Here is a 230,686-nt window from a genome sequence, read left to right as displayed (position 1 = left end):
CATGGTCGTGGACGCCCTGCAACCGGAACGCGTCGACGGCCGAAACCCGTTGTTCCAGATCAGTTTCACCCTCCAGCCCGCCGAAACTCAGGCAGGCGACCTGTATTTCGGCGGCGTCACCGCCTCGGCGATCGAATCCGAGGACGACTTCGCCCGTTTCGACATCCTGATCAACGCCTCCGACACCGGCGACCACCTGGAACTGACCCTCGAATACTCCACCGAACTCTTCGACGCCGACCGCATGCACCGCCTGGCCGACCACTACACCGCCGCCCTCACCGCGGGCCTGGCCGACCCGGACACGCTCGCCGAGGACGTCGAGATCATGTCGGCCGGGGAACGAGAAACCGTGCTGCACAGCTGGAATCGGTGAGCCGGAGCGCTCGGCCGAGGTGACCGGAACAGCGTCGAGGCCCGGAGGTCCTCCGGGCCTCGACGGCGGCGAGCAACAGGACCGCGGAACGAATCGACGTCCGGCTCGGACCTACGTCGACGCCGAATCGGCGAGATCCGCGGTGGTGACGTCGGGTAGTTCGTCCTCGAGGTGCCGCAGTCGCGGGTATTGCCAGGCGGCGGTGACGCAGACGGCGAGCAGGATGCCGATCGTCATGAGCAGCAGGGCATATCCGCGATCGGGGCCGTGGCCGACCAGGACCGGTAGCAGGGGTGCGCGGACCTGCTGCCGGCCGGCCAGCGGCAGGAACACGTGCCCGGAGATCCAGCCCGCCAGCGCGAAGGCGATCAGTTGCGGGACCGACGCCACCATGCCCTGTAGCGCCATCGCACGGCCGAGGAGCTGCGGTTCCACCTTCGTCTGCCAGATGGCGCGGTTGCAGGCGATGACGACGGCGAGGCCGCCGAGGAAGCTCACGGCGGCGAGCGCGACCAGGGGCAGGCTCGGCCGCAGCGAGCCGAGAACGGTTGCCGCCGCGAGCAGCATCGAGAATCCGAGCAGGGCCCGGATCCGGCGGCGCGGGCCGTTCCACACGGTCATCGCGACGCTGGCGGCGATCATGCCGGCGCCGCCGATCGACAGGACGGCGCCGAGGGCTCCGGCGGAGGCGAAGGCGAGGACGAGCGGGTTGATCAACAGATCGACGAAGCCCGCGCAGAATTCCAGGGCCGCCATGAAGACGAGCAGTGCCACCAGCCCGCGGCGGGCCGCGATGTACCGCCAGGCCGCGCGGAAATCCGCCAGGAGCGTGGACAAGCCGACGGCGGTCGTGGCGTCCTGCGGCCGGACCCGGGGGATCGTCACGAACAGCAGGGACAGGATGCCGCAGCCGAACGACACGCAGTCGATCAGCACGATGCCGTCGATGCCGATGGCCAGCAACAGGAATCCGGCGATCACCGGACCCAGGCCCTGACTGGTCGCCAGGGCCACCAGGCGCATTCCGTTGGCGCGGCCGATCCGGTCCTTCGGGACCAGCAGCGGGACGGCCGCGTCGAAGGCGGGGGCGGTCAGTGCGGACACCATCGACAGTGCGGCGACGATGACGATCATCTGCCACGGCGCGAACGCGCCGGTGTGCAGCAGCGCGGCCAGCGTCAGCATCACCAGCAGGGCGCCCGAATTCCCCAGCAGCAGTGCGCGTCCGGCCCCCCAGCGATCGACCAGCGCACCGGCGAACGGTGAGGCCAGCAGGAACGGGAGTGCGGCCAGCGCGAAGATCAGGCCGAGAGTCGTTGCGGAGCCGGTGATCTGGTAGACGTACACCCCCAGCGCGAAGCCGGACAGCCCGGATCCGATCAGCGACAGGAACTGTCCGCACCACAGGATCACGAAGGCGCGGAAACCGTTCGGTGGTTGCGTCACGGCGGACTCCTCAGCGCTCGGGCCGCGCGGCGAGGTCCTCGGGTGTCACGTCCGGGAGATCCGCCTCCAGCGTGCGCAGGCGCCGGGAGCGGTAGGCGGCGATCACGAAGAGCGCGACCAGAATTCCGGTCACCATCAGGACCAGTGCGAAACCCCGGGCCGGGCCGCCGCCGATGAACAGCGTCAGCGCGCCGGAGTCCACCCGGTCGTGACCGACCAGCGGATCGAACACGCCGCCGCCGAAGCCGGCCAGGGTGTTACCGGCCATCAGCGCGACGCCGTAGACGGCGTTCTTCAGGCCCATCACCCGGCCCTGGAATTCCGGTTCCACCTTCACGTTGAGCAGGGTCTGCACGTTGCCGAGGATCACCGAGGTGCAGGACAGGAAGACGAAGGCGGCCACCGCGATCAGGGCGACGTTCGGCCGCAGCGAGCCGACGATCATCGCCGCCGCCAGCAGCAGCGAGAACTCGAGCAGGCCGCGGACCCGGCGGCGCGGCCCGCCCCAGATCGTCACGGCCACACCGCTGATGAGCATTCCGGCGGTCGCGACGAGCAGAACGGCCCGCAGTTCGGCGGCGGTGCCGAAGCCGTCGACCAGGCGCGGCAGCAGGACCTCGACGAAGCCGATGCCGAAACTCACCACGGCGAAGAACATCAGCAGGTCGACCAGTCCGCCGCGAGCCCGCACCCGATCCCACGCGACCCGGAATTCGGCGAACCACGCCGCCGGGCCGGTCCCGGTCGAATCCGGTTGCGGGGCAGCGGGAATCGTCGCGAACCAGACGGTGGCCAGGCCGAGACCGACCGTCGCCGCCGCGATCAGGCCGACGCCGGTCATCCCGACGGCGTCCAGCGCCGGTCCGGCGGCGATCGGGCCCAGCGCGGCGCCGAATCCGTTCATGAACATCCGCATTCCGTTGGCGCGGCCGATATGTCGCTTGGGCACCAGGAACGGCACGGACGCCTCGTACGCCGGCAGCAGCAGCGCCTTCAGCAGTGGCACACTGACGATGATGATCAGCCCGTGCCAGGCCGGGACGGTGTGCTCGATCGGCAGCAGCACCAGCGTCGCCACCAGCGCCAGGCCGCCGGCGTTGCTGACCAGCAGTGCGCGCCGGGTCCCCCAGCGGTCCACCAGCGCACCGGTGAGCGGCGAGGCCAGCACCAGGATCACGAACGGCATCGCGTAGATGATCCCCAGTACCAGAATGGAATACGTCCGGTAGACCGAGAAGGCCGCCGCGAAGTTCAGCAGCGTGACCCCGCAGATCGCGGCGAACTGCCCGATCGAGAGGATCGTGAATGTGCGCACCCCGTGCGGCAGTACCGCGGGCTCGGTGTCGACCGTGCTCATGATCGCTCCTCTCGGTCCGGGGCCGTCGGCTTCATGATGGCCGCGCGCGGGGCCGTCCGCGCCTCCCCGATTCACAGGACAGTCAGTAGATGACGCGGTCGTCGGGGGTCCGCCGCCACCCGCGCGACCCGCGCAGATTGCGAGTCACGTTGAGGCGCTTGAGCCATCGGTCGGAGCCGTCGTAGCGGGGCCGGAACGACCTGCGGCCGTGGACCGCCCGGAAGTTGTCGATGAAGACCGTGTCACCCGGCCGCAGGCTCACGTTGCGCAGATTCACCTCGATCTGCTCGCACAACGCCTCGAACGCCCGCAACGACCGCTCGGGCCAGCCGTCCAGCTTCATGTGGTACGGGTCCAGCGCCATGTACGGGTCGTCGCGCGCGCCGGACAGGATCGGCCGCTTGATCGGCCGGTCGTTCCAGGAGCGGATCAGGTCGAAGCTGCGCGTCCGCAGCCGGTCCACGGTGGCGTCCCCGGTGGGACCGTCCATCGACGGCAGATGCGAATTGTCCGGCATCTGCGTGAATTCCGGCTCGAACAGCGCCTCCGTGTCCAGCGCCGACCAGTCCAGATCCGCGGCGTCACACACCGTGGTCGCCACCGCGTCGGGATTCTTCAGGCACATCAGCGCCACGTAGTCGCCGCGGCACGGATGGAACGAATCCTCGGTGTGCCAGGACAGGTGTTGCAAACTGTTGGAACCGATTTCGTAGTTCTCGTGCCCCTCGATCGGCAGCACGTCGTGCATGATGCGACCGGCCTGCTGGGTCGACCAGCCGAACACGTCGCCGAGCACCGACGCGCACAGCAGGAAGAAGATCTCCTGCGGGAAGGACGGCGAGCGCCGCTCGCCGACCTCGTGCCAGTGCCGCGGGGTCGGTCCCAGCCGCTGCTGATCGATGTCCAGACCGGAGATCAGGCACAGCGCCGAGGGTTCGTCGACCCGGAACCGCTCCAGGAACTCCAGGATGTGCTCCGGCAGCGTGCGGGCCAATACCGGTGCCCGCCTGATCAATTCGGGATCCTCGATCCGCGCGTAGGCGGCGGCCGGCTCGGCGACGACCGCGAGCACCGCCTCGTTGTCGTCCGGTGTCAGTGCCAGATGATGCACGCTCTCGCTCCTTTCACCCGGGAACATCCGGAGCATACGAGCGCGGGGCACACCTGCATCGGTCCCCGATAGAAGGGACAAGTGCCTGGCCGGGGGTCCGCCTAACGTTCCAGGCAGGCGGGTTCGACATGCCCGCCACCGGGCCGCCCAGCTGTAGGCAGGCAACGTACGAGGGACGTGTTCTCATGACCGAACTTCCCAATCTGACCATCATGGAGGTCGACGCGCTGACCGATCCGGGCGCGGGCCTCAATCTCACCGACGGACATGCCAGACTCGGCCTCTCCGCCGAACAGGCCGACATCGTCGCGAACCTTCCCGGCATGTTCGCCGCGGCGACGCGCCGTCCCTTCCGGGACATCGAGCGAGAAGCGCACGGCGCCTTCCTCACCGCGATCGGCCAGCACAGCGCGCCGGTCGGCACCGGCCGCATCCTGAGCTGCTACTCCTCGACCCTGGCCACCGACATCGTGGCGCGCGCGCTGCCGCACGGCGCGCGGATCGCGATCCTGCACCCGACCTTCGACAACATCGCGGACCTGTTCACCACCCGGGGCCTGGTGTTGCAGCCGATGTCGGAAGATCAACTGCTGCAGCAGGATTGGCCGCTGCCGCCGGTGCGCGCGATCGTGGTGACCCATCCGAACAACCCGACCGGCCTGATCACTCCCGAGGCGCATCTGCGGTCGCTGGCCGAGCACGCAGCCCGGCACGGGCAGATCGTCATCATCGACGCCAGCTTCCGCGGCCAGGTCCGCGCGGCCCAGTACGACACCTACGCGATCCTCGATGCCGCAGGCGCGGAGTGGATCACGATCGAGGACACCGGAAAGCTGTGGCCGGTGCACGAACTCAAGATCGGGATGCTGGCCTACAGCGAGCGCAACCGGCTGCCGATCGAGCGGGCCTTCTCCGAATCCCTGCTCGCCGCTTCGCCGGTCGTGCTGCAGCTGGTCACCGCGCTGGCCGCCGACTGGATCGCCGGCGGCTACGAGCGGGCCCGAGACCTGGTGGAGCGCAACCGGACAACGGTCCGGGAGGCGATCGAACCGGTCGGGCTGCGGCTGGCCGACCCGCGTTCGGAGATCAGCGTGGCCCGCGTCGCGCTGCCCGAGGACGGCCCCGACTCGTCGCTGCTGTACAAGGACATCCTGATCCGTGGCGTGCACGTCCTGCCGTGCGCACCGTTCCACTGGGCCGCTCCCGAAGAGGGCCTGCGGTTCATCCGGCTGTCGCTGGCCCGGCCCTTCGACGTGGTCGAGGCCGGGGCCGCAGCGCTGGCCGCGTCGTATCGCGACCTGCGTGTGGTCGCCTGAGTCCTCCGGAGAATCCCATGGGCACACCCGTCGTCCCCGACGGCGATGCGGCGACCGGCGTCTTCGACGACGAGGTGGCGGCGCGCGGATACGACCCGTTCGACTACCGCATCCACGAGGATCCGTATCCCACCTACGCCTGGATGCGCGCGCACGCGCCGTTGTACTACAACGAGCGGCGCGATTTCTACGCACTGTCCCGGCATTCCGATATCGTTGCGGCACTGCGTAATCCGAAGCTGTTCTCGAACACCAACGGCATCTCGCTGGAGCAGGAGCTCTGGGGCCCGCACGCGGTGAAGACGAGCTTCTTCCTGGCCATGGACCCACCCGATCACACCGTGTACCGCGGGCCGGTCGGCGCGGCGTTCGGGCCGCGGAAGGTGGCGAGGCTCGAGCAGCGGATCCGGGAACTGGCCCGCGACCGGCTGGAGCCGCTGCGTGGCCAGAACCGGTTCGACTTCGCCGCCGACTACGCCGCGGGCCTGCCCAACGACGTGGTGTGCGAGATGCTCGGCGTACCGGCGGAGGACTGGGATCAGATCCGCGCCGACACCGATCAGCTGAACCAGCGCGAGGACGGCTCGGAGGAACGCGGCCCGAACGCCGTGGCCGCCGCGCTGCGCCTGGCCGACTACTTCGTCGGCCTGGTGCGGGATCTGCGCCGCCGGCCCGGTACCGACCTGACCTCGCTGATGCTGCAAGCGGAGGTGGACGGCGTCAAGCACACCGACACCCAGATCGTGGCGTTCCTGTTCCTGGTGATCAGCGCCGGCAACGAGTCCACCGGCAAGACCATCGGCAACGCCTGGTACCACGGCGCGCGGCTGCCGCAGGTGCAGCGAGCCGGCCTCGACGGCCGCGCCGGCGACTGGACGCAGGAGACCCTGCGCTACGACTCGGCCAGCCAGATGACGGCACGTTCGGTCACCACCGCGACCGTACTGCACGGCATCGAGTTGAAACCCGGTGCGCGGGTGGCGATCCTGCCCGCCTCCGGCAATCACGACGAGCGGGTGTTCGACGATCCCGAGGTGTTCGACATCGATCGCGACACCACCGATCTGATCAGCTTCGGCCACGGCCCGCACCACTGCCTCGGCTCCGCGCTCGCGCGGCTGGAGATGCGGATCGCGCTGGAGGAGATGGGGGCGGTGGTGTCGGAGTACGAGATCGACATGGCCGGCACCCGCCGCGTGCACTCCCCGCACCAGCGCGGCTTCGCCTCACTGCCCAGCGAGGTGGTCTTCCGGCCGCGTCGCCTGGACGTGGGCTGACATCGGCTGCCGCACCACGGCATCGGCCGACGGTCCCGTGAATCCGATTCCACGCGAATCGTTTTCACGGGACCTTCTGCCGTGTCGGCCGGACAGTGCCTCCGCAGGACGGTGTCCCGAGCCGCGTCGCCGCGGGCCCGGGACGAGGTCGCGCTCGGTCAGGAAACCCGGTCGCGCAGTTCGATCAGATATTTCAGCGAGTCCAGGACATCGGCGGGCGGCACGCCGAAGTCGATGAGGCAGGCGATCTCGTCGACCCCGATCGCGCGCAGCGCGTCGACGATCGCCACCCCGTCCTCGACGGTGCCGAACAGGCCCGCGGTGCTGAAGTACCGCTCGAAGGCGTGCCGGATCAGGAAGTCCCGATCGCGTTCCGGCAGCCGGGTGATGTCGACGTCCGGCGGCAGCAGCGTGGCCGCGGCGCGCAGGATCAGATCGGCGGAGCTGCGCAGGTAGTCGCCGAACGGTTCGCGGACCTGGTCGCGGATCCGATCGCGATCCGGGCCGAGCATGGTGTGCAGCATCAGCGCGACCTGTCCGGGCTCGCCGCCGGGCAGCGCCTGCCGGTAGGCGGAGATGTTGCCCGCCAGCGCCACCGGATCCTGGCCCAGCAGATGGGTGAGCAGTCCGGCGCCGAGACCACCGGCGGCCCGGAAGGTCTCCGGCGATCCGGCGCTGGTGAGCCACACCGGCAGTTCGGGCTGCACCGGCGCCGGGAAGATCCGGGTCGGCCTGATCTCCCCTGCGCCGTCGGTGAATTCGACCTCCTCGCCGCGCCACAGCCGCCGCACGGTGTCGACCGTCTCGACCGTCAGCGCCTTGCGGTCGGCATAGTTCTCCGGCCGGAGCACGAAATCGGCGGCGTGCCAGCCCGAGGCGAACGACAGCCCGGCCCGGCCGCCGGACAGATTGTCCACCACCGACCATTCCTCGGCGATCCGCAGCGGATGATGCAGCGGCGCAACGACACTGCCGGCCCGGATACCGATCCGATCGGTGATCGCGGCCACCGCGGCGCCGGTGACCGCCGGATTCGGATAGAGGCCGCCGAAGGCGTGGAAATGCCGTTCGGGGGTCCACACCGCCGACAACCCGTGCGCGTCGGCGAACCGCGCGCTCTCCAGTAACAGCCGGTAGTTGTCGCTACCGGTCGCATTGTCCGCGAAGAAGAACAGGCTGAACTCCACAGCGATCCCCCTAGAACCGGCCGAGCAGATTGTCGAGCTGGCTCTGATCCACCCGGGCCAGCGGGAAGTCGGACGGCGTGCGGGCCGCGGCCGGGCCGTCGCGCAGGTCGATCAGCGCACCCAGTTCGGCGAGATGCCGCTCGGCGAGCCGCTCGACGGTCTCCCGGCGAAAGCGGCGCTCGTCGTAGTACCAGTGCACGACCAGCTCGTCCGCGCTCGAGATCGCCTGCACTGCAATCGGATACGGCCGGTATACCGAGATGCCGGACTCGTCCGGAACCGGCGGCACCGCAGTGCCCTTCGCGACGACGGTCTCCTCGAGCCAGTCGAACCCGAGCTCGATCACCGGCGCCGGCACGGCGTCGCGGTCCCGGCGCAGCAACTGCCAGCCGATCCCCGCCGACGGCACCGCGCGCAGCGCCTCCTTGACCTGCTTCAGCGTCGTCTCCGGCGGGGCATCCGGGGTGCCGGTCAGCGCGACCGGATGCGTCGAGGACAGCAGGCCGATCGTGCGCCCCAGATCGACATCCTCGAAAATGGTCGGGCGCTCGTAGTTTTCGATATCGACGAGGTGCCGGTCCGCACCGGTCCAGCCGGACAGGGTGCGGCTCAGCGCGGTCAGCAGCAGCTCGTCGGCGCGACCGGCGAGCGCCTCGCACGCGGCCCGCAGCGGCCCGGCCGCCACCGACACGCGCACCGTGCCACCGGTATCCGCGGCGCGATTCCCGGCGGGAAGGTCCCGCGGCAGTTCACCCGCCGGTGCGGTGACCAGTTCCGTCCAGTACGCGCGCTGCCCCTGGATCTCGTCGCTACCGGTGTGCGCGACCAGCCGCCGGATCCACGACTGCCAGGAGGTCGACTTGGCCGGCAGCGCCGCGTCCGCACCGGCGGCCAGCAACATGGCGAGATCGCCGCGCAGGATTCGCAGCGAGGTCGAATCGGCGACCAGCCGGTGCACGATCAGCAGCAACCGGTCGGGCCGCCGGCCGAGCCGGAACAACCCGACGCGCAGCATCGGACCGACCGCGAGATCCAGATCGGACCGCAGTTCCTCGGTCAGCTCGGCCATCCGCGAATCCTGTGCAGCGTCGTCGAATTCGGTCAGATCGTGCGCCGTGAACGGAGTCCGGTCGCCGCGCTGTGCGATCCGGACCCGGGTCCGCTCACCGGCGAGCAGGAACCGCTGCCGCAGTCCGTCGTGGTGACCGAGCAGCCGTTCCACGGCCGCCCGGACCGTCCCGGGCTCGACCGGGTCCGGCAGTTCCAGCAGCATCGCGGTGTTCCAGCGCTGCGGCCGTTGCGGCCGGGCCAGGCAGAACGCGCGCTGGACCGGGGCCAGCGGCACCGGCCCGGTCACATCACCCTGATCCGCGTCGATCAGCGGCTGCGTGCTCGCGACCTCCGCCAGCGCCGCGATCGTCGGACGTTCGAACAGGTCGTACGGCGACAGCCGCAGATTCGACTCCTGGGCCCGCGCCACCACCTGGATCGCCAGGATGGAGTCCCCGCCGATCTCGAAGAAGTTGTCGTGGACACCGACCTCGCCGAGCCCGACCACCGCCGCCACGATCTCGGCCAGCTGCTGTTCGACCGGCGTCCGCGGTGCGACGTACTCCTCCCCGGCCTCGACCCGAATCTCCGCGGGCAGTGGCAGTTTCGCGCGATCCACCTTGCCGTTGGCGTTCAGCGGCAACGCGTCCATCGGCACGAAGGCCGCCGGGACCATATAGGGCGGCAGTTCGCGCTCCAGATGACCGCGCAGCGCGGCGGTGGTCGGCGCGGCGCCGGGCCGCGCCACCACATAGGCGATCAGCCGCCGATCACCGGGGGCCGGCTCGAACAGGGTCACCACGGATTCGGCGATCTCGGGATGCCGGCCGAGCGTCGACTCGATCTCGGTCGGCTCGACCCGGAATCCGCGGATCTTGATCTGGGTGTCCGCGCGCGCGTGGAATTCCAGATTGCCGTCGGGCCGCCGCCGCACCAGATCGCCGGTGCGGTACAGCCGTCGGCCCGGACGGGCCGGATCGGGGTCGGCGACGAACCGGTGCGCGGTCAGCCCCGGCCGGCCGGCGTACCCGCGGGCCAGGCTGACCCCGCCGATGTACAGCTCACCGGTGGCGCCGGTCGGTACCGGCCGCAGCCGGTTGTCCAGGATGCGCAGATCGGCCGAGGGCAGCGGGGTGCCGATCGGCAGATTCGGCCAGTCGTGCACCGGATCGGCGGGATCGAGCCGGAAGAAGGTGGAGCTGACCGTGGTCTCGGTCAGGCCGTACACGTGCAGCAGCGGCACCCGCTGCCGCCGCCACGCGGTCACCCGGTCGGGCAGCACCCGCTCGCCGCCGATGATCACCAGCCGGAGATGTTCCGGCAGAACGCGTTCGGCGCGGTCGAGCTGGCGGACCCATTCGTGCCAGTACGCGGTCGGCAGTTCCATCACGGTCAGCCGCTCGCGCTCGACCAGATCGGCGAGATCCACACCGCCGCTGATGATGTGCTGCGCCGGGATGACCACGGCGCCGCCGGCCAGCCAGGTCGGGAACAGCTCCTCGACGAGGACGTCGAAACCGGCGGAGGCGAATTGCAGGAACCGGTCGCCGGAGCCGAGCCTGAGCCGGTCCACCGCGTCGCGCGCGAACACGGCCAGCGACCGATGTTCGATCACCGTGCCCTTGGGCCGGCCGGTCGAGCCGGAGGTGTAGACGACGTAGGCGGCCCACGCCGGATCCGGTGTGCCGGTGAGGTTCTCGGCGGAATGCTCCGGTGCGGCCGGTGGCAGCACGGTATCCGGCAGGGCCACACCGGCTTCGGTGAGCGCGGCGGCGAGCTCGTCCTCGGCGATCAGCACCCGCGCGCCGGCGTCGCCGAGCATGTAGGCGATGCGTTCCGGCGGATAGCCGGGATCCAGCGGCACGTAGACGCCGCCGGCCTTCAGCACGGCGACGATCGCGATCGGCAGCCGCACCGAGCGGCCCACCAGGATGCCGACCCGCGTCTCCGCGCCGACCCCGTACTCGCGCAAGCGATGTGCCAGCCGGTTCGCCTCGGCGTTCAGCTCCAGATAACCGGTCGCGACGCCGTCCCGGATCACCGCGGGTGCGTGCGGCGCCACGGCCACCCGGCGCTGGAACAGCTCCACGAATGTCGGTGTGTCACCGGCAGTTTCGACTGTCACCGCCGGCGCCGCCACCGCGAGTTCGGTGGCCCCGACGGTGCGCTGCGGGTCGGTGACCAGCTGCCGCAGTACGCGTTCGAACTGATCCGCCAGCACCACAACGGTTTCCGTGTCGAACATCTCGGTCATGTGGACCCACTGGAGCCGGATCCGGTCCCGGTTCGGATCGGCGTCGAGGGTCAGCGGCGCCGCCGACATGGTGACCTCGATCGGCTCGGGTGCGATCCGCAGGCCCGGGATCGCCAGTTCGCTCTCCGGGGTGCGCACGTCCAGCCACATGTGGCTCAGCGAGGTCTGCGACGCCTCCCGGCCCAGGTTCAGCTCGTCGATCAGGCGCTCGATCGGCAGATCCTGATGGTCGTACGCGGTGAGCACGGTGTTCTGGGCCGCCGCCACCACCTCGCGCAGGGTCATGTCGTCGGACACCTGCACGCGCAGCGGCAGCGCGGTGACGAAGCAGCCGATCAGGGGTTCCAGCTGGGCCCGGCTGCGGCCGGAGACGATCTCGCCGATGACCAGATCCGCGCGGCCGAGGTATCGGTACAGCAGCACCGACAGCGCGGCCAGGAACACCACGACCGGCGACGCCTTCTCGCGCTCGATGAATGTGCGTATCGCCGTGGAGGATTCGGACGACAGGTCCACGACGTGCGCGGCGCCGGCGAACATCGGCCGGGCCGGATAGGGCCGATCACTCGGCAGGGTCAGCACACCGGACACCCCGTCGAGGATGCCGCGCCAGTGCTCGACCTCCTCGGTGACCCGCTTGGCGTGGAATTCCCGCTGCCAGGCCGCGAAGTCGGCGTACTGGACCTCGAGCGGCGGCAGTTCGTCACGGGATCCGTTGCGGCGCAACGCGTACAGCGTCGCGACCTCGCGCACCAGGATGGCCATCGACACCAGGTCGGCGGCGGTGTGGTCGGTGGTGATCAGCACGACGTGGTCCCGCGCACCCATCCGCAGGATCGTGGTGCGCAGCCGCTGCGGCTGTTTCGGGTCGAACGGCTGCAACACCTCGATCGTCCAGCGCTGCAACACCTCCGCGCGCTGCTGCGCCGGCGTGCACGCGGACAGGTCGACGACCGGCGCGGGCACCGGGGTCAGCGGATGGGTCACCTGTACCCGGGTGCCGTCGGCGCGCAACTCGACCGTGGAGCGCAGCACCTCGTGCCGGTCGCTGACCTCGGTGAGCACCCGGCCGAACAGCTCCGGATCGAGATCGCCGTCGACCCGGAAGGCGCCGGGAATGTTGTTGGCGGGCCGGAACTGCGCGATGGCCCACTCCCGCTCCTGCTGGAAGGCCAGCGGCGCGGGCTCGCCGGGATCGCGCGGCGCGATCCGTTCCTCCGGCGCCGGACCGCGGGTGCGGGCCAGTTCGGCCACGCGCTGTTCGAGCAGGGCTCGCTGTTGCGGGGACAGGGCCGCGATACGGCCTTGCAGGTCGGTCATCTGTTCACCACCATCCCCGCGTCCGCACGCAGGACTTGTTCCAGCAGAGAGAGTCCCGCGGTCAGTTCGGCGGCGGTACCGCCGAAGCCGAGCCGCGCGTGGTCCCGGTATTCCGGGCCGAAACAGGCGCCGGGGACGACCAGCACCCGGTGCTGCTCGGCCAGCCGCCGGCAGGACCGGACCACATCCGGCTGACCGTGGAACTCCAGGAAGGCGGCCACCCCGCCGGCCGGCGGGGTGAACCGCACCAGTTCGGGCACGCTCGCGGCCCAATCCCCCAGCAGCCGGAGATTGCCGACCGCGTGTTCGCGTTGCCGTGCCACGATGCGGTCTGCGTTCCGGACCGCTTGTGCGGCAAAGAATTCGAGGATCGGCGAGACGTACAGCGCGATGTAGTCCCGCAGCACCGCCATCCGCGCCAGCAGTTCCGGCGGCGCCACGCACCAGCCCACCCGCAGCCCGGCCAGGCCGTAGCTCTTGGAGAAGGTGCCGAAGGCGATGCACCGGTCGTACCAGAGCGGCAGCGGCAACGGGTCCGCGGTGTAGGTCAGTTCGCCGAAAGCGTGGTCCCACACCAGGATCGCCCCGGCCCCGGCCGCGATCTCGACCAGTTCCCGCTGTTCGGCGGCGGTGATCGAGATACCGGTCGGATTGTGCGGGAAGTTCACCACGATCATCTTCGGACCCGACGCGGCCAGCCGGCGCAGCTCGGCCAGGTCGGCGGCGAAGCCGTCGCGCGACCGCAACGGCCACCGGGTGATCCGCGCGCCGGCCGCGGCGGCGATGTCGTGCAACTGCTGATAGGCCGGGGTCGGCACGATGACCTCGTCACCCGGGGCCAGCGCGAGCTGCATCACCAGGTAGATCGCCTCGCTGGAACCGTGGGTGACCATCATGCGATCCCGGTCGCCGCCGGTCCAGCGATCGGCGAGCGCGCCGCGCAGCACGCTGCCGCCGTAGCTCTCGCTGTCGTGGAAGATCATCGAGTCCAGTTCGGACATCTCGAATCCGCACAACTGCCGGAATTCCGCCATGGTGAGGTCCCGGACCCCGCTGCTCCCGATGTCGTGGTCGACCTTGTGGTAGTAGTCGCGCATCCACGCCTCGAGCAATGCGATTTCGATGTCCACCCTTGCCACGCTAGGAGTCACGCGGACCTCCCGTGATGTCACGTAAAGCCGGGACCGTCGCCTCGGCCTGCGGTTTTCATGGTGTGGCACAACAGGTTCAGCAGTTCGTCCGGCGCGTCGACGAACCGGTGGTGCCGGCCGGGGAAGCGCGCGAAACCGGTGTCGCCGCACACCGGCCAGCCCGCCATCAGTGCGGGTGCCACATCCTCGTCCTCGGTCCAGCCGATCGCGACGATCGGGCAGTCCAGCCGCGGCGGATCGGGAACGACGTAGCGGCGGCTCATCTCGACATCGGCCCGCAGCACCTTCAGGTAGATCGCCACCAGCTCCGGATGCGGGGTGTTGCCCTGTTCGCGGATCATCGCCTCGAGTTCGGTGGACAGTTCCGCGTCGTCCATGCCGAGCATCTTGCCGACCGGCCCGTCCTGCGGCGCCAGCTGCGAGGACACGTACAACCGCCGCGGCGGCGGTCCGCCGGACCGTTCGAGTTGCGCGGTCGCCTCGTACGCGACCAGCGCCGACCAGCAGTGGCCGAAGAAGGCATACGGCACGTCGAGATACGGCCGCAGCCCGGCGGTCAGGTCGGCGGCCAGTTCCTCGAAGGTCGCGGGCATCGTCTCGCCGAAGCGGGCCAGCCGGCCGGGCAGCTCGATCGGCAGGAATTCGACCCCGGCCCGGACGGCCGGCCAGTTGCCGAAAACTCCGGCGCCGCACCCGGCGTGCGGAATGCAGAACACCCGCGCGGCGGCCGCGGCCGCCGGTTCGCGTTGCAGCCAGCCGCCGCGCACGGCGGTCACGGCACGGCCTCCGGCCGGGGATCGGCGATCCGCGGCGCGAGGTCGGCGCGGGCCCGCGACTCGGGATAGACGATCGAGAGCAGGATCCCGGTCATCGTGGTCGTCACCAGCGCCATCACCACCATCAGCGAGTACAGCGGGGTGTCGAGCAGATGCAGTTGCAGGCCGACGACCAGGACGATCAGTTCGGTCAGCCCGCGGGTGTTGGCCAGGATCGCGAGCACCACCGAATGCCGGGTGCGGGCCCCGTTCAGCCGGGCTCCGGCGAAGGCCCCGATGCCCTTGCCGCCGACGGCGACCAGCAGGATCAGCGCCAGCTCACCGAGTGCGGTGCCGTCGACCTTCGACAGGTCGACCTTGATACCGGCGATCATGAAGAAGATCGGCAGCAGCAGCCACCCGTTGATCCGGTGCACCCACGGCAGCACCCGTTCGGCCAGCGGCCCCCGGGTCCGCGGCACCGCCACACCGAACAGGAAGGCGCCGAAGATCAGGTGCAGGCCCATCCACTGGGTGGCCTCGGCGCACACCCACAACCCGGCCGCGCCGGCGAGCACCGCGACCAGCGCGCCGAACCGTCCGGTCAGCAGTGGGCCGGGTGCGCGATCACCGTCGCCATGTGCGGCCAGCCGGGTCAGCAGCGGTCCCACCACCAGCAGCAGCACCGCGGCGAAGGGGACAATGAGCAGCAGTTGCCACAGACCGGCGTTGTGCCCGGCGAGTGCGGTCACCACCGCGAGCAGCGTCCACGCCAGGATGTCCGCCAGCGACGCGCTGGTCACCGACAGCGCGCCGATCGGCGTGCGCAACAGGTTGCGGCCGGTCAGGATCCGGGCCAGCACCGGGAAGGCGGTCACGGCCATCGCGGTGCCGAAGAACAGCACGAACGCCGTCGGGCGGCTGCTCGGATGGTGACCGAGCAGATGCCACGCCAGCAGCACGCCGAGCCCGAACGGCACCAGCGTCGAACCGAGGGCCACGCTGGTGGCGATGCGGCCCTGGCCGCGCAGCATCGAATGGTCCAGTTCCAGGCCGACGAAGAACATGAAGACGGCGATGCCGATATTCGCCAGATTCGTCAGCGTCGGCTGTACCGCCACCGGGAACAGCGCGTGGGTCACCGCGCCGTGGAACAAGGTGGGGCCGAACAGGATTCCGCCGAGGATCTCACCGATCACGGCCGGCTGTCCCAGCCGCTGCGCCAGCAGCCCGAGCAGCCGGGCCGACACCGCGATCACCACGAGATCCCCGACCAGCAGCGCCATGGTGTGCGCGGTCATCGTCTCTCCTCGAGCAGTTCGGGCAGTTCGTCGCAGGCGCCGCGCAGGACGGCCGAACCGAGTACGTGGACCCGATCCCCCGCGTCCCGCACCGCCAGGCGGCCGCCGCGCCGGGACAGCTGGGTCGCGGTGAGCCGGTTCCGGCCCAGCCGCCGTCCCCAGTACGGCGTGAGCTTGCAGTGCGCGGTCACGCACACCTGGTCCTCGTCGACGCCGAGTGCCGGAAAGAAGGTGCGGGAGGTGAAATCGACGTCGTCCGCGCCGCGCGCGGTCACGATGTGACCGCGGTACGGCTGCCGGGCCAGCGCGGCGAAATCGGGCCGGATCGCGGCCACCACCGCCGCCGATTCGACCTCGATCAGGATGTCGTCGCTGGACACCACGCAGGCCACGGCCCGCACGCCGAGCGCGGCGAGCAGCTCCGGCGGCGGATCGCACGCGGTGAGCGCCGCCGCCGGCAGATCGATCGACACCAGGTCACCGATCCGCTCGGCGTGCAGCACACCGTTGTCGGAGACGAAGGTCAGCCGGGTCCGGTCCCCGAGCAGCACCCGGGTCGCGGCGATCGTCGCGTGCCCGCACAGGTTCAGTTCCTTGTACGGGGTGAACCAGCGCACCCGGTACTGCCCGGCCGCGGCCGCCACCACGAACGCGGTGGTCGGCAGGCCGATCCGGTGCGCGCTGTCCTGCATCTCGGCCGTCGGCGCGAATTCCGGCAGCTCGACGACCGCGGCCGGATTGCCGAGATGTGTTGCGTCGGCGAAGGTGTCAACGATGTGATGCCGCATCCCCGAGGTTCTCCTCCCGTTGGGCCAGACTGCGGAACATCCGGTCGACCGCCGCTCCCATCCCCCACACCTCGCGGTACGCCGGACCCTCGGGGCCGGTGTCGATGTCGCGCTGCCGGGCATAGGCGGCGGTGGTCCACTCCGGTGTGGCCGGATACCGGTGATGGTGGTCGTGGCTGGGCAGGTCGCCGACCACCACCAGCAGCCGGGACGGCAGGTGGTAGCACAGCGTCGCCGCGGTCCAGCCGAACCAGGCCGGCACCCCGGCGCCGCGCGCGGGCACCGGTGAGCCGCAGTAGCGCGCGGAGGTGTTGGCGGCGGTGTAGAAGCGGTGTCCCAGTGCGGGATCGCGCGGTGCGAGCCATTCGTGCTCGCCGAGCCGGTCCAGCAACGCGCTCAGTTGCGCGAACAGGATGACCGGCACGACGAGGGCGAGCAGCAACACCAGCGTGCCGTGCGGCAGCCAGAACGGCAGCGACAGCCACCATCCGGCCCACAGCGCGGCGGCGGGGATGCGCCAACCCCGGCTGCGCAGATTGCTGCGCAGCCGGCCGACGAAGCCGGTCCAGTAGAACATCGGCGAGAAGAAGACGAACCATGCTCGCCGCCAGAGCTTTTCGCGGCTCATCCCGGGCCGGAAGCCGAGTTCGACCAGATTCTGCACCGGCGGATCGACCGGCGTGGCGAACACCTCGCGGCGGTGATGGTTGTGGAAGTGTTCCGCCTCGAAGTCGCCGAAGGTGTGGAACATCGACAGCACGGTGACCGCCTCACCCCAGAACCCGTCCCACCGCCGGCTACCGCTGAAGCGCCGGTGCAGCGCCTGATGCGCGATCACCAGCACCATCACCCGCTCGCCGTGCACGGTGAGCAGCCACCCGGCGAGCAGGGCGAGGTACCAGAACGGGAACATCAGGGCCACCGCGAGCGTGGACACGGTCAGGCCGAGGAGGAACCAGGTCAGCGTCAGCGCCAGATAACTGGCCCAGGTGTGCCGGATCAGCGGTCGCTGACCCGGCAGGGCCCGGCCGGTCTGCCAGGTCCAGAAGTGCTGGGTCCAGCCCGGGAAGCGCAGATAGGTGGCCCGTACGTCGTCCACGGCCGCCTGCCTCAGCGGCCGGCGCCGACACCGGACTCGGCCGCGAGCCGATCGAAGAACGCCGTCCACAGCCGCCACATCTCGTCGGCCGCCGTCAGCACGGAATCCTCCTGCTCGGGGCTGAACCCGGTGAGCAGTGCGTTGTCGGCCTCCTCGATGTGATCGGGCTCCTGCTCGACGTGGATGGCCACCCACTGGTTGTCGGTGTAGCCGGTGGTGCGCTCGATCGCCCTGCCGATGCTGGACACCATCAGCAGATCGGTGTTCTCGGTGGCGAAGATGAATCCGAGGCCGGTCTCCGGTCCCTCGGAGGCCCGGCGGTAGCCCTCGACCAGTTCCGCGGTCTCGGGGAACGGCCGGGTCCCGACGACCCGCTGCCGATCGAAACCGCACTCCTGCATCGAGTCGGCGTAGATGACCTCGTGGGCCTTCGACACCTCGCCACCGCCGGTCTCCTGGTTCAGGATTCGGGTGATGGCGCTCTTGGCGGCGATGTCCGGCAGGACGGATACGCAGCGGGCCAGGAAGGTCGGGAAGTAGTGCAGCGGGTGCCACCACTGTTCGATCAGCGTGGCGGCCTGCTCCTTGGTCAGCTCGGCGGAATCCACGGCCCGGAAGAACGGGTGGTCGCGGAAAGCCCCGTATACCGGGCTGGCCGCCAGCCGGTCGTTCACCGTGAGCCTCGTGGTCATGTCGTTACTCCTTACTACCGGTGCGGTCGAGCGTGTAGTACTGGAAGAGTTCGCGGGTGTGCGGCAATACGGCCGGGTCCGGGCACGCGCGCGCGAGCGCGAACATCGTGTCCCAGGCGAAGTTCTCGCCGCCGTCCCAGCGGAAATGGGTCTTGATGACGATGCTGAACACCTCGCGGAAGGTGTCCATCGTGAGCAGATCCGCCAGACGCAGCAGATCGTCACGGTGGCTGTCCGGCAGTGCGGGCCGCCGCACGGCCGAGTGGTCCGGGATGCGGTCGCCGACCGGCTCGCGCTCCGGGACGATCAGCGGCCGGTCGCCGGGCCGGTCGGTGAAGTCGAAGATCAGGTGGATGCGTGGCGCGGCGACCAGCGAGGCCACGGCATGGATGCGCGCGGCGTCGAAGTACCAGATCTCACCGGCCCGCATCCGGTACACCGTGTTGTCCTCGCTGAAGAAGCACTCCTCGTGGGTGATCAGCGGGATGTGCACCCGATGCGCCGAGCGCGCGTCCTCGGGCAGATCGGTCAGTTCCAGGAAGTCGCGGTGCGGGACGATCACGCTGTCGGAGAACACGGCCAGCCGCACGAACTGCAACCGGCTCACATCGACCGTATTCGTGATCAGTTCCCCCAGATAGGGCAGCCGGCGACCGTATTCGGTGAAATCCGGCGCGCGGTCGTAGGCGTAGGTGGTCAGCAGTCCGGTACCGCTGTCGCCGCCGGTGGCCCACAGCATCGCGCTCTTCCACGGGCCGCCGATCAGATAGTTGCTGTAGGCCTCGGAGTACCGGAACTCCTCCGCCCGGTCCAGATCCTCGGCCAGCCGGTCCCGGTCCAGCTCGACGGCCGCCACGTACTGGGTGCGCATCGGGTCACACGGTCCTTTCCACGGGAGCGAAGGGCTCACCCCAGGCGTTCGTGGCCGCCATCCGGTTGAGCCCGTACCGGTCCTGTCCGGCCACCAGCACGCAGCCGTGCCGGTCGAGGTCGAAATGATGGCCGAACTCGTCGAATTCGGTCATGCCGCCGTAGACCCGGACGTGGGTGGGCACGACCCGGATCGCGAATCCCATGCGCTGCCGGCGGCCGATGTTCGGATTCGAGCCGTGGATGGTCCGCGCGGTGAAGAGGAAGAACTGCCCGGCGCGCATCTCCAGGTGCCGGACGTTCTCCTGCTCCGGATCCCAGTCCTTGTCGATCTTGATGTCGGCGTAGTCGTAGCCGAAGAACGAGTTGTCCGCCGCGGCGGCGTTCCAGCGCATCGGCGCGTGTTCGTCGTAGCGCCACTGCCGGTGACTGCCGGGAATCAGCTTCATGCAGGCGTTCTCGCGGGACGCCTCGGTGAAGGCGACCCAGCAGGTCAACTCCATCGGGATACCCGGTGAGTGCTCGGTCGCCTCGAGCATCCCCTGGCTGGTCTCGCCGATGGCGTAGGTCTCGACCTGATGCCAGCCGGTGCCGGAGTCGCCCGGATTCTTCGGGAAGAACTCGGTGCGCCAGCACAACACGTCCGGCCCGATGATCGCCTGCATGCGCCGCACGATCTCCGGCTCGGTGACGAGTCTGCTCAGTCCCGGGATGTCCAGGTGCCGGTCGTAGTTCACCGGATTGTCGAAGACCCGGCGGGCCGTGTTGCCCGGGTCGAGCAGGGCCCGGCGCTGCTGCTTCCACCACGCGGTCATCTCGTCGGGTTCCCAGAGGGTGAACGGCCCGATGTACCCCTGTTCGGCGAAGATCTCCGCATCAGTCGCGAGTGCCACGGTTCGTGCTCCCTTCCGCGCCGACCTGTGCCAGGGCGGCGTCCCATTGCGCCGCCGCTGCGGTGACGTGCTGTCCGCGGATGAAGGTCCGGTGCTCGCCGGGCAGCGGCACGATCCGCAGCGACCCGACGCACAGTTGCCGGGTGGCCGCGAGCACCGCGGCGCCGGCGTCCGGATCGGCCCCGGTCGGCCGGAAGAAGTGCACCGGACCGGAATACGGGTCGGGCCGGTATCGCATCGCGGCGTTCATGCAGGTCCGCGCGGTGTCGAGCACCTTGCGCAGATATCCGGTCGAGGCGCCGGCCGCGACCGGTGCCCCCATCAGCTGCAACCAGGTCGGCCCGGAGGTCAGCGCGCGCAGTTCGGCGCCGGTGGCCGCCGGATCGTCCAGGCGCGCCACCACGGTGTCGAGCAGGTCCAGGAACGGGGTGTCCGCCATCGGCAGCCCGGTGATCGGATCGATGATCGGGTTGGCGTCGAACAGACCCAGGAATTCGACGACGGCGCCGCCGGCCCGCAACTGCTGGGCCATCTCGTAGGCCAGCACGCCGCCGAAGGACCAGCCGGCCAGCCGGTACGGCCCGTCCGGTTCGATCGTGCGCAGCTGTGCCACATGACCACGCGCGAGTTCGGCCAACGTGCGGCCGAACGGCGGTGGCTCGCCGGTCCAGCCGATCCCCAGCAGCCGCACCGGCGCCGTCGAGGCGTGGGCCAGTTCCCGATAGGCCAGCAGCTCACCGCCGAGCGGATGCACGAAGTAGACGCTGCGCGCCGACGGCCCGCGCCGCAGGGTAACGATCTGTGACGACCGTTGCGGCACCACCGCGGTCGCGCCGCCGGACCCGAGCGCCGCGGCCAGTTCGTCGACGGTGCCGTACTCCAGCAACAGCGAGAGCTCCACCGGCCGCCGCAGCGCCTGCGCCAGCTCGGCGACCACCCAGGTCGCCAGCAGCGAGTCGCCGCCGACCTCGAAGAAGTCCTCGTCCCCGTCGAATTCGTCGTGCCCGAGCACCCGCGTCCAGACCGCGGTCACGAGGTCGGTCAACGACCCCGGTTCCCCCGCCGCCGAAACCGCCTGTGCAGCCGGAAGATCCGGCTTCATCGGGGAATCAGCGACAACCGGCACCGGCGACCCGTCGGATGCAACCCGTCCCGTCGACCCCGGCGCGACCGGGCCCGGGACCTCCGGCAGCGCGGAGCCGGCCAGTGCGCGCCGGTCGAGTTTGCCGGTGGCCGTTCGTGGCAGGGTCGCCACCGAGACGTATCTGACGGGAATCATGTACGCGGGCAACAGTTCCCGAAGATGTTCGGTGAGTTCCCGGTGTGGGAGCGGGCCGTCGGTCTGCAGATAGCCGACCAGCACCGGCATCCCGTCGCCCACGGCGCGCAGGCCGACCGCGGCCGCGTCGACCCGCGGGTGGCTCGACAGCGCGTGCTCGACCTCGGCCGGTTCCACGCGGAAGCCGCGCACCTTGAGCTGTTCGTCCGCGCGGCCGAGGAATTCGTAGCCGTCGGCGGTCGCGGTGACCACGTCCCCGGTCCGGTACAGCCGCCGGCCCGCCCGGAACGGATCGGCCACGAATCGTTCCGCGGTCCGTGCCGGATCACCGAGATAGCCACGGGCCACACCGGTTCCGCCGACGTACAGCTCCCCGCTCGCACCGTCCGGCACGGGACCGAGCTTCTCGTCCAGGACGTGGCAGCTCACCCCGCCGACCGCGGTGCCGATCCCCGGCACCTCCGGCCACGCGGCCCGGTCGGCGCCGAGGGTCGCGCTGGTGACGAGATGCGCCTCGGTCGGCCCGTAGTGGTTGTCCAACCGGCACTCCGGCAGCGCGGCGAAGAAGGCGCGGATCGCCGGGGTGACGATGAGCCGTTCACCGGCGGTCACCACGTGCCGCAGCGAACTCGGCACCGTACCGGACCGCTCGCTCGCCACGGCCAGCAGCTGCAGTCCGACGTACGGCAGGAAGATCCGTTGTACTCGGTGCCGCACCATGGTTTCCAGCAGGACATCCGCATCGCGGCGAGCCGATTCCGGCGCCACCACCAGGCAGCCGCCACCGGCCAACGTCGACAACACCTCCTGGAAGGTCACATCGAACGACGTCGCGGTGAATTGCAGTGTCCGCAGGCCGGTTTCACCGCTGCCGAGCTGCCAGGAGATCAGTCGCGCCAGCCCGCCCCGGGTCATCGCGACGGCCTTCGGCACCCCCGTCGAACCGGAGGTGTGCATCACATAAGCGAGCGTGTCCGGTTGCACCGCAACGGGTTCGAACGCACCGGCGGGCCCGCCGGGTTCGACCACGACGATCCCGGACGGCAACCGGCTCGCACCGGCCCCGTCCGCGATCGCGATCCGGCAACCGGCGCGGGCCGTCATCCCCGCGATCCGCGCCGGGGGTGCGCTCGCGTCGAGCGGACAGTACGCACCACCCACGGCCAGCACCGCCAGCATCGCGATCACGGTATCGGCGGAGCGGTCGAGCAGAACCGCCACGGGCCGTTCCGGCCCCGCTCCGGCGGCCCGCAGCCGCTGCGCGAGCCCACCGGCCCGCGCCGCGAGCGCGGCGTAGGTGAGGGTTTCGCCGCGATCGATCAGCGCCTCCCGGTCACCGGCCGTGCGCGCCGCCGCGCCGATCGATGTCATCGGGAACAGCGAGCCCGGCTCGGCGGTAACCGGCCGCGCGACAATGTCCATGCTTCGCCTCCGGTCGCACACCGCCACGGCGGCCCTGCCTTTCCTGCCTCGACGCTAGAATCCGGCGACCTCGTCCGGACGTCACGTGAATCGGCGACGGCCGGCGAGGGTGTCGGGTAAACGGGGGACACGACCGCGCGACCGCGGCCTGGTTGGGTGGGAAACCGGACATAGCACCGAGAAGCGAGATGTCGATGCCATCGGAATCTGCCGGTCCCCTCACGATCCCGGACTCGCTGACCCGCGCGCTGCACGCGCTGGCGGCGGCGGCCGGGACGAACGACTTCGTGCCGCTGTCGGTGGCCGCGATGGTGCTGGCGGGCCGGCTGTCCCGGCCCGGTGCGACGCGCCGGGTCCGGCTGGTGCAGGGTCCGCGCGAGGCCCTCTCGCCGGGCCGGGTCGACCCGGCCGAGAGCTTCCGCGCCGCGCTCGACTGGATCGGTGAGCTGCGGGTCGCGCCGACCCCCGGGGAGGCCGCGGACCGGCAGGTCGACGCCACGATCATCGTCTCCGACGACGGCCGGCGGGTGTACGCGGAATGCGGCGGCGAGGCGGCCGACGCGCCGACCGCGCTGTGCTGGGCCCGCACCTACGTGCGCCTGCTGAGCGGCCTGGCCGACGCTCCCGACGCGCCGATGACCGCCTCACCCCTGCTCGACACCGCCGAACGCGCGCGAATCCTGTACGGCCTCAACCCCTCCCGCCGGCCCGAGATCCGGCATCGCACCCTGGCCGGGCCGTTCGAGGAGCAGGTGGCCCGCACCCCCGACGCCGTGGCCCTGCTGGACGAGCAGGGCACGCGACTCACCTACCGCGAGCTGGACATCCGCGCCGACCGCCTGGCCCGCGCACTGCTCGAACGCGGCGCCGGCCCCGGCACCCGCGTCGGCATCCTGCTGCCTCGCGGTATCCCGCTCGTCGTCGCGATCCACGCGGTGGTGCGGACCGGCGCGGCCTACGTACCGCTGGACGCCGACCTGCCGGATGCCCAGCTGGCCTACCGGCTCGCCGACGCGGCGCCGGGTCACGTGCTGGCCGGCGACACCTCCCGGGACCGTATCGGTCCCGGTCCGTGGCAGATCGTCGACGTCACCGCCGAACCCATCGGGACCGGCGACCGCGCGGTCGAGTTCCCCTCCACCGCAGGCGGATTGCTGCACATCCTGTACACCTCCGGCACGACGGGCCGGCCCAAGGGGGTCGCCTATCCGGTCGCCGGTGCGCTGGCGCACCTGGCGTGGATGCAGAGCAGATATCCGTTCGCCGCCGGCGACTGCGCGGTGTTCAAGACCTCCCCCGGCTTCGACGTCTCGATCTGGGAGATCTTCTGGCCGCTGTATCACGGTGCGTGCCTGGTGATCTGCGCGCCGGACGGGCATCGGGACCCGCGGCACCTGGCCCGGCTGGTCGAGAGCCATCCGGTGTCGGCGATCTTCCTGCCGCCGACGGTGATGGCCCCGTTCCTGGAACAGGTGACGGCCGCGCGCGCGGGCCGGCTGCGCTGGGCCCTGTGCGGCGGCGAGCCGATCACGGCCCGGATCCGGGACACCTTCCACACCCGGCTGCCCGGCGCCACCCTGGTGAACTGCTACGGACCCACCGAGGCGGGCAACGTCACCGACATGCCGCTGCCCGCCGAGCGCGACGCCCCGGTGCCGCTCGGCCGGCCGGCGGCGAATTTCCGCCTCGCGATCCTGGACGAGGCGCTCGAACCGGTGCCGGTCGGCCTGACCGGCGAGGCCTACATCGCGGGCGATATCGGTCTCGCGCACGGGTATTGGCGCGCACCGGCGGCCACCGCGGAGCGGTTCGTGGCCGATCCGCACGGATCCCCCGGCGCGCGCATGTACCGCACCGGCGACCTGTGCCGGTACCGGGACGACGGCGTGGCGGAACATCTCGGCCGCATCGACCGGCAGATCAAGATCGGCGGCCGGCGCGTCGAGCCCGGCGAGATCGAGTCGGTGCTGGTGGCGCATCCGGCGATCGCGGACTGCGCGGTGCTCGTGCACGGTGATCCGATTCGGTTGTACGCCTTCGTGGTTCCCGCGGCCGAGGTACCGGGCGACCTGGACCCGGCCGCGATCGGCGACCACGCGGCGCAGCGGCTGCCGGCCCATATGCGGCCCGCGCGGATCGTGCCGGTGCCCCGCATCCCGGCCACGGTGAACGGCAAGGTCGACCGGGCCGCGCTGCTCGCGGCGCTGCCCGCTCCCGGCGACGACCGCGAGATCGTGCCTCCCGCAGACGAATTGGAAGCGGCGCTGGTCGACATCTACCGCCGGGTGCTCGACACCGACCCGGTCAGCGTCCTGGACAGCTTCGCGCGGCTCGGCGGCCAGTCCGTGCTCGCCTTCCGGCTGCTGGACGAATGCCTGGCGACGCTGCGCGAGAAGCCCGACGCGACCGAGGTGCTGACCGGCACCATCCGCGAGGTGGCCGCCTCGATCAGAACTCGTCGATGAGCGGTTCCAGTGCGGTGGAGTCGGGTTCGCACAGGAAGTCCGGCCGCCGATTCGGCACCTCCACCGGTACGTTGTCGACGCTGTTGTAGGTGATGATCACCAATTGCCGATCCACCGGCGACATGTTGGCGCCGGAGCCGTGGATCAGGCGCGGATCGAACAGCAGCGCACTGCCTTCGGGACCGGTGGCGGCCCGGATGCCCAGGCGCGCGATGAGCGGCGTCAGCTGTTCGGCGGTCAGTGCGTAGTCGAGGTCGGCGGCGAGATTGGATTTCCACCCGTCGCCGCCGCGCCGGCCCGACGCGACCGTACCCAGACGGTGCGAACCCGGCACGAACAACAGCGGCCCGTTGTGCGCGGTGGCTTCGTCGAGAAATACCGCGATGTTCGTCGCGCGCGGCGCGGGCATGCCGTCCTCGCGCTCCCAGAAGACATAGTCCTGGTGCCACGGCCAGATGTCGCCGTGCAGAGCCCGTTTGGCATTCACCTTGCTCTGATGGACGTACACCTTGCCGTCCAGGATCCGCTCGGCGGCGGCCACCAGGAACGGCAACCGGACCAGCCGGGAGAACAGTGGACTGGTCCGGTGACAGCCGTGCACCGCCCGGACGGTGCGGCCGTCCTTCTCCAGCACCCGGCCGGGATGGTCCACGGTGTAGAGCCGCTCGACCTCCGCGCGCAGCCGTATCCGCTGCGCCGGTCCGAGAACGTCGGGAACGACGACGAACCCGTCCTCGTAATAGGTATCCAGCTGGTCATCACTCAGCACGGCACGCCCTCTTCTCACGAGCATTTGTCGATAACCATCGTTCTCGGTCGGCAGGCCGTCGGCTCCTCCCAGCTTTCTGGGACGCGGCAGCGCGAATGGATCGGCGCGATCTGGGTATCAGTTGATTACTTCGAGGTGTGTAGAAAGAAAACTCTGCCCGATCCGCTTGGCTGCGATATGGTCGTACGGAATAATCGGACATGCGACCTTAACACTTTCGAAATCCAACCGGGATCGCTGTGCGTGGGGCACTCACCCGGGAAGACGGTTCAGGCGTTACATTCCGTCCTCCGCACCGAGCACCTACCGGAGAAGAACCGGTCGCCGGCACAGGGAGGGCTGAATGCCGGATCTGAAATTTCATCTGCACACGAGGCAGTATTCGACCGAACGGTCGGTGTGTGGCGGGCAGCCGCGCGCGGGACCCGGACCGGCGCCGCTGCCGTAGACTCGAAATTTTTCCGGCTCGTTCCGAGCCCTGTCGGACATATGTGCCGATTACGAGAATTGAATTCTCTCGAATTCCGATCGTCCCGCACCACGGGATGTATTCGCGCTACCTGTGCGCGAGGGTGAACACAACGATGTGATACTCCCCATCCGGGGGCCCGCGGCCGTACTGCCGCACCGGCTGCCGAACACAGGGACAACCGCGACGAAAGCGCTGGGGAGCTTACTTGTGATTCGGACCGACCTGCTCATCAAATCGCCCTTGTTTCTCATGGGGTTGTGCCAGACTCTGACCACCGCCGGAATCAAAGTCGTCGCCGTGCGTTCCTCGGCACACGAGGACCCGTTCTGGCTGGCGGACGCCGCGTTGATCGACGCCGCAGCCATCCCGCGCGAGGATCTGACCCCGGTCACCGCCGCGGCGAAATCCACCGCGGTGCTGATCCTGAACAACGAGGCCGCCACCGACGACGAGATCTACCTGCGCGCCGGCGCTTCCGCGGTGATCAGCAAGTCGGAATCGGGCGACAGCATCATCCGCGCGGTACAACACGTAGCATCCGGGACCGCGATCGGCGCCGTCGATTCGCTGCGCGCGGCCTTCGATCCCGCCGAGACCGCCGCGCGGTTGTCCCGGCGGGAGGAGCAGGTGCTGCGTCAGATCGCCCACGGCCTGACCCACGGACAGGTCGCCGCGCGGCTCGGGATCAGCCCGCACACCGTCGACACCTATGTGAAACGCATCCGGGTGAAACTCGGTGTCGGCAACAAGGCCGAGCTCACCCGCGCCGCGCTGCTCGGCCAGCTGGTCGCGCCGCCGGAGGACGTGAGCGTCACGGCGTATCGACCGGACCCGGGCGTATCCGCGGGCCGCGAAGCCACCGCACCCGCCTGGCCCGATCGCCCGCCTGCCGAGTAGGACCGTCCCGCGGGCCGGCCGGAACCGGCCCGCACCCGGCCGGACCGCGTGGCCTGCCGGGTCAGGGCAGCAACCCGCCCAGCCGGCGGCCGATCTCGCGCATCGGCGCGGGTTGCATGAAATCGTAATGCGCGCAGTCGATTCCGAAGATCCGCAGTTCCCCCTCGACGTGCCGCCGCCAGAACGTCCGGAACGTGTCGGTGACCCCGTCGATCGGACCGCCGTCGGCGTCGAGGGTCGCGGCGAATATCGTCGCCGCGCCGGAATACACCGGCGCGTAGTAGTTCTCCAGCAATCTCACATTGTTGAGTGCCACACGCCGTACCCGCTGTACCAGATCCTCCAGTCGCGGACTGTCCACATCGTGTCCGACGCGGTCGTTGATCCGTTCCTCGATTCGCTCCTCGACGACGATCCCGCGATCACCGGTATCCACCTCGGAATCGAATTCCGGCGCCGCATCGATGATTCCGAGAAATTCGACGGCATGGCCGCGCCGCACGAGTTCACAGGCCACCGCGTGCGCCGCCGTGCCGCCGTGCGACCAGCCCAGCAGCAGGAAAGGCCCCTGCGGCTGGCGGCCGAGTATGCACTGCAGATAATCCTCGATCAGTGCCGGAAACGATTCCACCACCGCATCGCCGTCGATTCCGCGGGATTGGACGGCGTGCACGGGCCGGTCGGTCACATACTCGCCGAGCCACTGATAACACCAGCCCAGGCCGCCGCCGGGCGGCAGGCACCACAGCGGCTCCCGCGCGCCGGTGTCCTTCAGCACGAGTACCCGATCGAAATCCGACTCCCGGGCCTCGTTGTCGAAGCGGGTCGCGAGTTCGGCCACCGTCGAGGCTTCCAGGACCGTCCGGATCGGGATATCGACACCCAATTCCGACCGTATGCGGCCGACCAGTCGTGCGGCCTGCAGCGAATTTCCGCCGAGTTCGAAGAATCCGTCGTCGACCCCGACCCGTTCGACCGCGAGCACTTCGGCGAACAACGCGGCCAAACTCCGCTCACGTTCGGTGCGGGCCGCCCGATATCCCGTCTCGGCGACGAAAGCCGGTTCCGGCAGCGCCTTCCGGTCCAGTTTCCCGCTCGGTGTCGCCGGCAACTGTTCGACAACCAGGATCGAGGCGGGGACCAGGTATTCCGGCAACTGCGTCAGCAGATAGGAGCGCAGCGCGCCGCCGCTGCCGTGCCGGCCACCGGCGAGGACCGCGTAGCCGGCCAGCCGGACACCGGTCGCTGCGGGCCGGGCCACCACGGCGGCCTCGATCACGTCCGGATGCCGGGCCAACGCTCGCTCCGCCTCCCCGGGCTCGACCCGGAACCCGCGGATCTTCACCTGATCGTCGATCCGGCCGCGGAACACCAGTTCACCGATGGCGTTCCAGCGCACCAGATCCCCGGTCCGATACAGCCTGCCGCCGAGCCCGCCGAACGGGTCGGCCACGAATCGCGCGGCCGTGCCACCGGGCCGGCCGGCATATCCGCGGGCCAGCTGCGCACCGCCGACATAGAGTTCACCGACGACACCGAGCGGTACCGGCCGCAGCCGGGAATCCAGCACGTGGAACCGGGTGTTCCACACCGGCGCGCCGATCGGCACCTCGAACCGATCGGCATCGTCGCAGCGATGATCGGTGACCGCCACCGCCGTCTCGGTCGGGCCGTACAGATTGTGTACGTCGACACCCGGCAGCGACCGCACCGCGGTCGCCACCTCCGGCGACAGTTGCTCACCCACCGACAGGATCCGGCGCAGCGTGCGCAGCTCGCCGGCGGTGGCCCGCGCCGCGAACACCGACAGCATCGACGGCACGAAATCGGTGACGGTCACACCGTTTTCGGCGATGGTCCGGGCGAGGTACCCCGGATCCCGATGGCCGTCCGGGCTCGCCAGCACCAGCGTGGCCCCCGCCGCCGGCGGTACGAAGAACCCCCACAGCGAGACGTCGAACACGGTCGCGGTCTTCTGCAGATAGACGTCACCGGGCCCGATCCGGAAATGCGCGATCATCCAATCGATCTGATTCGCGATCGCGCCGTGCGGGACCACGACCCCTTTCGGCAGGCCGGTCGATCCCGAGGTGAACAGCACGTAGGCCGGATGGTCCGGCCGCACCGGGCCGGGCCGTTCCCCGGCCCCCCACTCGGCATCCGAGAATTCGGCCGGTGCCGGGACGTCGACATCGATCACCGGCACCCGGTCGACCACGACGGCGTCCCGGGTCGTGCTCAGCACGAGCAGCGGCCGGGCCGCCGCCACCATCGCCGCGACGCGCTGCGGGGGATGGTCGGGATCGATCGGCAGATAGGCCGCACCCGCCTCCAGAATCGCGTACATCGCGACGACCAGATCGATCGAACGCCGAATTGCCAACCCCACCACCGTTTCCGGCGCCACACCCCCGGCGGCGAGCCGGCGCGCCAGCCGCAGCACCCGGCCCCGCAATTCCGCGTAGGTGAGCCGGACGTCCCCGGACACCACCGCGATCGCCGCCGGATGTGCCGCGGCGGCCCGGCGGAAGCCGTCCGGCAGTGTCCGCGACGTCGTGTCACGGCCGGTGTCGTTCCACGCCGCGAGCAGTCGCCGCTCACCGTCGGACAGCAGTGCGAGCGAACCGATCGCACGATCCGGGGTGGCGAGCCCGCCGGCCAGCGCGGTCAGCAGATGGCCGAGCAGGCGTTCGATCCGATCGGCGTCGAACAGTTCGGTCGCGTACTCCGCGGACAGCTCGAGCCCGCCGTCGGGGGTGTCCACCACATCCAGCGCGAGGTCGAAGCGCGCGGAGTTCTCGAAGACGTCGATCGCCGCCACGGTCGCGGCCCCGAGCGCCATATCCCCGCTCCGGCCACGAGCCGGCTGCAGGCTCAGGCTGATCTGGAACAACGGATTGCGGCCGGGCACCCGCTCCGGCTGCAGCGCGTCGACAATCAGGCCGAAGGGAATGTCCTGCCGCTCGGTGGCGACGAGAACGGTGTCGTGGCAGCGCCGCACGAGTTCCGCGAAACTCGGATCACCGCCGGCATCGGTCCGCAGCACCACCGTGTTGGCGAAGAACCCCACCACCGGCTCCAACTCGGCCCGGGTACGGCCGGAGAAGATCGACCCGACGGTGAGATCGTGCTGCCCGGTGTACCGATTCAGCACGATCAGCAGCGCGGCCTGCAACACCGCCAGGAACGACACCCGGCCGTCGCGGGCATACCCGCGGGCCGTGGCGGTCAGCTCGTCCGGGAAGCGCCGCAGCACAGCGGCGCCGGCGCCGGTGTGCCGGAGCGTCCGCGGCCGATCGACCGGGAACTCGACGGTCGCCACCCCCGCCAGCGCTCCGCGCCAGTAGTCCACCTGGCGCTTCGTCTCGGCCGCGTCGAACCGGCGACGCTGCCACACCGCGTGATCGGCCGGCTGCACCCGCACCGCGGGCAACTCGACGGACTCGCCACGGCAGGCCGCCGCGTACAACTCGGACAGCTCCCCGGTCAGGATCCGCATCGACCAGCCGTCGGCGATGATGTGATGCGCCACGAGTACCAGCACGTGATCCGCCGGCGCCTGCCGCGCCAGGGCGATGCGGAACAGCGACCCGGCCGCCGGATCGAAGGACCGATTCACCTCCGCCGCGGCCCACTGCCGGATCCGCGCGCTGCCGACCTCGGTCACCGGCAGCGAGTGCGGCCGCGGCGGATCGATCACCTGCCGCGGCCGGCCGGCCACCTCGACGAATCGCGTCCGCAGCGCCTCGTGCCGGACCACCAGATCCTGCACCGCCCGCGTCAGCGCGGCGATATCGAGCGGGCCGGCCAGGCGCAGCACGACCGACATGTGATACGCCGACGACGCCGGATCCATCCGATGCAGGAACCACAATCCCTCCTGCTGATGCGTGCACGGCAGCGATTCGCCCCGCGCCACCGCCGTCACGGCATCGGCGACGGGCGCGGCCTCGCTCGCGTCCAGCAGTTGCGCGAGGTCACCGAGCACCGGCGTGCCGAACAGTTGCCGGGGACCGAGCTCGACGCGCAACTGCTCACCGATGCGGGCGATCAGCTGCGTGCCGTGCAGTGAGTTGCCGCCGAGGGTGAAGAAATTGTCACCGGCGCCGACCTCGTCGACCCCCAGCAGCTCCTGCCAGGTCCGCGCGAGCCAGCGCTCGGTGTCGGTGCGCGGCGGAACATGTTCGGCGGAAACGGCTTCCGGATCGGGCAGCGCGGCGAGGTCGAGTTTGCCGTTCGAGGTCAACGGCAGCGCCGCCAGCACCACGAACACCGTGGGAACCATATAGGCCGGCAAGCGTGCCGCCAGATGATCCCGCAACTGCGCGGCATCGGGCTCGGCGCCGCCGGCCGCCCCGGTCACATAGGCGGCCAGATAGGTGTCGTCCCGCATCAGCACCGCGCAGTGGGTCACGGCCGGATGGGCCGCCAGCGCGTGCTCGATCTCGCCGAGTTCGATCCGATAGCCGCGGAGTTTCACCTGGCGATCGACCCGGCCCAGGAATTCGACGACACCATCGGATCGCCACCGCCCCCGATCGCCGCTGGCGTACATGCGCTGTCCCGGCCCCGGCGCGAACGGGTCGGGCAGGAACCGCGTCGCCGTGAGTGCCGAACGATTGAGGTAGCCCAGCGCGACTCCGCTGCCGGCGATGTACAACTCACCCGCCGCGCCGATCGGCACCGGACGTAAACGCCTGTCCAACACGTAGATTCGATGATTCGGCAGCGGCGTGCCGATCGGCACCGGACCACTGAGCGGTGTCGCGGGCAGCGGATGACTCGTGCAGATCACCGTGGTCTCGGTCGGGCCGTAGGCGTTGTGGATCGCCAGACCGGGCCGGGCCCAGCGATTGGCCACGTCGGTGCTCAACACCGCGCCGGCGCAGAACAGCGCGCGCAGCGGGCCGCCGGCCAGCCTCCCCGGATCGAGCACACCGAGAATCGCCGGCGGGACGTAGGCGACGGTGATCCGCTCGTCCCACAGCAGCGCGGTGAGCGCCGCCGGATCGGTGAACGTGTGGTGTCCCGCGGCGATCAGGGTGGCGCCGGCCAGCAGGGTGGCGTAACAGTCGAAGACGGTCACGTCGAACGCCGGATTGGCGATCTGCGGAATCCGGTCGGCCGCAGTCAGTTTCAGCTGTTCGACGGCATTGCGGCAGTAGGCGTACGCGGACCGATGGGAGACCAGCACCCCTTTCGGCGCACCGGTCGATCCGGAGGTGTACATCAGATACGCGGCATCGTCGGCCGCCACGTCGACATCCGGTGGCGTATCCGGATATTCGGCGACACGGACCCGCGCCGCGGCGTCGTCCAGCCGCCACATCGGGATGTCCGGCGCCGATGCGGCGAGGTCGGCGGTGGTCAGCAGCAAGGCCGCCGCGGCATCGGTGACCTGAAACTCCAGCCGGGCCGGCGGATGCCGCGGATCCAGCGGCATCCACGCGGCCCCCGCCTTCATGATCGCCAGTTCGGCGGCGACCAACTCCGGCCCGCGTTCCAGCAGCACGGCGACGATCGCACCCGGCCCGATCCCGGCGGCGATCAGCATGTGCGCCAACCGGTTCGAGCGCCGCTCCAGCTCCCCGTAGGTCAACTCGGCGCCGCCGTGGCACCGGACCGCGACCCGGCTCGGGTCGTGCCCGGCCGTCACCCGATACAGCGGTCCCGAGATGTCGACCGCCCCCGCGACGGCAGCGCGCATGGCTCGCGTACCTCACTTTCCCACCGGTCACACGAGCAGGCGGTACTCGGCTCCACCACCGGCCGGACGCGGTCGTTCCGACGCTATCGGGCGCGGCCCCGGCAGCGCTGTCACGTGAATCGAGGACGGACCCGCCGCACCGGCGACGCGGAACCGACTGGATATCGTGACCACATGATCGAACGGCTCGCATGGGTGACAGCCCGGGACGCTCGGGGACGCGACGACGACGAACCGTTGGCATTGGCGGCGCTGCGCCGCAACGGCGTAACGGTCGACGTGCTCGACTGGGACGATCCCCGGGTGGACTGGTCACGTTTCGAACGCGTCGTCCTGCGATCGACCTGGGACTACACGGACCGGCTGCCCGAATTCCTGACCTGGCTCGACCACGTCGACCGGGTCAGCGACCTGGTGAACACGCCGGCGGCCGTCCGCTGGAACATCGACAAGCGATACCTCGCCGAACTGGATACGGCAGGCGTGCCGGTCACCCCGACCACCTTCGTCCACCCCGGCGCGACCGCCACCTTCCCCGCCGGCGAATTCGTGGTCAAACCTGCCGTCGGCGCCGGCAGCCGCGACGCCGCCGCCTACTGGCCCGACCAGACCGGGACCGCCGTCGAGCACATCGGCCGGCTGCACGCCACCGGCCAGACCGCCCTGGTGCAGCCACTACTGAAATCCGTTGCCACGGAAGGCGAATGGCCACTGATCTTCTTCGACGGACGATTCAGCCACGCCGCCGTCAAACGCGTCGAACTCCCCCGCGCGCGCACGATCGACGAGATGTTCGCGCCGGAGATCAACACCGCGCACACCGCGGCCGCGGCACAGATCGAAACAGCCCAAGCCGCAGTCGATCTCGTCTGCGACCGCGTCGGGACACCGACCTATGCCCGGGTCGACCTGGTCCGCGACGACACCGGCCGATTCTGCGTGCTCGAGGTCGAACTGATCGAGCCGTCGCTGTTCCTGCCGTACGCCGATCCCACCGCCACGGACCGACTCGTCGAAACCCTGACCGGCACCACGCCGTGATCGCACGGATCGGTCACCGAACGACCACAGTTCACGCCGGCCGCTTCGTTGTCCCCCGGTATCGGCCCGCCGCACCGAATACTGGACGCTCAGCAAGGCGCATTGCCCTCCGGCAGGCTTCCCCGGCCCTGTGACGGCCCCGGAAAGAAAGCGGCGACCATGACCGAGCGATCCACTGTGCACAGCGTGACCTACGACCTGCTGCGGACCCTGGAACTGACGACGGTCTTCGGTAATCCCGGCTCCACCGAGCAACCGTTCCTCCAGCAGTTCCCCGCGGACTTCACCTACGTCCTGGGCCTGCAGGAGGCGTCCGTGATCGCGATGGCCGATGCCTTCGCACAGGTCACCGGCAGGCCCGCACTGGTCAATCTGCACTCCTCGGCCGGCATGGGAAATGCGGTGGGCAACCTGGTCACCGCCTACCACGGCAATACGCCCCTGATCGTCACCTCCGGGCAACAGCACCGCGAGTTGGTGATCGGCGAGCCGTACCTCGCCAACCGGGAGGCCACCACGCTGCCGAAGCCGTGGGTGAAGTGGTCCTACGAACCGGCTCGCGCCGAAGATGTCCCCGAGGCCTTCATGCGCGCCTACGCCGAGGCCCGGCAGCCACCCGCGGGACCGGTCCACCTCTCGATACCGATGGACGACTGGCAACGACCGCTGCCCGGCTTCACCCGGGTCCGGACGGTCAGCGACCGCGTCGTCCCCGACCCCGAGCGGCTGCGCGTATTCGCCGACCGCATCACCGCCAGCCGCCGCCCCGCGCTGGTCTTCGGACCGGAGGTCGACCGGGCCGGCGGCTGGGACGCGGCCGTCGCGCTGGCGGAGAAACTGCGCGCTACCGTCTACGGTGCCCCGCTGCTGGACCGCGCCTCGTTCCCCGAGGACCACCCCCTCTTCGCCGGCCCGCTGGGCATGTCGGTGAAGACCGTCGGCGACCGGCTGACCGGGCACGACCTGGTGGTCGTGATCGGCGCCGAGGTGTTCCGCTACTACCCCTACGTTCCCGGCGACTACCTCCCCGAACACACCGAACTGCTGCAGATCACCGCCGATCCGGCGATCGCCGCCGCGGCACGGGTGGGCGACAGCCTGCTCGGCGATCCGAAATCGGCGATCGAACTACTCCTGGACCTGGTCGCACCGGGTTCGGCCCGCACCGCTCCCGAGCCGATGCCGCGACCGTATGCGCTGCCCGCGACCCCGAACACCCCGCTGACCCCGCCGGAGGTGTACGCGGCCCTGAGCAGGGTCCGCCCCGCCGACGCGGCCATCGTCAACGAATCGACCTCCACGATGGCGCAGCAGGTCGAGTGGCTCCCCACCACCAGGACCGGATCGTTCTTCGCCACCGCCAGCGGCGGAATCGGCTGGGGCACTCCGGCGGCCGTCGGCGTGGCACTCGCCGACCGGCACCGCGGAGTCACCCGCCCGGTCATCGGACTCATCGGCGACGGCTCGTTCCAATACTCCGTACAAGCCATCTACACGGCCGCACAACACAATCTGCCGATCGTCTACGTCGTGATGCGCAACGGGGAATACAGCGTGCTCAAGTCGTTCGCGAAACTCGAACACACCCCGGGCGTCCCGGGCCTCGACCTCCCCGGCCTCGACATCGCGGCACTGGCGCGCGGATTCGGCTGCCGCGCAGCCGATGTGACCACCACCGCCGACCTCGAACGAGAATTCACCACAGCCCTGTCCGCTGACACCCCCACCGTCCTCGTCGTCCACACCCGCCCCCAGGACGCGAATTTGTAGAATCCCCGACCCGAGGACCGAACCCGAGTGGATGCCGTCGAGGAGTTCGACGCTCTCAGACCGGACGGTGAGTCCGGTCGCCCCACGGTAAATTGCCACCGGGAATTCCCCTCGCGCACGGTGTGATTCGGTTGTCACCGGCGGGGTAGGCCGAGGATGCGGTGGGCGATGATGTCGCGCTGGATTTCGGAGGTGCCGCCGGCGATGGTGCCGGCGAATGTACGGGCGTAGCGGTTGAACCAGCTGTCGATGAAATCGTCCTTGTTCAGGGGGCTCAGCGGGCCGGTGAATCCGCTGAGCAGGCCGTCTGTTTCCCGGGCCGTGAGGGCGTGTTCGGATGCTCGCTGCATTCCCTCGGAGCCCAGCAGTTTGAGGATCGACATGCTCGCCGCGTCCTCCTTGCCGCGCGCGGCGGCGGCCAGGGTCCGGGAACCCAGGAGCCGGAGCGCTTGCAGGTCCATGGCCAGGGTTGCGAACCCGTCCTGTTCCGAACGGGTGGTCGGGGTGAATTCCTCCACCAGTTGCTGCATCTGGTCGGCGTAGGTCATCCACAGCATGGTGCGTTCGTGGCCGAGGGAGCCGTTCGCGACGCGCCAGCCGTCGTTCTCCGCGCCGATCAGGTTCGCCGCGGGGACCCGGACGTTGTCGAAAAACACTGCGTTGAAATCGAATTCGTCGATCGCGCAGAGAGAAGCGAAGGGGCGGCGGGTGATTCCGGGGGTGTCGGTGGGGATCAGGAGCACGCTGATGCCCCGGTGTTTCGGTGCGTCGGGGTCGGTGCGGACGAAGGTGAGCAGTACGTCGGCGTCGTGAGCGCCGGAGGTCCAGATCTTCTGGCCGGTCACCACGTACTCGTCTCCGTCGCGGACCGCGCGGGTGCGCAGCGATGCCAGATCCGAGCCGGCCTCGGGCTCGCTCATTCCCAGGGAGGCGGTGCGGTCCGCGCGCAGGATCGGCACGGCCCAGCGTTGTTTCTGTTCCTCGGTGCCGAACGTCAGCAGGGATGCCGCGATGATTCCGATGCCTTGTTCGTTGTAGCTCTGGATGATTCGGCGGCGGGCCAGTTCCTCGCGGTGGACGTACTGTTGCAGCACCGTCGCGTTCCGGCCGCCGAAGCCGTGCGGGTTGCCGGGTACCAGCCAGCCGTGGTCGAATTGCCGCCGCTGCCAGTGGCGGGCCCAGTCGGGCACGTGGGAGCTGGATCGGGACCGTTCCCGCGTTTCGGTTGCGGCGGGGGCGTATTCGTCCAGGAATGCGGCGAATTCGGCCCGGAATTCCTCGACTTCCGCGTCGAATGTCAGCTGCATCGGAACTCCTCTTCGGTCACCACGAGGTGATCATCGGGCGGTGGACTCGTTCTCCGGGACGACGCCGAAGGTGTTGTAGGCCATGGCTGCCAGGACGTATCCGCCGACGGTGAACACCAGATCCATCACCTGCTGTTCGTCGAGCCGCTGCTGTAATGCGGTCCAGGTTCGATCCGAGAGGCAGGAGTTCTCTTCGAGTTCGTCGACCGCGTCGAGCAGTAGCTGATCGAAGGGGTCGGCCAGGGTGCCGGCCGTTATTCCGGCGACCTCTGCGTCGGAGATGCCCGCCGCCGCGGCCTGGGGTAGGTGATGGGTCCAGTGGTAGGCGCAGGCGTTGCGGTGGGCCACCCGCAGCACCACCAGTTCCCGGATCCGGTCCGGCAGCGTGGACCGGAACATCAGGTACACACCGAAACCGAGGTATGCCTCGGTGAGATCCGGGTGGCGGACCAGCGTCGACATCGCGGTGCCGGAGCCCTCCGGGGTGCGGCGGTGGCGTGGGATCAGCGCGCGCAGCGCCTCGCGGGTGCGGTCGGTCCACTGCGCGGCGGGCAGCGGTGTCAGCCGCCACCGGGGCCGGGCCGCGAAATCGCCTGGGCCGGAAGTGTTTCGCATCAGGTGTTCCGTCCGCCGTTGACGCCGAGGACCTGGCCGGTGATGTAGCTCGCCTCGTCGGACACCAGGAACGAGCAGGCCGCGGCGAGGTCTTCCGGGCGGCCGGGCCGCCGCACCGGAGTACGCGCGGCATGCTCCTCGACCGTGCCACCGAACAGTCCGCGGTCGGCGGCGTCACGCATGTTGGGTGTGTCCACGAATCCCGGCGGCAGCGTGTTCACGGTGATCCCGGCCGGGCCCAACTCGAGTGCCAGCGCCTTCGTGAAGCCGACGAGACCGGCCTTCGAGGCGACGTAGTGGGTCTGGAACTGCTGCCCGGACTGCCAACTGGACGACGAGATGTTCACGATCCGCCCCCAACCCGCCTCGGCCATATCGGGCACCACGGCCTGACAGCAGTAGTACGGCCCCGACAGATTCACCGCGAGCATCCGGTCCCACAGGTCGTCGGTGATGTTCAGGAACTTCTTGAACGTGGCGATGCCGGCGTTGTTGACCAGCACCAGAATCGGCCCGCATTCCTCCCGGACCCGCTGCACCGCGGCGTTCACCTGGGCCCGGTCGGAGACGTCGATCCCGCCGACCGCGGTCGCCGCGTAGCCTTTCGCGCGGATTTCCTCGGCAACCTGTTCGGCGGCAACCGGATTCAGTTCCACGATGGCGACCGTGAAACCGTCGGCGGCGAGGCGGTGCGCGATCCCCCGCCCGATACCGGAACCGGCGCCGGTGACAATTGCTGTGCGTCCCATACGTTGTCCTTTGTTACTGTCCGGCCAGGCGGGCGACGACCGGGGCGAAGGCGTCGATCTCGCTCTGCTGCACGGTGATGTAGTTGGCGCCGAAGGTTTCCCGGCGCTCCCGCAGCCGGTCGGCGACCTCGTCGACGGTGCCCACCAGGACATTCGGATGATCGCCGAGCCCCTCGGCGGGCACACGCAGCATCGTCGCGATCCCGGCCAGGGTCGTCGCCGGGTCGCCGGTGATCGCGGTGAAGAACGGTGAGCTCTCGATCTCCAAGTCGCCGAAGCGATCTCCGGCGCCGTCGCGGATGAACCCGAGCCGCCGGACCGCCTCCTGCTGCGGGGTCCGGCCCGCGGCGTCGACGGGCTCGAACGGCACATTGTTGATCGAGGCGATATCCGCCTCCCGGCCGGCCAGCGACAGCACCCGTTTGCGGCTGCCGCCGATCAGGATCGGCGGATGCGGTTGCTGCACCGGCAGCGGCAGCCCCGCGTAGTCGCGGGCGGTGACGAAATCGCCCTTCAGGTCCAGGGGTTGGCCGGTGCTGTGCGCCTTGAACAGCGCGACGACCTCCTCCAGTTTCGAGATCCGGCGCGGCCCGGGTTCGAACGGGATACCCATGGCCCGGTATTCCGGTTCGCTCCATCCACCCCCGATGCCGAACTCCAGGCGGCCGTCGGACAGGAGGTCCAGTGTCGCAGCCTCTTTCACCAGCGCGCCGGGTACGTGGTAGTCCACATTGAACACCCGGCAGCCGACGCGCAGGGTGCTGGTCACCGCCGCGGCCACGGACATCGCCACGATCGGCGCCAGGTGCTGCGGCGGCCACATGGCCTCCTTCGCCGCCTGTCCCTTACCGAGGTAGTGGTCGGCGAGGAACAGGGTCGAATATCCGAGCTCCTCCACCTTCCCGGCGGTGGCCCGCCATTCGGCGGCCGTGGCCGCGCGGGTCGCCTGCACGGCGAAGCGGAACGGTTGTGTCATCTCGATACCTTCTTCACGGATGGCTCGGATCAGCGGGCGACGTAGCCGCCGTCCACCGGGATCGCCGCACCGGTGATGAACGACGACTCGTCACCGGCGAGAAACAGTGCGGCAGTGGCTGATTCGTTCGGCATTCCCCAGCGGTTCAGCGGTTGCGGCGGGACCATGCCGGCGGGCGGCGCGCTGTCCTCGGCACCGCCGGCGAGGCCGGTCCAGGTCATCCCCGGGCAGATCGCGTTGACGCGGATGCCCTGCTTCGCATAGTCGAGCGCGGCCGATTTGGTCATCTGCACAACGCCACCCTTGGACGCCGAGTACACCGCGAGGCTCTTCCAGCCGACCAGCCCGGACGCCGACGCGTTGTTGATCACCGATCCGCCGCCGGCGGCCAGCATCGCCGGGATCGCATACTTCATACCGAGGAACACCCCTTTGAGGTTCACCGCCACCACCGCGTCGAAGGCGTCCTCGCCGATCTCGGCCAACGGCGCCGGTTCGCCACTGAATCCGGCGTTGTTGAAGAGGATGTCCAGCCGTCCGAACGTGTCGACCGCGGCGGCGATCATGCCTTGTACGGCAACCGAATTCGCCACGTCGACCCGCACACCGATTGCCGCGGCGCCGATCTCGGCGGCGGTCTTCTCCTCGCGGCCGCTGATATCCGCGCACACCACCTTCGCCCCCTCCCGGGCGAACAGCAGGGCACTCGCCCGGCCGATGCCCGAGCCCGCTCCGGTGATCACCGCGACCTTCCCGGCGAGGCGGCCGCCGGGTTCCGATTCACTCATTTCGCAGTACCGCTTTCGTTCCTTCGGCATCGCGCCGATGTCCGCCGGTGGCGCCGAATCCGTCCGAGCTGCCCGGAATATGTTATGCAAGTGTCTAACATCGTGGATTCGGGACTGTCAAGGTACGCGGTGCGGCCTCTCCGGCAGGCCACGAACCCGCTACCGAGTGATAGGCGAGTGCCCAATGATAGATTCAGCATATGAACAACACCGTGGTAGACCGTGGCGGATGGCCGAAGGGGGATGCCCACCGGCAGGGGGCCCGCCGATGAGCGCGCCCCGACGGCGCCGCCGCGTCGACGACACCGAGACCCGGGACCAGCTCATCGCGGCGACCGCCGAGATCATGCTGGAGGAGGGCTACGCCGCCGCGACCTCCCGGCGGGTGGCCGCGAAGGCCGGCGTCCATTCGGCGCTGGTGCACTACTACTTCCCCACGATGGACGAACTGTTCCTGGCCGTGTTCCGGCGCGGCGCGGAGGCCAACTTCGCGCGCCAGCGGCAGGCGCTGACCTCCCCCTCACCGATGCGCACCCTGTGGGAGCTGTCCTCGGATCCGCACGGCACCGCGCTGCTGCTGGAATTCATGGCACTGTCCAACCACCGCAAGGAGATCCGCGCCGAGATCGCCGCGTACGCGGAGCGGTTCCGCGAGGGTCAGCTCGCGGCGCTCACCTTCATCCTGCACAGCCACGGCGTCGACCTGGAGACGGTGCCGCCGCTGCTCGTGTCGTTCCTGATCGCCAGCACCGCGCGCTCGCTGATCATGGAGACCGATCTGGGCGTCACGCTCGGCCACAAGGAAGCCCTCGCATTCGTCGAGGACTTCCTCGGCCGGTTCGAGGGAACGCCGGGCCGTACCGTCACTCTCCCCGAACGACCTGCCGCCGAATGAGATTCGTCAGAGCTGCGTCAGGACCGACTTCGTCTGCAGATAGGTCTCGATGCCCGCGCGGCCGTACTCGTAGCCCCAGCCGGACTGCTTGTAACCGCCGACGGGTACGGCGTGATCGAACACCAACTGGCAGTTGAGCGTGACCGTCCCCGACTCCAGCCGCTTCGCGAGGCGATGCGCACGGCCCAGATTCGTCGTCCACACGGTGGCGGCGAGGCCGTAGGTCGTGTCGTTGGCCATGGTCACGGCCTCGTCGTCGTCATCGAACGGCAGGACCGTCACCACCGGCCCGAAGATCTCCTGCTGGTACAGGCGCATACCGCGATCGACATTGGTCAGGACGGTCGGGTGCACGAAGTAACCCCGCCGGTCGAGCCGATGGCCGCCGGTGACCACCTCGACGCCGGCCTCCTTGCCCTCGTCGATGAAACCCATGACGCGGGTGAGCTGCTTCTGGCTGATCAGCGGCCCGATCGCGGCGCCCTCCTCCTTGGGCCCGCCGAGTTTCACGGTGTCGGCGACCTTGGTCAGCCCCTCGACGACCCGGTCGTAGACACCGCGCTGCACGAAGATGCGTGATCCGCAGATGCAGCCCTGGCCGGAGTGCACGAAGATGCCCATCGCCGCCATCGGGATCGCGGTCTTCAGGTCGGCGTCGTCGTAGATCAGCACCGGCGATTTACCGCCGAGTTCCAGCAGGACCTTCTTGAGGTTGCCGGTGGCCGCGTGCACGATCTGCTTACCGACCTCGGTCGACCCGGTGAAGGCGATCTTGTCCACGCCGGGGTGCGCGGCGAGCGCGGCGCCGGCGGTGTGGCCGTAGCCGGTGAGGACGGTGACGACCCCTTCGGGGACACCCGCTTCGGCGAGGATCTTCTCCAGCACCAGGGCCGACAGCGGCGTCTCCTCGGCGGGTTTGAGGATGCTGCTGCAGCCGGCGGCCATGGCCGGCGCGAGCTTCCCCCAGGCGATGAAGACCGGTCCGTTCCACGGAATGATCTGTCCCACAACACCATACGGCTCCTTGAGGGTGTAGGTGTGCAGGTCGGCGTGCGCGCCGGAGATCCCGCCGGTCATCTGCACGTCGTGCGCGTCGCCGTCGACCTTCGTGCACCAACCGGCGTAGTAGCGGAACAGTTCGGCGGAGGAGGGCATGATCGCCCGTGCCTGCGCCAGCGGCATACCGGTGTTGAGCGAGTCGATCTCGGCGAGGTCGTCGGCGTACTGCTCGATGAGATCCGCGACCCGCCACATGATCCTGGCCCGCTCGCTGCCGGGCATACCGCGCCAGACCCCGGAATCGAAGGCGGCCCGCGCCCGCGCCACCGCCTCGTCGACGGCCGCCGCCCCGCAGTCGGTGAATTCGGTGAGCTGTTCCTCGGTCACCGGATCGATGATCGGAACGACCTCGCCCGTACCGGGCCGCTTGCGTATCTCGTCCAGCACCCATTGCAGTGTCATCCGGATTCCTTCCTCGTCGTGGCACGCACGGAACGTGCGCAGGCGTGCACGCGGACACGTGCGACGCGGGGAGAGTGTGGCGATCGAGTCGCCGATGTGGTTGCGGCCGTTAATATTTCCACCGACGCACCGCACGGCGGGGTCCGCGGCCGGCCGAGATCGGCTCGCCCGGAGCACGCGACCCGATGCCGGACATCGACCTCCATCGTCTTATGCAAGTGTCTAACACTGAGATTCAAAGACTGTCAAGAGCCGGGTAAATGGTCCTCGATTCCCGCACATGCCATTATGCGACCGTATAATATTGTCGTGTTCCGATCCGGCCGGAGCCGTACCGGCCGTCGCACGACCCGAGCGCCGACCCGAGCCATGTCGAGCACGCAATCCGAGAGATTTGGGCGATCGCCATCCATGTATCGACAGCACCCTCGACCTGGAACATGCCGGATGTTAGACCTGTGCCACAGAAATTATGCACTCGCCCAGCAACGCGCGGCGGAGACCGCGACACCCCCGGAACATCCCATGACCGGTACCCGCGATCCGGGGCCGGGATCGGCCACGAGCGAACGGGTGATCGACGCTGCCCGGTACCCGATGGAAGAGGAGATTCGATGGCCGACCCGGCCGCCCACACCGCACAGCTCGTGCGGGACTACTCGGCATCGTCGCTCGACGTCGCCGCGCTGCTGTGTGATCGGCACCCCGCGCACGCCGTCGCGGCGCGCATCCTCGATGCGGATCTGACGGAGACCACGATCACCTACGGGCAGCTCGCCGAATCGTCACGCCGGTTCGCCACGGTCCTGGCCCGCCGTGGGATCGGGCCCGGCGACCGGGTGGCGACGCTGATGGGCAAGAGCGCCGATCTGCTCACCGTGCTGGTGGGGATCTGGCGGGTGGGCGCCGTCCACGTCCCGCTGTTCACCGCGTTCGCCGAGGCCGCGGTGACCGACCGGCTGCGCCGCGCCGGCACCCGGCTGGTGATCGGCGACGCCGACCAGCTGGACAAGATCGGCGCCGGCGACTGGGAGGTGCTCGAAACCGGGGCCGCGGCGGCCGAACTGGCCGGGGCCGAGGAATGGGAACCGGGATCGGTCGCGGTGGGTGGCGACGGTCCGCTGGTGCACATGTTCACCTCCGGCACCACCGGATCGCCGAAGGGGGTCGTGCATCCGGTGCGGTACCTCTCCGGCTGGCACAGCTATCTGGAGTTCGCACTCGGCGTCGGCGAGGGCAGCCGGTACTGGTGTGCCGCCGATCCGGGCTGGGCCTACGGCCTCTACGCCGCGATCGCCGCGCCGCTGGCCGCCGGGGTGCCGACGATCCTGCTGCGCGGCGGCTTCTCGGCCGACACCACCGTCGAGGTGCTGTCGCGACTGCGAGTGACCCACTTCGCCGCCGCCCCGACGGTGTACCGCGCGCTGCGCAACTCCGGCCGAATCCGGCACGGGGAGTTGAACATCGCGTGCATGTCCAGCGCGGGTGAACCGCTGACGCCGGAGGTGAACGCCTGGGCTACCGGCGCACTCGGCGGCCGGGTGCACGACCACTACGGGCAGACCGAGGTCGGCATGCCGATCGGGTTCCCGCACGACGCGTCGGTGGCGGTGCCGGTGACCGACAACGCGATGGGAGTGGCGCTGCCGGGATGGTCGGTGACGGTACTGGATCCGGACCGGGACGAGCCCGTCGCGCCGGGGGCCGTCGGACGGCTGGCCATCGTGGTGCCGGACAGCCCGCACATGACGTTCACCGCGTATGCCGACGGTGACGACCACGGCCGCTTCGTCGGCGCGGGCCGCTACTACCTCACCGGCGACACCGCGAGCATCGACGCCACCGGCGTGGCGCGGTTCTCCGCACGCGACGACGACGTGATCATCATGGCGGGCTACCGGATCGGCCCCTTCGACGTGGAATCCGTTCTGGCACAGCATCCTTCGGTCGCCGAGTGCGCGGTGATCGCGGCGCCGGACGAGGCCCGCGGCGAGGTCGTCGAGGCGTTCGTCGTCACCGCCGCCGACAGCCCCGTATCGCCGGAGGAGTTGCAGCAGTGGGTGAAGGACCGCTATGCGGCCCACGCGTACCCGCGCCGGATCCACTTCGTGCCCGATCTGCCGAAGACCCCGAGCGGCAAGATCCAGCGTGCCGAACTGCGCCGGCAGCGCCGCGCCGAGGCGCTCGGCGAAAGCGGTTCGCGGTGAACGGATCCGAGGTGCTGCACATCGATCGGCAGGGTCCGGTCCGGGTGCTGACGCTGAATCGCCCGGAACGCCGGAATGCGCTCGACGCCACCGTGATCGAGGCCCTCGACCGCGCGCTGACCGAGGCCGAGAACGATCCGGGCACGCGAGCGGTGGTGCTGCTGGGGGCGGGCCCGAGCTTCTGCGCCGGCGCCGATCTGCGGTATCTGCTGGCACTGCACGACCGCGGTGAGCCGCCGATCGCGTTCCTGCGCACCGTCTCCGAGCTTGCGACCCGGTTGGAGACCAGCCCACTACCGGTCGTGGCGGGGCTGCACGGCCATGCCGTGGCCGGCGGCATCGAACTGGCGCTGGCCTGTGACCTGGTGGTCGCCGCGGCCGGCACGCTGATCGGCGACGGTCACATCCGCAACAACCTGCTGCCCGCGGCCGGTGCGGCGGTGCGGATGCCGCAGCTGCTGGGGCACGCCACGGCGCGCCGGCTGGCGCTGACCGGCGAACTGCTCCGCGCCGACCGGCTGGCCGGCACCGGCTGGCCGCACGAGGTGGTGGCCGAGTCCGAGGTCGCGGCCACCGCGCGGCGGCTCGCGGAAACCCTTGCCGCCGTGCACGGCCCGGCGCAGACCGGATACAAGCGGCTGCTGGCCCGGACACCCACCCTGCCCGCCGAGGACGCGCTCGCACTGGAACTGGCGGCGTTCGAGGCACATTGGGCCGCGCACGACGTGGCCACCGCGCTACGGGAATTCGTCGCGCGCCCCGCCGATTCCCGATCGGAGCAACCCGCATGACCCGCTTCACCGATCAGGTCGTCCTGGTGACCGGCGGCGGCCGGGGCCTCGGTGCGGCGATGGCGCATCGTTTCGCCGCCGAGGGCGCGACGGTGGTCATCGGCGACATCGACAAGAACGCCGCTGCCGCTACGGCAGCCCAGCTGTGTGCCGAATTCGACCGAACCGCCGAAGGAGTCGGCCTCGATGTGACCGATTCGGCCAGGGTGACCGGCTGGATCGACGACGTCGCCGACCGCCACGGTCGCCTCGACGTGCTGGTCAACAATGCCGGAATCATCCGGGACAACCGGATCACCGCGATCAGCGACGCGGATTGGCATGCGGTGGTGGATGTCTCGATGACCGGCAGCTTCTTCTGCGCGCGAGCGGCGATCCCGCACATGCGGGCCCGCCGCTACGGCCGCATCGTCTCGTTCAGTTCGATGAGCTGGCGCGGCAACTACGGCCAGGCCAATTACGTCGCGGCCAAGGCGGGCATCGTCGGCCTGACCCGCACCCTCGCGCTGGAGACCGCGCGCGAGGGCATCACCGCCAACGCCATCGCCCCCGGACTGATCGCGACGCCGATGCTGGCCTCGATGAACGCCGCGGCGCGCGACAAGCTGATCGGCAAAGTGCCGCAACGCGTTACCGGGCAACCGGCCGACATCGCCGAGGCCGCGGCCTTCCTCGCCTCCCCCGCCGCCGGATACATCACCGGCGTCGTCCTCGACGTGGACGGCGGGCTCGGCATCGGCTCCTCGATTCGCTGACCGGATATCCGACTCTCATGACACAAAGGAGTGCATACCAGTGACCAGTTCCCCTCCCCCGGTGACGATTCCCGAACGGCAGGTACCGATTCCGGCCGGTCTCAGCGAGATCGCGCAGTCGGTCATCGGCATGGGTAATGCCCTGCCCGAAAAGCCTTGGCCGCCTTTGGAAGACCGCGAGGCAGTGCAGGGCTACATCGACGACATCCTGGCGATGATCCCCGAAGGCGGTGCGGCGCCGATGGTGTCGTCCGTCTTCGGCTCGGCAGAGACCGGCGTGCACAGCGAGACCGAACGGATCGAGCTCGGCGACTTCGGTGTCTGGCAGGCCGTTCCCGACGGCGTCGCCGAGGACGATCCCCGGGTCTACCTGGCCCTGCACGGCGCCTGGATCTACGGTGCCGGTGAGCTGTCCCGGCTCGGGGCGATCATGACCGCGGGTATGGTCGGCGCCCGGACCTGGGCCGTGGACTACCGGATGCCCCCGTTCCATCCCTACCCCACCCCGCTGGACGACTGTCTCGCCGCCTACCGCGCGCTGCTGGAACATCACCGGCCCGAGGACATCATCATCGGCGGGGTGTCCGCCGGCGGAAACCTCACCGCGGCAACCATTCTCCGCGCTCGCGACGAGGGGCTGCCGCTGCCGCGCGCGGCCGTGCTGACCACTCCGGTGACGGATGTGACCAAGGCCGGCGACACCCATCACACCAACACCGGGCTGGATGTCTCCTACAGCGCGGACCAGCTCGAGACCGTCTTCGCGCTCTACACCGACGGTCACGACCGCACCGACCCGTACGTCTCCCCGCTGTTCGGCGACTACACCGCGGGTTTCCCGCCCGCGATCCTGACCAGTGGCACCCGCGACTTCCTGCTCTCCGACACCGTGCGCCTGCACCGGAAACTGCTCGACGCCGGAGTGCCTGCGGAACTGCACGTCTGGGAGGCGGCGCCGCATTTCATGTTCCTCGGCATGGCGCCGGAGGATCAGGACCGCTCGGCACAGATCCGCCGGTTCTGCGACCGGCAGTGGGGGGTAGCGGCGTGAAACGAAATCCGTTGCAGCGCATGCTCGATTCGCTCACACCGAAGTATCCGCCGGCGCTCACCAAGAAGGTGACCGTCACCCGCAATCTGCGGGTACCGATGCGCGACGGAGTGGAACTGGTCGCCGACCACTGGGCACCGGAGTCCGGTGGCGAGGGCCTGCCGACCGTCCTGATCCGCACCACCTACGGCAGCCACACGCTGACCACCACACCGATCATCCGGCCCATCGCCCGGCGCGGATTCCAGGTGCTGGTCACCAACTCCCGCGGCACCTTCGGCTCCGGCGGAACCTTCGACCCGATCCGCAACGAACGCGAGGACGGCCTCGACACCCTGGATTGGGTGCTCGGACAACCCTGGTTCGGCGACGCGATCATCCTCTACGGCCCCAGCTACCTCGGCTACACCCAATGGGCCGTCGCCGACAAGGTGCCACCGCAGGTCAAAGCCATGATCCCGATCCAGAGCGAGTCCGCGGTCATGCTGGATTTCCTCCGCCCGGACGGCTTCGCACTGGAAACCCCGTTCCTGTGGAGCTTCGTCACCGACGGCCAGGAACATCCGCTCGCGCTGCTCAAGCATCCCGGCCTGGCCGGACGGCGCAAGATGCTCCGGCTCATGCGGGAACTGCCGCTCGATCAGGCCGACCGGCGCGCCGTCGGTCACCGCGTCGACTTCCTGCAACACTCCCTGGCCCACGATTCCGAATCGCCGTTCTGGGCACCCGCCGATCACAGCGCGCGCGTCGCCGACGTGACCATCCCGGTCAGCTCCATCGCCGGCTGGCACGACTTCTTCCTGCCCGGCCAGCTCCGCGACTTCAAGGCCCTGCAGGCCGCCGGCCGCCCGGCCCGGCTGACGGTGGGCCCGTGGGCGCACAGCATGACCGCCGCGCCGATGGAGATGGGCATGCTGGAACTGCTGGACTTCGGCATGGCCCACGCGCGCGGCGAGCAACCCACCGAGCGGGAACCCGTGCGACTGTTCGTCCAGGGCGCCCGCGAATGGCGGGATTTCCGCACCTGGCCGCCGGAAGGCTATGCGCCGCAACGATTCCACCTGCAACCCGACGGCGGCCTGGCGACCGAGCCCCCCGCCGAATCGGCCCCGGACGGCTACCGCTACGACCCGGCCGACCCCACCCCGGCCGTCGGCGGCTCCCGGTTCCAGTTCAACACCGGCAGCGTCGACAACACCGAACTCGAGGCCCGTCCGGATGTCCGCACCTACACCACCCCGCCGCTGGAACATGCCGTCGAGGTCATCGGCGAGGTCGAGGCCGAGATCTGGTTCCGCTCGAGCCTGCCGTATGCGGACGTGTTCGTGCGGGTCTGTGATGTCAACGCCGACGGCCGTTCCTTCAACGTCACCGACGGCCTGACCAGCCTCACCGACGCCGACCGCGACACCTGCGCGACCGTGAAACTGTTCGCCACCGCCTACCGGTTCGAGCCGGGCCACCGCATCCGCGTCCAAGTCTCCAGCGGCGCGTTCCCCCGCTACAACCGCAACCCGGGAACCGGCGAACCACGCGGCCGCGCAACACAATTGCGCCCCGCCGACCAGACCGTCCACCACGACCCGGCCCGACCCTCGGCAGTGATCCTGCCGATCCGCCGGGACTGACGGCAAACATCCGCGGCATCCGGGTGTTCCCCGACGACATCCTCATCGCCTGGGACACCCGCCTGCCGATCGCATACCTCCGCGACCGGCAACCCTACCACTCCCCGCCGAACCCGTTGCCGCCCTTCCGGATACGGTTCCGGCTGGGCGGCAGGCCGGTGGTGAACGCCTCGGCACGGGTTACTGCTTGCGCGTGTAGCCGGCGATGATGACGCCCTTGGTGGTGGTGACGCTGCTGGTGAGGTCGAACTCGGTCAGTGGGGCGGGGCCCTGGAACAGCCGCGTGCCGGAACCCAGGGTGAGCGGGTGGATCAGCAGCGTGTAGTCGTCGACGAGGCCGGCGGCGTGCAGGTCGCGGACCAGTGCGACGCTGCCGATGATCGTCAGGTCCCGGCCCGGCTCGGCCTTGAGTTCTGCCACCGTCTCGGCGGCGTCGCCCGACAGCAGGATCGAGTTCTGCCAGGCGTCCGCGTTCGCCAGGGTCCTGGAGGCGACGTACTTGGTGGCCGCGTTCATGTGCGTGGTGAACGGGTTGTCGTCGGTACGGGTGCCCCAGGCGGTGATGAAGTCGTTCCAGGTCCGGTGTCCGAACAGCATGTCGGTGGGATTGGCCATGCCCTTGCCCATCTCGTGGCCCATGACCTGGTCGTTGTACTTGCCGCCCCAGCCCCCGTGGGTGAAGCCACCGCGGGTGTCCTCGTCGGGGCGGCCGAGGCCCTGGACGACTCCGTCGAGGGTGACGGACAACGTGGCGTTGATCCGGCGCATGATCATGCTCCCTTGCTCCTGCGGACCGCTAGTCCGCGGCCCGTGCACCCTCTACACGAAGAGCCATCGGTGAAATCGACACCTACGCCGAACTTTCTCCCACCACGATCGCCGACCCCGCGGTCCGGCCCCACCGGCCGCGCACACGGTGCCGACCCTCGGATTTCACACCGCCGCAAGCGTTTTGCGCTCCAGGAACTCCTCCAGACCCGCCACACCCATTTCCCGGCCGATGCCGGACTGTTTGTAGCCGCCGAAGGGAGCGTCGGCGTGAAAGTAGTTGCCGCCGTTGATGGCGAAGGTGCCGGTCCGGATGCGGCGGGCCACCGCGAGGGCGCGCTGCTCGGTGCCGAAGATGCCGCCGGACAGGCCGTAGGCCGAATTGTTGGCGATGCGGACCGCGTCATCGTCGTCGTCGAAGGGGATGACCGCGAGGACCGGGCCGAAGACTTCCTGCTGGGCGATCTCGCTGTCGGGGTCGACGCCGGCGAGCAGGGTCGGGGTGTAGAAGTAGCCGGGATCGACCTTCCGGCCGCCGGTGACCAATCGCGCACCCGCCGCGACCGCGCGCTGGACCATGGCGTCGACCTTGTCGCGCTGGCGTTCGCTGATCAGTGGGCCCATATAGGTTTTCGGGGCGGCCGGGTCGCCGGATCGGACGCGTGCGAAACTCGCGGCGACGAGCTCCACGATTCGGTCGTGATCCTTGCGGGGGACCAACAGGCGCGAGGTGAGGGCACAGCCTTGGCCGGCGTGGATCGTGATGCCGAAAGCCGCGAACAGCGCGGACTTCTCGTAGTCGGCGTCGTCGAGCAGGATCAGCGCGGATTTGCCGCCGAGTTCCAGGAACACTCGCTTGAGGGTGTTACTGGCGGCCGCCATGATCGTGCGGCCGACCGCGGTGGAGCCGGTGAAGCTGACGACGTCGACGTCGGGGTGGGTGGTCAGCAGTTCGCCCAGTGCCACGTCGGCCGCGGACACGACATTCACCACGCCTGCCGGAATGTCGGTGTGGCGAGCGATCAACTCTCCCAGTGCGAGGGTGACCAGCGGGGTGTCCGGCGCCGCCTTCAGGACGACGGTGCAACCGGCGGCCAGCGCGGGGGCGAGTTTGGCCAGCGCGAGCTGGGTCGGGTAGTTGTAGGCGACGATCGCCGCGACGACGCCCGCCGCCTCCTTCTCCACCCACCGCCGGTGCTGCCGGCCGTTGAATTCGACGGTGCCGAGGTCCTCGGTCATCGAATAGTGCGGCAGCAGATCGGCATAGTAACGGACGATCTTGATCGGATCCTCCAGTTGACCGGCGTGGGTGAGCATCCGGGTGGAGCCTACTTCGGCGATGGTCAACTCGCGCAGTTCCTCCAGGTTGTCGATCAGGGCCCGGTGGAACTGGTCCAGGCAGTGCGCCCGGAATTCGGGGTCGGTCGCCCACGTCGTCTCGTCGAAGGCGCGGCGGGCGGCCGCGATGGCCGCATTGCCTTGTGCCGGTGTGGCATCGGGCGCGTAGCCGACGATCTCACCGGTTGCGGGGTTCGTCGAGGCGAACGTGCCCTCGGCGGTCACCAGCCGGCCATCGATCAGTAGTCGCCGGGTGGCCGGGTCCGTGCCGGTGGGCATGTGCGGTGCGGACATTGCGTATCTCCTCGTTGAATTTCGCTGACGTACAACGCCTTCGGCGGCGCGGCGTGGCGACTGCGGGTGGAGCTCCGGACTCGTTGCGTCACTTGAGCATTGCGCCGGCGTCGACCGGGAGTGCGACGCCGGTGATGTAGCGGGCCTCGTCGGAGGCGAGGAACAGCACGGCGTCGGCGATGTCCTCGGGTTCCAGCCACGGTGTCGGCAGGACGTGGGTCTGCTGGGAGGCGACGGCGAAATCGTCGATGGTGGGGTCGGCCAGATCCGGGCGGAACATGCGGTAGGTCGGCTCGTTGAGCGTCATCGGGGTGCCGACCTGGCTGGGGCAGACCGCGTTGACCCGGATGTTGCGCTGTCCCATCTCCAGGGCCAGCGTCCGCATCAGGCCGATCACACCGTGTTTCGCGGCGATGTAGTGGCCGATGTACTCGGCGCCGCGCAGGCCGCCGCAGGAGCTGGTCAGGACGATCGAGCCGCCGCGTTTGCCGACGATGATGTGGCCGATCGCGACCCGGACCGACACCCAGACGCCGGTCAGGTTGACGTCGATCATGTCGCGCCAGGTCTTCTCGTCCATGCGGTCCAGCCGGGCGCCGTCGCTGGCCAGGCCCGCGTTCGCCACGATGATGTCCAGGCGGCCCAGTTGTTCGACGCCGTGGTCGACCACCGCCTGCATGGTGTCGAAGTCACGCACGTCGGCCTCGACGGCGACGATGCGCCGGCCGAGCGCCTCGACCCGGGCCACCGTTTCGGCCAGATCGTCCGGGGTCGACATCGGAATCTTCACGCCGTCGAGCTGTTTGCAGACGTCGACGGCGATGATGTCGGCCCCCTCCTGAGCCAGCCGCACCGCGTGCGCTCGGCCCTGTCCGCGCGCCGCACCGGTGATGAAGGCGACCTTGCCCTCGACTCTTCCAGCCATCCGACTACTCACTTCCTGATCCGACCTTCGACCGGCGCGGGTACACCCGTCGCGAACCGGTCCCCCGGCGCGAGCCTCGGCCCCACCGGCTTGATTCGGCACATGCATAACGATAAAGAGCGAAAGTGCCCCGTACTGCCGCGAGAACAGCAGCATTATTTATGCAAGTGTCTAACATCGGCGAGCCGATACTGTCAATCGGACGATGCCGCACGCCAGGGCGTCAGCACGATCTTGCCGCGCGCCTGCCCCGATTCGGCGATCCGGTGGGCGTCGCGCACCTCGTCGAGCGACATCACGCGATCGATCCGGATCCGCAACCGGCCGGCCTCGGCCAATGCGCCGATCGAGGCGAGGTCGGCCGAGGAGGGCCGGCCGTTCACCCGCCGGTGCCGCGGATCGGATCGCGCATCGGAATCGCGGGTGGCGATGTAGCGGCCGCCGGGCCGCAGCAACCGCAGCGACCGCTGACCGTAGTCGCCGCCGACCATATCCAGCACGACATCCACTTCGCCTGCGGCGGAACCGAAGTCGGTCACGGTGTAGTCGATCACCGCCGCCGCGCCGAGGGCGCGCAGCAGGTCGTGGTCGACGGCACGAGCGGTGCCGATCACGTGCGCACCGCGCAGCGCGGCGAACTGGACGGCCAGGTGGCCCACCCCACCGGCGGCGCCGTGGATCAGGATGCGCTCGCCGGCGCGCAGGCCGGACAATGCCAGCGCCTGCCATGCGGTCAGCCCGGCCGTCGCCAGCGCGGCCGCCCGGAGGTGGTCCAGGTTCGGCGGTCGCCGGGCCAGCCCCTCGGTGCGGGCGAGGACGTATTCGCTGTAGGCGCCGGTGGGGCTGGGAACCATGCCGAAGACCTCGTCGCCCGGCCGGAACGCCTCGACCGCGTCGCCGATCTCGACGATCGTGCCGGAAACATCGAAACCGACCGGGAAAGGCGGCTTTCCGACCGCCGGCGCGCTGCCGGACCGCATTTTCCAGTCCACCGGATTCACCGACGTGGCGTGCAGGTGGATCAGCACCTGTCCGGCGCGCGGGACCGGCCGGGGGACCTCCACGGTCGCCAGCACCTCGGGACCGCCGAACGCGGTATGACGGATCGCTCTCATACCGTCGATTCTGCCTCAGCGGACCGCCGCCCGGTACAAAAATTTATGCTATCGCCGAACAACTATTGGCTGCTACAGTCGGTCACTGACCTCGTTCAGACGGCATTCACCAGTGCCTATTGACCTCGAACTCCCAGCAATGCTATGCATTCGACCAACTTGATGACGAGCGGTTCGATCGGCAATCGCGGATCCGGCGGGACGGTTCACCGCCGCAGCGCGTCGGCGCCCGATCGGGATCGGCAGAGGAGACCTCCATGACCAACGACGACCTGGCCCGGTTGCGCCGCGACGTCCGGTATCTGATGGACCGCACCGCGATCCTCGACTGCATCGCGGCCAACGCACGCGGCTGCGACCGGCACGACGTCGAATTGCTCGGCAGCGCTTACCATTCCGACAGCTGGGATGTGCACGGCAACCAGGTGACATCGGGGCCGGACTACGCCGCGTTCATGAACCCGATCCACGACAACGCGGCCCAGGCCCACACCCACAACATCACCACCCACGCCTGCGAGATCGACGGGGACACCGCGCACGCCGAAAGTTATGTGCTGGTGGCCCTGCTCGCCCCCGACGCCGAGACCTCCACCATCCTCGGCGGACGTTACCTCGATCGGCTGGAGCGGCGCGACGACGTGTGGCGACTGTCGGTCCGGCGCTGCACGGTCGAATGGGTGCTGACCGGCAATGCCGCGCTGCTGGCCATGGAGGGCTTCAAGAAGCAGCAGTACTCGAAGGGCACGCAGAACACCGACGACCTCTCCTACCGGCGGCCGCTGAAGGTCGACAGCCCCAGCGAAATCTGGTGACGGCGCACCGGGAGAGGAGTTGCGAATGTACGACATGCCGGACGAAATCCGCGTCGAGGCCGACGGCCCGCTGCGGATCATCACGCTGAACCGGCCGGACCGGCTCAACGCGGTGAACGACGATCTGCACCACGGGCTTGCGACGCTGTGGCCGCGACTGTCGGCGGACCGCTCGGCCCGCGTCGCGGTACCGACCGGCGCCGGCGCCGCCTTCTCCGCCGGGGGTGATTTCGCGTATCTCGAAGAGCTGCGCCAGGATTCGGAGCTGCGGGCCCGGAGCATCGCCGACGGCCGCGAACTCGTCCTGGGCATGGCCCGGTGCCGCATCCCGGTGGTGACCGCCGTCAACGGTCCAGCGGTGGGCCTCGGGTGCAGCCTGGTCGCGCTCAGCGACATCGTCTACATCGCCGAGACCGCGCACCTGGCCGACCCGCACGTGCGGGTGGGTCTGGTGGCGGCCGACGGTAGCGCACTGGTCTGGCCCCTGCACACCAGCCTGCTGCTGGCCAAGGAATACGCCTTCACCGGTGCGCGGATCTCCCCCACCCGGGCCCGGGAGCTGGGGCTGGTCAACCACATCGTCGCCGATCCGGTCGCCGAGGCAACAGCGTGTGCCGAACGGATTCTCGGCCTGCCGCAGCAGGCGGTGGAGAGCACCAAGCGGCTGCTGAACCTGCATCTGGAACGCGCGGTTCTGGCCGCGCTCGACTTCGCGCTCAGCGCCGAGGACATGTCGTTCCAGAGCAACGACTTCCGCACCATCGTGGCCCGGTTGACCGGCGCCGCAACGGAAGTCTGACCGACTCGGGAAAGGCGGATCGGCCGTTGTCCGGTATCGAGGACCCGACCGAGGTGAGCGTCACCGAATTCCGTGTGGCGCTGCGACTGTGGCTGGACGAGCACGACCTCTCCCCCACCGGGGACCGTTCCCGCGAGGCCGAGCTGGCCCAGGTGTCGCGGGTGCGCCGGGCGCTGTACGACGCCGGCTGGATGCGGTACGGCTGGCCCGCCGAGGTCGGCGGACTCGGCGGGCCCGCGCTGCTGCGCGCGGTGGTCGGCGAGGAGGTCGCCACTCGCGGGCTCGCCGAGCCCGGCGCCTATTCGATGATCGAGGTGCTGGCGCCGACGATGATCTCCTATGCCGCACCGGAACTCGCCGCCGAGATGGTGCCGCGGTTGCTGTCCGGCGCCGAACACTGGTGCCAGGGATTCTCCGAGCCCGGCTCGGGCAGCGATCTGGCGTCGTTGTCGACCCGCGCGCGGCGGCGTGGCGGCGACTGGGTGATCGACGGGCAGAAGTTGTGGACGGGTCTGGCGCAGTTCGCCACTCGCTGTGTGGTTCTGACGCGCACCGCACCGGGCCACGGCGGCATCACGGCGTTCTTCGTCGATATGGACACCCCCGGCATCACGGTGCGGCCGTTGCGGACCATGCACGGCGTCGACGACTTCGCCGAGGTGTTCTTCGACGACGTGATCGTGCCCGCCGACCGGATGCTCGGCAGGCCCGGTGACGGCTGGCAGCTGGCGATGGATCTGCTTCCGCACGAACGGTCCACGTGCTTCTGGCACCGGGGTGCGCACCTGTTCACCCGGTTGGACCGGCTGATCGCGCGCACGACACCGGTCGACGACGCCGAACTCGGCGCCGCGTATCTGGCGTTGCACACCCTGCGGTGCCGTTCCCGGCTCACCCAGTCGCGGCTGGCGGAGCACGGGCGGCTGGGCCCGGAGACATCGATCGACAAGGTGCTGCTCGGGACCGCCGAACAGACACTGTTCGACACGGCCCGCGACCTGCTGCCAGGGGAAGTGGAACTGAACGACGGCGAGTGGCGCACGGAATTCCTGTACTCGCGCGCCGCGACCATCTACGGCGGCACCTCGGAGATTCAGCGCAACATCATCGCTCGCCGGCTGCTGGACCTGGGAAAGGATTGATCGTGGACGGCCCCGAACTCGCACTGCTCGCCGGCACGCTCCGCAGGACCATGGCGACGACCTCCGGTCCCGCGCTCGACCGGGCCCTGTACCGCCTCGGCTGGCCCGACATGCTCGTAGAGATTCCGGAAATCGCTGTGCCACTGGTCTTTCGGCTGCTCGGCGAGACCGGCGCGCAGGCCTCCGTCCTCAACGACGTGGTCCGGCACGCTGCCGGTGCACCACTGCCGGGCGAGGCGGTGCCGTTGCCGTTCGCCGGTGGCTCCTGGGTGGTCTGGGAGCGTGATGTCGAAACCGTCTCCACCACAACATTTTCCGTCGTCGACCGGGAGTTGCCCCTCCGGCGGACCGGCACCGGCGAGCAACCCCCGCTCGCCGCCGGCCGGCGCGCACTGGGCTGGTGGCTGATCGGCGCCGGTCGTGCCATGCTCGCGCTGGCTCGGCAACATGCGTTGGACCGCAAGCAGTTCGGCCGTCCGCTCGCCTCCTTCCAGGCGGTGCGGCACCGGCTGGCGGAGACCCTGGTCGCACTCGAGGGCGCCGAGGCCACGATGCACACCGCCGGCGACGAGTTCGGCGCGATGCTGGCGAAGGCCGCGGCCGGGCAGGCCGCGTCGACCGCGGCCCGGCACTGTCAGCAGGTGCTCGGCGGCATCGGTTTCACCGACGAACACGATCTGCACCGGCACATCCGCCGGGTTCTGGTGCTGGACGGATTACTCGGCAGCTCCAGAGAACTGACCCGGCAGGCGGGTGCGTCGATCCGTACCCGAGGCAGCGCCCCACGCCTGGCACAGCTGTAGCGCCACCGATCGCACGAGAACAGAGTGAAAGCAACCATGACCACCGCAGACAACGATGCCCGCCGGCAACCCGGTTACCACTTCGACCGGCACACCCCGCACTATCGCGAACAGTTCACCGCGATCGCCGACGAGATGACGAGCCGGTGTCCGATCGCCTGGACCGACACCTACGGCGGACACTGGGTCGCCGCGGGCAATCGGGAGGTCTTCGAACTCGCCCGCTGCCCACACGTTTCCAACGACAACGACGTCCACGGACAGCGACGCGGATACCGCGGTATCACCATCCCGCCGCCGCCACGGGCCGGGCTGACCCGCGGCGGGATTCTCGAGATGGACGATCCCGAGCATCGCGAATTGCGTTCCGTGCTCAACCCCTATCTGTCGCCGGCGGCGGTGCGGCGCTGGGTACCTTTCATCGACGAGGTCGTCCGGGCCTGCCTCGACGAGCGGATCGCCGGGGGGACCATCGATTTCGTCGACGACCTGGCCAATATCGTGCCGGCCGTACTCACGCTGGCCATGCTGGGAATTCCGCTGCGGAACTGGCGCCTCTACAACGAACCGGCGCACGCGTCGGTGTACACACCGCCGGATTCGCCGGATATGGCGCGGGTGGAGGAGATGCTGCAGGTCATGGGTGGCGATCTGCTCGCGAATTACCATGCGGTCAAACAGGATCCGCGGCCGGGGCTGCTCGATGCGGTGGCCCGGTCCACGCTCGCGGGTGCGCCGATCTCCGATCTCGAGGCACTGGGCATGCTGACGCTGATCATCGGCGGTGGTTTCGACACCACCACGGCCCTGACCGCGCATGCGCTGGAATGGCTGTCCGAGCATCCCGCCGAACGCGAAACCCTGAGCCGGGAACGGGATCGGATGCTGGATCCCGCGACCGAGGAGTTCCTGCGGTACTTCACCCCCGCGCCGGGTGACGGCCGGACCATCGCGGCGGACTGCGAGGTCGCCGGTACGCGTTTCGCCGAGGGCGAGCGGCTCTGGTTGTCCTGGGCCATGGCCAATCGCGACCCGGCGGTGTTCCCCGAGCCCGGCACGATGGATCTGGAACGAAAAGGCAACCGGCACTACAGCTTCGGGCTCGGTATCCATCGCTGTATCGGCTCGAACGTGGCCCGCACCGTGTTCAAGCGGATGCTGTCGGCCGTGCTGGACCGGATGCCCGATTTCCGCTGCGACCCGGCCGGCACCGTTCACTACGAGACCATCGGCGTCATCCAGGGTATGCGGCATCTGCCGGCGAGTTTCACCCCCGGCGCTCCCCTGGGTGCCGGGCTCGACGAGACGCTGGAGCGGTGGGAGCGGATCTGCGGTGACCAGCGGCTGGCCGAGCCGGTCACCGCGCACCGGGACGCCGTATAGATCCGGCCGCACGCAGCGCGGGTCGACCGCAGCACCTGCACCGGGTTACACATCACCAACAATGTATTGTTAGCGATGTATTATCCGTCGAGCCGGGGAGTTCGCCCCGGAACAACAGTTCCGGCCTGCCCGGTGTGGCGCCGCTGCTGCGGAGGAGTCGTGTTGACAACAGCTGAAGCTCGAACGCGTTTCCGGACCATCGCGATGGTGATCGCCGCGGTGACGATGAGCGGCCTGACCGCGGCCTGCGGAAGTACCTCGACGCCACCACCGGCACCCGCCGCCACCGCCACGACACTGGGCGTGCAGCCCGATCGGCAATTGCACGAGCGGGTCGCGATCAGCGAGTTGCCGGTGCCGCCGACGGCCCCCACCGACGACGCCGGATCGTGTACCGAGGCGGTGAACCCGCATCGGACCGGCTGCGTGACGGCGCAGTGGGGTGGCCTGGGCGCGACCGGGTTCTATCCCGACAGCAAGTTCACCCTGGTGGGCGTCCGGTTCGCGGGTGCGCCGGCGGCGCCGGACCCGGCCGCGATCTACTCCGGGCAGCAGGTGCTGCTGGTCCGGACCGACGGCGGCACCTTCGCCGACGGCGACGGGTGGAAATGCCTCTCGTGTGTGCCCGCGGCCGACGAACTGGGCGTGGACACCTCGCAGTTCACCTATCCGATCCGCGGCTTCCGCGACGGGAAGCGGGTCTACCTCGGGCACAGCATCCTCGATTGCGGCGAGTTCGAGGTCAGTGACGACCGGTGCACTCCGGACCGGATCCACATCTATCCGATCCGCTGGAACATCACCCCCGACGGGTCCGGCGACGGCGGCACCTACCGCGAGCCGCGGCTCAACCCCGACGACACCCACCTGGGCTGGAACTACTTCCCCGGATTCAACGGCGACCTGAGCCCCTCGGCCACCATCCAGTACGGGTTCATGGGCAAACTGGAATTCGACCCGCACCCGGCCACCGGCAACCCGCTGGTCCCGCGCTACGACCTGACGAATGTGACCACGCTGTACAACCCGGCCCCGCAATACCAGTACTGGGTGACCGACGGCGACGCGCTGAAGATCAACCCGGCCGGCATCATCGGCGAGTTCCGGGGCTGGACCGCCGACGGCCGTGCCGCGGTCGGCCTGACCCCGCACGATTCCGACAGCGTCGACCTGTGGGCGACCGACAACCGGACCGGGCGATCGCGGCTGCTGACCGACCACGCGCAGTACAGCGATCCGATGTCGGCGTCGCCGGACGGCAAATGGACACTGGCGGAACAGGTTCTGGGATCCGGGCGGCTGGACTTCATCTCCGGCCTGCGCGGCGTTCCGCCGATCACCGACCTGTTCACCACCGGATACGTCTCCAGCATCCGCAACAACGGCCGGCGCCGGTTCTTCGCTCCGTACCTCGTGAACGCCACCGCGGACCGCAGCCAGCAGATCAACGCCGGTGGTGATCCGAACTGGAACGCCGCCGCCGACCCGGCGTGGCTGGCGGACAGCACCGGCGTGGTCTACGCCGAGAACCAGGTCGTCGCGCCGGCCTGCGGTGGCGGCAACCCGCTGCCGTGCCCGGCGTCGGCCGAGCCCGGCGGGCGGCACAGCCGGGTGATGATCGCGCGCTTCCCGGATCTGAAAGCGCAACCGGTCCCGACGATTCCGCCGATTCCGGACGACGTGCCGTGGGGCACCCCGTACACCCCCGGCATGGCGCTGCCGAAGCCGAATCTCCCTGCGGCGGGCACATATACGCTCACCGGCGCGCGGCACGGCACCGCCCGGATCGCACTGACCGGTACACCACTCACCTCGATCACGGTGACCTACACCGATTTCAGCGACGACGGTGACCACGTCGTGAACGGCACCGAGAGTGCCGTCGTACTCCCCGACCACAGCGTGAACCTGCACGAGCACCTCACCCTGTCCGGCCGGCAGACCGGGACGAAGACGACGAGCGAACCCGACGGCTTCACGATGAAACCGCAAGTGCTACAGAACAATTTCCAGGCCACCGGCACACTGACCACCACCGTCGACGGTCACGCCTACACCCAGCCCGGGAACGGGAACTGACGCGGCCGGTCGCGGCGGCCGGGTCCACCGCGTCGGTCCCGAGGTGCCCAATGGGTGTCGACGAATCGGCGGACCTGGTCGTCGACGAGGCCGTCCTCGGGTGCGGTGCCGAAGAATCCGCCGTGCGGGGCGGCCTCGAAGACGTGGAGTTCGGCGGGGACCGCCGCCGCGCGCAGGGCACGATGCATGCGAACGGCGTTGGAGAGGAACACGTCTCGGGTACCGGCCGTGAGCAGGGTGGGCGGGAAGCCCGCCGCGAAATCTCCGAACAGCGGTGACAGGTAGGGATGGGCCGGGTCGTGACCGTCGGCGTAGAGCCGGTTGACCGGCAGCAGGCTCTGGCGCCCGACGATGTCGACGGCGGCGTTGGTACCGAAGGAGTCGCCGGACTCGGTGAGGTCGAGTTCCGGGGTGAGCAGCACCGCGGCGGCGGGCAGCGGCAGGCCCTCGTCGCGGGCCCGGAGGATCAGCGCGGCAGCCAGATTCGCCCCCGCCGAACCACCGCCGACGATGATCTCGCCGGGACGGTGCTCGCGCAACAGCGTCCGGTAGGCCGCGACGCAGTCGTCCAGCGGCGCGGGATAGGGGTGATCCGGCGGCATCCGGTAATCGACGGCCCAGGTGCGGGCACCGACCTGGCCCGCGGCGGCGATGCCGTTCAATCGGCAGGTCTCACCGCCGCCCTGGATGAGGGCGCCGCCGTGGATCTCGAGGAAGACCCGCCGGTCCTCACCGGTGACGCCCTGCGGCGTGACGACGTGGACGCGCGGCCCCGCCGTCGCGATCTCGTGGGTGTCGGCGGTGACCCGGGATGCGCGGGCCAGGTACATCAGCTGCATCGCGATCTCGGTCTGCGCGATCCGCTCCCGCCACGCGGCGTGATCGTCGACGGCCGGATACGGCGGCGCGGTCATGAGGCCCTGAGCGAGAAAGGCTTGCGCTTCGGCGCTGACCGAGGCCGGCACCGGAATATCGCGGGCCGGAACCTTCAGCACCGGTCGGGAATCGTGGGCTGCCGACATCGGCACCTTCTCTCTCCGGGCGATACGTCGATCACCGCGGGCACGGGGTCGAGCCGGAAATGGCCGGACCGCAGGGTGTTTCATGGAAGCCGCCGCCTGGCACCGGGAATGGTTGCACTACAGGATGTTTCGCGTGTGGTCGAGCGAGCCCGGTGGCGCCGCGCGTCACGGCAGCAATCCGAGGCGGCGGGCATGGACGACCGCCTCGTATCGGGTGTGCGCGGCGAGTTTCGTCATGGCGCTGCGCAGATAGCTCTTCACCGTCTCCGGTTGTATCGAAAGCTGGCGAGCCGTCTGGGCATTCGTGCGGCCGAGGGCGACCTGGGCGAGGACATCGAGTTCCCGCGGGGCCAGCGCGGGCATGACATCGACGGCCCCCGGGGCGGAGATCAGCCGGACCAGGCGGGTGGACAACTCACCGAGCCGGGATCGTACGAGGGGGTCGGTACAGCTCTGGGCGATGCTGCGCATCTCCGTGTGGAGGGTGCGGATCTGCTCGGCGGTGACGGCAGCGGCGGTCGGGGTAGACACTCTTCACGGCCCCCGATCTCTGTCTGGGTGGACTGCGGCGATTCGTTATGCAGTCGCCTAACGAAGCTTTCTATATAGATAGCAGTCCGCCACGGAGCGGTCAAGGATAATCCACATGGAGACCGGCGATGACCAGGCCGCACCCCATGCGCCGAGCGGTCACGACCTACCGCATGACCGCAGAAATATTCGGCGATTGCACAATTCTCCGACCACGACCGTGGGATATCGGGCCGACATCCGAATACGCGGATACGACTCCGGCACCGGTACCGTGGTCACGGTACCGGTGCCGGAGTATCCCGAACCCGTTGTCAGACGGTGGATTCCGCGGTGTCCGCGGTGGCTCCACCGGTCGCCGGGGTGCGGCCGTGCCGCATGAACAGGGCGACGACCAGCGCGATCAGGGTCGCCCCGGACAGCACCCAGTAGCTAGCGACATAACCACGATCGGCGAAGACCTGCGGAATGGTCTGTGCCGCAGCGTGACCCATCACATCGATGTGCGCCACCACCGGGCTGGCGTTGAGCAGGGCGGTCGTCACGGCCAGGCCGATCGCGGCCGCCATGCCGGTGGTCACGCCGTACATGCCCGTGGTGATGCCCTGTTGTTCGGCCGGCACCCCCTCGACCAGCAGAATGGGAGTGGCGGCCTGGAACAGTCCGAACCCGACGCCGAACGGCACGCTGAACACCAGGAACAGCGACCAGCTGTAGTGCGGCACCGCCAGCGCGAAGACACCGCCGAACACCGTCAGCAACACCAGCCCGATGATCAGCGGGATGCGCGCCCCGACCCGGCGCGCCAGCAGGCCGCCGATGGGTCCGGCGATCATCCCGATCAGCCCGGCCCACATCCCGAGATGCAGCGCGTACGACAGCAGGCCGAAGCCGTTGCCGTAGCTGTAGCCCGGATCCAGCGTCACCTTGACCGCCGAGGCCGGCAACGTCACGCCGTTGGACGACTTCACCTGTGCGATAACACCCTGGGCGACAGTGCTTTTCAGCTGTTCCGCGCCGGGGGTCTGGGTCATGTAGCTCACCGCGTAGCCGTGCACGGCCAGCAGCGCCCCGCCGAGCAGTCCGATCAGCAGCACCAGGCTGACCCGCGGATTGCGCAGCAACTTCGGATCCATCAGCGGAGTGGCGATGCGTGATTCGACGACGAAGAACACCGCGAGCAGGACGACGCCCGCGATCACCCAGGCCAGCGCCGTCGGCCGCCCCCAGCCCCAGTCCTGGCCCTTGTCCAGATACAGCAGCACCAGCAGGGTGCCCGCGGACAGCAGAACCGCGCCGATCGGGTTGATCCGCTGCCGGACCCGAAGCGGGGACTCCGGCACCAGCATCAGCACGATCGGCGTCATGACCAGCACGAAACCGCCGAGGAACCAGAACATCGCGCGCCAGCCGAAATGGTCGACCAGGAAGCCGCCGAGTACCGGCCCGAGCACGCCGGAGAAGCCGGCGCCGGCGGCCGCGACCCCCAGCCCGACCGGAACGTACTTGCGGGGCATCAGATCTCGGATCAGACCGAAGGCGATGATCATCGTGGCGACGGCGAAGGCCTGCAGCCCACGGCCGATCAGGAACAGTGCCCAGCTGCTGGTCAGCGCGTCGATCAGGCAGCCGGCGATGAAGAACACCCCGCACAGCACGAAGATCCGCCGTTTACCGGCGACGTCGCTCAATTTCCCGAGCACCGGCGAGACCGCCGAGCCGACCAGGCCCAGAATGATTATCGACCAGTTGAGATTCGCGCCGACGGTGGGGAACGACACCGACACCTTCTGTAGCGCGGCCGCCACCATGATGTATTGCAGCGGAGCTATTTCCGTGTACAGGACGATCACCGCGAGCACGGTGAAGATGCGCAGCCGGGAGGCGCCGTCGAGCCGAGCGGAATCGGCGACCTCGGTGGGTGGCGGGGTGGTGGATGCAGTGGACATGCGTGACTCCGAAATGGAAACGGGGAAATGACAACGGACCGCCGATCGGCGGAACCCGTACGGGCTCAGGCGTACAGCGCCCAGTGCCGGCCGAGGAATTCGCGGACCAGAACCGTGTATTCGCGATCCTCGGGGGCGGTGCCGAGAAACATTCCGTGACCGGCCGCCTCGAAGACGTGCAGTTCCACGGGCACCCCGGCGCGATGCAGCGCGCGATGCAGGCGGACGGTGTCCGACAGCAGCACGTCGCGGGTGCCGGTGGACAGGAAGGTGGGCGGGAACCCGCGGGTGAAATCCGCGAACAACGGCGACACGTAGGGATCGCGCAGGTCGTGGCCGCCGGCGTAGAGACCGAACGGCGCGGTGAAGCTGCTGGTCAGCGACGGCTCGATACCCATGTTCGTCTGCCAGCTGTCACCGGCTCCGGTGAGATCCGCGACGGGACTGGTGAGGACGACCGCGGCGGGCAGCGGCAGGCCCTCGTCGCGGGCCCGCAGAATCATCGCCGCGGCGAGATTCCCGCCGGCGGAGGGGCCGTTGACGATGATGTCCTCGGGCCGGTGCGATCCGAGCAGTGCGCGGTAGGCGGTGAGGCAGTCGTCCAGCGGCGCCGGATACGGATGGTCCGGCGGCAGCCGATAGTCGACCGACCAGGCCCGCACCGCCATCGGCGTCACCTGGCCGACGGCCATCATCCGGCACAGCGGGCCGCCGCCACCGACGAATCCGCCGCCGTGGATGTCGAGCACGATCCGCCGGTCGTCCGGATCGACGCCGGCGGGGGTGATCGCGTATACCCGGACGCCGTCGACGTCGATATCCTCGACCGCGGTGTCGTACGCCGGGAACATCTGCTCGATCATCATCAGGGCGGTCGCGTCCCGCGCGGCGAGCAGTTCCCGCCACGCCGCCGGATCGTCCAGGGCCGGCCATTCGACCGGTGGTTCCAGTTGCCCCATCGCGAGAATGGTCTGCGCTTCGGGACTCACCGAGGTCGGCACGGGAATACGGCGGCCCGGAACATACAATGCGGGCGGGGACGAATCTTGCACGGAATATTCGGAGCTCGGCTTCATGGAATTCTCCTCGGTACATTTCGGTACCGCGGCCGGACAACGCCGCGATACCGCATGCGCCGCCCGGAGACCATGTGCGAGTGGGTCTTCCACAGAATTCCGGGCGACGCTGCCGGACTGTCGCGAGCAAGCATGACGCACGTCACACCGAGCCGGTACCCCCGAACAGGGGTCTTTTTCGGCCGAAAGTATTTGGCGCACAACAGGTTCGACACACAGTGCGACAGCGACGAACCATCGCGCGGTCTCGACCCGAGAGATTCCGGGCGTGGCACATTCGCCGGCCGCGGCGAATGTGCCACCGGCTCAACGGTTCGCGCGGGCCCACGTTTCGTCGACGAAGCGCCGCACCTCGCGGGCGCGGTCGGCGTCCTCCGGGGTCTTCCCCAGGAACATCGCGTGCCCGGCCGCCTCCCAGACGTGCAACTCGGCGGCGACACCGGCCGCGCGCAGTGCTCGATGCATCCGGACGGTGTTGGACAGGAACATGTCCCGGGTGCCGCTGACCAGCATCGTGGCCGGGAATCCCGCGCCGAGATCACCGTAGATCGGCGACAGGTACGGGTCACGCAGATCGTGGCCCGCCGCGTACAGCCGGTTGGCGGGCATCAGGCTGCCGACCAGGACGGTATCCAGGCCGAGGTTGGTCTGGAACGAGTCACCGGCCTCGGTGAGATCGAGTTCCGGGCTGAACAGTACGGCGGCGCCGGGCAGCGGCAGCCCCTCGTCGCGTGCCCGCAGGATCGTCGCCGCGGCGAGATTCCCTCCGGCGGAAGGGCCTTCGATGATGATGTCCTCGGGACGATGGTCCGCCAGCAGTGCCCGATAGACCGCGACACAGTCGTCGAGCGGTGCGGGATACGGATCCTCGGGGGGCATCCGATAGTCGACGGCCCACACCCGCGCACCCACCGCGACGGCGGTGGAGGTGGCCCAGAACCGGCAGATCTCACCCCCGTCCTGGATGAACGCGCCGCCGTGCAGATACAGGTACACGCGCGGATCGTCGTCCGGAACACCGTCCGGGGTAACGACATACACGCGGACCCCGGCGACCTCGATCGCCTCGGAGGTGGCGGGCAGGTGTTGCCCCTCCGCGTCGGTCATGGCCCGCGTGGCCGCCTCGGCGCGGGCGATCAACGCCTTCCAGCCGTCGGTGTCCTCGCGGTCGGGCCAGTCGTGCACCGGACCGATCCGGCCCAGCGCCAGCATGGCCTGCGCCGCACTGCTGATCGTCGTGGGGACGGGAATATCCTTGGCGGGCACGTACATTGCAGCTCCTCTGCTGGTGTGGTCAGTTGCGGGGCGCCGGCGCGGCCCAGTGCCGTTCGGCGAATGCGCGGATCTCCCGGCCGCGTTCGTGATCCTCCGGAGCCATGCCCAGGAACATGGCGTGCGGGGCGGCCTCGAAAACGTGCAACTCGGCGGTGATTCCGGCGGCGAGCAGCCGGCGATGCATCCGCACGGTGTCCGACAACAGGAAGTCACGGGTGCCGGTGGTCAGCACGGTCGGCGGGAATCCGGCGGTGAAATCGCCGTACAGCGGCGAGAGATACGGATCGAGCGGGTCGTGCCCGTCGGCGTACAACGCGACGACGGGCTCCAGATCACCGACGAACGTGATGTCGACATCCCGATTGGTGTGCAGCGAGTCGCCGGTGAGGCTCATGTCGGCGGGGATGGTTTCCAGCACCGCGGCGGCCGGCAGCGGCAGCCCCTCGTCCCGGGCCCGGAGAATCAGTGCGGCAACGAGATTGGCACCGGCCGAGACCCCGCCGACGACGATGTCCGCAGGACTGCGATCGGCGAGCAGTCGCCGGTAGACGGTGAGGCAGTCGTCCAGCGCGGCGGGAAAGGGATGCTCCGGTGGCATCCGATAGTCGACCGCCCAGGTCCGCGCGCCGACGGTACCCGCCGTCATGACCGCCCCCAACCGGGAGATGTTGCCGCCACCCTGGATGAACGCGCCGCCGTGCAGGGCCAGATACACCCGCCGGTCGTCCGGCGCGACACCGTCGGGCGTCGCGACATACACAGGGACACCGTCGATCTCGACGTCCTCGACCTCGGCGGGCACCCCCGCGTCGGCCATGCCGAAGATCGACGACACCATCGGCCCTTCGGCGCCGACCGGGATCATCGCCTCCCGCTTGTCGATCATCTCCCGCCACGCCGCCCGATCCGCCACCGGCGGCCACGGTTCGGCCGGAATCACAAGACCCATCCCCAGCAGCGCCGGCGCCACTCCGCTCACCGAGGTGGGCACCGGAATTTCCCGGGCAGGCACACGCAACGGCGGGTGTGCGCTATGGCTCTCGGGGGATCGTGCGGTCGAATCACTGTCCATTCCGGAATGTTCTCCCGGCGCGGGCCGGCGAGAACACCCCACAACGGGGGTATCGCTGCCACCGCACACTGTTCCGTACACCGGCACGCGGTCTGGCACCGCACCGCCGGGTCGCCATCGTGGCCGTGACGCCCGGCTCGCAGGGCCGGGCCGCGACAAGGAGGATGCCATGGGCCGGCCGGTTGTCTCGTGGATCGACCATCATCACCGCGGGCGAGCGGGTGGCCGTGTTGTCCCGCAACGACACTCGTGTCCTCGAGGTGATCCACGCGTGCGCGGTGCTCGGCGCCGTCGCCGTGCCGTTGAACTGGCGACTGACCGAATCGGAACTGGCCGGCGTCGGCGCGGACGCCGAACTCGCACTGCTCATCCACGAGAGCGATTCGGGCGTGCTGGTCGGCGAACTACCGCGCAACGCCACCGGCACGATCCTCAACGCACCGCTGCGCGAACAGGCGGCGGCCACCGACCGGTAATGCATCACCGGTAATGCATCGTAGAAGATGTAATCTTCGGGGATGGATGCGCAGCGATTGCATCGCCTGGGGAAACGGCTCATCGAGCTGTCCCGGCAGCACGTCTCGCTCGACCCCGACGAGCGGGCGATCGGCGGATCCACCGAGGGCCTGCTGCTGGAGGACGTGCTGCTGCACCCGGAGAGCACGATCAGCCACATCGTCGAACGCACCGGCTTCTCGCAGGGCCACGTCTCCGCGCGAGTTGCCCGCCTGGTCGACCAGGGCCTGCTCAACACCTTCCCCGACCCCGCCGACCGCCGCCGCACCCTGGTCGACGCGACCCCCATGCTGCAACGAGCCGTAGCCCGCCGGCACCGCGCACCCCGAGAGGTCTTCGCCGAAACCCTCACCGACCCGCACACCGCCGACCGCGTCCTCACCCTCCTCGACGAACTCGCCGACCTCCTCCTCCCCGCAGGCCACGGCCCGGACCAACCCGCGAACCGGGAATCGACTGTCTGACAACCACTTTCACACAGGAATTTCCTGGCGGCGCCGGGAGCAGGTGCGCGCTCCACTCGCCGGCCGACGCCGCGAATGCTACTTCTTCTTCCCCTTACCCTTCTGGGCCGATTTCGCTTCTTCCACAATTCGATCGATATCGTTCTTGTACGTGTCGTGGAAGTTTTCGGCGCTGAAACCCAGGAAGTCTTCGTAGGCCGGCTCCTCCGAGCCGGACAACTCCGCGACCAATTTCTCCACGACCCACTCGGGTAGACCGTACTGGTCGGCCAGGGTTTTCGCCGTGACCTCGGTCGGCTCGGGTTCCCAGTTCCGGATCTCGATGGCGGGGTCGGCTTTTTCCTCGTCGTCCTCCGCCGGTACGACCGATCGTCTCGTCGCGGCGACCGCACCCTCCAGCAGCAGCGCGTCCTCCTGATCTACCGCGCCGGGAGCGCTCTGCCAGCCGTCCTCGCCCTCGCCCTCGCCGAAATGATTTTTCGTGCGACAGGTCAGCTGCAGCGATATGACCGTCAATCGTAATTTCAGCGAGGTGACGGGAATCTTCTGATCGGCCGGCTGCGCGAAGAACACGTGGACGTGCTGTCCTTCCCGGGGGCCGATGAAGGCACTCATGGCCTGCTTGCCGTAGCCGAACGACAGATATCGGGGCAGGCGGGCCGGACAGAACGTGAACGGGTACACCTTGTCACCGGTCACACCGTCGCGGGCCCGGCGGGCGATGATCTTCCGCAGCTCCGGCAGGCGGCCCAGAAACTTTGCCGCAGTAGCGTTCTCGGCCAGTTTGGCGTTGGGCTTCGTATCGTGCTTGACGATGTAGATGAGATCGCCGACACTGTCGCCGTCCAGCGACAGACACGTCTTCCCGTTCGGGACCGGATAGAGTTCCCGTTCGCTCTTCCAACCCCACTCGAGCTCGCCGTAGTCGAACTTGTTCGGGTGCTGGATCGTGGCGGCGAACTCCGCGAGGCCGTCGAAATCATCGAAATCGATCAGGACCACCGCGTGCGGAGCGGAACGCTGACTCGAACTGAGCTCTTTCGCCGTATCGAAGTGCGTGAAGAAATGATAATCGTTGATATGCACCACACGCGGGTAAGGGACGACACCCGCCGGTACGTACAATTTCATGAGCAAGCCCCCTCGGGGAGCGTTATTTATACCGGTGAGTCGCATCCGATTCCATGAACATCACCGTTCTCGACACGTCACGATAACACGGGAACGGCCGGGTATACGACCATCCGGAAGAAACAATTCATCGCAACCGGGCGGTATTCGGCCGATCACCGGTCCGCTCACGGCACATTCCGACCGGCGGGTATGACGGTATCGCCGAATTGTCGTGCGATTTCCGGATCCAGTTCGGCATCGGTTATCACACCGCCGATTTCGTCGAGGCCGGCGACCTTCGCGAGTGCGCGGCGGCCGAATTTCGAGCTGTCGGCCACCACGAGGGCTCGGCCGGCCGCGGTGATCATGGCGCGTTTGAGGGGGACTTCCAGGGTGTTCATGTTGGTGACTCCGGCGGCGACGTCGACGGCGTCAGCGCCGAGGAATGCCCAGTCGGCGGTGTAGGCGGACAGGAACGCGATCGCGCGATCACCGACCAGGGTGAAGACCGAGCCCAGCAGTTCGCCACCGGTGACCAGCAGCCGGGTGCCGGGGGTTTCGGCGATGTAGGTGGCGATGCGCAGGTCGTTGGTGATCACCGTCAGGCCGGTGTGATCGCGCAGCGCGCGGGCCACTTCGAAGGTAGTGGAACCGCTGTCGAGGATGACCGTCTCACCGTCGCGCACCCGGCGGGCCGCCGTCTCGCCGATCGCGGCCTTCTCGGTGCGGCGTTCGCCCTCCTTCATGGTGTAGGGCAGCTTCGCGGTCGCGCCGGGGACCGGACGGGCGCCGCCGTGGGTGCGCTGGGCCTGGCCGGCGCGTTCGAGGGCGTCGAGGTCGCGGCGGATCGTCGACGTGTCGACGCCGAGTTCGTCGGCGAGGGCCTTGGCCTCGACATAGCCGTCGGTGCCCAGGCGATGCATGATTTCGCGCCGTCGCGTGCTCGCGAGCAACGTCGCCTCCCGGAACCTGGTCGTGCCGCACCGATGGTGCGGTTCACGCATAGTACAAGGAGCCGAGGTTGACTTGTTCGCGCAACGGAGTGCATGATTTCGAGCGCCAGGTGCGCGAATTCGTGCGACGTTACTGCCGAAGGACCCGATGCGTCGCGCGAGCACCTCCGGAGCCTGCTGATGCGGCCGGCCCACGAGCGTGGCCCGCAGGCGGGGCATGCGATTCCGGTCCACCGCGACCACGAGTGAAATGATCTGGATCATGACTTCTTCCAAAGCCACCGCGCAGATCGGTGTGACCGGTCTGGCCGTCATGGGCAGCAATATCGCCCGCAACTTCGCTCGCAACGGTTATACCGTCGCTCTGCACAATCGCAGTGTCGCCAAGACCGATGCGCTGCTGGCCGCGCACGGGACCGATGGTGAGTTCGTGCGTACCGAGACCGTCGAGGAGTTCGTCGGCGCGCTGGAGAAGCCGCGGCGGGTGCTGATCATGGTCAAGGCGGGCGAGGCCACCGACGCGGTGATCGAGGAACTCGCGGCGGCGATGGAGCCCGGTGACATCATCATCGACGGCGGTAATGCCCTGTACACCGACACGATCCGGCGTGAGGCCGCGATGGCCGCGCGCGGGCTGAACTTCGTCGGCGCGGGCATCTCCGGTGGTGAGGAAGGGGCATTGAACGGGCCCGCGATCATGCCGGGCGGTCCGAAGGAGTCCTACGAGTCGCTGGGACCGCTGCTGGAGTCGATCTCGGCGAAGGTCGACGGTGTGCCGTGCTGCACCCATATCGGCCCGGACGGGTCGGGCCACTTCGTGAAGATGGTGCACAACGGTATCGAATACGCCGATATGCAGCTCATCGGCGAGGCGTACCACCTGTTGCGCGACGCGCTCGGCGCGAGCGCCGCCCAGATCGCGGAGGTGTTCACGCAGTGGAACACCGGCGAGCTGGAAAGCTACCTGGTGGAGATCACCGCGCAGGTGCTGCAGCAGATCGATGCCACGACCGGCAAGCCGCTGGTCGACGTGATCGTGGACGCCGCCGAGCAGAAGGGCACCGGCCGGTGGACGGTCAAGTCCGCCCTCGATCTGGGTATCCCGGTGACCGGTATCGCCGAAGCGGTCTTCGCCCGCGCCCTGTCCGGATCCCGCGCCCAGCGTAAAGCCGCACAGGGCCTGGCCGCCGGAACCCTGGCCGGAAAGCCCGGCGACGCAGCACAATTCACCGAGGACATCCGGCGGGCACTGTACGCGTCGAAGATCGTCGCCTACGCGCAGGGCTTCGACCAGATCGCCGCGGGCAGCGCCGAATACGACTGGGACCTGCACCCCGGCGACCTGGCCACCATCTGGCGCGGCGGTTGCATCATCCGGGCACGGTTCCTCGACCGCATCAAGGAAGCCTACGAGGCCGACCCGGACCTGCCGAGCCTGATCCTGGCCCCCTACTTCCGTGCGGCGATCGAGCAGGGTGTCGACAGCTGGCGCCGCGTCGTGTCCACCGCCGTCCAACTGGGTATCCCGGTTCCGGCGTTCGGCTCGTCGCTGTCCTACTACGACGCCCTGCGCGCCGAACGCCTGCCCGCCGCCCTCACCCAGGGCCAGCGCGACTTCTTCGGCGCCCACACCTACGAACGCATCGACGCCGAAGGCCACTACCACACCCTGTGGAGCGCCGACCGCACCGAAGTCCGCACCGACTGAACCGCTTTCGGACGCGGGCGCCGCAGATCTGCGGCGCCCGCTCCGGCGGGCTAGACGACCTGCACGCGAAGCAAAGGCCTGCACAGTAACCGCCGGTACGCAACTCGTACTTCACAACGGTTTCTCAGCGAGGTGCTGGCAACCTGTGCGGGTGACAAACGCTGTGGCGGTGACCGATTCGTCCGGACGCCGGAATTCGGTCAAGGTTCCCGAGATCACTGTCCTGTTCTGGGCGATCAAGATTCTCTCCACCGGGATGGGCGAGACGTTCTCCGATTTCCTGGTCAACACGCTGCCACCCGCGGCGGCGGTCGGTGGCGGGTTGCTGCTGTTGATCGTCAGCCTGTGGTGGCAGTTCCGGGCCCCCGGCTATCGGGTGTGGACCTACTGGACGGCGGTCGTGATGGTGAGCATCGTCGGCACGATGGTCGCCGACATCGTCGATTTCGTCATCGGGGTTCCGCTGCCCGCGTCGACGATCGTGTTCGTCGTCGTGGTCGCGACGATTCTGGGCCTGTGGTACCGCAGCGAGCGCACCCTCTCCGTGCACAGCATCTCGACACGACGGCGTGAGGGGTTCTACTGGGCGACGGTGATGGCGACGTTCGCGCTCGGCACGGTGGCCGGGGATCTGACCGCCGCCACGCTGCATCTGGGTTATCTGCCCTCGGCGGTGCTGTTCGCCGTGGTCATCGCCATTCCGGCCGTCGCGCACCGCTGGTTCCGGATGGGCGCGGTCGCGGCGTTCTGGTCGGCCTATATCGTCACGCGGCCGCTGGGCGCGTCCGTCACCGATTGGCTCGCGTCCTCGCGCGCCGACGGACTCGGCCTGGGCACCGGCTGGATCTCGCTGGCGGTGACGGTCCCGATGGTCGCGGGCATCGCGATACTCGCCCGGCGGGCGAGCCGCGAAACCGCACCTCGCTGAGAGCCGTCCGCGTCCGTGCATGATGGCGGTCATGGTTGATCTGTCGCTGCTGACGCGCCCCGGCCGCTGGGGCCTGCGAGCGCGGTCGGCGGTCCTGAGCACCGCGGTGCTGGCGGTCGTGTTCGGGCTCGGCGCGCTGGCGGCCCTGTGGGTGATGTACCGGTCGCTGCTCGGATCGGTCGATTCCACCGCGGCCGCGCGGGCGGACGAGCTGTCCGGGCAGTTGACGCAACGCTCCCCCGCCCAGGTCTCCGACACCCTGTTCGCGCGCGACCGCACGCTGGTCGCGGTCCAGGTGATCGACGCCGCCGGCGCGGTCGTGCGGGCCTCGCCGGGCGCCTCGACGGCCGGGCCGCTGCTCACCCCGGTACCGGATTCGGTGACCGGAATCGAGGTGCCCGGCGAGGACGACGTGCGGGCCGCGACCCGTACCGGGTCGGGGCCGCCGGGGACGTTCACGGTGCTGGTCGCGGTCAGCAACGAGGAGGCCGAGGAGACGGTCCGCAACGTCGCGATCGTGGTGGGTGTGGTGGCTCCGCTGGTGCTGCTGGCCTCCGCCGCCGCGACCTATGCCCTGGTGGGCCGGTCGCTGCGATCGGTGGAGGCGATCCGCCGCCAGGTCGCCGCGATCGGTTCCGGGCGGCTCGGCGACCGCGTGCCGGTGCCGCTGGCCGCCGACGAGATCGCCGGGCTGGCGGTGACGATGAACGCGATGCTCGACCGCATCCAGGCCGCCGACACCGCGCAGCGGCGCTTCATCGCCGACGCCTCGCACGAGCTGCGCAGTCCGCTGGCCACGGTGATCGCCGCGCTCGAACTGGGCCGCGATCATCCGGGCATGCTCGACACCGACATGATCGATCGGACCGCGCTGCCCGAGGCACACCGGATCAAGGATCTCGTCGAGGACATGCTGACCCTCGCCGCCGCCGACGAGAACGGCTCGCGGCCGGTCGGCGTGGACGTCGATCTCGACGATCTGGCCGCCGCCACCGTGACGACGTTGCGCCACGATCATCCGGAGTTGATCGTGACCGGCCGGTTCCATCCCGCCCGGGTCGTCGGCGATCCGGCCGCGCTGCAACGGATGATCCGCAACCTCACCGACAACGCCGCCGCGCACGCCCGCACCCGGGTCGAGGTGACGGTGGCCGGTTCCGGCACGGTCGCGCGGGTCGTGGTCGACGACGACGGGCCCGGCATCCCGCGGGCCGATCGCGAGCGGGTGTTCCAGCGGTTCGTCCGGCTCGAGGACGATCGCGCCCGCGCCTCCGGCGGTACCGGTCTCGGCCTGGCCATCGTCGCGGAGACCGTGCGCGCGCACGGCGGCACGATCACGATCGAGGACTCACCGGCGGGCGGGGCCCGGCTGGTGGTCGAACTGACGCTCGGCGATCAGTCGGAATCGCCGAATACGTAGCCCGCACCCCGGCGGGTTTCGATACTGCTCCGGCCGAACGGGTTGTCGATCTTGCGGCGCAGGTAGCCGACGTAGACCTCGACCACGTTCTCCGGGCCGTCGTAGTGGGCGTCCCACACGTTGCGCAGGATCTCGGTCTTGGTGAGCACGACACCCTTGTGCCGCAACAGATATTCCAGCAATCCGAACTCGCGGGGAGTCAGCGTGATCTCGATGGTGCCGCGCTGGACCAGCCGCCGCGCCGGATCCAGGCTCAGATCACCGGCGCGCAGGACCGGGTCCTGCTGCGGCGTCCGCCGGCGCCGCAGCAGGGCCCGCAACCGGGCGACGAGGACCACGAACGAGAACGGTTTGGTGAGGTAGTCGTCGGCGCCCATGTCCAGGGCGTCGGCCACCTCGTGGTCGCCGTCCTTGGCGGTGAGCATCAGCACCGGCGTGTCGAGGTCGCGGGCCCGGATGGCGCGCAGCACCTGGTAGCCGCTCATGCCCGGCAGCATGATGTCGAGGACGATGACGTCGAAGTCCTCGTCGGCCGCCCGCTGCGCACCCTCGGGACCGGTACCCGCGACGACCACGACGAACCGTTCCGCGCTCAGGCCGCGGGCGATGGTCTCGGCGAGCCGGGGCTCGTCTTCGACGAGCAACACCCTCATCGGCGGTCGCTCCCCTCTCCTCGGTCGGAATTCGAAACAGGCGCTGTGGCTACTGTCCCAGCACCAGCGCCGGGACCTGGCTCAGGGTCGCCGACAGCGAGTCGATCCGGTCCGACAGTTCCTTGCGCTGCGCCGCGCCGACGGTGTCGTAGGCGACGTAACCGTCACCTCGGCGGTACTTGTCGATCGCGTCGCGCACGCCCTGGAACTGGGTGGTGATCTTGTCCATCAGCTTCGGATCCTTCGCCGCGATCATCGGCTGCAGGTCCGCGATCAGGGTTTCCGAACCGTCGATATTGGCGGCGAAATCCCACAGGTCGGTGCGGGAGTACCGATCCTCCTCGCCGCCGACCTTGGTCTTGGCGATCTCGTCGACGAGGGCCTGCGGGCCCTTCACGAACAGCTGCGTCTCGAAGGTGAACGACGGCTTGGCCACCTCGTCGCGCAGTGCGGTCGCGCTCGCCAGCAGGGCGTCGGCCTCCTTCGCGATCGCCTCCTTCGTATCGGTGGCCTTGGCATTGTCGACGTCGGACCGGGTGATGTCGTCGCCCTTCCCCCCGACCTGGCTCGGCTGCGGCGGCCACAGGAACCGTTCGATGCGGTGGAATCCGACGAACGGCTGCTTACCGTCCTCGGTGTCGTCCCAGCGCATATCCAGTGCGGGATCGAGTTCGGCGAAGGAGGAGGCCACCGGCTCGACCCGCTCGTAGAAGGTCCGGGCCAAGCCGAACTGAGCGCGGGCGGCGTCGAGATTGCCCGCCTTCACCGCGGCGGTGAACGAGGTGGTCCGGTCGACCAGGCCGTCGAGCTGGCCGCGCACGTAGTCGAGGTAGTGCACCTTGGCCTGTTCCACATCGGCCGGCGTATCGGATCTGGCCTTCTTCTCGCCGGTGACCTCGAAGGTGTGGCGGATCCCGTTGCCGACCATGCCCGGTTTGCAGGCGGTCTCGTAGGTGCCGGGATCGGTGATCTCCACGATCAGCTTGCCGGTCACCCCGGGGGCGATGTTCTCGACCTCGCCGAGCACCCGGTTGCCGGCGCCGTACACGTAGAACTCGGTGATCTTGGAGCCGTTGTTGGCGACGGCGAAGGTCACCGGGCCGGTCGAGGCGCCGGCGGCGCCGACGTCACAGGCCGATTCGGTCGAGGTGACCGCGATCGTGCCGGCGGCCGAGCCCGGCTTGGACGTACACCCCGTCAGTGCGAGCGGGACGCCGACCAGCAGGCCCGCGACAGCGCACGCGCTACGCGAAAGGTTCGGATTCACTGGGGATTTCCTGTCGTCACGGGCTTCTCCTCGTTGTCCTCGACACCCACCCGAGCGACTTAGGGTAGGCATTCCTGACCATCGGTGGGGACCGTACCGCCACACCCGGGACCCGGGGAAACCGCTCTCAGCGTTCTCTCAGCGGAGAGTTGCGATGGTGTGCACGCGGCCGGCCGCACACCCGCGGCACCGCGGGGCAACCCCCACCCACTGTCCAATACCATTGCCGGACAAGGAATTACGAGCATATGCAGCATCTGATCGTCACCTACGGCCTCCTGGCCGTATTCGTCCTGATGGCCGCGGAATCCGCGTGCATCCCGATCCCGTCGGAGATCACGATGCTGCTCGGCGGCGCGCTGGCCGCCGGTGCCGTCGCCGGTCCGCACCCGAACATCGTCGCGGTGATCGCCGCGGGCACCCTCGGCAATCTCGTCGGTAGCTATCTGGCCTGGTTGGCGGGCCGCTACGGCGGCCGACCGGCCCTGCACCGCTGGGGCCGCTACATCCTGCTGCGCCCCGACGACATCGACCGTGCCCAGGACTGGTTCGTCCGGCGGGGCGCCGCCTCGGTGTTCTGGGCCCGGCTACTGCCCGGCATCCGCACGTTCATCTCCCTGCCCGCGGGCATCGCCGGTATGCCCGCGGGACGCTTCGGGCTCTACACCCTCGCCGGTTGCCTGCCGTGGAGCGCCGCCCTCGCGCTGGCCGGTTACGGCGTCGGCGCGAACTGGCACCACCTGGAAGACGTGTTGCGCGGCCCGAGCTACCTCGTCGCCGCCGTCGCCGGGCTGGCGATCCTCGCCGCCGTGGTCGTGGCGTACCGGCGGCGGCGAGCGGCTGCCGCGGCGGCGGCACAGCAGTAGGCAGACAGCGTCCGGCAACCCGTCCCACCCACCACAGGAAAGTGCATGACTGTCACCTATACGGAATCGATCGTCGTCGGCGCGCTGCAGGGCGTCAGCGAACTGTTCCCCATCTCGAGTCTCGGGCACAGCATTCTGCTGCCGGCGTGGCTCGGCGGCCAATGGGCCCGTGATCTGGACATGTCCGCCGAGGGCTCGCCGTATCTGGCGCTGCTGGTGGCGATGCACGTCGCCACCGCGCTGGCGCTGGTGATCTTCTTCCGGCGCGACTGGGTGCGGATCCTCGGCGGCCTGTGGGATGTCGCCCGCACCCGCCGGATCCGCACACCGGAGGCCCGGCTCGGCGTGCTGCTGATCGTGGGCACGATCCCGGTCGGGCTGGCGGGCCTGCTCCTGGAGAAGACGATCCGGCACCACCTCGGCTCCCCGATTCCGACGTCGATCTTCCTGGCGCTCAACGGAATTGTCCTGTTCGCGGCCGAGCGACTGCGCAGCCGCCGCCGTCCCCGCGCCGACGTCCCGGCACCCGCCGGCGCAGGCGCGGATCTGTCCGCCGCCGACACCATGGTCCTGCCGGTCACCGACCCCGACCGGGCCTCGGACGTGCGACTGTCGCGGCTCACCGTCACCGACGCGGTCCTCGTCGGCTCGGCGCAGATCGCGGCGCTGTGCCCCGGGATCAGCCGTTCCGGCGCGACCATCGCCGCCGGGTTGTTCAAGGGGCTGCGCCACGAGGACGCGGCCCGCCTGGCGTTCCTGCTCGCCACCCCGGTCATCCTGGCGGCCGGGGTATTGAAGACGCCGGAGTTGTTCACCCCGGAGAATCACGACATCCTCGGCCCGGCCCTGGCCGGTTCGGTCGTCGCCGGTGTGCTGTCCTACCTCTCGGTCAAGTTCCTGACCGCGTACTTCGAGACCAAGACCCTCACGCCGTTCGCGCTCTACAGTCTGGTCGCGGGCCTCGGCAGCCTCGCGTACTTCACCCTCCACGGCTGAGGAGTCCGGCCGCGCACCGACCGGACCAATGCGATCGGCCGATATTGGCACTGTTCCCTACCGGCCGGAAATTATATGGTGCATGCCGTACGAGAAATTGATGTTGGATCGAATGGCCCGGGCAAACGCCCGGCGCCGTCGGCAATATCGTTGTCCACTACGGTGTCGTCCCCCACCGCCGGGTTTGTTCGACGCTGCAACGAACAATTACCGGGATACTGTGATGGTCGCATCCGAAGAGCGCTACGACGACAATGACGACAATCGTGAACGGCTGCGGACCATTACCGCCGAGGTGCTCGAGACGGAGCCCGGCGGGATCGATATGCAGGCCCATTTCTACGACGATCTGGGTGCGTCCTCGCTGGAGAAGGCCGAGATTCTCGGCCGCATCGAACGCGAATTCTCGGTGCGGCTGACCGACGGTTCGGTCGAGAAGATGGATTCGCTGAACGACGCGCTGGCGGTCGTCGGCGCCGCCGCTGGTGCACGCGAATGAATCTCGTCGATCACTTCGTCGGAAAACATCTGGACTCGCCGCGCCGCGACGCGGTGGCCTATGTCGACTCGGCCCTGGGCAACGTCAGCTACACCGAATTGTTCACCGCGGCAGGCGCATTCGCGGCCCTGCTCGCGGAGGCCGGAGTGGCGCGGGGATGTCGCGGCCTGGTCCTCGCGGACGACGCGGTGACGACGGTGGTGGCGATTCTCGGGCTCTGGTGGCACGGCTGCGCGGCGGTGCCGGTGAATCCGGCGTTGTCGGACACCGACATCGGATTCATCGCGACCGACAGCGGCGTGGCGTTCGGGTATCTCGACGTACCCGCGCGGCGGCGGGACGCGGTCACCGCGGTGCTGCCGGACACCGCGCGACTGGACGGTGATCGCCTCCGCGAACTGATCCTCCGGCAACGCGATTCGGCCACGGTGCCCGAACCGCCGCCGCAGGCGCGGTGGTCGCCGGATCGGGAAGCGTTGTTGCAGTACACCTCCGGCAGCACCGGCGTGCCGAAGGGAGTGCCGCACCGGGCCGGCGCCCTGCTGTCGGTCCCCGCCGGATTCGGCCGCGTCGCCGCATTGACCCCGGCCGATGTCGTGTTGTCCACGGCGAAACTCTCGTTCGCGTACGGATTCGGCAATTCGCTGCTGCTGCCGCTGAGCGCGGGCGCCACCACCGTGCTGATCGACGGCGCGGTGGATGCCCAGATCGTCGCGACCGCGTTGCACCGGCACCGGCCGACCGTGCTGTTCTCGGTGCCGCGGCTCTACGCCGGTCTCGCGGACTCGTTCGACGCCCGCGACAGCCGGCTGCGCCTGGCAGTGTCCGCGGGCGAGGCGCTCCCGGCCGACCTCTGCGAGCGAACCATGCGACGCCTCGGCGTGCCGTTGGTGAACAGCCTCGGCACCACCGAACTCCTCTACATCGTGGTCGCGACCACACCCGCCGATCCGGCGCCGGGCACCCTCGGCGTGCCCGTTCCCGGCGTGACGGCCACGCTGCGCGACCGCGACGGCCGGATACTCGACGACGACCTCCCCGACGGCGAGGAGGTCGAGGGCCGGTTGCACATCGCCTGCGCATCGGTCGCGGGCCGCTACCTCGACCGGCCCGACGCGACCAGGGAGACCTTCGCCGACGGCGGCGCGTACACCGGTGACATCGTCCGGCGCGCACGCGGCGGTCCGATCCGGTACCTGGGCCGGGCCGACGACTTCCTGAACCTGGGCGGGTACAAGGTCTCCCCCGCCGAGATCGAGGTCGTGATCCGTGCCGTCGCCGGGGTGGGCGATTGCGCGGTCGTCGGGATCGAGGACGATCACGGCCTGCAGCAGGCGGTGGCGTTCGTCGTCCCGCAGCGCGACCACGAGCCCGGTGCCGTACGACGGGCCGTGATGACCTCCCTGCGTGGCGATCTCGCGTCGTTCAAGCGTCCCGGCCGGGTGGAGATGGTCGACGCCCTGCCGACCACGTGGACCGGCAAGCTCGCGCGCAACCGGCTCCGGACGATCGGGGCGAGCTGATGTCCTGGGACATCACCGGCATGGCGGCGGTCGCCTCGATCGGGACGACACCCGAGGAGATCTTCGACGCACTGTGCCTGCGCCGCAGCGGAATCGGGCCGTTGCGCGCATTCGACGCCGCGAAGTACCGGACCCGTCACGCGTACGAGATCGACGACCGCGGCGACGGCGGCGACCGGCCGTTCCGCGCGACCCGCTGGCTGCACACCGTCGTCGAGGCGGCGCTGGCCGACGCCGGGATGGCCGCCGACACCGCGCGGTATCCCGTGATGGTCGGAACCACGTTGCGGGAACACCGATCCGCGGAGCTGTGGTGGCGCGAGGCCGCCGTGACAGCGGAGCCGCTGGACCCCGACCGGCTCGACTTCGCGGCCGCGTTGCGGGACATCCCCCAGGTCGGCGAGGTGCACACGATCGCCTGCGCCTGCGCGGCGTCGTTGTGCGCCTTGGGCATGGCCGCCGATTCGATCGAGCTCGGTCTCGCCGACACCGTGATCGTCGCGGGTACCGACTCGCTCAGCGAGAGCGCCTTCGGCACGATCGATCGCGTCCAGACCCGGACGCCGGATGCGTTGCGCCCGTTCGACACCGGACGCGCGGGCATGATCATGGGTGAGAGTGCGGTGGCGGTCGTGCTGCGCCGGGCCGGCGCCGGCGGACGGCACGCGCGGCTGCGCGGGGTCGGCATGAACTGCGACGCGCTCCACGCCACCGCGCCGGACCCGCTGCGCATCCGCGACGTCATCGCCGACGCGCACCAACGGGCCTGCGTCGACGCCGCCGACATCGACCTGGTCATGTTGCACGGCAGCGGAACCCAGCTCAACGACGCCGTCGAGGCGTCCGTGCTGACCGATGTCTTCGGCGCGATCACCCCGGCTCCCGCGATGACCGCGATCAAATCGATGACCGGGCACACCCTCGGCGGGTCCGGCCTGCTCAGCCTGATCGTGGCGGCGGTCGCCATGCGCCGCGGTACGGTGCCGCCGATTCTCGGCCTCACCGATCCGATCGCCGAGGCGGCCACGCTGAATCTGATTCGCGATGCCGCACCGGCGAATCCGGTGATCGCGCAGATCGATGCCTTCGGCTTCGGCGGCATCAACGCGGTCGCGGTGATCGAGAAGGGGACGCCGTGACGCGCTCGACGGTCGTGGTCACCGGAGTCGGCCTGACCGTCAGCGGACTTCCGGCGAACGCCGATCTGCTCGCGGCCGACACTCTCGATCCGACGGCCGAGCCGAACCTCGGCGGACGGCGGTTGCGGCACAAGGATCGTGCGTCGCGGCTCGCGCTGTGCGCGGTCGAACGGGCACTCATCGACGCCGGCCTGCCGACCGATCCGGTGGAGACCGCCGGCACCACGGCCACGGTGGTCAGCTCGAATCACGGCAACCTCGACAGTGTCTGCGACTTCACCGATCGCATCGCGGAACAGTCCACCGCCGCCCTCAGTCCCCTGGGCCTGCCGCATGTCTCGTCGAACGCCATCGCCGGGTGGATCGCGATCCGGCACCGGCTGCACGGACCGAACATCACCCTGTGCAGCGGCCGCACCGGCGGATTGGACGCGCTGCACTGGGCGGCCACGCTCATCCGGGCCGGCCGCGCCGATACGGCGGTCGTCGTCGGCGTCGAACCGGACACCGAGCCGGTGCGCGGATTGCTCGGTATCGGCCCGGAGCAACCGATCCTGGACGGCGCCGCGGCCCTGATTCTCGAAACCGCTGCGCACGCGCGGAATCGACGCGCGATCGTGCGGGCCGTCGTCGGAAACTGTTTCCGCACGGACACTCTCGATTCCCTGGCCGCGGCGCTGCGCGTGGCGAGCCCCGCGCCGGGCCTGTGGCTGACCTCAGCGGGCCTGTCCTCGGAGATCGAGTCCCCGATCCCGGCGACGGATCCGGCCCGGCGTTTCGGGGAGTGTTCCGGTGCGCTCGGCGTGCTCCAGAGTGCCGCGGCGGTAGCGCATTTCGACCGCGGCGAGCCGCGACCGGTGTACGCCACCTGCGCGCGGCCCGACGGCGATGCCGTGACCCTGCGCCTGTACCCACCGGACGCCGCCGGGTGCCACCCGGTCCACGAACACGCCGGGGCCCCCGAGCTGGAGGAATCATGACGGAAAACGTTGCGGGACACGTAGATCCGGAAGACCTGCGGCAGCTGGTCGCCCGCGTCCTGGAACTGCCCGCCGACGAGATCGACGACCACGCGGACTTCGCGGACGAGCTCAGTGTCGACTCACTGCTCCGGCTCGAACTCCTGACCAGGCTGGAAGAGCACTACCACCTCACGATTTCGGAGACCGAAGTCGCCTCGCTCACGTCGCTGACCGCCGTCCGCGACCTCATCGACCGGTTGCTCAGCGCGGAATCGACCGGCGCAGACCCAACTCTCTGACATGGAGGACCACGTGACCGCCCCCGAATCTCTGCGCCTGCACACCACACTCGATCCCGTGACCGCCGTGTCACGGCTGGCGGACTCGGGCCGGTTCGGTGACCACGTCGTCTACGAACGGCCCGGCACCTGGGTTTTCGCGGCCGCGCCGCTCGGGCACGTCGAATTGGATTCGGACGAGGCACGAGTCACCGCCGGCGGTGAACTCACCCGGGAACGGTGGACCGGCCGGCCCGTCGCGGCCCTGGAGCGAGCCCTCGACTCGCTGCGCGCGGTGTGCGGCGCCGGGGCCTCGGGCACCGCGTACGGCTGGATCGCCTTCGAGTTCTGCGCCTACCCGCTCGGCGCGCAGGAGTATCTCCACAGCGGAACTCGCTTGGCGCACTTGATCATTCCGCGCATCGAGGTGACGGTCACCGAATCGGAGACGACCGTGAACGGTGCGACGGCCGCCGAGATCGAGACGATCGTGGAACTGCTGACCCCGCCCGCCGGCCCGCTGCCGCCCGCACATCCGGCCGATATCCGCGCCGACCCGAGCGACTACCGGGCCAGGGTCGCGGCGGCGGTCGGCGAAATCGCCTCGGGCCGCTACCAGAAGGTGATCCTGTCGCGCCGGGTCGAATTGCCGTTCCGCGTGGACCTGCCGGCCAGTTACCGGCTCGGCCGGGCACACAACACTCCGGCCCGATCGTTCCTGCTCCGGCTCGGCGAGCTGGCGGCGGCCGGATTCAGCCCGGAGTTGGTGGTCTCCGTCGACGACGAAGGTGTGGTCACCACCGAGCCGCTGGCGGGCACCCGCGCGCTCGGACGCGGCGCCGCAACGGATCTGGCCGCCCGCCACAGCCTGGAGTCGGACCCGAAGGAGATCGTGGAACACGCGGTGTCGGTGAAGACGTCGTTCGCCGAGATCGTATCGATCGCCGAACCCGGCACCACCGCGGTCGCCGACTTCATGGCGGTCCGTGAGCGCGGCAGCGTCCAGCACCTGGCCTCCACCGTGCGCGGCAGGCTGGCCCGGCACCGGACACCGTGGGACGCCCTGGAGGCGTTGTTCCCGTCGGTCACCGCGTCCGGCATTCCCAAGCGGGCGGGTGTCGACGCCGTCTTCCGCCACGATTCCCCGCGCGGACTGTATTCCGGTGCGGTGGTGATGCTTTCGGGCAGCGGCGCGCTGGAGGCCACGCTCGTGTTGCGGGCGGTGTACCAGGACCGCGACACCGCCTGGCTGCGGGCCGGTGCGGGCATCATCGCCGCGTCCGGCCCGGAGCGCGAGTTCGAGGAGACATGTGAGAAGTTGAGCAGCGTAGCGCCTTATCTGGTCAGCGCGCCGCGCGGACGCAATGGGGCTTGACCGGAGAAAACGTGGCTCTACCGGAGAAGTTGCTGCTCCGACGCCGGTCGATCACGCTTCGGCGTGCCCGACCGGCCTTACCTCTGCTTTACTGTTGGCGTGGTGCATACCGGGCGGTCTTGGGCCGCCACACATGTCGTGACGCCGGTCCCTCGTCGAGGCTGACGGTGGACCTGCACGTCACGCTCACCGGCAGAGGAGATCTCGGCGGTCAGATCTACCGGCAGATCAAGGCCGCCGTACTGGACGGACGCCTGCGTCCGGGGCAGCCGCTGCCGCCGTCGCGCGAACTGGCCCGCCGACTGGCGGTGTCCCGCAACACCGTGACCGGCGGCTACGACCGGCTGGTCGCCGAGGGGCTGGCCGAAAGCCGGGTCGGCGCAGGCATATTCGTCCGGGCGGCGACCCCGCATCCGCCGGGCCGGGCCCCGGCGACCACGCAGGTCACGGCGGTGCGACCGTCCCCGGTCTGGGCGAACATCACGGTGCCGGACGCGAACTTCTTCTCCTACGCGCCGACCTACGACCTGCGGCCGGGCATCCCGGACGTCCGCCTGTTCCCCTACGAGGCCTGGCGGCGCCTGACCGCACAGGCGTACCGGGCCTCCTCGATCGGCAGCGGAATGCCCATCGACCCGGCGGGCCTGCCCGAACTGCGCGTGGCCATCGCCCGGCACATCGGGGTCTCACGGGCCGTGCACGTGACGGCCGAGAACATCATCGTCACCCAGGGCATCCAGCAGGCCCTGGACATGGTCGGACGGGTACTGCTGCGGCCCGGTGACCGCGTGGCCATCGAGAACCCCTGTTATCCCTTGGTGCGCGAGCTGTTTCGCAGCCTCGGCGCCGAAGTGGTCGGTGTCGACGTGGATTCGGAGGGCATGCGCATCGACCTGCTGCCCGACCGCACGAGAATCGTCTACGTCAGCCCGTCCCATCAGTTCCCGCTGGGCATGCCCATGTCGCTGGAACGCCGGCGAGCGCTGCTGGACTGGGCGCGCGACCGCGACGTGGTGGTGATCGAGGACGACTACGACACCGAATTCCGCTACGGCGGAAGACCTCTCCAGCCGTTGCACAGCCTCGATACCGCGGGCCGGGTCATCTACGTCGGAACCTTCTCCAAGGTCATGCTCCCGGTACTGCGCGTCGGTTTCGTGGCCGCCCCCGGTCCACTGTGGACCGCGCTGCGAGCCGCGAAGTACGTGACCGACTGGCACTCCCCCCAGCCCGTCCAGGTGGCACTGCTCGGCTTCATCGAAGAAGGGTTGCTGGCCAAGCACATCCGGCGGATGCGCCGGGAATACCAGACCCGCCACGACCGCATCGTGGAACTGCTCACCACCCACTTCACCGAAACCCTGACCGTCATCTCCTCGGCAGTGGGTCTCCACGTATCGGCCTGGGCCGACCCCGAAGTCGACGCCGCCGCCGTCGCAGCCCGCGCACGAGCCGCCGGCGTAGGCATCCTCCCGATCTCCCGATTCCGGATGACCGACGGCCCGGACGGCCTCGTCCTCGGCTACGGCGCCATCGCGACCGCCGACGTCGACCACGCACTGGCCGTACTGCACACCGCAATTCAGGAGGAGATCCGAACGGCCCACCGCGAGATCCACGCCTGACCCCGGCTCACCGCGCCGGCACTGCGTAGATCGCCGCTCCGCTACCCGGTCCCGCCGACGACACCCGTCGCACGCAGACCCGCCACCTCCGGCTCGGACAGCCCGAGCACCCGGGTCAGGACCTCGGCGGTGTCCGCACCCAACGACGACGCGACCGCGGTGGGTCCGTAGCCGTCGCCGTCGCGGATCGGGCTGCGGGCGGAGATCACCGGGCCGATACCCGGTTGATCGACCTCGGCCAGAACGGGACTCGCCGCGCCGGTCGCGAGATCGGCTACCACGTCGCTCATTCGGCGGTACGGACTCCACAGCACCCCCGCTTCGGTCAGCGCCGTGGCAACCTCCGGTGTGGGGCGGGCCGCGAACCAGGGGCGCATCACCGCGGCGATCGTCTCCCGGTACTCGTAGCGGTCGGCCTCGTCGGCGAAGTCGGCGTCCAGCGATTCCGCCAGGGCCGTAACCACTTTCGCCGTTCCGGTGGCCGTGCACAAGGCCTGCCACTGGCGGCCGGTCAGTGCCACCACCATCACCCGGCCGCCGTCGGCGGTGACGAAGTCCGTACCGAAGGTGCCGTAGATGAAATTGCCGTGCCGGGCCCGGTCCCCGCGCTCGCGAACCTCGCTGAGCCATCCCATGTTCGCCACGCCGGCCAGCGCCACATCGGCCAGGGCGACCCGCAGATCCGCGCCGGCGCCCGTCCGGTCCCGCCGATGCACGGCCGCCAGCAGCGCCGTCGTGGCGGTCGAACCCGCCAGCAGATCCCATGCGGGCAGCACGTGATTCACCGGTGTGCGGGTGTCGGCCGGACCGGTCAGATCCGTGACGCCGACCTCGGTGTTGACCGTGTAGTCCACCGCCGGGCCACCACCGGCCCGGCCGCCGATGTGCACCTTGATCACATCCGGCCGGCGCGCGGCCAGCGCCTCGTAGGAGAACCACGGCCGGCCCACCGCGTTGTCGACCACGATCCCGCCGCCGGCGCCGGGCGCGGTCGCGAGGGCCAGGGCCAGTTCGCGGCCCTCGGCGGACCGGACGTCCAGTTCCACCGACTGTTTGCCGCGGTTCAGCGACGTCCAGTACAGGCTCTCCCCGGTCTCCCGCGACACGGGGTACCGCCGGTAGTCCGGTGCGCCGCCGAGCGGGTCGATCCGGATCACCTCGGCGCCGAGTTGCGCCAGCGTCATTCCCGCCGACGGTCCGGCCACGTAGCTGGCGAATTCCACGATCCGCAGGCCCGCCAGGGGTGCGTCCGCGGGTGTTGTCTCCATCGTCACGATTCCGACGTCTCCTGCCGTCGGGCGGCACGGATCGAAATCCGTACCACCTCGGTTCGTCCGTACAGTTCGGCCCGGCCTCGGCCCGTCTCGACAGCGGAGCATCTCGATGGCCGATACCGGACCGGATTGTGTATATTTTATTGCATATTCAATGAGCGGATCATCCAGCCGGGCATCGTGTCCGGCGCGCCGACAAGGAGACCTACCATCGCCGGCTCGAATTCAGCGTTGCGGTTCTTCGACGAGGGCGGCGTGCCGTCTCAGGGGCTGTCCCGCCCCACCAGCTCCCAGCAGGTCGCCGAATACATTCGCCGCCTGATCTTCGACAACAGGCTACGGGTCGGCGACCGCATCCCGCAGCTGGAGATCGCGGAGGAGCTGCGGGTCAGCCGAGTGCCGGTCCGCGAGGCCGTCATCGCGCTGGACCGCGAGGGCTGGGTGATGATCGAGCCGCACCGCGGCGCGTTCGTCGTGGGACTCGACGAGAACTCCACGCGCGACCACTACGAATTGATGGGCCGCATCTACGGTTTCGGCGCCCGCCGCGCGGCCGAACGCGGCTCCGACGAGGCGATCGCCGAACTGGGCAAGGTACAGCGCGCCCTGCAGGCCGCGACCGACCCGGACGAGTTCGCCCGGCTGAACATGCAATTCCTCGCCCGTCTCTTCCAGATCGCCGGATCGCGCCGGATCACGGCGACCGTGCGGCTGATGGCGGTCAGCATCATCCCCGGCAACTATTTCGCCGAGGTTCCCGACGCGATCAAATTGCAGAAGCGTGGCCTGCGCATCGTCATGCGTGCGGTCAAGGATCATGACGGCGCCGCCGCCGAACAAGGCTTCGTCGACATGCTGCATCTCGAGTCCGAGAAGGTGGTCGGGTTGCTGACCACACGCGGCATCATCGGCGGCCCCGAGGCCGACTGATCCGAGTTCGTCCCAGGCACAGCCGGGCGGGGGGCACACCCCCGAACAGCCCGCCGGGCGTCGACCACGCCAGTTCCCCCCGATCGACCAGATACACCACGTGGGCCATCGTCTCGGCCAGCGCGGCCACCTGCATCCGGCCGACCTCGGCCCACGGCCGCGACCACGTGAGCCGTTCGGCGAGTTGCCAGATCGTCGGGTCGCCGATCGCCTCGACCGCGGCCACGATCTCCCGGCAGCGCCGATCGTGATGATCGAGCAGCTGCTCGGACCGCAATGCCATTCCGCCGAAACGATATTCGTGCGCGGGCAGCGCCTCGTGGTCGTCGTAGTCCGCGAGCCGGCGCAGCGAGTCGAAGAATTGCGGCAACGGTGACGCGCCGTCCTGCCGCAGGCCGAGATTCGGTGTGATGCGGGGCAATACACAGTCGCCGGTCAGCAGGACCCGCGCATCGGGCTCGCGCAGGCACAGGTGGCCGGGGGTGTGACCGGGCGTACAGCCGCCGGCCCGGCAGCGGGACCGGATCGCCGTCCTCGAGCAGGACATCGGGTTCGATCAGATCCTCGAAGCTGGGACGGTCGGCCTGATCGAGCATGTGCAGGAACGCCTCGGTCTCGGTGGCCGGCGCCCCGGCGATGAGCATCAACCGCTCGATCTCCCCGCGCGAGCCGATCCGCCGATCCTGCTGCCCGAGGCGCGCGGGCAGCGAATCCCGTTCCGCCGGATGCATGGCCACCCAGGCGCCGGCGGCGTCCCGCAGTCGTTCGGACATCCCGTGATGATCGGGATGGATGTGCGTCACGACGACCCCGGCGACATCGTCGATCCCGAGCCCGGCGGCCCACAGCCCGTGCACCAGGGCCTGCCAGCCCTCCTCGGAGCGCCAGCCGGGATCGACGACCACCGCACCGCCGGTACCCGGCACGAGATAGGCCAGGGTGTAGCGCAGCGGATTGTCCGGGAAGGGCACCGGCACCGACCAGATTCCCCCGGCCAACTGCTCGACCGCCGGCAGGGTCCGGCTCCGCCACGCCTCGAGTTGCGCGGTCCCGGTCACCGTGATCGCGGAGCTGTCGCTGGTCACCGCATCGGATGTCATCGCCGGCCGCCGACCGTGTGCCCGGCGCCGCGAGCGAATCTGAAGTCATCGAACATACCGAATATTGTATAAATATTCCGGACAAGCTGCGCCGGAAACAATGCCGGCGACCGGGAGCCTATCCACACGTTCGCCCGCGCCCTCGACCGGACACAGTAAAGTAGACCGCTGTGCAGGCCGAGGACCAGCCAGTGATCCGCCCGAATTCGCCCGCCCGGCGACAGGCGCCGAAGCAATCCACGGCGTCGGCAGCGAAGTCGGCGCAGGAGAACCGAGACACCCGGCGGCACGTCATCGAGGCCGCGATCCAGACCATCCTGGAACAGGGTTTCTACCGGGCGAGTTCGAATACGATCGCGGATCGGGCGGGGGTCACCTGGGGAGTAATCCAGTACCATTTCGGCACCCGGGAAAAGCTGATGCTGGCCGTACTGGAAGAAGGCAGCAACCGGCTCGCCGAGGATCTGAAGGCCGCCGAGCTCACCGGATCGACCGTGCAGCAACGGCTCGAGCAATTCTTCGACATCCTGGCGGCGTACTACGCGTCGCCGGATTACCTGGCTTTCGCTCAGGTCCTGCTCAATCTCGGTCACGACCCGAACACCTCGGCGCAGACCAGGCAGACCGTGCTCGACGTGAACCAGCGCGCCGATCCGGAGATCAGGCGACTCATCGACCGCGTCTTCGAAGGCACCGGCACCCACGACACGGAAACACACAGCCTCGTATTCCATGCCCTGCGCGGGCTGTCGATCAGCCATGTCGTACTGACCGCCATCGAGCCGTTGCCCCACGGCGACGCGCACCTGCGGTTCCGCAAGGAGGGGCGCCTGCTGGCGCGTTCGCTCAGCCTGCTCATCGAGGGTCCGGAGAACCTCGAATAGGCCGGTCTGCCTCACCACGGCCGGTGAGGTGTCGGTCGACTTCGGCTTCACGCGTGGGCAATTCGGGCAGATGGTCCGGAATGCCCTGTGCCCGAGCGCAACCGACGACACCACGATCCGGACGTCGAAGCGCAATCTGCCGGACCGGCCGACCTGGACGTGGGAGGCCCGTCACCGTGCGGGGTAGGTCACGGATTTGATCGCCGTGTACTGCTCGAATCCGGCTGTGTCGTAACGGTGTCCGACACCACCGGCCCGATAACCGCCGAACGGTGTGTCGGCGCTGTACCCGGTGCCGTTGACGCCGACGGATTCGGCGCGCAGGCGGGCCGCGACGGCCAGCGCGTGCTCCACCGAGCCCGACATCACAGCCCCCACGGCCAGGCCGTGGGGGCCGTGATTGGCGATGCGCACCGCGTCGTCCTCGCCGTCGTAGGGGATGACGGCCGACACCGGACCGAGGATTTCCTCCCGGGCGATGGTCATGGCGCTGTCGACATCGGCGAAAAGGGTTGGGCGGACGAAGAATCCGGTGTCGAGCCCGTCCGGTTGCCCGGGTCCGCCGACCAGCAGCCGGGCGCCTTCCGCGATGCCCGTGCGGATGTGGCCGCGCACGCGGTCGCGCTGTGCGGCCGAGACGACCGGACCGCAGCGGACGGCCGGGTCCTGCGGGTCGCCGGCGGTGATGTCGCGGTACATCGACTCGAGCAGCGCCACGCCCTCGTCGTAGCGGGAGCGGGGCAACAGCAGCCGGGTCGGATGCGCCCAGCCCTGGGCCGCGTGGAGGCCGACGGCACGGCCCAGGTCCGGATCCGCGTCCGCCAGGACGATCGTCGCCGATCGACCGCTGAGCTCGAGGAGCAGCCGCTTCATCGTCGCGGCGCCGTCCGCCATGATCCGCCGGCCGGCGGCGGTGGATCCGGTGAACGAGATCATGTCGACTTTCGGTGACCGCGTGAGTGTTTCGCCGGCCCGATGGCTCGAGGCGGTCACCACGTTCACGACGCCGGGGGGTATGTCGGTGTGCTCCGCGATCATTCGGCCCAGCCGGGTGGCGTTGAACGGGGTGTCCGGCGCGGGCTTCAGGACGACCGTGTTGCCGGTCGCCAGCGCCCGGCCGAGCGTGTGGACGGCCGCCGCGAAGGGGAAGTGCCACGGCACGATCGCACCGACCACACCGACGGGTTCCCGCCACACCTGCCGGATCGGATTCGTACCACCGGCCCTGCCGAGCGAACTGCGCCACGGGTAACTGTCGATCCGTTCCGCCGGGCAGGTGAGCGCGTCGTCGAGTGGCGTGTCCAGCTGCGGGCCGAAGGTGAGCGCGCGGGGGCAGCCGGCCTCGCGGATCAGCTCCTCGCGCATTTCCTCGCGTTCGGATTCCAGCGCGTCCTGTAATTGCAGCAGGCAGGTGCGCCGGAACAGATGGTCGGTGGACCAGCTGGTGTCGTCGAACGCGCGGCGCGCGGCGTCGATCGCGGCGTGCACATCCTCGGCCGAGGCATCGGCGACAGCGCCGAGCACTTCCTCGGTGGCCGGGTCGACATTGTCGAAGGCGCCGGCGCGCCCCTCGACGAGTCGCCCGTCGATCAGCATCCGTGCCTCGAACGGGGCCGGGGCGGTACCGGTCATCCCTCACGCTCTCGTACGCCGGCGGGGTGCGCCGTGATCTCTCGGAATACGTTGCGGGGCAGTGTATCCGGCAGATCCAGGGAGCTGAGCAGTCCCGGTGGCGCGGCGACCACGTAGGGCACCGCGTTGACCACGCGCATCGCCGTCGCGGTCATCGCGGCCCGGCCCGCGCCGTACCCGGCGGGAGCGCCCAGGGTCATCGTGGTGTGGATGTCGGGGTCGCCGTCGATATCGATGCGGTAGGTGGCGTCGCAGTCCGAACTGGGCCAGTCGGGGGCGACATCGCGGGCCATCCGGATGATGTGCTCGACCACGATCGCCTCCCGGCCGTCGATCACGCCCGCGGCGCGGGTGCGGACGGCGCCGCAGGTCCCGGCCTCGATCGTCCCGAACGCGACCTCGATGGCCCGGTCGGTGATCCGGCGGTCCAATGTGCCGCGGACCTCCTCGATCCGCGCGCCGAGACCGGCGGCGATCAGCCGGATCGGCGCGCTCCACGCCGCCTCGAGATAGCCCGGAATGCTCAGTGCCGGTGCGAAATCCAGCGGCCGGCCGAAGCCCATGCCGTCCATCATCACATCGGCGACCGGGTAGTGATCGTTGAGCGAGACCTCGCTCAGGGTGATCGTGCGGATCGCGCGCGACTGGGTCGCCAGCAGCAGCCCGAGCTGATCGGAGGCGAAGCCGGGGAAGATACCCGAGGCGTAGAAGCTCGAATTACCTTCGTGCGCCGCGTTTTCCAGTCGCTGCCGCCACTGCGGCAGGACGTACGCCGGTGGGTACACCAGCCCGGTCGAGGTCGTGGAGACCACGTTGATGCCCGCCCGCAGCAACCGCTCGTAGTCCGGCAGTGCCGCGGTATCGCGCTGTGGGCCGCTGGCGGCGTACACGACGCAATCGGGTTTCAGGGCGATCAGCGCCGCGGCGTCGCCGGTGGCCGTGATGCCCAGCGGCGGGCCGCCGGCCAGGACACCGGCGTCCCGGCCGATCTTGTCCGGGTTGTGTACCCAGACACCTGCCAGTTCCAGGTCGGGCCGGGTGGATACGGCGCTGACGGCGACCGCGCCGACGCCGCCGGTGGACCAGACGACGACCCGAGTCGGTGTCGATTCCATGATGTTCCTTCCTCCGGGACCGCGGACTCAGCTGTCGCGGCGGGCGCGTTCGACGGCGGTGGCGGCGTTCTCGAGATAGGTCCAGGCCACTTCGGGCGGCAGACCGCCGCACAGCGGCAACAGCGGCAGGGGTCCGCCCGCGCGGATCGCGGCGGCGGCCGCGTCCAGGGTGAGCACCCGATACGGACCGGGCGGGTCGCGAAGTTCGTCGACCGTGGCGGCGCGGGAGATACTCGCCACGGCCTCGTCGCCGGGGCGGTAGGCCGCGGCCGTGGTGGCGTCGTGCAGCAGGTGCGGGCCGAGATCCGCCCAGGCCCGCTCGACGTCGTCGGCGACGAAGACGGCCGTCGGCGCTTCCGGCCGCGCGGTCTGCACGAAACCCGGTGCACGGCCGTGCGCCACGCATTCGGCGCGGTAGTAGGCCGCGAGTTCGGCGGACGGGGACTGCGAGACGAATCCGAGGCCGTGCCGTGCCGCGCGCCGGGCGGCGGCGCGGCTACCGCCGGCGATCATGACGGTCGGCCCGCTCGCGGTCTTGCCGTGCGGTGTGACGTGGATCCGGCGGCCGTCACGGACGTGCGGCCGGCCGTCGAGCAGATCCAGCAGCAGGGCCAGGTGGTCGTCGGCCCGGCGGCCCCGCGTCCGCAGGTCGACACCGAACTGCTCGTACTCCTCGGCGCGGTGCCCGATGCCGAAGGCGTAGGACACCCGGCCGCCGCTGAGCAGATCCAGCACGTTGATCTCCTCGGCGAGCAGGACCGGGTCCCGCAACGGAAGGACCACGGCGGCAAGCAGAATCGGCAGTCGGCGGGTACGCGCGGCGATCGCCGACGCGAGCAGCAGCGGTGCCGGCAGATGCCCGTCGGCGGCGCCGTGGTGCTCGGACAGGACCGCCAGCGCCGCGCCCCGCGATTCCGCCCACGCGCACATGTCGACGGCGGCGCCGTAGAGCGCGGCCGGTGGCGCTCCGAATTCCGGTGCGCGCATATCGAAGCGGAGGGTGAACATCGACTGCCTTCCCGCCATGTCATCGCCTCGTCGGGGCGTACCTAACTTTTGTTGCAAACTAGTCCGGGGTGCGAGTGCCCGTCAAGGTGCGGCGATGCGGTGCCGAATTCGCTGTGAGCCAATCGGTTACCGGCCATCGCGGGTGCGTGATTCCGTTTGGAGCACTTCGGGCAGGCGGGTGCAATCCTCGACGATCGGCCGGTTTGATAGCCTGCCGGGGGCGAAGATCCCACGTCGCAGCGCCGGGCCGTCGCCGCGGCGGGCGCCGGTGACCGGGTACGGGCCGACGTGGCGGGAGGTGTTGCGGTGCTCGGTACCGAGGAGAGCGCCCGGCGCGCGGAGATCCTGCGGACCGCGGAAACGCTCATCGCCACCCGCGGCCTGCGAACCTCCTTGCAGGAGATCGCGAAAGCGGCGGGCATCCTGACCGGCAGCCTCTACCATCACTTCGCCTCGCGCGACGCGCTGCTGCTCGAACTGGTCCGCCGCTATCACGCGGACCTGGCCCGGGTGGGGGCGCGGGGACCGGCCCGGCTCGACGCCGAGGACGGGGCGACCCTCGAGGACAAGCTCGTCGCCCTGAGCATCGATATCGCCGAGTGCGGGGTCCGCAACCGGGCCGCCCTGCAGATGTCGTTCTACGAGGCGCCGACCAACGATCCCGAACTCGTCGACCTGCTCGGCCGGCCGCGCGACGAGATCATCGATGCGATGGTGCAGACGTTGCGCGCGGGCCGGTGGAGTGGCTATCTGCGGCCACATCTGGATCTCGCCCCACTCGCCGACCGCCTCTGCCAGGCCATGCTGCACGTCGGCCTGGACGTCATCCGCCGCGACGCCGCACCGGAGCAGGTGGCAACGGTGTTGTGCCGCATCATGACCGACGGCCTGGCCACCCGGGCACCCGGCACCGGGGAACTGGATCGATCCGCGGCCTTCGCCGCCGCCGACCGGGTCGTCCACAGCTGGGGCGACGGCGACGGCACCGGCGATCAGGACAAGACCGCGCGTATCCGGGCGGCGGCCCTGAAGGTGTTCGGCCGCAAGAGTTTCGAGGTGAGTACCCTTCGCGATATCGCCGCCGAGGCGGGGGTCAACGTCGCGACCGTGTACCGGGTCATCGGCGCCAAGGACGACGCGCTCGCCGAGGTGATGCACGCCTTCGGCGAGAAGACCGGCGCGGCGGCGGCCGCCGTCATGGCATCCGGGGCGACATCGATCGAGAAGCTCGACGCCATCAGCTGGATCTACATCAACGCCGTCATCCGCTTCCCCGACGAATGGAAGGTCCAGTTGGCGTGGATGCGGCACTCACCACCGGACGATCCCAATCCCGGCCACGCCTTCACCAGCCGCATGCGGCAACTGGCGGAACTGCTCGTCCGGGGCATCCGCGACGACGAGATCCGGCTCCGCACCATCCCGCCGGATGTGCTGGCCCGCTGTGTCATCGACGTGCTGTGGATGCCGGAGAACATCATCCGCGGTATCGGGACACGAGCCGCACTGGAGCTCGCCCGGGACACGGTCATCCGCGGGATCAGCCGTCGCGCGGGCTGATCCCGCCGGGTACGCCGGTCCCGATCCGGGCACAGCCTTCGGCACTGATCACCCGGCGGACCGACCGAATGCCTTGTCCCCGAACAGCTCTCGCTGTTGGCGCCGAGTCCGCAAGCGGCACAGCCCGTTCAGGGTGTGGGCAGGCGCAGGGCGAGGAGTGCGACATCGTCGTCGGTGCCGGTGGGCATCCGGGCGAGGAGTTCGTCGCAGAGCTTCTCCAGGGGTTCGTGGGTGAGTGCGAGGGCGTGGCGGCGGAGCAGGCCGAAACCGGTGTCGAGATCGATGCCGGGGGTCTCGATCAGGCCGTCGGTATAGAGCAGCAGGGTGGAGCCCGGGGGCAGCGGTGCGGTGGCGTCGGGCCGGTCCCCCGGGGTGGCGAGCCGGGTGCCCAGCAGCAGGCCCTGCCCGTCGTCCAGGTAGCGGGCGCGGCGATCGGGGGTCACCAGCAGTGGCGGCGGGTGTCCGGCGCTGGTCCAGTGCAGGGTCCACGGCCCGTCCGGGGAGCCTTCGACGCGGGCGAGCACGAGCGTGGCCATCGGGACGGTGGTGATCGCGGGCATGGCGTCATCGAGCAGGTCGACGATCACGCTGGGTGGTTCGGCGTGGTCCCAGGCCAGCGAGCGCAGGATGCCGCGCAGTTGTGCCATGCCGGCGGCGGCGGTGAGGTCGTGGCCGACGACGTCGCCGATGACCAGTGCGGTCGTGCCGTCGCGCAGCGCGAACGCGTCGTACCAGTCACCGCCGACCTGTGAGGCGGCCGGGGCGGGCTGATAGCGGGCGGCCAGCCGCAACCGGCCGGGCTGCGGCAGCGGGGCGAGCAGGTTGCGTTGCATGGCTTCGGCGACGGTGCGCTGACGGTCGAAGCGGAGCGAATTGTCGAGGAGCTGGCCGACCCGGCGGCCGATGTCGACGACGGCCTGCCGGTCCTCGTTGTCGAACGGGCGCGCCGGATCGGTACGCACCACCGTGAGCGCGCCGGTGACCTGGCGGCCGGAGCTCAGCGGGACGGTCAGCGCGGATGCCGCGCCGATCGCGTGCAGGAAGCCGGTGTGCACGGCGGCCACCGCGGAATCCGGTGGCCCGGTGATGATTTCCCGGTCCAGCAGAATCGGTTCGCCGGTCCGCAGCACTCCCACCAGCGCCGACTGGGACGCCTGGTCCATGGCGGGCAGGCGTCCCAGCCACTGTTCGTGGCCTGTGTCGCGGTCGTCGGGTCCGGTGACCGCCACCCGGTCGACGTGGTCGCCGTCGACGCGGAGGTCCACCGCGGTCCAGTCCGCGAGGCGCGGGATCAGCAGGCGGCCGAGCCGGGCGAGCATCTCGCCGGTCTCCAGGGTCTGACTGAGTACCGCGGTGACCTCCGCGACCAGCGTCAGGCGTCCGATCAGGTCCTCCAGATCGCTGACCTGCGACGCACGCGCCTGCCACGCCTCGCCCTCGGCGGTCGCGCCGCCGAACAGCACCGCCGACCCGTCGCGCGCGCCGTCGACGCTCAGCGGCGTGACGGCCCAGTCCACCGCGATCGTCTCGCCGTCGAGCCGGGCGAACCGGTCGCCACCCTCGTGCGCGATGTCGTGCCGCGTCAGTGCCCCCTGCAACGCGCATCGGTGCGGCGACCTCTCGCGGCCGGCAGTACCGCCGTGCACGAGATCATGGAAACCCTTGCCGCGCAGGGTTTCCGCGGTGCGGCCCAGCAGCGACTCGGTGGCCGGATTCGCCGCGACGATCCGCCCGTCGCGGCCGGTCACGACCAACCCGAAGCCGAGCTGGTCGACGACCTGCCGCCAGAATCCCGGCACCATCGGCCACTGCCGTCCGTCGGCCACCGTATCCGCGCACATATCCACCTCCGGTTGCGAGCCGCCGGGCCCGCTCCGTGCTCGGATACCCCGCAGAACCGCTGCCAGGCGGGCGAGTGACGCTGGTCATCGGCGCGGGCCCGGTCCGGTGGGGTCAGTTCCCGGTGCGCGCGGCGAGGATATCCAGGTAGTGCTGGTTGTACATCACGCCGAGGATGTTGCCGAACGGATCGAGGATCGAGGCGGTCACGAAGCCGGGTCCGCGTTCGGTGATCTTCTCGTGGACGGTCGCGCCGGCGGCGACGAATCGGTCGACGGCGGCCGCGACGTCGTCGACGTGCCAATAGATCACGGCGCCACCCGGGGTGTCGCCGGTACCGGTCGGCGCGAACCGCCGGTCGACGATGCCGAGTTCGTGCTGATGGTCGCCGAGGCGGAACTCGGCGTAGGCGAGCTCGCCCGCCATCTCCCGGGCGAAATAGGTTGGTACGCCGAGTATTCCGGTGTACCAGTCCCGCGCGGCGGCGACGTCGTCGGCGAAAATGTTGACGGTGCTGAGTCCTCGCAACATCGGTGAATTCCCTTCGTTCGGTGAATATCTCAATGATGCGGGGAAAAGTGCTCACCATATGAGCACTTTTCTGGCAGTCTCGGGGAATGCGAGCTGATCGGCTATTGGCCGTCCTGTTGCTGATGCAGGCGCGGGGCCGGGTCACCGCGGCGGAGCTGGCCACCGAACTCGAGGTGTCGGTGGCGACCGCGCGGCGTGATCTGGAGGCGTTGTCCACCGCCGGGATCCCGGTGTATCCGCAGGCCGGGCGGGGTGGGGGCTGGTCGCTGGTGGGTGGCGCGCGCACGGATCTGTCCGGGCTGTCGGCCACCGAGGCACGGGCCCTGTTCCTGCTCGTCGGGCCCGCCGCGGCGGCCTCCGGGGAGGCGAAGGCGGCATTGCGGAAACTGGTCCGGGCATTGCCGCAGACCTTCCGCGCCGAGGCCGAGGCGGCCGCGACTGCGACGACGGTCGATACCGCCCCCTGGGGTGCGCGCACCTCGGCCCGCCCGGAACTGGCCGAGGTACTCCAGGCCGCGGTGGTACGCCGCCGGAAGGTTTGCCTCGACTACACCAACAGCGGCGGCCACCGATCCCGACCGGTGGTGGAACCGTGGGGTGTCATCGACAAGGACGGCACCTGGTACCTGCTCGCGCGCACGCCCCACGGCCGGCGCACCTTCCGCATCGATCGCATGACCGCCGCCGATCCGCTCGAGGACACCTTCGAGATTCCCGCCGATTTCGCCCTCACCGGCGCCTGGGACGAGGTCGTCGACACCGTCGAGGAGCTACGGTCCCGAACCTGGGCGACCCTGCTGATCGAGCGACGCTTCGCCGCGATACTGCACGACCACTTCGGGCGGCACTGCCACGTCGAGGCCGAACTCGACGACCACCGCGTCCGGGTCCGGGTCGCGGCCCCCACCCCACTCGACATCGCCCGCCAGCTCGCCGGCTGGGGCGATCTGGTCGAGGTGCTCGAACCACCCTCGGTACGAACGGAATTGGGCCGGATCGGCACCGAACTGGCCGATCGATACCGGTAGCGCGAGCACCCGAGGCCGTGTCGGCGCGTTCTCGGCTGTCGCCACCGAGCAGCGCGCCGACGGCGAGACACCGTGCGCGACACGCGAAGTCATGATCATCGCCGCGGCCGGAGTGCGGGAGTGGGTGCGGTACCGGCGTGTCAGGTCGTTCGTGGCGGGTAGTTCGTCACCATGTGCAGGCCCTATCGCCGAACCTAGGAGGTTCCCATGCCGGACAGCACTGCCGGTTCCCTCATTCCCACACCGGTACACCCCACCACGCCCGAAGCCATCGTCGCCACGGAGACCGACACCGACATCCTGGCGCCCACCGACACGAGCGGTCCGGGCCACTCCTGGATCGACCACGGCGTGGCCGCCGGGATCACCGCGGTGGTCCTGCTGGTCGTCGTCGGTATCGCGCAAGCGCTGGAAGGGATTTCGGCGGTCGCGGCCGGCACCGTCGCACAACACGGCTCCCAGTGGGACGTCACCGGCTGGGGGTTCGCGCATCTGGTCGTCGGCGCGGCGCTCGTCGGCGCGGCCGTGGCCCTGTTCACCGGCCGCACCTGGGCGAATGCCACCGCGATCGTCGTGGCCGCGGCGGCGATCGTCGCGAATCTCGTGTGGCGGTCCTACAATCCGGGCTGGACGATGGTCGTCATCGCGCTCGACGTGATCGTCATCGGGGCCGTCGCCCTCCGGCACCACCACCGCACCCGCTGACGCGGATGGCCACGTCACCGACCTACTGTGGTCGCCGCCGCGCCGCGGCGTCGAGTGCGGGACGGTGGACGAAGTGGTCGATGCCGGGCAGATCGGTGCCCGGCGAGACGACCTTGTCGATCGCGTCGAGAACGTCGCCGCCGAGCCGGATTTCGGCGGCGGCCAGCGCGTCGTCGAGATGCCGCATCGTGCGCGGCCCGACGATGGTCGAGGTGATCGCGGGATGACTGCCGACGAAGGCCAGGGCCAGCTCGGTCAGCGACAGACCGGCCTGCTCGGCGATCACGTGCAGGGCCTCCACCGCGTCGTAGCGCACCGCGGACGTGCGCTCCTCGGCGGTGCTGACCGATCCGCGCATGAAGGGGTTCGCCGGGTCGAATCGTGAACCCGCGGGCGCGTTTTCGCCGCGGCGATACTTCCCGGTCAACCAGCCCCCGGCCAGCGGGCTCCACGGGATCATCGCCATCCGATGCCGCGAGCAGGCGGGCAGTACCGCCTGCTCCACCGAGCGGGCGAAGATCGAGTACTGCGACTGCTCGCACACAAAGCGTTCGGTGTGGCGGCGCGCGGCCGCCCACTGGGCCTCCACGATCCAGTCCGCCGGGAACGAGGACGAGCCCAGATACAGCACCTTGCCCTGCCGCACCAGATCGGTGAGCGCACCGAGGGTTTCCTCGAGATCGGTGTCCCAGTCGAGCTTGTGCACCTGGTAGAGGTCGATGTAGTCGGTGCCCAGACGCCGCAGGCTGGCGTCGACCGCCCGGGTGATCCATCGCCGGGAACCGCCGCGCTGGTTGGCGTCCGGGCCCATCGGGTAGAAGCATTTGGTGGCGATCACGACCTCGTCGCGCCGTGTCCGCACCGCCTGCCCGACGATCTCCTCACTCTGGCCGCCGGAGTACACGTCGGCGGTGTCGATGAAGTTGATCCCGCTGTCCAGCGCGCGGCCGATGATCCCGAGACAGTCGTCGACGTCCGTATTTCCCAACTGCCCGAACATCATCGCGCCGAGGCACTGGACGCTGACGGTGACGCCGGTGGTACCGAGTGTGCGGTAGTGCATATCGCCTTCCTGCCGGAACTCAGCCGGCCGGCTGGGCCGCGTAGCGCCGCGCCCATTCCTTGCGGGACCGGATCGAGAGATCCACGTCGGTGGCCTGCGCACGCAGCGCACCGACGGTGGCCTGCTCTCTCGGGGTGTGCGCGAACGGATCCCAGCCGAGGAACCGGCAGGCGTTCTCCCACGTGATCTTGTCGATGTCCGCGTCCGGCGCGCCGGCGGCGTTCAGTTCGCCGAGCACGAATTCGGGAGCATCGGGCCACAGCGAATCCGCATGGGGGAAGTCGCATTCCCACGCGATGATGTCCATCCCGACCTTGTCGCGATAGGTGAGCGCGGTGGGATCGGTGACGTAGCAGGCCATCACGTGCTCGCGGAACACCTCGCTGGGCAGCTTGCCGCCGAAGTCCCGGCGCAGCCACTTCTGGTTGGTGTAGTGGCGATCGGACCGGTCCAGGAAGAACGGGATCCAGCCGATCCCACCCTCGGACAACGCCACCCTCAGCCCCGGATAGGACCGGAAGGCCGGGCCCCACAACAGATCCTGCACGGTGATCTGGGAAACCGTGGGCGCCAGGCACATCAGATTGTCGATCGGCGCGTCCGGGGCCAGCCGCAGCGCACCGAAACCCGCGCCGATGTGCAGGTTCATCACCGTCTGCTGATCCTGCAACGCGGAAAATACCGGGCCCCAGTAATTCTGGTCGAAGTAGCTGGGCAGCCCCTCGAGGTGCGGCAGCTCCGGCATCGACACCGAATGACAGCCCTTCGAGGCCAGCCGCTCGATCTCGGCGACCGCCAGCTGCGGATCCCACAGCGGCAGAATGCCGAGCGGGATGAACCGGCCCGGATACGCGCCGCACCAGTCCTCGATGTGCCAGTCGTTGTAGAGCTCGATGATCCGAACGGTGATGTCGTCCTTGACCTTCGCCAGATGTCCGGCGCTGAAACCCGCGTAGGTCGGGAAGCACATCGAGGCGAACACACCGTTGGCGTTCATGTCCCGCACGCGCTCGTGCACGTCGTAGACACCGGGCCGCATCTCGGCGTACCCCGCCGGATCGTGGTCCCACTCCTCCGGCGGCCAGGAGACGACCGCGTTCAGACCGGTGACGCCGACCGGGTTGCCCCGGTACATCCAGCGGTCGACACCCTGGTCGTCGACGATGACCCGCGGCATCACGTCGGCCAGCGCGGCCGGGGTGTGATTCTCGAACATGTCCGGCGGCTCGACGACGTGGTCGTCGATGCTCACCAGGATCAGATCATTGATATCCATGGCAATACTCGCTCACTCGTGCTGACTGCTACCGACCCAGGGCGGCGGGATCGGTCACATCTTCCGGAAATCCCAGCTGGTGATCTTCTGCGGCGTCAGCCGCAGCCAGGCGTGCCGGCCGTCGTAGTGCATCTCGTCGCGGCCGGTGTACTTGCGGGCGAACTGCCGCTCCGGTTCCGCGAGCTCGGAATCCGTTGTGCCGGTGCGCGGTACCTCCCCCACCGATTCCAGCCGGCCGCGGATCTCCACGCCGCGCAGCTCGTTGAAGGCGTGTCCGCCGTCGATGAGCACGGCGACTTGGGGATCGCGCGCGATATCGGTCCAGCGCTGGCTCTTCACCACGGAGTTCAGCCACAGGGCGGTGCCGTCCCAGACGAACCACAGCGGGGTCAGGTGCGGACCGTCCGGGCTCGAGGTGGCCACCCGGCAGGTGCGCTCCTCGGCGAGGAAGGCGTCGACTTCCTCCGGGCTCATCGCGATCTTGCGGCCGCGGCGTTGTTCTTTCATCGAAACCTGTTCCCTTCCAGGGCTTTACCGGCCGAGCATGAATGTGACGACGGGCGTCGCCGCCGGGAACGACCCGGAGACGCCGGCGGTGAAATACCCGTGGTCGGCGGTGAGGATGGTGCCGGTGATCGAGGAGGCCGCAGCGCTGCACAGGAACAGCAGCGGCCCGGCCTGCTCGATCGGCTGCGACACCTCGACCCCGGCCGCTTCCCGGTAGTCGGTGCCGAATCCGAGCCACCGCTCGGCATTCGCGCGCGCCAGCGGGGTGTCGGTGGCGCCGGGGCAGATCGCGTTGATACGAATTCCCCTGGCCCGCAACGTCAATGCCTGGGTGGCGACATAGGCGCAGACCGCCTGCTTCGAGAACATGTAATCGGCCTTGCCCTGTCCGACCACCCAGCGCGCCGCGTCGTGGAAGTCCGGGATGGCCAGATATTCCTGCAGCAGCGGCAGATTCGACTCCCAGCCCAGGCCCGCCGCCGACGAGATCAGGCCGATCGCCGCACCGCGCGGCAGCAGATCGGCGGCGAGCAGTCGTTCGATCAGGTAGCGGTGGCCGAGGAAGTTGATCCGCTCGAGGCCGGCCGTGCCGTCCGCGACACCCGCCGCACCCAGCAGCACATGCACCGGGCCGTCCAGTGCTTCGACCGCCGCGTCGATGGAATCGGTGTCGGCGAGATCGATCGCGATCGCCTGCACCCCGTCGGCGGTGATCGGCGCGATATCGGCGACCAGCACCTCCGCGCCCGCGTCGAGCGCGAGTTGTGCTGCCGCGGCGCCCATTCCGCTGGCGCCGCCGACGACCAGCACCCGCTTGCCGTCGAACCGGAACGCATCGAACAACGTCATTCTCTCTCCTGTGATTCGAGTTGCCGCACGGACTTCCGCGCCGCCTACGTGACGACGCCGCGAATCTTCAGATCCAGCACCGCCTCCGGATCGAGACCGAGTTCGGCGAGCACCTCGTCACCGTGCTCGTTGAATTCCGGTGCGCGCCGGGGTATCGCGGGCTTTTCGTCGAACTGCACCGGGGCCGCGGCCAGCCGGAACGGAACTCCGGTGGCGGTCGCGCACTCCTGGACGTACCCGTTGGCGATCGTCTGCGGATCGGCCGCGGCCTCCAGTGTGTGCTGCACGATCGTCCACTGACCGGTGAAGGCGGACAACCGATCCCGCCAATCGTCCAACGGCCGCGCGGCGAACGTCGCGGTGAGGATCTCGATCGCCTCCGCGCTGTGCGCCATCAGCGCGGCGTGATCGGCGAAGCGCGGATCCGCCGCCAGTTCGGGCCGCTCGACGGCAGCGCAGATCGAGCCCCAGTAGCGGCCGGCCTGCAGGCAGGTGAACGACAGCCACCGTCCGTCCGCGGTGCGGTAGTGGCCGGTCAGCGGATTGGACCGGGTGCCCACCGGCGGCGGGGTCCACGGCACGTCCAATTGCAGCGACAGCGCCATCGCCTGCCCCATCGACCAGATCGCGGTGCTCATCAGCGAGACATCCACCGTGGTGGCCTCGCCGGTGCGTTCCCGGTGGAACAGCGCGCTGGCGATCCCGCCGGCGATCGTCATGCCGCCGATCGAATCGCCGAATCCCGGCGCCGGCGGAACGGGTACGTGCCCGTACTCCGGCCGCATGACCCCCGCCGCGACACCCGCCCGAGCCCAGAACGCCAGCGAATCGTAGGCGCCGCGATCCGCCTCCGGGCCGCGCTCCCCCTGCCCGGTTCCGCGGACGTAGATCAGCCGCGGGTTGTGCACCCGCAGATCCTCGACGTCGATACCGAGCTTGGTCCGCACCCGGGGCAGCTTGTTGGTCAGGAACACATCCGCCGCGGCGACCAGCCGATACAGGATGTCGCGCCCGGCCTCGGAGGTCAGATCCAGGCCGAGGCTGCGCTTACCGCGGTTGGAGTGTTCGAACAGCACGTGCACGTCGTCCGGAACGACCGCGATACCGGAGGACGCCAGCCCCCGCATCGCGTCGCCACGCTCCACGTGCTCGATCTTGATCACGTCCGCACCCCAGTCGGCCAGCAGCGCGGACGCGGCCGGCACGAAGGTGTGCTCGGCGACCTCGACGATCCTGACACCCTGCATCACCGCAGTCACGGACGTCCTCCTGGTTTCCTCACTGGCACCTCGGTGCACGACCGGCGGAATCCCTGCCACCGTTCATCACTATGCGATCACCGATCGCGTACTCGATTCGGTATTATGCGAGCGTTGATCGCATAGTGTCAAGGTCCGGACGGACGGACGCCCGCCGATGCCTCAGGAAATGCGGCAGGCCGGCGTGGTGCCGCCGGACGGCGAGGCGGCATCGTGGGTGGATCCGATCGCCGGTGCGACCCAGCGCCGGAGGAACCCCCGCAATTCGGCACCGCTGCGCGGCGGGCGGCCGGGGTCGATGACCAGGGACTGGAAGATCCTGAGCATGAACTCGACCATCTCGTCGAGGTTGTCGTCGGTGATTCCGACGCTGCGCCAGTCGACATCGAACCGCTCCACGAGGGCACGTCCGAACGACAACGCCACATCGGAGGTGACCCCCGCCGAGAATGCGCCGGCACGGCCGGGAGTGAGCAGCAGACTCACGTACTTCTCGTCAGGCAGGCACTCGAGCGTATGGGCGATGCCTTCGACGACCGCTTCGGCCGGTTCGTGAATCGAGGCCAGATGAGCGGCGAGACTGTCCAGGAAAGGGCCGATTTCGGCGACCGCGGTCGCGATCAGCAACGCGTCGGTGCCGGCGAAATAGCGATACACGGTTTGGCGGGTGACCCCGAGATCGCGCGCCACATCGGAGATGTTGAAGTCCTTACCGGACTGATCCATTCGACGCCGGGCGGCATTCAGGATCCGTTCGACAGCTTCGTCATCGCTGGCGGGCGTCGCACCCGACCATCCGTGTGTGCGCATCAGCGCTCGACACCAGTCTCGGCCATACCCGAAACGGTACCGGGTGGCCGCCTCACGGCCATGGCGCCGGGAGGTAGGCGCCGATCGTGAGCGCCACCGCCAGAACAGCGGTGACAACGGCATACGGGAACGAACCGATCGGAGCGCCGGACGCCGTGACGCCGTGGTGTGCGGCCAGATAATCCGGCAGGGCCGCGCCCCAGAGCACGATGCACACAACCAGATAAACGGCGACGCAGGCCGGTGCGAAGTAGTCTCGTCCGGCATTCGCCGAATTCCGCCGGCGCGACCGGTGGGCCCCGAGAAATGCTGCGATGGTGGTCATCCCGGCCGCACCGATGAGCAGCCAGGTCGCGATCAGCCGCCCCGTTTGGATGGACACGCCCGCAAGATTGATCAACGTCGCCGGAGCCGACGACACGAATTCGATCGGCCATACGCCGAGGCTGACCAGCAGCACATCACGCGCGATTTTCCGGCGGCTCTGCCCCGGTCGCCGCGACGTCAGCCGGGTGATCAGCGCCATCCCGAACGGAAGGCCGAGGGAGAACGCCTGAATGTTGAGATAGGGGACGACACCCAGAGCGGGAACCGATGGTCCAGTTCTCCAGCGAGAACGGACTCCGCAGCGTGACGAAGACATTGCCGTCACAGTCGAGACCCCTTGTCCGGCTTGCGAGTTGCTCGAAATCGGGTGTACAGGTCCGCATGGTTGCTACCTTCCGAAGAACGTGGTCATGTCGGCGCCGCGCTCGTAGGCGCGCATCCACACGGCCGCCCACTCCGGCAGCGGCTGGTCGGCCGGATTGTGATACGGGGCCTGCGAGGCGATCAGCCGGCCGATCATCCCGGCGAGTTCCCGGGTAGAGACATCGTGAAAGATGCGCGCCGGCAGCGGATTTCGCCGAGGACCGCGGAATCGGGGCCGTAGCCGGGCCCGCAGCTCACTCAGGACCACATCCGACCGCATCGCCCGGTACGCAGACATCCCACGGTCGGCCTCGGGCACATGCCGGTCGAAACCGCGAGTGATCGTCTCGATCACCCCGAGCACATGCCCGGCCGTCGCCGGAGCGAACCGGGTTCGGGTCCACCGGCTGGATGTCAGGTGCGCGCAAATCGCCAGCCCGGAACTGCGATGCTCGATCTCCTCGACGAAGTGCCACAGGATGAGCGACGCGACGCGCGGATCTCCCCCGCCGAAGATCGAATCACGGTGATCGAGAAAGACTTTGAACAAGGGGGTGAACGTCGCCTCGATGTCGGCGATGTAGGAGACGTGGAACTCGATGCCCCGGGTCGCCAGCAGGCCGTCGAAGCGGTCGGTGACCTCCCGCCGAGTCTCCTCGAGCCCCGGGTACTGCTTAATCAAGCTGTTCAGGTGCTTACGATGCGCCGACGAGTGCTGGGCCTCCTGCCGTACGAAGGCGCGGCATTCCGCGGCGACGGCGGGGTCGGTGATCAAATGCTCCGCATCGCGCAGCGCACCGATGATGTACTGCTCGAACGGGACGGCGAAGAACGTGAACACGTTTCCGAAGATCCCCATCAGCGGATTGGCGGGCTGCCATCGAAACGGCACCGCCGTGTCGAAGGTCCACGGAATTTTGCGAATCACCAAGTCGCTCATCGAGCACAACCTCTCGGACGAGTGGTCCCGTCAACCGACGTCTGCCAAGACCATACACTTACCGACAGATGTATGGTGTAAATCCGAGGCCACCCGCACCGAGCCGCCGGCCGTTGCCGCCAGAAATGTACAGCGTTAAAATCTCCGCCGAGGAGTCGACGTGGTGCACGCGAACCACAACGGAAGGCCACCGAATGACCACACCCCAGGCCGCAGGATCGTCGAGAAGTACTGTCGACTACCTCGCGTCGATCGAGACCGACGGTAAAGCGCTGGCGGCCATCGCAACCCGCCATGATCTCGAGCTGCCCGTTCCCACCTGCCCCGGCTGGACCCTGGGTGACGTGGTCGCCCATGTCGCCGGTGCGAATCGGTGGATGACCACGTGCGTATCGGCCGGACTCACTGCGCAGGAACGCATCCTGCCACCCGGGCCCGCCGACCGCGGCGAACTACTGCGCTGGTCGGACGAATCGCTCGAGGAGCTACTGTCCGCGCTGGAGGCGACACCGCCCGATCATCCGGTCTGGACACCGATCCGGGGCCCGTTCCCCAGTGTCTGGTGGCGGCGCAAGGCGGCCTTGGAGGTGGCGATCCACCGCACGGACGCGGAGAACGCCGCCGGTGCGGACCGCACCGTCATCGATGCGCGGCTCGCCCTGGACGGGATCGACGAATACGCCGAGGAATTCCTGCCCCTGATGTTGCACGCCGTCCCCCAGCCCCCACCGGTGACGTCGGTCCTGTTGTCCCCCACCGATATCGATGACACACGGGTCCTGTCGCTCATCCCGGCCGGGGACCACCGCGATCCCGGCGCTCCCACCGTCGAACTGGTGGCATCGGCCTCCGACCTGCTGTTGTGGATATGGAACCGAGTCCCCGACGGGACCCTGACATCCAACGGCGACGACACCATCGTCACCTGGTGGAGGAGCCTGGCGATATGACGACGGGCCCCTCGAATCCGAAGGCGAAGTCGCTGCGCTACGGCGAACTCGACCGCGACATCATCGTCGCCGCCGCGGTCCGGGTCGCCGAAGCCGGCGGCATCCGCAGCGTCACCGTACGAGCCCTGGCCAAGGAACTGGGCCTGTCGACCACCGCCATGTACCACCACGTCGACGACAAGGCACAACTGCTGAACCTGGTAGCCGAGGCCACCTTGGCCACCGTCGAATTACCCTGCACCGGAACGTGGCAGGAGCGGGTCCGCGTATTCGCCCGCAGCGCGCGCCGGGCGATGCTCGGAATCGACGGTATCGCCGAGGTTCTGCAGACCCACCCCGCGAAAGGCGCCGCACAGCAAGTCGATTCGCTGATGCAGCAACTCGTCGTCGACGCCGGAGTACCACCCACCCGGCGGGAATCGGCCCGAATCCTCCTGATGATCTTCGTCATGGGCTCGGTGACCTTCGAACAAGCCGTCGAGGGACTACCCCACCCACTCACCGTGACACCGGACACCCGCTTCGAACAGGGCCTCGACGTACTGATCGCCGGACTGGAGACACTGTCCCGGCGGAATCCGGAACCACCGTCGTAATCCGGCGAAGTCCTCTCGGAAGCCGTGCCGCTCAGGCTGTTTCGAGTAGTGGCGCGTCGGCGGTGGCCAGGATGCGCACTGTGGTGAGGATGCGGGTCAGGTGGCGGGAGATCTGCATCTGCGAGACGCCGAGGCGGGCCGCGATCTGGGACTGGGTTTCGCCCTCGAAGTATCGCCAGGTCAGGATGTCGCGGTCACGGTCGGACAACCCGGCCAGCAGCGGCCGGACCGTCATGGCGTCCTCGATCAGGCCGTAGCAGGGTTCCACGGCCGCCAGCCGCCGCATCGGGGACGAGAAGCGCTCGTCGTCGCTGTCGGTACCGGGATCCAGGGCGTCGGTGTCGTAGCCGTTCGACGCGATCATCGCCTGCACGACCTCGTCCCGGTCCAGACCGAGGTGATCGGCCAGTTCCGTCACGGTCGGCATCCGGCCCAGCTGTTGCATCAGCACCGGGCCGGCCGCGTGCAGGTGCACGCGCAGTTCCTTCAACCGCCGGGGCACCCGCACGGCCCAGGTACGGTCGCGGAAGTGCCGTCGCACCTCACCCATGATCGTCGGCACCGCGAACGACACGAACGTCGTCCCGCGCGCGGGATCGAACCGGCCCACCGCCTCGAGCAGCCCGCAGCGAGCGACCTGCAACAGGTCGTCGTACTGCTCCCCGCGGCCGGAGTACCGGCGGGCGATGTGCTCGGCCAGGGGCAGGCAGCGGGTGATGATCTCCTCCCGCAATCGGGCCCAGCGCCGGTCGGCGGGGTCCAGGGCGGCCAATTCCACGAGCCGGGGCTCGATCCCGTCGTAGGAGTCGTGGCCACGCCGGGACGTGTTCGCGGTGGTGGTCTGCGGGGTGTCGAGTGCGCCGGTCATGGGTGGAACCTCCGAAGCCGAGCGAGAGAAGGCGCACCGTTGCACCCTGCGACGGGCACGCCGCCGATACCCCCGGATACCGGTAAAGCGGATGTTCAAACATCGGCCGCCCGGAATACGCGCCGATCCTCGATATCGATTCGCTACGGGAGTGCCGATGCTCGACGGGAGTCGAACGGGACCGGGCAGCACGGGTTTTCGCTGCATTCGATCAGATCGTCACATCCGGCGGCCAACGCCGCGCGCAGGGTGTCACGCACCGCGGTCAGTTCCGCGAGCGCGGCGTCGACCTCGGCGAGTTTCGCGGTGGCACGGACGTGCAACCCGGTGTCGGGACGCTGCCGATGCCCGTAGCGGGTACCCGCCAGCAGGTCGGCGACCTCGTCGAGGGTGAACCCGAGACGCTGGGCGGCCTTGATCACCCGCAGAATCGTGACCGCTCGCTCCGGATACATGCGGTGCCCGCCCGGGGATCGGTCGGGTTCGGCCAGCAGGCCGCGGCGCTCGTAATAGCGCAGCGTCTGCGGATTCACCCCCGCCGCGGCCGCCAGCTCCCCGCTACGCAACCCCGTCACCGGCCCGCTCCCGCCACACGCACGGCGAGCGCGTCGAGGATGTCGAGATGTGTGACGGGGACCTCGATTCCCATCACCGTGCCCGCCGCGTCCGCAGTGAAGGTGAAGGTGAAGAACGCACAGCACGTCGACTCGCGGGCCGCCAGATCCCGGCCCATCCGTTCGGCGTCCCCGTCCGCGCGCAGCCGCAACTCCAGCCGCGTCGCCGACGGGCGTGCCGTGGCGGCCACCGCGCGGCCGAAGAAGTCGTCGAACTCGGCCAGACGGGTCGGGCGCTGTGCCGTCGGCAGCGTGCACGCCGCGAGCGACGTCAGCTGCGCGTACCGGTCGTTGTCGGTCATGACCTCACGGTAAGCCCGTACCCGGGTACCGGATGCAACCCCGAATCTCGGCCCGGCTCCGGCGATCTCCCGCGCCGCGATCACGTCGCCGCGCCATGAGGCGCGGCCCGCAGCCCACACTCCGATAGTTCGCAACAAGTTCGGCCGCGTCGGCCGCACTCATCGAACGGCCGGCTCCGGCACCGCCTCGACATCGACCGCCACCTCGGCGCGGCGTACACGGCCGGGCACCAGCAGCGCCACGACCGCACCGACGGCAGCAGCGACAGCACCGACGATGAAGCACAACCGGAACGCGTCCAGCGTCGGGATCTCCGGCAGCCCCGGCGCGAAAACGGTTGTCTTGCTGGTGAGTACGACGCTCATCACCGCACCGGCGATGGTGGTGCCGACCGAGCGCATCAGCGAGTTGACACCGACGCTCGACGCGGCTTCGCGTCCCGGCACGTTCTCCAGGATGATCGTCGGCATCGCCGCGTATCCGATCCCGACACCGGCCGATGCAATGCAGGTAGCGAGCATCAGCTGCCACGGTGCGTCCAACAGCACTGCGCCACAGACGTATCCGAGCGCCAGCACCGCGGCACCGAGTGCGAGTGCGATCCGGCCGCCGAACCGGGTCAGCAGGAAGCTCGACACCGGCGCGAACAGCATCATCATCAAACCCGCAGGGGCGAACCACAATCCGGCCGCGAGCACACTCTGCCCGAGCCCGTACCCGGTTCGCGCGGGCATCTCCAGCAACTGCGGCACGACGATCGACTGCGCCATCATGCCGAACCCGATCAACAGCGCCGCGATATTCGTCATCAGCACCGGCCGGACCGCGGTCGTCCGCAGGTCGACCAGCGGATCACTGTGCCGCAATTCGAAAGCGGCCCAAGCCAGCAGCACCACCACACCACCGACGACCAGTCCGAGGGTGCGCCCCGAGGTCCAGCCCCAGTCGTTACCCTTCGACACCCCGACCAGCACCGCCACCAATCCGACGGCCAGGCCGACCGCACCGACCACATCCAGATGCGCCGAATGTCCGTCGCGCACATGCGGCAACGCCACCAGCGACAGCACCGTCACCACCGCCGCGAGCACCGACGAAACCCAGAACAGCGCATGCCAGTTGTGATCCTGCGCGATCCACGCCGCCAGCGGCAGTCCCAGCGCACCACCGACACCCAGCGTCGCACTGATCGAGGCGGTCGCGGAATTGACCAGCCGCGCCGGCACGACCTCACGCACGAAACTGATCGCCACCGGGATGTATCCCAGCGAAATACCTTGCAGCACACGGCCGACGAGCATCGGCACCAGCGAGCTGGACATCGCGCACACCAGCGAGCCGACCAGCAGCAGGGCCGCGGACGCGACCAGCACCGGCCGCTTGCCGAACATATCGGCCAGCCGCCCGGCCACCGGCATCGCCACCGCACCGCCGAGCAGGGTCGCGGTCAGCACCCACGAGGCATTGCTCGCCGACGTGCCCAGCAAATGCGGCAGCTCACTCTGGATCGGGATGACCAACGACTGCATCAGCGCCGCACACAACCCGGAAAAGCCGAGAACCGTCACGATCAGCCAGGGATTCACCCCGCCCGTCGTGCTACCGCCCTCCGTAGATGTCTTCTGCACCGAAAAGCCCTCCATCCCACACCGGGTGTGTAATGTACACATCCACCTGGTGTGTAGATTACACACATCCGCAACGACGCGAGCGACGAGGGCGACGATCATGGACAGAACTTCCGCAATGGACGCCGGGACGACAGACAGCAGATACCTGGCGGCAACTCTGTCCCTCCTGGATCGCCACCGCAGACTCCAGGAGCAGAACTCCCCCCTCGGCACCGCCGACCTGCGCCTGTTGTGGCTGTTCAACGACCGGATACCGCGCACACTGCGCGCCATCGCCGACGAACTCGGCCTGGAACGCTCGACGGTCAACCGGCAGGTCAACGCGGCCCTGGCAACGGGCCTGCTGCGCCGCTACCGGGAGGACGGCGCAAACGCCCACCTGATCGATGCCACACCCACCGGCATGGAACAATTCGAACAGGCCGTCCACGCCATGCTGCACTGCTACGACGTCGCACTCGCCGAATTGGACGACACCGAACGCGAGCGCCTCCTGGCGCTGTTCGACCGTTTCGTCCACGCCTACGGCCAAACGGTCCGCCTCCCCGCAACTCCGGAAACCGAACCCCGGCCGATCTGACCCCCGAGGCTCGTCCGGCAACTATCCGGCCCGAGCCTCCAGCAACGACCGGACGAACCGGAGATGTCCGGCCACCGCCCGCTCCCAGAAGGCTCGCGCGCCGTCCTCACGGAATTGCACGAAAGTCGCGACCAGCACGCCACTTTCACCACAACGGAACAGCAACTGCCCATCGAACCCGTAGCTGGACACGGCTTGCAGCAGAACATATTCGGGGCAGGAATATGCGATCGGCCAGCCCGCGACGGATCGATCGGCGCCGAATGCCGAGCGCTGCAAACCGATCGACCCCCACGCACGCTCCAGCCCGGCCCGCACATCACCGGGCACCTCCTCGAGAATCGCACGGGCCCACTGCTCGGCCGATCGATCGGCAACCCGGTCGGTCCGCAGCAGATGCGCATCGCTGTACCGAATGTCACCCAAGGTACTGAAGGCCGTGATCCCGGCATCGACCTCCAGCGCATCGACGTTCGACGAACGGCCGCCCCCCGGCCCACCCACACCCTGACCCGTCATGGAACTCCCAGCACTCGATTGCACCGAAGAACCGGCAGCAAGCCGCCGACAATAGATACAGAACAGTACTGTATCTATGACGAATGATGTAATCAAGAGCCCTGCGACTGATTGGTTGACTGTCGATGGCGCCACCGGTGCGAACCTCTCGCCAAGCCTGGATCGACGCAGCTCTGGCGACCCTGTCCGAGTCCGGCGCCGACGCCATCCGCGTCGAACTTCTCGCCGCCGAACTCGGCGTGACCAGAGGCGGGTTCTATCGCCAATTCACCGGCCGCCAGATGCTGCTGGACGCCGTCCTGGACGCCTGGGAACGCCGCGGTATCGACGAGGTCCGCGAGCGCGTCGAGCAGGAGGGCGGCGACGCCGCGACCAAGGTCCGCCGAGCCGGCCGCCTGACCTTCTCGAAGGACCTGCTACGCATCGACCTCGCCGTAAGAGAATGGGCCCGCCGCGACCCGGCCGTAGCCGCCCGCCTGGTACGAGTGGACAACCGCCGAATGGACTACCTACGCAACCTCATCGGCACGATCAGCGACGACCCCCAAGATGTCGAAGCCCGCAGCCTACTCCTCTTCTCCCTGGTCATCGCCGACCACCTGATCGCCGCCGACCACCCGACCGGCACCCGAGCCCAGGTCATCGAAAACGCCACCCGCCTGATCCTGGACTGAGCCCCACCCTGGCCACCGCCCAATTCGCCACAGGTGCAGAAGAATTCGCGAATCCCTTCCAACACCAGCTGTTCCAGCCGCAGTCCAGCGAACATCAACGTGACAACGGATGTCATACGGCGGCTACAACTCGGCGATCAGCGCGTTTCCGTAGCGCACCCGCGTGAAACAGGCTGGCGGGTTTCGTTTCTCATTAGCCAGCAGATATCGGCAACCGCACGGCAAAATGTCCTACGCAGTTCCTGCCGGGGGGAACAGCACCATCAGCAACCGTCGAACACCAGGAATTTCATGCGCATCCTCACCACCGTCCTCGCTTCCGCCGCCGTGGCCCTCACCGCCGGATGCGGACCGGCCACCGTCGCCGACTCCACACCGGCCCCCGCGCCCGCCGCAGTCGCACCCAGCGTCAACGCGCTGGTCGCAGCACCGTCGGTCCCGCTAGCCATCACCGTCGCCGCCGCACCCGTTCAGCTCACCATCCCCGACGTGATCGGCAAGAACGGCGCCATCGCTTCCGACGAACTGAAGAAGCTCGGCTTCAAGCACGTCAGTTACGCATCCGGAACACCCGGCGTGAGAATGGTGATTCTGGCATCGAACTGGACCGTGAAGTCCATCGAGCCCGGCATCGGCACCCCTGCGGATCCGGACGACACCGTCGTGCTGACCATGGTGAAGATCAACGGTTGAGGCCGCTCGGGATTCGATGCTCCCGGCCGCGAAAACCGGGCCGGGAGCGCTGGTCCCGAGATCCACCGACAGCTCAGACGGGATCGGTTGAGCGGGCGAGCTCATCGGCAAGGCCGAGCAACTGTCTGACGAGGAATGAGCAGCTTCAGCACGGCCGACGTTCCGTCATGGCACGTCGCTTCGGCCACGAACACCTCGGTGCCGGATTCGAAGGGGCCCAGCGGCCTCCAGATCGGCGGTATCCGGTCGAATCTGCCGGTGCCACAGGGGAAGGTGTCGCCGAGGTGGTCCACGGCGACCGGCGGGCACTGGCTGCAGGCCGAACTCGACCACTTCCTCGACGCCGCCACCACCCGCCGTCGACGGCACTTGCCCGCGCCGCCGAGTCGGTTGCTGCACAAGGTGTTCGGGGCGGGGGGTGGGGTCTCCCGGCGCGTTGCCGGAGCGTCTTCCGTACTGTCAGGATGGCAGGGGCCGAGATCGGCAAGTCATCGGAACGAAAGCGAGAGCCTGTGGAATCCGAGCAGCCACCACCGGGTATCGACATCTCCGTGCCGCATCCGGCCCGGCGGTACGACTATTGGCTGGGTGGGAAGGACAATTTCGAGGCCGACCGGGAATCGGCGCGGGCGGTGGCCGAGGGGTACCCGCCGGTGCAGTGCGCCGCGGTGGCGAATCGGGCGTTCCTGCGGCGGGTCGTGGCCTATCTGGCCCGGGACGCGGGTGTCCGGCAGTACCTCGACATCGGCGCCGGGCTGCCCACGGTGGGCAATGTGCACGAGATCGCGCAGGCGATCGCGCCGGAATCGCGGGTCGTGTACGTCGACAACGATCCGATCGTGGCGATTCACGCGAAGACGCTGTTGCACAGCAGTTCTCCCGGCCGTACCGCCTATCTGCAGGCCGACCTCCGGGATCCGGCGGCGATCCTCGCCGATCCGGAGGTGACGTCGGTGCTGGATCTGAGCCGGCCGGTGGCGCTGATGCTCGTGGCGGTTCTGCATTTCATCACCGACGATCAGCATCCCTACGATCTGGTGCGGCAGTTGGTCGACGCGCTGGCGCCGGGCAGTTATCTCGTTGTGTCACATGCCACCAACGATCATCTGAGCGTGGAGGATCTGGCCGAGAGCGATGCGGCCAACCAGCGCAGCGGGATTCCGTTCCGGCTCCGATCCACCGCCGAATTCGGCCGGTTCTTCGAAGGATTGGAAATGCAGCCACCCGGAATCGGGTCGATCCTGTCGTGGCGGCCGGACACCTGGAGCGCGCATCCGCGGCCGGAGGCCGTGTCCATGCTGGGTGCGGTCGCGCGTAAACCCTGACCCGGGGCCGACTTCGGCCGCCGGACAGCGAGCGGCCCGGGGCGATTCTCGTCTAGGGTCGATCAGGCCAAGCCCACGACGCGACCGCGGTGTGGCGCCGTCTCGAAAGGTTCTGCATGCAATTGCGTTACAGTCCCTACGACTTCGACGTACACAACGACCCGTACCCCTATTACGCTCGGCTGCGCGAGCAGGCGCCCGTTTTCCGCAACGACACCGACGACTTCTGGGCCTTGTCCCGGCACGCGGATGTGCGTGCGGCACTGCGGGATTCGAGTACCTTCTCGAGCCGGAACGGGCTGCGGCTGGAACCGGCGTTCTGGGGTCCGCAGGCCGAGCAGTTCTTCTCCTTCGTCGCCATGGACCCGCCGAAGCACACGCGCATGCGCGGACTCGTGACGCGGGCCTTCACCGCGCACCGGGTGCAGGCGCTGGAACCCCGGCTGCACGAGATGGCCCGCGCACTGCTGGCGCCGCTGGTCGAGGCCGGAAGCTTCGACCTGATGACCGATTTCGCGGGCCCGTTCCCGACCGATGTCATCTCGGAGCTGGTCGGCGTTCCCGAGGCCGACCGCGGCATGATCCGCACGCTCGGCATGGAGATCATGTATTCCGACGAGGAATCCACCGATCTGCGGCCCGAGGCGGTGCAGGCGATCGGCGCCCTCATCGGCTACTACAGCGAGCTGACCGCCGAACGTCACAAGCAGCGCCGCGACGATCTGCTGTCCGCACTGCTGGACGCGGCCGACGGCGACGACCGGCTCACTCCCGAGGAGATCGTCGGGGTACTGATCCTGCTGGTCGGCGCGGGTATCGAGACGGCGATGCTGACCCTCGGCAACGCCTGGAACGCGGCGGCGCAGCATCCGGATCAGCGCCGCGCCGCGTTCGGCGGGCGGATCGAGGACTGGATCGGCGAATCCATGCGCTTCGATCCCGCCTCGCAGACCCAGCTCCGCACCACCACCGAGGAGGTCCGGTTGCACGGGGTGACGATCCCCGCCGGGCAGCGGGTGATGCTGATCTCCGGTTCCGCGAACCGGGATCCGGAGGTCTTCGAGAACCCGGACACCTTCGACCTGGACCGCGACACCAGCGCATCCCTGTCCTTCGGCAGCGGCCGCCATCACTGCCTCGGCGCGAACCTCGGACTGCTGGAACTGCGGGTGGCTCTGCGCGAGATCGTCGATGTGGTCGCCGATTACGAGGTCGACACCGCCGGCTCGAAGCGGATCCATTCCTCGAACAACCGCGGCTTCGCCTCCCTCCCCACCCGGGTCACCACCCGCTGATCCGCGGAACCGGCTTCGGCGAAACGGCCGGGAAACCCGTTGCAACAGTTCGGTCCGGCTCGGACGAGACACTGCGGCAACGGGTTTCGCATCTATCCGGCGTAGCGGACCAGCAAGAAGTTCTCGCCCTGCGCCCGGTCGGCGGTGGTACCGGCCACCAGGATCCCGCCGTCCGGCTGCACCGCGACCGCGGTGCCGTGGGCGGCCCGGGTACCCAGGTCGGTGGACACCTTGCCACCGGTGCCGAACTTGGTGTCCGGCCTACCGTCCGCGGTGTAGCGGGCGACGGCGATGTTGTCACCGGTCGAGGTCCCGGTGCTGGTGCCCGCCGCGACGAGCCTGCCGTCCGCGGTCACCGCGAGCCCGTAGGCCACGTCGGCCTTACCACCGAAATCGGTCGTCACCTTGCCACCGGTACCAAAACTGTTGTCCTGCTTACCATCCGCGCCGTAGCGCACGAGAACGAAATTGTCCCCCTGCGCCGGATCGTGGGTCGAGCCGGCGATCACGACCCTGCCGTCCGGTTGGATCGCGACGGCGTTCGCATGATCGGCCCGGGTACCCAGATCGGTCGACACCCGGCCGCCGTCACCGAACGACGGATCCAGCACACCGTTACCCGTGTACCGGGCGATCGCGATGTTGTCACCGGTATCGGTGCCGTGACTGGTTCCCGCGACGACGATCCGGCCGTCCGGTTCGAGCGCGACCGCCGCGGCGACATCGGCCTTACCGCCGAAATCGGTGGATACCGTTCCGCCGGAACCGAATCCGGCATCCAGTTGCCCGTCGCTGCCGTATCGGACGACGACGAAGTTGTCGCCCTGCGCCGGATCCGGATCATGGGTCGAGCCGGCCACCACGATCTTGCCGTCCGGCTGGATCGCGACCGCATCGGCCCGATCGGCCCTGGTACCCAGATCGGTGGACACCCGGCCGCCGTCACCGAACGACGGATCCAGCGCACCGTTGCGGGTGTACCGGGCGACCGCGATGTTGTCGCCGGTATCCGTGCCGTGGCTGGTACCGGCGACCACGATCCGGCCGTCCGGTTCGAGCGCGACCGCCGCGGCGACATCGGCCTTACCGCCGAAATCGGTGAATACCTTTCCACCGGAACCGAATCCGGCGTCCAGCTGCCCGTCACGGCCGTACCGGACCACCGCGAAGTTGTCGCCCTGCGCGGGGTCCAGCGTCGATCCCACGACGACGATCCTGCCGTCGGGCGCAACCGCCTCCGCGCGCGCACGGTCGGCCTGAGATCCCAGATCCGTCGCCACCATCCCGGCCGACCCGAATTCCGGATCGAGGCTTCCCGGGGATGTCGAGGCGGCGTGCGAGCTCGAACACGATGCCACCGCGAGCGTGACGATCGCCCCGAAACCCCAATGGCATAACGTCTTTCCGACAGATGATGTGGCACAGAGCAATTCGGCTACCTCATTTCGACGGGTCGATGACGGTAGAGCGATTGTTCGCGAGCGAGCTCACCACGAGCGTGGACAGTATGGCCGTTGCCGGGCGGTAGCGGTACCGAATGGACACATTGCCGGTGCGTGCCGACCGGTATTATGCGATCCCTGATCGCATGAACCAGGTGCGCGAGAACGGAGCGCTATGCACGACACGCCAGATTCCGGACGCCGGCGCCGTGCGGTCGCGCAGGTCGAGACCCCGTCCCCGGAACTCGCCGACGACACGGATGTGCCGATCGATACGGTGCAGGCCGAGCCGGGTTCGGCCCGCTGGTGGGCCGACCGGTCCGCGACCGGACATCGGCGGCGGCCGCGCGCGGGCGGACTGTCCACCGCGCGGATCATCGAGGCGAGCCTGGAGCTGCTCCGCGAGGGCGGGGTCGACGCGCTCACCGTGCGCGCGGTCGCCGAGCGGCTGGACACCCGCAGCGCCTCGCTGTACCGCCACATAGCCGGGCGCGAGGAGCTGATCGCGCTGATCGCCGATCACGTGATGGGCGACATCCGCATCGTGCGCACCGGTCACGGCTGGCGCGCCGACGTCGAGGCGCTGATGCACGAGATGCGGCGGGTCATGCTGTCGCAGCCGTTGCCGGCGTCGGCGGCCCGCAACACGGCCGGCTACGGACCCAACACCCTGCGCCTCATCGACGCCGCCCTGGAACTGTTCCTCGAGGCCGGACTCGACCCGGAGCAGGCCGCGTACACCACCACCGCGATGATCCAACTCGTCGCCGGCGGCGCCGACATCCAGCGCAGCGCCGTCGGCCGGGACGCGCACGGCGCGACCCGGTCCGCCGGATTCGCCGAACTCCTGGACGACCTACCCGACGACCGCTTCACCGCCCTGCGCACCGCCGGTGCCGACTATGTCGCCGCACCGGCGGACCGGGTCTTCGCGCACGGCGTGGAGATCTTCCTCGACGGCGTGTCCGCGCGACTGGCCGGGACGGGCCCCCGCGAGGCGCCGCGGTGACCCCACCGGGCACCGATCAGGCGTTGTCGAGAACCGGCTCCGGGACCTCCGCCGTCCGCGTCCGCCGGAAGCGCACGATCGTGTAGGCCACACCGGCCGCCAGGATCAGGAACAGCACCGCCGACGTGCCGTAGGTACCCAGGCCGAGCCCGCCCTTGGCCTGCGGCTTGGACAGGAAATCGCCGACGCTGGCACCCAGCGGCCGGGTCAGGACGAACGCGAACCAGAACAGCAGCACCCCGGAGATCCGGGTCCGATAGTGCGCGATCAGGATCACCACCATCAGCGCCCCGATCAGCAGCGCGCTGCCGCCGTAGCCGAGCCCGGAATCGTCGGACAGGAAATCGCCCAGCGACGTACCCAGGGTGTTCGACAACAGGATCGCCGCCCAGTACAGCAACTCGCCACGCCGGGTCCGGATACCGGTGACGTCGTAGGTCTCCCCGGTGAACCGCCAGACCACGAACACCGCCGCGAGCAGCGAGATCAGCAGGGCCGCACCCCATGCGTAACCGAGGCCGCCGTCGGTCGAGGTACCGCTGCCCGGACCACGATTCACCAGGTCCGAGATGGTGGTGCCCGCGGTACTCGTCGCCGCGATCACCAGCCAGTACAGCGCGGGATGGAAACTGCGCGCCCGTAACTGCGCGGCCAGGGACACCACCAGGATCGCCAGGAGCAACGTGGTCGCGGCCGCGTACCCCAGCTGCAGCGTCTGCGACAACATGTCGCCGCCGGTCTCGCCGAGTGTGGTCGCCGCGATCTTCAGCACCCAGTACAGCGCGGTGATCTGCGGCAGCTTGTTCCCGATCCGGTGCAGCCCGGCTTCCATGCGACATGTCCTCTCGACGTGGAAAACGATCTCTTCGATCGTCTCGCCACAGCATGCACGAAACCCGCTGAGAGTCCTCTCAGCATGAACCCGGCAATGCGAGTCCACCGGTCGGCGGCACGACCGGCCCACCGAATGCCGCCCGGACACATCCATGGCAAAATCGAACGTATGTGCGATAAATTCGAGCGTCTCGCGGTCGGTGACGAGATCGCCTGGTGGGAAGGTGAATACGGCCGGGGCGCGGCCCCGCACCAGACCGGGGCGGAACGGCTGACCGGCGTCGTGGCGGTTCTCCACCGCAACCGTGCCGGGAGGGTCGTCGCCGCCTTCGTGGACTGCCGCGCCACCATCGGCGGCGCCTTCAACGTGACGATCCGCCCCGACCTCGGCCACCAGCCCGAACCGGCCCGGAGTGGGTAGCGCCGCCGACCTCCCCGCCGCTCGGCGACGGTGACGACAGGGTCACGACGCCGAGGGGGAAATCCCGGACTTCGGTGGGGTCCGGCTGCACAATGTCGCCATGCGACCATTTGCCCGATTGTTGCAGGCTGCCGTCACCGGGATGCTGGTGGTGATGGCCGGCCATGCCGCCGCGGCCGCTCCCACGGTGAGCGTCTCCCACGATCAGTTGCCGTTCTGGCCGTCCGCCGAGCCGGACGGGGTGCAGGCGGCGGAGGCGGAGTTGGCGGACGGGATCACCGGTACGGTGCTGTGGTCGCGGGAGTCCGATACTCCGGTGCCGATCGCCAGTATCACGAAGGTGATGACGGCGCTGGTCGTGATCGAGGCCGGTGATCTCGATCGGACCGTGGGAGTGCCGGAGGGCATCGTCGCCTACGATCGCGAATACGGTGCCAGCACCGCGGATCTCGTTCCCGGTGAGACCCTCACCGCGCGGCAGTTGCTGTACGCGATGTTGCTGCCGTCCGGTTGCGATGCCGCCTACGCGCTGGCCGAGGAGTACGGGCCCGGCCAGGCCGGATTCATCGCCAAGATGAACGACACCGCGCGCCGATTGGGTATGGCGGGTACGCATTTCAGCGATCCCAGCGGACTGCCCGATCCCACCGACTACTCCACGTACTCCACGGCGTCGGATCTGGTGAAACTCGGCATGCGGGCGATGAGCCAGCCGGTGTTCCGCGACATCGTCGGGTCGCAGAACTATCACCTCGCGGCGGGACCGGGTAACCGCGAGCACGATTGGTGGACGACCAACCGGCTGCTGCACGAATATCCCGGTTCGGTGGGTATCAAGACCGGGTCCACCGATGCGGCGGGGACCTGCCTGTTGTTCGAGACCGTCCGGGCGGGACTGCCGTTGATCGGTGTGGTGCTGCACAGTTCACCGGACAGCGGCGCCGTCGCGGCCGCCGACGCCGAGCACATGCTGAACTGGGTCTACGACCCCATCCTGAATGTGCTGCCGGACAAGCGAACCGGCGGGCAGGCACCGGCCTGACGGGCCGGGACATCCGTAACGGACTGCCGCAGAATAGGTCTACTGCCCGAACAGGTCCGGTAGTCCGTCGGAAACCCGGTCGACGAAGTGCGGCTCCCGCTTCGCCAGAAACGCCTCCACACCCTCACGAATATCCGCCGAACGACCACGCTCATAGATCCCCCGCGACTCCACCAGATGCGCAACCTCCGGACCCTCCGCCCCGAGCATCGACCACAACATCCGACGCGTCAACGCCACCGACACCGGCGCGGTCCCCGACACCAGACCACACGCCAACTCGATCCCCCGCTCCACCACCCTCTCCTGCGGAACCACCTCCCGCACAAGACCTTTCGCCAACGCCTCCTCCGCATCGATCAACCGGCCACTCAACGTCCACTCCAACGCCGTGGCGATACCCACGATCCGCGGCAGAAACCACGACGAACACGCCTCCGGCACCAAACCACGCCGCGTGAACACGAACCCGAAACGCGCCGTCTCCGAAGCGATCCGGACATCGGCGGGCAAGGTACTGGTCACCCCCACCCCCACCGCGGGACCATTGACCGCCACCACCACCGGCTTCGTCGACCGGAAGATCCGCAACGACGCCAACCCACCCTCGTCCGGCGGCACCCCGCCGTCGACCGGCTCCGCGACGAAAGTCTCCCCACCGGCACCCAGATCCGCACCCGCACAATAAGCACGACCGGAACCGGTCAACACCACCGCCCGCACCTCGTCATCGGCGTCACACCGATCGAACGCCGCCTCCAACTCCCTGCGCATCCGTACGGTGAATGCGTTCAACCGATCCGGCCGATGCAGGCGCAACACCGCGACCTCGCCGACACGCTCGAACAGCACCACCGGATCGTCCACAGGCTGTGTCACCGGGCTCACCGCAACTTCTCGAAACGGTCTGCCACGTCACGGTATTCGGCGCGGATCGCGGTCTTCGCGAGCTTGCCGCTGGGCAGCCGGGGCAGGGGTTCGTCGCGCAGGACCACGTAGCGGGGCACCTTGTAGTCGGCGACCAAGGCGTTGCAGTGGTCGATGATGCGGGCCTCGTCCACATCGCCGGACACCTTCACGATGGCGGCGGGGGTTTCGCCGAAGCGGTCGTCGCGGGCGGCGATCACCGCGACCTCCTCCACGCCGTCGAGCTGGCCGATCACTCGTTCCAGCTCCACCGGGGAGATGTTGATGCCGCCGGTGATGATCAGATCCTTGAGGCGGTCGACGAACTGCAACCGGCCCTCGGCGTCCTGTCGGCCGAGGTCGCCGCTGCGCAGCCAGCCGTCGGCGAAGGCGCTCGCGGTGGAGTCGGGGTCGTTCCAGTAGCCGGGTGTGACGCCGGGGCCGCGCAGCAGGATCTCGCCCTCCTCCCCCGGGTCGGCGGTGCTGCCGTCGGCGCGCATCACCTTCAGCTCGGTGAAGATCGAGCCCGATCCGCACCACGCCGGATAGTCGGCGGCCTCGTCGACCAGCGTCGCGGTGGCGACGCCGCCGGCCTCGGTCATGCCGTAGATCTGCCGCAGCGCCACGCCCTTGTCGGCCCAGCGGCGCAGCAGTGCGGCCGGGACCGCGGCGCCGCCGACGATCGCGGTGCGCAGCGAACTCAGGTCGGCCTCCGCGAATTCCGGTGTGCGCGAGATGGATTCGAATACCAGGGGGACGCCGAACACGGCGCGCACCCGGCGTTCGGCCAGCAGCCGCGCGGCCCGGCCGGGGACGAACTCCGGCTCGATCACGAGCGTGCCGCCGAGGACCACCGACATCAGCAGACCCCACACCAGTCCCGGCGTGAACACCAGCGGCAGCACCAGCAGCGAGGTCGTGCCGGGATAGAGGCCCTCCTCCACCAGCGACGCCTCGAACACGATGCTGAGCAGCGTGCGGTTGGTACAGACGACGCCCTTCGACAGTCCGGTCGATCCACTGGTGAACAGCAGCGCGGCCGGGGCGTCGGGGTCGATGTCGACGCGGAAGTCGTCGGCGCCGGTCGCGGCGGGGTCGACCAGTTCGGCGAACTCGATCCGGTCGAACGCGTCGCCGAGCGCGAGTGTCCCGTCGGCCACCTCGTCGAATCCGGGCGGCAGGATCACCAGGCGGGAGCCGGCGTCGTCGAGTACCTTGCGCAGTTCGGCCGGGCGCAGCCGCGGGTTCAGCGGGACCAGTGCCGCGCCCGCCTTCATCACCCCCAGCGCGACGACCGGCCAGACCAGCGAGTTGGGGCCGAGGACGCCGACCCGGTCGCCGGGGGTGACACCGCGGTCCACCAGGGCGCGCGCGACCCGGCTCGACCGGTCCTGCAGCTCGCGGTAGGTCAGCTCCTCGCCGTCCACGACGAGCGCGACCCGATCCCCCTTCACCCGGGCCCACCAGCTCAGGGCGGAACCGATTGTCGCAGCCATCTTTCCTCAACTTCCTTGTCGAATCCGGCGTTGCCGGAAGATCGCGCGGGGCGTGACGCCCATCACCATTTATCTAATGATCGTAGTTTAAGCGAGTCAGAGGTCCAGCACCAGCCTCGCACCGAGGCAGCGCGAGACGCAGGGCATGACGACATCACCGGCGGCCCGTTCGTCCGCGGTGAGCACCGAGTCGCGGTGATCGGGAGTGCCCGCGAGCACGGCGACCTCGCAGGTGCCACAGGTTCCCTCCCGGCAGGAGAATGCGGCGGGGACGCCCGCACCGGTCAGCGCGTCCAGTAGCGAGACGGTGGCCGGCACGGTGATCACCCGGCCCGAGCGGGCCAGTTCGACCTCGAACTCCCCGCTCGCCGCCGCGACCGCCGCCTTGGGGGCGAAGCGTTCCACGTGCAGGTCCAGACCGGCGCGCTCGCGCACCGCCGCCTCGACGGCCCACAACAGCGGTTCGGGGCCGCAGCAGTACACCGCGGTGCCGGTCACGGCCGCGTCCAGCGCGGCGTCGAGATCGAGCAGGCCGTGGACGTCCTCGGGCCGGATGTCGACCCGGCCGGGATGCGCGGCGAGCAGTTCGCCGGCGAATGCCATGCTCGCGCGGGTCCGGCCGCCGTAGAGCAGCCGCCAGGGCACGCCGGACGCGGCGACGGCCGCGGCCATCGGCACCAGGGGCGTGATCCCGATGCCGCCGGCCACGAACAGATAGCCGGGCGCGGGGGTGAGCGCGAAGGCGTTGCGCGGCCCGCCCACCTCGACGAGATCGCCCTCCTCGAGTTTGTCGTGCACGCGGATCGAGCCGCCCCGGCCCGTGGCCTCCCGCAGCACGGCCACGGTCAGGTGCCGGTCGTCGGCGGGGTCGCCGCACAGCGAGTACTGCCGGACCAGATCGGTGTCGAGGACGAGGTCGATGTGCGCGCCCGGCGTCCACCGCGGCACCGGGCCGCCGTCGGGCTCGGCCAGCCGCACGGCGACGACGTCCCGGGCCACCTCCGTCTTGGCGTCCACCCGCATCGGGCGTGTGACCGGCCCACCGGAACCACCCATGAAGTTTCCTCTCACGATCCGCCCCGCTGCCTTAAACCTTATGTCATTAGATTAATCGCCCGCAACAGTGACTCCTCGAATGGCTGTGGCACAGTGGTTTTCGGTCACACTGTGCCGCCGACGGATGTCGGTCGGGGACAAACGGCCGGACTGCGGGCCGCCACGCGGCCGGGATCGCGGGCCGGGCTGCGACACCCGGCCCGCCACACCGCGGCGCGAGCGGGGCGGCCGATAGAATTACCGAATCACAGTAGATTTCCCGCCCGAGCCACGGACCCCACCGAGAGCGAGTCATGCCGCGACCGTCGAAACCCTTGATCAGCCGATCCGCCGCCGTCGCAGCGGCATTGGAGATCATCGACGCCGAGGGCCTGGAATCCTTCAGCGTTCCGCGCCTGGCCAAACATCTCGGTGTGCAGGCGCCGTCGCTGTACTACCACTTCGCGGACAAGGCGGAACTGATGTCCGCGATCGCGCTGCAGGTGATCGGTGACGTCTCGCTGCCGCGCCGCAAACCGGGCCCGGACTGGCCGGAGTACTTCGTGACGCTGGGCCTGAACTTCCGGCAGGGGGTGCTGCGGCACCGCCGGGCGGCGCCGGTGCTGCTCCAGGCGCTGCCGCGCACCGTGCTGCTGCGCCGCTACGAGGACGCCGCCCAGTTCCTGGCCGCGTCGGAGGTGCCCGCGCACCTGCACATCCAGATCCTGGACGGCATGGAACGCCTGACGCTCGGGGCGGTGCTCACCGAGGCCGTCCGCTCACCCAGCGGTCGCGCCACGATCTTCCCGAACGTCGACGCGGCCTCCGAGCCGGCGCTGACCGGGGCGCTCGCGGCCAACGACCGTTCGTCGAAACGGTTGTACGAGGAGATGATTCGGAGTTTCCTGCACGGTGTCGTGCGGGACGAGCCGGCGGTGGCGCCGGCCGGCTGAGCGCCGTCACGCGCTCGCGAACTCCGGCGGGGTGGCCCACTTCCCGATGTCGTAGCAGGTGTGCGCCTGTTCCTGTTCGAAGGATCGCAGGCGGCACATCCGGACCGCGGCGCGCTCGTCCGGGTCGACCCGCAGCAGCGCGACCTGCGCGCCACCGGCCGCGACCTCGTGCAGCGCGCGGGTCAGCAGCGCCGAACCCAGCCCGAGCCCCCGCGCCGCCGGGGCGACCATCAGCGCCTTGATCCGGCCCGCCGTCCATTCCGCGTGCGGAGCCGGTCCGGGATCGAACCAGGCGAATCCCGCATCCCGGCCGTCGCGGGTGGCGAGCAGTATCCGCCCGTGCCGATCGGCGAAGTCCGCGGCGAACCGTTCGGCGTGCACGCCGGTCACCGAGCGGGCGGCGAGGGCCTCGATCCGCGCGGTGTCGCCGGTGTCGGCCGGGGCCACGACGAACCCGTCCGGCACCGGCAGATCGTCCAGCGGCGCCGCGAACGGCCCGGTCAGCGGACGTAGCAGCGTCCACAACCGCGCGGCGGGCCGGATGCCGAACCGCCGGGTCAGCCGCTGCGCGGCCGGATGGGTGCCGTAGGCCCAGCACCGCAACGCGGTCGCGCCGGTGCCGCACCACCCGGCCGGTCCGGCGATGTCCAGCCCGAGTTCCTCGACGAGCAGGGTGGTGATCCCGCGCGAGCGGTACTCCGGATGCACCGTATAACCGACGGTGCCCTGTCCGTCGGCGTCCACGACCAGGCGCAGATGGGCGACGTGCACCCACGGCGCGCCCGGACCGCCCAGCCGCTCCCGGGCCGTCACCGGCAGATGCCACACCCGGCGACCGGGCGGCGCTGCCCGGATCCCGTCACCGTCGAGCACGGCGAATCCCGCGTCCGCGTCGTATGCCGCGGCCGTCACGACCAGCTCCCGGACCGCGGCGAACTCGTCGCCGGTCAGCTCGTCGCGCCACTCGTGCCGAATCATCGCCCCCGCCTTCCCGGTTTACACATAAATCTACATGGGTTAGATTTATGAGAGTATACGAACAGCTCAGGCTGATATGACCAGCCGCCCGGATCGACCGCCGGGCCGAGGCGCAACACTTGGAGGCATGCCATGACCGAGGTCGGGGCTCCCCGCGAGGAACGTATCCGCCGCGCGCTCACGCATCTGCGCAACGACACCACCGACGAGTTCGACGAGATCACCTGGTTCGCGCCGAGCGAGTTCACCGATCCCGCTGTGGCACAACGGGAACGCGATCTGATCTTCGGCCGGGTCCCCTCGATCGTCGCGCACGGCTCCGAGATCCCCCGCGCCGGAGACTTCTTCACCCTCCAGCTACCGCGCAACAACGTGATCGTGGTGCGCCAGCGCGACGGCGGGGTGAAGACCTTCGTCAATCTATGCCGGCACCGCGGCGCGCTGCTGGAGAAGGAGGACCGCGGCCGCTGCCGGTTGTTCTCCTGCCCGTACCACCGGTGGTCCTACGATCTGGACGGCAGCCTGCGAACCATCACCCGGGACAACACCTTCGGCGAACCGGACCGCTCGACGATGGGCCTGGTGGAACTGCCCACCGAGGAGCGGCACGGCTTCGTATGGGTCGTGGACGACGCCGGCTCGGAGATCGACGTCGCCGGGTGGCTCGGCCCCGAGATGGACGCGATCCTCACCTCCTACGATCTCGGGCCGAAGATCTGCGTGCAGTCCGAGGGCTTCGACGAGCCGGTGAACTGGAAGATCATGCAGGACGCCTTCCTCGACGGCTATCACATCCAGTACGCGCACCCGAACACCGCGGCCAAGCACATCCACACCAACGTGATGGCCTTCGACGACTTCGGCCGGCACTGCCGGTTCATCGCGCCGCGCAAGTCCATCGACCGGTGGATCGAGGAGGATCCCGGCGACCACAGCCTGGCCGGCGATGTCACCGAGACACACTTCCTGTTGCCCAACAGCACGCTGCTGCGGCAGCCGGATCACTTCCAGCTCTTGACCTTCCGCCCGCATCCGGCCGACCCGCAGCGCTCCCGGATGGAGATGCGGCTGATCGTGCCGCCGGTCGAGCAGACCGGGCTCACCGAGGAGCGCTGGAACCGGTTGTGGGCCAAGAACTGGCAGATCCTGCTGGATGTGCTGCACGCCGAGGACTTCCCGCTGTTGCGCGATTCCCAGCGCGGCATGGTCAGCGCGAGCGCGGGCCGAATGGTGCTGGGGCGCAACGAGGTCGCCAATCAGGTCTTCCGCCGCGAGACCCAGAAGCTGGTCGCGCGGCACCGATGAGATCCCGGGACGCGATCCCGGATCAGGAAGGAAAGCAGTGAAAACCGATCTGTTCGAGCCCGACCACGAGCTGTTCGCCCGCACCGTCCGCGGATTCGTGGAACGCCACGTGGTGCCCAACCTCGAGAAGTGGGACACCGACCGGCTGATCGACCGCGAAACCTGGCGCGCCGCGGGCGCGCAGGGCCTGCTCGGCCTCGCGGTGCCCGAGGAGTACGGCGGCCCCGGTGAGACGGATTACCGTTTCCGGGTGGCGATCCAGACCGAGATCGCCCGGGTGGGCGCGTCGGCGTTGCAGTCCGGCTTCTCCACCAACGACGACATCGTGCTGAATTATCTGCTCCGCCTGGCCGATTCGGAGCAGCGCCGCCGCTGGCTGCCCGGCTTCGCGACCGGCGCCACCATCGGCGCCATCGCGATGTCCGAGCCCGGCGCCGGCAGCGATCTGCGCTCGATCCAGACCACCGCGGTCGCCTCCGGCGACGGCTGGCTGCTCAACGGCTCGAAGACGTTCATCACCAGCGGCATTCTGGCCGATCTGGTGATCGTCTTCGCCGTCACCGATCGCACCGCCGGTTCGCACGGCTTCAGCCTGTTCGTGGTCGAGGACGGCATGCCGGGCTTCACCCGCGGCCGCAAACTCGACAAGGTCGGCCTGCACGCCCAGGACACCGCGGAACTGTTCTTCGACAACGTCCACATCCCGGCGGCCAATCTGCTCGGCGAGGCCGGCGGCGGATTCGGCTACCTGATGCAGAGCCTGCCGCTGGAACGCCTCGGAATCGCCATCGCCGCACAGGTTTCCGCCGAGGCGGTACTGGACTGGACGCTGGACTACGTGAAGGAGCGCCGCGCCTTCGGCAAGCGGATCGGCGAATTCCAGGGCCTGGGTTTCACGCTCGCCGATCTCCGGACCTCCGTGGAGGTTTCGCGCACCTACATCGACCGCTGCGTCCGCGAGCACAACGCGGGCACGCTGACCGCCGTCGACGCCGCCAAGGCGAAACTGTGGGCAACGGAGATGCAGGGCACCGTGATCGACGCCGGCGTCCAATTACACGGCGGCTACGGCTACATGATGGAATACCCGGTAGCCAAGGCGTTCATCGACGCCCGCATCCAGCGCATCTACGGCGGCACCAACGAGATCATGCGGGAGATCATCCACCGAGATCTGTTGCGCACGTAGCCAATACCCGCCGATCACCCGCAGTCGGTCATGCGATTCAAGTCCGGCGCGTGCCCCATTCCCGGGCGGGTCAGGGGTGGGCGGTTTCCAGGTCGGTTTCGATGGCGGTGAGAATTCCACGGTGGCGGCGGGAGGTCACGTACAGCCAGATTCCGCCCAGTGCCAGGAATGCCAGGAACAGGTAGGGGAACAGCGATACCGGCCAGGCGGGTAGCGGGTAGAAGCTGCCGACCGTGGGGACCAGCAGGCACAGGAATGCCAGTGCCGACAATGCGATGCTGCGCGGGGTGCGTTCACCGATCTTGCGGAGATAGACCGGCGCGGCGATGGTGACCAGGAAATAGGCGAGGAGGAATCCGAAGGCGGCCAGCGTTCCCGCGTCGTTGAAGATGGTCAGCGTATCGGTCTGCGAGGACCAGATCGCCGGCACCGCGAACATCACCAGAATGTAGGCGGTGAGGGCCGCGGCGGGGGTGGCATTCGACCGGTGCGTGGTGCCCAGGATCGCGGGGAACACCGAGTGCCGGGCCATCGGATAGATGATCCGGGCGCCGGCGTTCAGGCACGAGAGGGTGAGGGCGAAGAAACTGATCACCGCACCCAGCGACAGCGGCAGTTTCAGGTAGGACACGTTATAGGTTTCGGCGAGGGTATTGAGCGGCATGGACAGGGTGTCCAGGGTCGCGCTGCCGCCGCGCGTGCCGTAGACCTCGACGTAGCCCATGACCACGAAGAACAGGCCGGTGATCACCAGGCTCCAGATGACCGCGCGCGGAATGGTCCGCATCGGATCGCGGGCCTCGCCGCCCATCGCGGTCGCGCTCTCGAAACCGACGAGGCTGAAGATGCAGGCGACGACCGCGAAACTCATGCCGCGCACGGACGTGCCCTTCAGGGTCACCTGATCGGTGTCGATGTGGATGCCGTGTTTGAACAGCACGACGCAGGCCAGCGCGAGAATGAACAGCACCGACAGTCCCTCCAGCACCAGCGTCAGCATCGAGGACAGCCGCACATCTCGCACCGTCAGGGCCCAGGCGACGACCGCGCTGACCGCGAAGAACAGCACCGAGGGAATGGCGCCGTGAATTCCGATCAGGCTCAGCACCTCCCGGCCGAAGATCGTGAATCCGGTCAGGCCGGCGATGCCGATGAACAGGTAACACCAGAGCAGTGTCCAGCCCGCCGTCACCCCGCCCACCGGGCCCAGTCCGCGCCCGATATAGGCATACATCGAACCCGGTGAAGTGGAACGCCGGGCGAACTGATTGAGGTTGAACGCCACCAGCAGCAGCATCGCGGTGCCGAACAGGTAGGCCATCCAGGTGCCCTCGCCGGCATTCGAGAAGGCCAGCGGCAGGATCAGCGCGGCGGTCATCGTCGGCGAGATCAGCGCGATCGACTGGGCCAGCAGCGCCGGGAAACCCAGTACGGCGACGCGGAGGCCGGTGACGGATATCGTCGTCTGTGCCTGCGGCGGAATTTTCGTGTCGGTCATCCCGGACTCCTTCGTATTTCCCCCCGGATTTTCCTGATACGAAGAAGTGTGGCGCTCCGGTGTTTCCGTGCGAATCGCCGTCGTTAAAGGACGGTAAAGTAGAAATCACCGCGCCGAAAACAATTCCCGGACACGACCGTGGGCCGCCGGGCGGCGAATATGAATTCGCACCCGGCGGCTCCGGCAGCATTTATCTATTTGTAGCGGAAATCAATTCCGCACAGCGGAGACCAGCTCGGCCAGTTCGGTCGCGGTCGCCGGATCCAGCGGCAGCATGGGCCGCCGCGGGTCACCGGCCTCGATGCCGAGCGAGCGCAGGCCCGACTTCACCGTCGCCGGCAATCCCCGGCTGACCAGCATCGTCAGTAGCGGCTGCAACCGGGTGAACAGCGCGTCGGCGGCCGGGGTATCGCCCGCCCGCAGCAACTTCCAGAACAGCACGACCTGCTCGGGAACCAGACAGGGTGCGGCGGTACACCATCCGGCGGCCCCCGCCTCGAATGCCTTCAGGGCCAGCGGATTACTGCCGTTGAAGAACGGCACTTCACCGCCGCCGAGTTCGACGATCCGGCGCATCCGCGTGATGTCGCCGGTGGATTCCTTGATCATCGTGATATTGCCGACGGTCGCGACCAGATCGACCAGGAATTCCGGTGTCATGTCGATTCCGGTGGTCGCCGGATTGTTGTAGACCATGACCGGCAATCCGGTCGATTCGGCCACCGCGGTGAAATGCTGCCGCAATTCGTCCTCGGCGAGCGGCCAGTACGAGATCGGCAACACCATGATCGCGTCCGCGCCGGCGCGTTCGGCGATCCGGGCCCGCTTGATCGTGCCGGCGGTCGTCAGATCGGACACCCCGACCACCGTGGGCACCCGGCCCGCAGTGTACTCGACGCATTCCGTTGCGACACAGGACCATTCCGCATCGGTGAGATAGGCGCTCTCCCCCGTGCTGCCCAGCGGCGCCAGCGCGTCGACCCCGGCATCGATCATCCGGTCCAGCAACACCCGCAGGGTGCCGGTGTCGATCTTCTCCGCATCCGCCGAGTACGGGGTGACCGGATATCCGACGATCCCCGAAAGTGGTGCAGGCATTTCTTTACTCCGAACTCTCGTGCTCGAACACATCTGGATGACGCCGCAGCGCTCTGCGGGCGTAGTAGCCGAAGTTCGCCTCGATGCGCTTCGGCAGCAACGTCCAGTCATGGGCTTCCTCGGCCAGAACCGTTGGCAGCGGCCGGATCTCGCCCGCGGCCATGGCGAGCAACTGGAGCTGCGCGGCGCGCTCGATGACATGCGCCAGCGTGCACGCCTCCTCGATCGACGCTCCCACGACCAGTTGCCCGTGGTGCGCGAGCAGGATCGCCCGCTTGTCGCCGAGCGCGGCCGAGATGATCTCGCCCTCCTCGTTTCCGACCGGCACCCCGGGCCAGTCGGCCAGGAAGGCACAGTCACCGAACAGGGGTGCGGTGTCCATGTGCGAAACCTCTAGCGGCACACCGAGCATCGACAACGCCGAGGCATGCAGCGGGTGGGTGTGCACGATGCATTCGATATCGGGCCTGGCGCGATAGATCCAGCTGTGAAAACGGTTGGCCGGGTTGGCCATTCCGTCGCCCTCCAGCACCTCGAGGTCCTCGTCGACCAGAAGCAGGTTGGCGTCGGTGATCTCGTCGAAACCCAGGCCCAGCCGCTGGGTCAGAAAGGTCGAATGCGCCTGCCGGACCGAGATCTGTCCGGCCAGCCCCGAATCATGCCCCGCATCGGACAGCGATCGGCAAGTCAGGGCGATCTTCTGCCGGTCGGTCCAGTCGCCGGTGCGGATCCGGGTGAGCATCGCCCGCTCGGCCGTCGCCATCAACTCGGACTTACCGAGGTTCATCGTCGCGCCCACTGGCCACCTCCACTCGAGACACTAGGTTGACTATAGGACACCTTGTGTCATCCGGCTACTCTGGTGTCCTCGTGCACGGAAGGGTGCGCAGACGACAAGGAGTGACCGTGGCCGCCTTTCTCAGATCGCACCGACGCCGCGCCGGGCTGTCCCTGGACGCGCTGGCTGAGCGCACCGGCCTGACGAAGAGTTACCTGTCGAAGATCGAGCGGGGCCTCAGCACCCCGTCGATCGCCGTGGCGCTGAAGATCGCCCACGTGCTGGAGACCGACGTCGCCCAGCTGTTCGCCAGCAATCCGGACAACTCGTTGCTGGCCGTCGCGCGAGCGGGCGAGAACGCCATCGAGAACGAGTCGGCCGCCGCGCACTATCACCCGCTCGCCACGCAACTGGTCGGAAAGGCGATGCAGCCGTTCATCGTTCACCCCGGAACCGAACCCGGCCCGCCCGACAACGAACACGCCGGCGACGAGTTCATCTTCGTCCACTCCGGCACCGTGGAACTCATCCTCCCCGGCAGCGTCCTCACCCTCGACCGCGGCGACAGCCTCTACTTCGACGCCAACACCCCGCACCGCCTCCGCTCGATCTCCCCCGAACGCGCCGAGGTGGTGATCATCGTCCACGACCGCGACGCCGGCGCACCGCCGGGCGCACCCGGAACCGGCTAACCGGCGCGAGCGGCCAGCCGGTCGCGCAGCACGGAACACCCGGGACCGGACAGATCGTCGCAGTACCCGGCCCGCCCCGCCATCGCCATGGTCAGCGCGATCGTCGGCCCGGTGACGAGCGGACCGGTTCCGGCGGAGAACGATCCGTCGCTCGCCTCCAGCCGCAGGCCCGCGATGGTGCTGCGGCTGGGAACCGCGAAGTTCCGGCTCGCATAGAAACGCGCGACCTCGGTGACCGCCTCCGTCGCGGGCGTGCGGGCAATCCCGAGGGGTCGCCGGATGTCCTGCCCGTGGACGATCACCTCACCGAGCCAGGCCGCGGTATGCCCCGATGCCGCAGTGGTACTGCCGACCACCGCCCGAAACCGCTCCAGCGTCTCCGCAGGTGTCGCACCCCGATGCGCCGCGAGCTGCCGGTCGTTGTGCTCGTCGAAGTCGAAACGGGCGCGCAGAACACTCGACAACCAGCTCACCCGGCTGTTGGACGCCCCCGCGGTGAGATGGGCCACCACCTCCTCCACCGTCCACTGCCCGCACAACGACCGCTGCCGCCACTGCCCATCGTCCAGTCCGGCGAGATCGTCGGCCAGCGCGGCACGCTCGGCATGCACCATCGCCCACAAAGCCTCACGGGCAACGACATTCGACACGATAAACCTCCAGGTCCGGTCCGGCCGGGCGACCCACGACACCGCGGGCCCACCCGGTTCCCCGGCACGGACACCACAGCACCGCCGCCGGCTCGGCAGTGGAGACTACGCGACCCACCCGAACTAATCGGTCGGCCCGCGCCGCGAAGTCGATGGCCGCGCCGTCGACGCTCACCGTGCCGGCTGCGGCATCAGATCGCCGATCACTGTCCGATGTTCAGCCGAGATCGTCCGGGCGGCTGGGCAATCGAAGCCAGTTGCCCTGCTTCCTCATATCGTGCAGCAAGGTGAAACCCTCCCGCCGATCAACGTAGCCGCCGAGTACACCTTCGGACATCACATCCATCGTGTCTCTCGTCTGCAGACCGTTGCGGCGCGCCCAATCCGCTGCATCGCGATCGTCCGTCACCCACAATGACGAACCGCTGAACTCCTCGTAATTCTGCAGGACATAGCACGTCTGCGCTTCACCCAGATGCTTGGTCGTGAACGGCAGCCCACCGAATATATTGCACCGGACATGTTCGATATGCGCGATCGCCTTCGGGTCATCGATTTCGATAGGATCACCGAGAAACGCCAGGTGCCGAAGCTGAATCAGATATGCACTCGACTCGTTCGCTTCGGCAGCGACCGCTTCGGTCCAACGTCCGTTGCCGTCGAGAATCTGCTCCAGAAGCTTGATTCTGCGCACTGACCCGAAGTTACACAGGACGGTGTTGTCCGGAAATATGTAGTTCGGCATTCCGGCCTCAAATTTCCGGACTATCGCCGGCGCTGTCAGGGACGAACGACTCGGGCTGACTCCACCTGGCCTCCAGATCGGCTCTCAGATCATCGATGTCCGCCTCGATCAAGCTGGCGAACGGGCGCAATGTGGTCGCACCGTCCAGATACGCCTGCCAGCTGTCTTCGACCATGAGTTTCGGCAGCCGCTTCTGCTGGCTGTATTTGATCCAGTTGGAGAATACCGCACCCCGCTTTATTGCGCGGACGGCATCCGTGGTCCTGATACCGCCGAACCGCTCACGCTGCTGGCGGCCGATCATATTCAGGTTGTACAGCCGGTAGCTGAGGGTGCGTGGCGTGACCCGCATCTTCCAGGCCAACTCGGCGAAGTCACCTTCCCCGATTTCATCGGGACCGGAAAGCTCCCGCACCTCTCGTTCGGGCATCAGGAAACTGGCCGCAAAGGCGTTCGCCTGCACCTCGGACGGCGGCCGTTCCGGTCCCCGCGCCACATCGACGACGAGTCCTTGATCATCCTCGGCGAGCAGATGAGCCAGCTCGTGCGCCAGGGTGAAGCGACGACGTCCAGGCACTCTGGAGGTGGCGATGAGAATCAGATTCACATTGTCGTGCCGCCAAGTCAGACCATCGAAATCGTCATCGAAATCGTCGACGGCGATATCAACTGCGAAACGGCGCTCGATGGTATCGGTGAGGTCATTGTCGTCGACCGATGAAATATTGCCGATACCGAGATATTCGAGAGCCGCGCGGGCGAGGTTCTCCCCCGCCGCGACAGGGTCGGGCGAGGCGGACGGTCGTACCCAGCCGGTGGGCAGATGTTCGTACCCCAGCTTCACCAAACCCGCCCGGCGTCTCGCCAGTTCCGTCGCCCGTTCGATGGCCCGATCTGTCGGCTTACGCCCGATATGTGCGGTGACCTGACGGGCAGCGACAGCAGGAAGTGGCGCATCGACCCCCAGAAGCCAGTCCAGGCTGACTCGGCCGAACTCAGCAATCCTCGTCAGATCGAGTGATGTGAATTTACGCTGCCCCGCCAACGACTTCGACAACTTCGGTGGATCGAGGCCGACGCGGCCGGCGAACTGCCGGTCGGACAGTCCACTACGGGCGATCACCTCTCGCACTCTGGACGCAATGATGTCGGCCACCATGGGTGGACAGTACCCCGAGTGTTGCGATTTTCGCAACACCGGCGCTCTGCACGATCCGACCTCGGCCACCGCAAGGCGAACCACCACAGCGGCCGATCACGGTGTGACATTGCCGAAACAGCAAGGGCCGCACAGAACTCGGAGTTCCGTGCGGCCCCGATGCCGTGCAGCGTCCGACTACGCGGGCATGTGCACCGTCTTGGTCTCGAAGTACTCTTCGAGGCCCTCCGGTCCGCCTTCGCGCCCCACACCGGACTGCTTGTAGCCGCCGAAGGGGAGGGTGAAGTCGATGACGGCGCCGTTGACGCTCACCGTGCCGGTGCGGATGCGTTGGGCCAGGGCGTATCCGCGTTCCAGGTCCTCGGTGTAGACGGCTCCGGAGAGGCCGTAGATCGAGTCGTTGGCTATTGCCACGGCGTCGTCCTCGTCCTCGTAGGTGATCACCGAGATGACCGGGCCGAAGACCTCTTCCTGGGCTACGCGCATATCGTTGCGGACGCCGTCGAGGAGGGTGGGCTGTACGAAGTAGCCGTGGGTGATGCCTTCGGGGCGGCCGCCGCCGTAGACGACGGTGGCGCCGTCGGCCTTCGCGGATTCGATGTAGGTCTGCACGCGCTCGAGGTGGCGGGCGCCGGCCAGGGGGCCGAGGAAATTGGTCGGCTCCCAGGGGTTTCCGATGGGGAGGGCGGCGTAGGCGGCGGCGAGGGTGGCGACCACCTCGTCGTGGCGGGTGCGGGAGACCAGGACTCGGGTGAGGGCGATGCAGGCCTGGCCGGATTGCATGCAGCCGCCCATGGGCAGGGACTGTACGACGTGGTTCAGGTCGGCGTCGTCGAGGATGATCGCGGCCGACTTGCCGCCGAGTTCCAGTGCGACGCGGGCGATCCGCTCGCCCGCCAGCGACATGATGCGGCGGCCGGCGGCGGTCGAGCCGGTGAAGGTGATGCGGTCGACGTCCGGGTCGGTCACCAGGGCTTCGGAGACCTCGCGGTCGGCGACGAGGACGCTCACCACGCCTTCCGGGATGCGCTGTTCGGCAACGAGTTCGGCGATCACGTCGGCGAAGACGCTGGGCGACAGGGGGGCGTCGGGGGCGGCCTTCAGGACCACGGAGCAGCCGGCGGCGAGGGCGGGGGCCAGTTTGAATGCGATGGTGCCGAGGGGGCCGTTCCACGGGATGATCGCGGCGACGACGCCGGCGGGTTCCTTCAGGATTCGGGAGATGCCGCCGTCGGCGCGGGTGCGGTCCTCGCGCAGTTGCACCTTGCGGGCTTCGGCGGCTACGGCGCGGAACAGTTCGGCGGTCATCTGCTGGGTGGGGCCGCTCACCGCGATCGGGATGCCGACCTCGACCACGCCGATGGCGGTCAATTCCGCTGTGCGCGTGGTCAATCGGTCGGCGATGGTGTCGAGGACGTCGGCGCGTTCGGTGATCGGGGTGCGGGCCCAGGCGCCCTCGTCGAAGGACGCGCGGGCGGCGGCCACCGCGCGGTGCACGTCCTCGGTGGTGGCGCTGCGCACGCGGGCGACCCGCTGTTCGCTCCACGGATCGATCACGTCGATCCACTCGTCGCCGGTGGATTCGACCCATCGGCCGCCGATGAAAACCTGTTCCCGGGAGGCGATTTCGGGTGCGACTGCGGGCGCCGTGTCGACTGTCATTGGTTGTGCTCCTCGTCAGCGGTTGTGGTAACCGGCGTCGACCGCAAGGGTGACGCCGGTGATGTAGCGGGCCTCGGCGCCGGCGACCTTGCCGGACAGTCTCTTCACGGATTACCTGCTCTTCCTTGGTGATTCGGGTGTCGCGCAGCGGGCATCGGGGCCGGTGCGGGTCGGTCGGGGCTGCGCCGGGGTGGAGTCCAGTGCGACCGCATCGGTGGGAGCGGCCGGGAAACGACGGCGCAGTGCGGGTTTGGCCAGCTTCCCGGAGAAGGTCCGGGGTAGCGGCTCGCCGAGCTCGATTGCGTGCTTGGGGCGCTTGAACTTCGCCAGATTCGCCGCGGCGACCGCGGCGATGTCGGCGGCCACCTCGGCCGAGGGCCGGGCGCTGTGGAACACGACCATGGGCACCTCGCCCCAGCGGTCGTCGGTGACGCCGATGACGGCGAGGTCGACCAGGCCGTCGATGCCGTGCAGCACCTGCTCGATCTCGGCGGGATAGACGTTGAGCCCGCCGGAGATCAGCATGTCCTTGCTGCGGTCGACGATCTTCAGGAAGCCGTCCTCGTCCTGCAGGCCGAGGTCGCCGGTGCGCAGCCAGCCGTCGGTCAGCGCGGCGGCGGTGGCCTCCGGGCGGTTCCAGTAGCCCTGCATGACGTGCTCGCCGTGCACCAGGATCTCGCCCACCTCGCCGGGCGGCGTGTGCTCCCCGGGGTCGCCGATGCGGACGCGGGTGCCGACCAGCGCGCGGCCGGTGAAACCCGGACGGGACAACGCGTCCTCGTAGGTCAGGCTGGCCACCATGCCGGACGCCTCGGTCAGGCCGTATACCTGGGTGAGCGGAATCCCTTGGCGGCGATAGCATTCCAGTAGATCCGCGCTGACCGGGGCGCCGCCGGTGGCGGCGAAGGTGAAGTTCGCGAGCGTGCGTTTGCCGAATCCGGGCAGGGTGGTCATCCGCTCCCAGATCACCGGGACGGTGGTGGTCGCGGTGATCTGTTCCCGCTCGAAGGTGTCCAGCGCGATCTCCGGGTCGTATTCCCGCAGCAGCACCATGGTGGCGCCGGGCACGACGACCAGTTGCACGAACACCGACAGCACCGAGCCGGTGTAGACCAGCGGCGCCGAGCACAGCACCCGATCGCGAGCGGTGAAGCCATAGCTGACCGTTTGCGAGATACCGGGTGCGATGGCGCTGCGGTGCGTGATGACCGCACCCTTCTGCACGCCGGTGGTGCCGGAGGTGTAGCAGATGAAAGCCGGGTCGTCGCCCGCGATCTCGACCACCGGCGCGGCGCCGGGATCGAGCAGGCTCGCGTACGGCCGGTGGGAATCGCCGTCGACGCTGTAGATCTCGAACTCCGCCTGCGCGGCGCCGGCCTCGAGCAGGCCGGACAGTTCGTCCTCCACGACGACCACCCGCGGGGCGGCGTCGACCAGCAGCGGCGCGAGTTCCCGTGCGGTGAGCCGGAAGTTGAGCGGCACGCTGATCGCGCCCAGTTTCAGGGTCGCCACGATGACGTGTGCGAGTTCGGGGCGGTTGAGCATCATGACGGCGACGCGGTCGCCCTTGCGCACCCCACGTGCGGCCAGGCCGCGGGCCAGGGCATCGGTGACCGCGTCCAGTTCGGCCCAGGTGTGCGCCGTGTCCCCGAACACGATCGCCTGCTGCCGCGGCCGGGCTCTGCCCCAATAGCGGGTCAAGTCGGCCAGATTCATGTGAACTCCTCGATCGTCATGGCGCCCACCCCCGACCGGTGTGACCCCGGTCACCGCAAATCTATCACCCGTAGATAACTCGCACAATGCCGAGTTGCGGGAATTTGTCTTCGTATTCCCTTGCCGTGCAAGGCTTTCCGCACAACGACAGCACCGTCCGGCGGGTCCGGTGGCGCCACCTCGTTCGGCGCGCGCCCCGGCCCGTCCGGACGGTTCACGTATTCGGTTGTCGCCCCGGGTTATCCGGCGCCCGCCACGGCGCCGCGAATCTCGTCGGTGTGCGCCCCGAACTCCGGCGGCAGGCCCGGCGCGAACGTCTCGCCGTGCACGCGAACCGGACTCGCGGCGAACTCCATGTCGCCGACGCCGGGGTACTCGACGCGGTAGGTGGTGCGCCGGGCCCGGAAATGCGGATCGCCGAGCAGTTCGGTCACGGTGTTGACCGGGCCGCCCGCGATGTCGTGCGCGAGGAACAACTCGATCCATTCGGCGCGGGTGCGCTGCGCGAAGATCTCGGTGAGCGCTCGCCAGACCGTCTCCGCGCGCGCGACCGCGCCGTCGTCGGTACCGGTGAGATCGATCTCGGCGAGTTCCGGACGGCCCACGGCCACCGCGAAATTGCGCCAGAACTTCTCCACGTGCGCGCCGAACAGCACAGCGTGGCCGTCGCCGGTCCGATAGGCCTCGAGCCGCGGCCAGTCCGGCAGCCGGCCGTCGGGCAGCCAGCCCGGCCGGGGCATCGAGCGGTCCCGGTTCAGTTCCGCGTCGATCAGATCGGGCATCCAGGCGGCGGCGACGTCGATCCCGGCCACCTCGACGTGACAGCCGCGGCCGGTGCGCGTGGCCTTGTGCAGGGCCGCGAGCAGGCCCATCGCACCGTAGGCGCCCAGGGCGTACATGGCGATCGGGGGTGTCGTGCCGCCGGCCATGCCCTCGGTCGGTGGCTGTTCCGGGATCCGCACCGCACGCAGGCCGGCGAAGGCGTCGAACACCGGGCCGCCGGTACCGAGCCCGCGATACGGTCCGTCGGTGCCCATCCCGGACACCGAGCAGAGCACGATGCGCGGATTGACTTCGCGCAGTGCGTCGTACCCGAGGCCGAGCCAGTCCAGGTAGCCGCCGCGCATGCCCTCGATCACGGCATCGCAGGTGCGCACGATGTCCAGGAACGCCTGCTTGTCCTCGGGTTTGCGCAGATCCAGCGCCACCGACTTCTTGCCGCGGTTCCACCGCAGGTGCATGAACGACGGGCCGTCGGGGCTGCCGACCGCGCGACTGCCACCGACCCGCACCGGATCACCGAACGGACCGGCCTCGACCTTGATCACCTCGGCGCCGAGGTCCGCGAGATGACCACCCAGTGAGGCCGGGGCCAGCTGGGCCACCTCGAGCACCCGCACGCCGTCGAGCAGCGAATAACCACTCATCGCGCCGACACCTCCGCGACCGGCCGGGCCGTCGCGCGCTCCAGCGCGGCGACGTCGGCCGCCACCATGGTGTGGAAGACCTGCCCCGGCAGTTCGTTACGGCCGTAGACCAGTTCGTCGACCTGACCGGCGGCGGCGTTCGCGGTGATGGTCCCGCTGACGAACCAGTCCTCCGCGTGCAGCGTCTCCATCAGCAGATCCCAGCTCTTGTCGAGAATCCGCTGCTCCCTTTCGGTTTCGGGCTCACGGGGCGCGAGCAGCCGGATCGTGCAGTGGCTGACGTTCGGGTCCTCGGCGTCGGGCACGATCGTCCAGATCTCGAAATGCTGCGGTTCGGTGACCAGCATGGTGCCGGGGTACACGGTGTAGTTGGCCAGCGAGTAGTCGCGCACGTCGAAGCTGTCCGGATCCGCGTCGCGGACCTCGGCGATCGTCTTGCGCGCCACCACGAGTCGCCAGGACCGGTCCACTCGATCGAAAGTGGACACATTGCCCTCGAGGAAGTGGCACACCGTCTTCGTGTGCAGCTGGCACAGGTGGTACGCGTCCTGCACCCCGTCGACGGCGATCTTCCAGTTCATCGCCAGCCGCCAGGTCTCCTTGCGCACCTGGTGGGAGCCGCCGATACCGGTGGCGATCACCTCGGCGTCGTGTTTCGGGCCCAGCACCGCGGCGATGTCGAGTTCCGCGCCGGCGGTCGGGACCACCCAGACCAATCCGTGCCGCACCTCGCACGGGAATTCGACCAGACCGTGGCCACCGCGGTCCAATTCCGTGAAACCGTCCGCATGCGGCATACCGCGCAGGGCGCCGTCCCGGCCGTAGGACCAGTTGTGGTACCTGCAGGCGAAGACCCGCTTACAACCGGACTGCTCGAATTCGACACGCGCGCCGCGGTGGCGGCAGACATTGGAAAACGCGCGCACCCCGCCGTCGCTCTGCTTCACGACCAGCAGCGGGGTACCGATCAGCTCGGTGATGAGGAAATCGCCGGGCGCGGCCAGCTCGTCGACATGCGCCACGATGTGCGGGAATCGCCGCACCACCGCACGTTCCTTGGCGGCGAGCTCCGGATCGTTGAACACCGAGAACGGCACGCGCATCAGTCCGTCCGCGTAGTCGGTGGTCCGGTTGTCGACATGGGCGATCAACCGCCGGGTCAGGTCGATCTTCTCCTCGCGCTCCATGGCTCCAGCGTGACACATGAGACGATTACCGTCCAGTGTCTTATCTAATATTCGTAGATTTATGGGCTTGGTAACGTGCCGGGAATGGACCGCACCGACTCCGTGACCGCTGACGTCCGCGCCACGATCCTCACTGCCGCGGAAGGCTGCTTCACGCAATTCGGCATCGCGAAGACCACGATGGAGGATGTGGCCCGCGCGGCGGATCTGTCCCGCGCCACCGTCTACCGCTATTTCGCGGACCGCGAATCGCTGATCGTGGAGTCGATCGCCCGGCGGGCCCGGATGAACCTGGCGCCGGCCCGCGCGTTCGTCGCAGGGTGGCCCACCGTGACTGAGCGCCTGGTGGAGGGCATCTGCCAGGACATCCGCAAGGGCCACTCGGATCCGATGGTGAACCGGCTGGTCTCGCCGGGTGAGATGGGCCTGGCGACCAGGCTGTTGCAGCAATCCGGCCGGGCCCTGGAACTGACTCGTGAACTGTGGGAACCGATCCTGGCCGAAGAACAACGCGCCGGGCACCTGCGCGCCGACCTCGACCTGCGCCTGTTGTGCGAATGGATCGCCGAACTGGAGATCCTCTACATCAGCCAATACGGCAGCGACGAAACGACTCTGGACCGGGTCCGGGCCAAACTGCGCGCATTCGTGATCCCGGCCCTGTTGCCCGGACCCACGGCCTGACGGACCGCACACGGCCGGTCGGCTCATCCGGCGGTGCGGCGCGCGGCCGCCGGTTCCGGTTGTCGTCCGGCCGGAATCGCTTGTAACACACCCTGTTCCACCAGGGCGGCGACCTCCGCCTCGCTGATGCCCAGCAAGGTCCGGCAGATCAGCGCGGTGTGCTCCCCCGGCACCGGTGCGGGACGTAGCGGTGGTCGGGGGATCGTCTCGAAATGGGCGACGGTCGCCGTGGTGGGCAGGTCGGCGGGCAACAGTGGATGGGTGAGCATCGCGTAGGCGTCCCGGGCACGTAAGTGTGGGTCCCGCAACAACTCCGGCAGGCGTAGCATCGCTCCCGCCGGGATTCCGGCGGCCTGGAGAGCCTCCGCCGCCGCCCGGGGGGAGCGGTCCGCGAGCCAGTCCGACAGCATCTTCTCCGCGTCCTCGCGGTGGGTGCGGCGGGCCTGCCGGGTCGCGAAGCGAGGGTCCGATTCGGGATGTCCGAGCAGGGTGCACAACCGCGCCCACTGCGCATCGCTGCGGACCGAGACCACGCACCATTCGTCGTCGCCGGCGCAGCGGAAGACGCCGGTCGGCGCATGATGCGGATCGTGATTGCCCGGCGCCGCAGCCGATCCCGGCCGCACCGACTCGGTGGCGAGCTGAACCCCCAGTTGCATCAGCGCGGTATCCGACTGGGCCAGTTCGATGATGCCGCCCGCACCGGTCTCGGTGCGGCGGATCAGCGCCGCCAGGATCGCGGTGGCGGCGATCTGACCGGCCACATGATCCGGGTAGACGGTCATCCCGTCGCACAGCAACTCCGGATCCGCCGGATACCGCCACATCGCCGACACCCCGCACGAGGCCCGCACCAGCGGACCGTAACCGAGCCGCTGCCGCCACGGTCCCGTATTCCCGAAAGCGCTTGCCTCCGAGACGATCAGGCGCGGATTGAGCGCGCGCAGCTCGGCCGGGGCGAAACCCATCGAGGCCAGGGTGCCGGGTTTGAAGTTCGCCAGCAGCACATCCGCGTCCCGGACCAGGTCGGTGAAGATCCGTTTACCCTCGGCCGTGCGCAGATCCACCCCGAAGCTGCGCTTGTTGCGATGCCCCCACCCCACCGACGGGGCCAGCGCCGCACCACGTTTGGCCTGTCGCAGCCCGTCCGGGAAGGCCGCGCTCTCGATCTTGATCACGTCCGCGCCGTAATCCGCCAGCTGGCGGCTCAATTCGGCGCCGAAGACGATCACCCCGAGGTCCAGCACCCGCAGCCCGGCCAGCGGACGGCCGGGTGCACCGGCGACGGGTGCGGGCCGGGCCGATCGGCGCGGAGTCCCGGCGGCCGACTCGTCGTGCTCGCCGATTCGCGGCGCGGCAGTACGGAATCCGGCGCGCACTCCGTCGACGTTCAGATATCCGGCGGGTATCCGGGCCCGCAGGCCCGGCGCGATCTCGGCGTCGATCAACGCGCCGGAGGCGGTGAAGTGCTCGGTCCGCAGCACCTCGGCGACATCGTGCACACCACCGACGGGGACACCGCGCCGCGCGCCCTCGGCGACCAGTTCGTCGCGGGTGCGGTCCGCGAACAGCCGGCCGATCAGCGGATGCAGGCGGTCCGCGGCGGCGAAGCGCGCGGGAATGGTGTCGAACGCCGGATCGGCGAATTCCGCGGGCTCGCCGAGCCATTCGAACATCGACCGCCACTGCCGGCGGGCCAGCAGGCAGATCCGGACGAAGCCGTCGGCGCAGCGGAACACCGGATAGAAGTTCGCCGCGGCCGGTCGGCCGCGCGGGAAGTCCTCGGAACGTCCGGCGGCGGCCGAGCCCTGGGTGCCGAAGCCCGGATCGAAGCCGTGGACCACCACCTCGAACGCCGACAGGTCGACGAATTCCGCACGCCCGGAACGCATGGCGGCATGATGGGCGAGCAGCGCCGACCAGGCCGCATGGGCCCCCACGGTCTCCTCGATCAGACCGGCCGGCGGCAGCAACGGCTCCGCGCCCGGTGTGCCGGATCGCGACAGCACGCCGCTCATCGCGTAGAGCACCGCTTCGTCGGCCACCCGGTCCCGATACGGCCCGGTGTGCCCGAACGGAGTGATCGAGAGCCATACCAGCGCCGGGTTGTCCGCTCGCAGCCGCGTCACCGCCGCCGACCGCGCGTCCCACCCGGCCGGGGACCACGAATCGACGACGATATCGACTCCGCGCACGAGTTCGCCCAGCCGGATCTCCCAGCCGAGCCCGTCCGGATCGAAGGTCACCCCGCGCTTGTTCGCGTTACGCAGTGCGAACGGGATGCCGGTCCCGTTCACCCGCGGTTCGGCGGAGCGGGATCGGGATCCGCCCGGCGGTTCCGCGCGCAGCACCTCGGCGCCCAGGTCGGCCAGGAACCGGCCGCACGATTCGCCGAGGCCGTCGGTGAGATCGAGCACGCGCAGGCTCGCGAGGGGAAAGGTCATGGCGGACTCCGTATTTCGATCCGGTTCAGCGGCCGGCGAGATAGACCGACTTCGGCTGCCGATACGGCAGCAGGCCCTCCGGGCCGAGTTCGCGGCCCAGGCCGGAGGCCTTCACGCCGCCGAAGGGTGCGGCGAGGTCGAGGGCATAGTGGTTGACGCCGACCGTCCCGCTGTGGATCCGGTCGGCCAGCGCGATTCCGCGCTGTTCGTCGGTGGTCCACACGGTTCCGGCCAGGCCGTATTCCGAGTCGTTCGCGATCGCCACCGCGTCGTCCTCGTCCCGGTACGGAATCACCGCAAGGACCGGGCCGAAGATCTCCTCCCGCGCGAGCAGGGCGGAGTTGTCGACGTCGGCGAAGACGGTGGGCTCGACGTACCAGCCCTGCGGCTGATCCGCCGGTACTCTCCCGCCGGTGGTCAGCCGATGGCCGCCGCGCCGACCGGCCTCGATGTAGCCGAGCACGCGTCGGCGCTGAGCGGCGCTGACCAGCGGCCCGATCTGGGTCGCGCGGTCCAGCGGATCACCGATCACCAGATTCCGGACCGTCTCGGTGACCGCCTCGACCACCTCGTCGTATCGGTGGCGCGACACCAGGATCCGGGTGCCCGCGTGACAGGTCTGACCGTTGTTGGTCAGTGACACCTCGAGCAGTGCGGCGGTGAACGCGTCGAGATCGGCATCGTCGGTGACGATGGCGGCGGATTTGCCGCCGAGTTCGAGTGTGACCGGGCGCAGCAGCCGTCCGCACACCGCACCGATCGCGCGGCCCGCGGCGGTGGAACCGGTGAACGCCACCTTGTCCACGCCCGGGTGGGCCACCAGGTGCGCACCCGCCTCGCGGTCGGCCGGCACGATGTTCAGCACGCCGGCCGGCAGTCCGGCCTTGAGCGCCGCGTCGGCGAAAACGAAAGCGTCCAAAGCGGTTTCGGGTGCCGGTTTCAGCACGACGGTGCAGCCCGCGGCCAGCGCGGGAGCCAACTTCATCGCGGCCAGCGACTGCGGGTAGTTCCACGGGGTGATCGCCGCGACCACGCCGACCGGTTCGCTCCGCACCAGGGTGCGGCCGCCGAACATCCCGGGCCGCACGTCCTCGGCGGGTGCGGCGCGCAGCAGGTCCGCGTAGTAGCGGAACATCGCGGCCGGCGCGTAGCCGTTGACCGTGAGCGACAGCGAGATCGGCATGCCGTTCTCCCGGCTGCACAGTGCCGCAGTGGTTTTCGCGCGCGCCTGCAAGGCGGCGGCGAACCGGTCCAGGGCCGCGGCCCGTTCGTCCGGTGAGTGACCGGCCCACGGTCCGTCCAGTGCGGTCCGGGCCGCGACGACCGCGGCATCGATATCGGCGCGGTCACCGGCGGCCGAGCGGGCCAGCGGCTTTTCCGTCGCCGCCTCCACCAGATCGAAGGCGCCGCCGCGCGGGGCGACCCATTCGCCGCCGATGAACAGGCCGGCGCGGTCGAGATTCGTGTCCTGCATGGGGATGCCCTCCGCATCGGATCGGGATCGGCGCCGCCGGGTACCGGCGGGCCGGATCACAGGGTGTCGTGGTGGCCGAACAGGGTGGAGCTGACCAGCGGCGCCATCGGGCCACCGATGAACAGCGAGACCTTCGCTCCGGCAACGGGATTGGTGGAGGTACCGCGGATCTGCCGGACCGCCTCGACCGCGAGGCCCATCCCGTTGACGAAGGAGTCCGCGAGATTGCCGCCGCTGGTGTTCACCGGCAGCTTCCCGGTTCCGGCGGTGAGGTTGCCGACCGTCAGCACGTCACCGGCGGCGGGTCCGGGCGGGACCAGGCCGTGGTCGATCAGCGCGGCGACCGCGGGGCCGCTGAAGTTCTCGTACACCTGGGTCACGTCGACGTCGGCCGGTCCCAGCCCGGCGGCGGTCCACAGCCGGTCCGCGACACCGGGACGTCCTGCGGCGCCGGCGAATCCGGCGGAGGTGTACAGATCGTCGTTGTCGATCAGCGCCGAATATCCGCCCGGCGCGCCCTGCGCCCCGGCCAGGACGTACGCCGGGTCCGGGCGGAGGTCGCGGGCCACGTCGGCGGCAACCAGCACCATCGCGACCGCGCCGTCGCTCTCGCGGGAGCAGTCGAACAGGTGGAAGGGCTCGGTGATCAGCCGGGATTCGTCGTAGGTCCGTTCGTCCAGCGGTTTCCCGTACGCCTGCGCGGTCGGATTGCGCTGTGCGTGCCGATAGGCCGCGAGCACGAAAGCCCGCATGCCCGAACGGGGTACGCCGTCGTGTTCCAGCAGCCGCTGGGTGCGCAGCGCGCACACCTGCGCGGGCGATCCGACGCCGTGCGCGAGATAGTGCGAACCGTAGAAGTACTTCGCGTAGCCGAGCCGGCCGGTGTCGGCCTGGGCCATCGACCGGTAGACGACCACACATTCGGCCTGACCGGTGGCGATCGCGATCGCGGCGGTGTTGATCGCCGCCGCCACGGTGCCGCCGCCGCCACCCCACATCATGGTCGACCAGCGCACGTCGTCGACGCCCAGTGCCGCGCCCAGCACCGATCCGTCGTGCCCGCCACCGGCGTAGGAGACGAAACCGTCCAGCCGGCGCGGCGAGATCCCGGCGTCCATACAGGCCCGGGTCACCGCCTCGAGGGTCATCCGCAGCTCGCCGTGCGGGGCGTCGCCACGGCGGTAATGCAGTTCCGCGATGCCGACGACGGCGGCCGCGCCGCGCAGCGGGTTCATCGGCGTGCTCCGATCGCGGTCCGGCGCCACCGCAGCAGCGGCCAGGTCGCGCCCTCGTCCAGTTCGATGTGCCCGGTCACCGGGTCCCCGATGCGCGGGTTCTCGTCGGCGCCCGCGTCGGTGAGGATGCCCAGGACCCGGCGGTTGCCGGCCTGCGGCAGCTCGACCAGCACGGTCACGTACGGCAGCGCCACCGGCAGTTCGGCGATGAACGGATACCAGCTGCGGGACCAGCTGTAGACGGTGCCGGCCGGGTCGGCCGCCTCCCATCGCGGATCGAAGGTGTGGCAGCGCGCGCAGATCCACTGCGGTCCCCAGATCCAGGTGTGGCAGCCGCCGCAGCGTTGCAGCCGCAGTTCACCGGCCCGCAGCCCCTCCCAGTAGGGGAGGTCGAGGCCGTCCTCGGCGGGCCCCCACGGTTCGCCGCTCATCGGTCCGCCTCGGCCGGGAAGTTCTCCAGCGCGGCGGCCAGCCAGACGCCGTCGCGCAGTTCCCAGATCGAACGCAGGCCGATGACACCCTCGGGCGTGGTGTACACCGCCTCGCCGATCCGGGTGTCGCCCTCGGCGCGGACGCCGACGATGCGCACCGCCGTGACCACCCGGCCGGGCACCCGGACACCCTCGAACACCGCCGGGAGGTTCTCCGGCACCATATCGGCCAGCGCGGCCCTGCTGTCACCGGCCTCGACCCGGCCCACGTGCCGCTCGTAGCGAGCACGGAAGTCCTCGATGGACATGCGGAACTCCTTGCCCCGGGACACCTTTCACTCATACTGAGCGTCCGTGCCCGGTCCCATAACCTTATGCCTTTAGATTTATGACGTCAACGTGGCAGGCAGTGACCGTCGGCCGTGACGGCGATCGGCGCGCCGGCGACATCCTCGGCGGCCAGCCGGGCCACCCAGTCCGGTTCGACGGCGGCGGCCGGGGTGCGGGCGCCGTCCGGGGTCCGGGCCAGGACGAATCCGCGTTCCGCAGCGCCGTCCCGGTCGTAGGCGACCGTCCACGTCTCGACGGTGGCCGCGCCCTCGTATCGGTCGAGCGCGCGGGTGACAGGCTCGGCGTCGACCCGATCCTGCACGTTCGCGTGCCGGAAACCGCCGGGCGGCGGATCGGTGCGATAGATCCCGATGGCGTGCTTGGTGAGATAGCCGCCGTTGGCCGTGACCATGCCGTACGCACCGGGTGAATCCCGCAGGCGCGCAACGAGGGTCGCGATCGCGTGGGTGCTGTAGTTGTTCCACGGGCCGCCGGCGAAGGTCAGCCCGCCGGTCAGGGTCAGCGGGCGGGCCGGATCATCCAGCGGCAGACCGAGTTCCGCGGCGGCCACCTGCACCGCGGACGGGAAGCAGGAGTAGACGTCGAGATACGGCACGTCGTCGAGCGCGGCGCCGGCGAGTTCCAGCGCCCGCGCCGCGGCGAACCGGATCGCCGGTGAGCGGTGCAGCGCACCGCGTTCGGTGATCGCGTACGTGTCGTGCGCCTCGGCCCCGGACTGCGGGAACACCCAGCGGTCACGCGGGACACCGTGCCGGCGCGCGGCCGCCACCGAGCACAGCAGCAGGCTCGCACCCTGTTCGACCATGTTGTTCGAGTTCATCAGCTTGGTGTAGGGCGCGCTGATCCATCTGTTGTCCGGCGACGGTGTGCGGATCTCGGCGGCGCTGTACTCGCGTTGCTGCCAGGCGTGCGGATTGGTGGCGGCGACCTTGCTGAACGCCGACCACAGTCCGGCGGCGAGGTCCCGCTGCTCCTCGATGCCGCGGCCCGCCGCGATCCGCAGCGCGTGCTCGAACAGCGGGTACACGTACGCCGGGCGGTCCAGGCCGATCCGCCGTTCCGCCGCGGAGCTCATCGGCACCGGCGGGATCAGCAGCGGCGCCGCGGGCACGGTGTCGTCCTGACGGGTCCAGTCCGGGCGCGAGCCCCGAGCGCGCAGGCGGGTCCGGGTCCGCCACGCTTCGGCGCCGCCGATCAGGACGACATCGGCCCGGCCGGCGGCGATATCGGCGGACGCGCCGTTCACCAGCGCCTGCGGGTTGCTGCCACCGTCGCCGGTGTAGCCGGTGTGCCGCGGCGACGCGCCGATCCGTTCCCCGACCAGCCGCCCGGGATCGCGGTAACGCCACGACAGCAGGCCCACGACACGCACGGAGTCGACGGCCGCGAGCAGTCCCGGCGCGCCCGCGTCCAGGGCGGCCGCACGTGCCGCGTCTGTGATCAGGTCGACGGGTTCGCGTCCGCCCGCGCGTTCGTTGAGCTGGCCGGCACCGACCAGGACCGGGGTCCGTGGATCCAGCGTCATCGGCCGCGCCAGACCGGTGGCCGCTTCTCGGCGAAGGCCAGCGCGCCCTCGCGCGCGTCCGCGGAGGTCATGATCCGCGCGACGGCCTCGGCCTGGGCGCGGAACCCCTCGGCGGCGGTCCAGTCGACCGATCCGGCGACGATCTCCTTGGTCGCCCGGACCGCCAGCGGCGCGTTGGCCGCGATGCGCGCGGCCAGCCGCCGGGCCCCGGCGAGTGCCTCGCCGGGTTCGGTCAGCGTGTTGACCAGGCCGTGCCGGTGCGCCGCCGCCGCGTCGAGTTCGTCACCGGTGAGCGCGATCTCCATGGCCAGTTGGTAGGGCAGTGTGCGGGGCAGGCGCAGCAGGCCGCCGGCGGCGGCCACCAGACCCCGTTTCACCTCGGGGATACCGAATTTCGCGGTCCGCGACGCCACCACCAGGTCCGCGCTCAGCACGAGTTCGAAGCCGCCGGCCAGCGCCCAGCCCTCGACCGCGGCGATCAGCGGCTTGGCCGGTGGCCGTTCGGTGAGGCCCGCGAATCCGCGGCCGCGGATCATCGGATTCTCCCCGCGGACGAACGCCTTCAGGTCCATGCCCGCGCAGAACGTGCCACCCGCGCCGGTCAGGATCGCGACCGCCACATCGTCGCGGCCGTCGACCTCCTCGGCCGCCGCCGCGAGGCCCTTCGCGGTGGCCCGGTCGATCGCGTTGCGGGCCTCCGGACGGTCGATGGTGATCACCGCGATCCCGTCACCGCATTCGAGCCGAACGCTCTGACTCATGATTACTCCTTCGTACCTGGCATCATCCGACACTTTATCTACTACTGTTAGATAAATCGAGCCCTCCCCGGCAGCGCCCTCCGGCGTCACTGTTTTACAAATTACGATTGACGTCATCCGTCTCACGACCTACCCTCGGTGTGAGGCACGGCACACCGGCCGCCCGCATCGGGCGCCGGCGCCCCGGTTTCCGCCGCGCCCCCTCCCGAGCCGGTCCCGTCGCGGATCGGCCGCATCGTTCCCGAAAATCGGAGTGCATCGCATGAAGCTCGAAGGCAGAGTCGCCATCGTCACCGGCGCCGGATCCGGCCTCGGCCGGGAGAGTTCCCGGCTGTTCGCCGCCGAGGGCGCGCGGGTCGCGGTCGTCGACATCGACCCCGAAAGGGCCGCGGAGACAGTCGAATTGGTCGAGAAGGACGGTGGCACCGCACTGGCCGTCACGGCCGACGTCAGCGTCGAGGAACAGGTCCGGGCCGCCGTCGCCACCACCGTGGACACCTTCGGCACACTGGACATCATGTTCGCCAACGCGGGCGTAGTGTCCCGCGGCGGGGTGCCGTCCGTCGCGGGCGGCGAACAGGTGGAATTCCAGGACCTGACCGACGCCGACTGGCAGCACGTCCTCGGGGTCAACCTCAGCGGCGTGTTCTATTCGGCCAAGGCCGCCGTCCCGGCGCTGCGGGCCAACGGCGGCGGCACGATCCTCGCCACCTCCTCGGCCGCCTCGCTGGTCGCGTACCACAGCATCGCGCTCTACTCGGCGACCAAGGCCGGGGTGAACGGGCTGATCCGCGGCCTCAGCCTGGACCTGGGCCGCTACGGCATCCGGGTCAACGCGCTGGCCCCCACCCACGGCATGTCGCCGAACTTCCTGATGCCGCCGGGCGCGCCGGTGGTCGGGCAGTCCTACGAGGAGGTCTCGGGCCCGTGGGATCCGTCGGTCTCGCCGATCCCGCTGAAGTTGCAGCGGCCGCCGTCGTTGCGCGACAACGCCAAGGTCGCGCTGTTCCTGGCCTCCGACGATTCCGAATACATCTCCGGCCAGACCCTGGTCGCCACCGATGGCGGCACCCTGTCCCGGGTGGGCATGTGGTTCCCCGAGGACAAGGGCTCTCCCGGAGATCTGTGACATGACCGCCGAGCTCCCCAGCCTCGTCGTCGATCGGAAAGCCTGTGCGGGCCATGGCATCTGCTATGCGACGGCACCCGATCTGCTGCACCCGGACGACCGGGGCGACCCGATCGTCCGGGTGGACCCCCTGCCCGCCGCCCTGCTCCCGGCCGCGCGGACGGTCACGACCGTCTGCCCGGAACGGGCGCTGACGCTGACGGGCCCGGCCCGTCACCGACCCGAGGAACAGTAATGACCACTGCCGCAGAGGTTCCCGGCGATCTGATCGTGGATTTCGACATCTACGACCCGGCCCTCACCGCCGCCGGCGACACCGTGCCCGAACGCATCGCGGAACTCGCCCGGCTCGGGCCGGTCGTCTACTCGACCGCGCACGGCGGGCACTGGATCGTCACCCGGTACCGGGAGATCCACGATGTGCTGCGCGATCCGGAGACCTTCTCGAGCTACCCCAACAATCTGGTGACCACCACCGCCGGATTCGGCAAATTCCTTCCGCTGGAACTGGATCCACCCGAGCACACCGGCTACCGGCGCGCGCTGCAACCACTGTTCGGCCCGCAGCGGATGCAGGCCCTCGAGGACGACATCCGCGCGGTGATCGACGAATTGATCGACGGGTTCGCCGAACGCGGTGTGACGGAGTTCATCACCGCCTTCGCCCACGAACTGCCCACCAGAGTGTTTCTCGCCCTGATGGATTGGCCGCTGGCCGATGCCCCCATGTTCACCGAGGCGACCGACGTCGTGCTCACCGGGATTCCCGGTGCGACCGAGGAGGAATCGGATCGGGCGCGCGGAGCGGCGGCGTTCCGGATGCTGGGTTACTTCCAGCAGATGATCGACGCGCGGCGGGCCGCGCCGGGCCCGGACATCACCTCCACGATCATCCACACCGAGGTGGAGACCGCCGACGGCACCCGGCTGCTCACCGACGAGGAACTCAACCGGATGTTCTTCCTGCTGTTGATCGCCGGGCTGCACACGGTCCAGGGATCGCTGGCGTGGGGCATCATCCACCTGGCCCACCACACCGAGCAGCGCCGGCAACTGATCGCGGACCCGGACCTGATCCCCGCGGCGGTCGAGGAGATCCTGCGGTACGAGGCGGCCGTGGTGCCCGGCCGGCGGGCCACCCGCACCACCGAACTCGGTGGCGTCACCATCGCCGAGGGCGACCAGTTGATCCTGCCGCTGTGCGCCGCGAATCGCGACGGTGACGAATTTCCCGACGCCGACGCCCTGCGGCTGGACCGCCGGCCCAACCGCCACCTGTCCTTCGGCGCCGGCGCGCATCGCTGCCTCGGCTCACATCTGGCGCGGATCGAACTGCGGCTCGCCCTGGAACAGATCCACCGCCGGATTCCCGATTACGCGCTGATCGACACCGACCCGCCGGTGCTGCACGCCGGTCAGGTCCGCGGCTGCGTCCGGTTGCCGATCACCTTCACCCCGCAGCGGTGACACCGGACGGAGATCATCCGACGAGTATCGTCGGTGGTGCCGCGACGCATCGACGAATCCCGGGGAGGACAGCGCATGGCTCGGCGCAACAGCAACGTCCTCAGCGCGGATGTCGAAGAGGCCCGCGGCCAGATCCTGGAGGCGGCGCAGGCCACCTTCCAGCATTTCGGCCTCGCCAAGACCACGATGGACGACATCGCCAAGGCGGCGGGCGTCTCGCGGCCCACGATCTATCGCTATTTCCGTGACCGCGACACCCTCATCGCCGAACTGATCCGGCTACGGTCGCGAAAATTGTTCGTACACGGCACGAAATTCGTGCTCGAACGCGAGAATTTCCGCGACCAACTGATCGACGGGCTGATGTTCATGGTCGACCACGGCCGCAGGGATCCGCTCATCCGGCTCATCGTCGGCCCCGAGCACATGGACCTCGCCACCACCGTGGTCGGCACCTCCCGCCTGGCCAGCACCCTCACCCTGGAAATGTGGGGCCCGATCTTCGACCGGGCCCGCGAGCGCGGCGAACTGCGCGCGGGCATCACCAACGAACAGGCCTGCGAATGGCTCGCGCTGGTGCAGCTGATTCTCGTCGGCCGCCTCGATTTCGAGGATCCCGCCGATCCGGCGCACCGCCTGATGCTCGAAACCTTCGTACTGCCCGCATTCCTGCCGGCCGGCTGACCGGCCCGGCCTCATCCGGTGCGGGACAGCGTGTCGGCGGCCGGGACCCGGTGCGCGGTGAGCAGGACTCCGGCGGCCAGCACCCCGAGCGCGCCGAGGACGGAGGCCGTATCCAGAGTCAGTGCGTGGCGCCACATCTCGTAGATGCCCGTGGCCGACAGGGCGGTCGCCACACCGACTGCGAGGACGTTGGTGCGTTCGGCGTATCGGGCACAGAACAATTCCCATTGCGTCGCCAGTCGCACGACGCCGACGAGCACCACGATGCCGACGGCGAACCACGGGATTCTGGTCAGCCACCAGGTTGCCGGATCGCCGGGGAGGAAGATCGACGGTTTCACCAGGGCCACGCCGGTCAGCGCGGTGAGCACGGGGAGATGCCAGAGATAGATCAGCATGAGCAGCGGGTTGACCCCTTGCACGACGCCGCGGAGACGACCGGTGGGTTCCCATGCGGGCCTGCGCTTCTCGAACAACGTCAGCAGCGCGAAGTGGGCCACGCCGAGCACCGACAGTACCGAGGTCGGCGGGGACAGATTGGATACCGGCGCGTCGGCCATGCCCAGGACGGTGGGGAAATAGGGGCCGGGGATCACCATCACGACGATCAGGCCGATCGCGGCGAGGGCGAGGAGGATCAGCGCGGGCGCGCCGAGGGTGCGCAGCGTGCCGCGGGCGTAGAGGATGCCGAGTTGGTGGCAGAACAACCAGACGAAGATCAGGTTCGCGTCCACGAAGCGGGAGTCGTGCGCGGCGAACCGCAGCATGTCCACGGTCACCGAACACGCCAGCAGCACAACCGGTACCAGCCATGGTGATCGCTCGTGGGCACGCAGCGCCAACGGGGTGAACGCCACGGCCACCAGGTACACCGCCAGGAACCACACCGGGCGGGAGACGGCGTCGCCGGCGGCGCGGGCCACCGAGGGGGACACCGCGCGCAGGATCGCGATGGCGGGCACCACGACGACGATCAGCGCGATCACCGGTGTGGTGAGCCGCCGCGCGCGCAATCCGAGATAGGCGCCGTAACTGCGTTGTTCGCGCCGATATCGGTCGGCGACGACGGTATTCGCGAAGCCGCCGCACAGGAAGTAGAGCGGCATGATCTGCAGCAGCCAGGTCAGCGTCCACATCAGCGGGCCGTGCATGGCCTGGTCGGCGTGCAGTTCGCGGCCGGTCATCGTGACGCGCAGCGAGACCCAGTGCATCAGAACGACAATGGTGAGGGAGAAGATTCGCAGGACATCGATCGTCCAATTGCGAACGGTGGTCATGACGATGACCTACCGGTTCCAGCTGAACAGGTGCTGAACACCGGATACCGCATTGTCGAATCCTGCGGGTACCGAGCCGGTTACGGTGCCCCGGCGGCCGGCGTTCCGGCACCGTGGTTCGGATCGGGCAGACTCTCGTTCGGGTAGTGGGGGCCGCGGGCAGCTCCGAATTGTCCTGATGCACTGTGGAACCGGTCGGACGGGAGAGGACGGAAGTCGTGAGCGGTAGTGGTCCGGTGGCCGTGATCGGGCCGTCGCCGGTGACGATGGCCGACGAGCGGATCGGTGTCAACGCCTCGGTGGCCGCGGCGGTCACCCGCTGGGTGGGGTCGATGCCCGCCCTGTATACGGTGCTGGGGGCGTTCACCGGGTACACGGCGCTGGCGACCTGGTGGGGGCCGCTGCGCGCGCTCGATCCGTATCCGTTCCCGTTCCTGTTGTTCCTGAACAATGTCGCGCAGTTGATGCTGTGCCTGATCATCCTGGTGGGGCAGCGGGTGCTGACCACCGCGGCCGACCGGCGCGCGGTGCAGACCTACGAGAACGCCGAGGAGATCTTCGCTCAGGTCGCCGATCTGCAGGCACATCTGGATCGGCAGGACCGGGTGCTCAGCCGCGGACTGAGTCTGCTGGAGTCCAGCCCACATCCGTGGATCGAGCAGCACCGGGTGCAGGATCCGCCGCAGGCCGCCGATCAGGCGGTCAGCCTCAACGATCGGCTCGCGGCCTGGCTGGCGACGCGGCTGGGCAGCGTATGGGCCTTCTATCTGGCGGCGGGCACGCAGGTGGTGTGGATCGTGCTGGCCCAGACCGGGATTCAGCGATTCGACCGGTACCCGTTCCTGTTCATGTCGTTCCTGTCGACGCTGGCGCAGCTGGTGTTCATGATCGTGATCATGGTCGGTCAGGATGTGCTCGGGCGAGCCGGTGACCGGCGTTCGGAACAGACCTTCCTCAACGCGCAAGCGGTGCTGTTCGAATGCCGGCGGATGAAGCAGCGCCTCACCGCGCAGGACCGCGTGATCGGCAGTCTCACCACCTATATCAGTGCGCAGGTCACCGAGCAGCTGGCGCAGGCGATCCACGACACCAGCGAACGTGTCGAGCATCAGGTGCGGGTCCACGCGGCGATGACCAGCGGGCAGGCGCCGGCCGATGCGGACGTGTTGCGCCGGTGGGAGAAGCTGTCGGATTCGGAGCGCGCCGACTGCCGGGCACAGGCGCGCCGGATCGGTGAGAACCTCGCGGCCATCGGATGTTTCATGGTGCCCGCGGGCGAGGCGACCCCCGAGGCGACCTTCAGCGACGCGGAGGTGCGGATGCTGGCGCACCTGGAATATCAGCGCTGGATCGAGCAGAAGATCGCCGCCCGCCGGACCGGCGACGCCCACGACGATGCGGTCGGATTGCCCTGGGACGAGCTACCGGACGCCGCCCGCGTCCGGCATCGGCAGGCGGCGCGGCGGATTCCCGGCGTGGTCTCCCGCGCCGGATTCCAGGTACTGCGCGGCACCCCGCACCCGGCGCCGCCCGGCACACCGCCGCTCGACCACCCGGTGCCGGTCTCACCCGCGCACTGACGCGGGCAAGCCGTGATCCGTTCCCGCGCAGGCGGATCCGCACTGCGCGCGGCCGGGCCGGTCGGCGGTGCGCCGACCGGCCCGGAACTCGTCCTGCGTGACTACATCTGTGCCCAGACGAATTTCGTCTGCAGGTAGGTCTCGATGCCGGCGCGGCCGGATTCGAAGCCCCAGCCGGACTGCTTGTAACCACCGAAGGGCATCGAGTGGTCGAACACCAACTGGCAGTTCAGCGATACGGTGCCGGCCTGCAGGCGCTTGGCGACCCGGTGCGCGCGGCCGAGATCCTTGGTGTAGACCGTGGCGGCGAGGCCGTAGGTGCTGTCGTTGGCCAGCGCGACCGCCTCCTCCTCGGTGTCGAACGGCAGTACCGTCACGACCGGACCGAAGATCTCCTCCTTGAACAACCGGCTCGTCGCCGGATCCACATTCGTGACCACGGTGGGGCGCACGAAGTAGCCCGGCCGGTCCAGGCGCTGCCCGCCGGTGACGTATTCCACGCCGTCGGACTTGCCGTCGTCGAGGAAGCCCAGCACCCGGTTCAGCTGCTTCTTGCTGATCAGCGGGCCGATCATACTGCCCTCGTCCTTCGGGCCACCGAGCTGCAGGCTGTCGCCGAACTGCGCCAGCCCCGCCACCACACGGTCGAAGACGGAGCGCTGCACCAGGATTCGCGAACCGCAGACACACGCCTGACCCGAGTGCACGAACGTCCCGATGCCCGCGTACATGATCGCGGTGTCGATGTCGGCGTCGTCGAAGATCAGCACCGGCGACTTGCCGCCCAGTTCCAGGGTGATCTTGTTCAGATTGCTGTCCGCCGAGGCGTGCACGATCGCCCGCCCGACCTCGGTGGATCCGGTGAACGCCACCTTCTCCACATCCGGATGCGCGGTGATGGCCGCACCGGTGGTGTGACCGTATCCGGTCACCAGATTCACCACCCCGTCCGGAATCCCGGCCTCGGCCAGGATCCGATCGAACACCAGGGCCGAGAGCGGGGTCTCCTCAGCGGGTTTCACGATACTGCTGCAACCCGCCGCCAGCGCGGGCGCGAGCTTGGCGCAGTAGTTGAACACCGGGCCGTTCCACGGGAAGATCAGTCCCACAACGCCGTACGGCTCCTTGAGGCTGTAGGCGTGCAGGCGCGACTCGACCCCGGTGAGGCCGGTGGTCGCCACGTCGTGGGCGATGCCGTCGAGCTTGGTGCACCATCCGGCGTAGTACCGGAACCATTCCGAACCGACCTCGACGATGGTCTGCGCCTGGAATTCCGGGATACCCGCGTTCAGCGACTCCAGCCCGGCCAGCACCGCCGCGTTCTCGTCGATCAGATCGGCGATGCGCCACAGGATCTTGGCTTTCTTGCTGGCCGCCAGGTCTTTCCAGACGCCCGAATCCGCCGTCGCCTTCGCCCGCGCGACCGCGGCGTCGACGGCTTCCGCTCCGCCGTCGGTGAACTCGGTGATCTGCTCCTCGGTGGCCGGGTCGATGATCGGGATCACCTCACCGGAACCGGGCCGCTCACGAATCTCCTCCAGCACGGACTGCACCGACATGGGTATCGCTCCTCACGCGTATCTGTTCGATCGCGACGAGCCCTGCTCCCCAGCGCCGTCGCCATGAGTAGGTTATGCGCTTAACCCGATGGTGTCCAGAGGCTTGTCAGCGGGGATGGACATACTGCGGATATCTCGCACCCACGGCCCGAGGCTCACGAAACAGCCTGTACCGCTGGATATTTCGAGTGCACAGGGACGACGGGACCGGGTCGGGGCCGCACGGGTCCGGCCGGAAATCGGATCCCGGAACTAGGTGGAGGCGCGGACGATCAGCTCGGCCAGCGGCGCGGGCTCGCGGGCAGTTCGATCGGGCAACCCGAGTTCCGCGAGAGTGGCGGCGATGGCGATGTCGGCGACGGCGGCCGGTTTGAATTCCACGGTGGTCAGCGGGGGCGAGAGATACGCGCCGAGCGGGTTGGCGTCGACCCCGATCACGGCGAGGTCGTCCGGGCAGCGCAGGCCCGCCTGGTGGAGGCCGTGCAGGACCAAGCAGGCGATCTCGTCGCTCTGCGCGCAGACCGCGGTGACGCCGTCGCGCACCCACCCGCCGACCACCGTCGCGGCATTCGCGGCGGTGACGTCGCCGACGACGATCGGCGGCAGACCGTGCCCGGCGGCGGCCTGCGCGACGCCCTCCAGCCAGTGGTCGCCCATGGCCCGCCATTTCGCGATATCGGTGTGGGCGAACGCGATCCGGCGATGGCCACGCTCGACGAGATGGCCCACGCGCAGCGAGCCGACGATCAGCAGCGGATCCCCGAACGCGGGCAGCAGACCGACCTCGATGCCCGGGATCCGCGCCGCGTCCACGGCCGTCCGGACGGCGTCGCTCAGCGGGAACATGCTGATGACGGCCATCGGATCCAGACCCTCGACCGCCTCGACGACGTGCCGGTCGTCCTCGGTCTCGAAGATCTGGACCTGCAGCAGGCCGTGCCGGGCGAGTTCGGTGGCCAGCAGGCTGCCGGCCTGAATCGGCATCTCCCCCACCGCGACTCGCGGCACCACGTACAGCACCACCCCGCCGCTGCCGCGCGCGAGATTGCGGGCGGCGACATTGGGCCGGTAGCCCAGTTGCTCGGCGGCACGATGCACCGCCTCCCGGGTGCGTTCCGAGATGCGCCGTCCCGCAGTGTTGTTCAACACGTAGCTGACCGTGGCGATCGACACCTCGGCCAGGCGCGCGACATCCGCGTTGGTGGGCCGGGAGGTCCGTTGCGCGCTCGTGGTGCCACCTCCCCGGCCGGGCTCCCGGCGGGTCCGGGACGCGTGCCGGCCATTATCGCACCCCGGGATGCACCGCCGTATCGAGGCTCGGCCCGGTCGGCGCTCGCCACGACGTCGGCTCTCCGATTGCCATCGTGCCGCCGGCATGTACATAATTAGCCTATGCATCAGGATCCGGGGCCGGACGAGACGCGGATGCAGGAGTTGACCGCCGCGGTCGAGGAGCTGGTCCGCTATGTGCGGCGCAGCACCACGACCGGCGAGTTGAGTACGGCCGCCGCGGCGGTACTGAGCCGATTGGGACGGGAGGGGCCGCAGCGGCTCACGGAACTGGCTCGCGCGGAACATGTTTCGCAACCGAGCATGACGCAGCTGGTGACGCGGATGGAGCGGGATCGGCTGGTCGCCCGCGGCGCGCATCGCACGGACGGCCGCGGGGTCCTGGTGGAGATCACCGACAACGGCCGGATCGTGTTGTCGCAGCGGCAGACCGAACGTTCCCTGGCGCTGGGGCAGCTGGTCGCGAAGTTGTCCGAGTCCGAGCGCAGCGCGGTGCTGATCGCGCTGCCCGCGCTGGCCCGCGCGATCCACGGGCCCTGAGGCGGCCTGTCCTCGCCGAAATACGTTCCCGCACTGTGGAGAAGGCCGCTATGAGTACGACGCACGACACATCCGCCAGTCCGTTCCGTCAGCCGAAGGCCGTCTGGGCCGTCGCGTTCGCGTGCGTGATCTCGTTCATGGGGATCGGCCTGGTGGATCCGATCCTGCCCGCGCTGGCGAAGAATCTGCACGCCACGCCGAGTCAGGTCGCGCTGCTGTTCAGCAGCTATCTGATCGTCACCGCGGTGGCGATGATCTTCGTCGGGTGGGTGTCGAGCCGGATCGGCGCCAAACTCACCCTGGTCGCGGGCCTGGTCGTGATCGTCGTGTTCTCCGCGCTCGCGGGTCTGAGCGGGTCGATCGGCGGGATCGTCGGCTTCCGGGCCGGGTGGGGCCTGGGCAACGCCATGTTCATCACGACCTCGCTGGCGGTGATCGTCGCCTCCGCCAGCGGCGGGTTCGGCGGCGCGATCATCCTCTACGAGACCGCACTGGGCCTCGGGATCGCGGTCGGTCCGCTGCTGGGCGGGCTGCTCGGTGACATCAGTTGGCGGGGACCGTTCTTCGGGGTCGCGGCGCTGATGACCGTGGCGCTGGTCGCGACCGCGACCCTGGTGCCGGACACCCCGCGGCCGCAGCACGCCACCTCGCCGGTGGCGCCGCTGAAGGCGCTGCGGCACCGCAGCCTGCTCACCATGGGCATCGTCGCGCTGATGTACAACTGGGGCTTCTTCACCATGCTGGGCTACGCGCCGTACCCGATGAAGCTCGACGCGATCCAGCTCGGCCTGGTCTTCACCGGCTGGGGTCTGCTCGTCGCCGGGTTCAGCGTGCTGGGTGCGCCGCGGTTGCAGGCCCGATTCGGCACCGCGCCGGTGCTCTACGCCAACCTCGCCACCCTCGCCGTCATCATGGCGGTCATCGCGGCCTGCGTGGACACCCCGGCCGTCGTCATCGTGGCCGTGATCGTCAGCGGCGCCTGCATCGGGATCAACAACACCCTCACCACCCAGGCCGTGATGCTGGTCGCGCCGGTGGAACGGCCCGTCGCCTCCTCCGCGTACGGATTCGTGCGGTTCATCGGCGGCGGGATCGCGCCCTACGCCGCGGGGAAACTCGCCGACGCGGCCGGGCTCGGCCTGCCGTTCTACGTCGGCGCCGCCGCATTCGTCCTCGCCATCCCGGTCCTGGCCACCGGGCACGGCATGTTGCGCCGGGCCGAGGAACGGCTCGGCGAATCCGCGCCCGTGCCGCCGACTCTCACCGCCGTGGGCGCGCCGGCGGCCGACGGCGTCTCCCGGGTGATCGTGGCGGTCGGCGCCGACGGCCGGGCCCCCGCGGTCGTCGACGCCGCCGCGCGGCTGGCCCGGGACACCGGCAGCGTGCTGGAGATCGTCCACGTCCAGCAGACCGCGGTGGTCGAGGAGCAGGCCACCGAGACCGAGACCGGCGAACAGGCTCGGGCCGCGGTCGTCGCACATCTGGATCGTGTTGCCGCCCAGGGAATCTCCGCCGCCGGGCAGATCCTCGCCGGCGTCGGCGACCACGCCGCCGCGGGCCGGGTACTCGCCCGGCATGCCGACCGCGTCGGCGCCCGCGCGGTCGCGATCGGCCGCTCACCGCGTGGACCGCTCGCGCAGTTCACCGACGGCAGCTTCACCACCGCGCTCACCCACGCCGCACACTGCACCGTCGTGCTGGTCGGACCGGATACGGACCCGACCGACGTCACCGCCGACAATCTGGAGACGCTCCGCACCGGGTCGATCTGAACCATATAAGTCCATTCGGATATCAATGAACTCCGAAAAGAGTGACACCTATACTCGGATTGTCAACTGAAAGTTTGCTACCAGGTACGGGCCGACGCCCTCCGGCGTATCGCCGGAAGCGGCCGGTCGGTCCGGGCCACCGGATTCAGGTGGAGGTGTGGACAGGCGTCCGGCGCCCGACGACGCGCGCGATGCGAACCGAACTCGACCGGAGGTCGCCGCCGCCGAGTTGGGATCGGCCGGGTTCGAGGTGGTGGCGTGGATCGGGCGGGGCCGGTTCGGAGCCGTCTACCGGTGCGTCGACTCCGGCCACCTCGACGTCGCCGTCGAAGTCGCCGATATCGGGCTCGACGAGGACGACCGGGCCCGCTTCCTCCGCGAACCGCGGGCGGCCGGAATCTGCTCGCATCCGAATATCGTCCGGGTATTGCGGGTGGGGTTCACGGCGGCCGGATTCCCGTACCTGGTCACGCCGTTCCGGGCGCGGGGAACACTGGAACACCGGATCCGCCACGAGGGCGCCCTGCGGTTTCCGGAGGTGCTCTGCCTCGGCGTGAAGCTCGCCGGCGCGCTGGCTGCCGGGCATGCCGTCGGCCTCGTGCACGGTGCGGTGGAACCGGCGAACATCGTGTTCACCGATGACGGTGCGCCGCAACTGGCCGACTTCGAGATCGCCGGGATCCTCCACTCCACCGCGGTCACCGCCTCGCCCGGCTACGCCGCTCCGGAGGTGTCGCGGAGCCGGCCCGCGACACCGGCGGCCGACCTGTACGGGCTCGGCGCCACCATGTTCGCCGCCCTCACCGGACATCCGCCCGGCGGCCGCGAGCACGGTGAATCCCTTGCCGCACAACCCTTCCGACCTCGCACCGGATCGATGCCGGACGAGCGCGCGGCGGCGATCCCGGCCGCGCTGTGGTCGGCCGTCGGGGCGGCGACGGACCGGCGGCCCGAGGATCGGCCCGGTTCGGCGCGCGAGTTCGCGGCCCGGCTGCGCGATATCCAGTTCGCCGCCGGACTCACCGTCGACGCCTTCGTCGCCGTCGCACCGGCCCGCGCACCCGCGCCGAGCGGGACCGGGCCCGCCGGTGCGGGGGTGGCCCACTTCCGGCCGCCGGTCACCGCCGATCGCCTGGTCGACCGGCCGCGGCTGCTCGACACCCTGCGGGCGGGCGGGAATCGGCGGCTGGTCTTCGTGCACGGACCGCCGGGTTACGGCAAGAGCACCCTCGCCGCCCAGTGGGCCGCCGAGCTGGCCGCCGAGGGCATCCCGACCACCTGGCTGACCGTGCGCTCGGACGACAACAACATCGCCTGGGGCCTGTCCCGCTTCGTCGGCGCCGTCCGGCAGCTGCTGCCGAATCTCGCCGCCGGGCTCGCCCGGGTGCTAGAGGAGGGGTCGGCCGGTGCGTCCCAGCGCGTGCTGACGATGGTGATCGACGAGATCCACCGCAGTGGCCGGACCGTCGCCGTCGTCGTCGACGACTGGCATCGGATTCGCAGTACCGAGGCCAAGGCGGCGATGCGGTATCTGCTCGACCACGCCTGTCATCATCTGCGGCTCATCGTGACCAGCCGGTACGCGACGGGACTTCCGTTGGCCGGCTTGCGGGCTCAGGACGAAGTGGTCGAGATCGATGAGCAGGCACTGCGATTCGACGAACCGGAAACCGAGCAGCTGCTGCTCGGGATCGGGGGGCTGCCGCTGAGCCGCCCGGAGGCGGAGCATCTGCGCGACACGACCGAGGGCTGGGCCGCCGGACTGCAACTGGCCGCGCTGTCCATGCGGGGGAAGTCCGACCTCGCCGAGCGCATCGACCGGATCTCCGGGCACCACCGGACCATCGGCCGGTACCTGATGGAGAACGTCGTCGAGGAGATCGAGCCCGACGTCCTCGAATTCATGATGCGGACCGCGGTGGCCGAGACGATCTCCGGCGAACTCGCCGAGGCCCTCACCGGACGACCGGACGCGCAGGATCTGCTCCGGGCGATCCACCAGCGGGGTCTGTTCCTGCGCAGTGTGGACGAGGAGCAGCATCGGTTCCGCTATCACAGCCTGTTCGCCGATTTCCTGCGCCACCGGCTGGCCCAGCGGGATCCCGATCCGACCGCAGACCTGCACCTGGTCGCGGCGGAGTGGTTCGCCGGGCAGGAGATGCTCACCGACGCCGTCGACCATTTCCTGGCCGCCGGCGCGCCCGGCGCGGCGTTGCGGCTGGTCGTGGACCGGTCCGACGCGCTGCTGTCGGACTCCAGGATGGTCACGTTCCTGGCCCTGGTGGACAAGTTGCCGCCGGCGGTCACCGAGACCGATCCCCGGCTGCAACTCGCCGTCGCCATGGCACAACTGGCGCTGCTGCACCTGGACGCGGTGCGGGCCGCCTACGACCGCGCCCGGCAACTGCTCGCCGGCCGACCGGCCGATGCCCGCACGGCGGAACTGGACCTGGCCTGCGAGATCGCGGCGGCCGGACTCACCCTGCAGTCCGATCGTTTCCGCGACCTGTCGCCGACCGCGAAACAACGGCTGCGGCTGCGGCCTTCGCTACCGCCGTACATCGCCGGTGTCGGCCGGCTGCTCCTGGCCACCACGGCCCTGCTGAGCTTCGATTTCGACGAGGCCCGGCGCTGGCGCGGTCCGGCGCCGGACACCTCCGATGGGCAGTTCCTCGTCGTCCTGAACGAGGTCACCGTCGCCGCAGCGGCTTTCGAGCAGCTCGACGTGGACGACGCCGACCGGATCCTGCGCAACGTCGTGTCGGTGGCGCTCGAATCCGGCCGGTGGCCGAACACCCCCGGACTCATCGCCGCCGCGCAGTTGGCCGAATTGCTGTACCAGACAGGACAATTCGCCGAGGCGGACGAACTGCTCCCGGCGGGCGAGGATATCGAGACCGTCAACGTCGAAATCCTGATCGCCTCGTACGGCACCGCGGCGCGGCTGGCGGCCGTCCGCGGCCGGACCGCCGAGGCGGAGCAGACCCTCGCCGCGGGAGAGAAAGTCGCGCAGGCCCTTTCGCTGCCCCGGCTGTCGTCGCGGATCCGCAACGAACAGATCCGGCTCGGCCTGCGGATCGCGGCGGGCGAGCGGACGCGGCTCACGCACCTGGGCACGTATCGTCCGCAGCCGGACCAATTCCGGGCCAGCCGAGCGGAAATGGACCAGGATTCGGCCGTCCGGATCCTGCTCGCCGAGCGGTCACCCGCGTCGATCCGGCAGGCGACCCAGCGGGCCGAGGAGATGTCGCGGCAGATTCGATCGCAGCGGCGGCCGCGGGCACTTCTGCAGGCGCAGTTGCTGTTCGGGGGCTGTCTGGCCGCCGGCGGCCGCACCGCGGATGCCATCGATCAGCTGACCCCGGCCCTGCAGCAGTGCGCTCAGCTCGGCCTCGTCCGGTTCGCCGTCGACAACGGCGGGCCGTCCCTCGCCTCGATCGCCGAAACCCTGTACGGCGCACCGCGAACGGAGCAGATGCCGTCGCGGCAGTTCCTGCAGCGCATCCTCGACGAGATCGAATCCAACCGGGCACGCCGCGCCGGCCTGCCGGACCGCTGAATCCCGCAGTCGGGGACTCGACCACATTTACAACGAAATGGTAGTATCCGAAATCGTGAAGTACGATTTCGTTCCATCCGAGCGATCCATGCTGCTGACCCTGCAACGCGCCACGCATGCCACGCTCCACCGGATCGCCACCGAACTGGTCGATCTCGATATGACCGCCTCCGAGATGAACGCGCTGGGCAACCTCGCCGACGGGCAGAGCCGGACGGTGTCCCAGCTCGCCGCCGCGATCGGCGCCCGCCCCACGACGCTGACCAGCGTGCTGGACCGGCTGGAGAAGCGCGGCCTGATCGCCCGGGTCGCCCGCGCGGGTGACCGGCGCTCGATCCTGATCGAACTGACCGAGCCCGGCCGGGCCACCGCCGCCACGATCCGCCGGACCCTCGCCGAGCTGGAATCCCGCGCGGTCGCGGGCCTTTCCCCCGGCGCGATCGAGGGTTTCTACACCGTGCTGGACGCCCTGACCGAGGAGAAACGATGACCACGCATCCGGACGCACCACAGCCGGACCCGGACGAGCAATCCGGCCCGTTCGCCGCCATGATCGCCGCGGCGATGGCCGGCGCCGACCGGTTCGGGCATCGCGAACATCTGCACCTCACCTACCTGGCCGTGCGGCACTACGGCACCGCTCACGCGGTCGAGCTGGTCAGCGACAGCATCCGGCGCACCGCGCGCTACCGGGGCGCACCGCAGAAATATCACGCCACGGTCAGCCGCGCCTGGGTAGAACTGGTCGGCCACCACGTGATCGACTCCGGCACAACCGATTTCGACACCTTCCTGGACGACAACCCGGCACTGCTGGACAAGCGGCTGCTCACCCGCTTCTACCGCACGGCCACGCTGGCGGGCCCTGCGGCCAGGGCGGGCTGGATCGAACCCGACCTGACACCGTTTCCCTGGCAACGGCACTGATCGGCAACCCGCTCGATCGTGGCCGATGGGCCGTCAGATCTTGCGCACCCGCGTGCGATCGGCCGCCACCGGCCGGCCGTCGGGTGTGGTGTAGGTCAGTTCCGGTATCGGTTCGCCGGTGACGGAATCGACCAGTTCCGAATGGGATTCGCCGGGGCCGAAGGCATGTCGCCGGCCCCACTGCCGCAGGCTCACCACGAGGTCGAACAGGTCGGCCCCGTCCTCGGTCAGCGTGTATTCGTGGAATCGGCTGCCGTCGGAGGCGGGTTCGGCACGCAGCACCCCGATCGCCACGAGGTTGCGCAGCCGGTCGGCCAGGATGTTCTTGGCCACTCCGAGGTTGCGCTGGAACTGCCCGAACCGGGTGACGCCGTCGAAGGCGTCGCGAACGATCAGCAGCGACCACTTGTCACCGAGCAGATCCACCGTGCGCGCCACCGGACAGGCCGGATCGGTCCACGGCCGACCGGTTTCCGTCTCGCTCATCGCGCTCCTCCTCGCCCACGACCCACGGTTGCATATTACTACCAACGCGGGGCATGATGGTTTCAATTCAAAACCATGCTGCGGCGGTCGGTCGCGGCCCAGGGTGAGGAATTGCGATGAATCTCGGAAGCGATACCGACGCCGATGCTCCGGCCACGATCGATGTGCGCCTGGCCGTCGTGCTCGCGGTGGCGTGCGGGCTGGCGGTGGCCGACGTCTACTACGCCCAGCCGCTGGTGGCGAGCATCGGCGCGGACCTCGCCATCGGACGCGGGGCCCTCGGGCTGATCACGGCCACGACCCAGGGCGGCTATCTGCTCGGGCTGGCGCTGATCGTCCCGCTGGGTGATCTGGTCGATCGCCGGCGCCTGATCGTGGGCCTGATGGTCACGGCGGCGTGCGGGCTGGGTGCGGTGGTCGCGGCGCCGGGAGCGCTCTGGTTGTTCGCCGCGAACGCGCTGGTCGGTGCGGCCTCGGCGGTGGTACAGGTCATCGTCGCCTACGCCGCGGCGTCGAGTGCGCCGCAGCACCGGGGCCGGGTCGTGGGCACGGTGACCGGTGGCGTGGTGACCGGAATCCTGTTGGCCCGCTTGGTATCCGGATGGGTCGCCGAGCTGGCGGGGTGGCGCGTGATGTACGCGGTGGCGGCGGTGACCCTGCTCGGCGCCGCGGGCATCCTGGCCGGTGTGCTGCCGCGCGATCGGATCGCCCGGCCGCGGGTGCGCTACACCCGGTTGATCACCTCGGCGCTGGTCCTGGGCCTGCGCGAGCCGGTGGTGCGGGTGCGCGCGGCGATCGGGCTGTCGATGTTCGCCGCCTTCGGGGCGCTGTGGGGTGCGATGGCGTTGCCGCTCACGGCGGCGCCGTGGCATCTGTCCACCGGTGCGATCGGCATGTTCGCGCTCGCGGGCGTGGCCGGGGCGCTGGGCGCGACCGGCGCCGGACGGCTGGCCGACCGCGGGCACGCCCGGACGGTCACCGCGATCGCCCTGGTGGCGCTGACGCTGTCCTGGACGGCGATCGCGGCGGCGCCACGGTCGCTGGCGCTGTTCGCGCTCGGCGTGATCGTGCTGGATCTGGCCGTGCAGGCGCTGCACGTGACCAATCAGCAACTGATCGTGGCCGTCGACCCCGCCGCGAGCAGCCGGCTGATCGCGGGCTACATGCTCTTCTACTCGCTCGGCAGCGGCACCGGGGCCGTCGCGGCGACGACCCTCTACGGCCGCACCGGCTGGTGCGGGGTGTGCGTCTTCGGCGCCGCGATATCGGCTCTGGCACTGGGGGTCTGGGCCGCCGACCGGCTCCGCCGTCGTACCACCGGGGCCGCCGGCGAGTGCGCGGCCACGGTGGCCTGCGAATGAAATCCGCGCCCGCACAAGGGCTTTCCGACCAGGCATCCGGTCTCCCCCGGCCCACGGCCGATGCCGCCACCCCCGGGCCGACCACCGGAAGGAATGTCATGAGCACGCACCACCGCACGATCACCGTCGGCGATGCCGAGATCTCCTACCGGGAGGCGGGAGATCCGGACAAGCCGGATTTCCTTCTGCTGCACGGCTTTCCCGCATCCTCGTTCATGTTCCGGCACCTGATCGAACTGCTCGCCGACCGCTTCCACCTGATCGCGCCGGACTATCCCGGATTCGGGCACAGCGCCGCGCCCGACCGCGCCGGATTCGACTACACCTTCGACCATCTCGCCGAGATCATGGACCGCTTCACCGCGGCGATCGGCCTGACCCACTACGGCCTGTACCTGCAGGACTTCGGCGGCCCGATCGGATTCCGGCTCGCCACCGCCCATCCCGAGCGGGTCCGGTTCCTCGTCCTGCAGAACGCCAACGCCTACGCCGAAGGGCTGCCCGACAGCTTCTGGTCGCCGCTCCGCACCCTGTGGCAGGACCCGACCGACGACAACCGCGCCGTGATCCGCGCCGCCGGCATGTCGGACGCCGCGCTGGAATGGAACTACACCCACGGCGTCGCCGACCCGACCGCCGTCGACCCGGACAACTGGCTGTTGCAGCACGCCCTGCTCGCCCGGCCCGGCGCGCAGGACAACATGCTCGACCTGCTGTACGACTACCGCACCAACCCCGAGCACTACCCACAGTGGCAGGCCTACCTGCGCGAGCACCGGCCGCCGACCCTCATCACCTGGGGCCGCAACGACGCCATCTTCCCGGAATCCGGGGCCCACCCGTACCTGCGCGACCTGCCCGACGCCGAACTGCACCTGCTCGACACCGGGCATTTCGCCCTCGAAGATCACGCGCAGGTCATCGCCGGCCACATCGCGCGCTTCACGGTCGGCATACCGGTTCCCTCGGGCTCGCGCTGACCTCGCGGGACACCGTCGCCCCGGACGAGTCGGCGATCCGGGCCGCCCCGCACGCGGCCCGGCAGGACCGGAGTAGCGTTCGGTCGGATTGTTACTCGCCGGTGTGGGTATCAACGCCGTGAATTCACGAACGGGAGACGATCCACATCATGACCGAGGTAACGGACACACAGTCGACGGGCGCGAAGCACGCCGATCCGAGCCGGTCCTCGGAGCAGGATCTGCGGGCGCTGTTCGGGCAGTCGCTGGCGGTATTCGCGGCGTTCGAGGGGCCGGAGCACCGGATCCGGTCGTCGAATCCGGCATTCTCGGCCGTCCTCGGTGTGCCCGGCGCCGCCGTCGGATCACCCCTGGCCGAGTCGTTGCCCGGCTCGGCCGGTCGGGAACTGATCGCCGCGCTGGACCGGGTCCAGCGCACCGGGGAGCCCGAGACCGGCCGTGATGTCCGGATCGTGCTGGGCGAGGGCGCGCACGCGCGGGAGGCCTACTTCGATTTCGGTTACGAACCGCGCCGCGACGCCGGCGGCGCGGTGACCGGGGTCCGGCTGATCGGGGTGGAGACCACGCAGATCAAGCACGCCCAGCGGCTGACGGCCGAACAGCGTGCCCTGCTGGAGCAGATCGCGCGCCAGGCGCCGCTGGCCGAGGTGCTGGACGGGATGGCCCGTTGTATCGAAGACCTTGCGCCGCAAGAGGTTTCCGTGTCGGTACTGCTCGCCGATCCCGACGGCCGGCATCTGCGGCACGGCGCCGCGCCGAGCCTGCCGGACTTCTACAACGAGGCCATCGACGGCATCGCCACCGGTGAGGGGGTGGGTTCCTGCGGCACCGCCGCGCATCGGCGCGAGCCGGTCATCGTCACCGATATCGGTACCGATCCGTTCTGGGACGACTTCCGGGGCCTGGCCGAGCGGGCCGGGGTGGCCGCCTGCTGGTCGACGCCGATCCTGGCCCGCGACGGCAGCCTGCTGGGCACCTTCGCGATGTACCACCGCGTTCCGCGCACCCCGCAGGAATCCGATCTCGCCTTGGCGCGGCTGTTCGCCGACACCGCGAGCCTGGCGATCGAACGCCATCACATCGAACAGGCGAAAGCGGCGGCGGAGGCCCATGCCGAGGCGGCTCGCGTGGAGCTGGCCGAGGCGATGCGGGCCGAGCAGAAGTTGCGGGCCGAGGCCGAGCAGCGGGCCGCCGCCGCGGCCGAACTCGCCGCCCGGATGCGCACCGCCGCGGCCGCCCAGGCCGCCACACCGCATCCCGAACGCTGCCAGCTCGGCGGCGCCGACGGCTGCACCGCACCGGCCGAGATCAAGGTCGCCGATTCCTGGGGCGATGCGGCGTGGGGTTGTTCCGCCCACGTGGAGGAGGCCATCTTCAACGTGCGATCGGCGTTCATCGCCGGTGAGGAGCACGGCGGACTCGCCGCCTACCTCGACCGCTGACTCCACGGACGGCAAGGTCGAGGCGGGACGATGCCGTTGCCGTCGTGCAGCGCGGTGGCGAGCAGCCGGACCTCGGCGATCTTCTCGCTGCCGAAGGCCGGCCGGCTGCGCAGCCGCGGCTCCGAGGCGGTCTCCGGCTCGAGGCTGTCGGGGACGTGCAGCAGCGAGCACGAACTCGACACCGCCACCGTGGCGCCGGCCGCGCGCAGAGCGGTCAGCCGCGACAGCGCGTCGTCCGGGTCGACGCGCTGCACGTTGTGACCGGGCACGATGCCCGCCACCACCAGGGTTGCGCGCAGCGCACCCGCGGCGGCCACATCCGCGTCGCCGCCGGCCACCAGATCGACGGCGATGCCCTCGACGCCGGTGTCGGCCACCACCGGCAGCGCCTCCCCCAGCCGGCCGAAATAGGACGCGACCAGGATCGACGGCCGGGTGGCGAGGCCCGCCAGCCGCTTGTACGCGGTGTGCACGAGCGCCAGCTCGACCTCGGTCGGATCGGTGACCAGCACGGGTTCGTCCAGCTGCACCCATTGCGCGCCGGCCACGGCCAGCAGGCCGAGCAACCGCTCGTAGAGCGGCAGCAGATCGGGCAGCCGCTCGAGCAGATCGCTGCCGTCCACCGACTTCGCCAGCTTCAGGAAGGTGATCGGGCCGACCACGACCGGACGGGCCGGAACCCCCAGGGCCAGCGCCTCGTCCAGTTCCGCCAGCGGCTTGTCCGGATGCAGCGCGAACTGCGTCTCCGCCGAGAGTTCGGGCACCAGATAGTGGTAGTTGGTGTCGAACCACTCGGTCATCTCCAGCGGCGCGATCTCGGCGGTGCCCCGAGCGGCCGCGAAATATCGGTCCGTCTCGTCCTCGATACCCCGCACCCGCTCCGGCAGCGCGCCGAGCAGCACCGCGGTGTCGAGCACATGGTCGTAGTACGAGAACGTCCCCACCGGAACGGAATCGAGGCCCGCGTCCCGGGCGGCCGACAGCTGCGCGGTGCGCAACCGCCGGGCCACCTCGTGCAGTTCCGCGGCCTCGATCCGGCCCGCCCAGTACGATTCGACGGCGCGTTGCAGCTCACGGGCCGGGCCCACCCGCGGCAGGCCGAGCACGGTGGCGGTGAAGGTGTCGTCAGGGTTCGACATCGGTGAACTCCATGGTCGGCAGCCGATGGCCGCCACCCATCCGGAGTGCACGCAGCTGGAGCCCTCGAAGCATCGTCCCGTGCCCGGGTTCCACTCGGCGTACCGCCCGATCCACGAGGCGACGACCGCCGGATACGGCGTATCCGGCACAGCGGGCAGGTCTTCGGACTCGTGGGCATCGGCCCCGGCGAACTCTCCGGAGCTGGTCCTAATGGCCGTCGCTTCCCAGGCGCCGCGGGGCGCCCAGTGCGAATGACGGCTGTCGTTCCCACTCACCGCTGCGGGACAGTTCCGGATTCTCACCGGGATTCCCTCTCACCCGATGTCCGCGCGAGCACGCACTCCGGGCTTCGACGCCGCCGGACGGGAGGGGCTCCTCGACTCCGTCCGGGGCGAACCAGCTGCGCTCGCCAATATAGCGAGTCCGTGATGATCCCGATACACGACCGGGCCATCCCACCAGGTGGAACGGTCCGGGCATGCCGGGATTGACCGGTTCCGCCGATCACTCGTATCGTAATTCTGACGATACGTGTGGAATCCGGTGCAATCCCGGAGCGGTCGCGCCACTGTGAGCAGCCCGGTTAGGCGGGTGCGAGTCAGACCCGCCGCATCGTCGGCAGAACGCCCATGGGGACGCGAAATCCCCCGCTCGAAGGAGTCATTCAGTGGCCACGTCCTATGCTCCCCGCTCCGGCCTCGGTTCCGTATCCCTGTCCATCCCGACGCCGGTGTGGCTGATCGGCACCACGCTGCTGGCGTTGCTGGTCATCTACTTCATCGGAGTGGATCAGGGCGCCGTCTCGATCTTCGGCAGCGATATGCACGTGCACGAGTTCGTCCACGACGGCCGGCACTTCCTCGGTTTCCCCTGCCACTAGTCACGGGAGACGAGTCACCACATGGAGAAAAAGATCATCGGCCGAGGCGTCCTGTTGGGCGCGCTCGGCGGATTACTCGCATTCGTCTTCGCCCGGATCATGGCCGAGCCCATCATCAACCGGGCCATCGACTACGAGTCGGGCCGCGACGATGCGCAGATGGCGCTGGACAAGGCCGCCGGCAAGCCCATGGCGGACATGGGCCCGGACATCTTCACCCGCAGCCAGCAACAGAATCTCGGCCTGCCCTTCGGCATGATCGTGTTCGGTGCGGCGATGGGTGCGCTGTTCGCGGTCGTCTACTACCTGGCCATCAGCCGGGCCGGCCGGATCACCGCGCGCAACCTGGCCCTGCTGGTGTCCGGCGGCATGTTCCTGGCCCTGTACGCCGTGCCGTTCCTGAAGTACCCGGCCAATCCGCCGTCGATCGGGCATCCCGACACCATCAAGGCGCGTACCGCGTTGTACGTCGCCATGATCGTGATCGGTGTGCTCGTGCTGTTCGCGGCGATCTACCTGGGTCGCAGGCTGGCCGCGCGGCTGGGCAATTGGACCGCGTCCATCGTGGCGGCGGTGTCGTTCGCCGTGGTGATGGGGGTGGTCATGCTGATCCTGCCGCCGCTGGGGCATCTCTCGTCGAACAAGTCCGCCTTCGGCAACTTCGACACCGAGACGCCGCAACCGCTGAAGGATCCGTCGGGCGCGATCGTCTATCCGGGCTTCCCGGCCGACGACCTGTTCCACTTCCGGCTGTATTCGTTCGCCGCCCAGCTGATCCTGTGGGTGGTCATCGGCGTCGGCTTCGCCTCGCTGGCCCCGCGCCTGCTCGGTGAGCGCCCGTCCGTGACCGCCGCCGAGGTGGCCGCGTAAGGCATGGCCGCGCGGGCCGCTCGATTCCGATCGGGCGGCCCGTCGGTAGATTTCGATGATGCAGAAGACGTATGCGGGCGGGCGCCTGCGCGCGCTGCGCGAGCAACAGGGACTGTCCCAGTCCGCGCTGGCCAAGCTGCTCGGGTTGTCGGTCAGCTACATCAACCAGCTCGAACACGATCAGCGGCCGCTCACCGTGCCGGTGCTGCTGCGCTTGAACACCAGTTTCGATCTGGACATGGGGTTCTTCGCCGCCGATACCGATGCCCGGCTGATCGCCGACCTGCAGGACGTCTTCGCCGAGGATCCGGAGTGCGCCACGATCGGCACGACCGAGATCGACGAACTGGTCGCGCGCAGCCCGGCCGCGGCCCGCATGCTGGTCGGCCTGCATCGCCGACTACACGGCGCCACCGAGCAACTCGAACGGATGTCCGCGGGCCTCGCGGGCGAGGTCGGCGCGCCCGGCCTCGCGATGCCCTACGAGGACGTCCGGGACTACTTCTACGATCGCCGGAATCACGTTCCCGCCCTGGATCTCGCCGCCGAGCAGTTGTTCGCCGACCGCGGGCTGGCCGTCGGCGGACTCGATGTCCAGCTGACCCGGCTGCTGCGCGACCATCACGACATCGCCGTGGTGATCCGCTCCGACGACCCGGACCGTCCCGGACCGAAACGGCTCTACGACCGCGAGTCCCGGGTACTCACCCTGGCCCGGCGACTGTCCGCGGGCCAGCGCGCCTTCCAGCTCGCCACCCAGCTGGCCTTCCGCACCCAGGCCGGCACCATCGCCGGGCTGATCGAGGAGGCCGACCGCGTCCCCGCCGGATCGCGCGGCCTGCTGCGGACCGGCCTGGCCAACTACTTCGCCGGCGCGCTGATCCTGCCCTACACCGAATTCCACCGCGCCGCGGAGCGGATGCGCTACGACATCGAGCTGCTCGCAACGAAATTTGAGGTCGGCTTCGAAACCGTCTGCCACCGGCTGTCCACCCTGCAACGGCCCGGCCGCCGCGGCGTGCCGTTCTTCTTCGTCCGCACCGACCGGGCCGGCAACATCTCGAAACGCCAGTCCGCCACCGCTTTCCACTTCTCCCGCAGCGGCGGCAGCTGCCCCCTGTGGGTGGTCCACGACGCGTTCTCCACCCCCGGCCGGATCCGCACCCAGATCGCGCAGATGCCCGACGGCCGCCACTATCTCTGGCTCGCCCGCACCACCGACGAGAGCACCGCCGGATATCTCTCGCCCAAGCGCGATTTCGCGGTCGGGCTCGGCTGCGACCTCGCCTACGCGCACAAACTCGTCTACTCGCACGGACTGCTCGTCGACGACCCCCGCACCGTCGTGCCGATCGGCGCCGGCTGCAAGGTCTGCGAGCGCACCGACTGTGCCCAGCGCGCCTTCCCCCAGCTGGGCCGGCCGGTCCGGGCCGACGACGACAGCTCGCTCACCGTCCCCTATCTGCCGATCACTCCGGCCTGAACGCCGCGGAGCCGGTCACCGACGGCACCGGCGCCGGCCGGGCCCGCGGCGGAACCGGTTGCACGACAACGGCTTCGGACCGGTTGCGATTCCATATATCGGCCGACAGCACGGTGGCGAAGGCACACCACACGGGGTAGGCGGCCAGCCACCATCCTCGGCGGGATCCGGCCGCGGTACGCCGCGTGAGGTCGGCGCTACTGACTGTGAGGGCGGCGGCCACGGCCGTGGCCGCGCCGAGCCGGTGCGCGCGGAAGAACACCCACGTCCACGAGCCGTTCAACAGCATGTTCACCGCCAGCGCGGCACGCAGCCCCCGCCGCTGCCCGGCCGAACCACGGTGCAGCGCAGCGGTAGTGGTGACGATGATGTCGGCGTAGAGGCTCGTCCACGCCAGCGGGAACACCTGTCGCGGCGGCTGATAACCGGGTTTGTCCAGGCGCCGATACCACTGCGACGAACTACCACTGGCGGCCGCACCGGCCAGTGCCGCGGCCGCCACCAGACCGGCGGGCAGCAGCCGATCCGCGACCGCGGGCCGGTCCCCCGCCCGTCGGCGCAGCCTGTCTGTCACGAGAGCTACCAGCATCGGATTCCTCTCCTCGTACGGTCGGTCCGCGAGCCTCCCGGGTTCCGGCGAACCCGAGGTCCGATCGACGGCTACCCGCCATCGGCGGCCCGACACACGCCGCTCAGCTCGGACTCGTCTCGATCCGTCCCGTGCCTTCGAGCAGGATCCGGAATTCGGCGGCGAAGCCCGACGGATCGGCCAGATCGAAGGCCACCCGCTGGAGCAGGAACCCGTGCAGCACACCCATCACCACCCGCGCGCCGCGTTCCGGATCGACGGTCGGCGCGACGGTGCCCGCGGCCTGTCCGCGCCGCAACGCGTCGGCGATGCTGTGGCGTACGGATTCGAAACCCTCGACGGCACGCGCGCGCACGGTCTCGTTCCGCAGCAGTTCCGACCAGGTCTGCACGGCACAGCGCAGCAACTCCTCGACCGGTACCGCCTGTCCCGCGGCGTCGGTGACGGTATCGGCGCTCGAGGCCTCGAGCGCGGCCGCCACCAGGTCGGCGACCGACGCGGCGGCGGTACCGGCGGCCAGCCGCTCGACCGGGGCGAAGATCAGCCGGAACGCGTCACCGGCGATGGCGAGGATGATCTCCTCCTTGCTCGCGAAGTAGCGGTACGGCGCCCCGGCCGACACACCCGCCTCGGTGGCGATATCCGGCATCGAGGTCTGGTGGAATCCGTCGCGGGAGAAGCAGCGACGGGCCGCCGCCACGATCTCCGCGCGCTTGGCCTCGCGGCGTTCCGGCGTGATGCGCGGCACGGCCGCACCTCCTTCAACGTGAATGACCATTTACCTTGACGAGTCGCACTCGTGGACCTAGCTTAAAAGTGAAAGGTCATTCACGGAAGGGAGACTCGCGATGAACGCGAAACTGCGTGTGGCCACCTACACCTACGAGCACACCGAGGCCCTGTTCGACGGGCGCGTCACGATCGAGGGGGCCGACGCCACCTTCGAGACGGATCCGCTGGTATCGAACATCTTCCAGCGCACCGTCGAAAGGCGTTACGACGTAGCCGAATTCGGCCTCACCTACTTCCTGCGCACCTTCGACCTCGACGATTCGCCGTTCCTCGCGCTGCCGATCTTCCCGAACCGCAACTTCCGGCACTCGTCGGTCTTCGTGAATGCGGCCGCGGGGATCGAGCGGCCGCAGGACCTCGCGGGCGCGACGATCGGCGAATTCGCGCTGTACGGCCACGACCCGGGTGTCTGGATCAAGGGCATCTTCGCCGACGAGTACGGCCTGACCCCCGATCGCAGCCGCTGGGTCATCGGCGGCACCGATCACCCGATCCCCGCCTTCGACTGGATCCCGCAGCCGGTGCCGGACGGGGTGGACGTGCGGCACGCGGCCGACGGCGAAACCCTCGCCGCCATGCTCGAATCCGGCGAGATCGACGCGCTCGTCTCGGTCGACGTCCCCCGATCCCTGTTACAGGGCTCGACGAGGATCGCCCGGCTCTTCCCCGACTACGAGACCGTGGAGCGCGACTACTACCGGCGCACCGGGATCTTCCCGCAGATGCACATCGTCGCGGTCCCGCGCGACATCGCGCTGCGCGGCGATCTGATGAAATCCGTCTACCGGGCCTTCTGCGAGGCCAAGGAGATCGCCCAGCGGAAATATCGCGACGGTGCGTCGAAGCAGCACATGGCCGTCGTCACCCCGTGGTTCAGCCGGCATTTCGAGGAGAACCGGGCACTGCTGGGCGAGGACTGGTGGCCCTACGGCGTCGCCGCGAATCGGAAAGCGATCGACACGTTCCTGCGTTACCACCACGAACAGGGCCTCTCGAAACGCCTGCTGACCAGCGAGGACATTTTCGCCCCCGCACTGCTGGACACCTGATCGGCAAAATTTTCCGGCATCGGAGAAGGGCTCGGCTCATGACCACTGCGCATCTCGACATCGCCGTCACCCGCTACGACAACACCCGAGGGCTGTTCGACGGATCCGTGGCCTTCGACGGCCTCGACGTCACCCTGCACAGTCCCGCCATCCCGGAAATCTTCGCGGGTCTGGTATCCGGCCGGTTCGACGTCGCCGAATTCGGCCTCACTCACTATCTGCGCGCCCGGGATACCGGCTCGCCCGATCTGGTCGCGATTCCGGTATTCCCGGCGAGGGCGTTCCGGCATTCCAGCATCTTCGTCAACACCTCGAAGGCGATCACCGGCCCGGCGGACCTCACCGGCCGCACGATCGGCGAATTCGGCATGTACGGTCAGGACTCGGGTATCTGGGCGAAGGGCATCCTGTCCGACGATTACGGATTCGCGCCGGAGCACAACCGCTGGATCATCGGCGGCCTGGAAACTCCGCTGCCCGCTCCGTTCGCATTCACCACACATCCGCATCCGGACGCGGTGGAGGTCGGCTTCGCGCCGCCGGGACGCACCCTCGCCGAGATGCTCGACCGCGGCGAGATCGACGCGCTGTTCGCCTCCAACGCACCCACTCCCTACCTCGCCGGCTCACCGAACATCGCCCCGTTGTTCCCGGATCACGAAGCCCGCGAACGTGATTGGTATCGCCGCACCGGCATCTTCCCCATGATGCACACGATCGTCGCCCGCCGGGAACTGTTCGAGGCCCGTCCGACACTTTCGCGCACCCTGTTCGACGGTTTCCTGACGGCCAAGAACGTTGCCGCACAACGCTATCGAGAAATGCGGAAGCTGTTCCAGGTCACCACGATGGTGCCGTGGATGTACCACCTGTTCGAGGAGAATCAGGCGCTGTTCCCGCAGGACTGGTTCCCCTACGGGACAGCGGCCAATCGCACGGCCTTGGAAACCTTCCTGCGTTATTCCCACGAGCAAGGGCTCTCCGCCGCCTCACACACCGTCGACGAATTGTTCGCCGAAGAATTGAGGAACACATGAGCACCGAGTACCGAATCGTCGCCCTGGAAGAGCATATGGTCACCGCCGCGGTGGTGGACGCGTGGCAGAAAGCGGAGCCGCGGCGGCGCGATCTCGCCCTCTCCCCGTCCACTCTGGGTGAGAGCGGGCGGCGCCTCGCCGAGATCGGCAACGAGCGCATCGCGGCGATGGACGCCGCCGGTATCGACACCCAGGTCCTGTCCCTGTCCGCACCCGGTGTGCAGAATCTCGACCCGCCCGACGCCGTCGCCCTGCAACGAGAGGTGAACGACCGACTGGCCGAGACGATCCGCGATCGGCCGGACCGTTTCCAGGCCTTCGCGACACTGGCCACCCCGGCGCCGGAGGCCGCCGCCGCCGAACTGGAGCGAGCCGTGACCGGCCTCGGCCTGTCCGGCGCGATGGTCTTCGGCCGCACCGGAGACCGGCACCTGGACGAACCGCGGTTCCGGCCCCTGCTGGAAACCGCCGCCGCGTTGCGCGCGCCGCTGTATCTGCACCCCCAGTCGCCACCGATCGCCGTGCGGGAGGCCTACTACAGCGGGCTCGGCGACCGCCTCGACGCCGCGCTCGCCACCCACGGCATCGGCTGGCACTACGACGCCGGCCTGGAACTGCTGCGCCTGATCCTGGCCGGCGTCTTCGACCGATTCCCGGATCTGCAGGTCATCGTGGGGCACTGGGGTGAGCTGATGATGTTCTATCTGGACCGCATCGATGCCGCGCTGCCGGAACTCGCCGGACTGGACCGGCCGGTCTCCGACTACCTGCGCACCAACGTATTCGTCACGCCCAGTGGCATTCTCAGCCAGAAGTACCTGCGCTGGGCCGTCGAGACCGTCGGCGCCGACCGGCTGCTGTTCGCCGCCGACTACCCGTTCGTCCCGCCGGCGACCGGCGCGCGGACCTTCCTGGACGCGGCGCCGCTGGAACCGGCCGAGCGGGCCGCCGTCGGCTCGGCGAACTGGGAACGCCTCCGCGCCGGGATACGGCGCTGATCCGCAGCCGATCGCGTCAATCCACGAGGTCGGCGCCGGGCGACGAGTCGAACGATTGGAAGGCCCACCGATGCCTGCCACCGAGCTTGGCCCGGTGCAGGCCCCGGTCGGCCGCGTCGAGCACCGTATCGGCATGGATACCCGCGGCCTCGGCGACCATGACCCCGACGCTGAGCGAGACCGGAAGCCGGTGCCCGTCGATCGCGATCGGCTCCGCGAGTGCGTTCAGCAACTCCTCCGCAACGGATACCGCGGTCCGATCGTCGGCCGGCGGCGCGAGGAGGACGACGAATTCGTCGCCACCGATGCGGGCGACGGTCCGGATCCGATCGGCCGGCACGCCCCGGAATCGGTCGGCGACCTCGCACAGGACACGATCGCCGACGGTATGGCCGTACAGATCGTTGATGTTCTTGAAATTGTCCAGGTCGGCGAAACACAATCCGATGTGCTCGCCGATCGGCGCGGTCGCCCCGATCGTCTCGACCTGTTCCTCGAGCTCCCGCCGATTCGGCAGACCCGTCAGCGGATCGTGGTGCGCCTGCCAGTGCAACTGCTGCTGGAGCGCGTGCTGTTCGGTGACGTCCTCACCGACCGCGACGAACGTGTCCGGCTGCCCCGCCGAGCCCCGCACATAGGTCACCGCGAACGACGTGTGCCGTACCGTGCCGTCGCCGCGGACCAGGCGCGTCTCCAGCCGGACGGTGCCCGACCGCTCGGCCACCTGCTCGAAGAACACCGCGATCGCATGGTCCACGTCGTCGGGGTGGACGAAGTCGAACACGGTGGCCGACGTCAGGCTGTCGACCGGCACGCCGAGCAGTTCGGCATTGGCCCGGTTGACGTAGCGGAGGGCGCCGTCGATCTCGCCGATCACGACCGCGACCGTCGAATGATCCAGCGCGACCCGGAACAACTTCCCGGTCGCCGCGACGAGGTCCGAATCGGCGGTGGCGGGCATATCGGCCCGATTCCGGCACGCGTCGCGGTGGCCGCGCACCACCGCGGACAGGATCTGCATACCGCGCCGGCGCGCATCGCCGCGCGGGCTCGCGGCGGCCAATCGGTACAACACCCGTCCCGCGGTGTTCGGTGCGCCGGCGACCACCAGACCCGCCTCGGCCAGTGCGGCCCCGACGCGCTCGCCCCGATCCGGCTCGAACGGCTCGGCCTCCAGGATCGCCGCCAGATCGTCGACGAATCCGGCGAGCCGCTCCCGATCACACGCCGACCCGATCAGGTATTTCTGCTCGGTCAGGGTTTCGCACCATTGCGAAACCAGTACCCCGCGATCCGTCGTATTCATTACATTCCTCGTCAACGATCTCCAGTACAGCTATCTGGTAGCTACTCCATGATATGACGTAGATCACCCCCTCGGGAGCACAGCAACGGGCCGCCGGAATTCCACCCCATCCGGCCACGAACGGCATTGCCGCACTGCATATCCGGACAGCCGCAATGAACGCACCGAGCGAGTTCCGGTGATGTGAGCGATCTGTGACGGCCGGGCAACGGCGGCGACCATCGCGCGCAATTTCCGCAGATCAGGATCGGTGGACTCGGAATTGCGGCGAACGACACGATGGGGGCGATATGGACGCGCGATGGCCGACGGTCGCGACGGTGACTCCCCCGGCCCGCACCGCAGTGCCGGTCGCGGATCTGGACGCGATACTGCGCGAACAGCTCGTCGCGCTGCCGATCCGGTGGGACACCGCGGACGCCGTGCCGGGCGCGACGCTGGCCGAGCCGATCATCGCGGGCACCGCGCTGCCGCGCGCCGATACCGCCGCGATGGACGGATACGCGGTCAGCGGTGCGGGCCCGACCTGGCGGCTGCGGTCGGGAATCCGCGCGGCAGGTCACGCGAACGGGCTTGCGCTGGAACGGAATTGCGCGGTCCGCATCGCCACCGGGGCGACCACCCCGCGCGGCACGACCGCGGTACTGCGGGACGAGCACGTCCGGCGCATCCGGATCTCCGGCGGCGAGGCGATCGCACTGGATCCCGGCACGCCGTTCCGGAACGACACCCGGCGCAGCGGTGAATACTGGTCGGGCGGACAGGAATTGGTGAGCGCGGGCACGGCGGTCTCGGCGGCGGTCGTATCGGTCGCGGCCAGCGCCGAGGCGCCGCTGCTGGCCGTGCGCGGCCCGGTGTCCGCCGATGTCCTGGTCACCGGTGACGAGATCCGCGCGGTGGGTCCCCTGGCCGAGGGGCAGACCCGCGACTCACTGTCGCCGGCACTGCCGGAATACCTGCGCGCGTGCGATATCGGCTGCGCGAGCCTGCGGCATCTCGACGACGACCCGGACCTCGTGCGCGCCTGGTTCACCGCGTCCCGGACGCCGCTGCTGATCGTCGTCGGCGGCACCGGGCACGGCGCGGCCGACCATCTGCGGGCGGTACTGGCCGGACTCGGCGCCCGCATCCTGATCGACGGTGTCGCGATGCGGCCCGGCGGCTCACAACTGCTCGCGCTGCTGCCGAGCGGACAGGTGATCCTGTGCCTGCCCGGCAATCCGTTCGCCGCGATCACCGCGCTGCTGGTCACCGGCCCGCTGATCGTGGACGCGCTCACCGCACGCACCGCACGCCCCCGGCTGCAGGGACGCATCGTGGGCCGCGTCGCCTCCGACGACCGGCGGACCCGCGTGGTCCCGGCGCTCCCGGTCGCCGCCGGGGTCTGGCAGAGCATGGGATCGCCGCGCACCCCGCACCTGGGCGACCTGATCGCCGCCCGCGCGCTGGCCCTGATCGGGCCCGCGGGCACCGGCGACGGCCACGCCGAGTTGCTGATGCTGCCGCACTGACGGCCCGCTCAGCCGCGCGCCCGCACCATTCCCAGACCCAGCCGCACGAATTCCGCCGCGACCTGTTCGGGACGCAACGGCCCGGTCGGATCGAACCAGGTCGCGATGGCGGAACCCATCGTGAGCAGGGCCCGCGTCGCGACCTCGACGTCGTCGACCTCGAATTCGCCGCCCGCCACACCGGCCGCGACCAGGTCCCGGAAGATCCGTTCCTGCTCGTCGCGCGCCTCGATCACCCGCTGCCGGTGTTCGGGATCGAGGCTGCGGATCTCGGTCGCACCCACCAGCGCGTCGTCGCGCCGCAGCGCGTGGAACAGCGCCCAGGCGGATACGGCCGCGCGGAACCGCGGCACCGGCGAGGGCCCCGCCGCCGCGATCGCCCGGTCCACGCGGTCGCGGGCGTCGGCCAGGGCGATCGACATGATCGCGACCAGGATCTGCTGTTTGGACTGGAAATGGTGGTACAGCGCCGCGGAGGTCATCCCGGCCTCCGTGGCGATGTCGCGGATCGTCGTCCCGTGGTAGCCGCACCGGACCATGCACCGCGCCGCCGCACTCAGCACCCGCGCGCGCCCGTCGGTGCGACGCGCATCGTTGTCGCCCATCGGTGCACACCTTTCCATGTCCGGCCCTTGGCAGATACCTTATCGAGCGATAGGTTATCGCTTGATAAGGTATCGGATCGGCTCTTCCGGGAGAGGCATGACGGATTTTCCTGACACCCACGCGGCCGCGCACCCGGATCGCCCGGCGTACATCATGGCGAGCACGGGCACGGTCGTGACCTACCGCGCGCTGGTGGACGATTCGCGCGCGATCGCGGAACTGCTGTGGTCCCGGGGAATCCGGCACGGCGACTGCGTGGCGCTGCTGATGGAGAACAACGCGCATTTCCTGACGATCGCCTGGGCCGCGCAACGTATCGGCCTGCGCTACGTGACCGTCTCCACCCGCTTGCTGCCCGAGGAGGTCGCCTACACCCTGCGCGACTCCGGCGCCCGCGCGCTGTTCACCAGCGCGCGTCATCTGGAGACGGCTGTCGCGGCCACAGCCGGGTTACCCGCGGTCGGCGCGCGATTCGTCGTCGACGCCGCGCACCCCGGATTCGAGGATCCGGCGACGGCCCTGCGGGCCCTGCCCGGCGAACGTGTCGCGGACGAGCGCGAGGGTATCGACCTGCTGTATTCCTCCGGCACCACGGGCCGGCCGAAGGGTGTGGTCGCCGAACTGCCGCTGCATCCGCTCGGCACGCCGCCCGGCGTGGCTGACCTGCTGCACCGGTACTGGGGTATCGACGAGCACAGCGTCTATCTGTCGCCGGCGCCGCTGTATCACGCTGCGCCACTGCGGTTCAGCATGACGACGCACCGCTACGGCGGCACGGTCGTGGTGATGGAGAAATTCGAGCCGGACCGGGCCCTGGACCTGATCGAGCGCTATCGGGTGACGCACACCCAGATGGTCCCGACCATGTTCATCCGGATGCTGAAACTGCCTGCCGCACAACGGGATCGGGATCTCTCGTCGCTGCGGACGGTGATCCACGCCGCGGCGCCGTGCCCGCCGGACACCAAGCGGGCGATGATCGACTGGCTGGGACCCATTGTCCACGAATACTATTCGTGCACCGAGAACTGCCTGTTCACCGCGCTGGATGCCGCGGAATGGCTCGCACATCCCGGATCCGTGGGGCGGGCGATTCTCGGGACGCCGCACATCCTGGACGAAACCGGCCGGGAACTGCCGCTCGGCGAGACGGGCACGATCTGGTCCGAAGGCGGCCTGCCCTTCGAATATCTCCACGACCCCGAGAAGACCGCCGCGGCGCGCAACGACCGCGGCTGGGCGACGGTCGGCGATCTCGGATATCTCGACGAGGGCGGTTTCCTGTACCTCTCCGATCGCCGGGCCGATCTCATCCTCTCCGGCGGCGTCAACGTCTATCCCCGGGAGGCGGAGGACGCGCTGGCCATGCATCCCGAGGTCGCCGACGTCGCCGTATTCGGTATTCCGCACGACGAATTGGGCGAGGTGGTGCACGCCGTGGTCGCGCCCGCACCGGGTGTCGAACCGGGCCCGGAGCTGGCCGCGAAACTGCTGGCCCACCTGCACGGCCGGCTCGCGGCCTACAAATGCCCGCGCGCCATCGATTTCGAGCCCGAGTTGCCCCGCCACGCCACCGGCAAGCTCTACAAACGATTGCTGCGCGACCGCTACGTCCGCTGAGAAGAGGAATATTCCATGGTTCTGCCGCCGATCCTGACGGACCGCCTCCGACTGCCCGCCGTGGCGTCACCGATGTTCATCGTGTCCGCTCCCGATCTCGTGGTCGCCCAGTGCGCGGCCGGAATGGTCGGATCCTTCCCGAGTCTCAATGCCCGCCCGCAGGCGTGCTTCCGGGAATGGCTGACCGAGATCACCGAACGGCTCGCCGCCCACGACGCGGCACATCCCAGCGCACCCGCGGCGCCCTTCGCCGTCAATCTGATCGTGCACAAATCCAACGACCGGCTCGACGCCGATCTCGCCACGATCGTGGAATTCGAGGTGCCGATCGTCATCACCTCACTCGGCGCGCGGTCCGATGTCAACGACGCCGTCCACGCCTACGGCGGCATCGTGCTGCACGATGTCATCGACAATCGCTACGCGCACAAGGCGATCGACAAGGGGGCGGACGGACTGATCGCGGTCGCGGCGGGCGCCGGCGGACATGCGGGTACGCAATCGCCGTTCGCGCTGTTGCAGGAGATCCGCGAATGGTTCGACGGCCCCCTGCTGTTGTCCGGCTCGATCGGGCACGGCCGGTCGATTCTCGCCGCGCAGGTGGCCGGGGCCGATCTCGCCTATATCGGCTCGGCGTTCATCGCCACCACGGAGGCCAATGCCACCGACACCTACAAACAGATGATCGTGGATTCCGGCGCCGGCGACATCGTGTACTCCAACCTCTTCACCGGTGTGCACGGAAATTACCTGCGCGGCAGCATTGTCGCGGCCGGTATGGACCCGGACAATCTGCCGACCTCGGACGCGTCGGCGATGAATATGAGCGCCATGGCCGATACCGAAACCAAGGCGTGGCGCGATATCTGGGGCGCCGGTCAGGGAATCGGCCCGGTCCGTGAGGTGGTACCCGCCGCGGATCTGGTGGACCGCCTCCGCCGGGAATACCGCCAGGCACAGGATTCGCTGCGCGCGACCCTGGCCACGGTCGCGGCGCAAGGCTGATCCGCGAGTCAGCGATCGGTGGTGCAGCCTTCCGGGACCAGCGTCCCGGCGAACAGTTCCCCGACCCGATCGGCGGTCTGCGCGGTGGCCAGGGCCTGCGCGCCGACGATGAAGTGCCCGCCGGGTTGCACCTGCAGCCGCACGCGGGCCCGCTCCCGGCACCAGTTCCGGTAGAGATTCACCGCGCCGGCCAGCGGCACGAAGATCTCGTCGGCGCCGTGGTAGATCAGCAGCGGCGCCGCGGGTGCTGCGGCGCCGAGCGTGTTCGCCGCGATGATCCGCCGCACGAGCGGCAACTCGATCGGGTCGGGCACGTCGGTGAGCTGTTCCACCCGGATCCGGGTCACCAGGCCCAGCAGGGTCGCGGGCTCGATACAGAGGTTGCGGAGCGCGTGCGCCAGGCGCCACCCGTTGTCGTTGAGCAGCGTCAGCAGTTCCGGATACTCCCGGGCCAGCCCCAGGGTCGCGGCGAGGAAGACACCGGCGGCGGCGGTGCCGTTCATCGTCTCCCAGAGCATCCGGTAGTCGGCGGGCGTACCGCCGATCATCGCGCCGGCCAGACGGAGTTCGGGGGCGTATCCGGGCGCGAGTTGGGCCGCCCATCCGGTGGCGATGGACCCACCGGAGTACCCGGTCAGCACGACCGGCGAGTCGGGCCGCAGTTCGCCCAGCCCGAGGCCGATCGCGGCGCGCACGGCGTCGAGCACCGCGTGCCCCTCCATCAGTCCGGCCGAGTACGCCTGCCGGGGGCCCTGGTAGTCGGGCACGACGACGGCGTACTCACGATCCAGCAGCGCCGTGATCGCCAGCAGGTCGGCCTGCAGCCCGCTCCTCATCTTCTGCGAAGGGACACAACCGTTTCCGAGCGCGGAGATCGGCGGAACGTAGCCGACCAGCGGGCGTGGTCCCGGACCGGACCACGGGGTGTCCGGCAGGAGCAGGGTCGCCACCACGGGCACCGGATCGGCCACGGTGTCGGTGGAGCGGATCAGCAGTTCGGTCGACTGCGCCGTCGGCGGAAATGCCACGTGCGCCGGACGATTCGCGAGAACCGTCCCCGGCCGGGTCTGCTCGAATCCCGGTGCGGGCCGATAGAACGGATCCGGTAGCGGGTCCGGCAATACCGACGACAATTCGTGCGGCGGATCACCCGGCAGATCCGCGCGACCGGTCACCGGCGGCCCGATCGATATCACCGCGCACACGACGGCCGCCACTGCCCACGCTGTCGCACGCCCGCAGTTCGCCACGTCTGTCGACCACTCCTGTGCTGATGTGTTCGCACGATCGGCGAACACGATTCCGCCTGTGGACAATTCGCACTCGACCGGCTCACCCGCGAACCGCGGACGAGACGGGAACGCCGAAAGCTGTCCCAGCTTCTCATGCCCACCGACGGGAACTCGTTTGCGCGATCCTCGGCGTGGCGCTCGGTCAGCTCCCGGATTCCAGCGAACGTTTCGCCTTCTCGATCAACGCATCCAGGCCCATTTCGAAGACGCGGTCCTGCACCAGGCTCAGGCCGTATCCGTGCTCGACCAGTTTCGCGAGATTCGGCATGGCCGCGCTGTCGATGGGCGTCGCCGCGGGATTTTCCCGCGCGGCCGCGTCGAGACCGTCGCGGCGTTCGAGCATGGCGAAGCCGCGGCTGTGCACCGAGAGCGAGAAATAGGTCTCCAGGGCGCCGCCGGGCGTGAAGCCCGCCTGCACGAGAATTTCGATGATGGCTTCCAGGCGCTGGTAGGCGACGTGGCTGGGATGCGCGCCGTAATCGGCGGTGTGCATGATCAGCAGATCGCAGAGGACCGGATTGTCGCGGAACAGCGCGCGCATCTGCAGGAAATGCGACCGCAGATCCTCGTGCCACGCACCGGTACCGGTGAACGGCAGCGCGATCTCGTATTGTTCGAGGGCGCGGTCGCGCATCGCCTCCAGCAACTGGTCCTTGCTGCGGAAATACCAATAGAGGCTGGTGACACCGACATCCATCTGTTTGGCCAGCGCCGGCATGCTGAGTTTGTCCACCGATACTTCCGCCGCGAGAGCGAATGCGGCGTTCACGATTTCCTCGGCCGTGATGGAACCGCGCTCCCGGCGTTGCCGCCGTGGTGTTCGCGTCGCTGCCGCCGCCCGCGCCACAGTCGCCCCTTCCGGTAAGTTCGCTCCGTATTCGCCGAGCCTAGCAGCCGGCCGGCGAATACCTCAGCGCCGCTTCGGCGGAACGGGATCCGCCGTGCCCGGCCACAATCGACCGGCCGTCCGAATCGACTCGATATCGGCGATATTCCCGCCGCAATCCCCCGCCGCGGCCAGTGCGTGCGTCTTGAACATTCGGGCCGCGAGGCTGAGCCGGTGCCGGTCCGGCGCCGTGCGGCCGGCGAGTTCGTCCGGACAGTCCGCGCCGTAGAGGGTTATCTCGTGCCGGCCGCGCGCGATCGCCCGCACCACCCACCGCCGCAAGCGCGCATTCGTGGCGCAGTACGCGGCGGATATCGCATAGGCCTGCGGCTCCACGTCGGCGGGCCCGCGCGCGATCGCCTCGTTCAGATCGACGACCTCCGCACCGAGGATCCGCAGCGGCAACGGGTCGGCCGGGTCGGCGGCGAGTACCGTGACATCCCATCCCGCCAGGGACCGGTCGAATATCCAGCCACCGGCCGAATTCACCAATTCGCTTGTGTCGCAGGCGATGACCGCGACGCGATAACGCAGCGACCGCTCCCGGGCCTGTGCGATCGACCGATCGATCGGTACCACGCGCGACAGTTCCGGATCCACCGGACGCAGCGACAGAACGGACATCGGATTTCCTCGCCGTCAATCGGAGGCCGGCAAGGCCTTCGCGGCCTTGATCGCCATGGGTGTGCCGTCGCAGGAGAGTTCGCCGGTGCCCGACGACGTGCACAGCAATTCGACGGCACCCTCGGTATCGACGTACCGCTTACCGACGAGCGTCCTCGCCGGCGCGCCGTCCTTCGGCGCACCCGAGGCCGCGGCACCCGCCGCCGGCACCATCGGCGCACCGCCACAGGCGATCATGACGGACGCGGCGGGCGCCCGCACGACGACCACCCGGGTGCCGCAGACGGCACTGGCCAGCTGTGACCCGGGTCGCAGAATTGAGGTCGCGGTCATCAGATGTGTCCTTTCGATCCGGACAGCGGAGGTGTGTGATGCGCCGGAGGCCGGCCCTGCCGTTACCGCCCGGCGCCGTTCCCCGGACTATACAGTAATGACTTACGGTAACAAGGGACAGTTCGAAAATCACGCTCTCCAGCTGGACCTTCTCCCCGCCGGCCGCGATCCGCACGGTCACACCGGCGAATACGGACGGCCGCATCTGAACCCCTTGCGGAAAGCCCTTACGATAAGGTATTCGATTATGTGAGCGCCGTCACGGCCGCGGCTCCCGGGAGGTGGGCCGCCGGCCGTCGCGAGACCACCCGAGCACTGGAGCACACGATGTCGCCGAACGGATCCGCCAGCGAGTTCCCCGAGACCGAGACCCGCGCGGCGGTGATCGCATGAGCGGGCCACTGGACGGGATCCGGGTCCTCGAGGTCGCGATGTACGGTTTCGTACCGTCGGCGGGCGCGGTGCTCGCCGACTGGGGCGCGACCGTGATCAAGGTCGAGCACGCCGTCACCGGTGATCCGCAGCGCGGCCTGCGGCAGATCGGCCCGATCATCGTCGAGGGCGACCCCAATCCCAATATCGAGCACGCCAACCGCGGCAAGCGCAGCATCGGGATCGATATGGCGAATCCGCGAGGGCGCGAGATCGTGCACCGGCTGGCCGAGACCGCCGACGTCTTCCTGACCAGCTTCCTGCCCTCGCACCGCGCGAAATTCGGCATCGACGTCGCCGACATCCGCGCGGTCAATCCCACGATCATCTATGCCCGCGGCAGCGGCCTCGGCCCCCGCGGCGCCGAATCCGACAAGGGCGGCTACGACATGACCGCCTACTGGTGCCGGGGCGGCGTGGCCGCCTCGATCACCCCGCCGGACGTGACCGGGATGATCGGCCCGCCAGGGCCCGCGTTCGGTGACACGATCTCCGGCACCAACCTCGCCGGCGGCATCGCGGCGGCCCTGGTGAAGCTGGGCCGCACCGGCGAACCGTCGGTGGTGGACGTCTCCCTGCTGTCCAGTGGCGTGTGGTCCATGGGGCACACCATCGCCCTGTCCGCCTATGCCGGCCGGCCGCTCGAGGCCGCGCCGACCGGTTCGCACGGCGCGCCGACCAATCCGCTGGTCGGGCTCTACGCGACGAAGGACGGACGGTACCTGTCGCTGGCGATGTTGCAGCCCACCAAGTTCTGGTCCGACGTGTGCCGCCACATCGATCGCCCGGAACTCGCCGACGATCCCCGCTTCGCCACCGCCGAGTCGGTCGCGGCGAATACCGAAGCGGGCGTGGCGATCCTGCGGGAGGCGATCGGGAGCCGCACGCTCGCCGAATGGACCGAACGCCTCGGCACGCTCGCCGGACCGTGGGCGCCGGTGCAGGATTGCCTCCAGGTCCTCGACGACCCGCAGGTCCGCGCCAACGAATACGTGCGGAAAGCGGGTGAGCTGCAACTGGTTTCGAGCCCGGTGCAATTCGACCTGACCGCACCCGACCTGTCCCCCGGTCCCGAGTTCGCCGCGCAGACCGAGGAGATCCTGCTGGAGCTGGGCCTGGACTGGGACGGCATCCTCGCACTCAAGTCCGCCGGCGCGGTCACGTAATCCCCCCGAGTCAGGAGCAGCACGTGTACATCCGTTACGAGGTCGCCGACCGGATAGCGACGATCACACTGAACCGGCCGGAGGCCGCCAACGCCCAGAATGCCGAGCTGCTGGACGAATTGGATGCCGCCTGGGTGCGCGCCGCCGACGATCCGGAGGTCGCGGTGATCGTGCTCCGGGCCGAGGGCAAGCACTTCTCCGCCGGACACGATCTGCGAGCGCGCGGCTCGTCCGACTCGACGGCCAAGCTGACCCTGGAACGGCTGTACGAGTTCGAATCCCGGCGTTATCTGGAGTATTCGCTGCGCTGGCGCAACATCCCCAAACCCTCCATCGCGGCGGTCCAGGGCCGTTGTATCTCCGGTGGGCTGCTGCTGTGCTGGCCCTGCGACCTGATCATCGCCGCCGAGGACGCGCAGTTCTCCGACCCCGTCGTGCTCATGGGTATCGGCGGCGTCGAATACCACGGCCACACCTGGGAACTCGGACCCCGCAAGGCCAAGGAGATCCTGTTCACCGGACGCCCCGTCACCGCGCACGAAGCCGAACAGGTCGGCATGGTCAACAAGGTCGTCGCCCGCGACCAACTCGACGCCGAAGCCCGCTCGTGGGCCGAGCAGATCGCCAAGATGCCCGCCTTCGGGCTGCGCCAGGCCAAACGCGCGGTCAACCAGACCCTCGACATCCAGGGCTTCTACGCCGCCATCCAGTCGGTGTTCGACATCCACCAGACCGGCCACGGCAACGCACTCAGCGTCAGCGGATGGCCCGTACTCGCGCGACTCGACGATATGAAGGCCAATATCACATAGCGCCTTGTCATCCCGGAAACGAAACGAGCCGACCATGCCACTGGACCCGAACGCCGCACCCCTGCGGTTCGGTATCGGACTGCACAGCGCCCGCATCGACCGGTGGGGCGATATCGCCGAGGAAGCGGACCGGCTGGGCTTCGAATCCGTCTGGATACCGGAACATCTCGTGGTCCCGATCGATTCGTCCGGAAGTCCGCACGCCGGTTCGGACCATCCGCCGATCCCGTCCGACATCCCGGTCCTCGACCCCTTCGGCGTGCTGTGTCATCTGGCGGCCCGGACGCGGCGAATCCTGCTGGGCATCAACGTCTACAACATCGGCCTGCGGCATCCGTTCGTCACCGCGCGGGCCGCGACCACGGTCGACGTCCTGTCCGGCGGGCGGCTGGCCCTGGGCCTCGGCGCCAGCTGGCTGCGCGCCGAATGGGACGCCGTCGGACTGGATTTCGATCGCCGCGGCGCTCGCGTGGACGAGACGATCGAGGTGTGCCGGCGACTGTGGTCCGAACCGATCGTCGAACACCACGGCGAATACTTCGATTTCGGGCCGCTGGCCTTCGAGCCGAAGCCGGTACAGCGGCCGGGACCGGCCCTGCACATCGGCGGCGACGGCCCGGCCGCACTGCGCCGGGCCGCCACCGCCGGCACCGGCTGGATGCCGATGAATCACAGCCTGGCCGAACTACCGGCGGCGCTGGCCCGGCTCGCCGACCTCGCCGCGCGGCACGGCCGCACCACCCCGCTCGAGGTGACCGTGCACGGCCGCATCACCGAGATCGCCGACCTGCGGCACTACGTCGACGCGGGCGTGACGCGGGTGATCGTCGCGCCGTGGACCAGAACCCGCACGGCGATCGAGGAACTGCGCGAATTCACCGAGCGGATCGTCCGGCCGTGGAATTCGAGCTTCGAGCCGGCCGGCCGCTGACCGGCGTCACCAGAGGCTTCCGGTGGGGTTGCGCACCAGGAGATCGGTGAGCTCCCGCAGCCGGTTGGCGCGCTTCCCGGCACGCAACTGCGCGGCCTTGGCCCGCCGGAAGTGATGGTGCAGAACATGTTCGACGGTCGTGCCGACCCCGCCGTGGATCTGCGCCGCGGTCAGCACGATCTCCACATACGACCGACCGGCGACGAATACCGCCAGCAGTGCGGCGGTGCGGTCGCGCTCCGGCGACTCCACCGCCGACAGGGCCTCGTCGAACGACAGCCGGGCGGCGTCCGCCGCGATCGCCATCCGGGACAGATGATGGCGCACCGCCTGGAAGTTCCCGATCGGCTGCCCGAACTGGATCCGCTCCCGCGCGTACCGCACCGAGAACTCCAGCACCGCTTCGCAACCGCCGACCATCACCGCGGCACGCAGCAGATTCGCCGCCGCGAGTGCGTATTCCGCATCCGGGCCCGGAATATCGTCGGCGAGAACATATTCCGCGGGCACCACCAGTCCGGCCACCTCGATCCGCGCCGCACGCTCGTTGTCGACACTGATCACCGCGGTGCGGCGCTCACCGAGCCGATCCCGCGGTACCGCCGCCACGGCCCAGCGCGAATCCTGTTCGGCCGCCGCGTCGTTCGCGACGGGCACCAGGAAGATCGTGGTGTCGCACTGCTGCGCCCATTCCACGACGATCGGCGGCCCGGCCAGCCGCAATCCGCCGTCGGGGTCCACCGTCGCCCGCACGGTGCGATCCGCGGGTGCGGCGAGCGCGTGCGGAACCCCCGCCGCGACCGCGCTCAGCATCGGATCGATCCGCGCGGCCGGCGCCACCGCTTGCAGCACGGTGGCGGCGCGGAGCGTCGGCAACCAGGGCGATGCGACGGCCGCACGGCCGAATTCGACCGCGACGGCCGCCGCCGCCGCGATCCCGGCGGCCGCGCCACCGACCCGTTCCGGCAGGCTCACCGCCGTCCAGCCGAGATCGACGATCTGCCGCCAGCGCTCGGCGTCGTAGCCGAGCGCGGATTCCTGTTGCCGATTCAGATAGCCGTTGTCGGCGAATCCGGCGAAGAACTCCCGCGCCGTGGCGGCGAGGAGAGCGACTTCGGTCTCCGTCGCCGTTGCGGTGTCGGTCATTTCGCCATCCCCAGTCCACGCGTCGCGATGATGTCCAGCTGGATCTCGTTGGTGCCGCCGCCGAATCGCCACACCGGCGACGAGCGCAGGCCGCGCTCCAGATGCCCGTGCGCCGGGGCGGATTCGCAGCCGTGCGCGATCGACCCGTCCTCGCCGATCAGATCCAGGCCGAGATTGCAGATCCGCTGGCGCAGTTCACCCCACCAGATCTTGTTCATCGACGCCTCCGCGTACGGCACCCGCCCCTCGGACAGCATCCGGGCGCCGCGCATCGCGAACATCCGGCACAGCTCCACGTCGACGGCCAGCTCGCCGACGGTCGCCTGCAGCGCGTGCGCCTCGGCGGTGTCGCCGTCGAGCAGCCCGGCCGGCCCGGCCCATTCGGTCAATTGCCGTAATTCCCACCGAGGTTCGTTGTGATAGAACATCCGCTCGAAGTTCAGCGCGGCGGTGATCGCCGACCAGCCCGCGTCCTGCGCGCCGACCAGACCGCTCGCCGGGATCCGGACATCGTCGAGGAATACCGCGTTGGTGCGCTCACCGCCCTGGGTGATGATCGGCCGAATCGTGATGCCCGGCACGTCCATCGGCGTGATCAACAGGCTCACGCCCCGATGGCGGGACTCCGGTGTGCCGGTCCGTACCGCGAGCCACAGATGGGTCGCCACCGACGCGCCGGTGGTCCAGATCTTCTGCCCGTTCACGACGTACTCGTCACCGTCGCGAACGGCCTTGGTACGCAACGACGCCAGATCACTGCCGGCATCCGGCTCGCTGTACCCGATCGCGAATTCCAGCTCACCGGCCAGGATTCGCGGAAGATACTCGGCCTTCTGCGCATCGCTGCCCAGCCGCACCAGCACCGGGCCGATCGCGTTCAACGTCAGCAGCCCGTTCGGCAGCCGCCGGTTGTAGAGCTCCTCGGCGAACAGCCACTGCTCGATCGCCGACAGACCGCGGCCACCGAACTCCCGCGGCCACGACACGCCCAGCCAGCCGTCGGCCCCGAGCCGGCGCAGGAACCGCCGGCCGTGCTCGCGCGGCTGCATGGGGTCGTCGATGTTCTCCGCCCGCGTCGCCTCGATCAACTCCGGATCCAGAGTGTCGAGATAGGCGCGCAGATCGGTCAGGAATCCGAGCTGACTCGGTCCGAGTGTGGCTTTCACGCGTTGTCCTCTCGCCGACGGGCCTCGCCCGCGGTCTTGCCGGATCCAGGCTATGCCCGCGCGAATGGCGTAGTCAACCAATCAGTTGACTTCAGAAGGCTTGCCGCGCCGACATGCCGCGTTATTATCAACCATGTAGTTGAATACAAGCGAGGGACCGATACACGTGCCGATCAATGAAACCCTGGCCACGACCACGCCGCCGCGGCTCGAGACCTTCGGCTGGCGGTCCGACGATGTGCTGTTGTACCACCTGGCCCTGGGGGCCGGATCGGCTCCGACCGATCCCGCCGAACTCGCCTACGTCACCGAGCCGGACCTGCGGGTGCTGCCGTCGTTCGCGGTCGCGGCGCGCTCGCTGCACGAGGCCGGACCGCCGGACCTGGACTGGCCCGGGATCGAGGCCGACCTGTCGCAATATCTGCACGGTAGCCAGCGGATCGACCTGCACGCCCCGATCCCGGCCGCCGCCACCGGCGCGATCGCCGAGACCCGGGTGGCCGCCGTGTACGACAAGGGCAAGGCGGCGCTGGTCTGCCTGGAGACCACGGCCCGCACCGCCACCGGGACCCCGCTGTGGACGGAGACCTCGCGGCTGTTCATCCGCGGTGAGGGCGGATTCGGCGGTGAGCGGGGACCGTCGCAGGACATCGCGATACCGGACCGCGCCCCGGACGCCGTCCGCACCGTCGCGACCCTGCCGCAGCAGGCACTGTGGTATCGGCTGCTCGGCGACCGCAATCCGCTGCACAGCGATCCGGTGGCCGCCGAGGCCGCCGGATTCCCGCGGCCGATCCTGCACGGGCTGTGCACCTACGGGATCGCGCTGAAGGCGGCGCTGCGGATCCTGCTCGACGACGACACCGCGGCCGTCCGCGGCTACGACGCCAAATTCACCGGCGTCGTCTTCCCCGGCGAATCCCTGCACCTGTCCGGCTGGCGCGACGGCGACCGGATCGTGCTCACCGCGACCGTCGCCGACCGCGACGACGCGCCGGCGCTGCTGGCCGAACTCACCGTCGGGGCCGTCGCGTGATCGCCCTCGATCGTGAACTACCCGCCGCGGTCGCCGACTGGCTCGCCACCGCGCTGCCCGCGGCCGCGCCGCCGTTGCGCTGCGAACGGATCAGCGGCGGCTACAGCATGCTCACCTACCGCCTGCTGGACAGCGCCGGCCGCTGCTGGGTGCTGCGGCACCCACCGGCCGGGCACACTTCCGGGAAGGCGCACGACACCGACCGCGAGGTGCGGGTCATGTCCGCGCTGGCCGGCAGCGCGGTACCGGTGCCCCGGCTCGCGGCGGTCGGCGCCGCCGCCGATCCGCTCGGATTACCTTGTCACATCACCGAATTCGTGCCCGGCTTCGTCCTCGCCGACGCCACCGCCGCGGCCCGCGACGTCGCACCCGCGGCGCTGCGCACCGCGACCGAGCAGATCGTGGATGTGCTGGCCACCCTGCACTCCCTCGATCCCGATGCGGTGGGCCTCGGCGATTTCGGGCCGCGCTCGGGCTATGTCGCCCGGCAGTTGCACCGCTGGCGGTCGGTCATCGATGCCGCGGCCCGGCCGGAGACCGCCGCGGCGGTGGCCCGGCTGCACGCGCTCGCGACCGTGATCGAGACCGACCTGCCGACCGGCGGCCCGGTCCGGATCGTGCACGGCGACTATCGGCTCGGCAACGCGATCGTCGGCCCGGACGGGCAGGTTCGCGCGATCCTCGATTGGGAACTCGCCTCGCTCGGTGATCCGCTGGCCGATCTCGCCGCGCTGGTGGCGTTCTGGCGGCCGCCCGCGGTCGCGATGCTCGGCGACGAGATGCCCACCACCGCACCCGGCGCGATCACCGTCGAGGAGGTGATCGACCGCTACCGGTCCCGATCCGGGGTGCCGATGGACGATTTCTGGGTCTACGACACCTTCGCGTCCTGGCGCCTGGCCTGCACCGCGCTGCGGGCCCATGCCCGCTTCGCCTCCGGCGCGATGCACGATCAGGGTGGCCTGGAACGGTTCCGGGTGGCCTGCGGATCGTGGATCGACGCCGCCGAGCGGGCCGCCGCGGCCCGGTGACCGACGCGAGCGCCGCCCCGGTCCGCAATGGACTTCCGGGGCGGCGCAGGCGTTTTCGGGCCCGGCTCGGTCAGAGCAGTTCCAGGACGGTGGCATTGGCCATGCCGCCGCCCTCGCACATGCTCTGCAGGCCGTAGCGAATTCCGTTGTCCACCATGTGATGTACCAGGCGCGTCATCAGGATCGCGCCGGATCCACCGAGCGGATGGCCCACCGCGATCGCGCCGCCGAGCGGATTCAGCCGCTTCGGATCGGCGCCGGTCTCCGCCAGCCAGGCCAGCGGCACCGAGGCGAACGCCTCGTTGATCTCGAAGGCGCCGATGTCGCCGATCGACAATCCGGTCCGGGCCAGCACCTTCGCGGTCGCGGGGATCGGGCCGGTCAGCATCATGATCGGATCGCTACCGGCGACCGCGAATCCGTGCAGCCGGACCAGCGGCCGCAGTCCCAGCTGGGCGGCCTTCTCGCCGGTGGTGATCAGCAGTGCGCCGGCGCCGTCGGAGATCTGCGACGAGTTACCGGCGTGGATGACCCCGCCCTCCTTGAAAGCCGGTGGGAGCGAGGCCATCCGCTCCGGCGTGGTACCGCGGCGGACCCCCTCGTCCACGGTGAGCCCGGTGCCCTCGACCGGTACGTACTGCGTCGCGAAGGCGCCGCCGTCGATCGCCGCGGCGGCCAGATCGTGTGAGTTGAGGGCATATTCGTCGAGTTGCTGCCGCGACAGCCGCCACCGCTCGGCGATCATCTCGGCCCCGATGCCCTGATTCGGCGTCTCCGGATAACGTTCGCCGAACAGCGGGCCGAACGGCTCACCGAACCGGCCGCTGGTCACCGAACCCATGGGCACCAGGCTCATCACCTCGGCGCCGCCGGCCACCACCACCTCGGCCTGACCCGACATCACCAGGGCGGCAGCGAAATGCGCCGACTGCTGCGACGAGCCGCACTGCCGGTCGATCGTGGTGCCCGGCACGGACTCCGGCCACCCGGCGGCCAGCACCGCGTTGCGGGCCATGTTCAGCGCCTGGGCGTCCACCGGCTGCACGCACCCCCAGACCACATCGTCGACCACGGCCGGATCGATCCCGGTCCGCGCCACGAGCGCTCGCAACACCCACGCGGACAGGTCGACCGGATGCACACCGGCATAGGAGCCGTTGCGCTTGCCGATCGGCGTGCGCACGGCGGCGACGATCACCGCATCTCTCATGATTCATCCCATCCGGCGCCCGGTCGCACGCGATGCGTTGCCGGGCAACCATTCTCACGGTCGACTGTCTGTCGGGTACCGATCCGGCCGCGCCTCACGGCATTCCGATCGGCCGGCCGTCGACGAGCTGATCGAGGATCTCCACGATGCCGAGCCCGTGCCGTCCGTCGTCGGTGCCGAATTCGTAGGCGGAGTAACCGATCCGGGTGATCGCCCGGGTCCCGTCCGCCGCCGCGGTGACGTGCCGCAGCGGCACGAATTGTTCGGGCCGCCGGACGGTTCCGGTGAGCCGGAACGCACCGGCCGGCGCGCGCAGCGCGCAGTCCACCCGCCGCCCGAACCCGTCGGGGGTCCAGTCCAGGCGCAGATCGTCCAAGGTCGCCTCGGCGGTGACGCCGTCGGACACCACGGCCGCCCGCCGAGTCAGGCCACCGTCGTGGCGGCTCACCTCGAGCGCCATCACGGCGCTGCCGTCGTCGAGAATCGCGGTGACCCAACGGTGATACCGCAGGCCCGACCACTCCCGCGGTCCCCAGGAATGATCGCGCAGCCCGCCCCCGGCCATCGGATAGGACCGATCACCCACCCGCAGTTCGCCACCGACCCGGACGAACTGCTCGTAGTGACCGACGGCGAGACTGTCCTCGAGCACATGCGCCGGATCGTTTCCGTCGGTGCCGAACGACATTCCGTCACCGGCGACCTCGAACCGCAGTGCCACACCCACCTTCGGGGCCGCGCGCAGCGCCGCACCCGGATCCGAGAGTGCCCGCGGCTCGGTGAATTCCGACATGTCCCCGGTGAAGGTCAGCCGCTGCCGGGCGTGCGGCTCGTCGATCTCGATGGCCAGCGACCCGACCTCGAACGCGTCCGGCGGTATCGCGGCGGCCTTCTCGAACGCGGCCAGGGTCCGCCCGTCGGGCAGGAAGATCAGTGCGGTGGACTGCGCCGCGGACCGATTCTGCTGGACGGCCGCGCGGACCCAGCCGACGATGCCCGTCGACGCGGAGGCGAAGTTGTAATAGGTGCTCTCGTTGTAGTTCGCCGACCCGTCCGGCCGATGCCGGAATTCGTGCTGCGGATCGATGGTTTCCGCGAACATCGACACGATTCTCCCTCAGTGTCCGGCGGCGGGTTTCGATTCGCCGTTCGGGCCGAAGTAGAACTGCTTCGACCAGCGCCGGAACGAGGCGTAGGCGTCGGCCTCGCGGCCCGCGAACGGCGGATGTTCGACGTAGCGCTGGTTCTCCCAGATCTTGAAATCGTGCCGGATCTGGCCCTTCTGGAAGGTGATCATCTTGCCCGACCGGCCGGTGGGCTCGTCGCCCGCGTCGCCCGGTTCCCGGGTGGCGGTGATGGTGTCGAACAGCTTCGAATGCTCGGCGTCCACCGGAGTCGTGGCGGTCAGCTGCGAGGTGACGAACTCGCCGACCTTGAACCGGGCGTTGGACAGGCCCAGACCCCAAGCCTCCGTTTCGATCTCACCCTCCATCGGACCGTCCGGGGTGAGCCACGTCTTCGCCTTGTTCGCTCCGAACAGGAAGCTGATCCGGGTCCGCAGATAGTGCTCCTTCTCCTCCCAGAGGATGGGATTGCCGGCGCGACCGGCCCCGTGGACATAGGGGAAGTGCTCGAAATCGGGGGTGTTCTCCACCGGCGACTGCGGGATGATCTTGCGGATCCCGATGTGGTCGGCGCCCTGCGGGAAGATCGGGTAGAAGTTCTCCTCGTCCAGGAATTCCGTGATACCCGGCCACTCCCAGAAGGGTTCGCGGCCGAAGCCGTCGTACCACGCCAGCAGCAGCCCGGCGACCTCACGGGTGTGCCACGCCGGAATCCGCACGCGGCGATCGGCTTCCGGGTCGTACGGGATGGTGCCGAGCGATCCGTCGCCGCGCCACTGCCAACCGTGGAACGGGCATTCGATGCAGTCGCCCTGGACCTTTCCGCCGTAGCCGAGATGCGCGCCCAGGTGCGGGCAGTACGCGTCCAGCAGCGACGCCTGTCCGTCCTCGGTGCGGAACAGGACCAACTGCTGATCGAAGTACTTGACCGGCTCGACGTCGCCGGTCTTCAGCTCCGCCGAGTAACCGATCTGGTACCAGCCGGTGGGGAATGCCTCGTACGGCCAATCGCGCATATCGTGTTCTCCTTCGTGATCGGCCGATCCGATCGGCCGTGTCGATCGCTTCGGACCGGCGGTTCAGGCCGGGAAGTGGGCGGGTAGATGTTTGATGCCGTGGACGAAGGTGTTCTTCAGCCACACCGGTTCGCCGATCTCGACCTTCGGTGTCCGCGTGAGCAATTCGCGGAACAGCGCCCGCAGCTGGGTCTTCGCCACATGACTGCCGAGGCAGTAGTGCACGCCGCCGCCCCCGAAGCCGATGTGCGGGTTGTGGTTCCGCGTGATGTCGAAGACGTCCGCGGTACCCCCGAACGCCGACGCGTCGCGATTGCCGGAGCAGTAGAACAGCGCGACCTTGTCGCCGGCGTTGATCCGGGAGCCGCGGATCTCGGTGTCGCGGGTGGCCCGTCGCGAGAACGACATCACCGCCGAGGCCCAGCGCACGAATTCCTCGACGGCGCCGCCGATCCGGCCGTCCCAGTCCGCGAGCAGCCATTCCCGCTGTTCCGGATTCCGGGCCAGCCCCAGCATCGCGTGCGAGGTGGTCTGTTTGGTGGTGTCGTTGCCGGCCGAGGACAACAGGATCATGAACGCACCGATCTGGTCGTTGGTCAGCCGGTGACCGTCGATCTCGGCCTGGACGATATTGGTCATCAGATCGTCCTCGGGCTTGCGGCGGCGCGCCTCGGCGATCTCGATCGCGGCGTTGCGCAGCAGTTCGACCTGGGTGAGCATGATCGTCAGGCTGTCCACATCGGTGGCCATCTTCTCCTCGCCGGCGCCGAACAACGCCTCGGCGGCGCGGCGGACCGGTTCGCGATCCTTCTGATCGATCCCGATCATGTCCGAAACCGTGTGCATGGGAAGCAGACTCGAACAGGCGGAGACGAAATCGACGTCGCCCGCGCCGATCAGCCCGTCGACGATCACCCGCGCGGTCTGCTCGATCTGATGCTGGATGCGCTTGACCTGGCGCGGGGTGAACGCGGCGGCGATCAGCTTCCGGAAGATGGTGTGTTCCGGCGGATCCATGGTCAGGAAGAACGACATCGCCACCTGTGGTTCCTTGGGCATCGGGCTGACCGCGACACCCTCGGCGGAGGTGAACAGCTCGGAATTCTTGCTGACGTAGACGATGTCCTGATGCGTGGTCGCCGCCCAGAATCCGGGCTCCGTATAGGGGAAATCCGCGGGCAGCGGCGCATGCCAGGTCGGGCCGGCCTCGGTGCGCAGCCGCGCGAAGCTCCGCTCCCGCTCGTCGAAGGTGCTGTCCCAGAACGCCTGGGAGGAGATGTCGATCGAATGATGTTCCGGCGTCATGACTACAGCGACCCTTCGTCGGAGGTGAGCAGAACCGGCTTCACGGTCAGTCCGGCCCGGGAATCGGCCTCGGCCTTGTCGATATCGGCGAACGGATAGGTCCGCACGAGCCTGTCGAACGGGAATCTGCCGCGCCGCCACAGCTCGATCAGCTGCGGGATGAACACCTGCGGCACCGCGCTGCCCTCGAGCAGATACGACATCGACCGGCCGTTGCCGAGCAGATAGGGATTGAGCGGGATCTCCTCGAGCCCCACCCCGACCAGACCGCAGAAGCCGCGCACCGCAAGCGAACTCAGCGCGGTGACGATCACGCTCGGGATCGCGGTGGTGTCGAGGGCGTAGTTCACCCCGCCGCCGGTGAGATCCCTGATCCGCGCGGCGATCTCGGGATCCGCGCCGTCGAGGGCAGTGATCGCCCCGAGTTCCAGCGCCAGCTCCCGGCGCGCCGGATTGACGTCGACGGCGATGATCGCGCCGGCGTTGACCAGCGCCGCCGCCATGACCGCGGACAGGCCGACGGCCCCCGCGCCGAAGACGGCGATCGTCTCACCGGGCCGCACACCCATCTCCAGCAGCACCGACCCCGCACCGGTCTGGATGCCACAGCCCAACGGCCCCAGCAACGACAGCGGCAGATCGGGATCGACCCGCACGACATTGCGCGCGGTGGCCACGGCATGCTCGGCGAAACTCGACTGACCGAACCAGCGGGCCGCGATCTGCTCCCCGGTCGCGGAGACCGCACCCGCGGACTCGTCCCGGCGCTTACCCGAGGTGTTCAGCAGGTCGAAATGGTGGCAGTAGGACGGCTCCCCGCGGTGGCAGCGCTCGCACGCACCGCACGACTCGAAACTCAGCACCACGTGATCGCCGGGCCGGACCGCGGTCACGCCGCGGCCGACCGCCTCGACGACCCCCGCGCCCTCGTGCCCGAGCACCATCGGCAGCGGGAAGATTCCCGGCGGCAGCAGGCGGGGAATCATGTCGGTGTGGCACATCCCGACGCCGGTCACCCGGACGATCAGTTCGTCGTCCCGGGGATCCGCCAACTCGATCTCCTCGACCGAATAGGGGGCCGTGGGGTCTCTCAGCACCGCGGCGCGAGTACGCATATCCGTCTCGATTTCTGACTTGCGAGTGATGGGTTCGGCGATTTTAACCCACCAAGTGGTTGGTTATAGACAGTAGCAGTCCGCACTTCGGGCGGTCAATCGAGGTAACGGCCGTGCGACATCGCGCGGCCTCCGCCGAAATCCCATCGGTCGCCCGTAGTCGACCGTATGGTTGGGTAAGATCCACTCGACCAGTGGGATGCCGGCAGCGGGGCCCACCGCACGCCGCCGGCTCCGACGAAGTGAAAGGACGACGGGATGCTGTATCCCGCCACATACGCCGCCGAGGACCCGGATCGGGCCGCGGCCGTACTGGCCGAGACGGGTGAGGTGCTCACCTACGGGCAGCTCGAGCAGCGCTCGGTCCGCCTCGCGAATGCGCTCCGGGCGGCCGGACTGCGTCCCGGCGACGTGCTCGCGCTGCTCACCGAGAACACCCTGCGGGCCTTCGAGGTGTACTGGGCGGCACTGCGTTCCGGCCTGTACCTCACCGCGATCAACCGCTCGCTGACCGCGGACGAGGTCGCCTACATCGTGAACGATTCCGGCGCCGCCGCGCTGGTGGTCTCCGGCGGCACACCCGAATTGGCCGCGGTCGCGGCGGCGGTGGCCGACCGCACGCCGAAGGTCCGGCTGCGCCTGGCCTTCCACGGCCCGGTCCCCGGCCACGACGACTACGACGAGTGCCTCGCCGCCGCGTCCCCGGTCCGGCCCGCGGATCAGCCGCACGGGACACCGATGCTGTACTCGTCCGGCACGACCGGATTCCCGAAGGGCGTGCGGCCGGATCTGCCGCCGTATCAGATCGGCGACGCGCGCGGTGAACCCATGCTCACGATGATGCGCAACCATTTCGGCGTCGGCCCCGACACCGTCTACCTCTCCCCCGCACCGCTCTACCACGCCGCACCGCTGCGCTGGTCCGGATCGGTGCAGGCGCTCGGCGGCACGGTCGTGATCATGCGGAAGTTCGACGCCGAGGGCGCGCTGCGCGCGATCGACGAATTGCGGGTCACCCACGGCCAGTTCGTGCCCACCATGTTCATCCGAATGCTGCGGTTGCCGAACGCGATTCGCGCGGCCTACGACGTGTCCTCGATACGCCGCGCGGTCCACGCCGGGGCCCCGTGCCCGGTGGAGGTGAAGCAGGCGATGATCGACTGGTGGGGCCCGGTGCTGTACGAGTACTACTCCAACACCGAGGGCAACTGCATGACCATGGTCGACAGCCCCACCTGGCTGCAGCGCCCCGGCACCGTCGGCAGACCCATCATCGGCGTCCTGCACATCTGCGACGACGAGGGCCGGGAACTGCCCGCCGGGCAGATCGGCACCGTCTACGGCGACCGCCCCGAACACCGCGTCGTGTACCACAACGATCCCGAGAAGAGCGCCGCCGCAAGGCATCCCGAGCATCCGACCTGGACCACCGCGGGCGATGTCGGCTACGTCGACGAGGAGGGCTACCTGTACCTGACCGACCGCAAGTCCTTCATGATCATCTCCGGCGGCGTGAACATCTATCCGCAGGAGGTGGAGAACGCGCTGGCCCTGCACCCCGCCGTCCACGACGTCGCGGTGATCGGCCTACCGGACGAGACGATGGGCGAATCCGTCACCGCCGTCGTACAACCCGCCCCCGGGGCGACACCCGGCCCCGAATTATCCACGGAGATCATCGAATTCGTCCGCACTCGGATCGCCCACTACAAGGCCCCCCGCACCGTCCGCTTCGTGACCGACCTGCCCCGCACCGAAACCGGCAAACTCCAGAAACAGCTACTGCGGCAACGGTTCTCCACGGCGACAGCCGCGACACCGGCCGGGTCGTCGCAATGGGTGACGCCGGTGTCGGACGTGCTGATCGAGGAGTCGGTACCGCAGTTGCTCGCCCGCCGGCTGCCGGAGATCCACGATCGGCGGGCCCTGTTGTGGCCGGTCGGTGATCGCTTCGAGCAGCTGACCTACGGCGAACTCGCCGACGCGGCAACGCTTGTCGCTCGTGCGCTCGCGACCACCGTCGCACCCGGGGACCGGGTCGGGATCTGGTCACGCAACAGTGTCGAGTGGGTGATCCTGCATTACGCCTGCGCGCTCGCGGGCACGATCGCCACCCCGTTCAACACCGCGTGGACCGCGAGCGAACTGCGCTACGCGATCGACCTCACCACACCGTCGATCGTGTTCGCGGGCCTCGATCGCGACGACGGATCCCTCACCGGCCGAGCGCGGGAGACCGCCGGGCCGATCCCGGTCCACGACCTCGCCGGCCTGAACGACTGGGCCGCAACGGTTCCCGCGGGGGACCTACCGCAGGTCGCACCCGAGGCGCCGCTGCTGATCCAGTTCACCTCCGGGACCACCGGCCGGTTCAAGGGCGCGATCCAGAGTCATCGCGCCCTGCTGAGTTCCGCCGCGCTGCGCGCCGCCCACGACGTGATCCCCGACGACGACGTCTGGCTCAATCCCATTCCGTATCACCATGTCGGCGGCTTCTGCCACGTGATCCTGGGTGGTCTGGTCAACGGCGGCGCGATGGTGGTGATCGACCGGTTCAGCGCGACCGAGATGCTGCGGCTGCTCGATCTGGGCGAGATCACCCGCATCGGCGGCGTACCGACGATGATCGACGACATCGCGGACCGGGTCCTCGAATCCGGCCGCAGGATCGCGCTGACCTCGGTGGCGACCGGCGCCGCCACCGTGACCCAGCATCTGATCGACAAGGTGCGCAACGCCTTCGGCGCGGTGATCGTCACCACCTATGGGCAGTCCGAATGCCCCACCATCACCGATACCGAACCCGACGCCGATCCCGCCACCCTCGGCGCCACCATCGGCCGCCCGGTCGCCGGTACGACGGTCCGCATCGTCGACCCCGAGTCCGGCCGGACCGTACCGCTGGGCGCGGTCGGCGAGATCCGCGTCCTGTCGCCGTGCACCATGCTCGGCTACTGGGGCATGCCCGAGCAGACCGCGGAGACCACCGGCCCCGACGGGTATCTGGCCACCGGCGATCTCGCCTCGATGTCGGCCGACGGGTACCTCGCGTTCGCCGGCCGCGCCCGGGACGTGATCATCCGCGGCGGCGAGAACATCTACCCCGCCGAGATCGAGGAGGTACTGCTCGCCCATCCGGGTGTCGCCGGCGCGATCCTGGTCGGCCTCGACGATCGGCGCCTCGGGGAGCGGGTCGCCGGCGCGGTGATCCGGACCCCGAGCTCACAGGTCACCGCCGCCGAACTCACCGCATACCTGCGCGACCGGATCGCGTACTTCAAGCTGCCCGCCGTGTGGCGCTTCGTCGACGCGTTCCCCATGACCGCCTCCGGCAAGATCCAGCGATTCCGCATCCGCGACATGATGAACGCGGACAGCGGCGAACACCCCGAGGACCACTGAGATGCCGATACTCCTGAAGCGCGACAACGGAATCGCGCACGTGACCCTCGATCGGCCCGAGCGCCGTAACGCGCTCACCGTCGCCGATTTCGCGCAGCTGCGCGACATCTTCGACGAGATCGCGGTGACCGGCGCCGACCGCGCGGTCCTGATCACCGGCGCCGGCAAGGGATTCTGCGCCGGCGCCGATCTCGGCGACGGACTGCCGACCGAGCACCCGAGCACCGTCATGCGCCCGATCAACGACGCCTTCCGCGCATTGCACCGGCTCCCGCAACCGGCCGTCGCCGCGGTACACGGCGCCGCCTTCGGTGCCGGGATGAGCCTGGCGCTGGGCTGCGACCTCGTGATCGCCGCCGACGACGCGGTATTCAGCCAGATATTCGTCCGGCGCGGTCTGTCCCCCGACACCGGCAGCTCCTGGCTGCTCCCCCGGATCGTCGGCCTGCACACCGCGAAACGCCTTGCCCTGCTGGGCGATACGATCACCGCCGCACAGGCGCAGACCCTCGGCATCGTCACCGAGGTGACCACCACCGACCGCCTCACCGAAACCGCCACCGCCTACGCCCGCCGCCTCGCCGACGGCCCGCCCATCGCCCTGGCGCTGACCAAACGCCTCCTCGACGCCGCGTCGACCACCGGCTTCGACGAGGCCCTGGAGGCCGAGACCGCGGCCGTCGCCGTCAACGTGGCCACCGCCGACATGGCGGAGGCCTTCACCGCCTTCGCCGAGAAACGCCCGCCGATCTTCCGCGGGCGGTGAGGACCACCCAGCGTCGCGCGAGCGGATTGGTAACGGCCACAGTATTGCCCGAATGACGGGCGGGCCGGTGCCCGGATGTCCTTGACTCCGGTTCGGGGTCATCGCATCGGGGCAGGAGTCGACATGCCGGGATACTCGCGGCGAACGGGCATCGTGTTGCTCGCCGTTTCGCTACTGCTGTGCTGGGGGTGGGCCGGCGCGCATGCCGATCCCCCGCGCGCGGACACCGCGCAGATCCGGGAGCTCGGGCGCGGGCCCGGCCGGCAGACGCAACTCGAGGTGTATTCGGCCGCGATGGAGCGGGGCGTGCGGATCACGGTGCTGCGCGCGGCCGATCCGGCCGCGCCGGCGCCGACGCTGTACCTGCTCAACGGTTCCAGCGGCGGTTCGGACGGAAATTGGCTCGACCACACCGATCTCGACGATTTCCTCGCCGACCGGCAGGTCAACGTCGTCGTGCTGATGGACGGGGCGGGCAGCTATTTCACCGACTGGCGAACGGACGATCCGGTACTCGGGAAGCAGCGCTGGACCACGTTCCTGACCCGGGAACTGCCGCCGATCGTGGATCGCGAATTCCGCGGCACCGGCGCCGATGCCATCGCCGGGGTGTCCATGGCCGGGACCTCGGTATTCCAATTGGCGCTCGCCGCACCGGGTTTCTACCGGGCGATCGGTTCCTTCAGCGGCTGTGCGCGCACCAGCGACCCCACCGGCCAAGCCATCGTCTCGACCGTGGTCGGCACCCAGCGCGGCACCGCCGCCGATATGTGGGGGCCGCCCGACGATCCGGCGTGGGCGGCCAACGACCCCTATCTGCACGCGGACCGATTGCGGGGCACCGCCGTCTATGTGGCCTCCGGCAACGGCCTGCCGGGCGCGAACGAAAATCTCGGGTACACACACGGCGACGCGGTCCAGCTGATCTACCAGTTCCTGTTCGGGATGCCGCTGGAGGCGATCGCGAACACCTGCACCCGCCAGTTGCAGGATCGGCTGCGCGCGTTGGCGATTCCCGCGACCTTCGATCTGCGGCCCACCGGCACCCATTCCTGGGGCTACTGGCAGGACGATCTGCACCGAGCCTGGCCGATGTTCGAGGAGTCGCTGCGATGACCCGCAAAGAGGCGGCGGTGGCGCTCGGTTCCTTCGGCGCCTGCCTGATCTCGGTGTTCATGCAGATGATCGATGTCACGATCGTCACCACCGCGCTGCCGGTCATCACCGGCGAGCTGGGGGCCACCCGCTCCCAGCAGTTGTGGTTCGTGGCGGGCTATTCGCTGGCCTTCGCGTGCGTACTGCTCACCGCGGCCCGGCTCGGCGCGATCGCGGGCCGCCGGCGCATGTTCCTGTGGTCGGCGGCGGCCTTCACCGCCGCCTCGCTGTGGTGCGGAATGTCCACCGGCGCGGTGGAATTGGATATCGCGCGGATCGTCCAGGGGGTGGCGGGCGCGGGGATGGCGGCGCAGACCATCGCGATCATCACCGCCTCCTTCCACCGCGACCACCAGCCGTACGCCTTCGCCGCCTACGGCGCCACGGCCGGATTCGCGGGCATGCTCGGCCCGATCCTCGGCGGCGTGCTGATCACCGTGGATCCGTTCGGGCTGGGCTGGCACGTCATCTTCCTGATGAACCTGCCGCTCGGCGTCCTGGCCGTCGGCCTCGCCGCGAGGTACCTGCGGATCGGCCCGGCCCCGCAGCGCCCGCCGCTGGATCTGCGCGGCTCCGTGATCGCCACGGCCGCACTGTTCCTGCTGCTGTTCGCGCTCGCGGACACCGGGCACGCGGGATGGCGGCCGTGGCAATGGGGTTGTACCGCCGCCGCATTGACACTCGGTGCGCTGTTCGCGGCCCACGAGCGGGCCACCCGGCGCCGCGGCGGGGTCGCGCTGGTGCGACTGGATCTGTTCGGCGACCGGGGATTCGGGATCGGCTCGGTGCTGGTGACGGTCTTCTTCGGGCTGTTCACCGCCTTCGTGTTCACCGTCTCGGTGTTGCTGCAGGAGGTGCTGCGATTCTCCGCGCTGCGCACCGGAATCGCCATGACCCCCTTCGCGATCGGGGCCGGCGTCGGCGCGGTGCTGTCGCCGAGATTGGTGCACCGCTTCGGTATCCGCGCGCTCGCCGCCGGCGTCGCGGGGTTCGGCGGCCTGGTCGCGGTGGGCGTGGGCTACCTGTATATGCGCGCGGGGGCGATCGACCTGCCGCTGGTGACGGTGCCGGTGTTCCTGGCGGGCTTCGGCGTCGGGGTGTTCGGTGTCCCGTTGCAGCCCATCATGCTCGCGGGCCTGGACGACGACGCGGTGAACGAGGCGTCCGGACTGCTGCCCACCGTCGAGCAGATCGGCAATTCGGTCGGGCTCGCGGTGCTCAGCGCGCTGTTCTTCCGCGCGCACACGCTGACCGGCGCCATGACCATGCTGAGCGCGATCGCCGTCGCCGCCCTCGGTCTCGGCGTCCTCGCGCTGGCGCTGCCCGACCGCCGCGCCGCGGCCGCCGCGACGCCGTGGAGCCGGGCCGCTACCCCCTGACCGACCGCTATCCGGCCGTCGCATCCTCGAATTCCGCACGCGGCGCATCGATCTCGTCCATAGTGACCACCTCGCTCCGCGCAGCCCGGCGGCGCGGTAGCCGAGGGGTCCACCAGCAGACCGCACCCAGCACCCGCATGATCGCCGGCATCAACAGCAACCGCAGCACGACGGCGTCGATGAACAACGCGGTGGCCATGCCGATCGCGATGTACTGCATCATCACCAGATCCGACAGCGCGAACGCCCCGCACACCACGATCAGGATCAGGGCGGCGGCGGTGATGATCCACCCGGTGCGCGCGATACCCAGCCGCACCGCCTCGGTGTCCGACGTGCCGTTCGCCCGCGCCTCGTGGATCCGAGCCAGCAGGAACACCTGATAATCCGTGGACAGGCCGTAGATCACCGAAATGATCAGTACCAGAACGAGTGCCATGATCGGCTGCGGCGTGAAGTGCAACAGCCCGGCGCCGTGCCCGTCGGCGAAGATCCAGGTGAGCACGCCGAGCGTGGAGCCGAGCCCGAGCAGGTTCAGCAGCCCGGCCTGCAACGGCAGCACCGGTGCGCCGAAGGCCAGCACCAGCAGCACCGCGGTGATCAGGAACACCAGCCCGACCACCCACGGCATCCGGTGCGCCAGCGCCGCCACGCTGTCGCGCTCCACCGCGGACTGACCGCCGACCAGCACGATCACCCCCTTCGGCACCGGCATGGACCGCAGATAGTCGATGGTCTCCCCCGCGGCGTGCGCGTCCCGCACGCCGGTCGAGGTCGTGTAGACGCCGAGCTGCGACGGCGCGTGGAAGGGTTCGGGGAACGGCGCTTTCAGGCCCGGGGCCCGGTTCGCCGACGCCACCACGGCATCGATGTCGGCGCTGGCGGGGGTGATCACCACGATCTCGACGGGATCGGTCTGCCGCAGCGGGAAGTGCTCGTCGAAATCCTGCTGGGCCGTGCGCGCCGGATGCTGCGGCGGCAGAAAGCGTTCGGAGATCCCGCCGAAGGTCACATCGCGCACCGGGGCGATGAGCACCACGAGGATCGCCAGCACCGGCACCGCCGCCACGATCGGCCTGCGCATCACCCACCCGGCGATCCGGCCCCAGGGATTGCCGCGCTGATCGGCATCCGCGCGCCGGGCGTGGAATCGGTTGAACCCCAGGAAATCCACCCGCCGGCCCAGCACCGCCAGCACGGCCGGCAGCACGGTGACCGAGACCAGCGCCGCCAGCGCCACCGTCACCATCGCACCCACCGCGAACGAGCGCAGGAAGCCTTGCGGGAGAACGAGTATCGCGCCGGCCGCCGCCACCACGACGGTCGCGGAGAACAGCACGGTGCGGCCGGCGGTCGCCACCGCGGCCCGCGCCGCGTCCGCCACCTCGCGGCCCGCGGCCAGCTCCTCCCGGAACCGGCTCACGATGAACAGTCCGTAGTCGATCGCCAGTCCGAGCCCGATCATCGAAACAACCGGCGACACAAAGGAATTCACCTCCATGAAGCCGGTCAGGAAGCGGACGGTCCCCCATGCGCCCAGCACCGTCAGCCCACCGACGGCCAGCGGCAGCGCCGCGGCGACCACCCCGCCGAACAGGAAGAACAGCAACACCGCCACGGCGGGAATCGCGAACAGCTCCATCCGGCGCTGATCCTGGGCCATCGTGTCGTTGAGCGCGAGCGCGATCGGTTGCCGGCCCGCGATCTCCATGTCGACCCCCGGTAACGAGAGCCGGTCGGCGATCCGGCGGTAGTTGTTCAGCAGCGTGGTGTCGTCGTCACCGCGGACGGCGACCGAGGCGAAGGCGTAGTCGCGCTGCTCGGTACCGAAGACCTCCGGCATGGCCAGCCCGGTCTCGGTGGCCCAATAGGTGCCGTTGATCTTGTCCACCTCGGCCGGAAAGCGTTGCGGCAGACCGTCGAGATAGTCCACGACGGTGGCGGCGAAGTGCGGATCGTCGACGGTCGTCCCGGCCGGCGCGTGGAACAGCAGCAGCACATCGGCGGCGTGGTCGTGCCCGAATGCGTGGTCCCGCAACCGCGCCGACTGTGCCGATTCCGAACCGGGATCGTCCCATCCGCTCACCCCGAGGTGATCGTGCAGCCCGAGACCGTAGGCGCCGAGCGCCAGCAGCGCGCCGACCATCACGACGAGGACGGTGAACCGCCGCCGCACCACCAGATTCGCCCAGCCGGTGAACTCGCCCGACATCGCAGCTCCCACCGAGAATCGATACCGGCGCATCCGCCGGTCACCTGAAACATAGGCAGCCACAATCGGTTCGACAGCGCCTGATTCGACACATTCGAGACTTCACAGTCCAATCATGATCAGTTTGTGAGGTATCCCCGAAATAGCGGGCACAGCCAGCAACCGCATTCTCGCGTCGCCGAAACTCGTTGCCAATCACACCGATCCGACCCTGGAGGGGTGCATGTCGGATATCGCGATTGTCGGCATAGGCTGCCGGTTCGCAGGCGGGATCGACTCACCGGACACGTTCTGGGAATTCGTCCTGGACAAGCGTGACGGCGTCGTCGACATCCCGTCCGATCGCTGGGACTATCGCCGCTATTACGACCCGGAACCCCGCACCCCGGGCCGCAGCTACACCAAGCGCGGCGCCTTCATGACGACCGATCCCTGGGAATTCGATCCGGATTTCTTCGGTATCTCACCCCGCGAGGCCACGGTGCTCGACCCGCAGCAGCGCCTGATGCTGGAGGTCACCTGGGAGGCCCTCGACGACGCCGGGATCGCACCGCGCGCGGCGGGCGGATCGGTCGGCGTCTACGTCGGCGGTTTCGTGGTGGACCAGTCGGTGATCGGCGTCGTGGGCCCCGCGCTGTTCCACACCGACATGCACACGCCGGCCAGCGCGTCGTACACCATGCTGTCCAATCGGATCTCGTACGCGCTCAACCTGATCGGGCCCGCGCTCACCGTCGACACGGCCTGCTCGTCGTCGCTGGTGGCCTTCCATCTGGCCTGTACCGCACTGGCCAACGGCGACTGCGACGTGGCACTCGCGGGCGGCGTCAACGTGATGTTGCAACCGGAGACCTTCGTCCTGATGTGCAAGGGCGGCTTCCTCGCCCCCGACGGCCGGTGCAAATCCTTCGACGCCGCCGCGGACGGCTACGGCCGCGGCGAGGGCGCGGGCATGGTCGCGCTGAAGAAGCTCGACGACGCGGTGCGCGACGGTGACCGGATCTACGCGGTGGTCAAGGCGACCGGCGCCAACCAGGACGGCCGCACCACCGCGATCACCGTGCCGAACGTGGATTCCCAGGAGTCGCTGGCGCGCACGGTGTGCGCCCGCTCCGGTCTCACCCCGGCGTCGATCACCTACGTCGAGGCGCACGGCACCGGCACGCTGGTCGGCGATCCGGTCGAATTGCGCGCGCTGGGCAGGGTTTTCGGTGTTCCGGCCGAACGGGCGCGGACGCTGGGCGTCGGGTCGGTGAAGTCCACTCTCGGGCACACCGAGGCCGCGGCCGGCATCGCGAGCGTGATCAAGGCGGCCCTGGCCATCCGGCACCGCACCCTCCCGCCGCAGGGCTGGATCGACCGGCCCAATCCGGACATCCCCTTCGACGAACTCGGCCTGCACGTCCAGGTGGAGGCCGAACCGCTGCCCGCGGACGCCCCGCCGATGGCCGTGGCGGTCAACGGTTTCGGCTACGGCGGGACCAACGCGCACGCGATCCTGAGCGAATACCGGCCCGCCACCGTCGTCGAGGCGGCACGGGAGCCGAAACACTACGGGGTGCTGCCGATCTCGGCGCGCAGCACCGGCGCGGCCCGCGCACTGGCCGGGCGCTTCGCCGAATTGATCACCGCCGGAGCGGAACCGGAGCGGCTGGCCGAGGCCGCGTGGACGCGGATGGCCCACCACCAGTTCCGCACCGGCCTGCTGCTCGGCGACACCGGCGACCTGGTGCGGGAGTTGCACGCGTTCGCCGCGGGTGAGGGCCGCGACGCGGTGCGCACCATCGTCGCGCGGACCGCCGAACCGGTGTTCGTGTTCTCCGGCATGGGCCCGCAGTGGTGGGGTATGGCCCGCGAACTGCTGACCACCCCGGGCGTTTTCGCCGACACCGCCGCGGAGATCGATGCCGGGTTCCGGGCGCTGTCGGGCTGGTCGATCATCGAGGAACTGCTGAAGCCGGAGGACCTGTCACGGGTCACCGCCACCGAGGTGGCCCAGCCGGCCAACTTCCTGGTCCAGGTGGCGCTGGTGCGCGAACTGGAACGGTACGGCATCGTGCCGGCGGCGATCGTGGGCCACAGTGTCGGCGAGGTGTCCGCGGCGTACGTCAGCGGGATGCTCTCGTTGCCCGACGCGATCCGGGTGGCCTACCATCGGGCCCGGCTCCAGGCCACCACCGCGGGCTCCGGCGGCATGCTCGCCGTGGGCATGTCGCGCGAACAGGCCCTCGAACTCGTCGCCGGCGACCCCCGGGTCGATATCGCCGCGATCAACAGCGCGACCTCCCTGACCCTCTCCGGGGATGTCGACCGGCTGGAGGAGATCGGCGAGAAGCTCACCGAGGACGGCATCTTCGCGCGACCCCTGCGGGTCGAGGTGCCCTACCACAGCCGACTCATGGACCCCATCCTGGACGAATTGCGCACGGCCCTGGCCACATTGGCACCTACGACGCCGACCGTGCCGCTGTATTCGTCGGTCACCGGCACCCGGGTGACCGGGCCGGACTGGGACGCGCAGTACTGGTGCGACAATGTGCGCCTGCCGGTGCGTTTCGCCGACGCGATCACCGAACTCGTCGCCGAGCACCGGGTCTTCCTGGAGGTCGGCCCACATCCGGTGCTGTCCGGCAACATTCGCGAGACGCTGCTCGGCGCGGAGGTCAACGGCACCACGGTGGCGACGCTGGACCGCAAACAGCCGGACTCCGACAGCATCCGGCGCACCCTGATCGGCCTGCACGGCGCGGGTGTGCTCGACCTCGCCGCCCTGTTCCCGCCCGATCGGGCTGCCACCCCGCACGTTCCGTTGCCGAGGTATCCGTGGCAGCGGACCCGGCTGCATTCGGCGCTGCCGTTGTTCGAACAGGCTCGGCTCGGCACTCCCGGCAGCTACGCCATGCTCGGCGATCCGGACGTCGAGGGCCGGCCCGACTGGCTGCTGCAGGTCGGTACCGAACTGCTGCCGTGGCTGGCCGACCATGTGGTCAACGGGATCAAGATCATGCCGGGCGCGGCGTACCTCGATGCGGCGCTCAGCGCGACGGCGAAGCGACTCGGCGTCGAACGTGTTGCGCTGGAACAGGTCCGGTTCGTGGCGCCGCTGATCATGGGCGCACCGGACGTCCCGCTGCTCGCGCTGACCGTGGAGGAGGCCAGCGGTCGTTTCGTCATCCGCTCCCGTTCGGCCACCGGCACCGCGTGGACCCTGCACGCGTCCGGGCGCATGCTCACCGGCAGTCACCGGCAGACCAAGGTCGAGGTCCCGGAGATCGAGGTCGGCGTCGACGTCGACCCGAAGCTGTTCTACAGCGGCCTGGCCGCGGCGGGGCTGCACTACGGACCGTCCTTCCGCCGCGTACTCACCGCGCGGGTCGGCCGCGACGCGGTGACCGCGACCGTCGACGGCAGCATCGCCGCCGGCTCGGGCCACGCGGCACATCCGGCGGTGGTCGACGCGGCCATGCAGACCGCGGCCCTGCTGTTCGCCGAATCCCGTATCGACGAGGGCACTCTCGTGCCGGTCGGCGTCGCGGCGGTGCGACTGGTCGCTCCGCTGCCCGAGCGGATCACCGTGGTCGCCCGCACCGATCCGAAGGCGCGGCTGCGCGCCGATGTCGATCTGCTCGACGACGACCACAACCTCGTGATGCGGTTGAGCGGCCTGCAGATCGGCGCACTCACCCCGGGCCAGGACCCGATGCGCCGGATGGCCGACTTCTTCTACACCGAGACCATGCAGGCCCGCGATCCCCTGGATCCGACTGCGCTGCCGGCGGATTCGGTGAGTACGGTGGTCGTCGCCCTCGGCAGCGCCGACCAGCGCGCGCACGCGCTGGCCGAGGCGATCCCGGGCGCGCGGCTGCATCTCGCGGGCCTGCCCGGCGACGAACCGGAGGCGGGTCTCGCCGCGACGCTGGCGGTCGCACGGGCCGACGGCGCCGACCGGGTGCACGTCGTCGTGGTCGCGGGCACCGCCGGCGACGACCTCGCCGACCTGTGGGCCCTGAAGCGAATCGCGGTCGCGCTCCACGACTTCGCGTATCCGGAGGGCGCCGGGCAGGCCGTGGCGAAATTCGAGGACGGCCGGTGCCACGCCACCCTGGTGACCGAGCGCGCGCTCGCGGTACCCGGCGACCCCACTCCCGCGAATCCGGCGCAGGCCGCGCTCGCCGGTGCGCACCGGGTGCTGCTCAACGAGCAGACCCCGCTGCGGTGGCGGCTGATCGACGTGGCGGCCGATACCGCCGTCGCCGACCTGGTCACCGAACTCGCTGTCCCCGGGGCATTCTGGACCGACGACACCGACGAGGTCGCGTTGCGCTCCGGCACCCGCTGGAGCCCGCTGGTGACCAAACCGCTCCCGGATCGCCTGGCGGAGTTGGACACCGCGACGCCGCTGACCGACGCGCAGGCCAATTTCGCGCTGGAACTGCCCCGCACCCGCATGTTGTCCGCGCTGGCCTGGCGGCAGTGCCCGCGCCCGGAACCCGGTGCGGGGCAGGTCGAGGTCCGGATGAAGGTCATCGGCCTCAACTACAAGGATCCGCTGAAGGTCATCGGCCTGCTCGGCGAACGTGAGCTCGCGCCGACCTATTTCGGCACCGTCCCCGGGATGGAGGGCGTCGGCGACGTGGTCCGGGTCGGCCCCGGCGTCACCGATCTGGCGGTGGGCGACCTGGTCGCGATCGCCGCCAAGGGCATGATGCAGCGCTACGTACTGGTCGACCGGGCCCGGGCCATCGCACTGCCACCGGACGCGGATCCCGGATACTGCACCAGCACCATCGCTTTCGGCACCGCCGAATACGCGCTGCACGATCTGGCCCGGCTGCGGCCCGGCGAGACCGTGCTGATCCACGGCGCCGCCGGCGGTGTCGGCACGGCCGCGATCCAGGTCGCCAAGGATCTGGGGGCGCGCATCATCGGCACCGCCTCCACCGACGAGCGCCGGGCCCACGTCCTCGCGCTCGGCGCCGATCACGCGATCGACTCGCGCTCACTGAATTTCGTCGACGATGTGCTCGCGCTGACCGGCGGCCGGGGTGTCGAGGTCGTCGTGAGCAGCGCGCCGGGGGAGATCCTGCGCCAGAACTTCAACGCCGTCGCCGAATTCGGCCGCATCGTCGAGGTGGGCAAGGCCGACATCTACACTGGCGGTCTGCTGGAGATGGCCAATTTCGACAAGAACGTGGCCTACTACTCGATGGATCTGGACCGGCTGGTCGCCGCCGACCCGCAGCGGCTGATCGCGCTGCTGCAACGGGTCTACGAGAAGGTGCTCGCCGGCACCTATACACCGCTGCACTACCGGATGTTCGAAACCGACGATGTGGCAAGCGCATTCGAGGAGACCATCCGCTCGACCGGCCTGAGCCGCATCGCCCTGCGGATGGATTCGCCGCTGCCCGCCGTGCGGCCGTCTCTGCCGCAGGTCGAGATCGACCCGGACGCAACCTATCTGATCACCGGTGGGTTCGGCGGCTTCGGAATGGCCATCGGGCGCTGGCTGACCCTGCGCGGGGCGCGGCGGCTGGTGCTGGTCGGCCGCCGCGGCGCGACCACCGAGGAGGCCCGCCGCCAGCTCGAGGCCTGGCACGCGACCGGTGTCGACGTGGTCCGGGAACTGGCCGACGTCGGCGACGCGGCGGCGGTCGCCGCGCTCGTCGGCCGCGCGCACACCGACGCGCATCCGCTGCGCGGGGTGTTCCACGCGGCCGGTTCGGTCGCCGACAATCGCTTGGCGGCCATGACATTCCAGGAACTGGACACCGTGTACCGGCCCAAGGTGCACGGCGCCCGGGTACTGCACGAGGCGGTGACGCGGGCCGGGATCCGGCCGGACATGTTCGTGCTCTGCTCCTCCGGCGGTTCGATGTACGGCATCTACGGCCAGTACAACTACTGCGCCGCCAATGTCGCGGTGGAGACCATGGCGCAGGAATGGGCGAAGGCCGGCGAGCGGGCGCTGTGCGTCGGCTGGGGTCATCTGTCCGGTGCGACCGGCGGTATGGCCGCCGACGAGACGGCGGTGAAATATCTCGACCTGGTCGGATTCGACCCGATCGATATGGCGGACGCCACCGCGTACCTGGAACAGACGCTGCGCCTGGGCATTTCGCGGGCGGGCATCATCCCCACCGACTGGGCCAAACTCACCGGCACCTTCCCGCAGCTGACCCGGACCGGCCGCACGATGGCACTGGCGCAGGTCTCCGCGAAGGACACCTCGGAACTGGCCCGGCTGCGGGCCGAGGTGGCCGCGATCGAGGAGGGCAAGCGCGGCACCTTCGTGGCCCGCAAGATGGCCGAGGAACTGGCCGTGGTGATGGGTGTCCCGGTCGAATCGATCGATATGACGGTCCCCGTGCCCGAACTCGGCCTGGATTCGCTGATGGCCGTGGAACTCGGCGCCCGGGTCACCAAAACCCTGGGCATCGACCTGATGTCGCTGCAGATGGGCCGATCGTTCAGCCTGGAGCAGGCCGGCCCGAAGGTGGCCGAACTGATCCTGGCCGCGGAATCCGCCAAGGGCGGATCACCGGATCCGGTCGCACCGATCACCGGGACCGCCCCGGCTCCGGAACCGGTCGGAGCCGCGTCGTGACCGCACGTCGTCGAAACGAGGTTGCGCCATGGTCGCTTTCGGCCTGATCGACGAATGGGATCCGGCGCCGGGCCGGTTGACCGGCTGGGTGGCGTCGCCGGAATCGGCGGCGCGTGCCCGGCTGGCGCCGGTCCACCCGGCCCCGCCCTCACATCAGCAGGAGCAGTATCTGCGCCTGGCCGCCCAGCACGCCGCGGCGGAGTTCCGGTACTCCGGCCTGTGCCTGGTAACCGCCGAGATCCCCACCGGCGATCTGGACCGGGCCGCGATGACCCGCGCCGTCAACGCATTCCTGTTGCGGCACGACACCTTCCGCACCTGGTTCCGCCTCGGTTCCGGCGGCGCGCTGGAACGCCATCTGGTCCCCGAGTCGGATGTGGATTTCGTCCCGGTCGAGTACGGCTGGGTCGACGATCCGGCCACCGTCCGCGACCACGTGCAGAAGACCACCCCCGGCCCCTTCGACTGGGACTGCTTCACCTTCGGCGTCATCGAGCGCGAGGGCTCGACCACGCTGTACCTCGCGGTCGACCACCTGCACACCGACGGCTTCGGCCAGTACCTGTCCGGATTCGACCTCGCCCTGCTCTACGCGCACGAGGTGTGGGACGAGACCCCGGAAACCCTTCACCCCGCGGCCCGCTACGTCGACTACTGCACGGCCGAACGCGCGTACACGGACCGGATGTCGCTCACCTCACCCGGGGTTCGCAAGTGGCTGGAGCTGATTCGGGGCAACGGCGGCACCCTGCCGTCGTTCCCGCTGGATCTCGGCCGGCGCACCGATATCTACAACCGCAGTGCCCATCGCACGGTGACCCTGTTCGACGAGGACACCGCCGCCCGCTTCGAGCGGCGGTGCCGCGCGAACGGCGCGGAATTCGTCGGCGGCGTCTTCGCCGCGGTGGCGCTGGCCGAACGCGAGATCGCCGACAGCGACTACTACTTCGGCATGACCCCGGTGACCACCCGCAGCACCGCCGCGGAACGCGCCTCGGTCGGCTGGTACGTGACGCTGCTGCCGGTGGCGTTCCCGCTCGGCCTCAGCACCTCCTTCGACCGGATCGTCAAGCGCGCGCAGCACGCCTACGAGAACGGGCTGCGCCTGACCACCACCTCGTTCCAACGGGTGGTCGAATTGCTGCCCGCCGATACCGATCTGGACCTGAACCCGGGCTGGGCCTGCCCGATGATCTCCTACGTCGACGCGCGGGAACTGCCCGGCAACGAATTCTTCGACATGGCATCGTGCGGGCTGTACACCAATCGCGCTGCCTCCGAACAGGTTCTGATCTGGATCAACCGCCTGGCGACCGGCACCACCCTGAGCGTCATCCACCCGGACACCCCGGTGGCGCACGACTCGGTGGCCCGCTACGTCACCCGGCTCGAAGCGGTCTTCGCCGCCGCCGCACGGGAGCAGCAGTCATGACGGGCCTCATCTTCCGCGATCCGGGCATCCCCGACGGCGAGAAATCCGTCTACACCGTCGGTTTCGGCGATCGGCCGCCCGCGCTGGACCTGGTCGGCATCACCGGCCACGACCGCGACGGCTACCTGTCGGTGGTCCAGTTGAGCGCGGGCGACTTCACCGTCACCGTCGAGCAGCAATTCCGGCGCACCGGCGACCATCTCCAGGCCGCCGGCTACCGAGCCGAAACCCGCTCGGGCACAACCGTGGTCAGCCGGGAGGAGGCGAACTTCCTCGGCACGGCCCACCTGCAGATCGGCGCCGGAATCGCCCCCTTCCCCGCCGGCCTCATGCCGCTCGCGGCCGGCCTGACCCTGTTGCGCGGCCTGGACCTCACCGAGGGCGCCGAGACGGATATCGCCCTGTGGCTGGCCTTCTCGGTCCACATCCCGGTGAGCGCCAAGGTCGAGCGGCGCACCGTCCTCGACGTCCCCCTGGGCCCGATCGACTGCTGGCAGGTCCGGCTGCGCCCCCGGCTCTCCGGCCTGAACGCCATGGTCGAGAAGATGCTCAGCGGCTTCCTCCCACCCGCGGTCGTGCACATCGAGGCGGCGGCCCCGCACCGCCTCGTACGGTGCGGCTTCCCGACCGGCCCGATGCCGTGGGATCCCCGCGGCGTCCTGGAATTGGTGAACTGAGCGCCGGTCCGCGCGATGCCGTGCGGGCCGCTCGGTGTGCAGATCACGACCGCCTGGTTAACTCTGCGTGATCCACGTTTCTCCGGTGGCCGCTGCCCCGCCGCAGTGCAATACTCCGAGGCGAACAACTTGCCCGGCGTCGCGCGAATTGTCTGTGGCGAACCGATTTTCGGGGCCTGAGGCCCGGCCGTCCAGAGGGTTGTGAATCATGGTTTTACCTGTGCTGGATGCCGCGCGCCTGGACCGCCTGATCGACCTGGTTATCGGCGCCGACCCACTGACCATCGCCGCTCAGGTGGTTCCCGATGTCGCGCACCTGCTGACCCCGCGCTCCAGCTTCGTGCACGCCGCGCTACTGGTCTTCCCCGACGACGAGCGAGATCTGGTGTCCGCGTTGGCGGGCCGGGGATTCCGCTGTTCGCTCCCGGTGCCCAGCACGATCGTCCGGGACCGGCTGCGGATCCGCAACGGGCTGACGGAGGCGCCGCCCGTCCACATCGTGCACGCCCATACGACCTTGGCGGACCGCACGATCCGGGAACTCGAGATCTTCGTGGCGCCGAGCGAGCTCACGGAAGCCGCGGCCCGGGAACGAGTCTCGGAAACCGAGAGCCATCTCGCCTTCGCCGCCGACCCGACCACCGACCGCGTCCGCGAACTGTGCGACGTCCTGTCGGGCGACGGCATGGTCCGCGACGGAGGCGGTTACAACCCCCACGAGAACACCACGACCCTCTACTTCCGCCGCCCGCGTCCCACCGGATACCTCTACCGCATCGAATTGCTGTGCTCCGGTTGGTATCCCGAGACCCTGGCCGATCACCTGGACGAGCAGCCGCTGGCGGCCGAGACCGCGTGATCGCGCGCGCATCACGCGCCGACGCGACCGAACGAATCCCGTTCAGGCTCCCTCGGATTCAGTGTGTCCCGCCGACGAGCGGCGCGGGAATGTCGAGCAGTTCGAGGACTGTGTCCGCCCGCGCGGCGACCCGCCGGCAGATCTCCGCACCCCGATCGGGTAGCCCGAGCACATCGGCGGCCCCGAGCAGATCGTGAGCCAGATACCAGCCCGCGTGCCCGGAAACCTCCTCGAGGCAGTGCAATTCGTAGAGGTCGGCGAGTACGTCCCGTCGCGGCCCGGACACCGTGGCGCCGAGCCATTCCTCGCGCAGGATGCGCGCGGTGAGCCCGCCCGCATGAGCTTCGCCGAGCCGCTGCGCGAGTTCGGTGTGCCGGTTCCAGTTGTCGAACATGATCGCCGCGCCGCCACCGGTGTCCGCGAGCCGGTGCACGAGTTCGGTGCGCAACAGATCCTCCCGCCGCCACAGCAGTCCGGCCCACTCGTCCGGCCACGAGTCGGGTTGCGGCGCGGCATATTCCACACCGTTGACGATGGACCACGCCGCGTCGATCAGGATGAGCCGGTTGTCACCGCCCGCCGTCGCGAAGGCCGTGGTGAGCGCCTGGAAATCCACGAACCGGTTGTCGGAGAAGAAACCCGGCGCCCCGGCGCTCGAGCGGGACCGCGCGACCGCGGCGTCGGCGAGGGTGACGGCGGTGACCTTGTGCAACGACAGCCGGCGCATATCCGCGCCCGAAAGACCCGGCCCCGTCCCGTCTCCGGGCGAGACACGCCAGGATTCGGCGGTGGTGCGCCGGGCGATCGTCGTGGCAGCCAGCGCCCCGGCCGCGGCGACCGACAACAACCGCTGCTGATTGAGATGTTCCAGCGCGAGCCGTTCACCGCCGAACCGGTCGAGCGTGCGCCGCACCCGGGCATGCGTGATCGCCCGCGCCACCGCCGCCCGCGCGACCGCCCCGACCCCGGTGGTGACCGCGCCCCAGGAGAACCGGCTCATGCTCACACTGCGCCGGGTGCGCTCGTCCGGTCCACCCAGCGGATCGTGGAACGCCCCATCGGCGGCGATGGCGGCGCCGTCACGCAACCAGCGCGAGTACGGCACCCGGACCTCCTCGAAGCGCACGGTGGCATAGTCGACCGGCAACAACGCGGTGCGCGAACGAGATTCGATCACGACCCCCGGCAACGGACCGTGCTCATCGCGCAGCGCGACCAGGAACAGCGCGGTCCCCCGATCCACGCCACCGACCCGCAGCCGCGCGCTGACCACACCCAGCCGGGCGATCCCGTCCGCGCCGACGTTGATCGGATGTTTCGCGGCATCCGCATCCGGCGTGCGCAGGACGAACGTGCCGGCGGCCGGATCGTAAACCGCCTCGGTACGAACACCCGAACTGCTGTTCCCCCGGCCCTTTTCGGTCATCAACGCGGCACCGACACACTCCGCCGAAGCCAGCGCGGCCACATCGGCCGGATCTGCGCCCTGATCGAGCGCATTGCCGATGGTCATGCAGTGATGCAGGAACATGACATGAAACAACCGAGGATCGGTGACAGCGCTGAGTTCCAGCACCGCCCGCAACGTGTCGTGATCCGCCAGCAGCGGACGATCCCCGAGACCGGCCTGCACCCTGCGCAACGCGGCATACAGTGCGGCGTAATCGTTCTCGTCCGCCGCCGGGCCGGTGAACAATTCGACGAGACTGTCGATCGATGCGGTCATGGCCGATCCTCGCTGTCCTGTGGCCGGACCCCGGTCAACCACTGGCGAATCGTCGCCGCGAGTTGCTCGGTGTGCCCGGTCAGCATCGTGAAATGGTCACCCGCAACCGCCGCCGCCGTATGCGGCAGCCGCCAGGTGGTCGGAACGATCCCGTCCGCGCCGGGCAGCGGATCCACCGCACTGACGAGCAGAGTGGCGGTACCCACGGGCGGAGGCGTCCACCCCGCCAGCAACCGGAGATAACCCCCTGCGGCGCTCAGCCTTTCGTCACCGATCCCCGCCGCCCCGAACAGATCCTGTACAACGGCCCGGGACAGTATCCTCGGCAGCAACTGCGCCTGCACGATCTCGTCCGGCCAGAAGGTGTCCAGCAGGATCACCCCGTCGGCCGGCCTGCCGAGCTGCTCGAGCCGCGCGGCAACCGCATGCGCGATCAGCCCGCCGGACGAATGTCCGCACAGCACCAGCGGATGCGTTCCGCGATGCCTCGCCAGCGCGGCCGCGTGCGCCGCGGTCAGTGCGTCGAGGTCGGCGGGCAGCGCGCCGGCATCGGCGAAACCCGGCTCCGGTACGGCCAGTGTGGTCACGGCGTCACCGAATTCGGCTGCCAGCGCGGCATATTCGTGCGGTCCCGCACTCGGCAGCACCGAGGGGAAGCAGACCAGTACAGGCGGCACCTGCGGGGATGCCAGCACGGGCCGCTCCAGCGGGGATGCCAGCACGGGCCGCTCCAGCGGGGATGCCGGTACGGGCCGCTCCTGCGGGGATGCCAGCACGGGCCGTTCCTGCACGACTCCCAACTCAGGCCGCTCCGGTGCGGCTCCCAACGTGGGCCGTGTCTGCGCGGCTCCCAACACGGGCCGTGTCTGCGCGGCTCCCAACACGGGCTGCGCCTGCGCGGCTCCCAGCACCAGCGGTTCGGGCGCGTGTTCGGCGGCCGTGGCGGCCGGGAACGCCGGACGCAGCCGTGACGCCGCGGCGATCAAATCGGCGGCGACGTCACCACGGTCCGCTCGACATGCCTGCCGGACCAGGGCTTCGAGAGCGCCGGGCTGCTCGGTGCGGGTCGGCGACCGGTCCGGAATCGCGGTCAGATACGCGGCAAGCCGGCGTGGGGTCGGGTGATCGAATACAACGGCAGCAGGCAGCGAGCGGTGCAGTTCACGCGCCAGCCGACCGCGCAGTTCCACTGCGGCAACAGAATTCGCGCCAAGCGCGATGAACGCGTCATCGGGCCCGACCTCCGCCTCATCCGAGTATCCGAGAATCGCGGCGGTATGGCGGCGTATCAGCTCCAGCAGCGCGGCTCCGCTCAGCAGCACCGGTGTTTCCGGAGCCGGTCCGGTGTGCGGGGACGAATAAGCCGGGAGGCCATCGACCGGGCTCGACACCGCATCGGTACCCCGCAACGCCTGCGCCACAGGGCGAATGCCGACCGGCTCAGCATGCGGGGACGCATATGCAGCGGAGCGACCATCACCCCGGACCGGTACCGCCTCGATATCCGACAGCGCTTGCGCCACAGGGCGAATGCCGACTGGTTCGGCCTGCGGGGACACATATTCGGCCGGGCCGCCGTTGTCTCGGTCCGCCACCATGTCGGCGGCCGACAGTGCGTGCGTCACAGGGTGATTGCCGACCGATTCGGCCCGTGACGGTGATTGCACGGCGACATAGCCTTGTCGATGCATTTGCTGGGGTGTGCTCGGACCGGCCCAATACCGTTGGCGTTGGAACGGGTAGGTCGGCAGTTCGATGCGGCGGGCCGGGCGGCCGGGGAACCGGGATCGCCAGTCGACCGGACTGCCGTTCACGAAAGCCTCTGCGGCCGAGAGGAGTACGCGCCGAGAGTCGCCCTCGCCACGGCGCAGGGTGCCCACCGCGGTCGCCGGGAGTCCGGCCGCCTCGGCGGTTTCCAGGATCGACTGGGTCAGCACGGGATGCGGGCTGATCTCGATGAAGTCGTTGTACCCCGCGTCGAGCAATCGGTCCACCGCGCGCCGGAATTCGACCGGATTGCGCAGGTTCCGGTACCAGTAGTCCGCGGTGAGTTCACTCGTGTCGATCGGCTGGGCCAGAACCGAGGAGTAGAACGCGAGCAGCGCTGTGCGGGGGGTGAATTCGCCGAGTTCCGCGAGCAGCAGTTCCTCGATTCGCGCCACATCGGCACAGTGCGAGGCGTAGTCCACGGGCAGCACGGCGGTACGCACCCCGGCCACGTCCAGCTCGGCGACGAGCGCGGCCACCGCGTCGGCACTACCGGAGACGACGGTCGACCGCGGGCCGTTGTCCGCGGCGAGCGACAGCGCGCCACGGTACCCCGTCAGACGGGTGTCGAGTTCGGCCGCCGACAGCGCGACCGCCGCCATCCGCCCACCGGTCAGCCGAGCCACCGCCTTCGCCCGCCGCGCCACGATGCGGGCGGCGTCGTCGAGCGGAATCGCCCCGCATACAACGGCAGCGGCGATCTCACCCTGACTGTGCCCGACCACCGCATCGGGCCGGACACCCAGCGACGCCCACACCTCGGTGAGCCCCATCATCATGGTGAACAGGGCCGTCTGCGCGACCTCCACCCGATCCAGCGAGGGCGCATCGGACTGCCCGGCGAGTACGGCCCGGGTCGACCATTCGGTGTGCGGGGCCAGCGCCTGCTCGCACGCATCCACCGCGCGGGCGAAGACTTCCGACTCCCGCAGAAGATCCGCGCCCATCCCCTCCCACTGCGAACCCTGGCCCGGATAGACGAAGACGGTCCGCACGTCGGATCGGGCCACACCGGCCACCGTATCCGGCGAGGCAGCGTCGCCCGCGATATCCCGCAGTCCGGCAACGAGTTCCGCGCGATCACGAGCCACGATCACCGCGCGCTGCTCGAACAGCGCCCGCGAGTGCACCAGCGCACGGCCCGCCTCGGCCCGGTCGGCGGACCCCGCCGTCGCCATGAGCCGAATCGCATTCCGGCGCAATGCCGATGGATCACGAGCCGACAGCACCCACGGCACCGCGACCGAATCCGGCGCGGGCACGGGATCGGAAGCAGTGGCAGCAATGACCTGTCCGGCGTCGTCGGCCGCGGTGTCGACTCCGGCGGTGGCAACCGAAAAACCGGTGGCGGGAGCAGCGGGCGGCTCCGCCAGGATCACATGCGCATTGGTGCCGCCGATGCCGAACGCCGACACTCCGGCCCGCCGCACTCGATTCGAGCGCGGCCACGGTACTGGATCGGCCGCGGGCCGTATCTCGCGCGCCACCGAGCCGTACGACGGCGTTCGATCCGGTTCGACGTGCAACGTCGCGGGCAGTACGTCGTGCCGCAGCGCCAGAATCGTTTTCAGCACGCCGACCAGGCCCGCGGCGGCCTGGGTGTGCCCGACGTTCGATTTGACCGATCCGACCCACAACGGCTCCGGCGCGGCATGAATGCCGTAGACCGCTTGCAGCGCTTCGGCTTCGATGCGGTCGCCGAGCGGAGTGCCGGTGCCGTGGGCCTCGACCGCGTCGACGAGGTCGGCGGACAGACCGGCATCGGCCAGCGCGGCGCGCAGTACCGATTGTTGGGCGATCCCGTTCGGTGCGGTGAGCCCGTTGCTCGCGCCGTCGGAGTTCATCGCCGAACCCGCCACCACCGCGAGCACCGGCAGCCCGTCGGCCAGCGCACGCGATCCGCGGGTCACCACCAGTGCCCCGACCCCCTCACCCCAGGCGGCGCCGTCCGCACCGGCGGCGAAGGCCTTGCACCGGCCGTCGGGGGCGAGCGCACCCTGTTCGGTGAAGTCCACGAACGACGCCGGTGTGGCCATCACCGTCGCCGCCGCGACCACCGCCACCGCGCATTCGCCGCGGCGCAGCGACTGTGCCGCGAGATGCAGGGCGACCAACGCGGAGGAACAGGCGGTGTCCACCGTCAGCGCGGGACCGAAAAGGCCGAGGGAGTAGGAGATCCGGCCGGAGGCCACGGCCGAGGCGTTGCCGGTCAGCAGCAGCCCGTCGAATCGTTCCGGTGCCTCGGTCAGTCGCGGAGCGTAGTCCGACGCCATCTGGCCGACGAAAACTCCGGTGTCCGAACCGCGCAGCGTGTGCGGGTCGATTCCCGCGCGTTCCAGCGCCTCCCAGCTCGTCTCCAGCAACAGCCGCTGCTGCGGGTCCATTCCGATCGCCTCGCGCGGCGAGATCCCGAAGAAACGGGCGTCGAAATCCGCTGCCCCGGTGAGGAAATGGCCGTGCCGGGTCCCGGAGCGTCCGGGTACGCCCGGATCCGGATCCGCGAGTCGTGCCAGATCCCATCCCCGGTCGTCCGGAAACGGACCGACGGTCTCGCCACGCTCGATCAGCAACTGCCACAGCTGTTCCGGCGACTCGATGCCGCCGGGCAGTCGGCAGGCGGTCCCCACGATCACGATCGGATCGCCGATATCCGCGGGCGGGAGCGCGGGGACCGGCAACTGATCCCGCGCACGTCCGCTCGCCAGGTCCACCAGATGACGGGCCAGCGCATCCGGTGTCGAATGGTCGAAGGCCACGGTGGTGGGCACGGCGAACCCGGTGGCCTGCGACAGCGCCAGAGCCAGGCGCACCGCACCCAGCGAATCCACACCCAGCTCACGAAATGCACTGCGCCCGTCGATATTTCCGGGATCATCGAGAATGTCCGTCAGACACCGCGCGACCGTCGCACGCGCGGCCCGTAGGTGATCGGCCCCGGGTAGTGCCGCCCAAACCGGTGCGGCGGTGGCTGATTCGGCCGGATGGTCGGCCAGCAGACGCGCGAGCCGGCCGCGCGCGATCTTGCCGGTGGGGGTGACCGGAACCTCGGGGACGAGGACGAGTTCCACGGGCAGTTTGTATTCGGCGACACCCTTGGTCAGCAGGTGGGCGCGCACGGTCGCGAGATCGATGTGCCGACCCGGACGGGTCGCGGCGACCAGGCAGGGGTAATGCCCCAGCCGGGGATCGGGCCGGCCGGCGACGGCCGCGGCCGCCAGCTGCGGCAGATCGCTGACCAGTTCCTCGATTTCGGACGCGGCGAATTTCACCCCGCCCACGTTGATCACCTCGGCGTCGCGTCCCCGGTAACCGATGGTGCCGTCGGCGTTCTCGGCGGCCAGATCACCGGTGCGCAGCCAGCCGTCGGCGGTGAACGCCGCGGCGGTGCCCTCGGGATCACCCAGATAGCCCCGGAACAGATGCGGTCCGCGATACTGGAATTCGCCGACCTCACCGACCCCGCATCGGTTCCCGTCGGCGCGCACGATGCGAGCGTCGTTGCCCGACAACGGACGTCCGATACTGTTCGCAGCGACCTCAGGCGGATCCTGCGCGCGAGTGACGGTGCCCGCGCCGAGTTCGGACATCCCCCACTGCACGATCGTCGTGGCCCCGGTCAGCCGCCGCACGTCCGCGACGAGGGTGGCCGGTACCGCCGCACCGCCGGTGCGCACCTCGCGCAACGGCAGCGGGCCGGTCGCCGGATCGTCGCAGCGCTGCACCACATCTCGCAGCTGAGCGGGCACCGCGAACAGCACGTTCGCGCCGGTGCCGCGGACCAGATCCGCCAATGCGGCGGCGTCCCACCTCGGCAGCAGCGCCTGCCGGCCGCCGGTGAGCAGCGACAGGTGCACCGACAGCAGACCGAACAGATGGGTGAACGGACTGGCACTGACCAGGATGTCGCTGCCGCGCGCACCACCGTCCCGTACGACCGCCGCCGCGTTCGCCAGCAACGTACCGTGGCTGTGCAGACACAACTTCGGCCGGCCGGAGGTGGTGCCGGAGGACGGCAGCACGACGAACGGCATATCCGGATCCAGCTGTGCGGGCCGCGGCGAGGCGCCTCGATGCTCGTGCAGCAGCGCCGCGAACGAGCCGGCGCCGGTCGCACCCACGACCACGACCCGGACCCGGGTATCGAATACGGCCTGGGACAACCGGCGCTGCTCCCCCACGACGAGCAGTCGCGCGCCGGCGCGGCCCAGTAGCGCCAGCAGGTCCCGCTCGCCGTAGGCGGCATGCACCGGCAACATCACCGCACCGAGTTCGGCCACCGCGATGTGGGTCAGCAGGAACTCCCACGAATTCGGCAACTGGACCGCCACCACATCACCCACGCCGACCCCGAGCTGCTGCAAACCCGTTGCGAGCGCGCGGGATTCGGCATGCCACTGTACCCAGGTGCGTTCCTCGCCGCCGTCGGTGACCGCGGGCGCGTCGCCGAATGTCGCGACGGCCGTGGCGAGGACGTCCGCCAGCGTGTGTTCGCGGGCACGGTCCGTGCCCTCCGATGCCGAGTAGTCGTCGACGGATATCGTCATGTGCGGCATACCTTCCGGTCGGTCGTTCACCGAAGGGCGCGGTCGGCCCGCCGCCGCGCACACAGCAGGCTACCGTCCAGCGGCAGACCGGCGACCGAGACCAGCTCGAAACCCGTCTCGGCCAACAGCTTTTCGTAATGATCGGCGCTGCGCTCCCGGCCACCGACATTGCAGAGCATGTGCAGATCCCACGCCACCGCCAGCGAACGGGTGTCGTCCTCGGGCAGCAGCCGCTCCACGATCAGCAACTGCGCGCCGGGCCGGATACTCGCCGCGCAGTGCCGCAGAATCGTCCGGCACTGTTCGTCGTCCCAGTCGTGCAGGACCCGCGACAGCAGATAGACGTCCCCGCCCGCAGGGACGGATCGGGTGAAATCGCCCGCGACGACCTCGCATCGCCCGGCGAGCCCGTTGCCCGCCAGATGGTCCCGGGCCCGGTCCAGTACGTTCGCCCGCTCCACGAGCACCCCGCGCAGATGGGCGTGCCGGCGCAGGATCCGGCTCAGCAGTTCGCCGTTGCCGCCCGCCACATCCACCACGACCGCGGCGGCGGAGAAGTCGGCCAGCTCGGCGATCGGCTCGAACATCGGCGCCGAGGCCGCCATCGCCGCGTCGAAAAGACCCGCCAGGGACGGATTCTCGGCGAAATGATCGAAATGTCCGCGGCCGAAGACGGTTTCGAAACCCTCACGCCCGGTGCGGACCGCATGCCCCAGCGCTTCGAAGGAGGTGTAGAACGGTCCGCCGTAGAGCAACGCCAGCGGGCGCAGCGAGTGCGGGGCCGCAGTCCGCAGCGAATCCCCCAGCGGCGTCAGCACATAGCCGCCGCCGGCGAATTCCACGACTCCCAGCGAGGCGAGGTAGCGCAACAACCGACCGAGCCCGGCCCGATCGACGCCCAACCGGTCCGCGAGCTCGTCCGCCGACCCGGATGCCCCGCTCCGCACGGCCGCCGCAATCGCGTCCGCGACACCCAATTCCGCGGCCACCGCGATGGCCTGGGTGGTCCACGCGCCGGTCATCAACTCCAGCAACCGCTTCGCCGGCTCGTACTTCCCGGTCGACCCGTGCGACAACAGCGCCGCGACCCGCCGGCCGCGCAGCCGGAGCACCAGCCGCCGATACCCACGCCACCCGATCCGCCCCCGGAAGTACAGCGCCGTCCGATCCGCACCCGGATCGTAGCCACCCCCGTCGGCGACCAGCCCGCCCTCCTCGATCAGCAACGCACGCAACCCGGCCACCAGCACATCATCCGCCGCGTCGACCCCCAGCGCGAGATGGAACTCGTTGCGCTCCAGGCGCTCCCGTTCGGCCAGCTCGGTGAATTCGGCCCCCGGAACCACCGAGAACACCTCGATCTCGCGGGCGCCGCCGTCCGCCACGGGTATCCGGCCATGCACCACCCCGACCTCCGGGACACCCACCCCGTACCGCTCGGCGAGCCGATCACGCACCACGA

Annotated in this window: 190 protein-coding genes, 6 pseudogenes and 2 riboswitches (2 of these 198 only partly in view); of the genes and pseudogenes, 92 read left to right on the top strand and 104 right to left on the bottom strand. The window is 69.3% G+C overall.

Going from position 1 to position 230,686, the window contains the following annotated elements; genetic code table 11:
* Window positions 1-376, top strand: partial view of a non-ribosomal peptide synthetase gene (locus tag G361_RS0102140; RefSeq protein ID WP_019925401.1) — the 3' portion only. The gene continues 8,939 nt to the left of window position 1, outside the view; the window shows 376 of its 9,315 coding nt (coding positions 8,940-9,315); its start codon lies beyond the left edge, outside the window; the stop codon is at window positions 374-376.
* Between the two features lie 111 nt (window positions 377-487).
* Here the strand turns inward: G361_RS0102140 and G361_RS0102135 are convergent, their stop codons facing one another.
* The 3 genes from G361_RS0102135 to vioC all read right to left on the bottom strand — a co-directional run bounded on the left by G361_RS0102135 (window position 488) and on the right by vioC (window position 4,290).
* Window positions 488-1,822, bottom strand: coding sequence for an MFS transporter (locus G361_RS0102135; RefSeq protein ID WP_155981243.1), 1,335 nt, complete (start codon window positions 1,820-1,822; stop codon window positions 488-490).
* Window positions 1,823-1,832: 10 nt separating this feature from the next.
* Window positions 1,833-3,179, bottom strand: a complete 1,347-nt coding sequence (locus tag G361_RS41900; RefSeq protein ID WP_019925399.1) for an MFS transporter — start codon at window positions 3,177-3,179, stop codon at window positions 1,833-1,835.
* An 82-nt stretch (window positions 3,180-3,261) separates the two neighbouring features.
* Window positions 3,262-4,290: an arginine beta-hydroxylase, Fe(II)/alpha-ketoglutarate-dependent gene (gene vioC / locus G361_RS0102125; protein ID WP_036494359.1), complete on the bottom strand. Its 1,029-nt coding sequence runs from the start codon at window positions 4,288-4,290 to the stop codon at window positions 3,262-3,264.
* A gap of 185 nt (window positions 4,291-4,475) precedes the next feature.
* Here vioC and G361_RS0102120 point away from each other — a divergent pair, with 185 nt between their 5' ends.
* Window positions 4,476-5,606 carry an aminotransferase class I/II-fold pyridoxal phosphate-dependent enzyme gene (locus tag G361_RS0102120; RefSeq protein WP_019925397.1) on the top strand — a complete coding sequence of 377 codons (1,131 nt, stop codon included), beginning with the start codon at window positions 4,476-4,478 and terminating at the stop codon, window positions 5,604-5,606.
* 17 nt (window positions 5,607-5,623) lie between these two features.
* Window positions 5,624-6,883 carry a cytochrome P450 gene (locus G361_RS0102115; protein ID WP_019925396.1) on the top strand — a complete coding sequence of 420 codons (1,260 nt, stop codon included), beginning with the start codon at window positions 5,624-5,626 and terminating at the stop codon, window positions 6,881-6,883.
* A gap of 158 nt (window positions 6,884-7,041) precedes the next feature.
* On the opposite strand, the gene G361_RS0102110 is transcribed toward G361_RS0102115, so the two are convergent.
* Genes G361_RS0102110 through G361_RS0102060 form a run of 11 tightly spaced genes read right to left on the bottom strand, consistent with a single transcriptional unit; the run spans window position 7,042 to window position 22,944 of the window.
* A complete protein-coding gene (locus G361_RS0102110; RefSeq protein WP_019925395.1) occupies window positions 7,042-8,070 on the bottom strand; it encodes a MupA/Atu3671 family FMN-dependent luciferase-like monooxygenase in 1,029 nt (342 codons plus the stop codon).
* 10 nt (window positions 8,071-8,080) lie between these two features.
* Window positions 8,081-12,694, bottom strand: a complete 4,614-nt coding sequence (locus tag G361_RS0102105; RefSeq protein ID WP_019925394.1) for a non-ribosomal peptide synthetase — start codon at window positions 12,692-12,694, stop codon at window positions 8,081-8,083.
* A complete protein-coding gene (vioD, locus tag G361_RS0102100; protein ID WP_026342601.1) occupies window positions 12,691-13,824 on the bottom strand; it encodes a capreomycidine synthase in 1,134 nt (377 codons plus the stop codon). The genes G361_RS0102105 and vioD overlap by 4 nt, the downstream gene beginning before the upstream one ends.
* Before the next feature lie 38 nt (window positions 13,825-13,862).
* On the bottom strand, window positions 13,863-14,621 hold the full coding sequence (locus G361_RS0102095) for a thioesterase II family protein (protein WP_019925392.1): 759 nt from the start codon (window positions 14,619-14,621) through the stop codon (window positions 13,863-13,865).
* Window positions 14,618-15,901: a cation:proton antiporter gene (locus tag G361_RS0102090; RefSeq protein WP_019925391.1), complete on the bottom strand. Its 1,284-nt coding sequence runs from the start codon at window positions 15,899-15,901 to the stop codon at window positions 14,618-14,620. The genes G361_RS0102095 and G361_RS0102090 overlap by 4 nt, the downstream gene beginning before the upstream one ends.
* Window positions 15,898-16,689, bottom strand: a complete 792-nt coding sequence (locus G361_RS0102085; protein ID WP_019925390.1) for a PhzF family phenazine biosynthesis protein — start codon at window positions 16,687-16,689, stop codon at window positions 15,898-15,900. Before G361_RS0102085 ends, G361_RS0102090 begins: the two co-directional genes overlap by 4 nt.
* Window positions 16,670-17,788 carry a fatty acid desaturase gene (locus G361_RS0102080; RefSeq protein ID WP_019925389.1) on the bottom strand — a complete coding sequence of 373 codons (1,119 nt, stop codon included), beginning with the start codon at window positions 17,786-17,788 and terminating at the stop codon, window positions 16,670-16,672. The genes G361_RS0102085 and G361_RS0102080 overlap by 20 nt, the downstream gene beginning before the upstream one ends.
* Window positions 17,789-17,799: 11 nt before the next feature.
* On the bottom strand, window positions 17,800-18,480 hold the full coding sequence (locus G361_RS0102075) for a TenA family transcriptional regulator (RefSeq protein ID WP_019925388.1): 681 nt from the start codon (window positions 18,478-18,480) through the stop codon (window positions 17,800-17,802).
* Window positions 18,481-18,484: 4 nt separating this feature from the next.
* On the bottom strand, window positions 18,485-19,351 hold the full coding sequence (locus G361_RS0102070) for an aspartyl/asparaginyl beta-hydroxylase domain-containing protein (RefSeq protein WP_019925387.1): 867 nt from the start codon (window positions 19,349-19,351) through the stop codon (window positions 18,485-18,487).
* Window positions 19,352-19,355: 4 nt separating this feature from the next.
* Window positions 19,356-20,243: a chlorinating enzyme gene (locus tag G361_RS0102065; protein WP_019925386.1), complete on the bottom strand. Its 888-nt coding sequence runs from the start codon at window positions 20,241-20,243 to the stop codon at window positions 19,356-19,358.
* A complete protein-coding gene (locus G361_RS0102060; RefSeq protein ID WP_019925385.1) occupies window positions 20,227-22,944 on the bottom strand; it encodes an amino acid adenylation domain-containing protein in 2,718 nt (905 codons plus the stop codon). The genes G361_RS0102065 and G361_RS0102060 overlap by 17 nt, the downstream gene beginning before the upstream one ends.
* Window positions 22,945-23,138: 194 nt before the next feature.
* On the opposite strand from G361_RS0102060, the gene G361_RS0102055 reads away from it, so the two are divergent.
* Window positions 23,139-25,409 carry an amino acid adenylation domain-containing protein gene (locus tag G361_RS0102055; RefSeq protein WP_196814389.1) on the top strand — a complete coding sequence of 757 codons (2,271 nt, stop codon included), beginning with the start codon at window positions 23,139-23,141 and terminating at the stop codon, window positions 25,407-25,409.
* Here G361_RS0102055 and G361_RS0102050 read toward each other — a convergent pair.
* Window positions 25,393-26,178 (bottom strand): phytanoyl-CoA dioxygenase family protein, encoded by a 786-nt coding sequence (locus tag G361_RS0102050; RefSeq protein ID WP_019925383.1) that lies wholly within the window; start codon window positions 26,176-26,178, stop codon window positions 25,393-25,395. The genes G361_RS0102055 and G361_RS0102050 overlap by 17 nt on opposite strands.
* A gap of 769 nt (window positions 26,179-26,947) precedes the next feature.
* Between G361_RS0102050 and G361_RS0102045 the strand changes: the two genes are divergently transcribed.
* Window positions 26,948-27,547 (top strand): response regulator transcription factor, encoded by a 600-nt coding sequence (locus tag G361_RS0102045; RefSeq protein WP_196814388.1) that lies wholly within the window; start codon window positions 26,948-26,950, stop codon window positions 27,545-27,547.
* Between the two features lie 61 nt (window positions 27,548-27,608).
* Here the strand turns inward: G361_RS0102045 and G361_RS41895 are convergent, their stop codons facing one another.
* Window positions 27,609-33,254: a non-ribosomal peptide synthetase gene (locus G361_RS41895; RefSeq protein ID WP_019925381.1), complete on the bottom strand. Its 5,646-nt coding sequence runs from the start codon at window positions 33,252-33,254 to the stop codon at window positions 27,609-27,611.
* Between the two features lie 174 nt (window positions 33,255-33,428).
* On the opposite strand from G361_RS41895, the gene G361_RS41890 reads away from it, so the two are divergent.
* Window positions 33,429-34,295, top strand: a complete 867-nt coding sequence (locus G361_RS41890; RefSeq protein WP_019925380.1) for a RimK family alpha-L-glutamate ligase — start codon at window positions 33,429-33,431, stop codon at window positions 34,293-34,295.
* A 159-nt stretch (window positions 34,296-34,454) separates the two neighbouring features.
* Window positions 34,455-36,065: a benzoylformate decarboxylase gene (gene mdlC / locus G361_RS0102030; protein WP_019925379.1), complete on the top strand. Its 1,611-nt coding sequence runs from the start codon at window positions 34,455-34,457 to the stop codon at window positions 36,063-36,065.
* A gap of 134 nt (window positions 36,066-36,199) precedes the next feature.
* Here the strand turns inward: mdlC and G361_RS0102025 are convergent, their stop codons facing one another.
* From G361_RS0102025 to G361_RS0102005, 5 genes are read right to left on the bottom strand one after another with little or no spacing between them, the layout of a single operon-like run.
* A complete protein-coding gene (locus G361_RS0102025) occupies window positions 36,200-37,372 on the bottom strand; it encodes an acyl-CoA dehydrogenase family protein (RefSeq protein ID WP_019925378.1) in 1,173 nt (390 codons plus the stop codon).
* 30 nt (window positions 37,373-37,402) lie between these two features.
* Window positions 37,403-37,987, bottom strand: a complete 585-nt coding sequence (locus G361_RS0102020) for a carboxymuconolactone decarboxylase family protein (RefSeq protein WP_019925377.1) — start codon at window positions 37,985-37,987, stop codon at window positions 37,403-37,405.
* Window positions 37,987-38,736, bottom strand: coding sequence for an SDR family NAD(P)-dependent oxidoreductase (locus G361_RS0102015; RefSeq protein ID WP_019925376.1), 750 nt, complete (start codon window positions 38,734-38,736; stop codon window positions 37,987-37,989). Before G361_RS0102015 ends, G361_RS0102020 begins: the two co-directional genes overlap by 1 nt.
* A gap of 13 nt (window positions 38,737-38,749) precedes the next feature.
* Complete coding sequence (locus tag G361_RS0102010; RefSeq protein WP_019925375.1) at window positions 38,750-39,712, bottom strand: TIGR03621 family F420-dependent LLM class oxidoreductase; 963 nt, start codon at window positions 39,710-39,712, stop codon at window positions 38,750-38,752.
* A gap of 29 nt (window positions 39,713-39,741) precedes the next feature.
* The gene (locus tag G361_RS0102005) at window positions 39,742-40,500 is read right to left on the bottom strand and encodes an SDR family NAD(P)-dependent oxidoreductase (protein WP_019925374.1); all 759 of its coding nucleotides are present in this window, start codon (window positions 40,498-40,500) and stop codon (window positions 39,742-39,744) included.
* A gap of 268 nt (window positions 40,501-40,768) precedes the next feature.
* Between G361_RS0102005 and G361_RS0102000 the strand changes: the two genes are divergently transcribed.
* Window positions 40,769-41,395, top strand: a complete 627-nt coding sequence (locus tag G361_RS0102000) for a TetR/AcrR family transcriptional regulator (RefSeq protein ID WP_019925373.1) — start codon at window positions 40,769-40,771, stop codon at window positions 41,393-41,395.
* Between the two features lie 6 nt (window positions 41,396-41,401).
* Here the strand turns inward: G361_RS0102000 and G361_RS0101995 are convergent, their stop codons facing one another.
* Complete coding sequence (locus G361_RS0101995; RefSeq protein ID WP_019925372.1) at window positions 41,402-42,856, bottom strand: aldehyde dehydrogenase; 1,455 nt, start codon at window positions 42,854-42,856, stop codon at window positions 41,402-41,404.
* 614 nt (window positions 42,857-43,470) lie between these two features.
* Between G361_RS0101995 and G361_RS0101990 the strand changes: the two genes are divergently transcribed.
* The 5 genes from G361_RS0101990 to G361_RS0101970 are packed head-to-tail and all read left to right on the top strand — an operon-like array spanning window position 43,471 to window position 49,288.
* On the top strand, window positions 43,471-45,063 hold the full coding sequence (locus tag G361_RS0101990; protein WP_019925371.1) for an AMP-binding protein: 1,593 nt from the start codon (window positions 43,471-43,473) through the stop codon (window positions 45,061-45,063).
* The gene (locus G361_RS0101985) at window positions 45,060-45,854 is read left to right on the top strand and encodes an enoyl-CoA hydratase/isomerase family protein (RefSeq protein WP_019925370.1); all 795 of its coding nucleotides are present in this window, start codon (window positions 45,060-45,062) and stop codon (window positions 45,852-45,854) included. The genes G361_RS0101990 and G361_RS0101985 overlap by 4 nt, the downstream gene beginning before the upstream one ends.
* Entirely contained in the window at window positions 45,851-46,609 is a 759-nt protein-coding gene (locus G361_RS0101980) for an SDR family NAD(P)-dependent oxidoreductase (RefSeq protein WP_019925369.1), read from the top strand. The genes G361_RS0101985 and G361_RS0101980 overlap by 4 nt, the downstream gene beginning before the upstream one ends.
* 40 nt (window positions 46,610-46,649) lie before the next feature.
* A complete protein-coding gene (locus G361_RS0101975) occupies window positions 46,650-47,660 on the top strand; it encodes an alpha/beta hydrolase (RefSeq protein ID WP_019925368.1) in 1,011 nt (336 codons plus the stop codon).
* Complete coding sequence (locus tag G361_RS0101970) at window positions 47,657-49,288, top strand: CocE/NonD family hydrolase (protein WP_196814387.1); 1,632 nt, start codon at window positions 47,657-47,659, stop codon at window positions 49,286-49,288. The genes G361_RS0101975 and G361_RS0101970 overlap by 4 nt, the downstream gene beginning before the upstream one ends.
* Window positions 49,289-49,468: 180 nt before the next feature.
* Here G361_RS0101970 and G361_RS0101965 read toward each other — a convergent pair whose 3' ends face one another.
* The 4 genes from G361_RS0101965 to G361_RS0101950 all read right to left on the bottom strand — a co-directional run bounded on the left by G361_RS0101965 (window position 49,469) and on the right by G361_RS0101950 (window position 53,728).
* A complete protein-coding gene (locus tag G361_RS0101965; protein WP_019925366.1) occupies window positions 49,469-50,062 on the bottom strand; it encodes a dihydrofolate reductase family protein in 594 nt (197 codons plus the stop codon).
* A 159-nt stretch (window positions 50,063-50,221) separates the two neighbouring features.
* Window positions 50,222-51,688 (bottom strand): aldehyde dehydrogenase family protein, encoded by a 1,467-nt coding sequence (locus G361_RS0101960; protein ID WP_019925365.1) that lies wholly within the window; start codon window positions 51,686-51,688, stop codon window positions 50,222-50,224.
* Between the two features lie 88 nt (window positions 51,689-51,776).
* Window positions 51,777-52,613, bottom strand: a complete 837-nt coding sequence (locus G361_RS0101955) for a mycofactocin-coupled SDR family oxidoreductase (protein ID WP_019925364.1) — start codon at window positions 52,611-52,613, stop codon at window positions 51,777-51,779.
* 194 nt (window positions 52,614-52,807) lie between these two features.
* On the bottom strand, window positions 52,808-53,728 hold the full coding sequence (locus G361_RS0101950; protein ID WP_019925363.1) for an NADP-dependent oxidoreductase: 921 nt from the start codon (window positions 53,726-53,728) through the stop codon (window positions 52,808-52,810).
* A gap of 257 nt (window positions 53,729-53,985) precedes the next feature.
* Between G361_RS0101950 and G361_RS0101945 the strand changes: the two genes are divergently transcribed.
* From G361_RS0101945 to G361_RS0101920, 6 genes are all read left to right on the top strand, one after another.
* Window positions 53,986-54,543 carry a nuclear transport factor 2 family protein gene (locus tag G361_RS0101945; protein WP_019925362.1) on the top strand — a complete coding sequence of 186 codons (558 nt, stop codon included), beginning with the start codon at window positions 53,986-53,988 and terminating at the stop codon, window positions 54,541-54,543.
* A gap of 25 nt (window positions 54,544-54,568) precedes the next feature.
* Window positions 54,569-55,342: an enoyl-CoA hydratase/isomerase family protein gene (locus G361_RS0101940; RefSeq protein ID WP_019925361.1), complete on the top strand. Its 774-nt coding sequence runs from the start codon at window positions 54,569-54,571 to the stop codon at window positions 55,340-55,342.
* Window positions 55,343-55,395: 53 nt separating this feature from the next.
* A complete protein-coding gene (locus G361_RS0101935; protein WP_026342598.1) occupies window positions 55,396-56,484 on the top strand; it encodes an acyl-CoA dehydrogenase family protein in 1,089 nt (362 codons plus the stop codon).
* A complete protein-coding gene (locus tag G361_RS0101930) occupies window positions 56,481-57,287 on the top strand; it encodes an acyl-CoA dehydrogenase family protein (protein WP_019925359.1) in 807 nt (268 codons plus the stop codon). The genes G361_RS0101935 and G361_RS0101930 overlap by 4 nt, the downstream gene beginning before the upstream one ends.
* A 36-nt stretch (window positions 57,288-57,323) precedes the next feature.
* Window positions 57,324-58,670 carry a cytochrome P450 gene (locus G361_RS0101925; protein ID WP_019925358.1) on the top strand — a complete coding sequence of 449 codons (1,347 nt, stop codon included), beginning with the start codon at window positions 57,324-57,326 and terminating at the stop codon, window positions 58,668-58,670.
* A 162-nt stretch (window positions 58,671-58,832) separates the two neighbouring features.
* On the top strand, window positions 58,833-60,749 hold the full coding sequence (locus G361_RS0101920) for a hypothetical protein (protein ID WP_155981242.1): 1,917 nt from the start codon (window positions 58,833-58,835) through the stop codon (window positions 60,747-60,749).
* Here the strand turns inward: G361_RS0101920 and G361_RS0101915 are convergent.
* From G361_RS0101915 to G361_RS0101890, 6 genes are all read right to left on the bottom strand, one after another.
* Window positions 60,722-61,771: an alpha/beta hydrolase gene (locus G361_RS0101915; protein WP_019925356.1), complete on the bottom strand. Its 1,050-nt coding sequence runs from the start codon at window positions 61,769-61,771 to the stop codon at window positions 60,722-60,724. The two genes, G361_RS0101920 and G361_RS0101915, sit on opposite strands and share 28 nt — an antisense overlap.
* 165 nt (window positions 61,772-61,936) lie before the next feature.
* Window positions 61,937-62,302, bottom strand: coding sequence for a response regulator transcription factor (locus tag G361_RS41885; RefSeq protein WP_019925355.1), 366 nt, complete (start codon window positions 62,300-62,302; stop codon window positions 61,937-61,939).
* A 314-nt stretch (window positions 62,303-62,616) separates the two neighbouring features.
* Window positions 62,617-64,251, bottom strand: a complete 1,635-nt coding sequence (locus G361_RS0101905) for an MFS transporter (protein ID WP_019925354.1) — start codon at window positions 64,249-64,251, stop codon at window positions 62,617-62,619.
* 65 nt (window positions 64,252-64,316) lie between these two features.
* The gene (locus G361_RS0101900) at window positions 64,317-65,210 is read right to left on the bottom strand and encodes an alpha/beta hydrolase (RefSeq protein WP_231386756.1); all 894 of its coding nucleotides are present in this window, start codon (window positions 65,208-65,210) and stop codon (window positions 64,317-64,319) included.
* A gap of 423 nt (window positions 65,211-65,633) precedes the next feature.
* Window positions 65,634-66,599, bottom strand: a complete 966-nt coding sequence (locus G361_RS0101895; RefSeq protein ID WP_019925352.1) for an alpha/beta hydrolase — start codon at window positions 66,597-66,599, stop codon at window positions 65,634-65,636.
* A gap of 22 nt (window positions 66,600-66,621) precedes the next feature.
* Entirely contained in the window at window positions 66,622-67,593 is a 972-nt protein-coding gene (locus G361_RS0101890) for an alpha/beta hydrolase (protein ID WP_231386755.1), read from the bottom strand.
* A 245-nt stretch (window positions 67,594-67,838) separates the two neighbouring features.
* Here G361_RS0101890 and G361_RS0101885 point away from each other — a divergent pair, with 245 nt between their 5' ends.
* Both G361_RS0101885 and G361_RS0101880 read left to right on the top strand, forming a co-directional pair.
* Window positions 67,839-68,150 (top strand): AMP-binding protein, encoded by a 312-nt coding sequence (locus tag G361_RS0101885; RefSeq protein ID WP_155981241.1) that lies wholly within the window; start codon window positions 67,839-67,841, stop codon window positions 68,148-68,150.
* 42 nt (window positions 68,151-68,192) lie between these two features.
* Window positions 68,193-68,654 (top strand): MarR family winged helix-turn-helix transcriptional regulator, encoded by a 462-nt coding sequence (locus G361_RS0101880; RefSeq protein WP_019925349.1) that lies wholly within the window; start codon window positions 68,193-68,195, stop codon window positions 68,652-68,654.
* Window positions 68,655-68,732: 78 nt separating this feature from the next.
* On the opposite strand, the gene G361_RS0101875 is transcribed toward G361_RS0101880, so the two are convergent.
* The gene (locus G361_RS0101875; RefSeq protein ID WP_155981240.1) at window positions 68,733-69,830 is read right to left on the bottom strand and encodes a hypothetical protein; all 1,098 of its coding nucleotides are present in this window, start codon (window positions 69,828-69,830) and stop codon (window positions 68,733-68,735) included.
* 122 nt (window positions 69,831-69,952) lie between these two features.
* Window positions 69,953-70,771: a DeoR/GlpR family DNA-binding transcription regulator gene (locus G361_RS0101870; protein ID WP_255359782.1), complete on the bottom strand. Its 819-nt coding sequence runs from the start codon at window positions 70,769-70,771 to the stop codon at window positions 69,953-69,955.
* 211 nt (window positions 70,772-70,982) lie between these two features.
* On the opposite strand from G361_RS0101870, the gene gndA reads away from it, so the two are divergent.
* The 3 genes from gndA (at window position 70,983) to G361_RS0101855 (ending at window position 74,776) form a co-directional block, all read left to right on the top strand.
* Window positions 70,983-72,428 carry an NADP-dependent phosphogluconate dehydrogenase gene (gene gndA, locus G361_RS0101865; RefSeq protein ID WP_026342595.1) on the top strand — a complete coding sequence of 482 codons (1,446 nt, stop codon included), beginning with the start codon at window positions 70,983-70,985 and terminating at the stop codon, window positions 72,426-72,428.
* A gap of 169 nt (window positions 72,429-72,597) precedes the next feature.
* Window positions 72,598-73,356, top strand: coding sequence for a membrane protein (locus G361_RS0101860; protein ID WP_036494349.1), 759 nt, complete (start codon window positions 72,598-72,600; stop codon window positions 73,354-73,356).
* A 31-nt stretch (window positions 73,357-73,387) separates the two neighbouring features.
* Window positions 73,388-74,776, top strand: coding sequence for a cell wall metabolism sensor histidine kinase WalK (locus G361_RS0101855; RefSeq protein WP_063711827.1), 1,389 nt, complete (start codon window positions 73,388-73,390; stop codon window positions 74,774-74,776).
* Here the strand turns inward: G361_RS0101855 and G361_RS0101850 are convergent.
* Window positions 74,752-75,429, bottom strand: a complete 678-nt coding sequence (locus G361_RS0101850; protein WP_019925343.1) for a response regulator transcription factor — start codon at window positions 75,427-75,429, stop codon at window positions 74,752-74,754. The two genes, G361_RS0101855 and G361_RS0101850, sit on opposite strands and share 25 nt — an antisense overlap.
* A gap of 49 nt (window positions 75,430-75,478) precedes the next feature.
* Entirely contained in the window at window positions 75,479-76,696 is a 1,218-nt protein-coding gene (efeO, locus tag G361_RS0101845) for an iron uptake system protein EfeO (protein WP_019925342.1), read from the bottom strand.
* A gap of 248 nt (window positions 76,697-76,944) precedes the next feature.
* Here efeO and G361_RS0101840 point away from each other — a divergent pair, with 248 nt between their 5' ends.
* The 9 genes from G361_RS0101840 to G361_RS0101800 all read left to right on the top strand — a co-directional run bounded on the left by G361_RS0101840 (window position 76,945) and on the right by G361_RS0101800 (window position 85,959).
* Window positions 76,945-77,562: a DedA family protein gene (locus G361_RS0101840; RefSeq protein ID WP_019925341.1), complete on the top strand. Its 618-nt coding sequence runs from the start codon at window positions 76,945-76,947 to the stop codon at window positions 77,560-77,562.
* A 45-nt stretch (window positions 77,563-77,607) separates the two neighbouring features.
* Window positions 77,608-78,558, top strand: coding sequence for an undecaprenyl-diphosphate phosphatase (locus tag G361_RS0101835; RefSeq protein ID WP_019925340.1), 951 nt, complete (start codon window positions 77,608-77,610; stop codon window positions 78,556-78,558).
* A 223-nt stretch (window positions 78,559-78,781) separates the two neighbouring features.
* The gene (locus G361_RS50080) at window positions 78,782-79,057 is read left to right on the top strand and encodes an acyl carrier protein (RefSeq protein ID WP_019925339.1); all 276 of its coding nucleotides are present in this window, start codon (window positions 78,782-78,784) and stop codon (window positions 79,055-79,057) included.
* Window positions 79,054-80,580 (top strand): AMP-binding protein, encoded by a 1,527-nt coding sequence (locus G361_RS41875; protein WP_019925338.1) that lies wholly within the window; start codon window positions 79,054-79,056, stop codon window positions 80,578-80,580. The genes G361_RS50080 and G361_RS41875 overlap by 4 nt, the downstream gene beginning before the upstream one ends.
* Window positions 80,580-81,719: a beta-ketoacyl synthase N-terminal-like domain-containing protein gene (locus G361_RS0101820; RefSeq protein ID WP_026342594.1), complete on the top strand. Its 1,140-nt coding sequence runs from the start codon at window positions 80,580-80,582 to the stop codon at window positions 81,717-81,719. The genes G361_RS41875 and G361_RS0101820 overlap by 1 nt, the downstream gene beginning before the upstream one ends.
* Window positions 81,716-82,699, top strand: coding sequence for a beta-ketoacyl synthase N-terminal-like domain-containing protein (locus G361_RS41870; protein WP_019925336.1), 984 nt, complete (start codon window positions 81,716-81,718; stop codon window positions 82,697-82,699). Before G361_RS0101820 ends, G361_RS41870 begins: the two co-directional genes overlap by 4 nt.
* Window positions 82,696-82,980 carry an acyl carrier protein gene (locus G361_RS0101810; protein ID WP_019925335.1) on the top strand — a complete coding sequence of 95 codons (285 nt, stop codon included), beginning with the start codon at window positions 82,696-82,698 and terminating at the stop codon, window positions 82,978-82,980. The genes G361_RS41870 and G361_RS0101810 overlap by 4 nt, the downstream gene beginning before the upstream one ends.
* A gap of 1 nt (window position 82,981) precedes the next feature.
* Window positions 82,982-84,334 (top strand): salicylate synthase, encoded by a 1,353-nt coding sequence (locus tag G361_RS0101805; protein ID WP_019925334.1) that lies wholly within the window; start codon window positions 82,982-82,984, stop codon window positions 84,332-84,334.
* A 167-nt stretch (window positions 84,335-84,501) separates the two neighbouring features.
* Window positions 84,502-85,959: a PLP-dependent aminotransferase family protein gene (locus G361_RS0101800; RefSeq protein ID WP_019925333.1), complete on the top strand. Its 1,458-nt coding sequence runs from the start codon at window positions 84,502-84,504 to the stop codon at window positions 85,957-85,959.
* 41 nt (window positions 85,960-86,000) lie between these two features.
* On the opposite strand, the gene G361_RS0101795 is transcribed toward G361_RS0101800, so the two are convergent.
* Window positions 86,001-87,227, bottom strand: coding sequence for a CoA transferase (locus tag G361_RS0101795; protein WP_036494345.1), 1,227 nt, complete (start codon window positions 87,225-87,227; stop codon window positions 86,001-86,003).
* 237 nt (window positions 87,228-87,464) lie between these two features.
* On the opposite strand from G361_RS0101795, the gene G361_RS0101790 reads away from it, so the two are divergent.
* On the top strand, window positions 87,465-88,163 hold the full coding sequence (locus G361_RS0101790) for a GntR family transcriptional regulator (protein ID WP_019925331.1): 699 nt from the start codon (window positions 87,465-87,467) through the stop codon (window positions 88,161-88,163).
* On the opposite strand, the pseudogene G361_RS51695 reads toward G361_RS0101790, so the two are convergent.
* Window positions 88,138-89,263: pseudogene (locus tag G361_RS51695) on the bottom strand (MBL fold metallo-hydrolase). The gene G361_RS0101790 and the pseudogene G361_RS51695 sit on opposite strands and share 26 nt — an antisense overlap.
* A gap of 191 nt (window positions 89,264-89,454) precedes the next feature.
* Between G361_RS51695 and G361_RS0101780 the strand changes: the two are divergent.
* Window positions 89,455-90,147 (top strand): TetR/AcrR family transcriptional regulator, encoded by a 693-nt coding sequence (locus G361_RS0101780; protein ID WP_196814385.1) that lies wholly within the window; start codon window positions 89,455-89,457, stop codon window positions 90,145-90,147.
* A 171-nt stretch (window positions 90,148-90,318) separates the two neighbouring features.
* Here the strand turns inward: G361_RS0101780 and G361_RS0101770 are convergent, their stop codons facing one another.
* Genes G361_RS0101770 through G361_RS0101760 form a run of 3 tightly spaced genes read right to left on the bottom strand, consistent with a single transcriptional unit; the run spans window position 90,319 to window position 93,902 of the window.
* On the bottom strand, window positions 90,319-91,779 hold the full coding sequence (locus G361_RS0101770; RefSeq protein ID WP_019925327.1) for an aldehyde dehydrogenase family protein: 1,461 nt from the start codon (window positions 91,777-91,779) through the stop codon (window positions 90,319-90,321).
* Window positions 91,776-92,894 carry a hypothetical protein gene (locus G361_RS0101765; protein ID WP_019925326.1) on the bottom strand — a complete coding sequence of 373 codons (1,119 nt, stop codon included), beginning with the start codon at window positions 92,892-92,894 and terminating at the stop codon, window positions 91,776-91,778. Before G361_RS0101765 ends, G361_RS0101770 begins: the two co-directional genes overlap by 4 nt.
* A gap of 27 nt (window positions 92,895-92,921) precedes the next feature.
* Entirely contained in the window at window positions 92,922-93,902 is a 981-nt protein-coding gene (locus G361_RS0101760; protein ID WP_019925325.1) for an LLM class flavin-dependent oxidoreductase, read from the bottom strand.
* Between the two features lie 306 nt (window positions 93,903-94,208).
* On the opposite strand from G361_RS0101760, the gene G361_RS0101755 reads away from it, so the two are divergent.
* Window positions 94,209-95,462 carry a TetR/AcrR family transcriptional regulator gene (locus tag G361_RS0101755; protein WP_019925324.1) on the top strand — a complete coding sequence of 418 codons (1,254 nt, stop codon included), beginning with the start codon at window positions 94,209-94,211 and terminating at the stop codon, window positions 95,460-95,462.
* A gap of 128 nt (window positions 95,463-95,590) precedes the next feature.
* Here G361_RS0101755 and G361_RS0101750 read toward each other — a convergent pair whose 3' ends face one another.
* Window positions 95,591-97,303 (bottom strand): SpoIIE family protein phosphatase, encoded by a 1,713-nt coding sequence (locus tag G361_RS0101750; RefSeq protein ID WP_019925323.1) that lies wholly within the window; start codon window positions 97,301-97,303, stop codon window positions 95,591-95,593.
* A 112-nt stretch (window positions 97,304-97,415) separates the two neighbouring features.
* Window positions 97,416-97,832 (bottom strand): VOC family protein, encoded by a 417-nt coding sequence (locus tag G361_RS0101745; protein ID WP_019925322.1) that lies wholly within the window; start codon window positions 97,830-97,832, stop codon window positions 97,416-97,418.
* An 86-nt stretch (window positions 97,833-97,918) separates the two neighbouring features.
* Here G361_RS0101745 and G361_RS0101740 point away from each other — a divergent pair, with 86 nt between their 5' ends.
* Together G361_RS0101740 and G361_RS0101735 are read left to right on the top strand one after the other, a co-directional pair.
* Window positions 97,919-98,860: a YafY family protein gene (locus G361_RS0101740; RefSeq protein WP_026342591.1), complete on the top strand. Its 942-nt coding sequence runs from the start codon at window positions 97,919-97,921 to the stop codon at window positions 98,858-98,860.
* 207 nt (window positions 98,861-99,067) lie between these two features.
* The gene (locus G361_RS0101735) at window positions 99,068-99,565 is read left to right on the top strand and encodes a hypothetical protein (RefSeq protein ID WP_019925320.1); all 498 of its coding nucleotides are present in this window, start codon (window positions 99,068-99,070) and stop codon (window positions 99,563-99,565) included.
* Between the two features lie 22 nt (window positions 99,566-99,587).
* On the opposite strand, the gene G361_RS0101730 is transcribed toward G361_RS0101735, so the two are convergent.
* The 8 genes from G361_RS0101730 to G361_RS0101695 all read right to left on the bottom strand — a co-directional run bounded on the left by G361_RS0101730 (window position 99,588) and on the right by G361_RS0101695 (window position 106,959).
* Window positions 99,588-100,628 (bottom strand): aldo/keto reductase, encoded by a 1,041-nt coding sequence (locus G361_RS0101730; protein ID WP_019925319.1) that lies wholly within the window; start codon window positions 100,626-100,628, stop codon window positions 99,588-99,590.
* A 19-nt stretch (window positions 100,629-100,647) separates the two neighbouring features.
* The gene (locus tag G361_RS0101725) at window positions 100,648-101,904 is read right to left on the bottom strand and encodes an amidohydrolase family protein (protein ID WP_019925318.1); all 1,257 of its coding nucleotides are present in this window, start codon (window positions 101,902-101,904) and stop codon (window positions 100,648-100,650) included.
* A gap of 54 nt (window positions 101,905-101,958) precedes the next feature.
* Complete coding sequence (locus tag G361_RS0101720; RefSeq protein WP_019925317.1) at window positions 101,959-102,411, bottom strand: pyridoxamine 5'-phosphate oxidase family protein; 453 nt, start codon at window positions 102,409-102,411, stop codon at window positions 101,959-101,961.
* A 24-nt stretch (window positions 102,412-102,435) separates the two neighbouring features.
* Entirely contained in the window at window positions 102,436-103,260 is an 825-nt protein-coding gene (locus G361_RS0101715; RefSeq protein WP_019925316.1) for an SDR family oxidoreductase, read from the bottom strand.
* 44 nt (window positions 103,261-103,304) lie between these two features.
* On the bottom strand, window positions 103,305-104,519 hold the full coding sequence (locus tag G361_RS0101710) for a CaiB/BaiF CoA-transferase family protein (RefSeq protein ID WP_019925315.1): 1,215 nt from the start codon (window positions 104,517-104,519) through the stop codon (window positions 103,305-103,307).
* A gap of 162 nt (window positions 104,520-104,681) precedes the next feature.
* Window positions 104,682-105,329 (bottom strand): TetR/AcrR family transcriptional regulator, encoded by a 648-nt coding sequence (locus G361_RS0101705; RefSeq protein ID WP_026342589.1) that lies wholly within the window; start codon window positions 105,327-105,329, stop codon window positions 104,682-104,684.
* Window positions 105,330-105,381: 52 nt separating this feature from the next.
* Window positions 105,382-105,855, bottom strand: coding sequence for a hypothetical protein (locus tag G361_RS41860; RefSeq protein ID WP_019925313.1), 474 nt, complete (start codon window positions 105,853-105,855; stop codon window positions 105,382-105,384).
* A 189-nt stretch (window positions 105,856-106,044) separates the two neighbouring features.
* Complete coding sequence (locus G361_RS0101695) at window positions 106,045-106,959, bottom strand: metal-dependent hydrolase (protein WP_019925312.1); 915 nt, start codon at window positions 106,957-106,959, stop codon at window positions 106,045-106,047.
* Window positions 106,960-107,153: 194 nt separating this feature from the next.
* Between G361_RS0101695 and G361_RS0101690 the strand changes: the two genes are divergently transcribed.
* The gene (locus G361_RS0101690; protein WP_019925311.1) at window positions 107,154-107,909 is read left to right on the top strand and encodes a maleylpyruvate isomerase family mycothiol-dependent enzyme; all 756 of its coding nucleotides are present in this window, start codon (window positions 107,154-107,156) and stop codon (window positions 107,907-107,909) included.
* Entirely contained in the window at window positions 107,906-108,505 is a 600-nt protein-coding gene (locus G361_RS46560; protein ID WP_019925310.1) for a TetR/AcrR family transcriptional regulator C-terminal domain-containing protein, read from the top strand. Before G361_RS0101690 ends, G361_RS46560 begins: the two co-directional genes overlap by 4 nt.
* A gap of 31 nt (window positions 108,506-108,536) precedes the next feature.
* Here G361_RS46560 and G361_RS0101680 read toward each other — a convergent pair whose 3' ends face one another.
* From G361_RS0101680 to G361_RS41850, 4 genes are all read right to left on the bottom strand, one after another.
* Entirely contained in the window at window positions 108,537-109,373 is an 837-nt protein-coding gene (locus G361_RS0101680; RefSeq protein WP_019925309.1) for a SigB/SigF/SigG family RNA polymerase sigma factor, read from the bottom strand.
* Between the two features lie 143 nt (window positions 109,374-109,516).
* Window positions 109,517-109,948: a MerR family transcriptional regulator gene (locus G361_RS0101675; RefSeq protein ID WP_019925308.1), complete on the bottom strand. Its 432-nt coding sequence runs from the start codon at window positions 109,946-109,948 to the stop codon at window positions 109,517-109,519.
* Window positions 109,945-110,289, bottom strand: coding sequence for a hypothetical protein (locus G361_RS0101670; RefSeq protein WP_019925307.1), 345 nt, complete (start codon window positions 110,287-110,289; stop codon window positions 109,945-109,947). The genes G361_RS0101675 and G361_RS0101670 overlap by 4 nt, the downstream gene beginning before the upstream one ends.
* Before the next feature lie 159 nt (window positions 110,290-110,448).
* Entirely contained in the window at window positions 110,449-111,918 is a 1,470-nt protein-coding gene (locus tag G361_RS41850) for an MFS transporter (protein WP_231386752.1), read from the bottom strand.
* 100 nt (window positions 111,919-112,018) lie between these two features.
* On the opposite strand from G361_RS41850, the gene G361_RS41845 reads away from it, so the two are divergent.
* Window positions 112,019-112,501, top strand: a complete 483-nt coding sequence (locus G361_RS41845; protein ID WP_231386751.1) for a MarR family winged helix-turn-helix transcriptional regulator — start codon at window positions 112,019-112,021, stop codon at window positions 112,499-112,501.
* A gap of 21 nt (window positions 112,502-112,522) precedes the next feature.
* Here G361_RS41845 and G361_RS0101655 read toward each other — a convergent pair whose 3' ends face one another.
* A complete protein-coding gene (locus G361_RS0101655) occupies window positions 112,523-113,020 on the bottom strand; it encodes a hypothetical protein (RefSeq protein WP_052172609.1) in 498 nt (165 codons plus the stop codon).
* Between the two features lie 125 nt (window positions 113,021-113,145).
* On the opposite strand from G361_RS0101655, the gene G361_RS0101650 reads away from it, so the two are divergent.
* From G361_RS0101650 to G361_RS0101635, 4 genes are all read left to right on the top strand, one after another.
* The gene (locus G361_RS0101650) at window positions 113,146-113,694 is read left to right on the top strand and encodes a TetR/AcrR family transcriptional regulator (protein ID WP_026342587.1); all 549 of its coding nucleotides are present in this window, start codon (window positions 113,146-113,148) and stop codon (window positions 113,692-113,694) included.
* 291 nt (window positions 113,695-113,985) lie between these two features.
* A complete protein-coding gene (locus G361_RS0101645; protein ID WP_019925302.1) occupies window positions 113,986-114,387 on the top strand; it encodes a PASTA domain-containing protein in 402 nt (133 codons plus the stop codon).
* A gap of 512 nt (window positions 114,388-114,899) precedes the next feature.
* Window positions 114,900-115,712 carry an SAM-dependent methyltransferase gene (locus tag G361_RS0101640; RefSeq protein ID WP_019925301.1) on the top strand — a complete coding sequence of 271 codons (813 nt, stop codon included), beginning with the start codon at window positions 114,900-114,902 and terminating at the stop codon, window positions 115,710-115,712.
* Window positions 115,713-115,828: 116 nt separating this feature from the next.
* A complete protein-coding gene (locus G361_RS0101635; RefSeq protein ID WP_019925300.1) occupies window positions 115,829-117,007 on the top strand; it encodes a cytochrome P450 in 1,179 nt (392 codons plus the stop codon).
* 92 nt (window positions 117,008-117,099) lie between these two features.
* On the opposite strand, the gene G361_RS41840 is transcribed toward G361_RS0101635, so the two are convergent.
* Entirely contained in the window at window positions 117,100-118,290 is a 1,191-nt protein-coding gene (locus G361_RS41840; protein WP_019925299.1) for a hypothetical protein, read from the bottom strand.
* Window positions 118,291-118,624: 334 nt separating this feature from the next.
* Between G361_RS41840 and G361_RS0101620 the strand changes: the two genes are divergently transcribed.
* Entirely contained in the window at window positions 118,625-119,458 is an 834-nt protein-coding gene (locus G361_RS0101620; RefSeq protein ID WP_019925297.1) for a TetR/AcrR family transcriptional regulator, read from the top strand.
* 16 nt (window positions 119,459-119,474) lie between these two features.
* On the opposite strand, the gene G361_RS0101615 is transcribed toward G361_RS0101620, so the two are convergent.
* Window positions 119,475-120,290: a hypothetical protein gene (locus G361_RS0101615; RefSeq protein ID WP_019925296.1), complete on the bottom strand. Its 816-nt coding sequence runs from the start codon at window positions 120,288-120,290 to the stop codon at window positions 119,475-119,477.
* 171 nt (window positions 120,291-120,461) lie between these two features.
* Between G361_RS0101615 and G361_RS0101610 the strand changes: the two genes are divergently transcribed.
* Both G361_RS0101610 and G361_RS0101605 read left to right on the top strand, forming a co-directional pair.
* Complete coding sequence (locus G361_RS0101610) at window positions 120,462-120,713, top strand: hypothetical protein (protein WP_019925295.1); 252 nt, start codon at window positions 120,462-120,464, stop codon at window positions 120,711-120,713.
* Between the two features lie 100 nt (window positions 120,714-120,813).
* Window positions 120,814-121,755: a D-alanyl-D-alanine carboxypeptidase family protein gene (locus tag G361_RS0101605; protein ID WP_063711793.1), complete on the top strand. Its 942-nt coding sequence runs from the start codon at window positions 120,814-120,816 to the stop codon at window positions 121,753-121,755.
* A 39-nt stretch (window positions 121,756-121,794) separates the two neighbouring features.
* Here G361_RS0101605 and G361_RS0101600 read toward each other — a convergent pair whose 3' ends face one another.
* The 3 genes from G361_RS0101600 to G361_RS0101590 form a co-directional block, all read right to left on the bottom strand.
* The gene (locus G361_RS0101600; protein ID WP_026342586.1) at window positions 121,795-122,634 is read right to left on the bottom strand and encodes an enoyl-CoA hydratase-related protein; all 840 of its coding nucleotides are present in this window, start codon (window positions 122,632-122,634) and stop codon (window positions 121,795-121,797) included.
* 5 nt (window positions 122,635-122,639) lie between these two features.
* Complete coding sequence (locus G361_RS0101595; protein ID WP_019925292.1) at window positions 122,640-124,157, bottom strand: class I adenylate-forming enzyme family protein; 1,518 nt, start codon at window positions 124,155-124,157, stop codon at window positions 122,640-122,642.
* 96 nt (window positions 124,158-124,253) lie between these two features.
* Window positions 124,254-125,213 carry a PDR/VanB family oxidoreductase gene (locus G361_RS0101590; protein WP_026342585.1) on the bottom strand — a complete coding sequence of 320 codons (960 nt, stop codon included), beginning with the start codon at window positions 125,211-125,213 and terminating at the stop codon, window positions 124,254-124,256.
* Between the two features lie 293 nt (window positions 125,214-125,506).
* Between G361_RS0101590 and G361_RS0101585 the strand changes: the two genes are divergently transcribed.
* Complete coding sequence (locus G361_RS0101585) at window positions 125,507-126,145, top strand: TetR family transcriptional regulator (protein WP_026342584.1); 639 nt, start codon at window positions 125,507-125,509, stop codon at window positions 126,143-126,145.
* 6 nt (window positions 126,146-126,151) lie between these two features.
* On the opposite strand, the gene G361_RS0101580 is transcribed toward G361_RS0101585, so the two are convergent.
* Window positions 126,152-127,123 (bottom strand): GNAT family N-acetyltransferase, encoded by a 972-nt coding sequence (locus G361_RS0101580; RefSeq protein ID WP_019925289.1) that lies wholly within the window; start codon window positions 127,121-127,123, stop codon window positions 126,152-126,154.
* 132 nt (window positions 127,124-127,255) lie between these two features.
* Between G361_RS0101580 and G361_RS0101575 the strand changes: the two genes are divergently transcribed.
* On the top strand, window positions 127,256-128,428 hold the full coding sequence (locus G361_RS0101575) for an aromatic ring-hydroxylating dioxygenase subunit alpha (protein WP_019925288.1): 1,173 nt from the start codon (window positions 127,256-127,258) through the stop codon (window positions 128,426-128,428).
* A gap of 37 nt (window positions 128,429-128,465) precedes the next feature.
* Complete coding sequence (locus G361_RS0101570) at window positions 128,466-129,617, top strand: acyl-CoA dehydrogenase family protein (protein ID WP_019925287.1); 1,152 nt, start codon at window positions 128,466-128,468, stop codon at window positions 129,615-129,617.
* A gap of 70 nt (window positions 129,618-129,687) precedes the next feature.
* Here G361_RS0101570 and G361_RS0101565 read toward each other — a convergent pair whose 3' ends face one another.
* From G361_RS0101565 to G361_RS0101555, 3 genes are all read right to left on the bottom strand, one after another.
* On the bottom strand, window positions 129,688-131,115 hold the full coding sequence (locus G361_RS0101565; RefSeq protein ID WP_019925286.1) for an APC family permease: 1,428 nt from the start codon (window positions 131,113-131,115) through the stop codon (window positions 129,688-129,690).
* 210 nt (window positions 131,116-131,325) lie between these two features.
* On the bottom strand, window positions 131,326-132,213 hold the full coding sequence (locus tag G361_RS0101560) for a dihydrodipicolinate synthase family protein (protein WP_019925285.1): 888 nt from the start codon (window positions 132,211-132,213) through the stop codon (window positions 131,326-131,328).
* A gap of 4 nt (window positions 132,214-132,217) precedes the next feature.
* The gene (locus G361_RS0101555) at window positions 132,218-133,000 is read right to left on the bottom strand and encodes an aldolase (protein ID WP_036494332.1); all 783 of its coding nucleotides are present in this window, start codon (window positions 132,998-133,000) and stop codon (window positions 132,218-132,220) included.
* Between the two features lie 119 nt (window positions 133,001-133,119).
* On the opposite strand from G361_RS0101555, the gene G361_RS0101550 reads away from it, so the two are divergent.
* Window positions 133,120-133,683, top strand: coding sequence for a helix-turn-helix domain-containing protein (locus G361_RS0101550; RefSeq protein ID WP_026342583.1), 564 nt, complete (start codon window positions 133,120-133,122; stop codon window positions 133,681-133,683).
* Here G361_RS0101550 and G361_RS0101545 read toward each other — a convergent pair.
* From G361_RS0101545 to G361_RS41825, 7 genes are all read right to left on the bottom strand, one after another.
* Window positions 133,680-134,297: a maleylpyruvate isomerase family mycothiol-dependent enzyme gene (locus tag G361_RS0101545; RefSeq protein ID WP_019925282.1), complete on the bottom strand. Its 618-nt coding sequence runs from the start codon at window positions 134,295-134,297 to the stop codon at window positions 133,680-133,682. The genes G361_RS0101550 and G361_RS0101545 overlap by 4 nt on opposite strands.
* A gap of 253 nt (window positions 134,298-134,550) precedes the next feature.
* Window positions 134,551-135,027: a hypothetical protein gene (locus G361_RS0101540; RefSeq protein WP_155981237.1), complete on the bottom strand. Its 477-nt coding sequence runs from the start codon at window positions 135,025-135,027 to the stop codon at window positions 134,551-134,553.
* Window positions 135,028-135,085: 58 nt separating this feature from the next.
* Window positions 135,086-136,237, bottom strand: a complete 1,152-nt coding sequence (locus G361_RS46555; protein WP_081635260.1) for an ImmA/IrrE family metallo-endopeptidase — start codon at window positions 136,235-136,237, stop codon at window positions 135,086-135,088.
* Window positions 136,238-136,414: 177 nt separating this feature from the next.
* The gene (locus G361_RS0101530) at window positions 136,415-137,899 is read right to left on the bottom strand and encodes an aldehyde dehydrogenase (RefSeq protein ID WP_019925278.1); all 1,485 of its coding nucleotides are present in this window, start codon (window positions 137,897-137,899) and stop codon (window positions 136,415-136,417) included.
* Window positions 137,900-138,010: 111 nt separating this feature from the next.
* The gene (locus G361_RS41830) at window positions 138,011-139,615 is read right to left on the bottom strand and encodes a class I adenylate-forming enzyme family protein (protein ID WP_019925276.1); all 1,605 of its coding nucleotides are present in this window, start codon (window positions 139,613-139,615) and stop codon (window positions 138,011-138,013) included.
* Window positions 139,616-139,854: 239 nt separating this feature from the next.
* Window positions 139,855-141,042, bottom strand: coding sequence for a CaiB/BaiF CoA-transferase family protein (locus tag G361_RS0101515; RefSeq protein WP_019925275.1), 1,188 nt, complete (start codon window positions 141,040-141,042; stop codon window positions 139,855-139,857).
* Window positions 141,039-142,229 carry an SRPBCC family protein gene (locus G361_RS41825; RefSeq protein ID WP_019925274.1) on the bottom strand — a complete coding sequence of 397 codons (1,191 nt, stop codon included), beginning with the start codon at window positions 142,227-142,229 and terminating at the stop codon, window positions 141,039-141,041. The genes G361_RS0101515 and G361_RS41825 overlap by 4 nt, the downstream gene beginning before the upstream one ends.
* An 84-nt stretch (window positions 142,230-142,313) precedes the next feature.
* Between G361_RS41825 and G361_RS0101505 the strand changes: the two genes are divergently transcribed.
* Window positions 142,314-142,913 (top strand): TetR/AcrR family transcriptional regulator, encoded by a 600-nt coding sequence (locus G361_RS0101505; RefSeq protein WP_019925273.1) that lies wholly within the window; start codon window positions 142,314-142,316, stop codon window positions 142,911-142,913.
* A gap of 23 nt (window positions 142,914-142,936) precedes the next feature.
* Here the strand turns inward: G361_RS0101505 and G361_RS0101500 are convergent, their stop codons facing one another.
* The 7 genes from G361_RS0101500 to G361_RS0101470 form a co-directional block, all read right to left on the bottom strand.
* Complete coding sequence (locus G361_RS0101500) at window positions 142,937-145,357, bottom strand: CaiB/BaiF CoA-transferase family protein (RefSeq protein WP_019925272.1); 2,421 nt, start codon at window positions 145,355-145,357, stop codon at window positions 142,937-142,939.
* Window positions 145,358-145,382: 25 nt separating this feature from the next.
* Entirely contained in the window at window positions 145,383-146,831 is a 1,449-nt protein-coding gene (locus G361_RS0101495) for an aldehyde dehydrogenase (protein WP_026342581.1), read from the bottom strand.
* Between the two features lie 56 nt (window positions 146,832-146,887).
* Window positions 146,888-148,066 (bottom strand): thiolase C-terminal domain-containing protein, encoded by a 1,179-nt coding sequence (locus G361_RS0101490; protein ID WP_026342580.1) that lies wholly within the window; start codon window positions 148,064-148,066, stop codon window positions 146,888-146,890.
* A complete protein-coding gene (locus G361_RS0101485) occupies window positions 148,063-148,497 on the bottom strand; it encodes a Zn-ribbon domain-containing OB-fold protein (protein WP_019925269.1) in 435 nt (144 codons plus the stop codon). The genes G361_RS0101490 and G361_RS0101485 overlap by 4 nt, the downstream gene beginning before the upstream one ends.
* Window positions 148,494-148,805 (bottom strand): hypothetical protein, encoded by a 312-nt coding sequence (locus tag G361_RS0101480; RefSeq protein WP_026342579.1) that lies wholly within the window; start codon window positions 148,803-148,805, stop codon window positions 148,494-148,496. Before G361_RS0101480 ends, G361_RS0101485 begins: the two co-directional genes overlap by 4 nt.
* Before the next feature lie 86 nt (window positions 148,806-148,891).
* On the bottom strand, window positions 148,892-150,373 hold the full coding sequence (locus G361_RS0101475) for an acetyl-CoA acetyltransferase (protein WP_019925267.1): 1,482 nt from the start codon (window positions 150,371-150,373) through the stop codon (window positions 148,892-148,894).
* The gene (locus G361_RS0101470) at window positions 150,370-151,134 is read right to left on the bottom strand and encodes a crotonase/enoyl-CoA hydratase family protein (RefSeq protein WP_019925266.1); all 765 of its coding nucleotides are present in this window, start codon (window positions 151,132-151,134) and stop codon (window positions 150,370-150,372) included. Before G361_RS0101470 ends, G361_RS0101475 begins: the two co-directional genes overlap by 4 nt.
* Before the next feature lie 262 nt (window positions 151,135-151,396).
* Here G361_RS0101470 and G361_RS0101465 point away from each other — a divergent pair, with 262 nt between their 5' ends.
* From G361_RS0101465 to G361_RS0101450, 4 genes are all read left to right on the top strand, one after another.
* The gene (locus tag G361_RS0101465) at window positions 151,397-152,263 is read left to right on the top strand and encodes an SDR family NAD(P)-dependent oxidoreductase (protein ID WP_019925265.1); all 867 of its coding nucleotides are present in this window, start codon (window positions 151,397-151,399) and stop codon (window positions 152,261-152,263) included.
* Window position 152,264: 1 nt separating this feature from the next.
* Window positions 152,265-152,498 carry a ferredoxin gene (locus G361_RS0101460; RefSeq protein WP_019925264.1) on the top strand — a complete coding sequence of 78 codons (234 nt, stop codon included), beginning with the start codon at window positions 152,265-152,267 and terminating at the stop codon, window positions 152,496-152,498.
* Window positions 152,498-153,730 carry a cytochrome P450 gene (locus tag G361_RS0101455; protein WP_019925263.1) on the top strand — a complete coding sequence of 411 codons (1,233 nt, stop codon included), beginning with the start codon at window positions 152,498-152,500 and terminating at the stop codon, window positions 153,728-153,730. The genes G361_RS0101460 and G361_RS0101455 overlap by 1 nt, the downstream gene beginning before the upstream one ends.
* Window positions 153,731-153,805: 75 nt before the next feature.
* Window positions 153,806-154,414: a TetR/AcrR family transcriptional regulator gene (locus G361_RS0101450; protein WP_019925262.1), complete on the top strand. Its 609-nt coding sequence runs from the start codon at window positions 153,806-153,808 to the stop codon at window positions 154,412-154,414.
* Window positions 154,415-154,425: 11 nt separating this feature from the next.
* On the opposite strand, the gene G361_RS0101445 is transcribed toward G361_RS0101450, so the two are convergent.
* A complete protein-coding gene (locus G361_RS0101445) occupies window positions 154,426-155,691 on the bottom strand; it encodes an acyltransferase (protein ID WP_019925261.1) in 1,266 nt (421 codons plus the stop codon).
* A 218-nt stretch (window positions 155,692-155,909) separates the two neighbouring features.
* On the opposite strand from G361_RS0101445, the gene G361_RS0101435 reads away from it, so the two are divergent.
* Window positions 155,910-157,271 (top strand): DUF1003 domain-containing protein, encoded by a 1,362-nt coding sequence (locus G361_RS0101435; protein WP_026342578.1) that lies wholly within the window; start codon window positions 155,910-155,912, stop codon window positions 157,269-157,271.
* 101 nt (window positions 157,272-157,372) lie between these two features.
* Here the strand turns inward: G361_RS0101435 and G361_RS0101430 are convergent, their stop codons facing one another.
* A complete protein-coding gene (locus G361_RS0101430; protein WP_019925258.1) occupies window positions 157,373-158,830 on the bottom strand; it encodes an aldehyde dehydrogenase in 1,458 nt (485 codons plus the stop codon).
* A gap of 252 nt (window positions 158,831-159,082) precedes the next feature.
* Window positions 159,083-160,129 carry a LacI family DNA-binding transcriptional regulator gene (locus G361_RS0101425; RefSeq protein WP_231386986.1) on the bottom strand — a complete coding sequence of 349 codons (1,047 nt, stop codon included), beginning with the start codon at window positions 160,127-160,129 and terminating at the stop codon, window positions 159,083-159,085.
* 93 nt (window positions 160,130-160,222) lie between these two features.
* On the opposite strand from G361_RS0101425, the gene G361_RS0101420 reads away from it, so the two are divergent.
* The 6 genes and pseudogenes from G361_RS0101420 to G361_RS41815 all read left to right on the top strand — a co-directional run bounded on the left by G361_RS0101420 (window position 160,223) and on the right by G361_RS41815 (window position 166,918).
* Complete coding sequence (locus G361_RS0101420) at window positions 160,223-160,660, top strand: MarR family transcriptional regulator (RefSeq protein WP_019925256.1); 438 nt, start codon at window positions 160,223-160,225, stop codon at window positions 160,658-160,660.
* A gap of 50 nt (window positions 160,661-160,710) precedes the next feature.
* Window positions 160,711-161,937: pseudogene (locus G361_RS0101415) on the top strand (MFS transporter); the annotation flags it as partial.
* Entirely contained in the window at window positions 161,929-162,432 is a 504-nt protein-coding gene (locus G361_RS50665; protein ID WP_369797908.1) for a universal stress protein, read from the top strand. The pseudogene G361_RS0101415 and the gene G361_RS50665, both read left to right, overlap by 9 nt.
* A 157-nt stretch (window positions 162,433-162,589) precedes the next feature.
* Window positions 162,590-165,991, top strand: a complete 3,402-nt coding sequence (locus G361_RS41820) for a serine/threonine-protein kinase (protein WP_019925254.1) — start codon at window positions 162,590-162,592, stop codon at window positions 165,989-165,991.
* 55 nt (window positions 165,992-166,046) lie between these two features.
* Window positions 166,047-166,481: a MarR family winged helix-turn-helix transcriptional regulator gene (locus G361_RS0101405; RefSeq protein ID WP_019925253.1), complete on the top strand. Its 435-nt coding sequence runs from the start codon at window positions 166,047-166,049 to the stop codon at window positions 166,479-166,481.
* Window positions 166,478-166,918 carry a hypothetical protein gene (locus G361_RS41815; RefSeq protein ID WP_019925252.1) on the top strand — a complete coding sequence of 147 codons (441 nt, stop codon included), beginning with the start codon at window positions 166,478-166,480 and terminating at the stop codon, window positions 166,916-166,918. Before G361_RS0101405 ends, G361_RS41815 begins: the two co-directional genes overlap by 4 nt.
* Before the next feature lie 33 nt (window positions 166,919-166,951).
* On the opposite strand, the gene G361_RS0101395 is transcribed toward G361_RS41815, so the two are convergent.
* A complete protein-coding gene (locus G361_RS0101395) occupies window positions 166,952-167,404 on the bottom strand; it encodes a helix-turn-helix domain-containing protein (protein ID WP_019925251.1) in 453 nt (150 codons plus the stop codon).
* A 116-nt stretch (window positions 167,405-167,520) separates the two neighbouring features.
* Here G361_RS0101395 and G361_RS0101390 point away from each other — a divergent pair, with 116 nt between their 5' ends.
* The 3 genes from G361_RS0101390 (at window position 167,521) to G361_RS0101380 (ending at window position 171,187) form a co-directional block, all read left to right on the top strand.
* On the top strand, window positions 167,521-168,765 hold the full coding sequence (locus G361_RS0101390) for an MFS transporter (RefSeq protein WP_019925250.1): 1,245 nt from the start codon (window positions 167,521-167,523) through the stop codon (window positions 168,763-168,765).
* Window positions 168,766-168,863: 98 nt separating this feature from the next.
* Complete coding sequence (locus tag G361_RS0101385) at window positions 168,864-169,745, top strand: alpha/beta fold hydrolase (RefSeq protein ID WP_019925249.1); 882 nt, start codon at window positions 168,864-168,866, stop codon at window positions 169,743-169,745.
* A 149-nt stretch (window positions 169,746-169,894) separates the two neighbouring features.
* Entirely contained in the window at window positions 169,895-171,187 is a 1,293-nt protein-coding gene (locus G361_RS0101380) for a GAF domain-containing protein (protein ID WP_019925248.1), read from the top strand.
* Window positions 171,188-171,213: 26 nt separating this feature from the next.
* Here the strand turns inward: G361_RS0101380 and G361_RS41810 are convergent.
* Window positions 171,214-172,326 (bottom strand): annotated as a pseudogene (locus G361_RS41810) (5-methyltetrahydropteroyltriglutamate--homocysteine S-methyltransferase); the annotation flags it as partial.
* A gap of 136 nt (window positions 172,327-172,462) precedes the next feature.
* A riboswitch (cobalamin riboswitch) is annotated at window positions 172,463-172,681 on the bottom strand.
* Window positions 172,682-172,802: 121 nt separating this feature from the next.
* Window positions 172,803-172,954, top strand: a riboswitch (cobalamin riboswitch).
* A 40-nt stretch (window positions 172,955-172,994) separates the two neighbouring features.
* Between G361_RS41810 and G361_RS41805 the strand changes: the two are divergent.
* From G361_RS41805 to G361_RS0101355, 3 genes are read left to right on the top strand one after another with little or no spacing between them, the layout of a single operon-like run.
* Window positions 172,995-173,207 (top strand): CbtB-domain containing protein, encoded by a 213-nt coding sequence (locus tag G361_RS41805; protein ID WP_019925245.1) that lies wholly within the window; start codon window positions 172,995-172,997, stop codon window positions 173,205-173,207.
* Window positions 173,208-173,228: 21 nt separating this feature from the next.
* Window positions 173,229-174,077, top strand: a complete 849-nt coding sequence (locus tag G361_RS0101360) for a CbtA family protein (protein WP_019925244.1) — start codon at window positions 173,229-173,231, stop codon at window positions 174,075-174,077.
* Window positions 174,078-174,135: 58 nt separating this feature from the next.
* The gene (locus G361_RS0101355; RefSeq protein ID WP_026342575.1) at window positions 174,136-175,560 is read left to right on the top strand and encodes a short-chain fatty acyl-CoA regulator family protein; all 1,425 of its coding nucleotides are present in this window, start codon (window positions 174,136-174,138) and stop codon (window positions 175,558-175,560) included.
* On the opposite strand, the gene G361_RS41800 is transcribed toward G361_RS0101355, so the two are convergent.
* Window positions 175,547-176,149, bottom strand: coding sequence for a TspO/MBR family protein (locus G361_RS41800; RefSeq protein WP_081635259.1), 603 nt, complete (start codon window positions 176,147-176,149; stop codon window positions 175,547-175,549). The two genes, G361_RS0101355 and G361_RS41800, sit on opposite strands and share 14 nt — an antisense overlap.
* Before the next feature lie 103 nt (window positions 176,150-176,252).
* Entirely contained in the window at window positions 176,253-176,897 is a 645-nt protein-coding gene (locus G361_RS0101345; protein WP_019925241.1) for a TetR/AcrR family transcriptional regulator, read from the bottom strand.
* Between the two features lie 100 nt (window positions 176,898-176,997).
* Here G361_RS0101345 and G361_RS0101340 point away from each other — a divergent pair, with 100 nt between their 5' ends.
* Genes G361_RS0101340 through G361_RS0101330 form a run of 3 tightly spaced genes read left to right on the top strand, consistent with a single transcriptional unit; the run spans window position 176,998 to window position 180,025 of the window.
* Window positions 176,998-177,990, top strand: a complete 993-nt coding sequence (locus tag G361_RS0101340) for a hypothetical protein (protein ID WP_019925240.1) — start codon at window positions 176,998-177,000, stop codon at window positions 177,988-177,990.
* A gap of 38 nt (window positions 177,991-178,028) precedes the next feature.
* The gene (locus G361_RS0101335) at window positions 178,029-179,027 is read left to right on the top strand and encodes a hypothetical protein (RefSeq protein WP_019925239.1); all 999 of its coding nucleotides are present in this window, start codon (window positions 178,029-178,031) and stop codon (window positions 179,025-179,027) included.
* The gene (locus G361_RS0101330; protein WP_019925238.1) at window positions 179,024-180,025 is read left to right on the top strand and encodes an amidohydrolase family protein; all 1,002 of its coding nucleotides are present in this window, start codon (window positions 179,024-179,026) and stop codon (window positions 180,023-180,025) included. The genes G361_RS0101335 and G361_RS0101330 overlap by 4 nt, the downstream gene beginning before the upstream one ends.
* 16 nt (window positions 180,026-180,041) lie before the next feature.
* Here the strand turns inward: G361_RS0101330 and G361_RS41795 are convergent, their stop codons facing one another.
* On the bottom strand, window positions 180,042-181,331 hold the full coding sequence (locus G361_RS41795; RefSeq protein ID WP_019925237.1) for a diguanylate cyclase domain-containing protein: 1,290 nt from the start codon (window positions 181,329-181,331) through the stop codon (window positions 180,042-180,044).
* Between the two features lie 290 nt (window positions 181,332-181,621).
* Between G361_RS41795 and G361_RS0101320 the strand changes: the two genes are divergently transcribed.
* On the top strand, window positions 181,622-182,842 hold the full coding sequence (locus G361_RS0101320) for a molybdopterin-binding protein (protein WP_019925236.1): 1,221 nt from the start codon (window positions 181,622-181,624) through the stop codon (window positions 182,840-182,842).
* A gap of 8 nt (window positions 182,843-182,850) precedes the next feature.
* Here G361_RS0101320 and G361_RS0101315 read toward each other — a convergent pair whose 3' ends face one another.
* Window positions 182,851-183,447 (bottom strand): TetR/AcrR family transcriptional regulator, encoded by a 597-nt coding sequence (locus tag G361_RS0101315; RefSeq protein ID WP_019925235.1) that lies wholly within the window; start codon window positions 183,445-183,447, stop codon window positions 182,851-182,853.
* Window positions 183,448-183,544: 97 nt separating this feature from the next.
* On the opposite strand from G361_RS0101315, the gene G361_RS0101310 reads away from it, so the two are divergent.
* Both G361_RS0101310 and G361_RS0101305 read left to right on the top strand, forming a co-directional pair.
* A complete protein-coding gene (locus G361_RS0101310) occupies window positions 183,545-185,068 on the top strand; it encodes an AMP-binding protein (RefSeq protein ID WP_019925234.1) in 1,524 nt (507 codons plus the stop codon).
* Window positions 185,069-185,083: 15 nt separating this feature from the next.
* Entirely contained in the window at window positions 185,084-186,073 is a 990-nt protein-coding gene (locus tag G361_RS0101305; RefSeq protein WP_019925233.1) for a nitronate monooxygenase family protein, read from the top strand.
* 8 nt (window positions 186,074-186,081) lie between these two features.
* Here G361_RS0101305 and G361_RS41790 read toward each other — a convergent pair whose 3' ends face one another.
* The 4 genes from G361_RS41790 to G361_RS0101285 form a co-directional block, all read right to left on the bottom strand.
* Complete coding sequence (locus G361_RS41790; protein ID WP_036494057.1) at window positions 186,082-187,290, bottom strand: lipase family protein; 1,209 nt, start codon at window positions 187,288-187,290, stop codon at window positions 186,082-186,084.
* Window positions 187,291-187,507: 217 nt separating this feature from the next.
* Window positions 187,508-188,134: a TetR/AcrR family transcriptional regulator gene (locus G361_RS0101295; protein WP_231386749.1), complete on the bottom strand. Its 627-nt coding sequence runs from the start codon at window positions 188,132-188,134 to the stop codon at window positions 187,508-187,510.
* A gap of 141 nt (window positions 188,135-188,275) precedes the next feature.
* Window positions 188,276-188,875: a hypothetical protein gene (locus G361_RS0101290; RefSeq protein ID WP_019925230.1), complete on the bottom strand. Its 600-nt coding sequence runs from the start codon at window positions 188,873-188,875 to the stop codon at window positions 188,276-188,278.
* A gap of 15 nt (window positions 188,876-188,890) precedes the next feature.
* Window positions 188,891-189,208: a hypothetical protein gene (locus tag G361_RS0101285; protein ID WP_019925229.1), complete on the bottom strand. Its 318-nt coding sequence runs from the start codon at window positions 189,206-189,208 to the stop codon at window positions 188,891-188,893.
* 249 nt (window positions 189,209-189,457) lie between these two features.
* Between G361_RS0101285 and G361_RS48980 the strand changes: the two genes are divergently transcribed.
* The 4 genes from G361_RS48980 to G361_RS0101265 are packed head-to-tail and all read left to right on the top strand — an operon-like array spanning window position 189,458 to window position 192,549.
* On the top strand, window positions 189,458-189,601 hold the full coding sequence (locus tag G361_RS48980) for a hypothetical protein (protein ID WP_019925228.1): 144 nt from the start codon (window positions 189,458-189,460) through the stop codon (window positions 189,599-189,601).
* The gene (locus tag G361_RS0101275) at window positions 189,598-190,806 is read left to right on the top strand and encodes a CaiB/BaiF CoA-transferase family protein (RefSeq protein ID WP_019925227.1); all 1,209 of its coding nucleotides are present in this window, start codon (window positions 189,598-189,600) and stop codon (window positions 190,804-190,806) included. The genes G361_RS48980 and G361_RS0101275 overlap by 4 nt, the downstream gene beginning before the upstream one ends.
* Window positions 190,807-190,829: 23 nt before the next feature.
* The gene (locus tag G361_RS0101270; protein ID WP_019925226.1) at window positions 190,830-191,618 is read left to right on the top strand and encodes an enoyl-CoA hydratase; all 789 of its coding nucleotides are present in this window, start codon (window positions 190,830-190,832) and stop codon (window positions 191,616-191,618) included.
* A 34-nt stretch (window positions 191,619-191,652) separates the two neighbouring features.
* Window positions 191,653-192,549, top strand: coding sequence for a TIGR03619 family F420-dependent LLM class oxidoreductase (locus tag G361_RS0101265; RefSeq protein WP_019925225.1), 897 nt, complete (start codon window positions 191,653-191,655; stop codon window positions 192,547-192,549).
* 6 nt (window positions 192,550-192,555) lie between these two features.
* Here the strand turns inward: G361_RS0101265 and G361_RS0101260 are convergent, their stop codons facing one another.
* Both G361_RS0101260 and G361_RS0101255 read right to left on the bottom strand, forming a co-directional pair.
* Window positions 192,556-193,695, bottom strand: a complete 1,140-nt coding sequence (locus tag G361_RS0101260) for an acyl-CoA dehydrogenase family protein (RefSeq protein WP_019925224.1) — start codon at window positions 193,693-193,695, stop codon at window positions 192,556-192,558.
* Complete coding sequence (locus G361_RS0101255) at window positions 193,692-194,861, bottom strand: acyl-CoA dehydrogenase family protein (RefSeq protein ID WP_019925223.1); 1,170 nt, start codon at window positions 194,859-194,861, stop codon at window positions 193,692-193,694. The genes G361_RS0101260 and G361_RS0101255 overlap by 4 nt, the downstream gene beginning before the upstream one ends.
* Window positions 194,862-195,027: 166 nt before the next feature.
* Here G361_RS0101255 and G361_RS0101250 point away from each other — a divergent pair, with 166 nt between their 5' ends.
* Together G361_RS0101250 and G361_RS41785 are read left to right on the top strand one after the other, a co-directional pair.
* The gene (locus G361_RS0101250) at window positions 195,028-195,897 is read left to right on the top strand and encodes a MaoC/PaaZ C-terminal domain-containing protein (protein ID WP_019925222.1); all 870 of its coding nucleotides are present in this window, start codon (window positions 195,028-195,030) and stop codon (window positions 195,895-195,897) included.
* Window positions 195,894-196,928, top strand: coding sequence for a phosphotransferase family protein (locus G361_RS41785; RefSeq protein WP_019925221.1), 1,035 nt, complete (start codon window positions 195,894-195,896; stop codon window positions 196,926-196,928). Before G361_RS0101250 ends, G361_RS41785 begins: the two co-directional genes overlap by 4 nt.
* 70 nt (window positions 196,929-196,998) lie before the next feature.
* Here the strand turns inward: G361_RS41785 and G361_RS0101240 are convergent, their stop codons facing one another.
* From G361_RS0101240 to G361_RS0101220, 5 genes are all read right to left on the bottom strand, one after another.
* Complete coding sequence (locus tag G361_RS0101240; RefSeq protein WP_026342573.1) at window positions 196,999-198,138, bottom strand: thiolase family protein; 1,140 nt, start codon at window positions 198,136-198,138, stop codon at window positions 196,999-197,001.
* 94 nt (window positions 198,139-198,232) lie between these two features.
* Window positions 198,233-199,240, bottom strand: coding sequence for a hypothetical protein (locus tag G361_RS0101235; protein WP_155981236.1), 1,008 nt, complete (start codon window positions 199,238-199,240; stop codon window positions 198,233-198,235).
* Window positions 199,241-199,255: 15 nt separating this feature from the next.
* Window positions 199,256-200,278, bottom strand: coding sequence for a Rieske 2Fe-2S domain-containing protein (locus G361_RS41780; protein ID WP_019925218.1), 1,023 nt, complete (start codon window positions 200,276-200,278; stop codon window positions 199,256-199,258).
* 63 nt (window positions 200,279-200,341) lie between these two features.
* Window positions 200,342-201,583 (bottom strand): cytochrome P450, encoded by a 1,242-nt coding sequence (locus G361_RS0101225; protein ID WP_019925217.1) that lies wholly within the window; start codon window positions 201,581-201,583, stop codon window positions 200,342-200,344.
* A 2-nt stretch (window positions 201,584-201,585) separates the two neighbouring features.
* Entirely contained in the window at window positions 201,586-202,698 is a 1,113-nt protein-coding gene (locus tag G361_RS0101220) for an NAD(P)-dependent alcohol dehydrogenase (RefSeq protein WP_019925216.1), read from the bottom strand.
* Between the two features lie 261 nt (window positions 202,699-202,959).
* On the opposite strand from G361_RS0101220, the pseudogene G361_RS50660 reads away from it, so the two are divergent.
* The 5 genes and pseudogenes from G361_RS50660 to G361_RS0101200 form a co-directional block, all read left to right on the top strand.
* Window positions 202,960-204,495, top strand: a pseudogene (locus G361_RS50660) (acyl-CoA synthetase); the annotation flags it as partial.
* A 42-nt stretch (window positions 204,496-204,537) separates the two neighbouring features.
* Window positions 204,538-206,100, top strand: coding sequence for a class I adenylate-forming enzyme family protein (locus tag G361_RS50655; RefSeq protein WP_231386984.1), 1,563 nt, complete (start codon window positions 204,538-204,540; stop codon window positions 206,098-206,100).
* A gap of 1 nt (window position 206,101) precedes the next feature.
* Window positions 206,102-206,866 (top strand): enoyl-CoA hydratase/isomerase family protein, encoded by a 765-nt coding sequence (locus G361_RS0101210; protein WP_019925214.1) that lies wholly within the window; start codon window positions 206,102-206,104, stop codon window positions 206,864-206,866.
* Between the two features lie 123 nt (window positions 206,867-206,989).
* Complete coding sequence (locus G361_RS0101205; RefSeq protein ID WP_019925213.1) at window positions 206,990-207,982, top strand: alpha/beta hydrolase family protein; 993 nt, start codon at window positions 206,990-206,992, stop codon at window positions 207,980-207,982.
* Window positions 207,979-209,400: an MFS transporter gene (locus tag G361_RS0101200; protein WP_019925212.1), complete on the top strand. Its 1,422-nt coding sequence runs from the start codon at window positions 207,979-207,981 to the stop codon at window positions 209,398-209,400. The genes G361_RS0101205 and G361_RS0101200 overlap by 4 nt, the downstream gene beginning before the upstream one ends.
* A 7-nt stretch (window positions 209,401-209,407) precedes the next feature.
* Here the strand turns inward: G361_RS0101200 and G361_RS51575 are convergent, their stop codons facing one another.
* Window positions 209,408-211,612 carry an MMPL family transporter gene (locus G361_RS51575; RefSeq protein ID WP_019925211.1) on the bottom strand — a complete coding sequence of 735 codons (2,205 nt, stop codon included), beginning with the start codon at window positions 211,610-211,612 and terminating at the stop codon, window positions 209,408-209,410.
* A 223-nt stretch (window positions 211,613-211,835) separates the two neighbouring features.
* Here G361_RS51575 and G361_RS0101190 point away from each other — a divergent pair, with 223 nt between their 5' ends.
* The 4 genes from G361_RS0101190 (at window position 211,836) to G361_RS41770 (ending at window position 221,187) form a co-directional block, all read left to right on the top strand.
* The gene (locus tag G361_RS0101190; RefSeq protein ID WP_019925210.1) at window positions 211,836-218,219 is read left to right on the top strand and encodes a type I polyketide synthase; all 6,384 of its coding nucleotides are present in this window, start codon (window positions 211,836-211,838) and stop codon (window positions 218,217-218,219) included.
* 28 nt (window positions 218,220-218,247) lie between these two features.
* The gene (locus tag G361_RS0101185) at window positions 218,248-219,651 is read left to right on the top strand and encodes a condensation domain-containing protein (RefSeq protein WP_019925209.1); all 1,404 of its coding nucleotides are present in this window, start codon (window positions 218,248-218,250) and stop codon (window positions 219,649-219,651) included.
* Entirely contained in the window at window positions 219,648-220,328 is a 681-nt protein-coding gene (locus G361_RS0101180) for a hypothetical protein (RefSeq protein WP_019925208.1), read from the top strand. The genes G361_RS0101185 and G361_RS0101180 overlap by 4 nt, the downstream gene beginning before the upstream one ends.
* Before the next feature lie 208 nt (window positions 220,329-220,536).
* A complete protein-coding gene (locus G361_RS41770; protein ID WP_155981235.1) occupies window positions 220,537-221,187 on the top strand; it encodes a hypothetical protein in 651 nt (216 codons plus the stop codon).
* Window positions 221,188-221,245: 58 nt separating this feature from the next.
* On the opposite strand, the gene G361_RS46550 is transcribed toward G361_RS41770, so the two are convergent.
* The 3 genes and pseudogenes from G361_RS46550 to G361_RS51685 all read right to left on the bottom strand — a co-directional run.
* Complete coding sequence (locus G361_RS46550; protein WP_019925206.1) at window positions 221,246-222,913, bottom strand: hypothetical protein; 1,668 nt, start codon at window positions 222,911-222,913, stop codon at window positions 221,246-221,248.
* Complete coding sequence (locus tag G361_RS51690; RefSeq protein WP_369797907.1) at window positions 222,910-226,539, bottom strand: type I polyketide synthase; 3,630 nt, start codon at window positions 226,537-226,539, stop codon at window positions 222,910-222,912. The genes G361_RS46550 and G361_RS51690 overlap by 4 nt, the downstream gene beginning before the upstream one ends.
* 45 nt (window positions 226,540-226,584) lie before the next feature.
* Window positions 226,585-229,131: pseudogene (locus G361_RS51685) on the bottom strand (beta-ketoacyl synthase N-terminal-like domain-containing protein); the annotation flags it as partial.
* Between G361_RS51685 and G361_RS51680 the strand changes: the two are divergent.
* Window positions 229,067-229,204 (top strand): annotated as a pseudogene (locus tag G361_RS51680) (hypothetical protein); the annotation flags it as partial. The pseudogenes G361_RS51685 and G361_RS51680 sit on opposite strands and share 65 nt — an antisense overlap.
* A gap of 46 nt (window positions 229,205-229,250) precedes the next feature.
* On the opposite strand, the gene G361_RS0101160 reads toward G361_RS51680, so the two are convergent.
* A protein-coding gene (locus tag G361_RS0101160) for a methyltransferase (RefSeq protein ID WP_019925205.1) crosses the window boundary here: on the bottom strand, window positions 229,251-230,686 show its 3' portion. The gene runs 262 nt beyond the window's last position; the window shows 1,436 of its 1,698 coding nt (coding positions 263-1,698); its start codon lies beyond the right edge, outside the window — the gene reads right to left on this strand; the stop codon is at window positions 229,251-229,253.

Source organism: Nocardia sp. BMG111209, from assembly GCF_000381925.1.
GTDB lineage: Bacteria > Actinomycetota > Actinomycetes > Mycobacteriales > Mycobacteriaceae > Nocardia.
The sequence above is the reverse complement of the archived record's forward strand: the minus strand, read 5'-3'. Positions and strand labels throughout refer to the sequence as shown.

Bases quoted from the DNA above. Each gene is read 5' to 3' on its own strand.
- G361_RS41795 (WP_019925237.1), bottom strand. From the start codon at position 181,331: ATGAATACGACGGATCGCGGGGTACTGGTTTCGCAATGGTGCGAAACC.
- G361_RS0101265 (WP_019925225.1), top strand. From the start codon at position 191,653: ATGCCACTGGACCCGAACGCCGCACCCCTGCGGTTCGGTATCGGACTG.
- G361_RS0101445 (WP_019925261.1), bottom strand. From the start codon at position 155,691: ATGACCACCGTTCGCAATTGGACGATCGATGTCCTGCGAATCTTCTCC.
- G361_RS0102025 (WP_019925378.1), bottom strand. From the start codon at position 37,372: ATGCAGCTGACATTCGACGCGGAAGTCGAGGAATTCCGGGCCGAATTC.
- G361_RS0101380 (WP_019925248.1), top strand. From the start codon at position 169,895: ATGACCGAGGTAACGGACACACAGTCGACGGGCGCGAAGCACGCCGAT.
- G361_RS50080 (WP_019925339.1), top strand. From the start codon at position 78,782: ATGGTCGCATCCGAAGAGCGCTACGACGACAATGACGACAATCGTGAA.
- G361_RS0101680 (WP_019925309.1), bottom strand. From the start codon at position 109,373: ATGACCGGCGCACTCGACACCCCGCAGACCACCACCGCGAACACGTCC.
- G361_RS0101580 (WP_019925289.1), bottom strand. From the start codon at position 127,123: ATGATTCGGCACGAGTGGCGCGACGAGCTGACCGGCGACGAGTTCGCC.
- G361_RS0101620 (WP_019925297.1), top strand. From the start codon at position 118,625: ATGCACGACACGCCAGATTCCGGACGCCGGCGCCGTGCGGTCGCGCAG.
- G361_RS0101760 (WP_019925325.1), bottom strand. From the start codon at position 93,902: ATGTTCACCCTCCGCTTCGATATGCGCGCACCGGAATTCGGAGCGCCA.
- G361_RS0101485 (WP_019925269.1), bottom strand. From the start codon at position 148,497: ATGAGCGGCGAACCGTGGGGGCCCGCCGAGGACGGCCTCGACCTCCCC.
- G361_RS41900 (WP_019925399.1), bottom strand. From the start codon at position 3,179: ATGAGCACGGTCGACACCGAGCCCGCGGTACTGCCGCACGGGGTGCGC.
- G361_RS0101220 (WP_019925216.1), bottom strand. From the start codon at position 202,698: ATGCGTACTCGCGCCGCGGTGCTGAGAGACCCCACGGCCCCCTATTCG.
- G361_RS0102000 (WP_019925373.1), top strand. From the start codon at position 40,769: ATGAGCGCGCCCCGACGGCGCCGCCGCGTCGACGACACCGAGACCCGG.
- G361_RS0101205 (WP_019925213.1), top strand. From the start codon at position 206,990: ATGCCGGGATACTCGCGGCGAACGGGCATCGTGTTGCTCGCCGTTTCG.
- G361_RS0101315 (WP_019925235.1), bottom strand. From the start codon at position 183,447: ATGGGCGACAACGATGCGCGTCGCACCGACGGGCGCGCGCGGGTGCTG.
- G361_RS0101560 (WP_019925285.1), bottom strand. From the start codon at position 132,213: ATGCCTGCACCACTTTCGGGGATCGTCGGATATCCGGTCACCCCGTAC.
- G361_RS0101735 (WP_019925320.1), top strand. From the start codon at position 99,068: ATGCCGGACAGCACTGCCGGTTCCCTCATTCCCACACCGGTACACCCC.
- G361_RS0101180 (WP_019925208.1), top strand. From the start codon at position 219,648: ATGACGGGCCTCATCTTCCGCGATCCGGGCATCCCCGACGGCGAGAAA.
- G361_RS0101235 (WP_155981236.1), bottom strand. From the start codon at position 199,240: ATGTTCGCGGAAACCATCGATCCGCAGCACGAATTCCGGCATCGGCCG.
- G361_RS0101225 (WP_019925217.1), bottom strand. From the start codon at position 201,583: ATGACGCCGGAACATCATTCGATCGACATCTCCTCCCAGGCGTTCTGG.
- G361_RS0101575 (WP_019925288.1), top strand. From the start codon at position 127,256: ATGACCGAGGTCGGGGCTCCCCGCGAGGAACGTATCCGCCGCGCGCTC.
- G361_RS0101495 (WP_026342581.1), bottom strand. From the start codon at position 146,831: ATGCAGGACACGAATCTCGACCGCGCCGGCCTGTTCATCGGCGGCGAA.
- G361_RS41830 (WP_019925276.1), bottom strand. From the start codon at position 139,615: ATGAATCTGGCCGACTTGACCCGCTATTGGGGCAGAGCCCGGCCGCGG.
- G361_RS0101340 (WP_019925240.1), top strand. From the start codon at position 176,998: ATGAACGCGAAACTGCGTGTGGCCACCTACACCTACGAGCACACCGAG.
- G361_RS0102090 (WP_019925391.1), bottom strand. From the start codon at position 15,901: ATGACCGCGCACACCATGGCGCTGCTGGTCGGGGATCTCGTGGTGATC.
- G361_RS0101745 (WP_019925322.1), bottom strand. From the start codon at position 97,832: ATGTTGCGAGGACTCAGCACCGTCAACATTTTCGCCGACGACGTCGCC.
- G361_RS0101750 (WP_019925323.1), bottom strand. From the start codon at position 97,303: ATGTGCGCGGATACGGTGGCCGACGGACGGCAGTGGCCGATGGTGCCG.
- G361_RS41800 (WP_081635259.1), bottom strand. From the start codon at position 176,149: ATGCTGGTAGCTCTCGTGACAGACAGGCTGCGCCGACGGGCGGGGGAC.
- G361_RS0101770 (WP_019925327.1), bottom strand. From the start codon at position 91,779: ATGACCGGTACCGCCCCGGCCCCGTTCGAGGCACGGATGCTGATCGAC.
- G361_RS0101855 (WP_063711827.1), top strand. From the start codon at position 73,388: ATGGTTGATCTGTCGCTGCTGACGCGCCCCGGCCGCTGGGGCCTGCGA.
- G361_RS0101915 (WP_019925356.1), bottom strand. From the start codon at position 61,771: ATGTCGGCAGCCCACGATTCCCGACCGGTGCTGAAGGTTCCGGCCCGC.
- G361_RS0101285 (WP_019925229.1), bottom strand. From the start codon at position 189,208: ATGACCGCGACCTCAATTCTGCGACCCGGGTCACAGCTGGCCAGTGCC.
- G361_RS0101705 (WP_026342589.1), bottom strand. From the start codon at position 105,329: ATGCGCACACACGGATGGTCGGGTGCGACGCCCGCCAGCGATGACGAA.
- G361_RS0101505 (WP_019925273.1), top strand. From the start codon at position 142,314: ATGGACCGCACCGACTCCGTGACCGCTGACGTCCGCGCCACGATCCTC.
- G361_RS0101690 (WP_019925311.1), top strand. From the start codon at position 107,154: ATGACCACACCCCAGGCCGCAGGATCGTCGAGAAGTACTGTCGACTAC.
- G361_RS0101470 (WP_019925266.1), bottom strand. From the start codon at position 151,134: ATGAGTCAGAGCGTTCGGCTCGAATGCGGTGACGGGATCGCGGTGATC.
- G361_RS41895 (WP_019925381.1), bottom strand. From the start codon at position 33,254: ATGCGCGCTGCCGTCGCGGGGGCGGTCGACATCTCGGGACCGCTGTAT.
- G361_RS0101385 (WP_019925249.1), top strand. From the start codon at position 168,864: ATGAGCACGCACCACCGCACGATCACCGTCGGCGATGCCGAGATCTCC.
- G361_RS0101885 (WP_155981241.1), top strand. From the start codon at position 67,839: ATGCCATGGGCCGGCCGGTTGTCTCGTGGATCGACCATCATCACCGCG.
- G361_RS0101805 (WP_019925334.1), top strand. From the start codon at position 82,982: ATGGAGGACCACGTGACCGCCCCCGAATCTCTGCGCCTGCACACCACA.
- G361_RS0102115 (WP_019925396.1), top strand. From the start codon at position 5,624: ATGGGCACACCCGTCGTCCCCGACGGCGATGCGGCGACCGGCGTCTTC.
- G361_RS0101190 (WP_019925210.1), top strand. From the start codon at position 211,836: ATGTCGGATATCGCGATTGTCGGCATAGGCTGCCGGTTCGCAGGCGGG.
- G361_RS0102005 (WP_019925374.1), bottom strand. From the start codon at position 40,500: ATGAGTGAATCGGAACCCGGCGGCCGCCTCGCCGGGAAGGTCGCGGTG.
- G361_RS0101655 (WP_052172609.1), bottom strand. From the start codon at position 113,020: ATGACGGGTCAGGGTGTGGGTGGGCCGGGGGGCGGCCGTTCGTCGAAC.
- G361_RS0101960 (WP_019925365.1), bottom strand. From the start codon at position 51,688: ATGTCCGCACCGCACATGCCCACCGGCACGGACCCGGCCACCCGGCGA.
- G361_RS0101670 (WP_019925307.1), bottom strand. From the start codon at position 110,289: ATGACCGACAACGACCGGTACGCGCAGCTGACGTCGCTCGCGGCGTGC.
- G361_RS41860 (WP_019925313.1), bottom strand. From the start codon at position 105,855: ATGGCGCTGATCACCCGGCTGACGTCGCGGCGACCGGGGCAGAGCCGC.
- G361_RS0101905 (WP_019925354.1), bottom strand. From the start codon at position 64,251: ATGTCCACTGCATCCACCACCCCGCCACCCACCGAGGTCGCCGATTCC.
- G361_RS0101650 (WP_026342587.1), top strand. From the start codon at position 113,146: ATGGCGCCACCGGTGCGAACCTCTCGCCAAGCCTGGATCGACGCAGCT.
- G361_RS0101875 (WP_155981240.1), bottom strand. From the start codon at position 69,830: ATGCGACTCACCGGTATAAATAACGCTCCCCGAGGGGGCTTGCTCATG.
- G361_RS0101990 (WP_019925371.1), top strand. From the start codon at position 43,471: ATGGCCGACCCGGCCGCCCACACCGCACAGCTCGTGCGGGACTACTCG.
- gndA (WP_026342595.1), top strand. From the start codon at position 70,983: ATGACTTCTTCCAAAGCCACCGCGCAGATCGGTGTGACCGGTCTGGCC.
- G361_RS0102055 (WP_196814389.1), top strand. From the start codon at position 23,139: ATGCCATCGGAATCTGCCGGTCCCCTCACGATCCCGGACTCGCTGACC.
- G361_RS0101305 (WP_019925233.1), top strand. From the start codon at position 185,084: ATGGTTCTGCCGCCGATCCTGACGGACCGCCTCCGACTGCCCGCCGTG.
- G361_RS41780 (WP_019925218.1), bottom strand. From the start codon at position 200,278: ATGCGCGATTGGCCGTACGAGGCATTCCCCACCGGCTGGTACCAGATC.
- G361_RS0101615 (WP_019925296.1), bottom strand. From the start codon at position 120,290: ATGGAAGCCGGGCTGCACCGGATCGGGAACAAGCTGCCGCAGATCACC.
- G361_RS0101420 (WP_019925256.1), top strand. From the start codon at position 160,223: ATGCATCAGGATCCGGGGCCGGACGAGACGCGGATGCAGGAGTTGACC.
- G361_RS0101730 (WP_019925319.1), bottom strand. From the start codon at position 100,628: ATGCACTACCGCACACTCGGTACCACCGGCGTCACCGTCAGCGTCCAG.
- G361_RS0101900 (WP_231386756.1), bottom strand. From the start codon at position 65,210: ATGGGGCAACTGGAACCACCGGTCGAATGGCCGGCCCTGGACGATCCG.
- G361_RS0101820 (WP_026342594.1), top strand. From the start codon at position 80,580: ATGTCCTGGGACATCACCGGCATGGCGGCGGTCGCCTCGATCGGGACG.
- G361_RS0101645 (WP_019925302.1), top strand. From the start codon at position 113,986: ATGCGCATCCTCACCACCGTCCTCGCTTCCGCCGCCGTGGCCCTCACC.
- G361_RS0101275 (WP_019925227.1), top strand. From the start codon at position 189,598: ATGAGCGGGCCACTGGACGGGATCCGGGTCCTCGAGGTCGCGATGTAC.
- G361_RS0101595 (WP_019925292.1), bottom strand. From the start codon at position 124,157: ATGGCTGCGACAATCGGTTCCGCCCTGAGCTGGTGGGCCCGGGTGAAG.
- G361_RS0101430 (WP_019925258.1), bottom strand. From the start codon at position 158,830: ATGTCGGTGCAGTCCGTGCTGGAGGAGATTCGTGAGCGGCCCGGTTCC.
- G361_RS0101465 (WP_019925265.1), top strand. From the start codon at position 151,397: ATGAAGCTCGAAGGCAGAGTCGCCATCGTCACCGGCGCCGGATCCGGC.
- G361_RS0101530 (WP_019925278.1), bottom strand. From the start codon at position 137,899: ATGACAGTCGACACGGCGCCCGCAGTCGCACCCGAAATCGCCTCCCGG.
- G361_RS0101765 (WP_019925326.1), bottom strand. From the start codon at position 92,894: ATGGAATCGACACCGACTCGGGTCGTCGTCTGGTCCACCGGCGGCGTC.
- G361_RS0101945 (WP_019925362.1), top strand. From the start codon at position 53,986: ATGACCAACGACGACCTGGCCCGGTTGCGCCGCGACGTCCGGTATCTG.
- G361_RS0101310 (WP_019925234.1), top strand. From the start codon at position 183,545: ATGACGGATTTTCCTGACACCCACGCGGCCGCGCACCCGGATCGCCCG.
- G361_RS0101555 (WP_036494332.1), bottom strand. From the start codon at position 133,000: ATGAACCTCGGTAAGTCCGAGTTGATGGCGACGGCCGAGCGGGCGATG.
- G361_RS0101480 (WP_026342579.1), bottom strand. From the start codon at position 148,805: ATGTCCATCGAGGACTTCCGTGCTCGCTACGAGCGGCACGTGGGCCGG.
- G361_RS0101895 (WP_019925352.1), bottom strand. From the start codon at position 66,599: ATGTACGTGCCCGCCAAGGATATTCCCGTCCCCACGACGATCAGCAGT.
- G361_RS0102070 (WP_019925387.1), bottom strand. From the start codon at position 19,351: ATGCGCACCCAGTACGTGGCGGCCGTCGAGCTGGACCGGGACCGGCTG.
- G361_RS0101795 (WP_036494345.1), bottom strand. From the start codon at position 87,227: ATGGAGACAACACCCGCGGACGCACCCCTGGCGGGCCTGCGGATCGTG.
- G361_RS0101395 (WP_019925251.1), bottom strand. From the start codon at position 167,404: ATGAGCGAGACGGAAACCGGTCGGCCGTGGACCGATCCGGCCTGTCCG.
- G361_RS0101185 (WP_019925209.1), top strand. From the start codon at position 218,248: ATGGTCGCTTTCGGCCTGATCGACGAATGGGATCCGGCGCCGGGCCGG.
- G361_RS0101290 (WP_019925230.1), bottom strand. From the start codon at position 188,875: ATGTCCGTTCTGTCGCTGCGTCCGGTGGATCCGGAACTGTCGCGCGTG.
- G361_RS0101955 (WP_019925364.1), bottom strand. From the start codon at position 52,613: ATGGCTGGAAGAGTCGAGGGCAAGGTCGCCTTCATCACCGGTGCGGCG.
- G361_RS0101635 (WP_019925300.1), top strand. From the start codon at position 115,829: ATGCAATTGCGTTACAGTCCCTACGACTTCGACGTACACAACGACCCG.
- G361_RS0101455 (WP_019925263.1), top strand. From the start codon at position 152,498: ATGACCACTGCCGCAGAGGTTCCCGGCGATCTGATCGTGGATTTCGAC.
- G361_RS0101740 (WP_026342591.1), top strand. From the start codon at position 97,919: ATGCGAGCTGATCGGCTATTGGCCGTCCTGTTGCTGATGCAGGCGCGG.
- G361_RS0101840 (WP_019925341.1), top strand. From the start codon at position 76,945: ATGCAGCATCTGATCGTCACCTACGGCCTCCTGGCCGTATTCGTCCTG.
- G361_RS0101360 (WP_019925244.1), top strand. From the start codon at position 173,229: ATGGAGAAAAAGATCATCGGCCGAGGCGTCCTGTTGGGCGCGCTCGGC.
- G361_RS41890 (WP_019925380.1), top strand. From the start codon at position 33,429: ATGATCGAACGGCTCGCATGGGTGACAGCCCGGGACGCTCGGGGACGC.
- G361_RS0101260 (WP_019925224.1), bottom strand. From the start codon at position 193,695: ATGACCGACACCGCAACGGCGACGGAGACCGAAGTCGCTCTCCTCGCC.
- G361_RS46555 (WP_081635260.1), bottom strand. From the start codon at position 136,237: ATGGTGGCCGACATCATTGCGTCCAGAGTGCGAGAGGTGATCGCCCGT.
- G361_RS0102010 (WP_019925375.1), bottom strand. From the start codon at position 39,712: ATGACACAACCGTTCCGCTTCGCCGTGCAGGCGACCCGCGCGGCCACG.
- G361_RS0101870 (WP_255359782.1), bottom strand. From the start codon at position 70,771: ATGCGTGAACCGCACCATCGGTGCGGCACGACCAGGTTCCGGGAGGCG.
- G361_RS0101965 (WP_019925366.1), bottom strand. From the start codon at position 50,062: ATGATCATGCGCCGGATCAACGCCACGTTGTCCGTCACCCTCGACGGA.
- G361_RS0101950 (WP_019925363.1), bottom strand. From the start codon at position 53,728: ATGAGAGCGATCCGTCATACCGCGTTCGGCGGTCCCGAGGTGCTGGCG.
- G361_RS0101880 (WP_019925349.1), top strand. From the start codon at position 68,193: ATGGATGCGCAGCGATTGCATCGCCTGGGGAAACGGCTCATCGAGCTG.
- G361_RS0101460 (WP_019925264.1), top strand. From the start codon at position 152,265: ATGACCGCCGAGCTCCCCAGCCTCGTCGTCGATCGGAAAGCCTGTGCG.
- G361_RS0101810 (WP_019925335.1), top strand. From the start codon at position 82,696: ATGACGGAAAACGTTGCGGGACACGTAGATCCGGAAGACCTGCGGCAG.
- G361_RS0101565 (WP_019925286.1), bottom strand. From the start codon at position 131,115: ATGACCGACACGAAAATTCCGCCGCAGGCACAGACGACGATATCCGTC.
- G361_RS0102120 (WP_019925397.1), top strand. From the start codon at position 4,476: ATGACCGAACTTCCCAATCTGACCATCATGGAGGTCGACGCGCTGACC.
- G361_RS0101695 (WP_019925312.1), bottom strand. From the start codon at position 106,959: ATGAGCGACTTGGTGATTCGCAAAATTCCGTGGACCTTCGACACGGCG.
- G361_RS0101725 (WP_019925318.1), bottom strand. From the start codon at position 101,904: ATGGATATCAATGATCTGATCCTGGTGAGCATCGACGACCACGTCGTC.
- G361_RS0101835 (WP_019925340.1), top strand. From the start codon at position 77,608: ATGACTGTCACCTATACGGAATCGATCGTCGTCGGCGCGCTGCAGGGC.
- G361_RS0101720 (WP_019925317.1), bottom strand. From the start codon at position 102,411: ATGAAAGAACAACGCCGCGGCCGCAAGATCGCGATGAGCCCGGAGGAA.
- G361_RS0101450 (WP_019925262.1), top strand. From the start codon at position 153,806: ATGGCTCGGCGCAACAGCAACGTCCTCAGCGCGGATGTCGAAGAGGCC.
- G361_RS46550 (WP_019925206.1), bottom strand. From the start codon at position 222,913: ATGACCGCATCGATCGACAGTCTCGTCGAATTGTTCACCGGCCCGGCG.
- G361_RS0101925 (WP_019925358.1), top strand. From the start codon at position 57,324: ATGACCACCGCAGACAACGATGCCCGCCGGCAACCCGGTTACCACTTC.
- mdlC (WP_019925379.1), top strand. From the start codon at position 34,455: ATGACCGAGCGATCCACTGTGCACAGCGTGACCTACGACCTGCTGCGG.
- G361_RS0101500 (WP_019925272.1), bottom strand. From the start codon at position 145,357: ATGACCTTTCCCCTCGCGAGCCTGCGCGTGCTCGATCTCACCGACGGC.
- G361_RS0102105 (WP_019925394.1), bottom strand. From the start codon at position 12,694: ATGACCGACCTGCAAGGCCGTATCGCGGCCCTGTCCCCGCAACAGCGA.
- G361_RS0101610 (WP_019925295.1), top strand. From the start codon at position 120,462: ATGTGCGATAAATTCGAGCGTCTCGCGGTCGGTGACGAGATCGCCTGG.
- G361_RS46560 (WP_019925310.1), top strand. From the start codon at position 107,906: ATGACGACGGGCCCCTCGAATCCGAAGGCGAAGTCGCTGCGCTACGGC.
- G361_RS0101605 (WP_063711793.1), top strand. From the start codon at position 120,814: ATGCGACCATTTGCCCGATTGTTGCAGGCTGCCGTCACCGGGATGCTG.
- G361_RS0101980 (WP_019925369.1), top strand. From the start codon at position 45,851: ATGACCCGCTTCACCGATCAGGTCGTCCTGGTGACCGGCGGCGGCCGG.
- G361_RS0101390 (WP_019925250.1), top strand. From the start codon at position 167,521: ATGAATCTCGGAAGCGATACCGACGCCGATGCTCCGGCCACGATCGAT.
- G361_RS0102085 (WP_019925390.1), bottom strand. From the start codon at position 16,689: ATGCGGCATCACATCGTTGACACCTTCGCCGACGCAACACATCTCGGC.
- G361_RS0101940 (WP_019925361.1), top strand. From the start codon at position 54,569: ATGTACGACATGCCGGACGAAATCCGCGTCGAGGCCGACGGCCCGCTG.
- G361_RS0101585 (WP_026342584.1), top strand. From the start codon at position 125,507: ATGCCGCGACCGTCGAAACCCTTGATCAGCCGATCCGCCGCCGTCGCA.
- G361_RS0102020 (WP_019925377.1), bottom strand. From the start codon at position 37,987: ATGCGAAACACTTCCGGCCCAGGCGATTTCGCGGCCCGGCCCCGGTGG.
- G361_RS0101715 (WP_019925316.1), bottom strand. From the start codon at position 103,260: ATGACGTTGTTCGATGCGTTCCGGTTCGACGGCAAGCGGGTGCTGGTC.
- G361_RS0101545 (WP_019925282.1), bottom strand. From the start codon at position 134,297: ATGGTGCATGCCGAGCGTGCCGCGCTGGCCGACGATCTCGCCGGACTG.
- G361_RS0101490 (WP_026342580.1), bottom strand. From the start codon at position 148,066: ATGAACCCGCTGCGCGGCGCGGCCGCCGTCGTCGGCATCGCGGAACTG.
- G361_RS0101320 (WP_019925236.1), top strand. From the start codon at position 181,622: ATGGACGCGCGATGGCCGACGGTCGCGACGGTGACTCCCCCGGCCCGC.
- G361_RS0101335 (WP_019925239.1), top strand. From the start codon at position 178,029: ATGACCACTGCGCATCTCGACATCGCCGTCACCCGCTACGACAACACC.
- G361_RS0101590 (WP_026342585.1), bottom strand. From the start codon at position 125,213: ATGGGTGGTTCCGGTGGGCCGGTCACACGCCCGATGCGGGTGGACGCC.
- G361_RS0101475 (WP_019925267.1), bottom strand. From the start codon at position 150,373: ATGACGCTGGATCCACGGACCCCGGTCCTGGTCGGTGCCGGCCAGCTC.
- G361_RS41815 (WP_019925252.1), top strand. From the start codon at position 166,478: ATGACCACGCATCCGGACGCACCACAGCCGGACCCGGACGAGCAATCC.
- G361_RS0101515 (WP_019925275.1), bottom strand. From the start codon at position 141,042: ATGAGTGGTTATTCGCTGCTCGACGGCGTGCGGGTGCTCGAGGTGGCC.
- G361_RS0101240 (WP_026342573.1), bottom strand. From the start codon at position 198,138: ATGAGAGATGCGGTGATCGTCGCCGCCGTGCGCACGCCGATCGGCAAG.
- G361_RS41875 (WP_019925338.1), top strand. From the start codon at position 79,054: ATGAATCTCGTCGATCACTTCGTCGGAAAACATCTGGACTCGCCGCGC.
- G361_RS41825 (WP_019925274.1), bottom strand. From the start codon at position 142,229: ATGGAGCGCGAGGAGAAGATCGACCTGACCCGGCGGTTGATCGCCCAT.
- G361_RS0101850 (WP_019925343.1), bottom strand. From the start codon at position 75,429: ATGAGGGTGTTGCTCGTCGAAGACGAGCCCCGGCTCGCCGAGACCATC.
- G361_RS41845 (WP_231386751.1), top strand. From the start codon at position 112,019: ATGGACAGAACTTCCGCAATGGACGCCGGGACGACAGACAGCAGATAC.
- G361_RS0101210 (WP_019925214.1), top strand. From the start codon at position 206,102: ATGCCGATACTCCTGAAGCGCGACAACGGAATCGCGCACGTGACCCTC.
- G361_RS0101355 (WP_026342575.1), top strand. From the start codon at position 174,136: ATGCAGAAGACGTATGCGGGCGGGCGCCTGCGCGCGCTGCGCGAGCAA.
- G361_RS0101200 (WP_019925212.1), top strand. From the start codon at position 207,979: ATGACCCGCAAAGAGGCGGCGGTGGCGCTCGGTTCCTTCGGCGCCTGC.
- G361_RS0102060 (WP_019925385.1), bottom strand. From the start codon at position 22,944: ATGGACATTGTCGCGCGGCCGGTTACCGCCGAGCCGGGCTCGCTGTTC.
- G361_RS41770 (WP_155981235.1), top strand. From the start codon at position 220,537: ATGGTTTTACCTGTGCTGGATGCCGCGCGCCTGGACCGCCTGATCGAC.
- G361_RS0102015 (WP_019925376.1), bottom strand. From the start codon at position 38,736: ATGGGACGCACAGCAATTGTCACCGGCGCCGGTTCCGGTATCGGGCGG.
- G361_RS0101995 (WP_019925372.1), bottom strand. From the start codon at position 42,856: ATGACACTGCAATGGGTGCTGGACGAGATACGCAAGCGGCCCGGTACG.
- G361_RS51575 (WP_019925211.1), bottom strand. From the start codon at position 211,612: ATGTCGGGCGAGTTCACCGGCTGGGCGAATCTGGTGGTGCGGCGGCGG.
- G361_RS41840 (WP_019925299.1), bottom strand. From the start codon at position 118,290: ATGGTGGCGACGGATCTGGGATCTCAGGCCGACCGTGCGCGCGCGGAG.
- G361_RS0102075 (WP_019925388.1), bottom strand. From the start codon at position 18,480: ATGACCACGAGGCTCACGGTGAACGACCGGCTGGCGGCCAGCCCGGTA.
- G361_RS0101330 (WP_019925238.1), top strand. From the start codon at position 179,024: ATGAGCACCGAGTACCGAATCGTCGCCCTGGAAGAGCATATGGTCACC.